At 63.9% G+C, this 230,686-nt stretch carries 207 protein-coding genes, 1 pseudogene and 1 riboswitch (2 of these 209 only partly in view); of the genes and pseudogenes, 142 read left to right on the plus strand and 66 right to left on the minus strand.

Features of this window, described 5'->3' with window-relative positions; genetic code table 11:
• Both O0880_RS10580 and O0880_RS10585 read right to left on the minus strand, forming a co-directional pair.
• Positions 1–606, minus strand: partial view of an NF038120 family PEP-CTERM protein gene (locus tag O0880_RS10580; protein ID WP_289886377.1) — the 5' portion only. Its footprint begins 150 nt before the window's first position; only the first 606 of its 756 coding nucleotides appear in the window; it begins with the start codon at positions 604–606; its stop codon lies off the left edge, out of view.
• Positions 607–2,036: 1,430 nt separating this feature from the next.
• Positions 2,037–3,509, minus strand: coding sequence for a hypothetical protein (locus O0880_RS10585; RefSeq protein WP_289886378.1), 1,473 nt, complete (start codon positions 3,507–3,509; stop codon positions 2,037–2,039).
• A 106-nt stretch (positions 3,510–3,615) separates the two neighbouring features.
• On the opposite strand from O0880_RS10585, the pseudogene O0880_RS10590 reads away from it, so the two are divergent.
• A pseudogene (locus O0880_RS10590) lies at positions 3,616–3,825 on the plus strand (IS256 family transposase); the annotation flags it as partial.
• Positions 3,826–3,900: 75 nt separating this feature from the next.
• Here O0880_RS10590 and O0880_RS10595 read toward each other — a convergent pair.
• On the minus strand, positions 3,901–4,314 hold the full coding sequence (locus O0880_RS10595; RefSeq protein WP_289887340.1) for a transposase: 414 nt from the start codon (positions 4,312–4,314) through the stop codon (positions 3,901–3,903).
• Between O0880_RS10595 and O0880_RS10600 the strand changes: the two genes are divergently transcribed.
• The gene (locus tag O0880_RS10600; RefSeq protein WP_289886379.1) at positions 4,306–5,571 is read left to right on the plus strand and encodes a DUF3667 domain-containing protein; all 1,266 of its coding nucleotides are present in this window, start codon (positions 4,306–4,308) and stop codon (positions 5,569–5,571) included. The two genes, O0880_RS10595 and O0880_RS10600, sit on opposite strands and share 9 nt — an antisense overlap.
• 261 nt (positions 5,572–5,832) lie before the next feature.
• On the opposite strand, the gene O0880_RS10605 is transcribed toward O0880_RS10600, so the two are convergent.
• From O0880_RS10605 to O0880_RS10635, 7 genes are all read right to left on the minus strand, one after another.
• Positions 5,833–6,996 (minus strand): MFS transporter, encoded by a 1,164-nt coding sequence (locus tag O0880_RS10605; protein WP_289886380.1) that lies wholly within the window; start codon positions 6,994–6,996, stop codon positions 5,833–5,835.
• 91 nt (positions 6,997–7,087) lie between these two features.
• A complete protein-coding gene (gene vioE, locus O0880_RS10610) occupies positions 7,088–7,669 on the minus strand; it encodes a violacein biosynthesis enzyme VioE (protein ID WP_289886382.1) in 582 nt (193 codons plus the stop codon).
• A gap of 9 nt (positions 7,670–7,678) precedes the next feature.
• Positions 7,679–8,797: a tryptophan hydroxylase gene (locus tag O0880_RS10615; protein ID WP_289886383.1), complete on the minus strand. Its 1,119-nt coding sequence runs from the start codon at positions 8,795–8,797 to the stop codon at positions 7,679–7,681.
• Positions 8,797–10,086, minus strand: coding sequence for an NAD(P)/FAD-dependent oxidoreductase (locus tag O0880_RS10620; RefSeq protein ID WP_289886384.1), 1,290 nt, complete (start codon positions 10,084–10,086; stop codon positions 8,797–8,799). Before O0880_RS10620 ends, O0880_RS10615 begins: the two co-directional genes overlap by 1 nt.
• A gap of 1 nt (position 10,087) precedes the next feature.
• Entirely contained in the window at positions 10,088–13,105 is a 3,018-nt protein-coding gene (gene vioB / locus O0880_RS10625) for an iminophenyl-pyruvate dimer synthase VioB (protein WP_289886385.1), read from the minus strand.
• Complete coding sequence (locus O0880_RS10630) at positions 13,102–14,409, minus strand: FAD-dependent oxidoreductase (protein ID WP_071323341.1); 1,308 nt, start codon at positions 14,407–14,409, stop codon at positions 13,102–13,104. Before O0880_RS10630 ends, vioB begins: the two co-directional genes overlap by 4 nt.
• A gap of 884 nt (positions 14,410–15,293) precedes the next feature.
• Entirely contained in the window at positions 15,294–15,743 is a 450-nt protein-coding gene (locus O0880_RS10635) for a hypothetical protein (protein ID WP_289886386.1), read from the minus strand.
• Between the two features lie 684 nt (positions 15,744–16,427).
• Here O0880_RS10635 and O0880_RS10640 point away from each other — a divergent pair.
• The 14 genes from O0880_RS10640 to O0880_RS10705 all read left to right on the plus strand — a co-directional run bounded on the left by O0880_RS10640 (position 16,428) and on the right by O0880_RS10705 (position 34,152).
• The gene (locus tag O0880_RS10640; protein ID WP_289886387.1) at positions 16,428–17,618 is read left to right on the plus strand and encodes a type II secretion system F family protein; all 1,191 of its coding nucleotides are present in this window, start codon (positions 16,428–16,430) and stop codon (positions 17,616–17,618) included.
• Positions 17,615–19,306: a GspE/PulE family protein gene (locus O0880_RS10645; RefSeq protein ID WP_289886389.1), complete on the plus strand. Its 1,692-nt coding sequence runs from the start codon at positions 17,615–17,617 to the stop codon at positions 19,304–19,306. Before O0880_RS10640 ends, O0880_RS10645 begins: the two co-directional genes overlap by 4 nt.
• Positions 19,287–20,093 (plus strand): hypothetical protein, encoded by an 807-nt coding sequence (locus O0880_RS10650; protein WP_289886390.1) that lies wholly within the window; start codon positions 19,287–19,289, stop codon positions 20,091–20,093. The genes O0880_RS10645 and O0880_RS10650 overlap by 20 nt, the downstream gene beginning before the upstream one ends.
• A complete protein-coding gene (locus tag O0880_RS10655) occupies positions 20,081–20,668 on the plus strand; it encodes a PilN domain-containing protein (RefSeq protein WP_289886392.1) in 588 nt (195 codons plus the stop codon). Before O0880_RS10650 ends, O0880_RS10655 begins: the two co-directional genes overlap by 13 nt.
• Positions 20,665–21,234: a hypothetical protein gene (locus O0880_RS10660; RefSeq protein WP_289886394.1), complete on the plus strand. Its 570-nt coding sequence runs from the start codon at positions 20,665–20,667 to the stop codon at positions 21,232–21,234. The genes O0880_RS10655 and O0880_RS10660 overlap by 4 nt, the downstream gene beginning before the upstream one ends.
• Positions 21,227–21,742, plus strand: a complete 516-nt coding sequence (locus O0880_RS10665; RefSeq protein WP_289886395.1) for a hypothetical protein — start codon at positions 21,227–21,229, stop codon at positions 21,740–21,742. The genes O0880_RS10660 and O0880_RS10665 overlap by 8 nt, the downstream gene beginning before the upstream one ends.
• 5 nt (positions 21,743–21,747) lie before the next feature.
• Entirely contained in the window at positions 21,748–22,218 is a 471-nt protein-coding gene (locus O0880_RS10670) for a type II secretion system protein (RefSeq protein ID WP_354669890.1), read from the plus strand.
• A 5-nt stretch (positions 22,219–22,223) separates the two neighbouring features.
• Positions 22,224–22,610, plus strand: a complete 387-nt coding sequence (locus O0880_RS10675; protein WP_071326393.1) for a prepilin-type N-terminal cleavage/methylation domain-containing protein — start codon at positions 22,224–22,226, stop codon at positions 22,608–22,610.
• Complete coding sequence (locus O0880_RS10680) at positions 22,600–23,121, plus strand: type II secretion system protein (protein WP_289886398.1); 522 nt, start codon at positions 22,600–22,602, stop codon at positions 23,119–23,121. Before O0880_RS10675 ends, O0880_RS10680 begins: the two co-directional genes overlap by 11 nt.
• A 134-nt stretch (positions 23,122–23,255) precedes the next feature.
• Positions 23,256–26,651, plus strand: coding sequence for an FG-GAP-like repeat-containing protein (locus O0880_RS10685; protein WP_289886400.1), 3,396 nt, complete (start codon positions 23,256–23,258; stop codon positions 26,649–26,651).
• Between the two features lie 88 nt (positions 26,652–26,739).
• Entirely contained in the window at positions 26,740–30,549 is a 3,810-nt protein-coding gene (locus tag O0880_RS10690) for a polymorphic toxin-type HINT domain-containing protein (RefSeq protein WP_289886402.1), read from the plus strand.
• Positions 30,546–30,893, plus strand: coding sequence for a hypothetical protein (locus tag O0880_RS10695; RefSeq protein WP_289886405.1), 348 nt, complete (start codon positions 30,546–30,548; stop codon positions 30,891–30,893). Before O0880_RS10690 ends, O0880_RS10695 begins: the two co-directional genes overlap by 4 nt.
• 436 nt (positions 30,894–31,329) lie before the next feature.
• Complete coding sequence (locus O0880_RS10700; protein WP_289886406.1) at positions 31,330–33,594, plus strand: type IV pilus secretin PilQ; 2,265 nt, start codon at positions 31,330–31,332, stop codon at positions 33,592–33,594.
• Between the two features lie 204 nt (positions 33,595–33,798).
• Entirely contained in the window at positions 33,799–34,152 is a 354-nt protein-coding gene (locus tag O0880_RS10705) for a hypothetical protein (protein ID WP_198043909.1), read from the plus strand.
• A gap of 139 nt (positions 34,153–34,291) precedes the next feature.
• Here O0880_RS10705 and O0880_RS10710 read toward each other — a convergent pair whose 3' ends face one another.
• Genes O0880_RS10710 through O0880_RS10720 form a run of 3 tightly spaced genes read right to left on the minus strand, consistent with a single transcriptional unit; the run spans position 34,292 to position 40,094 of the window.
• A complete protein-coding gene (locus O0880_RS10710; protein ID WP_289886408.1) occupies positions 34,292–35,749 on the minus strand; it encodes a TolC family protein in 1,458 nt (485 codons plus the stop codon).
• The gene (locus O0880_RS10715; protein WP_289887341.1) at positions 35,746–38,931 is read right to left on the minus strand and encodes an efflux RND transporter permease subunit; all 3,186 of its coding nucleotides are present in this window, start codon (positions 38,929–38,931) and stop codon (positions 35,746–35,748) included. Before O0880_RS10715 ends, O0880_RS10710 begins: the two co-directional genes overlap by 4 nt.
• A complete protein-coding gene (locus tag O0880_RS10720; RefSeq protein ID WP_289886410.1) occupies positions 38,931–40,094 on the minus strand; it encodes an efflux RND transporter periplasmic adaptor subunit in 1,164 nt (387 codons plus the stop codon). Before O0880_RS10720 ends, O0880_RS10715 begins: the two co-directional genes overlap by 1 nt.
• A gap of 466 nt (positions 40,095–40,560) precedes the next feature.
• On the opposite strand from O0880_RS10720, the gene O0880_RS10725 reads away from it, so the two are divergent.
• Entirely contained in the window at positions 40,561–42,792 is a 2,232-nt protein-coding gene (locus O0880_RS10725; RefSeq protein WP_289886414.1) for an NADP-dependent isocitrate dehydrogenase, read from the plus strand.
• Between the two features lie 119 nt (positions 42,793–42,911).
• Here the strand turns inward: O0880_RS10725 and O0880_RS10730 are convergent, their stop codons facing one another.
• From O0880_RS10730 to O0880_RS10740, 3 genes are all read right to left on the minus strand, one after another.
• A complete protein-coding gene (locus O0880_RS10730; protein WP_071323358.1) occupies positions 42,912–43,355 on the minus strand; it encodes a DUF411 domain-containing protein in 444 nt (147 codons plus the stop codon).
• Between the two features lie 114 nt (positions 43,356–43,469).
• Positions 43,470–43,838: a hypothetical protein gene (locus tag O0880_RS10735; RefSeq protein ID WP_289886416.1), complete on the minus strand. Its 369-nt coding sequence runs from the start codon at positions 43,836–43,838 to the stop codon at positions 43,470–43,472.
• A 95-nt stretch (positions 43,839–43,933) separates the two neighbouring features.
• Positions 43,934–45,463, minus strand: a complete 1,530-nt coding sequence (locus tag O0880_RS10740; protein WP_289886417.1) for a CoA-transferase — start codon at positions 45,461–45,463, stop codon at positions 43,934–43,936.
• Between the two features lie 148 nt (positions 45,464–45,611).
• Between O0880_RS10740 and O0880_RS10745 the strand changes: the two genes are divergently transcribed.
• The 20 genes from O0880_RS10745 (at position 45,612) to O0880_RS10840 (ending at position 67,503) form a co-directional block, all read left to right on the plus strand.
• Positions 45,612–46,745, plus strand: a complete 1,134-nt coding sequence (locus O0880_RS10745; protein WP_289886418.1) for an acyl-CoA dehydrogenase family protein — start codon at positions 45,612–45,614, stop codon at positions 46,743–46,745.
• A 16-nt stretch (positions 46,746–46,761) separates the two neighbouring features.
• Positions 46,762–47,529: a 3-ketoacyl-ACP reductase gene (locus tag O0880_RS10750; protein ID WP_289886419.1), complete on the plus strand. Its 768-nt coding sequence runs from the start codon at positions 46,762–46,764 to the stop codon at positions 47,527–47,529.
• Between the two features lie 9 nt (positions 47,530–47,538).
• Positions 47,539–48,378: a sugar phosphate isomerase/epimerase family protein gene (locus tag O0880_RS10755; RefSeq protein WP_289886420.1), complete on the plus strand. Its 840-nt coding sequence runs from the start codon at positions 47,539–47,541 to the stop codon at positions 48,376–48,378.
• Positions 48,379–48,478: 100 nt separating this feature from the next.
• Positions 48,479–49,645 carry a dihydrodipicolinate synthase family protein gene (locus tag O0880_RS10760; RefSeq protein ID WP_289886421.1) on the plus strand — a complete coding sequence of 389 codons (1,167 nt, stop codon included), beginning with the start codon at positions 48,479–48,481 and terminating at the stop codon, positions 49,643–49,645.
• A gap of 7 nt (positions 49,646–49,652) precedes the next feature.
• Positions 49,653–50,408: an enoyl-CoA hydratase/isomerase family protein gene (locus tag O0880_RS10765; protein WP_289886422.1), complete on the plus strand. Its 756-nt coding sequence runs from the start codon at positions 49,653–49,655 to the stop codon at positions 50,406–50,408.
• A 32-nt stretch (positions 50,409–50,440) separates the two neighbouring features.
• A complete protein-coding gene (locus O0880_RS10770) occupies positions 50,441–51,928 on the plus strand; it encodes an aldehyde dehydrogenase family protein (protein WP_289886423.1) in 1,488 nt (495 codons plus the stop codon).
• 10 nt (positions 51,929–51,938) lie between these two features.
• Positions 51,939–53,534, plus strand: a complete 1,596-nt coding sequence (locus O0880_RS10775) for a GMC family oxidoreductase N-terminal domain-containing protein (RefSeq protein WP_289886424.1) — start codon at positions 51,939–51,941, stop codon at positions 53,532–53,534.
• A gap of 25 nt (positions 53,535–53,559) precedes the next feature.
• On the plus strand, positions 53,560–54,624 hold the full coding sequence (locus O0880_RS10780; RefSeq protein ID WP_289886425.1) for an alcohol dehydrogenase catalytic domain-containing protein: 1,065 nt from the start codon (positions 53,560–53,562) through the stop codon (positions 54,622–54,624).
• 25 nt (positions 54,625–54,649) lie between these two features.
• The gene (locus O0880_RS10785; protein WP_289886426.1) at positions 54,650–55,468 is read left to right on the plus strand and encodes an aldo/keto reductase; all 819 of its coding nucleotides are present in this window, start codon (positions 54,650–54,652) and stop codon (positions 55,466–55,468) included.
• Positions 55,469–55,505: 37 nt separating this feature from the next.
• Positions 55,506–56,522 carry an aldo/keto reductase gene (locus O0880_RS10790; RefSeq protein ID WP_289886427.1) on the plus strand — a complete coding sequence of 339 codons (1,017 nt, stop codon included), beginning with the start codon at positions 55,506–55,508 and terminating at the stop codon, positions 56,520–56,522.
• Positions 56,523–56,724: 202 nt separating this feature from the next.
• A complete protein-coding gene (locus O0880_RS10795; RefSeq protein ID WP_289886428.1) occupies positions 56,725–57,843 on the plus strand; it encodes a sugar ABC transporter substrate-binding protein in 1,119 nt (372 codons plus the stop codon).
• Positions 57,844–57,930: 87 nt separating this feature from the next.
• The gene (locus tag O0880_RS10800; RefSeq protein ID WP_289886429.1) at positions 57,931–58,902 is read left to right on the plus strand and encodes an ABC transporter permease; all 972 of its coding nucleotides are present in this window, start codon (positions 57,931–57,933) and stop codon (positions 58,900–58,902) included.
• 5 nt (positions 58,903–58,907) lie between these two features.
• Positions 58,908–60,410 (plus strand): sugar ABC transporter ATP-binding protein, encoded by a 1,503-nt coding sequence (locus tag O0880_RS10805; RefSeq protein WP_289886430.1) that lies wholly within the window; start codon positions 58,908–58,910, stop codon positions 60,408–60,410.
• 22 nt (positions 60,411–60,432) lie between these two features.
• The gene (locus O0880_RS10810; protein ID WP_289886431.1) at positions 60,433–61,374 is read left to right on the plus strand and encodes an ABC transporter permease; all 942 of its coding nucleotides are present in this window, start codon (positions 60,433–60,435) and stop codon (positions 61,372–61,374) included.
• 9 nt (positions 61,375–61,383) lie between these two features.
• Positions 61,384–62,667: a glycerate kinase gene (locus O0880_RS10815; protein WP_289886432.1), complete on the plus strand. Its 1,284-nt coding sequence runs from the start codon at positions 61,384–61,386 to the stop codon at positions 62,665–62,667.
• Entirely contained in the window at positions 62,664–63,170 is a 507-nt protein-coding gene (locus O0880_RS10820) for a heme-degrading domain-containing protein (protein WP_289886433.1), read from the plus strand. Before O0880_RS10815 ends, O0880_RS10820 begins: the two co-directional genes overlap by 4 nt.
• Before the next feature lie 37 nt (positions 63,171–63,207).
• Positions 63,208–63,963, plus strand: coding sequence for an electron transfer flavoprotein subunit beta/FixA family protein (locus O0880_RS10825; protein ID WP_289887343.1), 756 nt, complete (start codon positions 63,208–63,210; stop codon positions 63,961–63,963).
• On the plus strand, positions 63,963–64,892 hold the full coding sequence (locus tag O0880_RS10830) for an electron transfer flavoprotein subunit alpha/FixB family protein (RefSeq protein WP_289886434.1): 930 nt from the start codon (positions 63,963–63,965) through the stop codon (positions 64,890–64,892). The genes O0880_RS10825 and O0880_RS10830 overlap by 1 nt, the downstream gene beginning before the upstream one ends.
• 114 nt (positions 64,893–65,006) lie before the next feature.
• On the plus strand, positions 65,007–65,642 hold the full coding sequence (locus tag O0880_RS10835; RefSeq protein WP_289886435.1) for a TetR/AcrR family transcriptional regulator: 636 nt from the start codon (positions 65,007–65,009) through the stop codon (positions 65,640–65,642).
• 226 nt (positions 65,643–65,868) lie between these two features.
• A complete protein-coding gene (locus O0880_RS10840) occupies positions 65,869–67,503 on the plus strand; it encodes a hypothetical protein (RefSeq protein WP_289886436.1) in 1,635 nt (544 codons plus the stop codon).
• Between the two features lie 87 nt (positions 67,504–67,590).
• Here the strand turns inward: O0880_RS10840 and O0880_RS10845 are convergent, their stop codons facing one another.
• On the minus strand, positions 67,591–68,955 hold the full coding sequence (locus tag O0880_RS10845; protein ID WP_071323361.1) for an amino acid permease: 1,365 nt from the start codon (positions 68,953–68,955) through the stop codon (positions 67,591–67,593).
• A 190-nt stretch (positions 68,956–69,145) separates the two neighbouring features.
• Between O0880_RS10845 and O0880_RS10850 the strand changes: the two genes are divergently transcribed.
• Positions 69,146–69,829 (plus strand): YoaK family protein, encoded by a 684-nt coding sequence (locus O0880_RS10850; RefSeq protein ID WP_289886437.1) that lies wholly within the window; start codon positions 69,146–69,148, stop codon positions 69,827–69,829.
• Positions 69,830–69,845: 16 nt separating this feature from the next.
• Here O0880_RS10850 and O0880_RS10855 read toward each other — a convergent pair whose 3' ends face one another.
• Entirely contained in the window at positions 69,846–70,298 is a 453-nt protein-coding gene (locus O0880_RS10855) for a thioesterase family protein (RefSeq protein WP_198043910.1), read from the minus strand.
• A 135-nt stretch (positions 70,299–70,433) separates the two neighbouring features.
• Here O0880_RS10855 and O0880_RS10860 point away from each other — a divergent pair, with 135 nt between their 5' ends.
• From O0880_RS10860 to O0880_RS10870, 3 genes are read left to right on the plus strand one after another with little or no spacing between them, the layout of a single operon-like run.
• Entirely contained in the window at positions 70,434–71,150 is a 717-nt protein-coding gene (locus O0880_RS10860; RefSeq protein ID WP_289886438.1) for a GntR family transcriptional regulator, read from the plus strand.
• Positions 71,137–71,904 (plus strand): SDR family oxidoreductase, encoded by a 768-nt coding sequence (locus O0880_RS10865; protein WP_071323365.1) that lies wholly within the window; start codon positions 71,137–71,139, stop codon positions 71,902–71,904. The genes O0880_RS10860 and O0880_RS10865 overlap by 14 nt, the downstream gene beginning before the upstream one ends.
• A 34-nt stretch (positions 71,905–71,938) precedes the next feature.
• A complete protein-coding gene (locus O0880_RS10870) occupies positions 71,939–72,631 on the plus strand; it encodes an amino acid racemase (protein ID WP_289886440.1) in 693 nt (230 codons plus the stop codon).
• Between the two features lie 9 nt (positions 72,632–72,640).
• Here the strand turns inward: O0880_RS10870 and O0880_RS10875 are convergent, their stop codons facing one another.
• Positions 72,641–73,111, minus strand: a complete 471-nt coding sequence (locus tag O0880_RS10875; protein WP_289886442.1) for a heme-degrading domain-containing protein — start codon at positions 73,109–73,111, stop codon at positions 72,641–72,643.
• Positions 73,112–73,223: 112 nt separating this feature from the next.
• On the opposite strand from O0880_RS10875, the gene alkB reads away from it, so the two are divergent.
• The 8 genes from alkB to O0880_RS28120 all read left to right on the plus strand — a co-directional run bounded on the left by alkB (position 73,224) and on the right by O0880_RS28120 (position 80,305).
• Positions 73,224–73,886 carry a DNA oxidative demethylase AlkB gene (alkB, locus tag O0880_RS10880; protein ID WP_289886443.1) on the plus strand — a complete coding sequence of 221 codons (663 nt, stop codon included), beginning with the start codon at positions 73,224–73,226 and terminating at the stop codon, positions 73,884–73,886.
• A gap of 167 nt (positions 73,887–74,053) precedes the next feature.
• Positions 74,054–74,965 (plus strand): GTP cyclohydrolase FolE2, encoded by a 912-nt coding sequence (folE2, locus tag O0880_RS10885; RefSeq protein WP_289886445.1) that lies wholly within the window; start codon positions 74,054–74,056, stop codon positions 74,963–74,965.
• Between the two features lie 76 nt (positions 74,966–75,041).
• A complete protein-coding gene (locus tag O0880_RS10890) occupies positions 75,042–75,194 on the plus strand; it encodes a hypothetical protein (RefSeq protein ID WP_289886446.1) in 153 nt (50 codons plus the stop codon).
• 170 nt (positions 75,195–75,364) lie between these two features.
• Positions 75,365–76,120, plus strand: a complete 756-nt coding sequence (locus O0880_RS10895) for a hypothetical protein (protein WP_289886447.1) — start codon at positions 75,365–75,367, stop codon at positions 76,118–76,120.
• A 103-nt stretch (positions 76,121–76,223) separates the two neighbouring features.
• Positions 76,224–77,042 (plus strand): class D beta-lactamase, encoded by an 819-nt coding sequence (gene blaOXA, locus O0880_RS10900; protein WP_289886448.1) that lies wholly within the window; start codon positions 76,224–76,226, stop codon positions 77,040–77,042.
• On the plus strand, positions 77,039–77,434 hold the full coding sequence (locus O0880_RS10905) for a hypothetical protein (protein WP_289886449.1): 396 nt from the start codon (positions 77,039–77,041) through the stop codon (positions 77,432–77,434). Before blaOXA ends, O0880_RS10905 begins: the two co-directional genes overlap by 4 nt.
• A gap of 73 nt (positions 77,435–77,507) precedes the next feature.
• A complete protein-coding gene (locus tag O0880_RS10910) occupies positions 77,508–79,961 on the plus strand; it encodes a transglycosylase domain-containing protein (RefSeq protein ID WP_289886450.1) in 2,454 nt (817 codons plus the stop codon).
• A gap of 245 nt (positions 79,962–80,206) precedes the next feature.
• A complete protein-coding gene (locus tag O0880_RS28120) occupies positions 80,207–80,305 on the plus strand; it encodes a type II toxin-antitoxin system HigB family toxin (protein WP_354669883.1) in 99 nt (32 codons plus the stop codon).
• Positions 80,306–80,563: 258 nt separating this feature from the next.
• Here O0880_RS28120 and O0880_RS10915 read toward each other — a convergent pair whose 3' ends face one another.
• The 4 genes from O0880_RS10915 to O0880_RS10930 all read right to left on the minus strand — a co-directional run bounded on the left by O0880_RS10915 (position 80,564) and on the right by O0880_RS10930 (position 82,939).
• Positions 80,564–81,301, minus strand: coding sequence for a hypothetical protein (locus O0880_RS10915; protein ID WP_289886451.1), 738 nt, complete (start codon positions 81,299–81,301; stop codon positions 80,564–80,566).
• Positions 81,298–81,864 (minus strand): hypothetical protein, encoded by a 567-nt coding sequence (locus tag O0880_RS10920; RefSeq protein ID WP_289886452.1) that lies wholly within the window; start codon positions 81,862–81,864, stop codon positions 81,298–81,300. The genes O0880_RS10915 and O0880_RS10920 overlap by 4 nt, the downstream gene beginning before the upstream one ends.
• Before the next feature lie 80 nt (positions 81,865–81,944).
• Positions 81,945–82,232 (minus strand): putative quinol monooxygenase, encoded by a 288-nt coding sequence (locus O0880_RS10925; protein ID WP_289886453.1) that lies wholly within the window; start codon positions 82,230–82,232, stop codon positions 81,945–81,947.
• Between the two features lie 134 nt (positions 82,233–82,366).
• Entirely contained in the window at positions 82,367–82,939 is a 573-nt protein-coding gene (locus O0880_RS10930; RefSeq protein ID WP_289886454.1) for an NAD(P)H-dependent oxidoreductase, read from the minus strand.
• Between the two features lie 162 nt (positions 82,940–83,101).
• On the opposite strand from O0880_RS10930, the gene O0880_RS10935 reads away from it, so the two are divergent.
• Complete coding sequence (locus O0880_RS10935) at positions 83,102–83,524, plus strand: helix-turn-helix domain-containing protein (RefSeq protein ID WP_289887344.1); 423 nt, start codon at positions 83,102–83,104, stop codon at positions 83,522–83,524.
• Here O0880_RS10935 and O0880_RS10940 read toward each other — a convergent pair.
• Together O0880_RS10940 and O0880_RS10945 are read right to left on the minus strand one after the other, a co-directional pair.
• Positions 83,521–84,018, minus strand: a complete 498-nt coding sequence (locus O0880_RS10940) for a hypothetical protein (RefSeq protein WP_289886456.1) — start codon at positions 84,016–84,018, stop codon at positions 83,521–83,523. The two genes, O0880_RS10935 and O0880_RS10940, sit on opposite strands and share 4 nt — an antisense overlap.
• 393 nt (positions 84,019–84,411) lie before the next feature.
• Positions 84,412–85,449 carry an AraC family transcriptional regulator gene (locus O0880_RS10945; RefSeq protein WP_289886457.1) on the minus strand — a complete coding sequence of 346 codons (1,038 nt, stop codon included), beginning with the start codon at positions 85,447–85,449 and terminating at the stop codon, positions 84,412–84,414.
• Positions 85,450–85,655: 206 nt separating this feature from the next.
• Here O0880_RS10945 and O0880_RS10950 point away from each other — a divergent pair, with 206 nt between their 5' ends.
• Complete coding sequence (locus O0880_RS10950; protein ID WP_289886458.1) at positions 85,656–87,665, plus strand: glycoside hydrolase family 3 N-terminal domain-containing protein; 2,010 nt, start codon at positions 85,656–85,658, stop codon at positions 87,663–87,665.
• A gap of 133 nt (positions 87,666–87,798) precedes the next feature.
• On the opposite strand, the gene O0880_RS10955 is transcribed toward O0880_RS10950, so the two are convergent.
• Positions 87,799–88,917: a Gfo/Idh/MocA family oxidoreductase gene (locus tag O0880_RS10955; RefSeq protein ID WP_289886459.1), complete on the minus strand. Its 1,119-nt coding sequence runs from the start codon at positions 88,915–88,917 to the stop codon at positions 87,799–87,801.
• A 34-nt stretch (positions 88,918–88,951) separates the two neighbouring features.
• On the minus strand, positions 88,952–90,154 hold the full coding sequence (locus tag O0880_RS10960) for a phytanoyl-CoA dioxygenase family protein (RefSeq protein ID WP_289886460.1): 1,203 nt from the start codon (positions 90,152–90,154) through the stop codon (positions 88,952–88,954).
• Between the two features lie 104 nt (positions 90,155–90,258).
• On the opposite strand from O0880_RS10960, the gene O0880_RS10965 reads away from it, so the two are divergent.
• The 8 genes from O0880_RS10965 to O0880_RS11000 all read left to right on the plus strand — a co-directional run bounded on the left by O0880_RS10965 (position 90,259) and on the right by O0880_RS11000 (position 99,886).
• Positions 90,259–91,308, plus strand: coding sequence for a LacI family DNA-binding transcriptional regulator (locus O0880_RS10965; RefSeq protein WP_289886461.1), 1,050 nt, complete (start codon positions 90,259–90,261; stop codon positions 91,306–91,308).
• 65 nt (positions 91,309–91,373) lie between these two features.
• Entirely contained in the window at positions 91,374–93,182 is a 1,809-nt protein-coding gene (locus tag O0880_RS10970; RefSeq protein WP_289886462.1) for a DUF885 domain-containing protein, read from the plus strand.
• 59 nt (positions 93,183–93,241) lie between these two features.
• Complete coding sequence (locus O0880_RS10975; protein WP_289886464.1) at positions 93,242–94,210, plus strand: DMT family transporter; 969 nt, start codon at positions 93,242–93,244, stop codon at positions 94,208–94,210.
• An 88-nt stretch (positions 94,211–94,298) separates the two neighbouring features.
• Positions 94,299–94,754 carry a homoprotocatechuate degradation operon regulator HpaR gene (hpaR, locus tag O0880_RS10980; protein ID WP_232251255.1) on the plus strand — a complete coding sequence of 152 codons (456 nt, stop codon included), beginning with the start codon at positions 94,299–94,301 and terminating at the stop codon, positions 94,752–94,754.
• Positions 94,755–95,122: 368 nt separating this feature from the next.
• Positions 95,123–96,316 (plus strand): porin, encoded by a 1,194-nt coding sequence (locus O0880_RS10985; RefSeq protein WP_289886465.1) that lies wholly within the window; start codon positions 95,123–95,125, stop codon positions 96,314–96,316.
• Positions 96,317–96,344: 28 nt separating this feature from the next.
• The gene (locus tag O0880_RS10990) at positions 96,345–96,869 is read left to right on the plus strand and encodes a sugar dehydrogenase complex small subunit (RefSeq protein WP_289886466.1); all 525 of its coding nucleotides are present in this window, start codon (positions 96,345–96,347) and stop codon (positions 96,867–96,869) included.
• Between the two features lie 9 nt (positions 96,870–96,878).
• Complete coding sequence (locus O0880_RS10995) at positions 96,879–98,489, plus strand: GMC family oxidoreductase (RefSeq protein ID WP_289886467.1); 1,611 nt, start codon at positions 96,879–96,881, stop codon at positions 98,487–98,489.
• The gene (locus tag O0880_RS11000) at positions 98,486–99,886 is read left to right on the plus strand and encodes a c-type cytochrome (protein WP_289886468.1); all 1,401 of its coding nucleotides are present in this window, start codon (positions 98,486–98,488) and stop codon (positions 99,884–99,886) included. The genes O0880_RS10995 and O0880_RS11000 overlap by 4 nt, the downstream gene beginning before the upstream one ends.
• 47 nt (positions 99,887–99,933) lie before the next feature.
• Here O0880_RS11000 and O0880_RS11005 read toward each other — a convergent pair whose 3' ends face one another.
• A complete protein-coding gene (locus O0880_RS11005; protein WP_289886469.1) occupies positions 99,934–100,698 on the minus strand; it encodes an SDR family oxidoreductase in 765 nt (254 codons plus the stop codon).
• A gap of 123 nt (positions 100,699–100,821) precedes the next feature.
• Between O0880_RS11005 and O0880_RS11010 the strand changes: the two genes are divergently transcribed.
• Positions 100,822–101,745 (plus strand): LysR family transcriptional regulator, encoded by a 924-nt coding sequence (locus O0880_RS11010; protein ID WP_289886470.1) that lies wholly within the window; start codon positions 100,822–100,824, stop codon positions 101,743–101,745.
• Positions 101,746–101,761: 16 nt separating this feature from the next.
• Positions 101,762–102,514, plus strand: a complete 753-nt coding sequence (locus tag O0880_RS11015) for a DUF4303 domain-containing protein (protein ID WP_289886471.1) — start codon at positions 101,762–101,764, stop codon at positions 102,512–102,514.
• Positions 102,515–102,517: 3 nt separating this feature from the next.
• On the opposite strand, the gene O0880_RS11020 is transcribed toward O0880_RS11015, so the two are convergent.
• The 7 genes from O0880_RS11020 to O0880_RS11050 form a co-directional block, all read right to left on the minus strand.
• Positions 102,518–103,639, minus strand: a complete 1,122-nt coding sequence (locus O0880_RS11020; protein WP_289886472.1) for a metallophosphoesterase — start codon at positions 103,637–103,639, stop codon at positions 102,518–102,520.
• A 195-nt stretch (positions 103,640–103,834) separates the two neighbouring features.
• Entirely contained in the window at positions 103,835–105,349 is a 1,515-nt protein-coding gene (locus O0880_RS11025; protein WP_071326399.1) for a response regulator, read from the minus strand.
• Positions 105,336–107,159, minus strand: coding sequence for an ATP-binding protein (locus O0880_RS11030; RefSeq protein WP_289886474.1), 1,824 nt, complete (start codon positions 107,157–107,159; stop codon positions 105,336–105,338). Before O0880_RS11030 ends, O0880_RS11025 begins: the two co-directional genes overlap by 14 nt.
• Positions 107,156–108,238 (minus strand): ATP-binding SpoIIE family protein phosphatase, encoded by a 1,083-nt coding sequence (locus O0880_RS11035; protein ID WP_289886475.1) that lies wholly within the window; start codon positions 108,236–108,238, stop codon positions 107,156–107,158. Before O0880_RS11035 ends, O0880_RS11030 begins: the two co-directional genes overlap by 4 nt.
• On the minus strand, positions 108,235–108,621 hold the full coding sequence (locus O0880_RS11040) for an ATP-binding protein (RefSeq protein ID WP_071326400.1): 387 nt from the start codon (positions 108,619–108,621) through the stop codon (positions 108,235–108,237). The genes O0880_RS11035 and O0880_RS11040 overlap by 4 nt, the downstream gene beginning before the upstream one ends.
• A gap of 71 nt (positions 108,622–108,692) precedes the next feature.
• The gene (locus tag O0880_RS11045) at positions 108,693–109,055 is read right to left on the minus strand and encodes an STAS domain-containing protein (protein WP_071323396.1); all 363 of its coding nucleotides are present in this window, start codon (positions 109,053–109,055) and stop codon (positions 108,693–108,695) included.
• A 7-nt stretch (positions 109,056–109,062) separates the two neighbouring features.
• Positions 109,063–109,941 carry an STAS domain-containing protein gene (locus O0880_RS11050; RefSeq protein ID WP_071326401.1) on the minus strand — a complete coding sequence of 293 codons (879 nt, stop codon included), beginning with the start codon at positions 109,939–109,941 and terminating at the stop codon, positions 109,063–109,065.
• 260 nt (positions 109,942–110,201) lie between these two features.
• Here O0880_RS11050 and O0880_RS11055 point away from each other — a divergent pair, with 260 nt between their 5' ends.
• From O0880_RS11055 to O0880_RS11070, 4 genes are all read left to right on the plus strand, one after another.
• A complete protein-coding gene (locus O0880_RS11055) occupies positions 110,202–110,615 on the plus strand; it encodes a hemerythrin domain-containing protein (RefSeq protein WP_289886476.1) in 414 nt (137 codons plus the stop codon).
• Positions 110,616–110,647: 32 nt separating this feature from the next.
• Positions 110,648–111,829, plus strand: coding sequence for an NO-inducible flavohemoprotein (gene hmpA, locus O0880_RS11060; protein ID WP_289886477.1), 1,182 nt, complete (start codon positions 110,648–110,650; stop codon positions 111,827–111,829).
• Positions 111,830–111,962: 133 nt separating this feature from the next.
• Positions 111,963–112,271 (plus strand): DUF485 domain-containing protein, encoded by a 309-nt coding sequence (locus tag O0880_RS11065; RefSeq protein WP_071323399.1) that lies wholly within the window; start codon positions 111,963–111,965, stop codon positions 112,269–112,271.
• The gene (locus O0880_RS11070) at positions 112,268–113,950 is read left to right on the plus strand and encodes a cation acetate symporter (protein WP_289886478.1); all 1,683 of its coding nucleotides are present in this window, start codon (positions 112,268–112,270) and stop codon (positions 113,948–113,950) included. The genes O0880_RS11065 and O0880_RS11070 overlap by 4 nt, the downstream gene beginning before the upstream one ends.
• 70 nt (positions 113,951–114,020) lie before the next feature.
• Here the strand turns inward: O0880_RS11070 and O0880_RS11075 are convergent, their stop codons facing one another.
• Entirely contained in the window at positions 114,021–114,476 is a 456-nt protein-coding gene (locus O0880_RS11075) for an Rrf2 family transcriptional regulator (protein WP_071323401.1), read from the minus strand.
• A gap of 481 nt (positions 114,477–114,957) precedes the next feature.
• Between O0880_RS11075 and ppc the strand changes: the two genes are divergently transcribed.
• The 12 genes from ppc (at position 114,958) to O0880_RS11135 (ending at position 128,580) form a co-directional block, all read left to right on the plus strand.
• Positions 114,958–117,711, plus strand: a complete 2,754-nt coding sequence (gene ppc, locus O0880_RS11080) for a phosphoenolpyruvate carboxylase (RefSeq protein WP_289886479.1) — start codon at positions 114,958–114,960, stop codon at positions 117,709–117,711.
• A gap of 100 nt (positions 117,712–117,811) precedes the next feature.
• Positions 117,812–118,822 (plus strand): type I glyceraldehyde-3-phosphate dehydrogenase, encoded by a 1,011-nt coding sequence (gene gap, locus O0880_RS11085; protein WP_289886480.1) that lies wholly within the window; start codon positions 117,812–117,814, stop codon positions 118,820–118,822.
• 87 nt (positions 118,823–118,909) lie between these two features.
• Complete coding sequence (pyk, locus tag O0880_RS11090; RefSeq protein ID WP_289886481.1) at positions 118,910–120,370, plus strand: pyruvate kinase; 1,461 nt, start codon at positions 118,910–118,912, stop codon at positions 120,368–120,370.
• Positions 120,371–120,606: 236 nt separating this feature from the next.
• Positions 120,607–121,404 carry a heparin lyase I family protein gene (locus O0880_RS11095; protein ID WP_289886482.1) on the plus strand — a complete coding sequence of 266 codons (798 nt, stop codon included), beginning with the start codon at positions 120,607–120,609 and terminating at the stop codon, positions 121,402–121,404.
• 25 nt (positions 121,405–121,429) lie between these two features.
• Positions 121,430–122,338, plus strand: a complete 909-nt coding sequence (locus O0880_RS11100; protein ID WP_289886483.1) for a heparin lyase I family protein — start codon at positions 121,430–121,432, stop codon at positions 122,336–122,338.
• 106 nt (positions 122,339–122,444) lie between these two features.
• Positions 122,445–122,624 carry a hypothetical protein gene (locus tag O0880_RS11105; protein ID WP_289886484.1) on the plus strand — a complete coding sequence of 60 codons (180 nt, stop codon included), beginning with the start codon at positions 122,445–122,447 and terminating at the stop codon, positions 122,622–122,624.
• Positions 122,625–122,695: 71 nt separating this feature from the next.
• Entirely contained in the window at positions 122,696–123,184 is a 489-nt protein-coding gene (locus O0880_RS11110) for a DUF3617 family protein (protein WP_289886485.1), read from the plus strand.
• A gap of 224 nt (positions 123,185–123,408) precedes the next feature.
• Positions 123,409–123,915 carry a sigma-70 family RNA polymerase sigma factor gene (locus O0880_RS11115; protein WP_156894782.1) on the plus strand — a complete coding sequence of 169 codons (507 nt, stop codon included), beginning with the start codon at positions 123,409–123,411 and terminating at the stop codon, positions 123,913–123,915.
• Complete coding sequence (locus O0880_RS11120) at positions 123,912–124,892, plus strand: FecR domain-containing protein (RefSeq protein ID WP_289886486.1); 981 nt, start codon at positions 123,912–123,914, stop codon at positions 124,890–124,892. Before O0880_RS11115 ends, O0880_RS11120 begins: the two co-directional genes overlap by 4 nt.
• A 135-nt stretch (positions 124,893–125,027) precedes the next feature.
• Positions 125,028–127,484 (plus strand): TonB-dependent receptor, encoded by a 2,457-nt coding sequence (locus O0880_RS11125; RefSeq protein ID WP_289886487.1) that lies wholly within the window; start codon positions 125,028–125,030, stop codon positions 127,482–127,484.
• A 74-nt stretch (positions 127,485–127,558) separates the two neighbouring features.
• Positions 127,559–127,927 (plus strand): hypothetical protein, encoded by a 369-nt coding sequence (locus O0880_RS11130; RefSeq protein WP_289886488.1) that lies wholly within the window; start codon positions 127,559–127,561, stop codon positions 127,925–127,927.
• Positions 127,928–128,016: 89 nt separating this feature from the next.
• Entirely contained in the window at positions 128,017–128,580 is a 564-nt protein-coding gene (locus O0880_RS11135; protein ID WP_289886489.1) for a hypothetical protein, read from the plus strand.
• A gap of 114 nt (positions 128,581–128,694) precedes the next feature.
• Here the strand turns inward: O0880_RS11135 and O0880_RS11140 are convergent, their stop codons facing one another.
• Positions 128,695–128,928, minus strand: a complete 234-nt coding sequence (locus O0880_RS11140; protein WP_156894784.1) for a hypothetical protein — start codon at positions 128,926–128,928, stop codon at positions 128,695–128,697.
• Positions 128,929–128,955: 27 nt separating this feature from the next.
• On the opposite strand from O0880_RS11140, the gene O0880_RS11145 reads away from it, so the two are divergent.
• The 3 genes from O0880_RS11145 to O0880_RS11155 all read left to right on the plus strand — a co-directional run bounded on the left by O0880_RS11145 (position 128,956) and on the right by O0880_RS11155 (position 134,552).
• A complete protein-coding gene (locus tag O0880_RS11145) occupies positions 128,956–132,666 on the plus strand; it encodes a PAS domain S-box protein (protein WP_289886490.1) in 3,711 nt (1,236 codons plus the stop codon).
• Between the two features lie 13 nt (positions 132,667–132,679).
• Entirely contained in the window at positions 132,680–133,675 is a 996-nt protein-coding gene (locus O0880_RS11150; RefSeq protein ID WP_289886491.1) for an HD domain-containing phosphohydrolase, read from the plus strand.
• A 61-nt stretch (positions 133,676–133,736) separates the two neighbouring features.
• Entirely contained in the window at positions 133,737–134,552 is an 816-nt protein-coding gene (locus O0880_RS11155) for an aminoglycoside phosphotransferase family protein (protein ID WP_289886492.1), read from the plus strand.
• Between the two features lie 6 nt (positions 134,553–134,558).
• On the opposite strand, the gene O0880_RS11160 is transcribed toward O0880_RS11155, so the two are convergent.
• On the minus strand, positions 134,559–136,433 hold the full coding sequence (locus O0880_RS11160) for an alpha/beta fold hydrolase (RefSeq protein ID WP_289886493.1): 1,875 nt from the start codon (positions 136,431–136,433) through the stop codon (positions 134,559–134,561).
• A gap of 11 nt (positions 136,434–136,444) precedes the next feature.
• Complete coding sequence (locus O0880_RS11165) at positions 136,445–137,221, minus strand: DUF481 domain-containing protein (RefSeq protein ID WP_071323411.1); 777 nt, start codon at positions 137,219–137,221, stop codon at positions 136,445–136,447.
• A gap of 355 nt (positions 137,222–137,576) precedes the next feature.
• On the opposite strand from O0880_RS11165, the gene O0880_RS11170 reads away from it, so the two are divergent.
• From O0880_RS11170 to hmgA, 13 genes are all read left to right on the plus strand, one after another.
• Positions 137,577–138,263, plus strand: coding sequence for a winged helix-turn-helix domain-containing protein (locus tag O0880_RS11170; protein ID WP_071323412.1), 687 nt, complete (start codon positions 137,577–137,579; stop codon positions 138,261–138,263).
• Positions 138,256–139,605, plus strand: a complete 1,350-nt coding sequence (locus O0880_RS11175) for an ATP-binding protein (protein WP_289886494.1) — start codon at positions 138,256–138,258, stop codon at positions 139,603–139,605. Before O0880_RS11170 ends, O0880_RS11175 begins: the two co-directional genes overlap by 8 nt.
• A gap of 220 nt (positions 139,606–139,825) precedes the next feature.
• Positions 139,826–140,914, plus strand: coding sequence for an acyltransferase (locus O0880_RS11180; protein ID WP_289886496.1), 1,089 nt, complete (start codon positions 139,826–139,828; stop codon positions 140,912–140,914).
• A gap of 162 nt (positions 140,915–141,076) precedes the next feature.
• The gene (locus tag O0880_RS11185; RefSeq protein ID WP_289886497.1) at positions 141,077–141,979 is read left to right on the plus strand and encodes a DUF535 family protein; all 903 of its coding nucleotides are present in this window, start codon (positions 141,077–141,079) and stop codon (positions 141,977–141,979) included.
• 112 nt (positions 141,980–142,091) lie between these two features.
• Positions 142,092–143,066, plus strand: a complete 975-nt coding sequence (gene hemB / locus O0880_RS11190) for a porphobilinogen synthase (RefSeq protein WP_071323417.1) — start codon at positions 142,092–142,094, stop codon at positions 143,064–143,066.
• An 86-nt stretch (positions 143,067–143,152) separates the two neighbouring features.
• Positions 143,153–144,496, plus strand: a complete 1,344-nt coding sequence (locus O0880_RS11195) for an MBL fold metallo-hydrolase (RefSeq protein WP_289886498.1) — start codon at positions 143,153–143,155, stop codon at positions 144,494–144,496.
• Positions 144,497–144,553: 57 nt separating this feature from the next.
• Positions 144,554–145,063 carry a peptide-methionine (S)-S-oxide reductase MsrA gene (gene msrA, locus O0880_RS11200; RefSeq protein WP_071323419.1) on the plus strand — a complete coding sequence of 170 codons (510 nt, stop codon included), beginning with the start codon at positions 144,554–144,556 and terminating at the stop codon, positions 145,061–145,063.
• A gap of 24 nt (positions 145,064–145,087) precedes the next feature.
• Positions 145,088–145,906, plus strand: coding sequence for a helix-turn-helix transcriptional regulator (locus O0880_RS11205; RefSeq protein WP_289886499.1), 819 nt, complete (start codon positions 145,088–145,090; stop codon positions 145,904–145,906).
• Positions 145,907–146,120: 214 nt separating this feature from the next.
• Positions 146,121–146,519 carry a DUF1842 domain-containing protein gene (locus O0880_RS11210; protein ID WP_071323421.1) on the plus strand — a complete coding sequence of 133 codons (399 nt, stop codon included), beginning with the start codon at positions 146,121–146,123 and terminating at the stop codon, positions 146,517–146,519.
• A gap of 213 nt (positions 146,520–146,732) precedes the next feature.
• Positions 146,733–148,085, plus strand: coding sequence for an MFS transporter (locus tag O0880_RS11215; protein WP_289886500.1), 1,353 nt, complete (start codon positions 146,733–146,735; stop codon positions 148,083–148,085).
• A 13-nt stretch (positions 148,086–148,098) separates the two neighbouring features.
• Complete coding sequence (locus O0880_RS11220; protein WP_289886501.1) at positions 148,099–149,790, plus strand: FAD-dependent oxidoreductase; 1,692 nt, start codon at positions 148,099–148,101, stop codon at positions 149,788–149,790.
• 12 nt (positions 149,791–149,802) lie between these two features.
• A complete protein-coding gene (locus O0880_RS11225) occupies positions 149,803–149,988 on the plus strand; it encodes a hypothetical protein (RefSeq protein ID WP_071323424.1) in 186 nt (61 codons plus the stop codon).
• The gene (gene hmgA, locus O0880_RS11230; RefSeq protein ID WP_289886502.1) at positions 149,985–151,289 is read left to right on the plus strand and encodes a homogentisate 1,2-dioxygenase; all 1,305 of its coding nucleotides are present in this window, start codon (positions 149,985–149,987) and stop codon (positions 151,287–151,289) included. The genes O0880_RS11225 and hmgA overlap by 4 nt, the downstream gene beginning before the upstream one ends.
• Here hmgA and O0880_RS11235 read toward each other — a convergent pair whose 3' ends face one another.
• Complete coding sequence (locus O0880_RS11235; protein ID WP_289886503.1) at positions 151,290–152,621, minus strand: LLM class flavin-dependent oxidoreductase; 1,332 nt, start codon at positions 152,619–152,621, stop codon at positions 151,290–151,292.
• Positions 152,622–152,787: 166 nt separating this feature from the next.
• Between O0880_RS11235 and O0880_RS11240 the strand changes: the two genes are divergently transcribed.
• The 5 genes from O0880_RS11240 (at position 152,788) to O0880_RS11260 (ending at position 159,999) form a co-directional block, all read left to right on the plus strand.
• The gene (locus O0880_RS11240; RefSeq protein WP_289886504.1) at positions 152,788–153,987 is read left to right on the plus strand and encodes a sigma 54-interacting transcriptional regulator; all 1,200 of its coding nucleotides are present in this window, start codon (positions 152,788–152,790) and stop codon (positions 153,985–153,987) included.
• 235 nt (positions 153,988–154,222) lie between these two features.
• A complete protein-coding gene (locus O0880_RS11245; RefSeq protein ID WP_289886505.1) occupies positions 154,223–155,302 on the plus strand; it encodes an LLM class flavin-dependent oxidoreductase in 1,080 nt (359 codons plus the stop codon).
• 35 nt (positions 155,303–155,337) lie between these two features.
• A complete protein-coding gene (locus tag O0880_RS11250; protein ID WP_289886506.1) occupies positions 155,338–156,492 on the plus strand; it encodes an LLM class flavin-dependent oxidoreductase in 1,155 nt (384 codons plus the stop codon).
• Between the two features lie 220 nt (positions 156,493–156,712).
• Positions 156,713–159,085 carry a TonB-dependent receptor gene (locus tag O0880_RS11255; protein WP_289886507.1) on the plus strand — a complete coding sequence of 791 codons (2,373 nt, stop codon included), beginning with the start codon at positions 156,713–156,715 and terminating at the stop codon, positions 159,083–159,085.
• 74 nt (positions 159,086–159,159) lie between these two features.
• A riboswitch (FMN riboswitch) is annotated at positions 159,160–159,321 on the plus strand.
• A 174-nt stretch (positions 159,322–159,495) separates the two neighbouring features.
• The gene (locus O0880_RS11260; protein WP_289886508.1) at positions 159,496–159,999 is read left to right on the plus strand and encodes a 6,7-dimethyl-8-ribityllumazine synthase; all 504 of its coding nucleotides are present in this window, start codon (positions 159,496–159,498) and stop codon (positions 159,997–159,999) included.
• A 61-nt stretch (positions 160,000–160,060) separates the two neighbouring features.
• On the opposite strand, the gene O0880_RS11265 is transcribed toward O0880_RS11260, so the two are convergent.
• On the minus strand, positions 160,061–161,122 hold the full coding sequence (locus O0880_RS11265; RefSeq protein ID WP_289886509.1) for an ABC transporter substrate-binding protein: 1,062 nt from the start codon (positions 161,120–161,122) through the stop codon (positions 160,061–160,063).
• Positions 161,123–161,386: 264 nt separating this feature from the next.
• Between O0880_RS11265 and O0880_RS11270 the strand changes: the two genes are divergently transcribed.
• Genes O0880_RS11270 through O0880_RS11305 form a run of 8 tightly spaced genes read left to right on the plus strand, consistent with a single transcriptional unit; the run spans position 161,387 to position 169,196 of the window.
• Positions 161,387–162,133 (plus strand): class II aldolase/adducin family protein, encoded by a 747-nt coding sequence (locus O0880_RS11270; protein ID WP_289886510.1) that lies wholly within the window; start codon positions 161,387–161,389, stop codon positions 162,131–162,133.
• Between the two features lie 20 nt (positions 162,134–162,153).
• Positions 162,154–163,227 carry a PhnD/SsuA/transferrin family substrate-binding protein gene (locus O0880_RS11275; protein WP_289886511.1) on the plus strand — a complete coding sequence of 358 codons (1,074 nt, stop codon included), beginning with the start codon at positions 162,154–162,156 and terminating at the stop codon, positions 163,225–163,227.
• The gene (locus O0880_RS11280; RefSeq protein WP_289886512.1) at positions 163,224–164,084 is read left to right on the plus strand and encodes an ABC transporter permease; all 861 of its coding nucleotides are present in this window, start codon (positions 163,224–163,226) and stop codon (positions 164,082–164,084) included. Before O0880_RS11275 ends, O0880_RS11280 begins: the two co-directional genes overlap by 4 nt.
• Positions 164,081–164,845: an ABC transporter permease gene (locus O0880_RS11285; RefSeq protein ID WP_289886513.1), complete on the plus strand. Its 765-nt coding sequence runs from the start codon at positions 164,081–164,083 to the stop codon at positions 164,843–164,845. The genes O0880_RS11280 and O0880_RS11285 overlap by 4 nt, the downstream gene beginning before the upstream one ends.
• Complete coding sequence (locus O0880_RS11290; protein WP_289886514.1) at positions 164,838–166,118, plus strand: MFS transporter; 1,281 nt, start codon at positions 164,838–164,840, stop codon at positions 166,116–166,118. The genes O0880_RS11285 and O0880_RS11290 overlap by 8 nt, the downstream gene beginning before the upstream one ends.
• Positions 166,115–166,999 (plus strand): ABC transporter ATP-binding protein, encoded by an 885-nt coding sequence (locus O0880_RS11295; RefSeq protein ID WP_071323435.1) that lies wholly within the window; start codon positions 166,115–166,117, stop codon positions 166,997–166,999. The genes O0880_RS11290 and O0880_RS11295 overlap by 4 nt, the downstream gene beginning before the upstream one ends.
• Positions 167,000–167,036: 37 nt before the next feature.
• Entirely contained in the window at positions 167,037–168,092 is a 1,056-nt protein-coding gene (locus O0880_RS11300; protein WP_289886515.1) for an ABC transporter substrate-binding protein, read from the plus strand.
• A 48-nt stretch (positions 168,093–168,140) separates the two neighbouring features.
• Positions 168,141–169,196, plus strand: coding sequence for an ABC transporter substrate-binding protein (locus O0880_RS11305; protein ID WP_289886516.1), 1,056 nt, complete (start codon positions 168,141–168,143; stop codon positions 169,194–169,196).
• Between the two features lie 22 nt (positions 169,197–169,218).
• Here the strand turns inward: O0880_RS11305 and O0880_RS11310 are convergent, their stop codons facing one another.
• A complete protein-coding gene (locus O0880_RS11310; protein ID WP_257786883.1) occupies positions 169,219–169,341 on the minus strand; it encodes a hypothetical protein in 123 nt (40 codons plus the stop codon).
• 164 nt (positions 169,342–169,505) lie between these two features.
• Between O0880_RS11310 and O0880_RS11315 the strand changes: the two genes are divergently transcribed.
• Entirely contained in the window at positions 169,506–172,205 is a 2,700-nt protein-coding gene (locus O0880_RS11315; RefSeq protein ID WP_289886517.1) for a polysaccharide deacetylase family protein, read from the plus strand.
• A 2-nt stretch (positions 172,206–172,207) separates the two neighbouring features.
• The gene (locus tag O0880_RS11320) at positions 172,208–172,588 is read left to right on the plus strand and encodes an immunity 22 family protein (protein ID WP_289886518.1); all 381 of its coding nucleotides are present in this window, start codon (positions 172,208–172,210) and stop codon (positions 172,586–172,588) included.
• Between the two features lie 4 nt (positions 172,589–172,592).
• Here O0880_RS11320 and O0880_RS11325 read toward each other — a convergent pair whose 3' ends face one another.
• The gene (locus O0880_RS11325; protein ID WP_289886519.1) at positions 172,593–173,798 is read right to left on the minus strand and encodes a response regulator; all 1,206 of its coding nucleotides are present in this window, start codon (positions 173,796–173,798) and stop codon (positions 172,593–172,595) included.
• 149 nt (positions 173,799–173,947) lie between these two features.
• On the opposite strand from O0880_RS11325, the gene O0880_RS11330 reads away from it, so the two are divergent.
• A complete protein-coding gene (locus O0880_RS11330; protein WP_289886520.1) occupies positions 173,948–176,002 on the plus strand; it encodes a TonB-dependent receptor in 2,055 nt (684 codons plus the stop codon).
• Between the two features lie 66 nt (positions 176,003–176,068).
• Entirely contained in the window at positions 176,069–176,614 is a 546-nt protein-coding gene (locus O0880_RS11335; protein ID WP_289886521.1) for an RNA 2'-phosphotransferase, read from the plus strand.
• Here O0880_RS11335 and O0880_RS11340 read toward each other — a convergent pair.
• From O0880_RS11340 to O0880_RS11385, 10 genes are all read right to left on the minus strand, one after another.
• The gene (locus tag O0880_RS11340) at positions 176,607–177,824 is read right to left on the minus strand and encodes a PepSY-associated TM helix domain-containing protein (RefSeq protein WP_289886522.1); all 1,218 of its coding nucleotides are present in this window, start codon (positions 177,822–177,824) and stop codon (positions 176,607–176,609) included. The two genes, O0880_RS11335 and O0880_RS11340, sit on opposite strands and share 8 nt — an antisense overlap.
• A complete protein-coding gene (locus O0880_RS11345) occupies positions 177,824–180,298 on the minus strand; it encodes a TonB-dependent siderophore receptor (RefSeq protein ID WP_289886523.1) in 2,475 nt (824 codons plus the stop codon). Before O0880_RS11345 ends, O0880_RS11340 begins: the two co-directional genes overlap by 1 nt.
• Before the next feature lie 104 nt (positions 180,299–180,402).
• Positions 180,403–181,389 (minus strand): FecR domain-containing protein, encoded by a 987-nt coding sequence (locus tag O0880_RS11350; RefSeq protein WP_289886524.1) that lies wholly within the window; start codon positions 181,387–181,389, stop codon positions 180,403–180,405.
• Positions 181,386–181,895 carry a sigma-70 family RNA polymerase sigma factor gene (locus tag O0880_RS11355; RefSeq protein WP_289886525.1) on the minus strand — a complete coding sequence of 170 codons (510 nt, stop codon included), beginning with the start codon at positions 181,893–181,895 and terminating at the stop codon, positions 181,386–181,388. Before O0880_RS11355 ends, O0880_RS11350 begins: the two co-directional genes overlap by 4 nt.
• A 118-nt stretch (positions 181,896–182,013) precedes the next feature.
• Positions 182,014–183,135 (minus strand): HupE/UreJ family protein, encoded by a 1,122-nt coding sequence (locus O0880_RS11360; protein ID WP_289886526.1) that lies wholly within the window; start codon positions 183,133–183,135, stop codon positions 182,014–182,016.
• Positions 183,132–184,343 (minus strand): hypothetical protein, encoded by a 1,212-nt coding sequence (locus tag O0880_RS11365; protein ID WP_289886527.1) that lies wholly within the window; start codon positions 184,341–184,343, stop codon positions 183,132–183,134. Before O0880_RS11365 ends, O0880_RS11360 begins: the two co-directional genes overlap by 4 nt.
• A gap of 87 nt (positions 184,344–184,430) precedes the next feature.
• On the minus strand, positions 184,431–184,670 hold the full coding sequence (locus O0880_RS11370) for a hypothetical protein (protein ID WP_071323447.1): 240 nt from the start codon (positions 184,668–184,670) through the stop codon (positions 184,431–184,433).
• Positions 184,671–184,682: 12 nt separating this feature from the next.
• A complete protein-coding gene (locus tag O0880_RS11375; RefSeq protein WP_289886528.1) occupies positions 184,683–186,182 on the minus strand; it encodes a DUF4331 domain-containing protein in 1,500 nt (499 codons plus the stop codon).
• A gap of 119 nt (positions 186,183–186,301) precedes the next feature.
• Positions 186,302–186,949, minus strand: a complete 648-nt coding sequence (locus O0880_RS11380) for a DUF1109 domain-containing protein (RefSeq protein WP_289886529.1) — start codon at positions 186,947–186,949, stop codon at positions 186,302–186,304.
• The gene (locus tag O0880_RS11385; RefSeq protein WP_289886530.1) at positions 186,946–187,542 is read right to left on the minus strand and encodes a sigma-70 family RNA polymerase sigma factor; all 597 of its coding nucleotides are present in this window, start codon (positions 187,540–187,542) and stop codon (positions 186,946–186,948) included. The genes O0880_RS11380 and O0880_RS11385 overlap by 4 nt, the downstream gene beginning before the upstream one ends.
• 146 nt (positions 187,543–187,688) lie before the next feature.
• On the opposite strand from O0880_RS11385, the gene O0880_RS11390 reads away from it, so the two are divergent.
• The 8 genes from O0880_RS11390 (at position 187,689) to O0880_RS11425 (ending at position 193,449) form a co-directional block, all read left to right on the plus strand.
• Entirely contained in the window at positions 187,689–188,495 is an 807-nt protein-coding gene (locus O0880_RS11390) for a DUF1223 domain-containing protein (RefSeq protein ID WP_289886531.1), read from the plus strand.
• A complete protein-coding gene (locus tag O0880_RS11395) occupies positions 188,495–189,094 on the plus strand; it encodes a cytochrome b/b6 domain-containing protein (RefSeq protein ID WP_289886532.1) in 600 nt (199 codons plus the stop codon). The genes O0880_RS11390 and O0880_RS11395 overlap by 1 nt, the downstream gene beginning before the upstream one ends.
• A 12-nt stretch (positions 189,095–189,106) precedes the next feature.
• Positions 189,107–189,877: a molybdopterin-dependent oxidoreductase gene (locus tag O0880_RS11400; protein WP_289886533.1), complete on the plus strand. Its 771-nt coding sequence runs from the start codon at positions 189,107–189,109 to the stop codon at positions 189,875–189,877.
• Between the two features lie 144 nt (positions 189,878–190,021).
• Positions 190,022–190,309 (plus strand): pentapeptide MXKDX repeat protein, encoded by a 288-nt coding sequence (locus tag O0880_RS11405; RefSeq protein WP_289886534.1) that lies wholly within the window; start codon positions 190,022–190,024, stop codon positions 190,307–190,309.
• Positions 190,310–190,471: 162 nt separating this feature from the next.
• Positions 190,472–191,026 carry a GNAT family N-acetyltransferase gene (locus O0880_RS11410; protein WP_289886535.1) on the plus strand — a complete coding sequence of 185 codons (555 nt, stop codon included), beginning with the start codon at positions 190,472–190,474 and terminating at the stop codon, positions 191,024–191,026.
• A 92-nt stretch (positions 191,027–191,118) separates the two neighbouring features.
• Positions 191,119–192,336, plus strand: a complete 1,218-nt coding sequence (locus O0880_RS11415; RefSeq protein ID WP_289886536.1) for an MFS transporter — start codon at positions 191,119–191,121, stop codon at positions 192,334–192,336.
• Positions 192,333–192,755, plus strand: a complete 423-nt coding sequence (locus tag O0880_RS11420; RefSeq protein WP_289886537.1) for an ankyrin repeat domain-containing protein — start codon at positions 192,333–192,335, stop codon at positions 192,753–192,755. Before O0880_RS11415 ends, O0880_RS11420 begins: the two co-directional genes overlap by 4 nt.
• Before the next feature lie 52 nt (positions 192,756–192,807).
• The gene (locus tag O0880_RS11425) at positions 192,808–193,449 is read left to right on the plus strand and encodes a CatA-like O-acetyltransferase (protein ID WP_289886538.1); all 642 of its coding nucleotides are present in this window, start codon (positions 192,808–192,810) and stop codon (positions 193,447–193,449) included.
• On the opposite strand, the gene O0880_RS11430 is transcribed toward O0880_RS11425, so the two are convergent.
• The gene (locus tag O0880_RS11430) at positions 193,446–194,204 is read right to left on the minus strand and encodes a helix-turn-helix transcriptional regulator (RefSeq protein WP_289886539.1); all 759 of its coding nucleotides are present in this window, start codon (positions 194,202–194,204) and stop codon (positions 193,446–193,448) included. The two genes, O0880_RS11425 and O0880_RS11430, sit on opposite strands and share 4 nt — an antisense overlap.
• Before the next feature lie 88 nt (positions 194,205–194,292).
• Between O0880_RS11430 and O0880_RS11435 the strand changes: the two genes are divergently transcribed.
• Positions 194,293–195,057: an alpha/beta hydrolase gene (locus tag O0880_RS11435; protein ID WP_289886540.1), complete on the plus strand. Its 765-nt coding sequence runs from the start codon at positions 194,293–194,295 to the stop codon at positions 195,055–195,057.
• A 9-nt stretch (positions 195,058–195,066) separates the two neighbouring features.
• Here O0880_RS11435 and O0880_RS11440 read toward each other — a convergent pair whose 3' ends face one another.
• The 4 genes from O0880_RS11440 to O0880_RS11455 form a co-directional block, all read right to left on the minus strand.
• Entirely contained in the window at positions 195,067–195,708 is a 642-nt protein-coding gene (locus O0880_RS11440; RefSeq protein ID WP_289886541.1) for a LysE family translocator, read from the minus strand.
• A gap of 115 nt (positions 195,709–195,823) precedes the next feature.
• On the minus strand, positions 195,824–196,891 hold the full coding sequence (locus O0880_RS11445) for an FAD-dependent oxidoreductase (protein ID WP_289886542.1): 1,068 nt from the start codon (positions 196,889–196,891) through the stop codon (positions 195,824–195,826).
• Positions 196,884–197,897, minus strand: a complete 1,014-nt coding sequence (locus O0880_RS11450; protein WP_083412132.1) for a MerR family transcriptional regulator — start codon at positions 197,895–197,897, stop codon at positions 196,884–196,886. The genes O0880_RS11445 and O0880_RS11450 overlap by 8 nt, the downstream gene beginning before the upstream one ends.
• A 103-nt stretch (positions 197,898–198,000) precedes the next feature.
• Positions 198,001–199,077 carry a YeiH family protein gene (locus tag O0880_RS11455; protein WP_289886543.1) on the minus strand — a complete coding sequence of 359 codons (1,077 nt, stop codon included), beginning with the start codon at positions 199,075–199,077 and terminating at the stop codon, positions 198,001–198,003.
• Positions 199,078–199,195: 118 nt separating this feature from the next.
• Here O0880_RS11455 and O0880_RS11460 point away from each other — a divergent pair, with 118 nt between their 5' ends.
• The gene (locus tag O0880_RS11460; RefSeq protein ID WP_289886544.1) at positions 199,196–200,098 is read left to right on the plus strand and encodes a LysR family transcriptional regulator; all 903 of its coding nucleotides are present in this window, start codon (positions 199,196–199,198) and stop codon (positions 200,096–200,098) included.
• 248 nt (positions 200,099–200,346) lie between these two features.
• Here O0880_RS11460 and O0880_RS11465 read toward each other — a convergent pair whose 3' ends face one another.
• The gene (locus tag O0880_RS11465) at positions 200,347–201,444 is read right to left on the minus strand and encodes an NAD(P)H-dependent oxidoreductase (protein WP_289886545.1); all 1,098 of its coding nucleotides are present in this window, start codon (positions 201,442–201,444) and stop codon (positions 200,347–200,349) included.
• A gap of 116 nt (positions 201,445–201,560) precedes the next feature.
• Between O0880_RS11465 and O0880_RS11470 the strand changes: the two genes are divergently transcribed.
• Positions 201,561–202,133, plus strand: a complete 573-nt coding sequence (locus O0880_RS11470; protein WP_289886546.1) for a helix-turn-helix transcriptional regulator — start codon at positions 201,561–201,563, stop codon at positions 202,131–202,133.
• A gap of 7 nt (positions 202,134–202,140) precedes the next feature.
• Entirely contained in the window at positions 202,141–202,665 is a 525-nt protein-coding gene (locus O0880_RS11475; RefSeq protein ID WP_289886547.1) for a GNAT family N-acetyltransferase, read from the plus strand.
• Between the two features lie 8 nt (positions 202,666–202,673).
• Here O0880_RS11475 and O0880_RS11480 read toward each other — a convergent pair whose 3' ends face one another.
• Positions 202,674–204,107, minus strand: coding sequence for a methyl-accepting chemotaxis protein (locus O0880_RS11480; RefSeq protein WP_289886548.1), 1,434 nt, complete (start codon positions 204,105–204,107; stop codon positions 202,674–202,676).
• 358 nt (positions 204,108–204,465) lie between these two features.
• On the opposite strand from O0880_RS11480, the gene O0880_RS11485 reads away from it, so the two are divergent.
• Positions 204,466–204,729, plus strand: a complete 264-nt coding sequence (locus tag O0880_RS11485) for a DUF378 domain-containing protein (protein ID WP_289886549.1) — start codon at positions 204,466–204,468, stop codon at positions 204,727–204,729.
• 13 nt (positions 204,730–204,742) lie between these two features.
• Positions 204,743–205,081, plus strand: a complete 339-nt coding sequence (locus O0880_RS11490; RefSeq protein ID WP_289886550.1) for a hypothetical protein — start codon at positions 204,743–204,745, stop codon at positions 205,079–205,081.
• A gap of 149 nt (positions 205,082–205,230) precedes the next feature.
• Here O0880_RS11490 and O0880_RS11495 read toward each other — a convergent pair whose 3' ends face one another.
• Together O0880_RS11495 and O0880_RS11500 are read right to left on the minus strand one after the other, a co-directional pair.
• The gene (locus O0880_RS11495) at positions 205,231–205,596 is read right to left on the minus strand and encodes a c-type cytochrome (RefSeq protein WP_289887346.1); all 366 of its coding nucleotides are present in this window, start codon (positions 205,594–205,596) and stop codon (positions 205,231–205,233) included.
• Positions 205,597–205,934: 338 nt separating this feature from the next.
• A complete protein-coding gene (locus tag O0880_RS11500) occupies positions 205,935–206,813 on the minus strand; it encodes an EamA family transporter (RefSeq protein WP_289886551.1) in 879 nt (292 codons plus the stop codon).
• 241 nt (positions 206,814–207,054) lie between these two features.
• Between O0880_RS11500 and O0880_RS11505 the strand changes: the two genes are divergently transcribed.
• The 7 genes from O0880_RS11505 to O0880_RS11535 all read left to right on the plus strand — a co-directional run bounded on the left by O0880_RS11505 (position 207,055) and on the right by O0880_RS11535 (position 211,374).
• The gene (locus O0880_RS11505) at positions 207,055–207,303 is read left to right on the plus strand and encodes a hypothetical protein (protein WP_289886552.1); all 249 of its coding nucleotides are present in this window, start codon (positions 207,055–207,057) and stop codon (positions 207,301–207,303) included.
• 190 nt (positions 207,304–207,493) lie between these two features.
• Entirely contained in the window at positions 207,494–207,793 is a 300-nt protein-coding gene (locus tag O0880_RS11510; protein ID WP_289886553.1) for a hypothetical protein, read from the plus strand.
• 83 nt (positions 207,794–207,876) lie between these two features.
• Positions 207,877–208,239: a hypothetical protein gene (locus O0880_RS11515; protein WP_289886554.1), complete on the plus strand. Its 363-nt coding sequence runs from the start codon at positions 207,877–207,879 to the stop codon at positions 208,237–208,239.
• An 87-nt stretch (positions 208,240–208,326) separates the two neighbouring features.
• Complete coding sequence (locus tag O0880_RS11520; protein ID WP_289886555.1) at positions 208,327–208,761, plus strand: hypothetical protein; 435 nt, start codon at positions 208,327–208,329, stop codon at positions 208,759–208,761.
• Between the two features lie 276 nt (positions 208,762–209,037).
• On the plus strand, positions 209,038–209,742 hold the full coding sequence (locus tag O0880_RS11525) for a CPBP family intramembrane glutamic endopeptidase (protein ID WP_289886556.1): 705 nt from the start codon (positions 209,038–209,040) through the stop codon (positions 209,740–209,742).
• A gap of 144 nt (positions 209,743–209,886) precedes the next feature.
• The gene (locus O0880_RS11530) at positions 209,887–210,144 is read left to right on the plus strand and encodes a hypothetical protein (RefSeq protein WP_156894791.1); all 258 of its coding nucleotides are present in this window, start codon (positions 209,887–209,889) and stop codon (positions 210,142–210,144) included.
• Between the two features lie 816 nt (positions 210,145–210,960).
• The gene (locus O0880_RS11535; RefSeq protein ID WP_289886557.1) at positions 210,961–211,374 is read left to right on the plus strand and encodes a hypothetical protein; all 414 of its coding nucleotides are present in this window, start codon (positions 210,961–210,963) and stop codon (positions 211,372–211,374) included.
• 88 nt (positions 211,375–211,462) lie between these two features.
• Here O0880_RS11535 and O0880_RS11540 read toward each other — a convergent pair whose 3' ends face one another.
• Together O0880_RS11540 and O0880_RS11545 are read right to left on the minus strand one after the other, a co-directional pair.
• A complete protein-coding gene (locus O0880_RS11540; RefSeq protein ID WP_289886558.1) occupies positions 211,463–213,325 on the minus strand; it encodes a phytase in 1,863 nt (620 codons plus the stop codon).
• A 17-nt stretch (positions 213,326–213,342) separates the two neighbouring features.
• A complete protein-coding gene (locus tag O0880_RS11545; protein ID WP_289886559.1) occupies positions 213,343–215,877 on the minus strand; it encodes a TonB-dependent receptor in 2,535 nt (844 codons plus the stop codon).
• Positions 215,878–216,183: 306 nt separating this feature from the next.
• Here O0880_RS11545 and O0880_RS11550 point away from each other — a divergent pair, with 306 nt between their 5' ends.
• The 8 genes from O0880_RS11550 to O0880_RS11585 all read left to right on the plus strand — a co-directional run bounded on the left by O0880_RS11550 (position 216,184) and on the right by O0880_RS11585 (position 224,389).
• On the plus strand, positions 216,184–217,074 hold the full coding sequence (locus tag O0880_RS11550; RefSeq protein ID WP_071323476.1) for a GGDEF domain-containing protein: 891 nt from the start codon (positions 216,184–216,186) through the stop codon (positions 217,072–217,074).
• Complete coding sequence (locus tag O0880_RS11555) at positions 217,074–218,099, plus strand: AraC family transcriptional regulator (RefSeq protein WP_289886560.1); 1,026 nt, start codon at positions 217,074–217,076, stop codon at positions 218,097–218,099. Before O0880_RS11550 ends, O0880_RS11555 begins: the two co-directional genes overlap by 1 nt.
• A gap of 425 nt (positions 218,100–218,524) precedes the next feature.
• Positions 218,525–219,919 (plus strand): class I SAM-dependent methyltransferase, encoded by a 1,395-nt coding sequence (locus O0880_RS11560; RefSeq protein WP_071323478.1) that lies wholly within the window; start codon positions 218,525–218,527, stop codon positions 219,917–219,919.
• A complete protein-coding gene (locus O0880_RS11565) occupies positions 219,919–221,262 on the plus strand; it encodes a HAMP domain-containing sensor histidine kinase (RefSeq protein ID WP_071323479.1) in 1,344 nt (447 codons plus the stop codon). Before O0880_RS11560 ends, O0880_RS11565 begins: the two co-directional genes overlap by 1 nt.
• 1 nt (position 221,263) lies before the next feature.
• A complete protein-coding gene (locus O0880_RS11570; RefSeq protein WP_289886561.1) occupies positions 221,264–222,361 on the plus strand; it encodes a hybrid sensor histidine kinase/response regulator in 1,098 nt (365 codons plus the stop codon).
• Entirely contained in the window at positions 222,354–223,367 is a 1,014-nt protein-coding gene (locus O0880_RS11575) for a response regulator (RefSeq protein WP_071323481.1), read from the plus strand. Before O0880_RS11570 ends, O0880_RS11575 begins: the two co-directional genes overlap by 8 nt.
• A 148-nt stretch (positions 223,368–223,515) precedes the next feature.
• A complete protein-coding gene (locus tag O0880_RS11580) occupies positions 223,516–223,857 on the plus strand; it encodes a hypothetical protein (RefSeq protein ID WP_289886564.1) in 342 nt (113 codons plus the stop codon).
• Positions 223,858–224,047: 190 nt separating this feature from the next.
• Positions 224,048–224,389, plus strand: coding sequence for a hypothetical protein (locus O0880_RS11585; RefSeq protein ID WP_289886566.1), 342 nt, complete (start codon positions 224,048–224,050; stop codon positions 224,387–224,389).
• A 171-nt stretch (positions 224,390–224,560) separates the two neighbouring features.
• Here the strand turns inward: O0880_RS11585 and O0880_RS11590 are convergent, their stop codons facing one another.
• Positions 224,561–225,088, minus strand: coding sequence for an SRPBCC family protein (locus O0880_RS11590; RefSeq protein WP_289886568.1), 528 nt, complete (start codon positions 225,086–225,088; stop codon positions 224,561–224,563).
• A gap of 206 nt (positions 225,089–225,294) precedes the next feature.
• Here O0880_RS11590 and O0880_RS11595 point away from each other — a divergent pair, with 206 nt between their 5' ends.
• The 3 genes from O0880_RS11595 to O0880_RS11605 all read left to right on the plus strand — a co-directional run bounded on the left by O0880_RS11595 (position 225,295) and on the right by O0880_RS11605 (position 228,674).
• Positions 225,295–226,080 (plus strand): DNA/RNA non-specific endonuclease, encoded by a 786-nt coding sequence (locus tag O0880_RS11595; protein WP_289886569.1) that lies wholly within the window; start codon positions 225,295–225,297, stop codon positions 226,078–226,080.
• Between the two features lie 20 nt (positions 226,081–226,100).
• On the plus strand, positions 226,101–226,355 hold the full coding sequence (locus tag O0880_RS11600) for a hypothetical protein (protein ID WP_071323486.1): 255 nt from the start codon (positions 226,101–226,103) through the stop codon (positions 226,353–226,355).
• Positions 226,356–226,472: 117 nt separating this feature from the next.
• Positions 226,473–228,674 (plus strand): OsmC domain/YcaO domain-containing protein, encoded by a 2,202-nt coding sequence (locus O0880_RS11605; protein WP_289886570.1) that lies wholly within the window; start codon positions 226,473–226,475, stop codon positions 228,672–228,674.
• 77 nt (positions 228,675–228,751) lie between these two features.
• On the opposite strand, the gene O0880_RS11610 is transcribed toward O0880_RS11605, so the two are convergent.
• Positions 228,752–230,686, minus strand: partial view of a pitrilysin family protein gene (locus O0880_RS11610; protein WP_289886571.1) — the 3' portion only. Its footprint extends 957 nt past the window's final position; 1,935 of the gene's 2,892 nt are visible here — the last part of the coding sequence; its start codon lies off the right edge, out of view; its stop codon occupies positions 228,752–228,754.

The raw sequence follows: 230,686 nt of genomic DNA on the forward strand, positions 1-230,686 counted from the left end.
GCTTGAATCGCAACTGAGGGCAAACATTTGCATGCCACTGAAGCTGAGTGCGCTCATGGCGCTATTGAAACTGTATTGCTTAAAAGATAGCCCATTCTTGCCGGGGCCGGCCAGGTCGAACGTTTGTGACAGAGACAGGCCATTGCCATAGAAACCCTGCACGACCAGGCGCCCGGCCAGCACAGGAAGACTGCCGCCGCTGCCAATAAAGCTGGCGTCGAAGTTCTGTACCTTGAATGTACTGCCGCCTTGTAAGCCATGAATGCCGAGTATGCCGTCGTTCAAACTGCCATAGTAATTACCGGCGTTGCCCGCAGGGCAGCTGAGAGCGCTGCAAAACCCGCTGTCGCTGCCGTCGATGACGGCGCCTACCAGCGCTCCACTGGAACCATTGAAGTCGGAACCGCTGAGCCGCAAGCCACGCTGTTCGATGCTGCTGCCGCTGAAAATCAGGTCATTGCCGAGTCCTTCGAAATCAATTACATCGGCGTGCACGGCGGGGGCCAGGGTAGTAAGCGAGCAAAACACGGCGCCGGCCAGACTTTTGTAAAGTGAGGAGCCGGCATCGATGTCAGGCAAAGTAAATCGGTAGGCAGAGTGATTCATGTTCATCCCTATGGTGATAGTTTTTGATGGTTAGCGCGCGCCGGATCGGTGCGAATAACATGTCGTCCAGCAAATGTTGGACTTGGTAAACTATATCCATAATGATATTTAAGTGTGTTTTTTTTAATGGTTAGTTCGAAAAAGAAAACACGTCATTACTTTCATATTAGTAAGTTTCATTCTTGCAGTAACTAATAGTAGATAAAAAATAAATGTAAGTTGTAGAAAAAAAACGACATTTTTTTTGCGCGCGGGTATTTCGTACAAGATGTGTGCGACAAGGCACGATAGATGGAGCGGGAGTCGTGGCGAAAACCAGCTATTTCGAGGAGTGGCGGGATTTTTTTTGCATTTTGAAGCTATTTAATTACTAAAAAAGTCAAATTTATTTTTGAATAATTTTTCAACGCTAATTTGAAAATCATGGCACATGGGGAAATAAAATCTCAAATTCATCATCATATTTTGACTAATAGTTGTGTTTCCATGTTTGAAAGAGTCCGCCGTGATATCCCCGGCAGGTTGTGGTCAAGCCCACCTGTTTGCGCTGGCAAAGGCCTGTGATCTGGTTTGATGTGTGCAGGGGAGGGGACGCATCCCTGTCAGTGGGGGCCATGGCTGCGCTGGACACGCCGAATGGGCGCTTCGGACGCCGTTCCCCCGCGATATGCAGGCCAGGTCTGGTGTCGGGTAAGGTTGTCCGCGAACGCAGGCCACGGTATAGAGCGCAGCTTGGAGTTGCGCGTCGGTCTGCATGGATTGATCAGTGCCTGGCGAATGGGGCAACTGGAGGGGCAGCCTTGCATGGTTGTAATGCCAGTATCCAGGCAAGCAGCCACGCAGGCAGAAGCTGCTCAGCGGGCCGTATACGATTTCCCCGTCGATGCCCAGCTTGCCACGCGCTGTGACTCATCGATCCGCACGATGAGCGGCAGCCGGAGGCTGCGCTGCCATAGTTGAACTGTAGCGGGCGGGGGGCGAAACTGGCGATGCCAGTCATATCGGCATGCTCGCGCGAGCGCGCCCACTGCATGTGAACAAGGTCAAAAGTGCAAGAATTCTCTACGAAATCAAATGCTTAGATTAAAGCCGACACGTGAGGTGATCGGCTTTTTTGTGCCTGTGTAATTAGCCTGTGTAGTTTATTTTGGGCCTTGCACCAGCGCCGAGAGTTTACTCGAGCGCATGTAAAACATTCGGCAAGCTTAGCCGACGTCAAATCAGGTCGGCATACGCCCATTTCCTTCAAACGCTTGTGCCTTGACGCTGAGGGATCGCAAGGTCGGCGACGATCTGCCCCAAAGTCATGCCAATCCCTGTAGTCTTTTCCATGGGCGCAAGTTACCTGGATCGCCTTTGGTGAAATCGTCTTGGTTCAGATCGAACGACCATGAGGCAGGATCGGCTGCGGTTGGCCGATGGCGATATTGTCACAGGTCCGACGTTGCGTTCCCATCGGGAATGACTAGTACAAAATCGTAGCCCTGAATCATGCCTTGGACGCTGCTGTTTCCATTCGCCAGGGTGTTAGCCGAGCCTAACAAGGGGCGCACGTCGAACAATGACCATTCCTTATGCCCATTCGCCGCGGCAAAGAAGGGCATTACGCCAGCCATGGAGGACTTGGTATCGATTTTTTCGATTTCTGTTATGGCCGACGCGCGCCCAATGCCAGCAAATTGCGCCTGCTGGCCTTTGGATGCCAGCACCAACACATGCAGCGATTTTTGTCCGCGGCCTTCCGCATATTCAGCCAAATAATTGCCGATCTCCCGGCTACCTGCAGCAAGCGAGTTATAACCCCGGAATACATGAACTGCGCCGGCTTTCAGCAACATTCGCTGCGCAGGCGCAAGCGTCAAATGGCTGGCCACAAGCTGCTTCATTAGTCTGGCACGCTGTATATTGGACGAATACGCTTGTCCCGGAGTCATGTTTTTGAGATAAATGCTGCGGCTTTCAAGCAACGAATTTAACATCGTCAAGGCGGGTATTTCCGCAGGTGTCGTGAGCAGCTTCTGTAGCGCGACCAATTCTTCTTCCTTGATTTTCATCATGAAAAGCTCACGCGGGTCGCCGTTCTCCAACGCTCGGCTATAGTAGTCGCTTTCAAGCTTGCGGAAGGCCTCGATTTTTGATTTCGCCAAGGGACTGAGCGGTTGCCCAGCCATTTGGTCGAGCAAATATTTCGAAGCGCCCATGAGTTCCTGATCCATTCCTACTAATTGGAACGATGGCCCAGCAGCTTTAGCGATACGGGCCAAGAATTGCGCCTCAGCTTGCCATTTGTAAAAAGCAGTAGCGACCGGATATGCCGTATTAAATGCTGCTATGCCAGCAACGCCAGTATCGGACTTCAATGTCTTTGCCAAAGCATCAGCAACGGCCGGCCCATTTTCGATAATCAGCGTCGTAAATCCCCGACTTGCCAATGCTTCAAAATACGCCGCCGAAAAATGCGCAATTTCTGCGACGCCATGATCCTCGCCGATGAGTACGAATTGGCTGTCCAGGCCCGCGTCCATCAATGCTGCCGCGCCAGAACCAACCATCTTTCCATGATCGATTGCGATCGTCGTGCGAACGGCAGCCAAGCGCTCTGGCAAAGATAGTGGCTTATCCGCCGACAATACAGGCATGGCCAAGCTGGCCAACATGATAAACATAATCATGGAATGAGGTTTTCGCATTATTTTTCGCATAAATTGTGTTCTGGTCGGCGATTTCAGTCGCGGTGTATTTGGAAGCACGATGTAAAACCGCCAGCGCAGGAAGTCCTGTTTGTCTGGTAAGCAATCGCGATCGGGCTCAATCAGTATGCCATGTGAAATGAGGGTAGGCTGGCCTTGAAGGATGCTTTCTTTTATAAATTTTATGTATTGGGGGAAGGAGAAATGCGGCAATCCTACGGTAAATCAGGTAACGCCACAACTATCCTGACACAGGAGGGTATTAATAATTTTATGTAAATGGTCATTCGCGGGATACGGCCGCGATCAAGGAGACACAATGGCCGTAGCAAAGCGTAACAAGCGGGCCAGGCCCGGCCTTGAGCTGCTCGAACTGGATGCCAGCCTGCCGGCCCGCCAGCAGAAAGCCGAGGACCTGATCGGTGAAAATGACCTGCTCAGGCCGCTTGCCAAGATGCTGGTGGAGCGTGTCCTGGAGGCCGAAATGACTGGCCACCTGGGCCTCGACAAGAGCGGCGAGGTGAGCAACGGCATCGCCATCCCCTGGCCGAGCCGAGCGCCGATAAGCGCGTGCTGGCCGGAGCGGTGCTGCACGGCCTGCCCATCATTTTTCGCGATGTTCAAGTACAGGAAGGCCGGAATCATGCTGATGGACCTGCAGCCGGAGACGCGGCGCCAAAGTGTCCTGTTTGATGCGTGCCCGATGGTGCACGGTCGGTACGCGCCATGGCCGCGAACGGTAGCAGTGTATCCATCCTGCCGTTGGGGCAAGACGGGAGCTGCGTGACGGTGTCAGACAGCCGGCGTGCTGGATCGAGTCCGTTGAGTTTGGCAATGGCAAACAGGCGCTGGATCGCGGCGCACGGCGGCCCGACCGCTCGGCGTCCACCACCAGGCAGTTCTTCTTGCCGATGGCGATGGAGCGTATCGCGCTCTCGACCGGGTTGTTGTCGTTGGGCAGGCTGTCCGAACTGGCGTAGCGCTGCAGCGCCGGGCGGTGCTCGAAGGCATGCTTGATGGCCTGGCCGTGCGGCTGCTGGCGGCGCCAGCCGTGGCGGCACCGTTCGCCAGCGTGGCGATCGCCGTTCTAGCCAGTATTTACTTGAACATACAGGCGCCTTGTTGCACAATCAGCCATTTTCCTGGTGAGAGATGCGCGATGAGTGACTTGAAAGCGGCCGGCGCCCTGACGATGGCAGGTGTGACGGCCAGCGAGATCGAGGGCGATAAAACGCCGCAGCGGGCCAGTGCCGCGCCCGTTGCGAACTGCGCCAACTGCCAGGCGCCGCTGGGCGGCGCGTTTTGCCAGGCATGTGGCCAGTCGGCCCACATACACCATTCGCTGCTGCACCTGGCCGAAGAAGTCGTGCACGGCATCCTGCACTTCGACGCCAAGGCCTGGAAGACGCTCCCGCTGCTGGTGGCCTTTCCGGGCCGCCTGACGCGCCGCTACATCGACGGCCAGCGCAAGAACTATGTGTCGCCGCTGGCGCTGTTCCTGTTCATGGTCTTCCTGACCTTCTTCGTCACCTCGTTCGGCAACGGCCAGCTTCTCGGCCGCGACGCCAATATCGCCTCGCTGACCAACCACGCCGCGTCTGCCAAGCTCCGGGTCGAGCGCAATGAGCGGGCGCTGGATGAGGCCCGCAAGGCCAATACTGGGGTCGCTGGCGTCGAAAAGGCGCTGGCCGTTTCGCGCAAGCTGCAACACGAAGCCGAGCAACGCCTGTTGTACGTCGTATCGCCAGAAAAAGCGAACGGCGAGGAGGCGATTGCACTGAGAGAACCCGGCTGGTTCGACAAGACTGTCTCCAAGATCGCATCCAGCCCGCCCAATCCCAACGCCAGTTTTCCGGAGTTGGAAAACACCTTTCGTCATGCCGCCGAGAATCCCGAGTTGGCGTTTTACAAGCTCAAAAACACGATCTACAAGTTCTCGTTCCTGCTGATCCCGATCTCGCTGCCCTTCATGTGGCTGATGTTTTTCTGGAAACGCGACGTGACCATGTACGAGCATGCGGTGTTCGTGCTGTACTCGCTGTGCTTCATGTCCCTGTTGTTTACCGTGTTGATACCGCTATCGATACTCAACCAGGGCTGGCTGATCGGATTGCTGGTGTGCCTGGCGCCGCCCCTGCACATGTTTCTGCAGCTACGCGGCACCTATAACCTGGGCAAATGGGGCGCGCTGTGGCGCACTTGCATGCTGCTGCTGGTAGCCAACATCGTGTTTTGCGTGTTCATCGTGCTGGTGTTGATGAAGAGCGTGCACTAGCGTCGCAAGGTTGGGCCATGAAGTGGGAGGGACCCATTTGTTTGGGTATCTGCTACTCAGCCGTGGCGGACGGGCACTCTAGAATTGATGAAGTTCTACATTGTGGCCACCGTCCAATACTACGAAGCAGCTTGCGGGCCGTCGGAAGCATCGATTTTCTGGTGTGATGCGGACCTGCCCGCGCCGTGCAGGACGGCGCGGTCTGCGAAGTCTGAAATAAGGGTGACGCGCGGTTGGCAATGCCAACCGCGCCGCCAGCTATTAATGCGACAACACCGAATCGCGCGATCTGTGTCCGAGGTAAGGCAGCAAGCTGATGAGGCCAAGCACGGCCAGCGCGACACCGACCCACAGTGGGGAGCGCAAGCCGTAGCCGGCGGCGATGCCGAGGCCGCCGAGCCACGAGCCGGCGCCCAGGCCGATGTTGATGACGGAGGTATGCACGGTGTTGACCAGCGGGCCTGGATGGACGGTTTTCATCACGCGGGCGATGATGGCGGGATTCATCGACATCCCGACCAGGCCTGTGACGACCAGCAAGGCGACGCTGATGGTCTTGTCGTGTGCAAAGACCGCGAATAGCGCCAGGCTGATGCTCAGGATGACCATGCCCCAGACCATGATGATGGTGGTATAGCGGTCCGCATAACGGCCGACCACGGCATTGCCCACCACGTTGGCGACGCCGTAGATGCCCAGCAGCCAGGGGATGGCGGACGCGGGGAAGCCGGTAATTTCCGTCAGGATGGTGGCGAAGTAGCTGAAGGCCGCGAAGATCGCGCCAATGATAAGGCCGCTGCTGGCATACGCTGCCCACAGGTGGCGGTTCCTGAATTCCCCCAGTTCATTGCCGAGGCTCACGACTTCAGATGGCTTGGTGCGCGGCACCAGCACGGCGATGAGCGCCATGCACAAGAGCGCCAGCAGCACCACCAGCCAGAAGCTGGCGCGCCATCCCAGGTGCTGGTCGATGAGCGTGGCGACCGGCACCCCCAGCACGGACGCCAGCATGAGCCCGCCGATCACGACGGCGGCGGCGCGCCCGCGCGCGTTGGCGCTGACGATGTCGGCGCAGATCGCCAGCGACAGGCCAAAGCAGGTCGAAGCGGCCACGCCCGTGACCACCCGCGCGATGGCCAGGATGTCGTAGCTGGTGGCCGATGCGGCGACGGATTGGGCAAGGGCATAAAAGCCCAGCAGCCACAGCAGCCCCTTTTTATTCGGCACGCGCAGCTTGAGCAGGGCAATGGTGCTCAGCGGCCCGCCGATGACCATGCCCATGGCGTAGAGCGAAATCAGATAGCCGATCCGTGTCACCGGTTCGTCCATGGCCAGGGCCAGCGAGGGCATCATGCCCGCTACCATGAATTCGGATGTCGTTAACGAGAAGATCGTCAAGCCCAGAATGTATACAACCAACGGCATAGCAATATCCTTCGAGAGTAAAGACTAAAACACTTGCCAGGCGTGGCGCGCGCCCCGGCCGCATGCGGCCGTTGTGCGCGCCACGACCTGGTCAGGTGTCACAAGACGTAAAAACGCTGTCCGGAATGTCGCCGACAAACAGGTTGGGAAAGTCGCGTACCGACAGGTGCTGCGGGTCGTTGCCGGTGACCATGCGCAGCAGGCGGTTGCCACCGGCCTCCAGGTAGAAGACCGATGAGGCCTTGCCCGCCCGCTCGACTACCCAGGCGTCCGCCTCCTGGCCCAGCACGGTGTGGCGGCCATCGTGACGCGCCGCGCCGTCAAGCAGGATCGCTTGCGGCAGGAACAGGTCTTGGAACGGCGTCACTTCATCGGCCAGCGCCGTGCCGTGCAGCTGTTCGCCAGCGGCCTCGGCTTGCCTTGCGTATGCCACTTTCTGCTTGCGGCTTTGTTCACGCCTGGCGTCGCCGATTTCCGACATCCACAGCAGGTGTCCATGTTCCTTTTCCGACCAGGGGTTGAACAGGCCATCGATGCGGCAGATGTTGCGCGCATAGTCGAACCAGCAATAGCCGGACGTGACCTGGTCGTCTTCCTGCATCGGCGTCCAGTAGGATATATAAGCGCTACTCCATTGCATCGGCAGCAGCGGTGGGGCGAGGTGGGTTGGCATGGCGGCTCCCTAGCGGCCCAGCGCGTAGCCGAGGCTGGCCATCAGCGCTTCTTGTAGCGACGGCAAGTCCTTGCGGCGCGCGTCGAAGCTGGCGGTCAGCTCTGCATTGCTCAGTCCGATACGCTGGCCCACGCTTTCAAACCACAGGCGGCTGCTGTTGGCGTGCTCCTTGAACAGTTGCACCAAGGGCACTGCACGGGCGTTGAAGCTGTCCAGGGCGGCGGCCGCGTCGGCTTCGGTATCGAGGGTTTTGACCAGCAGCAGTGCCGCCACCACCGCCATGGTGGTGCCATGACCGATGGAAAAATGCCCCGATTGCAGCGCATCGCCGAGCAGAACGAACTTGCCGTCGCGGGCCCGGTCGTGGCTGAGGGTCATGAAGTTGCGCCAGCCCTGGCCCGGCTGGCTGAGCAGCCCGTGCTCACCCAGTTCGGCCTCGAAGGTCTTGGCGATATACGCGGCGGCGTCGCGCTCGGAAAGCGCCTCCAGCTGCGCCCTGGCGTACGTTTCTTCACTGCATTCGACGATAAAGGTGCTCATCGTGTCCGAGTATTTATAGGCATGGCCGATGAAAATGCCTTGGTCATTGCTGCGGAACACCAGGTTCATCTGGTCGAACAGCTGGGTGGTGCCGTACCAGATGTATTTGTTGCGGCCGAAATCGATGTGCGGCGTCAGCGCAGGCGGCAAATCCAGCGATTTGTAATTGACGCCATTCGAGACCACCACCAGGTCGTACTCGGCTTCCAGCTGCGCCTTGGCCGCCGGCGGCGTTTCGTAGCGGATCGTGATGCCGGCTGCCACGCACTTGGCGCGCAGCGCCTGCACCAGGGCCTGGCGTCCGACGCCGCACAGGGTGACGCCGGTGCTCATCAGGTTGGGCTGGTCGTGATGCACGAGCTTGAATTCTTCCAGGAACTGCGGATTGAGCCGTTCCGGTTGCTCCAGGTAAGAGAGCGGATTGGCGGGATGGCGCGGCGGCCGTCCCGGCAGCACCACACCCCAGCCCAGCACTTCTTCCTGGGTGTTTTTTTCCGTAATGCGGATATTCCAGCCGGGCTGGGCCTGTTTCATCTGGCTGGCGAAGAGCAGTCCTGCGGGGCCGGCGCCGATAACGAGAATGTTCATTAGTTTACCCTCCCAAGTTTGTACCAAACGTTTTGCTTTTTCTGGATTTGCTGCAATTCATCGTAAGGTATCGATGTAAAGAACAATTTATCCGCCATGTCGGGTGGATAAATACGGGGGAATTTCTGGTGCATGTAGCGGTTGTAGCGCGTCTGCAGGAAGAAAATCAGGTTGGGGTTGCTCAGCGCCTCGTAGTTGGCGATCGCCATATCCTGCATGGCGTCCGCCTGTACCTTGCGCAGGTGCGTGAACTCGGACAGGGTGGGGGCCAGGGCATTGCCGTGTTTTTCCAGCAAGGTGGCGAAGATATGCGTGTCTTCCAGCGCCATGTTCATGCCCTGTCCGAGGAAGGGGGCGGTGGCATGCGCCGCATCGCCGATCAGCAAGACATTGCCCTTGTAATGGAAGGTGCTCGAGCGGACATTGATGAGGTCGTTGCTGGGCAGAGCGATAAACTGGTCCACCATCTCTTGCCGGCTGGCCGCCGGCAGCTTGTCGTAATAGCGGTCGAAGAAGGCCGCCATGGTTTCCCGGTTCAGCGTGTTCAGGCTGGGCGTGCCGGAGTAGGGCAGGCAAATGACGAAGCTGACGCTGCCATCCGGGATGGTGGCCGCGCGGCCGGCAAACTGGCCCTTGGACGCCATGCCGAAGAAATACAGCAAATCTTTCCTGAAACCCAGGCCCTCCGCATTCGGCAACACGAGGGTCTTGTAGCCGTGGCGGAAGAAGCTTTGCTTGAATTCAAAGCGCCGCATGCCGCTTTGCATGGCGCGCCGCACGGCGGAATGGGCGCCGTCGGCACCGATGATCAGGTCGCCATGCAGGTGCTGCAGGGCGCCGTCCGGGCCCTGGACCAGCACGACTTTTCTTTCCAGGTCGACATCCAGGCATTTATGCTCAAAGTAGTATTTCACTTCGTGCCTGGCGGCGTAGGTGTTCAACAGGCGCTGGAATGCGGACCTGTCCAGCGACAGCGGAAACAAGCCTTCGCGCTGGGCCAGTTCGCGCACCTTGAATGTGCGGCCGACGGAAAACGCCATGCCCAGGATGCGTTCGCCGCACAGTTCGAGCTCCTGCCGGCTGATGCCGGCCGCCAGCACCGCCTTGACGCCGCGCACGGTCATGGTGACGCCGATGGCGCGCGAGTTGACCGGATCGGCGTTGGAGGACGCTTTCTGCAGCGGATCGCCGCGTTTTTCGACGACGTGGACATCGTGTCCCCGTTGCGCCAGATAAATGGCGCTGAGGCTACCTGCCAGGCCTCCGCCGACGATAATGATTTTATGCATTTCAGGCCTCTCTTGACATCTTTCCCCGAGATAAATCGGTAAGTTGCTGATTAAAAAACTCCAACATTTCTATCGGCGCCATGCCGATGACATCGCTTTCCAGGCTGCGGGCGTACTGCGCCAGCGCCAGGCACTTTTGCGCCAGCATGTCGCAGCCCAGGCTGTAGTCGCTGCTGACCCGGCTGCTGACGGGCTCGGGTACGGGCGGTCCTGCTTGGCGGCCGGGCAGGCCGGACGGCATGTTCATCAGGGCCGCCGACAGCGGACGCAACAGGCCGGTCATGATGTCGATGGACGCGTTCATCAGGCGCGAGCGGCGCAGGCTGCCCAACGGTTGCTGCGCGAAATGGTGCGCCATCATCAGGAAGGTCAGTTCGTAGCAGCCTTGATACAGCTGCATCAGCGCGCGCGCCTTTTGATCGGTCACCACGGTGCAGTCCGCGCGTGCTTCCAGCACGGGATTCTTCAATGCCGGCAGCGCCGGCTCGAACGGCTTGTCGCGGGCCGAAAACTTGCCGGCGATGGCGCGCAGCCGCTGGAAGTGCGAAGAGGCGAAATGCGGCGAATCGACGGCCACGCCTTCCCCCTGTTCGGTGACGAAGTCGATGGCGAACAGCGCGCTGTCGCGGTCCGACACTTCCAGCTGGTAGCCGGGATAGGCGCGGTTGGTCAGCTCTTTCAGGAACAGGTGGTGTTCGCCGCCGCGCTTGCCGCCGCCGCTCTCGAACAGTCCGGGCAGCTCGGCCACGGCCTGGCGGATCGCGATATAGAAGGTGGCAATCGATTTGCCCGGCGTGGGAATATAGTCGGGCCATTCGAACCGCACGAAGCGGGCCAGCACGTGCTCGGAAAATGGCTCGAACGCAAATTCCGTGTCCAGGCCGAAACGCCGGCGCGCCTGCTGGCCCAGCACCGGGGTGCCGCTGTAGAACGGTTCGCCAAGCGCCATCAGCACATTGTTCACCAATAAGTAGTGAATCATTTCTTCATGGGCGATTTCCAGCAGCGCGCCGCGCGTACCGCTGTTGCGGCGCCGGTCTTCGGCACCGCAAGCCAGCTCCAGCTCGGCCGGTTGCCAGCGACCGGACTGCACCAGCGCTTCCCCTTGCGCATAGTTGGGCATGGAATAGGCGGCATACAGGTACTGCAGCATCAGCGACAGTTCCAGGTCGATGGCCTTTTTCAGCTCTTCGATCAACTCGGCCCTGCAGCCGATGACGTGCGGCACAGCTGGCGCCGGCACCGCCGCCTTGGCCGCCGCCTCGACCTGCGTCAGGTATTTCAGGAACAGGCGCGACTTTGGCAGCGACAGTTCGCGGGTGCTGGGCATGTAATAGCTCTTGTCGCGGTTCTGCGGATCGCACATCTGCCACATCAGGCGCGAATACGTTTCGCACTTGCACTGGTCTGCCAGGCTGAAGACCTTGTCCGACATGAAGGGATACACGAGCTCGTAGTAGCTCATCACATGCCGGTAGAGGAAGGCATAGTCGACCTGTTCCGCCGGTACCTCATCGAGGTCCCAGTCGTCGGGCAGCACGCGCACGCCGAGGTATTGCGTGTCCTTGCCGGTCCCCAGCACGACGCGGGTCGCGCCCGGCCGGCGGCCCGTCAGGGTCAGCGCCGTGTAGCCAAGCCCGAGCGGCGACGGCTGCTGGTGCACGGCCAGCAGTACGCCATCCTCGGCCTCCGCCGCCAAGGCCGCAGGCGCCGCCAGCTCGCCGCGGAAGCGGCTTTGCAGCGTGATCGTCTGCGGAAATTCCTCGTGCTTTTTTCCGTTGGGCGCTTCCAGATACAGCAGGTTGCTGTCCGATTGCAGCACCCAGTCGGCCTCGTCCCACTGCGCCTGCGCGCTGCCCAGGCTGAGCGAACCCGGGGCGGCGCCAGCGTGCTGCAGCGGCACATCGAAGACGCCGTGATGGCGCCAGTGGTCGCGGTACAGCGGTTCGGGAATGCGGGCCAGCAAGGTGCCGGCGTCGTCATGCAGCAGCAGATCGCCGAGCCCCTGCTTGCCGCCCAGCGCATGCGTGGGATGCTGTTCCGAGACGGCGCCCGTGTCGCGTGTGGTGAAGGGAATGGCGGTCGGCATGTTGAACGAGACGCGGTCCGCATGCACCTTCACCAGCACCGGCCCCAGGCTGGCCTGGCGCGGCTGCAGCAGGCGGCCGGCCGGGTAGGTGGCCAGCTCCCCGCGCCGCCACAGGCCGATGCTGCCGGCCAGGTCGTAGAACACGGGCGAATCGGGTTTTTGCGGCGTCGACATATTGAAGAGGGCATACTGCACGGTCAGGCCCAGCACCTCGTCGTCGTCCAGGGCTTGCCGCAAGGCGAGCATGCTGGCCGGCAGCGGCAGGTCCGCATTGAACAGAAAATGCGGATCCTGCTTGGCCACGGAAAACTGGAACAGCCTGGAGCGGCCGATTTCCTCGTCGAGGAAATGCCCGCTGCGTTCCGTGATATGCCCGCTGCCGAGCCAGCGCACAGAGTGCGCCTGCGCGATATCGGCGGTGAACAGCGTGGGCGTGTTGGGCGTGGCCAGCTTGTCGCTCAAGGTGAACTGGCCCGCGTAGATCAGCGTCGTGTCCGGCTGGGCGGGATTGTTGTCGATCCACCTGGCACGGTTGAACGTCGTGCGCAGGTACTCATTGTAGTGTCCCCACAGGCCCAGCTTGGCGCCCACCAGCGCATCCTGCGTATCGAGTTCGCCCTCGCGCAGCTGGACGCCCGTGATCCGCGCGTTTTCCCACGAGAAATGATTGTTGCCGCAGAAATTGTAGCCCGCCGCCAGGCTGAAGATGCCCTCCGGATCGGGCTTGCCCGCCGCATTGAAGCGGGGAGCAAGCTGTTTCAGGTACGCATGGAATTCAGATGGCGACCGGTTCAGGTCGACAGCTTCGCCCGCCATCGATACCGCATTCGTGGCGATATCGATGTTGCCGTGCGTATTGCGATTCCCGGTCGGCACATTGGCGCGGGCAAAACCCCGAAAATGCAGGCGGGGGAAGTCAAGTAGGCTCATGCGCGCTCGGTCGAGGAAGTGATGAACGTATCGTTGGCGGCTTCTTCTGCCGTCCGCTGATCTAGCCGTTGCAGCAACAGGCCGCTCGCGTGCCGGGCGCTGATCAGGCTGCCTTCCATCCAGCCGCAATGCGCGGTGTAGGCATCCGAGCAGGAGATGATGCCGTCCTGGTGCAGCAGGATGGCCGGGTGCTCGGCCTCCGGCTCCACGCAAAACTCGACGCCATGCGGCCAGAACTTGTGGAAGTGCGCCTTGATCTGCGGCAACGGCTGGCCATCGAGCGGCAGGACTTCTTCCAGGTGGCTGCGGACCCGCTCCAGGTACACGTCCTCGCCCAGTTCCAGGCTGTCGCGCCAGTAGGTGGCGCTTTTGCTGTCGGTGTAGAACAGCACATACTTGTTGCTCTTGAAGTAGATCTTGCGCAAGGGATTTGCCGCCATCAGCACCTTGTCTGTCAGCCCCAGCGCGTCCCACCAGGCCGTGTCGAACGTGAGGAAGCCCTTGAACAGGGGCAGCGAGTCGTACTGGAACGGACTCCATGCGGTCGGGAAATCCAGGTTCAGGCGCGGCATGGCGGACGGCGGGATGGCCATCACCAGATGGCGTGTCCGGTGCATCTGCGTGTCGCCATTGTGGCTGAAGGCGAGCACATGGTCGGCGCCGGATTTTTCAACGGACAGCAAGCGATGTTCGAGCTGGAATTCCACCCCGGCGGCCTGGGCCTGGTGCTGCAACTGGCACAGCAATTCGTGGTAGCCGTCGGTGGCATAGTGCCACTGGTTGGCGGCGTTCTCCGTAAAGTGCTGCGTTTCCGGGTGTTTCTTGATGATGTCGTAGGCCATGGCCGCCGACACCATCGGCAGCAGCAGGGCGTCATAGCCGGTCGCCTTGATGATGTGGTTGGCCTTGGCGGCGCCCAGGTAATGGCTGACGAAATCAAGGAAGGAGTCGTTCGGATGGTCTTTCAGCATCGGGCTCAGCTCATCCAGCGTTGCCTTCAGTTCTTCCAGCACGCTATCGTGGGAGATGACCTCGGTGAACGGGTAGACCGCATGCGGCAGGCCGCTGCCCTGCATGAGCTGCTGGAAGTGCGGATGCAGCTGCGGCGAGTAGCGGGCGGCGCCGAGTTCGGCGATTTCCTTGCCATCGATCTTACGCGACTGGATGCGGCCGCCTACCGTGGCATTCAGGTCGAATACCCGGATGCGCAGGTTCCTGCTGGCGGCGGCGTCGATCAGGTGGTTGGCGCAAGTCAAGCCTCCGATACCGGCGCCAACGATGCAAATGTCAGAATAAGTGCTCATAAGAAATTCCTTTCTACGTTCATTAATCAAAAGCCGCAAAATTGCTGGCAAAAGTTTTCCCAGCGCGTGTAGGCAAGGAAGGGGGAACGCTGCGTGTCACCGCACTGGGCGGGTGTTATCGGCTGGGGAATGAAGCGCCTGGCGAGAACTGGCGTTGTTTCTGAAATGGTCGATTCTTGGCAGCAGAGTTTCTGTTTCAAATCAAAGATGGCACCGACAGTAGCCCAGGCATCGGGCAGTCAATTTGATAAATATCAATGTAGTTGTCGTTTGGCCTGCGCCGCTTCCTGGCGCGTCGATGCGTGCGGGCCGGCGGCGCCCATGTACCGAATCGATACGGCGGCTGGTGGCGCCAGCGTCACGGCGCGTCGGCTGAGGAGGGGAAGCGGATTTGCAGCGGCAGTGCGCCGGACAGCGCTGGAGTGCTGGGAAGGGGGAGTGGGGGCGGGATCCCCAGCCGCTGCCATGCCGTGAGTTTCGCCGTGTGCCGATGGCGACAGGGCCGGCAGCGGGTTGTGTCGCCATCGGCGGTGGCTTGATCTACATCTTGCTTTTTACATTGCTGCTGGCGCGCGGTGCATGCCGGCAGTCGACGGTGGCCGCTTCTTCAGCCATCTTCCAGCCGGGCGATGCCGGTACCCGTCAAAAAAACACGATGGCTGACAGTCGCACGGTGCGGTGCGCCGATTGCAGGACCGTTTCATGCGCCGCCGCGCCGGCCCGGCAATGGCGGTCAAATGCGTTGATCGGCGCGCCGCGCAAGGTGCCAGCCTTGCTGAAGGGGGGGCGACAAATGGCCAGCTTTTTGTCATGCCGGCGAAAAGCGCCCGTGCCCGCCCTGAAATTGGCAGGCCGGCACGGTAGTCGCCCTGGGTGTCCTGCGTTTAGCGTGCGATCCAGACTCCGCGGATTTCTTGCAGGGCGTTGCAATCGGCATTGTCCGGCGTATAGCGGACCACCACATCCTTTTGTGTGCTGATAGCCGTCAAAAAGAGAGCGTAAATGGGTTTGAAGTCCGGGCTTGTTTGCGCAATTTTTCCCTGGCCGCCTCCTTGAAATACCACCCATAACAGGCCGTCGCCCACATACATGTTTCTCGGTGATAGATTGCACTCGGTCACGGCAGCTGCCGGCAAGGGGGCGAGGGTCAATGCCATGCCGGCGGCAAGGATATAAGCCAGCTTGGCGAGAAAGTTCTTTGTGCTTTTTTTGTTTGTTGTGAGCTTTTGAATGTTCATCAATGATTTTTGATTGTGTATTGGAGTGGAGCGATTATCGTCGCCAGCCGTGAACTGATTTGTTTCCTTTGCGATTTTATCATGCTTATGATGCAAGTATTTCTGGCATGTCCGAACCGGTATTCCTTGTCGTTGCTGTCTGAGCAGTGCTAAATGGCGAGCATGTGTGCATGGTATGACGGTGCAAACAGACTGCTTTGGGCGGGCGTGCAGGAATCTTATCGGCTTGCATGGTGCTCGGGAAATGGCAATCGTGTCTCTGCCCATGTATTTCAGAAGGCCGTCGCGTCGGCGCGGCGGTTACCGCAAGCGCGGCATGCGGGCGACCTGAAATTTTCGCGCCCGTTTCCCTCCTTTGGCAATTCGCCTGGAATTGTCGCAAGCACTTAATATCAGCAGATATAGAATCAATAATTTTATTTTTTTGAAAAAGTCAATTACAAAAATCAGAAAATATCGGCAGACGATAGTTTTTTTTATGCTGCAATGGCTGGCGTTGCCAGATGCCATGCCGGCTGTCGTTATTTGGGTTGTGAAATGTTAATTTTTCCTGCATACTTTCAATGTGGTGGAAAAAAGACATCACTCTCTTTTCTGGGGCACCTGTCGATATCGATATGCGAGTCTTTGCACATATCTGATGCGGTAGTGCCCCATATTTTCTCAAGATTGTCTGATTTGCGGGCTTGCATGTGGCTGCTGTTTCTGTTTGCCTGATTTGGCAGGCTATTGATATGCGCTGTCATGTAGGGGGTGGAAACCGGATTCTAAATATAATTAATGCAGTTCGAACTCAAAACTTTCCGCCAGGGCCAAGGTGTCTCTTCTTTAGTCTTGCGTGCGAGTAGTTTATCGGACGCACGTCAGCAGGCTGAGGTTCTTGGCCATCAAGTCATTTCCGTGCGCCGGCAGATACGCTGGAATTTTTCGCGCCGGACGGCCCAATCCTTTTCAGTGCCATTATTTAGCCAGGAGCTGCTTTCCTTGCTGGAGGCAGGCCTTAGTTTGATCGAGATTATCGATCTTCTCGAACGCAAGTCTCGCCACGAAGCATCCAAAAAAGTTCTTCGCACGCTATTCTCCGCGCTGCATCAGGGCTATTCTTTTTCACGCGCCCTGGAAGAGTTGCCTGAGGTTTTCTCTCCCCTCTATATCGCGACGATTCGCACTTCGGAACAGACGGGTGATTTGATTGAGTCCCTGCGCCGATACCTGACCTACAACCAACAGCTTAATATTGTGCGCGATAAGATCGTCGCCGCCTCTGTATACCCCGCATTGCTGATTAGCGTAGGCGCCTTGGTCGTCTTGTTTTTGCTCGGCTATGTCGTTCCGCGGTTTAGCCGTGTGTATGAAGACCTGGGACGCGACTTGCCATGGATGTCCCAGTTGCTAATGCATTGGGGGAAATTTGTTGGCGACTATGGTTGGTGGCTCGCCGCCGGAGTATTGGCGACATTTGTAGCTCTCGTGGCGGCTTTCATGCGGCCTGGCACGCGTGCGGGCATTGAGCGTCGCTTGTGGGACATTCCGGCCGTCGGTGAAAAGATGCGTTTATATCAGCTGGCGCGGTTTACCCGTACCTTGGCGATGCTGGTGAATGGCGGGATCCCCTTCGTCACGGCCCTGGAAATGGTCAGCGGCCTACTGCACCAGCCTGGCCTTCGGCATGGCTTGGTGCAGGCGGCTCAGTTGATACGCGAGGGACGTTCGGTTTCCGATGCATTCTCCGTGCATGGCCTGGCCAGCGAGGTTGGCGTACGCCTGCTGGCGGTCGGCGAGCGATCGGGCAACCTGGGACGCGCGATGGAGCGCGTGTCAGGCCTTTATGAAGATGAATTGGCACGCTGGATAGATTGGTTTGGCCGTTTATTTGAACCCTTATTGATGATAGGTATCGGCCTGATTATTGGCCTGATTGTGATTTTGATGTATATGCCAATTTTTGAACTTGCGAGCAGTATTCAATGACGTCTTCCGCCCATGTTGCTTCACCGCCCGTGATTCCAACTGCCATGCTTGCCGAGTGCCGCGATATTTCGGCCAATGGCGGCGGCACGCTGCTCGATTTGCTGGAGGAACGGTTGCAATTGCCGTCAGAGCAATTCATGCAGTGTTTGCAGAATACATTGCATTATCCCGTGCTGGTATCGGAGGATTTTCATCGCCTTAGCCCCGAGTTTGACGTGCTGCCGTTTACGGAGGCGCTGCAGCAAGCCTGTTTTTTAGCCCGCGATGGGGCTGTACTGGTTTGCGTGCTTGCCGATCCATTCAATTTGTCGCTACAGACATCGATCGAAGCCCGCTGCAAGGAACCGATTTCGTGGTATCTCGCGCACCGGACCGATCTCAAGGCATTCTTTGCCTTTCATGAAAATACGCTGCGGGCCATAGACGATACCCTGCATACGGCTTCCGATGAGACCTCGGTACCGATGATGCTGGAGGATCTGTCGCTGAGTTCTATTGCCGGCGATACCAATCCTGTCATTAAATTGGTTAATTCGACCATTTATGACGCGCTGAAAACGGGAGCCAGCGACATCCATCTCGAAATTACCCGCGCAGGTCTGCATGTCAAGTATCGCATCGATGGCGTGCTGGCCAGCATCGCCAATTTCCAGGGACTGGAAATGGCCGAACAGGTGGTGTCGAGAATCAAGGTGATGGCGGAGCTGGATATCGCCGAACGGCGCATTCCGCAAGATGGCCGATTCAAGCTATCTGTGCGAGGGCACGAAATTGATTATCGTGTTTCCATCATGCCCAGCCTGATCAGCGAAGATGTGGTCATCCGTATCCTGGACAAGCGCAATCTGACGGATCAGATCCAGGGGTTGCGTCTGGATTTGCTGGGGTTTAATCCGGCCACGCTTTTGCAAATACGCCGTCTTGCGCGCGAACCGTACGGCATGCTGCTGGTGACGGGCCCCACCGGCAGTGGCAAGACCACCACCATGTATGCGGCCTTGTCTGAAATTAATAATGGCCAGGACAAGATCATCACCATCGAGGATCCTGTCGAATATCAGTTGCCCGGCGTCTTGCAGATTCCCGTAAATGAAAAAAAAGGCTTGGGATTCGCCCGCGGCCTGCGTTCCATTTTGCGCCATGACCCCGACAAGATATTGGTCGGCGAGATACGCGACCCCGAAACCGCACAAATCGCCATTCAGTCGGCCCTCACCGGGCATTTGGTTTTCACCAGCGTCCACGCGAATAACGTGTTCGATGTATTGGGCCGTTTCCTCCACATGGGGGTCGATACCTACAGTTTTGTTTCCGCTTTGAATGGCATCCTGGCGCAGCGCCTGGTGCGTTTGATATGCCCCAAATGTACCGTGCCCCATCAGCCCTCCCTGGAAGAGCTGGAGCTGTCGGGTATTGATGCCGCTGACGCCTCTGCCATGCATTTCCGCAAAGGGCAGGGCTGTGGTCACTGCCGCGGCACCGGTTACCAGGGGCGGCACGCCATAGGCGAGGTATTGATGCTGAATGACGAATTACGCGAATTGATCATATCCCGCGCTCCTATCCGCACGATCAAGGAAGTCGCGCGCGCAAAAGGCACGCGTTTCCTGCGCGATTCGGCGATCGAGTTATTGGCACAAGGCAGGACTACGCTGGAGGAGATCAATCGTGTCACTTTTGTTGCGTAATAAATTGCGCGTTGTCCTCTGTCGCGACCAATTATCGTTGACCGTCACGGCCCGCGGCTGGCGCCAGCCAGCGGCCGCCCCCATCGTCTTAAGCTGCAAGGCGGCCGACGGTGCTGCGGAATGGGCGCCGGCGCTGGCGGCGCTGGACAGCTGGCTGGCTGGGAACAAGATGGCTGCGACAGTGGAGTTTATCTTGTCGGACAGGCTGGTGCGCTACGCCATGATGCCGTGGTCCGCAGAGATAACGAGTGAGGCGGAGCGTGGTGCCATGGCCCAGATTCATTTTCAATCGCTGTATGGCGCAACAGCGGGAGCATGGGAAATTCAGATGTCACCGGCTGGCTATGAGCAGGCACGCCTTGCGTGTGCCATCGACCCGCAGTTATTGCATGCACTGCGCGCCCTTGTTTCCACGCACAAGCTGCGCCTGGCGTCGTTGCGCCCCTATTTGATGAATGTTGTTAAGCAATGGCGCAAGCAAATGACAGGCGATGCCTTGCTCGCTGTGATGGAATCGGATCAATGCACGATGGCAGGTTTTAAAAATGGCGGCTGGTGCAGCGTCCGCGGTATCCGCCTGCAAACGCACGCCGCTACGGATATGGGCTTGCTCATCGAGCGTGAGCTCGTGTTGCAGGGCCTCGAGGGCGCAACAGTCTATTTGCATGCGCCAGGTCTCGCGCCAGCCGTTCAATTGCGCGGCGGCGGCGCCGTCGTGGTGCTGGCGAATGTGGCCGGCGGCGTAGCGCAGGCTCCTTCCATGGTGATGTCGACATGCGCAATGTGATGATGCGGAAGCTGGACCTGGATTTTGTACGCCAGACGCGTCCATTGAAAACACTGGGCGTGGTGCTGTTCTTGTTTGCCGTGTCAGGCATGGCGCTGGTGACGCACGCATATCTCCAGCGTAAAGGCGAGTTGGATACCTTGCAGCTGCAAATGCAAAAGCTGACCCAGTTGACGCGGAAAGTGAGTGAAACAGGCCTTACTGAAAAAAAAGCGACAAAGCAGGTTCAGCTTGAACTGACGCTTGCCCAGCGCGTCATAGGCCATCTGGCAATGCCATGGGAGCCACTGTTCCAAACATTGGAATCGACCTTGGGCGAGGACGTGAGTTTGCTGAGCGTGATTCCAGATACGGAAAAAATGACCTTGAGCGTAACGGCGGAAGCCAAGAACCTGGCCGCCATGATCAGTTATCAGCAGCGCTTGGCTGGTGATCCGCTATTCCAGGATGTTTATATCGCCAGCCATCAAACGCAGCAGCAGGACTTGCAGAAGCCCGTGCGCTTCATGGTCAATGCCCGCTGGGTCGATCCCGCTCTGCATGACGCGGCACAGGCCGAGCAGGTGGTCCCATGACGGCAAAGACTCGTTTCCAGCGCTATGTCTGGTGCATCAAGGAATATGCGGCGGCCTTGGCCTGGCCGGGCATGTTGGCCATCGCGATTGCTTTGACAGCGGTGTTTGTGGCAGGCGTGTTATTGCGGCCCCTATCCGGGCAGATTGGTGGCTTGCAGCAGCGTGTTGCGCAGGCCAAAGCCGCCCATGGCGGAAGATTGACGCAATTGCCTGCTGCCGACGGGGCAATTGAGCAGTTGCGACAGTATTACCAGTTCTTTCCTGCCAAGGAGACCTTGGGCGTCTGGATGGGACGCTTATATGAAACTGCCGCCGAGAATGGTATTGCCCTGGATCAAGGGCAATACCAGTTGTCACACGATGGCAAGGGCAAACTTTGGCGTTACGAAATTGTGCTGCCTGTGCACGGCAGTTATCCGCAGGTACGGGCCTTCCTCGCGCAGGTGCTCGCCAAAATCCCTCACCTTGCGCTGCAGAGTGTTTCCTTTGAGCGCCAGAAGGTTGGCGATGCCATGGTCGAGGCGAACATCAGATTGACGCTATATCTCAGTGAAAATAATGCTTAAGAGAAAGCCTATTTTATACACGCTGCTGGCGGCGACCATTGTTGCCGCTGTCTGGCCGGGCGTGGACGATGCTTCGGCAGTGGTGGAGCCCAGTGCGGCAGTGCGGCCCGTGAAGGTCGCCGTGGCAGCCCCGGGTGCCAGCGAGCCCAAGCCTGCGGATTTGGCTTTATATAAGCTCGAGCGCGCATCGATGGTCGTGACCACGCAGAATCCGTTTGCGACGACTTCCTGGGTCGTGGCGCCGCCGCCACCGCCGCCACCAGCGGCCGCCGCGCCGCCACCGCCACAAACGGCTCCCGCGATGCCGTTTGTGTATGCCGGCAGATTGCAAGGGACGGGCGGACGTTGGACATACTATCTGACGCGCGGAGACCAATCGTTCGCCGTCAGCCGCGGCGAAACATTCGATACCTCGTATCGCCTGGACAGTGTCGATGACAGCAAGATGGTCATCGAATACCTGCCCTTATCCGTCAAGCAGACGCTTTCCCTGATGGGGGAATCGTGAGGCAGGTGCAGCGTGGATTCACCATCGTGGAAATGCTGGTCACGGTGGTACTGGTATCCATTTTGGCCAGCGCGGCATTTCCCATGGCTGAACTGGCTTTCCAGCGTGACAAGGAGCAGCAGTTGCGGCGCAATCTGAGGGAGATACGCGAAGCCCTGGATGCATATAAGCAGGCAAGCGACGACGGGCGGGTGATGCGAAAGGCTGACCAGTCAGGATATCCGCCGAATTTGCAGGTCTTGCAGGATGGCGTGCCGAATGCAAAGGATCCGGATGGCGCGCCGATCTATTTCTTGCGGCGTATTCCACGCGATCCATTCTTTGAGAAAGAGGATATGCGACCGGCAGCGGCGACCTGGGGAACGCGCAGTTATGCCTCCAGCGCGGCCGAGCCGAAAGAGGGGGCGGATGTGTTTGACGTTTATTCGACGATGGAGGGCGCTGGCATCAACGGCATCGCTTATCGGGAATGGTAGGGATAATGAGAAAAGATCAGCGCCGCCATGGCGGCTTCACCTTGATCGAATTGCTAGTCGTAATGACGATAATCGCCACCTTATTAACGCTGGCCGCGCCGCGTTATATGGGGAATGTAGACAAGGCAAAGGAGTCCGTATTATCGGAAAACCTGGCGACATTACGGGATGTGATTGACAAGCACTATGCGGACACGGGATCTTACCCGATGGTGCTGCAGGACCTGGTGACGCTCAGGTATATGCGCAAAATACCGCTTGATCCGATGACCGATAGTAACCTGACCTGGGTGATCGTGGCGCCGCCGGATACCCAAAAAGGCGCGGTATTTGATGTGCATAGCGGCGCCAAGACCCGGGCGCGTAACGGCAGTTATTACCGTGATTGGTAATGCGTTACGGCGGCCGCCTTTGCCAAATTGCGCGGGATTTACTTATCTGGCGCTGCTGTTTGCCGTCAGCATTGCCGGTTTGGTGCTTGCTGGCGGCGGCGTCCTGTGGTCGCATGCGCAGCAGCGCGAAAAAGAAGGCGAGCTACTTTTTGTCGGCAATGAATTTCGCCGGGCAATTGGCGCCTATTACGAAAAAACGCCAGGCACGCTAAAACGCTACCCAGCCACTTTTGACGATCTCATGGAAGATCGCCGCTTTGCCGCGACCACCCGCCATTTGCGCCGGATATATGCGGACCCGATGACTTCACGTTCCGAATGGGGCATCGTTACTGGTCCGGATGGCGGAATTATGGGCGTCTACAGCATGAGCGCGGGCACGACCATCAAGCGCTCCGGTTTTCGCCAGCGCGACGCCGGGTTTGAGATGGCCGAGAACTATGGCGAATGGCGGTTTGTTTATGAGTCACCCGCAGTAATCGTGGATAAAACGGATGTGATGAAAAAATGAAAATATTTTTAATTGTTAAAAAAATAGTTTCCCTGTAGAGTCACGGTCTTATTTTATTTTGGCTTTTCTTGGTTGAGAAAAATCGCCGGGCGGTGGTCTGGCATGTACTTCGTATAAGAATGAAAGAAAAATACATGATATTTAAATGGCGGACAACGCTTGGGGCAATTTTTGCCTCTCTTTCCTTGGCAGGTTTTGCGCATGCAGCCATGCACACGCCTGGGAAATTTGATGTTGGCGCACTTGGCACGGCAACCTATTCCATACCGATACCTGTACCTCCGGCGACGGCAGGTATGGGGCCCAAGCTGGCCCTGGATTTTAATAGTCACTCCGAAGCAGGACTCATGGGAAAAGGATGGGGAATAGTCGGCCTGTCGGCTATTCTCCGCTGCGGCCAGACCATTGCGCAGGATGGCGGTGTGCCGGGAGCAATTAACTTTGACGGCAATGATCGTTTTTGCCTCGACGGTGAACGGCTGGTCGTCAGCAATGGTGGCGTTTACGGTGCGAATGGCACGGAATATCGTACTGAACGCGATAGCTTTTCCAGAATCATCTCTTATAGCAACGCTGGTGGCGGACCTGCATGGTTCAAGGTATGGAATAAAAGTGGTGAAGTCATGGAATATGGTGGAACCGCGGATGCCCGTATTGAGGCACAAGGTAAAGCCACAATCAGAACTTGGGCGATTAATAGAGTGCAAGATGCTGCTAGTAATTTTATGACGGTTAGCTATACCAAGGAAGCAGGTAGCGGGGATTATTATCCAAGTCTTATTGAATATACTGGAAACGCCAATGTCGGGATGGTGCCTAATAATTCCGTTCGATTTAAATATGAGCAGCGGCCAGACCCCGCCACAATGTACCAGGCGGGCTCCATGATAAAAACCACGATGCGCTTGAGTAATATTGAAACGTATGCTGGACCATCACGAGTAATGGATTTTCGCCTTAAATACGGGAATTACTTTGCTATGTCCCGTTTGGAAAGTATCACGCAATGTGATGGAGCTGGTACGGGATGTCTTCCCTCGACTACATTTGGGTGGACAACTGAAAAATCAGCCGCGCCAAGGGGCGAAGCATGGTTAAAAAATGGGACTGCTTTAAACACAGGCGAGCCGGCGATGTGGGAAGCGATTCCACAGAGTAACGGCCTTCCATCGAATGGAAATGTGGTAGAGGCAGGACGTTCATTTTCGATAGGAGATATTAATGGAGATGGTAAGATTGATTTAATTCAATTATCTCGGCGAAATAATACCCAATGGATATTGCCGTTAATTTCCAATGGTACGGGTTTTGTGGCAGGCGCCTGGCACGATACTGGCGTGGCCGGTTCCGCAAAGGTGGCTGGCGATATTAACGGCGATGGCAGGGTTGATGTGGTCGTTATCGGGCCTGGCTATATTCTTCCTGTTTTCTCAATAGGATCAGGATTTTCCAATGGTACGCAGGTGAACTACCCGACTTCATTGGTAAGTGACGCGAACATATGGCACGCAGTTGATGTTAACGGCGATGGCAGGATTGATCTGGTGCAGCAAAAAATAAATAATGACGAGCTTAGTTTGTCCACATTCATATCGAATGGAAACGGATTCAATTCTGGAAGCTGGGAGAAAATAAGTACGCGCCAGACAAGTGGTCCAATATACGGCGTTAATATTGAACTCCTGCCGTCTGAATTGAATGGCGATGGAAAGAAAGATTTTATTCAGGTGTGGCGGCAAGAAAGAACAGGAAATATATGGTTGCTTCCTTTGTTTTCAAATGGTTCCGGCTATAACGCTGGAGTTTGGTTCGATACAGGTGTCCAGACATATTATCCGTATAGCGGAACGCTGCCATTTGATGATCAACATCTGGCAGTTGATATGAATGGCGATGGACTGGATGATCTTGTTATTGCTTTTAGGAGGCCCACGTCAGGGACGGCATTAAGAAGAAATGCCTCCTATCAGACCTTTTATTTCAATGGTGTGACATTTATTTCCGAACCTAACAGTTGGATGAATGGACCATATTTGTATCCTGAAGGTCTGAGCGCGGACAAGATGATAGTAATGGATATGAATGGTGATGGTCGTATGGACCTGGTTCAAACTTGGCTGATGAGCAATGCTTCTAGCTCACCTGGTGAAATGTGGTTGCAGCCAGTATTGTCAACAGGGCCGAGCGGAAGCCTGCGTATGGGACCTTATAATACAGGAAAAAAAGGGATTACGACAAAAACACGTTATGGTTATAGTGGCGGTGGAGCTCGTATATATAAAGACGACGGTCCAGGATTGATGGTGTTGGATATCGACGGCGATGGAAGGGCAGATTTTGTCCAGCAGAGCTATGATGGTGTGACACCTGTTTCAATACAGCCGTATTTTGTCACCGATATAGACGCCGAGATAATGAACTCTATCACAGGCGGAACCGGGGCGAGGATTGATATTGCATACAAGCCATTGACGGATCGTGATGTTTATATTCCAGATGCACAGTCAGCATATCCTTTAATAGATTTGGTGCCGCCATTGTATGTGGTATCAAGTGTGAGTAGTTCGAATGGAAAAGGCGGAAGAAGTTCAATGACTTTTAGCTATGGCGGATTGAAGCTGGATGCAAGTCGTGGAAAAATAACCGGGTTTCGTTGGGCTCAGAAAAAAAATGTCGAATCGGGAATCGTCAGTTTCCAGGAATATCGTCAGGATTGGCCATATACAGGTTTGCTAGCAAATGCTAAAACAATGCTGGCTGGTCGTGGTAACGGAGATCGACTGAAAGATATGGCTAGTAGCTACGCATGCATCGATCCAATCTACATGACATTATGTGCCGTTGCACCTGGGCGTATTTACTTCCCTTATGCCGGCCAATCCGTTGAGTTTTCCTGGGATTTAAATGGTACTCCATTGCCCGCAAATACAGTGACCACGAGTTATGATAATTGGGGCAACGTGAAGCAAATGGTGAGTACTCGTGTTGACGGCGCCGCCGCACACAGTACGATCATGAATAACATTTATAACGCGCCAGATGTGGGCAATTGGCGTGTAGGACAAGTACAGCGGTCGGTAACGACCAATACTGAGCATTCCCCTTACGTGCCGCCATTCCCCTCAGGGCCGATCGGTGTTTCGCCTGGAAGCGAGGGATCGGCCGGGTCAGGTATCAGCAATCCAGGCGGCAATGGCATTGCAACGAGTAGCACATTTTGGGCTGCTGGTTCTCCGTCGCCACTGAAAGCGGCCCCAGGACAAACCGTGGATTTCAAGGTCTATGTCAGGGGAGCTGTCGTGCGGACTGGCTATGTCACTTTCAGGGAAGGAAATGACGTTCTTGCCATCGTGGCGCTGGACGCAAGCGCCTCGGCAGCATTTTCCGGTTCTCTGAACGGCATCGGCCAGCATACGATTACCGCATCGTATTCTGGCGATGCGCGAAACTCGCCTAGCTCCACAGCAACTACTATCGAAGTCAGAAGAGTGGATTTGACGCCGATTCTCATGCTGCTAATGGATGACTAATCTGTATTACCAATGTGAGCGTCAAGTCATCAGGATGACGGGACAATTAGAATTGTTCAAAGCGAAAAAATAACGAAAGAGATTTTTCATGGGTTATGACTGCAACTGGCTATCTGCAAATGCTGTAATTTATGGCAATGCAGAGATGTTGATAAATGTAAATAAAAAAATAAAGCTGTCAAAGATGTATGCGCGCCTTCTTTTGATCTTATTGGGAGGGGGGGCGCTAATGCAGGCGGTAGCTGCGCCAGTGATGCCGCCCGCAGCCAGCATAAGTCGAACCGTAGCATATGCATATCACCAGGATACTGGATTTTTAAGTACTACAACGATAGAACCGGATAATCCGCAGTTACGATTGGATGCCGTCATTAAATATGATGCCTGGGGTAATCGGAACGTGACATCTATTTCATCGACTGCAACTGGTGATAGAGCAATTGCAATTCGGGAAAATCGTATTGCATTCGATGGGCGTGGTCAATTTATGTCTGTTGCTTCCAACGCCTTGTCGCAAGCTAGCAGTTTTACGTTTGATCCACTATTTGGATCGCAACGAACAATTACTGATGTAAACGGGCTCATAACAGAAATCAAGTATGACAGTTTTGGCCGAAAAATTCTGGCTATCGGTGCTGATGGCAATCGTATTAAATGGGATTATCAATTCTGTAGCGGAATAAACGGCGGTAATGGAACTTGCCCAACGGATGCTAAATATGTTGTTCAGGAGACGCCATTGGCAGCCGATGGGGTGACTATGATTGGCGCCTGGAACAAAACTTATTTTGATGAACTGGACCGTGCAATTGGAGAAGAGGTAGCGGGATTTGATGGTTCGATAATAACGGTCAGTAGAGAATATGACCAGAATGGACGCATATCAAGAGTAAGTCGTCCTTATTATAAGGGTAAGCCTATACACTGGAATGTCATTGCCTACGATGCCATCGGACGAGTCAGCACGATTGTAGGTGCAGATGGTGTAGGAACCACTTACACATACAATGGGATGAGTAGCACAGTTAAAAATGCATTAGGTCAGGTTAAGACGAGCATAAATAATATCCAAGGGAAAATTTCGAAGTCTATTGATAATAATGGTAGTGAATTAAGTTACTATCACAATGCTTCAGGCGATTTGTGGAAGACCGTCGATGCCAAAGGCAATGTGATTGCAATTGCTTACGACACCCTTGGCAGAAAAGTGCAGATGGATGACCCTGACTTGGGGACTGTGACTTATATCAATAATGTATTAGGAGAGGTTGTTTCTCAAACCAATGCAAAAGGGAAAGTGTCGAAATTTTCCTACGATAAATTAGGCAGATTGATTGCAAGAAGTCAGATTGATTTGATTTCTACTTGGCTCTATGATAGTTGCGAGAAGGGAGTTGGGAAACTATGCAAAGTTTCGGCAGATAATACATATTCTGAAACTTTTTCATATGATAAATTCGGTCGAGATAGTGTTAATGTCGTCAATATTGACGGGCCATTTACAACATCAGTAACGTATGATACCAATGGCAGATTGTCTAAAAAAACATTTCCTGCCGGCTTAAATTTGAGTTATACATATACTCAAACGGGATACCTAAAAGAAGTGCGTGATTATGATAGTAATGCCTTGTATTGGACGGCGCAGGAAATGGGTGCTGATGAAAGTATGCTTAAGCAGGCATACGGAAATGGAATTATTACAACAAAGGAATTTCATGACGGCAATGGCTTTATAAGGAAGATCTATGCTGGAACCGGGAATGGTGTGCAAAATATCGCCTACGATTTTGATGCGATTGGAAATCTGCGCTCGCGAATAGATTATGTACAAGGTTTGACGGAATCTTTCTTGTATGACAAGCTTAATCGTGTACAGACATCCACTGTGAATTCTGGTGCGGCTGGTTTGGTAACGCAGACCTACAGCTATGATGACATTGGAAATATTGAATCGCTCTCTGGTATCGGGAAATATAAATACGACACTTCTCCCAAGGTACTGCCGCATGCCGTGGGAACTATTCAGCTTGGCAATGGAGGAATCCGTCGGTTTGAATATGATGAAAACGGAAATTTATCGAAAGATTTCACGAAAAATGCAGCTGGAATCAATATTCCTAGCGCGGAACGTGCAATTTATTATACTTCCTTTGATATGCCTTCGAGAATTTCAATGGCGGGTAAAAACTTTGATTTTGTGTATGATTCAAGCCATACTAGAATTAAGGAAATTGGTCCGGATTCTACTACTTTCTATGTGCATCCCAATAATTTCGGCGATCTGAATTATGAGAAGGAAATCAGGCGCGATGGAAGTATGGAACATCGTCAATTTATTTCAATAGGTGGTGAGATAATTGCTGTTGTTAAACAAAAATCCGGCATCAAGTCTATTGAATATTTTCACCGGGATCAGCTTGGCTCTACCGTTGCAATCAGCAATGAGGCGGGTGTGGTGGTTGAAAGGCTTGCTTATGAACCATTTGGAAAACGTCAGTATGCTAACGGAGTCAAGGACACTACTGATTCAATCAAAGGCGTTAATTCCGACAGAGGGTTTACCAATCATCAGCATTTGGATGAAGTTGGCTTAATCCACATGAATGGCCGGGTATATGATCCCGTGATTGCACGCTTCTTGTCAGCAGATCCAACGGTTTCTGATCCGGAAAATATGCAATCATTTAACCGCTACGCTTATGCTTATGGAAATCCTTTAGCATTTGTTGATCCAAGTGGCTATACAAATGAAAAGACAATGCCTGAAATAATAATTGATTCCAATGGCCAATGGCGAAATAATTTTGATTGGCGTTATGATCCATTTAGTTATGATTATTTCAATGGCCGAAATTGGTCCTATCAGGGTGGGGCTGCTATGACGCCGAATGGCCAAGTAGTCAATATGCATGGAAAAAAAATAGAACCGGCAAACACCGGGGGGAAGAGCTTCTGGCAGTCAATTGGCGATGGGATTAAGGATGCATATAGTTTTGTATCTGGTTCGAGGGAGCAAGATGAATATAATTCTTGTTTCCCACATGGTTGTTCACCTCAGCAAATGAGGGAGATTGATCGTAGAGACGACTTGCGCACTAAGACCAATCGAGTTCTTGCTGTTTTGCCAGGAGTCGCCACAGAAGCACTTTCTGTGCGTGGCACGCAGGCGGTGGCATCATTGATTCCCTGTAGATGTTTTGTTGCCGGCACGTTAGTCCACACCAGTACCGGTCTAAAGAAAATTGAATTAATTAAAGTAGGTGATCTTGTGGCCGCGCGCGACGAAGATACCGGGATGACTTCCTGGAAGCCTGTGGTGAGTTTGATTCGAAACGGTGAAAAAAATGTCCTTCGTGTCCAATACGTTGATGTTGGAGGCAAAAGTGAAGTGCTTGGTGTGACTCCAGAACATCCATTTATGCTTGAGGGGAAACGTTGGGTTTCTGCTGGGGAGCTGAAGCCTGGCGACAAAATAATGAGCCTCGGTGGTGCCTTGCTGACCGTCAAACGTATCAGTAAATATTCAGTTCGACACCACACTTATAATTTTGAAGTTGCAGATTTCCATACGTATTTTGTTGGAAAAAAAGGTGCATGGGTTCATAATGCACCATGTAATTTACAACCCGGGTGGATTGCTAAAGATCTTTACTCCAAGCTTACAAGTATGGTCGATTCAGGAAAAATGTCGGTTTCTACATTGAATAAATTTGAAAATGCACTTAAGTCATTCGCATCTGGGCAAGGCGGGCAGGGGATCAAGCCTCTGGTGGGCAATGGTCCGTATGGGTATGAATTGAAGATCCTCGGGAAACAGGATGGTGGGTATCGGCTGTATGGAAATATGCAGTCGAACGGACAAGTTGTTTTTGATCAACTAAGAACGAGTCATTGAATATGATTATGGCTATAAATTCTGAATTGTTGGACCTTTACCCAGATGAGAAAATCAGGAGGGATTTTTTTGCGTACGCCCGTTCGGAATTTTCGGTATGCGGAAATAATATTAATTTCATTGTGGATGGCTTAGAGCAAAAAATTCCTATTGACTGTGAATTGACTGTCATTGCTAGAGTGGCACAGGTTAACTATTTTCCTGTCTATACTGAAACCAGAATTGTAGTCGCCGTAGGTGGCGTAGTTTCTGAAAAGTGTGGGGTGGTAACGCCTGGGTATTTTTTTGCCAAACTTTACTATAACGAACAGCTGTCGTTGTTTAGCGTTGACCTCGATTTTTGATCATGGAAGACTAGTACCGTAGGCTGGTTTTGGCGTAACTGGGACGTAACGCGTCATTTTTGTAGGATATTTTGGTACGATGCTTTACGCAACTGTTTCGGTAAACATGGTCCCCATGATTAGACATGGAATTTCTAATATTGGGGACCAAACGAATCTTTCGTTCGACAGGGAGTGCGATATGTTTGTACAGAATCGCGCTCCCGTCGAAAACGGGGGCGCGTATTTATGAAAGCGCTTTGTGAGTATGGCTGTGCGCGATATGATGTCTGTGATTTTTTTTGGGGTAAAGCCATTGTGATTTAATGAAAGTTGGCGGGTTATATGTTATTTTTTTTAAATAAGATTTTGAATCATCGAATAATTGTGTTGTTGAAACGATAAATTGTCAGTCTTTAATATGAAACTCCGTAAAGTTGTATCTGCCACTGTTACTTTGCTCCTGCTGTCAGCCTGCGCCGGCGAACGCGAACATCGTTCGGGCCTGAATTTGCTTGCCGAGGGCAAGACGGAGGATGGGCTGAGCAATCTGGAAAGCGCCGTGGCGCAGGCGCCTGATAATTCGCAGTATCGGCTGGACCTGCTGAGCCGCAGGGCGGAGCAGGTCGGGCGCTTGCTGGCCTCTGCCGAGGTCGAGCGCGGTGCCGGGCGCTTCGATGAGGCGCAGGCGCTGTATGAACGCGTGCTGAAGATCGAAAAGGCCAACAGTCGGGCGTCGCATGGCATCGAGTTGCTGGCGCGCGAGCGTTTGCATGGGCCGCTGATCGCGGAGGCGCGCGAGTCGTTCAAGCGGGGCGACCTGGATCGCGCGTTGGGGCTGTTGCGTCCCGTCTTGTCCGAGAGTCCTTCGGATGTCGAGGCGCAGGCGCTGAAACGCCAGATCGAGAGCAAGCAGACGCAGGATAGGACGGTCGAGCCGCTCTTGCAGATGGGGCAGCGCAAGCCGATCAACCTGGAGTTCCGCGATGCCAGCGTGCGCATGGTGTTTGAAGCGCTGGCGCGCACCAGCGGCGTCAATTTTATTCTGGACAAGGATGTCCGTCCCGATTTGCGCACCACCGTATTTTTGCGGCAGGCAACATTGGAAGACGCGATCGAGTTCATCCTGCAGACGAGTCGCCTGGAAAAGAAGGTCTTGAATAGCAGCACGATTTTGATTTATCCGAATACCACGGAAAAATTGAAGGATTACCAGGAATTGGTGGTCAAAGGTTTTTATCTGGCCAATGCCGATGCCAAGCAAACCCAGGCGATGCTGAAGGCTTTGCTGAAATCGAAAGATACGTTTATCGATGAAAAGCTCAACCTGCTGGTCATGCGCGATACCCCCGATGCGGTGCGCCTGGCGGAAAAGCTGATCGCCATGCATGACCTGTACGAGCCGGAAGTGATGCTGGAAGTCGAGGTGCTGGAAATCAAGCGTTCACGCTTGCTGGAAATGGGGATCCAATGGCCGAGCCAGCTGGTGCTGGCGCCGATCGGCAGCATCGGCGGCACCACGCTGAGCGACTTGAAGGGGCTGAACGCTGACCGCATCACGGCCAGCATCGGTCCCACCACGGTGAATCTGCGCCGCGCCGTCGGCGACGCGAATATCCTCGCCAATCCCCGTATCCGCGCGCGCAACCGGGAAAAAGCCAAGATCATGATCGGCGACAAGGTCCCTGTGTCGACCTCGACGACGACGGCGACGGGCGTCATTTCCGAGAGCGTGCAGTATCTCGACGTCGGCATCAAGCTCGATGTGGAACCGACGATTTACCTGGGCGATGAAGTTGCCATCAAGATCGGCCTGGAAGTGAGTTCCATCAGCAACGAGGTGCGCACGCCCGGCGGTTCGCTGGCTTACCAGATCGGCTCGCGTTCGGCGTCGACCGTCCTGCGCCTGAAGGATGGCGAGACGCAGGTGCTGGCCGGCCTGATCAATGACGAAGACCGCATGGCCGCCAACCGCGTACCGGGCGTCGGCGATATTCCTGTGCTGGGCCGCTTGTTTTCCAGCCAGAAGGATGACCGCAACAAGACGGAAATCGTGCTGTCCATCACGCCACGTCTGGTGCGCAACATCAACCGTCCTGACGCCGCCGCCAGCGAATTCTGGTCCGGCACCGAGTCGGCCTTGCGCACGCGTCCTTTGACGATGCAGGTCGCCAATGAAAAGCAGGGCCTGGACCCCGCTGCGCCGGGTGCGGGACAAGGCGTCATGGCGCGCGGCGCGTCTCCGATGGCTGGCCAGGAAGAGGGACCAGGAGCGCCACGCAAGGATATCGAGCCGGTGGCGGTCAGTTTGCAGTTGCAGGCGCCCGAGCAGGTGAAGGCGGGGCAGCAATTCAAGCTTGCCGTGCGCATCAAAAGCGATGGCGACTTGCGCAACCTGCCGCTGCAGATCGCCTATGACACGACGGCCTTCCAGGTAGTGGGCGTGGAAGAGGGCGGATTCTTCAAGCAAAATGGCGGACAAAGTACGCTGTCGAGCAATGTGGATGCGACGACGGGCCGCATCTTCGCCAGTGTGCTGCGTTCAGGTACGGCGGGCGCGCGCGGCGAGGATGTGGCGGCCGTCATTACCTTGAAGGCCTTGAAGGCCAATCCGAAGGCGGAAGTCAGAATCCTGTCGTCGACACCGATTACCGTCAATAACAGGACGATTGAGCCCGTGATGCCGGCGCCGCTGGCGATCAAAGTTGTCGACGGCAAGTAGTTCGACTGCGGGGTTGTGGGTAGCCGATGGTGCTTGAGCGGGACCTGCGCGGGAAGAGGCATGCTGCGCAGGGGCCGCGTATCGCCGGGTAATCATGGCGATCTGCGGCAGGTTCTTCCCGCGTTTTTTGATGCGATGAGTGTAAATCATTGCTGAGGGATGTGATACGGCGTTGTATATGATGAATGACTTACCAGGAATTGGATGCTGATGAAATATCGTTCGAAAATAGCCAAATTGGCCGTGTGTCTTTTTTTATCGGCATTGAGCGGCAGTGCTGCAGCCGGCTGGACGGTTGCCAAGATATCCTCGATTGTCGTCTATGAGGATGGCGATGTCGTCTATGTGTTTCCAGAGGGTGGAGTCAAGGATGCACCTGCGTGTCATGGTAGCAATGGCGATTATTTATCGTTTTCCTTGAAGCGTCGGTATGCCAGGGAATATTATGCTGGCATGCTTGCCGCATATACCGCTGGGAAAACTGTCAGGTTTCGCGGGCTTGACGCGTGCAAGGATCAATCGATGTCAGAGACACTGATGTACTTCGAGCTGATGTAAGTTTTGATGGGCATGCCTATGTAGATGCCATCATTGACATGCGAGGGTGACCAGTATCTCATCAAATGCCTACTCCGAGGAGTAGGCATTTTTCATTAGAGGTGGCCGCTATCACGGCGCCTGGCCCTGCGTCGGGGCGTCAAGGCATGGCCGCGGCCCCACCGCAATCGCTTGCCGCCGACGCACACACTTCCCAGCCGCCACCCAGTGCCTTGAAGATGCCGACGATGGCCAGCCGCTGCCCGGTGCGGGCGACGGCCAGTGCGCGCCGGCTGGCGAAGTCGGCGCGCTCGGCGTCGAGCACATCCAGGTAAACGCCTGCGCCTTGCGCGAAGCGCAAGCGGGCAAGGCGGGCCGCTTCGCGCTGTGCCACCGACTCTTGCAGGCGCAAGCCCAGCGTGTCGCCTGCGGCGGCATAGGCCTGGAAGGCGTCGTCCGTTTCCTGCAGCGCGCGCAGGATGACCTGGTCGTAGGCGAGCAGGGCTTCCCTGGCGCGTGCCTCGCTGGCGGCGATGCGGGCGCGCACGCGGCCCGTATCGAGAAAAGACCAGCGCAGCACGGGGCTGAGGAAGCCGGACAGGGCGCCCGCGCCGTCCATCGCGTCGAGACTGCCCGCCACCAAGCCGATCGAGCCTTGCACCTGCACTTCCGGATAGAGTCCGGCCGTTTCCACGCCGATGCGCGCCGTCGCCGCGGCAAGACCGCGTTCGGCCGCCGCGATGTCGCTGCGCCGCGCCAGCAGGGCGGCGGGATCACCCACGGCGAGCGGGCGCACCGCCAGCGTCGCAGCGGCGGGCGCGGCGGCCGGCAAGCTGAACATTTGTGGCGTTTCGCCCAGGAGGATGGCCAGCGCGTTGATGGCGGCCGCGCGGCGCCGCTCCAGTGCGGGCGCTTCCATCTCGACCTGGCGCAGCAGGGCCACGGCGCGCAGCCGGTCGACCTCGCTGGCGGAACCGGCGCCGACCTGTCGCTCGACCAGCGCCAGGCTGTCGCGCTGGCTGAGTCGCAGGTCGGCGACGACAGCCAGTTCGGCCTCGATGCCACGCAGCTCGAACCAGGAGGCGGCCACCGCGGCAGCCACGCTGGCCTGCACGCCGCGCAGCAGCGCTTCACGCGAACCGGCTTGCGCCTCGGCCGCTTCCACGGAGCGCCGCACGCGGCCAAACAGGTCGATTTCCCAGCTCGCATCGACGGCGCCGCGATAGCTGTCCGTGCGGCGCGGCTGGCCGGACGGCATTTCGGCGTCGCTGCGCCGGCGCTGCTCGACGCCGAGCGCGGCGCCGCCGCGCGGCAGGAAGCCCTGGCCGCTTTCGCGCAGCATGGCCCGGGATTCGTCGAGCCGCGCGGCGGCGATGCCGATGTCGTGGTTGGCCGCCAGCGCGCGTCCGACCAGCGTGCTCAGCGCCGCATCGTCGAAGGTGCGCCACCATCCGGCCTCGACGGTTCCGACGCCGAGGCCGGCAACCGGCTGGCCGAAGCTGGCGGGCAGCCGCGACGCGGGCAGGGTTGGCGCGGCATAGTCGGGCCCGGCCGCGCATCCGGCCAGCAGGGCGAGGGCGCCCAGTGGCAATACAACTGTTTGATAGAGATTTCTCATGACGTGCTTTCCTCCATGTGCGGCTGGGGTGCGGGCTGGCGCCGCTCGAAGCGGGCCGCCAGGCCGCGCATCGCCACATAAAACACCGGCGTCAGGAACAAGCCGAACAGGGTCACGCCGAGCATGCCCGCGAACACCGCGATGCCCATGGCCTGGCGCATTTCGGCGCCGGCGCCGCTGGCCAGCACCAGCGGCACGACGCCGGCGATGAAGGCGAGCGAAGTCATGACGATGGGCCGCAGGCGCAGCCGGCACGCCTCGATGACGGCTTCCAGCGCGCTGGCGCCCTGCGTTTCCAGGCTGCGCGCGAATTCGACGATCAGGATCGCGTTCTTCGCGGCCAGGCCGACCAGCACGATGAGGCCGATCTGCACGAAGACGTTGTTGTCGCCACCCGTCAGCCAGACGCCGGCGATGGCGCTCAGCAGACACATCGGCACGATCAGCAGCACGGCCAGCGGCAGCAGCCAGCTGTTGTATTGCGCCGCGAGGATGAGGTAGGCGAGCAGCACACACAGCGGGAAGATGAACAGCGCCGCATCGCCGGCCAGTTTTTGCTGGTAGGTGAGATCCGTCCACTCGAAGCTCATGCCTTCAGGCAAGACTTCCTTCGCCAGCCGTTCCATCACGGCCACGGCCTGTCCCGAGCTGACGCCCGGCATCGCGCCGCCCGACAGGTCGGCCGACGGATAGCCGTTGTAGTGCATCACGCGGTCCGGGCCGGAAGCGGGCGTGACGGTGACGAACGAGGACAGGGGCAGCATGGCGCCTGCCGCGTTGCGCACCTGCAGGCGGCCGATGGCGTCGGCCTGCATGCGGTGCTGCGCGTCGGCCTGGGCCGTCACCTTGTAGGTGCGGCCGAAGCGGTTGAAGTCGTTGACGTACAGCGAGCCGAGATACACTTGCAGCGACTCGAACACGTCGGCCAGGTGCACGCCCTGGCTCTTGGCCTGGGTGCGGTCGATGGCGACGTCGAGCTGCGGGGCATTGATGTCCAGGCTCGTGAGCAGGCCGGCCACCTGGCCCGATTCGCCCGCTTTCGTCATCAGGACCCGGGTGTGCCGCGCCAGGGCGTCGAGCCCGGCGCCGCCGCGGTCCTCGACCTGCATCTTGAAGCCGCCCGTGGCGCCCAGCCCGGGTACCGGTGGCGGCGGGAATACGCCCAGGTAGCCGTCGGGAATGCTGGCAAACTTCGCCTGCAGCCGGGCGGCGATGGCCGTCGCGCCAAGCTCCTGCGTGGTGCGGTCCTTGAACGGGTCGAGCATGACGAACATGACGGCCGCGTTCGGCACATTGACGAAGCCGTTGATGGACAGGCCGGGGAAGGCGACGACGCTTTCCACGCCCGGCTCGGCCAGCGCGATCTTCGACATTTGCCTGACGACGGCGTCGGTGCGGTCCAGCGATGCCGAGTTCGGCAACTGGGCGATGCCGACCAGATAGTATTTATCCTGCATGGGCACGAAGCCGGGCGGCACGGCCTTGAAACCGAAGAAGGTCAGCGCGAGCAGGCCGCCGTACACGAGCAGCGCCACGCCGCTCACGCCCACGACCTTGCGCACCGTGTTGCCATATGCGCCAGGCGCGCGCTGGAACGGCTTGCCCAGCACGTGCAGCAGCCGGTCGGCGCGTCCGCGCAGGCTGCGTGGATCGCGAGGAGGACGGGCGCGGCCTGCTTTGCGCGGGCGCAACAGCAGGCCGGCCAGCGCCGGGCTGAGCGTGAGCGAATTGACGGCCGAGAGGATGGTCGAGATGGCGATGGTCAGCGCGAATTGGCGGTAGAACTCGCCTTGTAGGCCGCTGAGGAAGGCGGTCGGGATGAAGACGGCGGCCAGCACCGAGGTGATCGCGATGATGGGCCCCGTGACCTCGTCCATGGCGCGCCTGGCCGCCTGCGCGGGTTCCTCGCCGTTTTCGATGTGGCGCTCGACATTCTCGACGACGACGATGGCGTCGTCGACGACGATGCCGATCGATAGCACCAGGCCGAACAGGGACAGGGTGTTGAGCGAAAAGCCCATCAGGTGCATGACGGCGAAGGTGCCGACCAGCGATACGGGCACGGCCATGAGGGGTATCAGCGAGGCGCGCCAGTTGCGCAGGAACAGCACCACCACGAGGACGACGAGCAGGGTGGCCTCGAGCAGGGTGGTGGCCACCGATTCGAGCGAGGCGCGCACAAACACGGTCGGGTCATAGGCGATGCGCGAGCTGAGGCCGGCCGGGAATTTCGCTTCCAGGCGCTGCATGGTGGCGCGCACGGCTTGCGCCACGTCAAGCGCATTGGCCCCCGGACTCTGTATGATTTGCAGGGCGACGGCCGGTTCGCCGTCAAGCAGGCTGCGCAGTGCATAGGCGTCCGCCCCCATCTCGATGCGGGCCACGTCGCGCAGGCGCGTCACCTGGCCATCGCTACCCGTGCGGATGATGATGTCGCCGAACTGTTCCTCGTCCGTCAATCGCCCCAGCGTATTGACCGTCACCTGGAAGGCGGCCGTCGAATCGGGCGCCTGGCCGACGGACCCTGCCGCCACCTGCACGTTCTGCTCGCGCACGGCGGCAATCACGTCGCCTGCCGTCAGGCCGCGCGCGGCGACCAGGTCCGGGTCCAGCCACAGCCGCATGCTGTATTCGCCGGCGCCCCACACGAGCACGTCGCTGATGCCGGGGATGCGCGACAGCTCGTCGCGCACCTGCAGGTAGGCGTAATTCGAGATGTACAGCGGGTCATAGCGCTTGTCCGGCGACAGCAGGTGCACCACCATCAGGATGTCCGGCGAGGTCTTTTGCGTGACGACGCCCTGGCGCTGCACTTCTTCAGGCAGGCGCGGCAGGGCGCGCGCCACCCGGTTCTGCACCTGGACTTGCGCCATGTCGGCGTTCGTTCCCTGCGCGAAAGTGACGCTGAGTATCATCCTGCCATCGGTCGCCGATTGCGACGACATATACAGCATGCCTTCGACGCCGGTGATCGCCTGTTCGAGCGGCGCGGCCACCGTTTCGGCGATGACCTTGGGATTGGCGCCCGGATAGGACGCCGTCACCTGCACGGTGGGTGGCGTGACGGCCGGATATTCGCTGAGCGGCATCTGGAAGAAGGCGACGATGCCGGCCAGTACCATCAGCACCGACAGGACGATGGCAAAGATGGGGCGGTCGATGAAGAAACGCGGGAAGGACATCATGCACCTCCCGAGGCGTGCGGCGCCGCGATGGGCGTGCCGTCGATGGCGGCCGGCTGCGGCGTCACCTGCATGCCCGGGCGCACGAGGCCCTTGACGACGATGCGCTCGCCCGCCTGCAAGCCTTGCTCGATCACGCGCAGGCCGTCGACCACGGGGCCCAGCTCGACCGGCCGGAATTCCGTCCTGTTGTCCTTGCCGACGACGAGCACGTAGCGGCGCCCCTGGTCCGTGCCGATCGACAGTTCTGAAATGAGCACCCGCGCTTGCGGCGCGCCCGTCTCCAGCTTGACCCTGGCAAACAGGCCGGGTGTCAATTTCCCATCGGCATTGTCGACGACGGCGCGGATGCGCACCGTGCCCGTGCCGCGCTCGGCGCTGTTGGCGAGGAAATCGACGCGGCCCGAGCGCGCATACGTCTTGTCGGTGGCCAGGGCCAGCAGCACCGTGGTCGCCTGCCTGCCTTGCAAGCTGGGCTTGTCGCGCTCCGCCGCGAGCGAGCGCAGGTAGGTGCGCTCGTCGACGTCGAAATACACGTGCAGGGGATGGGTCGAGACGATCGTCGTCAGCGGCGTCACGCCGCTGGCCACGTAATTGCCTTCGGTGACGAGGGTTTGGCCGACCCTGCCGCTGATGGGCGCCGTCACGCGGGTAAAACCCAGCTCCAGCCGCGCGGCATCGAGCGCCGCCTGCGCGGCATCGACCTGGGCCTTGCCCGCCTGCAGCGCGGCCGTTGCCGCATCGAGGCGGTCGCGCGCGACGATCTTTTGCGCGAACAGCTGTTCGGCGCGCGCATGTTCGACCTGGGCCAGCAGCGACGCCGCTTGCGCCGCGCGCAGGCGCGCCGTGGCCGCATCGAACGCGGCCTGGAAGACGCGCGGGTCGATACGGAAGAGTTCGCTTCCTTTCTCGACGTAGCGTCCTTCGGGCACGCTCACCTGCCGGATATAGCCGGCCACCTGCGGGCGCAGCTCCACGCGTTTGACGGCCGTCAGTGCGCCGGTGAATTCGGCAAACGGCGTCACGGGACGCACGATGACCTCGGCCACGGGAACGCCGGGCGGTGTTGCTGCGGCCGGCGGGGGCGCCGCCTGCCGGCAGGCGGAGAGGGTGAGGGCGGCGCCGAGCGCCGCCGTAATCACGCTGATGCGTTTGACTGTCATTTTTTGCCTTTCGCGACGGTTGTCGACCTGGTTTTGTCGAGCTAAAAACAGCTCCCATGGCCTTTATCCGACTTGCCACGCCGGGAAAGTCAAGTCTTATTGCCCGTGCCCGCGATTTTTCCGGGCGCTGCCGGCCGAGGCGAGACCGTGATGCCGATGCCGGGCGAGGCGGTACAGTGGAGGGAAGGGGAAGGGGAAGGGGGATGGGCGGCAGGCACTGGTGAAAAACAATGCCTTTTTGATATAATTCTGTCTCGTCATCCGGTGCTCCGTTTTGCGATGCAAAACCAAACGGCGCCGGAGTTTACACAAATAGCGGCAGGACAGTCTAAAATAGATGGTTAGGCTAAGGCAGGCCCCAGGGCCGATACACGAGCCGTCCAGGGCAGGGTCAACCACCATGTGTTTGGAACGAAGTAAGTTAACCACCTGAACCACAGGCATCACCGCATACAAGGGAATGAACATGGCAACACAAAAATCCAAAATCATCTACACGCTGACTGACGAGGCGCCGCTGCTGGCGACGTATTCCCTGCTGCCAATCATCAAAAAATTCACCGCGCCGGCCGGCGTCGACGTGGTTTCCAGCGATATCTCGGTGGCGGCACGTGTCTTGGCAGAATTTCCCGAATTCCTGACGGACGAGCAAAAAGTCCCGAATACCCTGGCTGAACTGGGCAAGCTGACCCAGAATCCGGACACCAACATCATCAAACTGCCGAACATCAGCGCCTCGCAAGGCCAGCTGATCACGTGCGTGCGCGAACTGCAAGCCCGTGGCTACAAGCTGCCGGACTACCCGGAAGAGGCGAAGACGGAAGAAGACAAGGCCCTGAAGGCACGCTACGGCAAGTGCATCGGCAGCTCCGTCAACCCGGTCCTGCGTGAAGGCAATTCCGACCGCCGCGCGCCGAAGGCCGTCAAGGAGTATGCACGCAAGCACCCGCATTCGATGGGCGAGTGGAGCCAGGCTTCGCAGACCCACGTCTCGCACATGCACCACGGCGACTTCTACCATGGCGAAAAATCGCTGACCCTGACCCAGGCGCGCGACGTCAAGATGGAACTGGTCACCACCTCGGGCAAGACCATCGTGCTGAAACCGAAGGTATCGCTGCAAGCGGGCGAAATCATCGACAGCATGTTCATGAGCAAGAAAGCGCTGCTGGAGTTCTACGAGAAGGAAATCGACGACGCCTTCAAGACGGGCGTGATGTTCTCGCTGCACGTCAAGGCCACCATGATGAAGGTGTCGCACCCGATCGTCTTCGGCCACTGCGTGCGCATTTTCTACAAGGACGCGTTCGCCAAGCACGCCGAGCTGTTCGACAAGCTGGGCGTGAATGTCAACAATGGCATGAGCAACCTGTACGACAAGATCGAAACCCTGCCAGCGTCGCAAAAAGATGAAATCCTGAAAGATTTGCACGCTTGCCACGCCAACCGTCCGGAACTGGCCATGGTCGATTCGGCCAAGGGCATCACCAACTTCCATTCGCCGAACGACATCATCGTCGACGCGTCGATGCCAGCCATGATCCGTATCGGCGGCAAGATGTGGGGCGCCGACGGCCGTCCGAAGGATGTCAAGGCAGTCATGCCGGAATCGACCTTTGCGCGCATCTACCAGGAAATGATCGGCTTCTGCAAATGGCATGGCAACTTCGATCCGAAGACCATGGGCACCGTGCCGAACGTGGGCCTGATGGCGCAGCAGGCGGAAGAATACGGTTCGCACGACAAGACCTTCGAAGTGCCGGAAGGCGGCATCGCCAACATCACCGACCTGGCAACGGGCGAAGTGCTGCTGACGCAAACGGTGGAAGAGGGCGATATCTGGCGCATGTGCCAGGTCAAGGACGCGCCGATCCGCGACTGGGTCAAGCTGGCCGTCACGCGCGCGCGCAACTCGGGCATGCCTGCCGTGTTCTGGCTCGATACCTACCGTCCGCACGAGAACGAAGTCATCAAGAAGGTGCAAACCTACCTGAAAGACCACGACACCAAGGGCCTGGACATCCAGATCATGTCGCAGACGCGCGCCATGCGCTACACGCTGGAACGCGCGTTCCGCGGCCTGGACACCATTTCCGTGACCGGCAACATCCTGCGCGACTACCTGACCGACCTGTTCCCGATCCTGGAACTGGGCACCAGCGCCAAGATGCTGTCCATCGTGCCGCTGATGGCCGGTGGCGGCATGTACGAGACGGGCGCCGGCGGTTCGGCTCCGAAACACGTCAAGCAGCTGGTGGAAGAAAACCACCTGCGCTGGGATTCCCTGGGCGAGTTCCTGGCCCTGGCCGTGTCGCTGGAAGACATGGGCATCAAGACGGGCAATGCGAAGGCCAAGATCCTCGCCAAGACCCTGGACGAAGCCACCGGCAAGCTGCTGGACAACAACAAGTCGCCATCGCCACGCACTGGCGAGCTGGACAACCGCGGCAGCCACTTCTACCTGGCCCTGTACTGGGCGCAGGCGCTGGCAGCGCAGACGGAAGATGCGGAACTGGCGGCGCACTTCGCGCCACTGGCGAAAGCCCTGGCGGCAAACGAAGCGAAGATCGTCGACGAGCTGAAGGAAGTGCAAGGCAAGCCGATGGATATCGGCGGCTACTACCTGCTGGATCCGGCGAAAGCGGACGCCGTCATGCGCCCGAGCGCCAGCCTGAATGCGGCCCTGGCCAGCATCTGATGCAGTCTTGATGTAGAGCAAAGCCAGCTTGCGCTGGCTTGCTTACGGTAAATCAGTTTACTGCAGAAAAAAACGCCGCCGGGAGCGATCCCGGCGGCGTTTTTTATGGCTTCACAGCTTTATTGATAGTGCTTGTAGACGCTGGTGCTGCCATTGTTTTTCACCAGCAAGACGTCGTACGGGTCCTTGCGCGGTCCTTCCATGCCAGGCGAACCCATCGGCATGGCGGGCACGGCCAGGCCTTTCGCCTTCGGTTTTTCGCGCAGCAGCTGCTTGATTTCGCTGGCCGGCACGTGGCCCTCGATGGCGTAGCCGTTGACGAGGCCCGTGTGGCAGGAGCCCAGCTGCTCAGGAATGCCGGCGAGCTTGCGGTACTGCGCCGGCATTTCCACGTTTTTCGCGCGCACGCTAAAACCGTTCGCTTCCAGGTGCTTGATCCATTCGGAACAGCAGCCGCACGCGGCGCTTTTATATACTTCGATGACGGGCGCGGCCGCCATGGCGAACAGGGGCAGGCCCAGCATGCCGGCGCAGGCGCCGCGCAATAACAGATTCTTGATCATGGATAGGTCTTTCAAATAAGGAATGCAGATGGTGCAGCCGCCAGCATGGCTCCACGGTGACGGTGGCAATGCTGGTGGTTGAATGGAGTGCAGCCGCTTCGAGACGGCTTGAGCTTATGCGGCGCGCGTTTGCCGGGGCGGGCGGCGTGGGCCGTCGGGAATGTATCCCGCGGCCAGCGTGGCGGCGGCAATGCTGACGCTTTCCGAGGTCGCGCCATCTGGAACAGCGAGGCGGGCAGGCGGCGCCATGAGCGCACCCAGGCAAAAGACGGAGCAGGCATCGCAGGCGGAATGGCGGGCGGTGGCGCCATCGTCGCCAGGTGGCGCGTCATCGGCCGTCAAGGGGGCGGCACGCTGGTGGCAAGGATGGACAGGCGCTTCACTGGCTACGCCTTGCAACGCGTGCGACTGAGCTGGCGCGCAGGCCATGCCCATGCTGGCCGCCGCCGCGTGCAGCGGCAGTGACGTGAGCAATATCAGCATCAGCCATGTTGTGAAGAGTCGTATCATGCCCGCAAAGTATAGCATGGCCGTATGGCGGCAGGCAGCCGCAGGCCGCTGCCGCGTGGCCGGCGGCTTCAGGCGGAAGGCTCTTCCTCCAGCCGCCGCGCCATCGCCGCGGACAGCGAGACGGCGAAGGGGATGCGCTGCAGGATGTCGCGCCGCAGGGCGATGCCGGCCGGCGCGTCGACCAGCTGCAAGCCGTCCGGCATCAGTTGGAACACGGCCCGCTCCGTCACATACAGCACTTGCTGGCCGTCGGCGCGGGCGCGGCGGCCGCTGAACGTGATGTGGCGCACCTGCGGTACCAGTTTCGGGATGGCGCCAGGCGTGACGATGGCGAGCTTGCCGTCGCGCTCGGCCACTTCCAGCCCCTTGGCTTCGAAGGTGCCGCAAAACACCACTTTTTTCGCGCATTGCGTGATGTCGATGAAGCCGCCGGGGCCGACGATGTCCGGCCCGATCCAGGACGCATTGACATTGCCCTCTGCATCGAGCTCGCCCATGCCGAGGAAGGCGATATCGATGCCGCCGCCGCTGAAAAAATCGAACTGGTCGGTGGATTTGACGATGGCGCCCGGATAGCGCGTGGCGCCGAACAGGTGGCCGGGCAGCAGTTCGCCATTGTGCGAACCCTGTTCGATGGCCGTCCAGGCGATCTCCAGGCCTTCGGCGGCGGCGATGGCGGGGATGCCGTCGGGGATGCCGAAGCCGAAGTTGACGCAGGCGCCGGGCGTCAGTTCGCGGCTGGCGCGCCGCGCGATCAGGTAGCGCATGCCGTCGGGCAGCGTTTGCGGCGCGCGCACGGCGGGCGGCGGCAGTGCGCCGCTGATGGATGGATCGTAGGGCGAGCCCGTGGTCTGGCATTGGGCCGGGTTGACGCAGACCTTGTCGACGAGGATGCCGGGAATGGCCGCGTCGCGCGCGGGCGAGATGGGGGCGTCAAGCGCGTCGCGCACCTGGGCGAACACGCGCCCGCCGCTGTTGTGCGCGGCCATGGCGGCGGCAAAGCTGTCCATGTCGGACGGCTCCTCGCGCAAGGTCAGGTTGCCGTGCGGGTCGCAGGCGGTGCCGCGGATGATGGCGAAATCCACCTTGAACGGCTTGTACCACAGCAGTTCGCGCCCGCCCAGGCTGACCACTTCCACCAGCTCTTCGATGGCGCCGGCATTGCCCTTGCCGCCGCCGTGGCGCGGATCGGCAAAGGTGTCGAGGCCGATATGGGTCACCAGGCCGTGGCGCCCCGCGCCGATTTCGCGCAACAGGGTCTGGATCACGCCTGCCGGCAGGGTGTAGGCGGCGATGGCGTTGTCGCGCGCCAGCTTCTGCATGCGCTTGGACCAGGTCCAGTGGCCGCCGATCACGCGCTTCACCATGCCGGCATGCGCGAAGCGGTTGATGCCCGAGGCGACGCCGTCGCCGATGCCCAGCGCATGCACGAGGGTCAGGTCGCGCGGGTGGCCCGTTTCCAGGAAGCGCTTTTCGATCGCAGCGCAAATCATGTCTGCCTCCACCAGGCCGCCGCCCGAACCGCTTAACACCACCAGCGCGCCATCGAACACTTCGTCGGCCATCGCCCCCGCTTCACACCATGCTGTTGTTTTCATGCCTTGCGTCTCCTTGATTGATCGTTCCGCGATTGCTTGCCAAACGCTGCAATCTGGAGAATAATGATATAACTAGTTAGTTATTTACGCAAGCGCAAGCACCGATGCAGGCGCACAGAACCCGCACACAACATCAAGGAGAGCTCGAATGCATTTATCCACGGAACACCAGCAAGTGGCCGACATGACGCGCCGCTTCGCCAATGAAGTCATCCGCCCGCAGGCGGAACGCCTCGATCATGAAGAGGCGTTTGCCGGCGACATTTACCGCGAGATGGGTGAAATCGGCCTGTTCGGCATCGCCGTGCCCGAGGAATACGGCGGCGCCGGCCTCGATTGCCTGGCCTACAGCCTGGTGATGGAAGAGCTGAGCCGCGGCTATGCTTCGGTGGCGGACCAGTGCGGCCTCGTCGAATTGCTGACCACCTTGCTGGTCAAGCACGGCACCGAAGTGCAAAAGCAGCGCTGGGTGCCGCAGCTGGTGCGCGCGCGGCTGCGCGGCGCCTACTGCATCACGGAGGCGGGCGCCGGCTCGGACGTCTCGGGCATCAAGACGACGGCCGTGCGCCATGGCGACGGCTGGCTGCTGAACGGTACCAAGCTGTGGATCCACAACGCCCCCGTGGCCGACATGGCGCTGGTGCTGGCGCGCACTGATCCGGCCGCCGGCAAGCGCGGCATGAGCATCTTCATCGTCGACTGCCATGCGGCGGGCGTGGCGAAGGGGCCGAAGGAGCACAAGCTGGGCCAGCGTTCGTCGCAGGTGGGCGAGCTGCACTTCAAGGATGTCGTGCTGCCGGCGGACGCCTTGCTCGGAACCGAGGGCCGGGGCTTCCATATGATGATGAGCGTGCTGGAAAAGGGCAGGATCGGCATCGGTGCGCTGGCTGTCGGCATCATGCAGGCGGCGCTCGAGGCGGCCGTCGAACAGGTCAAGATACGCCAGCAGTTTGGCCAGGCCATCGCCGAATTCCAGGGTATCCAGTTCCTGCTGGCCGACATGGCCAAGGATGCCGAGGCGGCGCGCTTGCTGGTGCGTTCGGCTGCCATGAAGATCGACGCCGGCATCGACGCCACCGCCGCGTCTTCCATGGCCAAGTGCTTTGCCAGCGACGCCTGCGTGGCGCAGACCTCGAACGCCATCCAGGTCTTCGGCGGCAGCGGCTACATCCGCGGCTATGAAGTCGAGCGCCTGTACCGCGATGCCAAGATCACGCAGATCTACGAAGGCACGAACCAGATCCAGCGCGTGATCATCGCGCGCAAACTGCTGGCCGGGTGACGCCATGGGGGACAACATGACTAAAACCGCCATCGTGACGGGCGCCTCGCGCGGCATCGGCCGCGCCACGGCACTCGGCCTGGCCGCCGACGGCTTCGACATCGCGGCCATCGCCTTCAATGACGGCGAACAGCTGGCCTCCCTGCAGGCCGAAGTCGGGGCGCTGGGCCGGCGTTGCCGTGTCTTCGACCAGAATATCGCCGACAGCGGCGCGCTGGCGCCGGTGCTCGACGCCATCGAGGCGCATTTTGGCGCCATCGACTGCCTTGTCAACAATGCCGGCGTCTCCGTCCTGCAGCGCGGCGACTTGCTCGATGTGAGCGAGGAAAGCTATGACCGCTGCTTCGACGTCAACACGCGCGGCAGCTTCTTTTTGACGCAGGCCGTGGCCAAACGCATGCTGGCCGGGCAGGAAAAGCCGGGAATCCACCGCAGCATCGTCTTTGTTACCTCGTCGAACGCGCAGGCGGCCAGCGTGGAGCGCGGCGAATACTGCATGTCGAAGACGGCGCTGCACATGGCGTGCCGGTTGTTCGCCATCCGCCTGGCCGCCGAGGGCATCGGCGCGTATGAAGTGCAGCCGGGGCTGATCCTGACGGAGATGACGGCGCCATCGAAGGGCAAGTACGACGCACTGATCGCGCAGGGCATGACGGTGGCGCCGCGCTGGGGCATGCCGGACGACGTGGCGCGCGTGATCCGCAGCATGGCTGGCGGCCTGCTGCCGTACACGGTGGCGCAGGAGGTGCGCGTCGACGGCGGCCTGCTGCTGCAGCGTTTTTAGGGGATGGCCATGGCACCGCTGCATGTCAAGGACTGCTGCATCAACACGGCAACCCTGGGTTTTCGCGAACCGCTGGCCGTGAGCGCGGCGCGCATCGCCGACGCGGGCTTCGGCTTCATCACGCCGTGGCGCCAGGAAGTCGACGAGAAACACCCGGAGCATGCCGCGGCCGCCATTCGCGCGGCCGGCCTGCGGGTGGCAGGCTACTGCCGCACCATGTATTTCACGGCGGCCGACGCGGCGGGGCGGCAGGCTGCCATTGCCTCGAATGCGCAGGCGCTGCGCGCGGCGGCGGTGCTGGGCGCGCCATGCCTGGTGGCTGTGGTGGGAGGTCTGGCGCCCGGCAGCCGCGATATCGACGCTGGCCGGCGGCAGATTATCGACGGCCTGGCCGCCTTGCTGCCCGTGATGCGCGAGACGGGCGTGCGCATCGCGCTCGAGCCGCTGCATCCCGTGTATGCGGCCGACCGCAGCCTGCTCAATACCCTCGACCAGGCGCTGGACTGGTGCCATGAACTCGATCCGGGCGGCGAGGGCTGGTTCGGCGTGGCCATCGACGCCTACCATACGTGGTGGGACCCGCGCCTGGCTGCGGCAATCGGCCGCGCCGGCAAGCGCATCATGGGTTTCCATATGTGCGACTGGCGGCTCGATACGCGCGACCCGCTGCAGGACCGGGGCATGATGGGCGATGGCGTGATCGACCTGCGCGCCATGCGCGCGCAGGTGCAGGGCGCCGGCTACCGCGGCCCCGTGGAGGTGGAGATTTTCTCGCGCCTGGACTGGTGGCAGCGCGATCCCGGCGAGGTGCTGGCAGTGTGCCGCGAGCGTCTGGAAAGCGGCTGCTGAACAGGCTTGCTAAATCGGCGCACTGCTGTAGAATTCAAGTAACTAACTAGATCGTTATATGGCGACAGCCTGAAAACGCAACGAGACACAGGAGCACATAGTGGCAAAGATTCTGTTACCCGGCCTGGACGGCCGCCTCGCATCCTACGCACTGGCCGGCACGCCCTGGAGCGCGCCATTGGCCCCGCGCCAGCCCTTCAACCGCATCGTCCTGTCGGCCGCGCACGTCGTCGCCGACCCCTATGCCGATGTCGATCCGGCCACGGGCGGCGCCATCGACTGGGACGCCACGCTGGCCTACCGCCATTACCTGGCCGGCATGGGTCTGGGCATCGCCGAAGCGATGGACACGGCGCAGCGCGGCATGGGCCTGGACTGGCGCACGGCGCTGGAACTGATACGCCGCACGCGCGCCAGCCTGGGCGATGACAGCGTCCCCGTCTTCAACGGCTGCGGCACCGACCACCTGGACCCTGCCGCGGCGCGCAGCCTCGACGACGTGGTGGCCGCCTACCACGAACAGATGGACGCCATCCAGGGCGTGGGCGGGCGCCTGATCCTGATGGCCAGCCGCGCGCTGGCCAAGGTGGCGCGCACGCCGGACGATTATCTGCAAGTCTACCGCAAGGTGCTGGCGCATGCCGAGCAGCCCGTCGTGCTGCACTGGCTGGGCGACATGTTCGATCCGGAACTGGCCGGCTACTGGGGCACGGACGACCTGACGGCGGCGCGCGACATCGCGCTGCAGGTGATACGCGAGTCGCCATCGAAGGTGGACGGCATCAAGATTTCGCTGCTCGACGCGCAGCGCGAGATCGACATGCGCCGTTTGCTGCCCGACGGCGTGAAAATGTATACGGGCGACGATTTCAATTATCCCGAGCTGATCGCCGGCGACGAGGTGGGCTATTCGCACGCCTTGCTGGGAATCTTTGACGCCATCGCGCCGGCCGCCGCGCATGCGCTGGCGGCGCTGGCCCAGGGCGAGCGCCAGCGCTTCCTCGACATCCTGGCGCCCACCGTGCCCCTGTCGCGGCATATCTTCCGCGCGCCGACCCGCTATTACAAGACAGGCGTGGTCTTCCTCGCCTACCTGAACGGCCACCAGCAGCACATGCAGATGCTGGCCGGCCACCAGGCCATGCGCACCTTGCCGTATTTCGTCGATATCTTCCGCATGGCCGATGCGGCCGGGCTGCTGCGCGATCCCGATGACGCGGTGGCGCGCATGCGGCGCTTCATGGGTTTTTACGGCGTTGCCGCCTGAACCGACGATGGGGACCCTGAACGCCGTGCGCAGCGGTTCGCTGCTGACCTTGACCCTGGACAATCCCGGCAAGGCCAATGCGCTCGATTTCGACATCCTGCGCGAACTGGAACGGCAGATCGAGGCCGTCGAACTGGACGCCGGCGTACGCGTGGTGCTGTTGCGCGGCACGCCGGGCGGCACGTTTTCCTCGGGTGCCGACGTGCGCCAGTGGGCGCCGCTCAAGCCGCACCAGTTCGCGCGCGACTGGATCGACTACGGCAACCGCATCTTCGACCGCTTCGAGCGGCTGCGTTGTCCCACCGTGGCGGCCGTGGAGGGGGTGTGCTTCGGCGGCGGCCTGGAGCTGGCGCTGTGCGCCGACCTGCGGGTGGCCGCCAGCGGCGCCGTCTTCCGCTTTCCCGAGGTGGGCATCGGCGCCATTCCGGGCTGGCAGGGCGGCCCCCGGCTGGCGCGCCTGGCCGGGCGGGGCAGGGCGCTGGAAGCCGTGCTGACCATGTGCGCGCTCGATGCGCAGCGCGCCAGCGACTGGGGCGTGGTCAATGCCGTCTGGCAGCCCGAGCGCTTCGAAGACGCGCTGGCCAGCCTGCTCCGGCGCCTGGCCTGTGTGTCGCCGCATGCGGCGGCGCTGGCCAAGGAAGCGGTGCTGTGGGGCGCCGAACCCGGTGAATTCCATGCCGCCGCCGGCGCCGAAATCAAGGGCAGCGCCGATGCCGCCATCGGCCTGCATGCCTTCCTCACCAAAAGCAAACCTGTATTCTAGTAAAAAACAGACAGTAAAAAAGGAGCGAGACCATGAGCATCAGATCACTACCAGCAGCACCACGCCAGTTCCAGATGTATATCGACGGCGAATATACCGATGCCGCCAGCGGCGAGACCATCACGCGTCACAGCCCCGGCCACGGCGTGCCCGTCGCCACCTGGCCGCGTGCCGGCAACGATGATACGCAGCGGGCGATCGCCGCCGCGCGCCGCGCCTTCGACGAGGGGCCCTGGGCGAAGATGGGCGCCGCCGACCGCGCCAAGGTGCTGTTCCGCGTGGCCGACCTGATCGAGCAGAATGCGGAAGAGCTGGGCATGGTCGAATGCCTGGAAACGGGCAAACCGATCCTGCAGGCCGTCGGCGAGATCCGCGGCGCCGTCGATATCTGGCGCTTCGCCGCCGGCGCCGCGCGCACCATGGCCGGCCAGGCCTACAACAACATGGGCGAGCGCATCCTGGCGATGGTGCTGCGCCAGCCGCTGGGCGTGGTGGGCGTCATCACGCCGTGGAATTTCCCGTTCTTCATCCTCTCCGAGCGCCTGCCCTTCATCCTGGCGGCCGGCTGCACGGCCGTGGTGAAACCGGCCGAAGCGACCAGCGGCACCACCGCCATGCTGTGCGGCCTGCTGCAGCAGGCGGGCGTACCGGCCGGTGTCGTCAATGTCGTCACGGGGCGCGGCAGCGTCGTCGGCCAGGCCATCCTCGACAGCACCCTGGTCGACATGGTCTCCGTTACCGGTTCGACGGCCACGGGCCACAAGGCCATCGAGGCGTCCGCCGCGAACATCAAGAAACTGGGCCTGGAGCTGGGCGGCAAGAACCCGCACGTGGTCTTCGCCGACGCCAACCTCGATGACGCGGCAGACGGCGTCGCCTTTGGCATGGCCTTCAATGCGGGCCAGTGCTGCGTGGGCGGCAGCCGCCTGGTGGTCGAGCGCAGCGTGGCCGCCGTCTTCACGGAGAAACTGGCTGCCAAGATCGCCCGCATCCGCGTCGGCGATCCGCTCGACGAGGCCACGCAGGTGGGCGCCATGTTCGACGAAGGTCATATGCACAAGGTGCTGGCGTATATCGATGAAGGCGTCAAAATGGGCGCCACCGTCGTTTGCGGCGGCGGCAAGGTGGAAACGCAGCAGGGCTATTTCGTCCAGCCGACAGTGCTCAGCAACGTGGCCAAGGGCACGCCCCTGCTGCGCGAGGAAATCTTCGGCCCGGTGCTGGCCATCGTGCCCTTCGATACCTATGAAGAGGCGATCGCGATTGCCAACGACAGCGAATTTGGCCTGTCGGCGTCGATCTGGACGAACGATTTGACGCATGCGCTGCGCGCCACGCGCGATATCCAGGCCGGCCGCGTATGGGTCAATACGACGCTCGACAACGGCCCGGAAACGCCGCTGGGCGGCATGAAGCAGTCGGGCCTGGGGCGCGACGCGGGCCTGGCAGGCATCGAGGAATACACGGAAGTCAAGACGGTGCATATCAACCTGCAGCCGCGCCAGCACTGGATCGACTGAGATGGCGGCCATGGACTATGACTACATCGTCGCCGGCGGCGGTTCGGCCGGCTGCGCGCTGGCGGCGCGGCTGTCCGAAGCGCCCGAGGTGCGCGTGCTGCTGCTCGAGGCGGGAGCGGCCGATACCAATCCCTACATCCACCTGCCGGTGGGCTTCTACAAGATGACGGGCGGCCCCATGACGTGGGGCTTGAAGACGGCACCGCAGCGGCACGCGATGAACCGGGAGATACCGTATGCGCAGGCGCGCGTGCTTGGCGGCGGCGGTTCCATCAATGCGGAAATCTATACGCGCGGCTGCCGCGAGGACTATGACGCCTGGGCGCGCGACTTTGGCTGTACTGGCTGGTCGGGCGACGAGGTGCTGCCGTACTTCCTGCGCTCGGAAGACAACGACACCCTGGCTGGCCCGCTGCACGGCGTGGGCGGCCCGCTGGGCGTGTCGACGCCGACGCCGCAGCCCATCACGCGCGCCTTCGTGCAGGCGTGCCAGCAGATGGGCATGCCCTACAACCCCGATTTCAGCGGCGCGAAGCAGGAAGGGGCCGGCCCTTACCAGACCACCACGCGCCAGGCGCGGCGCTGCTCTGCCGCGGCAGGCTATCTGCGCCCGGCCATGGGGCGACCCAACCTGACGGTGCGCACGGGCGTGCAGATCCAGCGCATCGTCATCGAAAACCAGCGTGCCGTCGGCGTGGAAATCGTCGAGCGGGGGAGCCGGGTGGTGATCCGCGCGGCGCGCGAGGTGCTGCTGACGGCCGGCGCCATCGGTTCGCCCAAGCTGATGCTGCTGTCGGGACTGGGACCGGCCGACGAATTGCGCGCGCTGGGCATCGCCGTGCAGGCGGACTTGCCGGAGGTGGGGCGCAACCTGCACGACCACTTCGGCATCGACATCGTGTATGAACTGAATGGCCCCTACAGTTTCGACAAGTACGCCAAGCCCCACTGGATGCTGTGGGCGGGGCTGGAATACCTGCTGTTCAAGAAAGGCCCGGTGGCGTCGAATATCGTCGAAGGTGGGGCCTTCTGGTATGCGCAGCAGCCGGGCGAGAAAGCCGCCACGCCGGACTTGCAGTTCCATTTCCTGGTGGGCGCCGGCGTCGAGGACGGCGTGCCGAAGATCGCATCCGGCTCCGGCGTGACGATGAATTCCTACACGGTGCGGCCCAAGGCGCGCGGTTCCGTCACCCTGCGTTCGGCCGACGCGCAGGACATGCCCGTCATCGACCCGAATTTCCTCGGCCACGAATACGACTTGCGCACGTCGATCGAGGGCGTGCGCATCAGCCGCGAGATCTTCGCCCAGTCGGCGCTGGGCAAGTACGTGAAAAAGGAGCATTTTCCCGGCAACGGCGTGCAGAGCCACGCGCAGCTGGAAGCGTATGCGCGCCAGTACGGCCGCACCTCGTACCACCCGGTCGGCACCTGCCGCATGGGCGGCGACCGGGCCTCCGTCGTCGACCCGCAGCTGCGCGTGCGCGGCATCGCCGGCTTGCGCATCTGCGACAGCTCCGTCATGCCGGCCCTGGTCAGCTCGAACACGAATGCGCCCTCGATCATGATCGCCGAAAAGGCGGCGGACCTGATACGCGCGGCGCGCTGAAAATAATCCAAGAAAAGGAGACAAGATGACGCATTTGCGGGAAATGGCTGCACCGCTGCCGAAGACCATGAAGGCGGCCGTGCTGGTGGCGCCGGAGCAGTTCGAACTGCGCGAGGTGCCGCTGCCGGTGCCGGGCCCCGACGATGTCCTGATCAAGGTCAAGCGCTGCGGCCTGTGCGGCACCGACATGCATATCTATCACGGCAAATATTCGAGCGATCGCCTGCCCCTGATTCCCGGCCACGAATTTTCCGGCCATATCGCCGCCCTGGGCGATGCCGTCACCGGCCTGGCGCTGGGGCAGGGCGTCACGGCCGACATCAATGTCGGTTGCGGGCGCTGCTTCTATTGCCGCAAGAATGAAGTGATGAATTGCCCCACGATGGTACAGATCGGCATCCATGTCGATGGCGGCCTGGCCGAATACGTGCGCGTGCCGGCCAGCCATATCGTGCCCGTCGCGCGCGACACGGCCATCGAACTGGCGGCGTTGACGGAGCCGGTGTCGTGCATCGTGCGCGCGGTCAGGCGCAGCCGGCTGCAGCTGGGCGAATCGGTGCTGATCCTCGGCGCGGGGCCCATCGGCAACCTGCACCTGCAGGTGGCGCGCCAGGCCGGTGCCGCGCCCATCATCGTCTCGGACCCGAATCCCGAGCGGGCGGCCTGGGCCAAGGCCAGCGGCGCCGACTACGTCGTCAGCGACGCGTCGACCCTGGCCGACGTGGTGGAGAAGGCCACGCAGGGCAGGGGCGCGGACCTGGTCATCGAATCCGTGGGGCTGACGGCGCTGTACGAGCAGGCATTCGACCTGGTGCGCCCCGGTGGCCGCGTGCTGGCCTTTGGCCTGTGCGACCAGGGCGCCCATGCCCATTACGCGCCGTTCAAGGTGGTGCTCAAGGAGCTGGGACTGCAGGGCAGCGTGGCCGGCATGGGCGACGACATGCACGACGCCATGACCCTGATCGCGCATGACCGGGTGGACCTGGACGCCTTCGTGGAAACCGTGTATCCGCTCGAACGCATCGCCGAAGCCATGGCCGCCTTCATCGCCGACAAGCGCATCAACAAGGTGCAGATCGCCGTCGGCTGATGCCGGTTGCCAGACAGGAGAGAGCATGAGCATGTATTTTGAACCAGGCATGGAGCGGGGCTTCGGCACCTTCCCCTTGAAAGGGCGGGAACTGGAACTGGCCGTGCACGCCGCCGTGGCGGCGGGCTACCGCGCTTTCGACACGGCGCAGGGCTATGGCAACGAGGCGGATGTCGGGCTGGCGCTGCGCGGTTGCGGCGTGCCGCGCGAGCGCCTGTGCATCACGTCCAAGGTCGCGCTGGAAAATTTTTCCGCCGCGCGCTTCCTGCCATCGGTGGAAGACAGCCTGAAAAAACTGCAGGTGGAGCGGCTCGACGTGCTGCTGCTGCACTGGGCGCCCGCCGATGGCGATATCGCGCCGTCGCTGGCCCTGCTGGAGCAGGCGGCGCAAGCGGGGCTGGCCGAGCATATCGGCGTGAGCAACTACACGGCCGCCATGCTGCGCCGCGCGCGCCAGCTGGTGGCGCGTCCCCTCGTCACCAACCAGGTGGAGTTCCACCCGCTGCTCGACCAGCGCGTGCTGCTGGCCGCCGCCGCCGAGACGGGCATTCCGCTGTCGTCGTACTGCTCCGTGGCGCGCGGCGAAGTGTTCAAGTATCCGCTGTTCGGCCAGATCGGCGCCGCGTACGGCAAGTCGGCGGCGCAGGTGGTGCTGCGCTGGATACTGCAAAAGGGCGTGGCGTTCAATACCATGTCCACCAAGCCGGCGAATATCGCCGCCAACTTCGACGTCATGGACTACACCCTGTCCAGCGTCGACATGGCCCGCATCGATGCGCTGGCCGGCACCAATTTCCGCGTCGTCAACAGGGAGAAAATATCCTGGGCGCCCGAGTGGGACTGAGTCCCTCATTTTCCATACCCATAGCAGGAGACAAGCAATGCAGCCAGATGAAAAACGCCGCTTCGGCAAGACGGATCTCGAGGTCACCGCCTTTGCCTTCGGCACGGCGCCGATCGGCAATATCTTCCAGCCCATCGGCGAGCAGGAAGCGACGCAGATGATCGACACGGCGTGGGACGCAGGCGTGCGCTTCTTCGACACGGCGCCCATGTACGGCCACGGCCTGGCCGAACTGCGCACGGGGCACAACCTGCGCGCGAAGACGCGCGACGATTTCGTGCTGGCGTCGAAAGTCGGGCGCGTGCTGAAGCCGGCGCCGCGCGCCAGCATCGATTTCGGCCCGTGGGTCGACGCCGCGCCGTTCAGCAGCCATTTCGACTACAGCTATGACGGCACCCTGCGCGCCTTCGACGACTCCCTGCAGCGCCTGGCGCTCGAACGCATGGATATCTGCTTCATCCACGATATCGACGTGTACACGCATGGCGCGGACCAGCCGCGCATGTTCGAGCAAGCCATGGACGGCTGCTGGCGCGCGCTCGAGCGCCTGCGCGCGGAGGGACTGGTGAAAGCCATCGGCGTGGGCGTGAACGAGTGGGAAGTGTGCCACGCGGCGCTGCGGCGCCACGATTTCGACTGCTTCCTGCTGGCCGGGCGCTACACCCTGCTCGAGCAGACGGCGCTCGACGAATTCCTGCCGCTATGCCAGGAGCGGGGCGCCAGCGTGGTGGTGGGCGGCGGTTTCAATTCCGGCATACTGGCCACGGGCGCCACGCCGGGCGCGAAATACAACTATGCGCCCGCGCCGGCCGCCATCCTCGAACGCGTGGCAAGCATCGAAGTCGTCTGCCGCGAGTACCGCGTGCCGCTGCCGGCGGCGGCCCTGCAGTTCGTCGTCGCCCACCCGGCCATCGCCTCGTTTACGGCCGGCACGCGCACGGTGGAACAGCTGCGGCAGAATCTGGACTGGTTCTCGGCGCCGATTCCGGCCGCCTTCTGGGCGGAACTGAAGCGCCAGGGCTTGCTGCGCGAGGACGCGCCCGTGCCCGCCTGAGCATAGACGGGGCAGGCCAGGCTCCCGGCGGCGGCCGGGAGTGCTCTCCACAACAATGAACGATATTCCGGTTGCAATCGCAGGATTTGCGGTTTATAGTAACTATCTAGGGAGTTACTTAAATGTGATGCTCTGGCGATAGACCGGTTTCAAGAAAAACCCACCCCCGCAACGATCGGGGAACCACCAAATGGAGACGACATTGGAAAACGAAAACGCATTCATCAAGACATTCATCGAGCGTGAAGTCAGCACCCGGCGCCAGTTCCTGCTGGCCAGCGCGGCCGGCCTGGCTGGCGTGGCGGCACTGGGCATGGGCTTGCCTGCCATGGCGGCCGGACCCGCGCAGCGCCTGCCGATGGCCTGGAGCTACCGCGACCGCAGCAACCCGTACTGGAACGAGCTGGTCTCCGGCGGCGAAGCGTTCGTCGAAAGCCTGGGCATGAAAAAAACCGACCTGGCGCATCTGATCAACAACGGCAGCAGCGAAAAGTCGCTGGCCGACATCAAGTCCTTCCTGGCCAAGACAGGCGGCAAGTGCGCCATCGCCTGCGATCCGAACGACGCGCCGAATGCGCGCCCGGTGGTGGAGTCGGTGGTCAAGGCGGGTGCTTTCGTCTCGACCATCTGGAACAAGACGGACGATTTGCATCCGTGGGATTTCGGCGACAACTGGGTCTCGCACATGACCTGGTCCGACGTCGAGCCGGCCGAGAAGACGGCGCGCATCCTGCTCAACGCCATGGGCGGCAAGGGCGCCATCGTCGGCATCGGCGGCATTCCCGCGAACGGCCCTGCCATTGAACGGCGCAAGGGCCTGATGAAGGCGCTCAAGGATTTCCCGCACGTGCAGTTGCTCGACTACCAGCCTGCCGACTGGAGCACGCAAAAGGCGAATGAAGTGATGCAGGGCTTTTTGACGCGCTTCGGCGACAGGATCACGGGCGTCTTCAGCGCCAACGACTCCATGGCCTACGGCATCCTGGAAGCGCTGCGCGCCGAGGGCAAAAAGCTGCCCGTGGTGGCCTACGACGGCAATCCGCAGGCGGTCGACCTGGTCATGAAGGGCGAACTGCTGGCAACCTGCTTCACCAATCCGCCATGGGCGGGCGGCATTTCCGCCGCGCTGGCCTACCACGCGGCCATCGGCACCTTCAAGCCATCGAAGGAGCCGAAGGCGCACCGCGAGTTCTATGGCCCCACCATCCTCATCACGCAGAAGGACGCCCAGGCGTTCAAGAAAAAGTATCAGTCGGGCAGCCTTCCTAAATACGACTGGACCGATTTCTGGAGCCCGACCACGGGACCGATCCGCGCCTGATTCCAGTCGTCTTGCCGCCGCGCGCGCAGAGCATCCGCGCGCGCCGCCGCGGGCGCACGTCCCTGTACTGTGTTCTAAGGTTCTGCCATGACATCAACCGTCTCACCGTATGACATCCTCTGGAAATGGTCGCCCGCCATCGTGCTGGCCGCGCTGGTGGCGTTTTTCACCATCATCAATCCGAATTTCCTGAGCCTGGCCAACTTCGCCCGCATGTCGATCGCGGCCACGCCGGCGCTGCTGGTGGCGCTGGGCGTCACCTTCATCATCATCATGGGCTCCATCGACCTGTCGATGGAAGGCATCGTGTCCACCACGGCCGTCGTCTTCGGCTGGCTGTTCCTGGCGCTGGGCGGGCACCTGGCCGAAGGCTGGGCCTGGGTCGCGCTGCCGGCCGCCATCCTGACCGGCGCCGTCTTCGGCTACGTGAATGGCCTGGTGCACGTCAAGTTGTCGATTCCGTCCTTCATGTCCAGCCTGGCCATGGGCTTCGTCGGCACGGGCATCGCCGTGCTCATGACCAGCGGCGAGCGTATCCGCATCGAGGACGACGTCTTCCGCGCGCTGCTGCTCGAGCGCTTCTTCGGCTTTCCGCTGATGGCTTACGTGGGCCTGGTTGCCGTGCTGCTGGCCTGGTTCATCCAGCGCAAGACCACCCTGGGCCGCAATTTTTATGCGGTGGGCGGCGGCGAGCACCTGGCGCATGCCTCCGGCCTGAACGTGCGCCGCGTGCGCGTGCTCGGTTTCACCCTGGCCGGCATGTTCTATGCTGCCGCCGCGTTGCTGGCCGTGGCGCGCCTGGGCATCGCCGAAGCCAATACGGGCTCGAACTACATGTTCGTCTCGATCACCTCGGTGGTGGTCGGCGGCACGACGCTGCTGGGCGGCAGCGGCGGAGTGTGGAATACGGTGGCCGGTGTGCTGATCGTCAACGTCATCAGCAATGGCATGGTGGTCGCCGGCCTGCCGCGCTACCTGCAGGACGGCGTACTGGGCCTGCTCGTCATCATCGCGGTGGTGCTGTCGACCGACCGCAAATCGATCTCCTTCGTAAAGTGACCGTCATGCTTGAATTTCGCAAAGTAGAAAAATCGTTTCCCGGCGTGCGCGCCCTGAAAGGCGTCGATTTCCATGTCGGCAGCGGTGAAATCATCGGCCTGGTGGGCGAAAACGGCGCCGGCAAGTCGACCCTGATGAAGGTCCTGTACGGCAGCTACCAGCATGACGGCGGCGAAATCCTCATCCACGGCAAGGCGACGCGCTTCGCCAACCCGCGCGAAGCGATGATCGCCGGCATCGGCATGGTCTTCCAGGAGCAGTCGCTGCTGCCCAACCTGAGCGTGATGGAAAATATCTTCCTCGGCTTCGAGACGCAGTTTTCGCGCTGCGGCGTGATCGACTGGAAGAAGATGGCCGCCGCCGCCAGGCGCCAGCTGGACAAGGTGCACCTGGACATCGACCCAAAGACCATCACGGCCCGCCTGTCGTTCGCGCAGCGTCAGATGGTGGAGCTGGCCAAGGTGCTGACGCTGGAAGAGCGCGTCGACGGCCAGCTGGTGATCCTGCTCGACGAGCCGACGTCGGTGCTGTCGAAGGAGGAGACGCAGCTGCTGTTCAAGCTGATACGCGAGCTGCGCAGCCGTGCCGCGTTCATTTTCGTCTCGCACCGGCTCGATGAAGTCATCGAGATCGCCGACCGCATCTACGTGATGAAGGATGGCGAAGTGGTAGCCGCCATGGACAGCGCAGGCGCCCAGGTCGAGCAGATCCAGCAAAAGATGGTGGGACGCGACATCAGCGTCGAGTACTACCGCGAGGACAAGCAGCTGCCGCGCGGCCAGGAGGTGCTGGTCGAATTGCAGGGCCTGTGCAGCAGGGGCCACTACGACGACATCAGCTTCAAGCTGCACCGGGGCGAGGTGGTGAGCCTGGTGGGTGTGGAAGGCTCGGGCGGCGAGGCCATCCTGCGCACTCTGTTCGGCCTGGAACAGTCCACGTCGGGCAGCCTGCGCATCAAGGGCCGGCCGGTGGCGCGACACAGCGCGGCGCGCGCCGTCGCCAGCGGCATGGGCTACATTCCCCGCGAACGCAAGATCGAGGGCATCGTCGACGGCATGTCCGTGTTCGAGAACATGACCCTGTCGCAGCTGGGCAGGTACAGCCGGGGCGGGGTGCTCAGGGTGGGGGCGGAACGGGCCACGGCGGCGCAGTGGATGGCGCGCCTGGCCATCAAGGCGCCGTCCGTGCACGCCAACGCAGGCAAGCTATCGGGCGGCAACCAGCAAAAGGTGGTCATCGCCAAATGGCGTAGCGGCGGCTCGGACATCATCCTGCTCGACCATCCGACGCGCGGCGTGGACATCGGCGCCAAGGAAGGCATCTATGAAGTCATCCGCGAAATGTGCGCGGACGGCTGTGGCGTGCTGCTGATGGCCGATACCCTGGAAGAGGCCATCGGCCTGTCGCACACCATCCTGGTGCTCAAGGACAAGCGCATCCGCCACCGCTTCGACTGCGCGCCGGGCAGCAAGCCGGTGCCCTTCGACCTGGTCCACCAGATGACCTGATCCACTGACTTTCGAGACAACCATGAATATTGAAAAACTGCGTGCCCACCTTCCGTGGATGACCCTGGTGGTGCTGGCCCTGCTGGTCAGCCTGGTCCACCCGGCCTTCCTGCAGCCGGCCAACCTGCTGCAGATGGCTTCCGACGTCGCCGCCCTGTTCGTCATGGCGCTGGGGATCACCCTGGTGATTTACATCGGCGGCATCGACCTGTCATCGCAATCGCTGGCCAACATGGCGACCGTGCTGGCCACCGTCGCCTTGCCCGCGTGCGGCCCCTGGACCGCCTTGCTGGTGTTGCTGGCCGGCGGGCTATTGGGCGGCGTCTCGGGTGTGGCGTCGACCAAGCTGAAAGTGCCATCCTTTATCGCCACCCTGGCCGTGGGCGGCATCGCCCTGTCGCTGGGCGCCTACGTATCGAAGCAGCAGTCCGTGTCGATGGACGGCGAACTGCGCGAACGCAGCTTTGGCTGGATCTACGGCGTGACGGGCGCCGTGCCGAATGAAGTCATCATTGCCGTGGTGCTGCTGGCCGCGCTGCTGTTCCTCGAACGCCGCACGACATTCGGCCGCAGCCTGAAAGCCATCGGCTGCGGCGAGCTGGCCGCGCTGGCGTCCGGCATCCGCGTCGACCGCTACAAGATCGCCGCCTACGCCATTTCCGGGCTGCTGGCCGCAGGCGCGGGCCTGATCTTCGCCGCGCGGCTGGCAGGCGGCGGCCCGAACGTGGCCGAAGGCTTCCTGCTGCCGGCCATCGTGGCCGTGCTGGTGGGCGGCACCTCACTCTCGGGCGGCGTGGGCGGCGTGCTCAATACCGTCATCGGCACCCTGATCGTGGCCGTCATCCGCACGGGCATGGTGTACCTGGAGGTGCCTGCGCAGTCGCAGCAATTCGTCTTCGGCCTGATGCTGATCGTCGCCATCGCCCTGACGATAGACCGCAGCAAGCTGGCGACGGTCAAATAAGGAGCGGACGTGGAACAGATCGCACTATTGAAAGAGTTATATGGCGCGGCGCTGGCCGCTGCCGATCCCATGCGGGTGCTGCCCGCGCATCTGCCGCCCAAACCTGCCGGCAGGACGGTGGTGGTTGGCGTGGGCAAGGCCGCCGCCGCCATGGCGCAGGCGCTCGAAGCGCACTGGAACGGTCCCTTGAGCGGCGTGGTGGCCGTGCCGCGCGGCGCCACCTTGCCCCTGAAATCGATACGCCAGGTGGAAGCGTCGCATCCGGTGCCGGACGACAGCAGCGTGGCGGCGGGCCGGTTGCTGATGCAGGCCGTCACGGGCCTGACGCAGGACGACCTGGTGATCGCCCTGGTGTCCGGCGGCGGCTCGGCCCTGTGCGCCTTGCCGTTCGATGGCGTCAGTCTGGACGAGAAGCGCGCCATCACCGATGCGCTGCTGCGGCGCGGCGCGACGATCCGCGAAATCAATACCGTGCGCAAGCATCTGTCGGCCATCAAGGGAGGGCGGCTGGCCGCGCAAGCCTGGCCGGCCAGGGTGGCGACCCTGCTCATTTCCGATATTCCCGGCGACGAGGCGGCGCTGATCGCTTCGGCGCCCACCTTGCCCGATCCATCTACCTGTGCACAGGCGCTGGCCGTGCTGCGCCGCTATGCCGTGGATATCTCCGCCGGCCTGGCCGCGGCGCTGGAAGCGGGCGCGCTGGAGTCGCCCGAGCCTGGCGATGCCCGCTTTGCCGGCCACACGCAGGCCATCGTCGCCTGCGCGCAGGATGGCCTGGAAGCGGCGGCCAGCCTGGCCCGCGCGCGCGGCTGGCCCGTGCATATCCTGTCGGACGCGATGGAAGGCAATGCGGCCGACCTGGCGCTGGCCCATGCCGCCATCGCGCGCCAGGTGCAGCGCCGCGGCCAGCCGTTCGCGGCGCCGTGCATCGTGCTGTCAGGCGGCGAGGCGACGGTGACGGTCAGGGGGCAGGGGCGGGGCGGGCGCAACACGGAGTTCGCGCTGGCACTGGCCATCGCCGTCGACGGCCAGCCGGGCATCTACGCGCTGTCGGCCGGCACGGACGGCCTCGATGGCAGCGGCGCGGCGGCCGGCGCCTGCATCCATCCCGGCTTGCTGGCGCAGGCCCGCAGCCGCGGCCTGGATCCGGCGGCCAGCCTGCAGGACAACGACAGTTTTACTTTCTTCGCTGCGCTGGGCAGCACCGTCGTGACGGGGCCGACGCACACGAATATCAACGATGTCAGGGCCGTGCTGATCGAGGCCCTGCCAGGCAAAAAGGAGCAGGCATGACGATGGAAACAGACTTGGCGCTGATCGCCGAACAGGAACGGCGCCTGCGCTTCCCCGCGCTGGATGTGGAGCAGCTGTGGCAGCTGGGCGCCGATCTGCGTCGCATGGCAGGAGAGCGGGGGCTGGCGCTGGCCATCGAGATCCGCCTGGCCGGCGACACGGTGTTTTACAGCCGCATGGCGGGCGCCTCGCCGAATAACGCGGACTGGGCGCGCCGCAAGCGCAATACCGTGGAAATGCTGCATACGAGTTCGTATGCCGTCGGCCTGGCCGCGCAATTGAAGGGAGCAAGCCTGGAGCAGGAGTCGGGCCAGCCCCTGCGCGATTACGCCATTCATGGCGGCAGCTTCCCCTTGCTGCTGCAGGGCCTGGGCGCGGTCGGCGCCGTCACCGTCTCCGGCGCGCCCGAGCGCGAGGACCATGCGCTGGTGGTGGAAGCGCTGGCACGCATGCTCGATATCCCCCTGGCCGGCATCGCGCTCGATGCCGTGCCTGCGATGTGACGCAATTTGACTTGATTTGATAACCCCTGGAGCAATGATGAAGATTCTGGTCCCCGTCAAGCGGGTAGTGGATTACAACGTGAAGGTGCGCGTCAAGGCCGACGGCAGCGGCGTGGAGCTGGCGAATGTCAAGATGAGCATGAATCCCTTCGATGAAATCGCCGTCGAAGAGGCCGTGCGCCTGAAAGAGGCTGGCATCGCCACCGAGGTGGTGGCCGTGTCGTGCGGCGTGGCCGCCTGCCAGGATACCTTGCGCAATGCGCTGGCCATCGGCGCCGACCGCGCCATCCTGGTGCAGGCCGACGGCGAACTGCAGCCGCTGGCCGTGGCCAAGCTGCTCAAGGCCGTGTGCGACGCCGAAGCGCCGCAGCTGGTTTTGTGCGGCAAGCAGGCCATCGACGATGACGCCAACCAGGTGGGGCAGATGCTGGCGGCGCTGGCGGGCTGGCCGCAGGCGACGTTCGCCTCGCGCATCGATATCGCGGCCGGACAGGGCACGGTTCAGGTACGACGCGAAGTGGACGGCGGCCTGGAAACGCTGGAAGTGCGCTTGCCGGCCGTCGTCAGCGCCGACCTGCGCCTGAACGAGCCGCGCTATGTGACCCTGCCCAACATCATGAAAGCCAAGAAGAAGCCGCTGACCACGACCACGCCGGAGCAGCTGGGCGTCGACGTGGCGCCGCGCTATACGACGGTGCAGGTAAGCGAACCGGCGGCGCGCGCGGCGGGCGTGAAGGTGGCCGACGTGGCCGAACTGATCTCAAAACTGAAAAACCAGGCAAAGGTAATCTGATGACCATACTTGTTATTGCAGAACATGACCACCACAGCTTGCGCGCCAGCACCTTGAATACGCTGGGCGCCGCCAGCCTGCTCGGCGGCGAAATCCACGTGCTGGTCGCCGGCAGCGATTGCGCGGCCGCCGCCGCCCAGGCGGCGCAGCTGGCTGGCGTGGCCAAGGTGCTGCTGGCCGACGCCCCCCATTATGCGGCGCAGACGGCGGAAAACCTGGCCGCGCTGATCGTTGCCCATGCCGCGCCCTGCAGCCATATCCTGGCCCCGGCCGGCACCTACGGCAAGAATGCGCTGCCGCGCGTGGCGGCCCTGCTCGACGTGGCGCAGATTTCCGAGATCAGCGCCGTGCTCTCGCCCGACACTTTCGTGCGCCCCATCTACGCGGGCAACGTGCTGGCCACCGTCACCAGCCATGACCGCGTGAAGGTCGTCACCGTGCGCGGCACGGCGTTCGAGCCGGCAGGGGCGGGCGGCAATGCGGTCGTGGAGGCGCTCGCGCCGGCGCCTGACCTGGCCCTGGCACGCCTGACAGGACGCGAGATGAGCAAGTCGGAGCGCCCCGAACTGGCTGCGGCGAAGATCATCGTCGCGGGCGGACGCGGACTGGGCAGCGGCGAGAATTACGCCGCCATCCTGGCGCCGCTGGCCGACAAGCTGGGCGCGGCCCTGGGCGCCTCGCGCGCAGCCGTCGACGCCGGCTACGTGCCGAACGACTACCAGATCGGCCAGACGGGCAAGGTCGTCGCGCCGCAGGTGTACATCGCCGTCGGGATTTCCGGCGCCATCCAGCACATGGCCGGCATGAAGGATTCGAAGGTGATCGTCGCCATCAATAGCGACCCTGACGCGCCGATCTTCCAGATTGCCGACTATGGCCTTGTGGCGGACCTGTTTGCGGCCGTGCCGGAACTGCAGGCGGGCCTGTAAGTAGCCATCGGCATGCGCGCGCATGCCGATATGGCAGCATGGGCGGCTATAATGCAAGGTTAGGGAATCGGCAATAACCGGCCGACAACGCAGGCAACAGGGAACAAGGCAATCATGGGAACGAAAATGGCTTTCCGTCCACGTAACGCGGACGCGACGCGGGACAGCATCTTGCAGGCGGCGCGCGCGGAATTTGCCGCCGCCGGACTGGGCGGCGCGCGGGTCGACGATATCGCCGAGCGTTCCGGCTCGAACAAGCGCATGATCTACCATTACTTCGGCGGCAAGGACGACCTGTTCGCCGAAGTCATCGCGGCGGAATATGAAAGCATCCGCACGCGCGAAATGGAGCTGAACCTGGAAGCGCTGCCGCCCATGGAGGCGATGAGCAAGCTGGTGGAATTCACGTGGAACTATTACATCGAGAATCCCGAGTTCATCACCCTCGTCAACAGCGCCAACCTGCACAAGGGGCGCCACCTGGACGGCAAGAGCGGCTTGCGCGAAATGCAGGACAGCTACGTGGCCCTCGTCACGCGCATCCTCGAGCGTGGCGTGGCCCTGCAGACTTTCCGCGCCGGCGTCGATCCGGTGCAGCTGTGTATCACCCTGGCGGCGATTTCCTATTATTACCTGACCAACCAGTACACGGGTGCACAGCTGTTTGGCTTCAATTTCACGGATGACAGTGCCCTCAAGGCCCGTTTGCAATTCAATATCGAGACCATCCGGCGCCTGCTGGCCGCCTGAAACGGCGCACCGGGCTGGCGGTGCCGCCAGCAAACTCAGGGCCCGGTCGTGCTGCCGGGCTTTTTTACGCCGGCCATGATGGCAAAATGAAAAACTTTCATGCTTCGCAATGCTCATGATTTGACTATACATGCCGTTATAGATGTGTCCGCTTCAGGTGTGCACCATCTCAGGTGGATCAAAAGTGCTCTTCAACTTAGTTTTCGTTTAGCAAGGCATAGCGACCATGACTTCTGTATCTTCCCTTTCCCCGGCGGCGGGCTGGACTCCGTCCGCGACCCGTGCAGCGGACAGCGCGTCCTATAAGACGCCAGCCGCCTCCGCCCCGGCAAGTACGCCATCGACCATCGTCGCCCTGAGCGGACAGGACGCCGCCGTCGATCCCGCCCGCTCCACCATGAAGGGGTCGCCCATCGTGTGGGAAAGCGGCGCGCGCGACGGCGTCAGCGACCAGATCGCAACAAATTTCTCGGCGCGTTCGTTCGGCGGACGTTTCAGCGGCCTGGGCGCGGTCCTGCTCGACCAGCTCAAGGACGGCGTGCGCAACGTGTCGCAAGCCGTGCAGCAGCCGTCGCTGCGCGTGCAGCGCGATACCTATGCCGAACTGGCCGGCGTCGCGCCGGCCGGCCTGCATGGCAATGGCGAAGACCAGGTGACCCTCAGCGTGACCACCAAGAGCGGGGTCGAGGTCAAGCTGTCGCTCGACAGCCAGGGCGATGGCCTGGCCGTGCGCATGACGACCAGCGGCGAACTCAGCGATGCTGAAGCGAGCGCGCTGGGCGACCTGTCGGAAGCGTTCCAGGACGCCATCGACGGCATGGCGCAACAGCCGCCGAAGGCCAGGCTGGCCGGCTTGATACAGTTCGACCAGGAGGTGCTGGCATCGGTGAGCCTGCATGCGGAAGTGCGCGTGCGCGGGGAGCAGGAAAGCTCGGAAACCCTCGACTTCCAGGCCGACGGCGCGCAGCGCAAGGTCAGCTTCAGCGGCGTGTCGGGCAGCCTCGACGTGAAGGTCGATACGAGCCAGTTGAGCGCCCTGGGCAGCCCGGAACGGCAGGCCAAGGCGCTGGGCAGCTACATGAAGCAGTTCGACCAGGCCGCCTCGCGCGGCCATGGCGATGCCGCGCTGATGGGCATGTTCAAGGAGGCGTTCACGGCCATGAGCAGCAATGCGGCCGCGCCCCCGGCCCCTGGCGCGCCGCCGGCGGACAAGTGGCGGCTGGCTGCCGAGGACCGCGCCATGCTGACGGGCCTGCCAGACTTCAGCGCATCCATCTCGCAAACGGCGAAATTCAGCAATCCCATGCGCTCGTCGGAACGCGATGGCTTCCAGTACGAAGTGTCGCAGAGCACGACCCAGACCGGCGCCAGCCAGGACGACCGCTCGGTGCGGCAGAAACAGCAGTCCAGGCTCAGCGCCAGTTTCCACGAGACGTTGGTGCCGGGCGTGCCCCTGCGTCTGACGGAAAAGGTGGAGTCGCAAAACTACACGTATCACCAGATCGAGGATACGGCCAGCAGCGATGCGCAAATGGCGTACAGGGAAGGCAAGCTGGTGAAGGCCAGCCTGCAGCAGGCGGCCAGCCAGTCCACGCACATCACGAAATTCATGATGGGCAAGGTGGAATCGGACGTCACGACGCCGACCAACCACTCGCTGATGCGCGATCTGCTGTCGGTGCTGGGACCGTACAAGACGGGCGAACTGGGCATGACGCCGGAGAAAAAGGCGGAGCAGCGCCAACAGTTGCTGCTGGGACTGAGCGACGACGTGCTGCTGCAATCGTATCCGGGCCAGATGATCAGCCTGTGGCAGGCCGACGTGCAGCCGAAAGTAGCGGACGCGGTCGCCGCCGGCTAGTTGTCCGCGCGGCGCCAGCTGTAAAAAAAGCCCGTCTTCCTGCGAAGACGGGCTTTTTGTTGGTGCTTGATGCGGCGCAGGGCGCGATCAGGCCCTGGCCTTGTTTTGCTTGATCCAGTAGCCGACGCCGAGCGCGGCCAGCCACACGGGTATCAGGTAGACGGAGATGCGCAGGCCCGGCGTCAGGTACATGATCACCAGGATGCCGGCCAGGAAGACCAGGCACAGGTAGTTGGTGAACGGGTAGCCCAGGCTCTGGAACAAGGTCGTCTTGCCTTCGATTTTCTTTTGCGCGCGGAAGCGCAGGTGGATCCAGCTGATCATGGCCCAGTTGATGATCAGCGCCGACACCACGAGGCCCATCAGCACTTCGAACGCTTCGCCCGGCATGAAGTAATTGACCACCACGCAGGCGCCTGTCGCCAGCGCCGACACGCCCAGGGCGACCAGCGGCACGCCGCGGCGGTTCAGGTGCAGCAGCGCGCGCGGCGCATTGCCCTGCTTGGCCAGGCCGAACAGCATGCGCGTGTTGCAGTACACGCCGCTGTTGTAGACGGAGAGGGCGGCCGTCAGCACCACCACGTTCAGGGCCGTGGCCACCAGGTTGCTGTCGAGCGCATGGAAGATCAGCACGAAGGGGCTGCCGCCGGTGACGACGTTCTGCCACGGGTACAGCGACAGCAGGATGCCCAGCGCGCCGATGTAGAAGATCAGGATACGGTAGATGGCCTGGTTGGTGGCGCGCGGGATCGTCGTGCTCGGGTCATCCGCCTCGGCCGCCGTGATGCCCACCAGTTCCAGGCCGCCGAACGAGAACATGATGACGGCCATGGCCATCACCAGCCCTTGCCAGCCATTCGGGAAGAAGCCGCCGTGCTGCCACAGGTTGGCGACGGACGCCTGCGGGCCCGCATCGCCGGAAGCGAGCAGCCAGGCGCCGAAGACGATCATGCCGATGATGGCGACCACCTTGATGATGGCGAACCAGAATTCCATTTCGCCGAACGCCTTGACATTCAGCAGGCTGATGGCATTAATCACGCAAAAGAAGATCAGTGCCGACACCCAGGTGGGCACGCCGGGCCACCAGTACTGCACGTAGATGCCGACGGCCGTCAGTTCGGCCATGCTGACCAGGACATACAGCACCCAGTAGTTCCAACCCGACAGGAAGCCGGGCAGGTGGCCGCAGTATTTGTCGGCGAAATAGCTGAAGGAACCGGCCACTGGTTCGTCGACCACCATCTCGCCCAGCTGGCGCATGATCAGGAAGGCGATCACGCCGGCGATGCCATAGCCCAGCAGGACCGAGGGGCCAGCCATCTTGATGGTTTGCGCGATGCCCAGAAACAGGCCGGTGCCAATGGCGCCGCCCAGGGCGATGAGCTGGATGTGGCGGCTTTTCAGGCCGCGCTTGAGCTCTTGTGGTTCGGTAGTCCCGACTGCCGTCATAGTGTTTTATCCTGTTTTTACGGGCTGAGGTCGCTGATTCTAAAGCATGCACGCGCAAATCAGGAGCGAAATGCATGTTGCACTGCGGAGGCGCAAGAAAAGCCATGCATCTTCGCCGAACGGCGCGCAAAACCACTGCCGCCGGCGACGGCGGCGCGGTATCATGATGGCAAATTTTTGAGGAGCGTGTATGAATCTGGCGCAGCGCAGCCGCATGCAAGGCATCAGCCTGGGTTTTTTGGCCGGCTATGTCGATACCCTGGGCTTTGTCGCCCTGTTTGGACTCTTTACCGCCCACGTGACGGGCAACTTCGTGCTGATCGGCGCTGCGCTGGCGAATGCCACGCATGCGTCGATCGCCCTCAAGCTGCTGGCGTTTCCCGCCTTTATCCTGGGCGTGGCGGCGGCGCGCCTGTTGAGCGTGGCGGCGGAACGCCGTGGCGGCCCGGCGCTGCGCCTGGCACTGGTGCTGGAACTGGCGCTGCTGCTCGGCTTCATGGTGTGCGGCATGCTTGCCGAGCCGCTGACGGCCGAACCGGGCGCGCTGGCCATGACGGCCGGCCTGTTCGGCGCGGCCGGCATGGGCGCGCACAGCGCCATCAGCAGGCTGCTGCTGGCGCACCTGGCGCCCACGTCGATGATGACGGGGAATGTCACGCAAGTGGTGATCGACACGGTCGACGTGCTGCGCGGCGCGGCGGACGGTGCCACGCGCGAGCGCTGCGTCAAGTTTTTCTGGCCGCTGCTGGGCTTTGCCGTGGGCGCCATCCTGGCCGCCTTCGCCTACCTGGCCGTGGGCTTTGCCGCGCTGGCCGTGCCGTTGGCGATCCTGCTGGTGCTGATCGCGCTGGAGCCGGCGCGGCTGCCGGCCTAGTCCCGCACTAGCCGGCCTAGTCCTGCGCTGGCCGGCGCGCCGCGACGATGGCCGGCTCGTACACGGCCAGGAATTCGGGCGGCAGGCGGCGCGCGCGGCCGCTGCTCAATTCGATGCAGATCAATTCCCAGCGTCCGCGCACGACCGTGGCGCCGTCGCTGTCGCGCACCAGCTGGAAGCGCCGCTCCATGCTGGAACGGCCGTCGCTGGCGCACAGCCAGGTGGCCAGGGTCAGCGCCTCGCCGGCCCGCGTCGGCAACAGGTAATCGTATTCGCCGCGGCGTATCGCCATGGCCCGGTCCAGGCGCCGGTAATCGTCGAGGTCCAGTCCCAGCGCGGCCGAGTGATGCCAGGCGATATGCTCGCACCAGCGCACATACACGGCGTTGTTCGTGTGCTGCAAGCCGTCGATGTCGGCCGCTTCGGGCGCGACGGGCAGGGTATGGGCGTGCGGATAATCCCAGTTCAAGTGACTTCCTTTCAAGGCAATGGCGGCGATTGTACTTTCCCGCCGTATTTTGTGCTGGCGCCGCACACGCCATAAAACAGCATTTTTTCTATTGATGTATGATGCATCATAATTTTTGAAGCTACTCAAACGCGCATGAACCACCAATTCGACCACCTGGCGCACGTCAACCTGGGCAAGTCCGTGTATGCGATGCTGCGCGAGGCGCTGGCGGCTGGCCGCTTCCAGCCGAACGACCGCCTGCGCATCCGCGAACTGGCGCTGCAGCTGGGCACCAGCGTCACGCCCGTGCGCGACGCCATGCTGCAACTGGTGCAGGAAGAGGCGCTGGTGCTGCGCTCGCCGCGCGACTTCCGCGTGCCCGTGCTGAGCGTGGCGCGCTACCTGGAGATCCGCGCGCTGCGGCTGGAACTGGAAGGGCTGGGCGCGTTTGAAGCGGCGCAGCGCATCGATGCGGCTACCCTGGCCGACCTGGAACGGCTGCTGCAGGCAAACGAAGACGCCATCGCGCGGCACGACCTGGCGGCGGCCCTGCAATGCAACCAGGCGTTTCACCTGGGACTGGCGCAGGCGGCCGGCATGCCGACCCTGAAGCGCTTCGTCGATCACCTGTGGATGCAGACGGCGCCCCTGATCGCCGCCGGCTATGCCGCATTTACGCCCGACATGCGGGTCGGTCACCACCGCGCCATCATCGGCGCGCTGCGCCAGCGCGACGGCGCGGCGGCGCGGCGCGCCATCGAACAGGACATCCTCGACGGCGGCGCGCAGATGCTGGCGTACGTGATGCGCATGGAGCGCAGCCACGCCGTCCTAACGCAAGCAGACAAGGAAGAGCATGCACAAGACTGAACATCCAATCGAGCAGAAAACCGAACAGAAAACCGCCATCGTCACGGGCGCCAGCCGCGGCATCGGCCACGCCGTGGCCGAACGCTTCCGCAGCCTGGGCTGGCGCGTCATCACCGTCTCGCGCAGCCCGATTCCCGGCGGCTGCCCGCGCAGCCAGGAACACAACACGCATGTCTGCATGGATCTGTCGGACCTGAGCCAGATCGGCCAGATGGTCGAGACGCTGCGTCCCATGCTGGGCGACTCGAAACTGCACGCGCTGGTCAACAATGCGGGCGTGTCGCCGAAGGGGCCGGGCGGCTCGCGCGTCAATTCGCTGACGACGGACATGCAGACGTGGCAAGCCATGTACAACACGAATTTCTTTGCGCCGCTGGCGCTGACGCGCGGCTTCGCGCAGGAATTGTCGAACGCGCGCGGCGCCGTCGTGAACCTGTGCTCGATCGCCGGCTACCGCGTGCATCCGTTTGCCGGCTCCGCCTACGCCAGCTCGAAGGCGGCGCTGGCGTCGCTGACGCGCGAGATGGCCAACGACATGGCGCCGCTGAACGTGCGCGTCAACGCCATCGCGCCCGGCGAGATCGACACGGCCATCCTGTCACCCGGCACCTCGCACATCGTCGACACGCAGATTCCCTTGCGCCGCCTGGGCACGACGGCCGAAGTGGCCGACCTGGTGGAGTTTTTGTGCAGCGAGCGCGCCTCGTACATCACGGGCGCCGAAATCCCCATCGACGGCGGCCAGCGCATCTGATACAGATCAATACACTACTTATGGAGACATCGCCATGACCCTGCATATCGGTATCGTCGGCTGTTCCGCCGAAGGTGCGGCCCTGTGCTACCGCACCATTTGCGAGGAGGGCGCGCATGCGCTGGGGCCATATGCGCACCCGGAGGTATCGCTGCATACGCCGTCGCTGGCGCGCTACGTCGCCTGCCTGAACGCGGGCGACCTGGCCGGCGTGGCCGAGCTGATGCTGGCCTCGGCGCACAGGCTGGCGGCCGCCGGCGCCGATTTCCTGATCTGCCCCGACAACACCATCCACCAGGCGTTTTCCCTGGTGGCGCCCCGTTCGCCGCTGCCCTGGCTGCACATCGCCGAGGTGGTGGCAGGCGAAGCGGCCGTGCGCGGCTTTCGCCGCGTCGGCCTGACGGGCACGCGCTGGCTGGTCGACAGCGCCGTGTATCCGGACATGCTGGCCGCGCGCGGCATCGATTGCGTGCGGCCCGGCGAGGACGAGCGCGCCGACATCAACCGCATCATCATGGAAGAACTGGTGCCGGGCATGGTCAAGCGGGAAAGCGTGGCCCGCTTCCAGGCCATCATCGGCCGCTTGCGGGAACAGGGCTGCGACGCCGTCATCCTCGGCTGCACGGAAATCCCGCTGATCATCGGCGACGCCAACTCGCCGTTGCCGACGCTCGATTCCACGCGCCTGCTGGCGCGCGCCGCCTTGCGCAAGGCGCTGGCCGGCTGACCGCCCCGGCTATCTGGCCAGCTGCGCCTGCAGGGCGGCCACCACCAGCGCGTGGTCGTCGGCCTGCGCCAGGCCCGACACGGTCACGGTGCCGACTGGGCCCACGCCGCGGATGAGCAGGGGGAAGGCGCCGCCATGGCCCGCATATTCGACGTCGTCGAGGTAGGCCACGTCTTCGAAGGTGCTGCCGCGGCTTTTATACGAGATGCCCATGTAGTACGAGCTGCGGCCGAAACGCTGCACGGTGTTGTTCTTGCGGCGTATCCAGTCGGCCTGGTCCGGGGTGGCGCCCGCCATGGCGTGATGGAACAGGACCTGGCCGTTGCGCGTGATATTCACGGTGACGGCCTTGCCCCGCTTGCGCACTTCCTCGACGAGCCACAGGCCGACGGCCAGCGCGGCATCGTTGTCGAAACGTTCGAATTGCAGGGACTCTTCCTGTTGCGCCAGGGTTTGCAGCAAATCCGCGTAGTGATCCATCGTCGGTGAGTGTCGTAGTGGCAGGAAACGCTACTGTAGCGCACCGTGGCCGCGCCGCGCGCATTTTTTGCGCTTCGCGCCGCCCCGTTCAAGCCCGTTTACAATAGGCGGCATGAATCTGTCCCTGTTCGCCGACGAAGACCTGGCACCGTCCGGCCCCGCGCCGCTGGTGCCCGGCACGCTCGCCTCCATGCTTTTGCGCGGCTTCGCGCTGCCCCATGTCGCGCAGTTGCTGCCGGCGCTCGACGCCGTCGTGCGTGCCGCGCCGCCGCGCCACATGGCCACGCCGGGCGGCTTGCGCATGTCGGTTGCGATGAGCAATTGCGGGCAGCTGGGCTGGGTCACGGACGGGCGCGGCTACCGCTACGCGCGCCTGGATCCGGCCAGCGGCCAGTCGTGGCCGCCGATGCCGCCCGTGTTCCTGCGCCTGGCGCAGGAGGCGGCGCTGGCGGCCGGCTATGCGGATTTCATTCCCGACGCCTGCCTGGTCAACCGCTATGCGCCCGGTGCGCGCATGGCGCTGCACCAGGACCGCGACGAGTGCGACTTCACGGCGCCCATCGTCTCCGTGTCGCTCGGCCTGCCCGCCGTGTTCCTGTTCGGCGGCGCCGCGCGGGCCGACAAGGCGGCCCGGATTCCTCTCCTGCATGGCGACGTGGTGGTCTGGGGCGGCGCCGACCGCCTGCGCTTCCACGGCGTGGCCGCCCTGAAAGAGGGCGAGCATGCGCAGCTGGGCGCGCAGCGCATCAACCTGACCTTCCGCAAGGCCGGCTAGCTGGCGGGCGGCGGCATGGCATCGTCCATGGCGCTGGCCTCGGGGTGGGGCGCGCGTGGCGGCGTCCCCGGCGGGCGCGCGGCGTGCCTCAATACGCAATTGACTTGCAAATGCGATGAAAACTCTTCATGATATGCAATTGACTTGCATATTAAGGATGCCGTCCCATGAAGCGCGATCACCATCATTCTCCCTTGCCCGACGTGGCCCTGGGCGGCAACGCCGGCAGCCAGCTGCCGCTGGACTGGGTCGGCATGCAGGGCATCGCCTTGCCCTTGTGGCTGGAAGAGGGCGGGCAGGCGCAGCAAGTCCATGCCTGGGCCGACGTACACGTGGATCTGCCCGATGCGCGCGTCAAGGGTATCCATATGTCGCGCCTGTACCTGCTGCTCGATGCATTCGCCGCCGCACAGCCGCTGGAGACCACGGCGCTGGCGGCCCTGCTGCGTAACATGGTTGCCAGCCACGCCGACTGCGCCAGCACCAGCGCGCGCGTGGCGCTGGCCTTTCCCGTGCTGCGGCGCCAGGCGGCGCTGCTGACGGCGGGACTGTCGGGCTGGCGGTCGTACCCGGTGCGCCTGCAGGCGACATCCTCATCGGAAGGTTTTGCGCTGGCCCTGACGGTGGACGTCGCCTATTCCTCGACCTGTCCGTGTTCGGCGGCGCTGGCGCGGCAATTGATCGCCGACGGTTTCGCGGCGCGCTTCGGGGAAGGGCAGATCGACGGCGCGGCCGCCCGCGCCTGGCTGCAGGAACACGCGAGCCTGGCCACGCCGCACAGCCAGCGCAGCACCGCGACGGTGACGGTGCAGCTGGCGCCAGACGCGGAGCTGGAACTGTTCCCCCTGATCGACCTGGTGGAGGGCGCGCTGGCGACGCCGCTGCAGACGGCCGTCAAGCGGGCCGACGAACAGGCGTTCGCGCGCTTGAATGGTGCTAATCTGATGTACGTGGAAGACGCAGCCCGCCGCGTGCAGGCCGCGCTGGCGCTGCGTTACGCGCAGGCGAAGGTGACTGTACGGCATGTGGAAAGCCTGCATCCGCACGACGCCGTGGCGCAGGCCGGCAACGCCGCCTGAGGCGGTGCGCTGGCGTGCGGCGGCATTCACCCGAAGCGCCTACACTTTTCAGTCACCCACCGCGAAGGAGCGCAGCATGCCGGAGAAAATCGAGCGGGACGCCATTGATGGCACCGTGGAAGAGGAGCTGGAGCGCGAACGGCGCGAGCATGCGCTGATCGACGAGGAAAAACTGGGCATGGATGAGCTGGAGGAGGAACGGCTGAGGCGCGAGCGGGATTCGTTCTAGGGCGGCGAGCATAACTCTGCGATTACTTCAAGTTACTTCTTTAGATTGTAGTTGCCTTGATATTGTATTTTACTTCATAATGCTGTTACACGCGGGTGTATTAGTGTGACTTGTGTGCCAATTTTTTTCGGTTGAATATTGAATTTTTTGTAAAATAAAATTCCATGGTAATGACTAGTTTCAGATTAAATAAAAAGAAGAAGAGAAAATCAAATTTTTCGAAAGGGGATTTTCTGAATGGTGCTGTGGCTCTGGCATTTACTACAACTGCATTATACTCGGCTATATATCTGGTTGGTGTGGCGTATTACCAGACATATATGGCAAAGCTGGGATTGTCACATTATTTTTTCAAGAAGGGAACTGAGGATAATCTGTTATATTCCTATATGGCATTCAGGGAATTTTTCATGATGATCCTCAATGTTCTTTCGAACGATCCACTGGCTATCTTTGTTATCGCTTCAACGATATTATTTTTTTATTTGCTTTCTCTTTCCCGTCTTCCATCGTCGGTTCCGGGAAGCGAGAGGGCAAGAAAAATTATTGAGAAAATGCGATCTAAGTGGTTGGTGAAGTTTATTGCAAAGATTTTATTTTTTGTTGGTGCTGGAGTTTCCATTGTCTATTACGCTGCATTTGCTATTTTTGTTGTATTGCTAATTCCTGGGGCGGTTGGTAATAGTGCTGGGGAGCATGCGGCACGAGATGATATAAAGTCACTGGCAAATGGCTGTCAAAATGCAGCCAAGAAGGGCTTGTACTGTCATGAAATTACGGAGGGTGGGAAAGTGATTGGGAATGGCTATATAGTGGATGCTTCAGACGAGTATGTCGCTATTATTGAGAACGGGAAGGGACGTGTGATTTTGATAAAGGACAAGGAATTTTTGGGGGATATTTCTCCTGGGGTGTCTCGTCGTTAATCGCGTTCTTGATATTTTTCTTGTTTTTATTGTGGACGTAAATTTTGGATTGATATGTGTGACAAGAATAAGTATTTATTCACATTTTTTAAATGCTAATTTTATGAAATTAAAATATTTCAGATCGGCTGTTTTTGCGTTTTTTTCCTTTACGGTAAATTTCTCGTCCGTCCAGGCCGCCACCATTTGCACCGCCATGGCCGACGCCAAAGCGGGCACCGTTTTGTTGCAAGAAGGTAATTGTTTTGACCGGGTCACGCCCGCGTCCACGTTCAAGATCGCCCTCAGCCTGATGGGCTATGACGCCGGCTTCCTCAAGGACGAGCACAAGCCCAGCCTGCCGTACCGCCAGGGCTATGTGGACTGGGGCGGCGACGCCTGGCGCCAGGAGACGGATCCGTCGCGCTGGATGCAGTACTCGGTGGTCTGGTATTCGCAGCAGATCACGCAGGCGCTGGGCGCCGAACGCTTCCAGAAGTATGCGAAGGCATTGCGCTATGGCAATGCGGATGTCTCTGGCGATCCGGGCAAGGAAAACAGCCTCGAGCGTTCGTGGATCAGTTCCTCGCTGAAGATTTCGCCGCTGGAACAGCTGGGCTTCCTGCGCAAGCTGGTCAACGATCAATTGCCCGTCAGCAAGCAGGCGATGGAGCAGACGCGGCGCCTGACGCGCCTGGCGGACGTGGGCGGCTGGCAAGTGCATGGCAAGACGGGCGCAGCCTATCCGCGCAAGGCTGACGGCAGCTTCGACGAAGAGCACGGTTATGGCTGGTTCGTGGGCTGGGCCAGCAAGGGCGAGCGCACGATCGTCTTCGCGCGCCTCGTGCAGGATGAACGCAAGGGCCAGCAGTCGGCGGGCCTGCGCACGCGCGAGGCCATGCTGAAGGAATTGCCGGCCCTGCTGGAGCAGGCGCAGAAGTGACGCCGTCTGTCGTCACGGCCACCTTTCTCTGCACCGAAGGCGATTACCTGGAAGCCATCATCGAGGCCGATGGCCAGCGCCTGCATGTGATGGACGAGTTTGGCGGCGCGCAACTGGCCGCCGGCACGCAAATCCGGCTCGAACTGTGGCCGCAGGCGAGCGAGGGCGCCGACTGGGACGCGATGTTCACGGCCAACCCCGGTCGGGAAAAGGGCTTGCGCCGGCTCGATGGCTGGCGCTACCTGGCGCTGGGCGTCGTGACCCAGGTCGATCCCGTCATCTGCGACTGCGGCTTGCTGCAGGTGGAGGACGCGTTTCACACGCGCGACATGCGCTGCGTGGGCGCCTATGTCGGCGTCACCGTGTCCCGGCTCGATGCTTGCCTGCCGTAAATTCCAGCCCGCTTTGTTGCCCGCCCTATATACTTGCTGAAACGGATCATCCGGCATCAGACAAGGTACAGGCATGGCATCAGGCATGGAGCAGTTTCAGGAAAAAGCACGGCAGGCATGGACATGGGCGCGCGCGCAGGCCTTGCGCGTGGCGGGCGTGGCGTGGGTGAGGGCAGTGGCGCTGTACCGGCGCGGCCACGCGCACTTGATGACCTTGCCGCCCGTGCGGCGCGCTCTGGTGCTGGGCCTGTGGTCGTTTCTGGCCCTGCTGGCGCTGCTGGTCCTGTACATGCTGCTGCTGATTCCCCTGACGCCCAGCATCCACGACTTGCGCCAGGCGCGCGCGGCCGCGCCGAGCACCATGGTCAGTGCGGACGGCAAGGAACTGGCCCGTTTCGACCAGGGCTTGCAGGAACGCGTGACGCTGCAGCAGATTTCGCCGAACGTGATCAGCGCCTTGATCTCGACGGAAGACCACCGTTTCTACGAGCACCACGGCGTCGATTTCACGCGCACGGCCGGCGCCATCGTGCATACGGCGGGAGGCAACCCCCAGGGCGGCTCCACCATCACGCAGCAGCTGGCGCGCAATATGTTTCCCGAAGAAATTGGCCGTTCGCGCAGCCTGAACCGCAAGCTGAAGGAGTTGATCACGGCCCTGAAGATCGAAGCCACCTACAGCAAGACGGAAATCCTCGAAGCCTACCTGAACACGGTGCCTTTCCTCTACAACACCTATGGCATCGAGATGGCGGCCCGCACGTATTTCGACAAGCCCGCCGCGCGCCTCGATATCCTGGAAAGCGCCACCCTGGTCGGCATGCTCAAGGGCACGAATTACTACAATCCGGTCGGTAATCCCGAACGTTCCTTGCAACGGCGCAATGTGGTACTGGGCCAGATGCGCAAGCATGAGGTCATCGACGAGGCGCGCTACCGGCAACTGGTGAAGCGTCCGCTGCGTTTGCATTTCGAGCGCCAGAGCGAACGGGCGCAGTCGGACAGCCACTTCACGGCCTATGTGCGCAAATGGCTGATCGACTGGGCCGATGAAAACGACTACAACCTGGAGCTCGATGGCCTGGTGGTGCACACGACGCTCGATTACGACTTGCAGCAGGCGGCCGAGCGCGCCGTCGAGCGCCAGGCGAATGCCTTGCAGGCGATTGCCGACGTGGAATGGAGCCGCGCCGGCGTGCCGTCGTCCACTTCGACGGGCATGTATGCGGGCATGCAGGCCGGTAGCGTGCCGTTCGACTATTTCTGGAAATCGCATCCGGGCTTGCTGGACGCCTTCGTGCGCGAGTCCGGCGACTACCGCAAGCTGACGGCGGCCGGCAGCGCGCCCGACGAGGCGCTGGAAAAACTCAAGGGCGACCGCGCCTTCATGGCGGTCCTGCGCAAGTCGAAGACGCGCCTGGAGGCGGGCTTTACGGCCATGGACCCGGCCACGGGCGCCGTGCGGGCCTGGGTGGGCAGCCGCGACTTTGCGCGCGAACAATTCGACCACGTGTCGCAGGCGGCGCGCCAGCCCGGTTCCACTTTCAAACCCATCGTGTATGGCGCGGCGCTGGAAAAAGGCCTGAGCCCCGAGCACGTCTACCGCGATGCCGTGATGGATATCAAGGCGGCCGACGGCACGAAGTGGCGGCCGACCGACATGAGCGGCACCACGGGGCGCGACATGAACATGCGCGACGGCCTCGTGTATTCGAAGAACACGATCACGGCGCAAGTGATGCAGGACGTGGGCTTGTCGCCGATTATCAAGCTGGCGCGCGCGCTCGGCATCCGCGACAGCAAGCTGGAAAAAGTACCATCCCTGGCGCTGGGCACCAGTCCCGTCACCTTGCTGGAAATGGTCAATGCCTACGCCAGCATCGCGGCGCAGGGCGAGGCCCGTTTGCCGTTCGTCGTCACGCACATCACCGACCGCGACGGCAAGACCATCGCCCGCTTCGGCGAAGACAAGCCCAAGCGCGCCATGAAGGAAGAATCGGCGGCCACCCTGACGGACATGATGCGCGGCGTCATCGACCGCGGCACGGGCACGGCCATCCGCAGCCGCTTCGGCATCCGCTCCGACGTGGCCGGCAAGAGCGGCACCACGCAAAACAATGCGGATGGCTGGTTTATCCTGATGCACCCGGAACTGGTGGGCGGCGCCTGGGTGGGCTTCAACGACGCCCGGGTCACCATGCGCAGCAATTACTGGGGCCAGGGCGGCCACAACGCCGTGCTGGTGGTGGGCGACTTCTTCAAGACGGCGCTCGACACGGGAAAACTGTCGCGCGACGCCATCTTCCCCGGCGGCAAGCCACCACCGCCGCTGCGCCATGTGGAGCCGGTCGAGGAACCGCAGGATGAGCCGGTGGAAGAGCCGGGCGACCTGGTGCCGGAAGGCGCGCCAGCCGCGCCGCTGGCCATGCCGGCCGAAGGCGACGGCGGGCAGGAAGCGCATGGCAAGGCGGTGCCGGAGGTGGCACCTGAACCGCAGCCTGCGCCAGCGCCAGTGCCGCAAGGCTGAATGGCGGGTCCGGCGCGGTCTTCTGATCGGCTGCATGATTGACGTTAGTCCCCCAATGGGGCTAACGTCAATCATGCGCGTTCTGGCCAAGCCGACCTTGATTGCCTTCGATGAACAGGCCATCCATGCAGATTCGACGGCACCGTTGTTGCCGCGGTATGGCCATGTGCTCAGGGCGTCATGGCCCGATCCGGCGGCGGTGAAATCGGACTTTGCCACGGCGAGCATCCTGAGAGAGGGACGGGGTGTCCAATATCGGCGGCAACAAGTCTCGGCTCGTCGCATCGATCAGTTATGCGTATGGCATTTTGCAGATCCAATTTATCGGAACGCAGCGGCAATAGGACGCCATAGATGCACGGACAATCCAGGGCAATATGATGCGCGTCAAACCTCTCAGACTGATGACGACTACCGCGCCGCCTTGCGGGAGCCGAGTCCTTGACGTGCGCCGAATTCGGCACGCCTGCAGGCGACCGCCTGGACGGACTGGCCAGCTCGTCGATGCCTATGAACGCGGTACTGCATGAGGCGCCGGAGATTCCGGCGGAAGTGCTGATACGGCAGGCGGTGGCTCAGGCATAGCTGCCCGGCCTGGCGTTTTACACCGTATTGCGCATCAACCCCGCCTGCCGCACGAACACTTGCAGCGCCGCCTGCGTCTGCTGGTGCAGCGTCTTCAATTCCTCTCTCAGCGTGGGCGTGATGGCCAGGCTGCCGTCCGCCTGGTGGTGCAGGGGCAGGCCCAGCGCTTGCGCCATTTCTACTGGGTAATTCGTAAAGTTGCCATACGGCCGCTTGCCGTCCACGGCTGGCGTGGGCCAATAGCCTTCGGCCAGGTAGTCCTCGGCAGCGCCCATGCCCAGCATTTCCAGCGGCAGCCACGATTGCTGGCGCAGCAATTGCAGATGCCGGGTGGTAAACGTGAATGGCGTCTTGCCGTTCGCATAGCTGCCCGGCTTCAGGTTAGCCATTTGCACGAAGTGGGGCAGCAGTTGCGCCGCCTCCATCAGGCGCTGGGCGGCCAGGGCGGCATCCTTGCCGCCGATCGCCTGCATGGCCAGGGCCAGGGTATCGCCAGCGCCGAGCGGGTGCGCGGGATTGAGCATGGGCGCACCGCTTTCCACGGGCGACCAGCCGATGTTGAAACGCTGTATCAGCGCCAGGTGGTGCACATTGAGCACCTTGGGCAGCGGCGCGTCGAGCGTGGCCAGGACGCGCCGGCGCACGGCGCCGGGCAGGCCACGTTCGGCAGCGCGCACCAGCATGGGCGAGCACAGCAGGGTGCCGGCCAGACGCAGCAGCTGGCGCCGCATGGGCTGGATCAGTCGCTGCATCATGGCGTCGTCAGGGATTGACGCTGGAATTCGATGCGGTTTTCCTGGTAGTCCCATTTGGTGTAGGGCCCGAACACGCGTCGGTTTTCCTTGCTGTCGGCATTCGACAGTTCGCGCTTCATGCGCCGTACCAGGGCGGGATCAACGAGCGGCGCGCTCGTCGCGGCGAAGACGTCGTGGCGCACGCTGGCCTTGGCGTCGGCGCCGCGCGAAATGATGGTGAGCTTGCGCGACGCCGGATCGAAATACAGGCGCATGGCGAAGGTATTCATGTCCTGCAGGTACAGGCCGTCATCGCGCTGCTGGGCATAGAAGTAATCGCCGCAGACGGCCTTCGGTTCGCGTTTCCATTCGCATGACAGGACGATCAGCAGGTGCTGGCTGTCGAGCTGCTTGACCGAAATGCGTCCCTTGGAATAGCCCCAGCTGCTGGCCGGCACGGTCGCCGACGAGGCGAGATTGTAGTCGCCCACCAGCGTGGACATGGGCGCTTGCGCCGAGGCGCCGGTGCAGAGCGTAAAGGCGGCTGCCGCTGCGGCGCCGAGTCTCTTGGAAAATGGTGTCATGATGGCCATCAAAAAAAAGTTGCCATATTATAAGTGGCAACTTTCTTTGAGGAACGCGCGATTGAACGCGCCCGTGGCCGTTACTTCAGCTTGCTCAATTCCGCCACGTCGATCTTGACGACCTTGCCGTCGGTGGCGGCCACCAGGGCATGGAAGTGGGGTGTCGCGTAGTGGGCCGTCAGGTGGGCCTTGTCGCTCCATTCTTCCAGCATGATGAAGCGCGTGGGAATGCTGTTGTCGAGGTGTAATTCATAGCGCAGGCAGCCGCTTTCAGCGCGGCTGGGCGGCACGACGGTTTCCAGCGCGGTGCGCACGGCGTCGAGATGTTGCGGTTGGGCATCGATGGTGGCGACGACGATCAGTGTCATGGTAATCCTTGTGTATGGGGTGGAGCGCTATGCGTTGGGCGCATGCAGCTTAGCGCATCTTGCCCTTTCTTGCCCACCAGTACACTCTGGCCGCGCCGAAACAGTTTCCGCCGCAGCCAGAAAATCCGCCGTGATTATGCCGCCTGCAGGGTTCCGATCTGTTCGAACGCGGCGCCCAAGGCTTGCGCCCTGGCTTCATCGCTGACCTTGACGCCTTCGGCGCGCACGATCTCGGGCTCGGTGATGCCGAGGAAGCCGAGGAAGCTGCGCAGATGGCTTTCCTGGTGTTCCAGGCTGGCCATCGGCGTGTCGGCGCCGTAGTAGCCGCCGCGCGACGAGGCGATGATTACGCGCTTGGCGCCCAGCAAGCCTTCCGGGCCGTTGGCACCGTACTGGAATGTCTTGCCCGGTACGGCCAGCGCATCCAGCCACGATTTGAGCTGGCTGGGGATGGCGAAGTTGTACATGGGGGCGCCGATGACGATGACGTCGGCGGCCAGCACTTGTTCGAGCGCAGCGGCAAGGACGACGCCATCGGCGTCGCTGGGGGCGGCCGTGAACTGCGGCAGCGGCTGCGCGGCCAGGTCGCGGTAATGGACGGCGGCGCCCGGCGCGGCCGCCTGCAGGCGGGCCACGATGGCGGCGGACAACTGGCGGCTGACGGAATAGTCGCCGAGGACGCTCGAATCGATATGCAGGATGTTCATGTGAGCCTTCTTGGGTGGTATGATCGGGTGGTATGGATTTGTTACCGAGGCTAATATAGTGACTATAAAATGAACGCACAAGAAGGCACTTTTTCCACACTGGGGCACACGGATGTGACTATTGGGGACGCGGCCGCGCAAAGGGCCGAGCTGGAGCGGCGCATGCGCGACGAGGGCGGCCATGCTGGCGTGGCGGATTCGTGCCGCCCCATCACGGATATCCTCACGCGCGTGGGCGACAAATGGAGCGTGATGGTGGTGATGTTGCTCGGTAATGGCACCAAGCGCTTCAACGAGATGCGCCGCGTGATCGGCGGCATTTCGCAGCGCATGCTGACCTTGACCCTGCGCGGGCTCGAGCGCGACGGCCTGGTGACGCGCACCGTGTTTGCCACCGTGCCGCCGCGCGTCGATTACGCGCTGACGGACCTCGGGCGCTCGCTCCTGATCCCCATCAGCGCGCTGGGCGCCTGGGCCTACGGCCACCGCGACGCCATCGATGCGGCGCGGCTGGCGTTTGATGCCCAGTTGCCGCCGGTCTATGATGCGGGGAAACTGTCTTCACCGCAGGCATTGAGGCGTTAAGGCAGTTCGATATCGACGGCTTGCTGGCTTTTTTTCAAGCTATCCTGCCACCAGCCATTGGCATAGGGGTTGGTCTGGCCGTTGGCATTGGCCTGGGCATAGATGTAGCGTATCCATTTGCTTTGCAGCACATCTTTTTCTTCGCGCTGCTTGCGTTCCTCCGCCAGCCAGGCGCCTATCATGGGCGCCTTGCTCGCTGCTAGGGCAGCGTAGACGGCCGCGGAAACTTGCTTAATGGCTTGTTCGCGCTGTTCGCTGATGTCCTTGCCGGCCTGTGTCTTGGCCAGCTCCAGATCCCGCGTGCCCGCGACCAGTTCCCGTTTCGTCTTTTCCAGCTCTGTCATGGCATTGAACAGGAAGGTTGCCAACACAATGCCGAGCGCGCCCAGTATGGCGGCGACCGTCACGGTGATGTACCACTTGTTTTGCAGTGTATGTACGGCTGTGTGCAGCGCGCTGTGTTGCTGTTGCAAGGCGATGATGTCCGGATCCATATTGTCCTCTCTGCGTGGATGGCCTTGGCAAGCGGAGGCAGGGCTGTGCGTGCCTGCCTGACGCCACCAAACCATTGGATCCGTGTGGCAGCCCGTGGTTCCTGCCAAGGACGGCCCGCTGGCGGCAATATGGCGCGGTATTGGGCCGCATCAACGCTGCTCCCTGCCGCCGTTGACGCGGATCAGGTTATCGCTTGACTGATCGCCGCCAGCATGGCGGGCCGGTCGCCAGGCTGGCCGCCCAAAACGCACCAGCGACGCCACCTTGCGCGGCGTGCGCCTGACGTGTCAGCTGTCCAAGGGCGCGGCCGCTGTGGCGCCGGGCGCCGGCGGCGCGGTGGCCGCAGTCCAAATGGCGTGATGGCGTATCCGCGCCAGTTCTTCCCCGTTCTTTTAACTGCTTTGCACGTCGTTGCGGTAGCGCGCGGGCGGCAGCTCGAACTGCGTCTTGAAAAAGCGCGTGAACGCGCTTTGCGAGGAAAAGCCCAGGCGGTCGCCGATTTCCGCCACGCTCATGCTCGTTTCGCGCAGCAGCCGGCGCGATTCGCGGCTCTTGGCGCGCAATTCCAGCGCGCGGAACGATGTTTGCTCCTGCTGCAGCTGGCGCTGCAAGGTCCAGCGGTTCATCGCCAGGCCGTCGCACAGGGCCGGCAGCAGCGAGGCGCCGTCGGCGTCGCCCGCGCCTTGCCGGCCCAGTAAATCGATGATGGCTTGCTCCACGCGCGCCGAAAACAGCTGCGCGCCGTGCAGTTTCTGCAGCTGCGCCTGGGCGTGGCGCAGCGCGTGCGGCGCCAGCATGGCGTTGAACTGGGCGAAGGGCCGGTCCAGGCCAGGTGCGTCAAAGGTCAATGTATTGCGCCCCTGGCCGTAGGTGGCCGCGGCGCCGAAGCATTCGGAGACGGCCGGCGCGAACCACGGCGCCTTGCCCTGGAAGCTCGCCTGGAAGGCTGTCGGCGCGCCCGTGTCGTAGGCGCGCGTGACCAGCGACAGCATGCGGAAATTGGCCAGCGCCTGCATGGCGCCGCCGACCGGGCAAAACTCGGACAGGTATTCGATCTCGATGCGCGTGCCGCTTTCGCTCATCAGCATGAAATCGAATTCGCCGATCAGGCCCCGCAAATGCAGCATCTCGTGCAGGGCGCTGCGCAGGGTGGGGCGGTTGAAGCAGACGTGGGCGACGCCGGAAAAATGCGCGAACCAGTGCGTGACGTCGAGATCGAGGATGCCGCGGTGCGCCGGCAACTGCTGGGCGTAGGCCGTCATGCGCCGGTGCCGGTCGGCGTTGATACGGCCGCCAGGCTCGCTCAGCTGCGCCGGCGTGATGCCCGTCTGGCGGAAAAAATCGGCGGGATCGTGGCCATCGGCCTGCATGGCCCGCGCGTATTGCTGCGCAATGCGGTTCGAGACCGTGCGCGTATCGGCTTTGTGCAAGGGTGTCTCCTGCTTGTTGTAGTAATTTTTCACAAATATTAGCACTTTGTAGGAAATTGTTGGTTGTCGCGCCGTCTAACCAAAAATTGTTTTCGCCGGTATAAAACGCGTGCTGCGCGGTCAAGAAACTCACGGATTCTCACGCTATATTGGATCCGGGCTGCCCTGAAGCGGCCCGGATACCTACAAAAACAGTCTTGGAGATAATGATGAATTGCACATTGAAACCGATGGCCCGCGTGGTCGCCGGCTGCATCGCCACGCTTGCCCTGGCCGCCTGCGGCAACGACACCGTCAGCGAGGAATACACGCAGCCCGAGTTCGGCACCACCACCTTCAATCTGGTCAAGGTTGACGGCTATACCTTCAAGGACATGAACCGCAGCGGCAAGATCGAGCCGTACGAGGACTGGCGCCTGTCGGCCGAGGCGCGCGCCGACGACCTGCTGTCGCGCATGACGCTCGATGAAAAGGCGGGCCTGATGATGCATGGCACGGCGCCCACGGCGTCCGATCCGTCCGGCATCGGCCTCGGTGGCGCGTATGACCTGGCGGCCTTGCAAGACCTGATCGTCAAGCAGTACGTCAACACGTTTATTACGCGCATGGCGGGCGATTCTGCCAACATGGCGGCGCAATACAACAAGCTGCAAGCCCTGAGCGAAACGTCGCGCCTGGGTATTCCCGTCTCCATCAGCACCGACCCGCGCCACCATTTCCAGTACACGGTGGGCGCCAGCGCCGGCACCAAGGGTTTTTCACAGTGGCCGGAAACCCTGGGCCTGGCGGCCATCGGCGACGATGCGCTGGTGCGCCGCTTCGGCGACATCGCGCGCCAGGAATACCTGGCCGTCGGCATCACGCAGGCGCTGTCGCCGCAGGCCGATCTGGCCACCGAGCCGCGCTGGTCGCGCATCAACGGCACCTTCGGCGAGGATGCCGACCTGGCCAAGCGCATGGTGCAGCACTATATCGAGGGCTTCCAGGATGGCAACACGGGCTTGCATGACGGCAGCGTGGTAGCCGTCGTCAAGCACTGGGTCGGTTATGGCGCGACGAAAGAGGGCTTCGACGGCCACAATTACTATGGCCGCTACATGACCTATCCAGGTAATAATTTTGCGTATCACGTGAAGCCGTTCGAAGGGGCGTTCACGGCCAAGGCGGCATCCGTCATGCCCACGTATGCGCTGCCGGACGGCAATATCACGATCGACGGCATCACGCTGGAACAGGTGGCGGCCGGTTTCAGCAAGACCATGCTGACGGACTTGCTGCGCGGAAAATATGGCTTCGAGGGCGTGATCCTGTCCGACTGGGGCATCACTTCCGACTGCGACGCCAACTGCCGCAACGGCACGGCGCCGGGTGTGGCGCCGTCGTTCATCGGCTTCGGCACGCCATGGGGCATGGAAGACGCCACCAAGGCCGAACGCTACGTGAAGGCCGTGACGGCCGGAATGGACCAGTTTGGGGGCGTGACGGAAGCGCCGTACCTGACGCAGGCCGTGCAGCGCGGCCAATTGACGGAAGCGCGCATCAACGCCTCGGCGCGCCGCATCCTGGTGCAGAAATTCAAGCAGGGCCTGTTCGAGCATCCGTTCGTCGATGCGGCCAAGGCGGCGGCCACCGTGGGCAAGGCGGACTTCGTCGAGGCGGGCGTTGACGCCCAGCGCCGTTCGCTGGTCTTGCTGGAAAACAAGGACAAGGTCTTGCCGCTGGCCGCCACCGTCAAGAAGGTGTATTTATATGGCATCGACGCGGCCGTGGCGCAAAAGTACGGCTACACGGTGGTCGCCACGCCGCAGGAAGCGGACGTGGCCCTGCTGCGCGTGGCCGCGCCATATGAAATCCTGCACCCGAACTACATCTTCGGCAGCATGCAGCACGAAGGGCGCCTGAACTATGTCGATGGCGACGCCGACTACGAGGCGATCAAGAATGCGGCGAAATTCGCGCCGAAGACGGTGGTCACCGTCTACCTGGACCGCCCGGCCATCCTCGGCAACGTGCAGGACAAGGCCAGCGCCATCGTCGCCAACTTCGGCGTCAGCGACGGCGCGCTGTTCGATGTCCTGACGGGCAAGGCCAAGCCGCAAGGCAAGCTGCCGTTCGAGCTGCCGTCGTCGATGGCCGAAGTGCAGGTGCAGAAGTCGGACGTGCCGTATGACACGGCCCATCCGCTGTACAAGTTCGGCTACGGCCTGGCGTACTGATAACGCCTAACAAAACCGTAGCGAGCGGAAAGGAGGCTCGGCACCCCCGTTGCTTCGGGACGCGCAACTGCACGATAGTGCAGTGAGCCTCGGAGGCCGTAAATCACGACGCGCAGCAGGTTTTGATAGGCGTTCAGCACAGGGTGATCCAGCTGCGCTCCTGCACGGAGCGCAGCGCCCCCTCGATCACCCGGTCCACCTCGTAGCCATCGCGGAAGGTGGGCCAGACCGCTTCGCCGCCGGCAATCGCCTGCAAAAAATCGCGCGCCTCGATGACGATCTGCTCGTTGTAGCCGGTGCCGTGCCCCGCGCCCTGGGAAAATGCCAGGTAGTCGGGATGGGCGGGGCCCATCAGCAGGCGCTGGAAGCCCTGGCGCTGCGCCGGGCGGCTGGCGTCGTACAGCCACAGTGCATTCTGGTCTTCCTGGTCAAAGGCAATCGCGCCTTTCGTCCCCGTGATGCGGTAGGTGTAGCCCATCTTGCGTCCGGCCGCCACGCGGCTGAAGGTCAGCGCGCCGAGGGCGCCGCTGGCGAAGCGCAGCATCAGGTTCCCCTGGTCGTCGTTTTCCACCGCTTCCATGCCCTGCGGGCCCTGGCGCTGCGCGTGCACGGTATTCATGTCCGCCACCAGCGCGTCGACGGGACCACCGAGGCGCAGGGCCAGGTTGATCAGGTGCGAGCCGACGTCGGCCAGCGCGCCGGCCCGCGTCGCCGTCGCCGCACGCGTGCGCCATGAGGCGGGCGCGCGCGGGTCGTGCAGATAGTCTTCCACGTGTTCCGCGGCGATGTGGATGATCTCGCCGATTTCTCCCGACTCGATGATCTGCCGCGCCAGCTGGCTGGCCGGCGTGCGGATGTAGTTGTAGCCGACCATGTTGGCCACGCCCGCCTGTTCGGCCGCCTGCGCCAGCTGCAGGGACTCGGCGGCGGAAAAGCCCAGCGGCTTTTCGCAGAACACGGGTTTGCCCAGGGCCAGCGCGGCCAGCACGATGTCCTTGTGCGTGGCCGGCGGCGTGGCGACGACGATGGCGTCGATGGCGGGATCGTTGACGAGTGCGCGCCAGTCGCCCGTGGCGCGGTTCCAGCCCAGTTCCCGCGCGCTGCGGGCCGCGCTTTCTTCGCTGCTGGTGGCGATGCATTCGCACACGGGATGGCGTGCCGTGGGGAAGATGCTGCGCACGGCCTTGTAGGCGATGGTGTGGGCCTTGCCCATGTAGCCGGCGCCGATGAGGCCGATGTTGATGTTGTGCATGTGGTGAGTCTCCAGTGTGATGGCGGTGTCGGATTCAGGCTTGCTGGCGCCAGGCGTGGCTGTCCAGCGCATCGCGGAAGCGCGCCGGCGGCCAGTCCTGCGCCAGCGCCTCGTGCATGAGCTGCTGCTGCGTGGGCGGTGCCATGCCGCCGATCGGCTGGTCGCGATCGAGGTTGCTGGGAAAGGCGTAGCCTTCGGCGCAGGCGGCAATCGCGTGGGCGATGCCATCGGCGGACAGGCCGCCCTGCGCGCGCAGCGCCTGCAGGGCCGGATACAGGGCGGCGCTCATGGCCTTGCGGTCCAGCGCTTCCATCGCGCGGCCGAATGGCGACGACACTTGCAGCAGGTTGGCCATGCGCCGGATGTCGGGCGAGCGGTTATGCCCGGCCGCATGGAACAGGGCGGGGTTGAAGAACACGGCGTCGCCTTTGGACAGCGGCAGCTGCACGCAATGCTGCGCGAAATAATCGCGGAAAGCGCTCTGCTGCCAGGCGAGAAAGCCTTCCCGATACGTCTGCGAATAGGGCAGGTACAGCGTCGGTCCCGATGCCAGCGGCATGTCGCCATGGGCGACGGCGCCCTGCAGGGTCAGGAGGGCGGACATCTGGTGCACGGGCGCGGGATACGCGGCGCAGGCGGTGGCGCTCTGGAAGCCCAGGTGGTAGTCGCGGTGCGGCGCCTGGGCGGCCCCGCCAGGGTTGACGACGTTCACCTGCGCCGTCATCTGGTAGGCCGGCCCCAGCCAGGCCTGCGATATCCAGGCAAAGACGGGATTGGCGTAATAGCGGGCGAAGGCGTCGGGCGCCCGCAAGCACAGCTTTTGCTGGGCGTTCCAGATGCGGTCGTTCGCGCCCGGCCTGGCGAAATGGTCGCCCGCCGCCTGGCCGCTGGCCTGCTGTTCGGCGATCAGGTCGCGAAACACACCGCTCACCCGATCCAGCGTATCGAGATCGTCGACGGCGCCTTGCAGCACCACCACGCCCGGTCCCTCCATCAGCGCCCGGCTCCATTCGGCCTGCAGCGCGCACAGCGCGGAGGGACCGGCGGCCAGCGCGCGCACGGCATCGCAGTCGTAGACGAGGATATTCGCTTCCACCGCGGCGGCGTGCGGATAGTCGGCCAGCGCCGTGCGCCGTTCGACGGCGCGGATGAAATCCTCCAGCCGGCAGTCTTGCGGCGACAGCCAGCAGGGGGAGGGCGCGGAAGGCGACTCCGCGCCGGCGTCGGTAGTGTGCATGTTTTGTCTCCATTGTTTAAGTTGTAGAATCAGTATAGGGATGAAAAGCCGCATTTTTCATCAAGAAATCCATCAAAAAACCATCAATTCGAATTGGATATCGCATGACCCATCCTTTCCCCGTCAAGGTCGTGGCGCTGCAGGCCGGCGTCAGCGTGGCCACCGTCGACCGCGTGCTTAAACAGCGCGGCGGCGTGCACGCGACCACCGTGCGCCGCGTGATGCAGGCGCTCGATGAACTGGCGCGGCAAAGCGCGCAGGTGGGCCTGGCGGGAAAAAAATTCATGCTCGACGTGGTGATGGTGGCGCCGCAGCGCTTTACCGATGCCGTGCGCGCGGCGCTGGAAGCCGAACTGCCGTCGCTGCACCCGGCCGTGCTGCGTTCGCGCTTTCACCTGCATGAAACGCTGGAAGTGGAAAAAATCGTCGCGCTGCTCGAACGCATCCGCAAAAATGGCAGCCACGGCGTGCTGCTCAAGGCGCCGGACTTGCCGTCGGTGGCCGAAGCCGTGAACCGGCTGGCGGCGGCCGGCATCCCCATGGTGACCCTGGTGACGGACATGCCGGGCTCCGCGCGTCGCGGCTACGTGGGCATGGACAACCGCGCGGCAGGGGAGACGGCCGCCTACCTGATCGGCCAGTGGCTGGGGGAGGAGAAAAAGCGCCAGAAGCAGCAGGTGCTGGTGACCCTCAGCAGCAACCGCTTTCACGGCGAGGAAGAGCGCGAGATCGGCTTTCGCCGCGCGCTGCGCGAACGGCACCGCCATCTGAGCATCGTCGAAGTGAGCGAGGGCCACGGCATCGACGGCGCCACGGGCGCGCTGGTGCGCCAGGCCCTGGCCGGGCATACAGGCATCGCCGCCGTGTATTCGATCGGCGGCGGCAATGCCGCCATCGTGCAGGCGTTCGCGCAGGCGGGCCGGCCATGCCGGGTCTTCATCGGCCACGACCTCGATGCCGACAATGTGGCGCTGCTGCGCTCGGGCGCGATCCAGGCCGTGCTGCACCACGACCTGGGCCAGGACATGCGCCGCGCCTGCCAGGAAATCCTGCGCGCGCAGGGCGCGCTGCCGGCCCTGGCGCGGCCGCAGCCGCTATCCGCCATCCAGGTGGTCACGCCGTGGAACCTGCCGGCCCTGGGCGCGGTGAATTGACAGTCGTCCGGGTCTGGCCGATACTCGCCGCTTCGCTCATCGCTCACCCCTGGAAGGAATCCCCGATGTCCGTCATTCCGACTTTGCATCAGACCGTGCTTGCCGCGGCACTCTCCATCGCGTTCGCCATGCCCGCGCTGGCCGCCGCTCCCGCAGTGGCCAGCGCGTCGTCGGCCTGGGTCGATGCCAGCAACCGCAACGCCGCCATCGTGCTGGCGGCGCAGGCGCAGTTTTCGCCCGAAGACGCCTCCGACACGGGCCTGGCGCAATACGACGGCCTGGCGGCCGACCTGGGGCCGAACATCACCGAGCGCCATGTGGCGGCCATGCAGCAGGCGCGCGCGCAGCTGCAGCAAAAGCTGGAACTGGAGCGCGACGAACGCATTCGCCAGGATCTGGAAATTTTGATCGGTGCCGTCGACCAGGAAATCGCCGGCGTCCAGCTCGACGCCCAACACAGCTTGCCGTGGGTCGACGTGCCGCAAATGGTCTTTGGCAGCATGCAAAGCCTGCTGCAGGAGCAGCGTCCGGCCGCGCGCCGCGCCAAGGCGCTCGAGCGGCTGCAGCGCTACGTGGGCCAGTATCCGGGCAGCACGCCGATCACGGCGCAGGCGAAAGCGCGCTTCACGGAAAAGATCGGCCAGACGGGACTGGCAGGCCCAGTGCGCCGGCAGGTGGAGCAGTCGCTCGAGAACGTGCCGACGTATATCGCCGGCATCCGCAAGCTGTTCGCCGACATGCAGATTGGCGGCGCGGAGGGGGCGCTGGCGGCCATGGAACAGCAACTGAACGAGTATGCGGCATGGGAAAGGCGAGTGGTGCTGCCGCTGGCGCGCACGGATTTCCGCATGGCGCCCGAGCTGTACGCGTTCCGCCTGAAGCAGGTGGGCATCGACATCGAACCGCGCGCGCTGGTCGAGCGGGCGGAAGTGGCCTACCTGGAAACGCGCGCGGCCATGCAGGCGCTGGCGCCCGTGGTGGCGGCCAGGCTGGCCTTGAAGGGCGTCGACGGCGCGGATTACCGCCAGGTGCTGCGCGCGCTGAAAAGCGATTCCATTCCCAACGAGCAGCTCGAAGCGCACTACAGGGGCGTCAATACGCAGCTCGAGGAGCGCATCCGCGCCCAGCGCGTGGTCGACCTGCCGCAGCGCGCGATGACCATGCGCCTGGCGTCGGCGGCGGAATCGGCGGCCCAGCCGGCGCCGCACATGCGTCCGCCTCCGCTGATCGGCAATACGGGGGAGCACGGCCAGTTCGTCCTGCCCGTCAGCAATCCGGCCGCCAGCGGCAAGGGCGAGGCCTATGACGATTTCAATTTCGCCGGCGCCGCCTGGACCCTGAGCGCGCACGAAGGCCGCCCCGGCCACGAGCTGCAGTTCAGCGCCATGGTGGAGCGCGGCGTGTCGCAGGCGCGCAGCCTGTACGCGTTCAACAGCGTCAACGTGGAGGGCTGGGCCCTGTACGCGGAAGCGGAAATGATCCCGTACGAGCCGGCCGAGGGCCAGTTCATCGCGCTGCAGTTCCGCATGCTGCGCGCGGCGCGCGCCATGCTCGACCCGATGCTGAACCTGGGGCAGGTGACGCGCGAAGAGGCGGGCCGCATCCTGACGCAGGAAGTGATGCTGTCGGCGCCGATGGCGCGCCAGGAACTGGACCGCTACACCTTCAATGCGCCGGGCCAGGCGGGCAGCTATTTTTATGGCTATACGCGCATCCTGCAGCTGCGTGCGGAAACGGAGCTGGCGCTGGGCGCGCAATTCGACCGCCTGGCCTTCAACAACTTCCTGCTGGGCCAGGGCTTGCTGCCGCCGGACCTGCTGGCCAAGGCCGTGCGCGAGCACTTCATCCCCGCGCAGCGCAAGGCCAAGGGCTGACGGCAGCCTGCGCCGCATGCCATACTGGCGTCCTTGAAATGATGACGTGAGTGGCGGGCATGTGGCGTGGGATCGTATTTGGTTTGCTGGCGGGCGCCTTCTGGGGCGCCGTTTTCATCGTGCCGGCCCTGCTGCCCGATTTTTCGCCGTTCGAGCTGATGGTCGGCCGCTACGTCTGCTATGGCGCGCTGGCGGCCGGCCTGATGTTGCCGCGCCTGTTGCCGCTGCTGCGGCGCTTGCGGCGCGGCGACTGGCTGGCCATGCTGCGCCAGGCCCTGGCCGGCAACGTCGTGTATTACCTGTTGCTGGCGTACGGCGTCAAGCTGGCCGGCGTGGCGGCCACCTCGCTGATCATCGGCCTGCTGCCCCTGAGCGTCACCATCCTGGGCCGCAAGGACCACGGCGCGCTGCCGCTGCACCGCCTGGCCTGGCCGCTGCTGGTGGTGGCCCTGGGCATTGCCTGCATCAATCTCGATGTCTTCAGCCATGACGTGGGCGTGGCGGCGGGCGGCGCCAGCCTGGCGCACAAGCTGCTTGGCGTGCTGTGCGCCGCCTGCGCGCTTGCCTGCTGGACCTGGTATGCGCTCGACAATGCCCGTTTTCTCAAGCGCCACGCGCATTTCAGTTCCGTGGAATGGTCGATGCTGTATGGCCTGGCCAGCGGCGTCATCGCCCTGGTCGCCGGCGCCGTGGCGCTGGCCCTGCAGCAGGCGGGCGAGGCGGGCGGCCAGGCGGTCCCCGGCCGCGACTGGCCCGTCTTCTGGCTCGTGTGCCTGCTGCTGGCGCTGGGCGCTTCCGTGATCGGCAACTACCTGTGGAACATGGCCTCGCGCCTGGTGCCGGTGACGCTGTCGGGCCAGCTGATCCTGTCCGAAACCCTGTTCGCGCTGCTGTATGGCTTCGTCTACGCGCAGCGCATGCCGCGTCCGCTGGAATGGGCGGCGATGCTCTTGCTGGCGGCGGGCGTGCTGTGGTCCGTGCAGCGACATGCGCAGCAGGAGCCGGAGCGCGGGGAAGGGCGGACGTAGCGAAAAATACATGGTTGCCAGCCTGCCGTTTGCACTGGCCGGGCCGTATAATTACGACAATGATGCTTGCCTTCCATGGGAGTTCCGCTTGCAATTACCGATCCGTTATCCGAACATGCCGCAACTGCTGCTGAAGGCGCGCGACAGCCTGCTGCAGCACTTCCGTCCCATCCTCAATCACTTCGGCGTGACGGAGCAGCAGTGGCGCATCATGCGCGCCCTGAATGAAAGCCCGACCCTGGAGCCGCGGGAGCTGTGCGACATCTGCCAGATTTCCAGCCCCAGCATGAGCGGCATCCTGGCCCGCATGGAAGAAATCGGCCTGATCGGACGCAGCAAGTTCGAAGGCGACCAGCGCCGCCGCAAGGTGCACCTGTCGGAAGCGGGCGCCAGCCTGCTGCTGCAGATGGGCAAGCTGATCGACTTGCAATACGAAAACCTGGAAGCGGCCTACGGCAAGCAGGTGTTCGAGGACATGCGCCGCACCCTGGAAGCCTTCATTGCGCTGGAAACCCTGCCGGTGGCGCCCGCCATCCTGCGCTGAACGGCCGCACCCGCTACCTCTCTCCTTCCTCTTGAAGCACCGACCGGCGCATGTTTTCTGCATGCGCCGCCGCTGCTTTGTCCACGCCTGTCGTCATCATTTTCGGCATATGCCGGGCTCGCGGCCCCGTTTTTGTCTGTTTTGCTATAAGACACAAGAAAGTTTTGCTATAAGACTATGCCTTACAGTCAATCACTTACATGTGAGTAAATAAGCGTATAATTTGCCTCACTTGATCCAAATCAAGAAGAACAGCGGGCGCGCCGGTCAGCGGATCGGGCGGCAACGCGGCGTCGAGGCCGGTACTGCGCCATCGCGGCGGCACTACTTGCCAGGCGTACAATAAATCAGGAAAGTCAGGAAAAATAATGAAGAATACTTGCATGCGCGCTACGGCGCTGGCCGCCTTTTCACTGCTTGGCGCAAACGTTTGCGCCCAAAGCAACGTCACCATCTATGGCGTTGTCGACGCGGCCACCGCATACGCGAGCAACCAGGGCGGCAACTCGAACACGTATATGCGCAGCGGCAGTTTGTCTGCCAGCAAGATCGGTTTCCAGGGCGTGGAAGACCTGGGCGGCGACCTGAAGGCGCTGTTCCTGCTGGAAAGCGGCTTTGAAAGCGATACGGGCGCGCAAAGTTCGGCCGACTCCCTGTTCAACCGCCAGGCCTACGTGGGCCTGCAATCGACGGCCTACGGCACCCTGACGGCCGGCCGCCAGTACACGCCGTACTACCTGCTGGTGGGATCTTTGGCATCGAGCAATGTCCTGACGGGCGCCACCGGCGCCCACCCTGGCGACATCGACGGCCTCGACACGACCGTGCGCATCAGCAATTCCCTGAGCTACAGCATGCCGGCGTGGCGCGGCCTGCAGGCCAGCGCGCAATACGGCTTTGGCGAAGCGGCCGACGGCAATGCCGTGGGCAGCAGCTTCAGCGCCGCCGTCAAGTACAGCACGTCGCCGGCCGAATTCGCGCTCGGCTATTTGAAACTGAAAAATGGCCGGAACGCGGCCAGCAGCATGGCCATGAGCGGCCAGGCCGGCTGGAACAGCAACGCCTCCGGCAGCTTCGGCGTGTCGGCCCTCAACCAGGGCTATATTTCGGCCGACAGCATCGAGTTCATCGCCGCCAGCGCGCGCTACACCATGGGCAGGTGGATGGTGGGCGCGAATGCCAGTAACGTGCAGTACCAGGCGGGCAGCCATTCCACCTTCCGCGACACGGCCATCTTCAACACGGCCGGCCTGATCTCGAGCTACCAGCTGACGCCACGGTGGTTCCTGGCCGCCGGCTACAGCGATACCTTCGCCAGCCACGCCAACGGCATCGCCGACCGCGCGCGCTACCGCCAACTGTCGTTCGAACAGACGTATGCGCTGTCGAAGCGCACCGCGATCTACCTGATCGAAGCGCGCCAGCTGGCGCGCGGCCAGACCCTGGGCCAGAACGGCGATATCGTCAACGCCGTCGCCTCGGTCGGCGATTCGCAGAACGGCACGCCGTCGTCGAACGGCGGCCAGACGGTGGTCATGGTCGGCCTCAAGCACTCTTTCTGAACGGTTGCTGAACTCACGGGAGCTTCAATTGGACGCTACACACAATAAGGAGGGCCGCGGTCCTCTCAATCCCGGCCGCCGCATGGTGCTGGCCGGCTTGCTGTCGGCTTCGGCCGCGGCGCTGATACCCTGGGCGCTGGCCGAGCCGGTCGCCGACGCGGAGCAGGGCGCCTTCCTGGGCGTGTCGGCCATGCTGGTGGGGCGTCCGGTGCTCGATCCCGTGCTGGCCAGGCGCCTGTATGACGCGCTGGTGGCGCAGGACGCCGCCTTCCCCGCGAATGTGCGCGCGTTGCTGGCCCTGATCAATGCGCAGGGCCTGCAGGCAGCCGGCCTGCAGGAAGCGCTCGATGCGCTCGATCCGGCGCAGTCGCCGCTGGCGGCCTTGCCGCGCCAGATCGCCAGCGCCTGGTACCTGGGCATCGTCGGCACGGGCGAGGCGGCCGTCTGCGTCGCCTACGAGCAGGCGCTGAACGCGGCCGTCGTGGCCGATGTCCTGAAGCCTCCCACGTATTCCTACGGCGCCTACGGCAGCTGGGCCAGAAAACCAATTTAAGGAGCCATCATGGCTGAACAACTGACCGCCGATTACCTCGTGATCGGCTCCGGCATCATCGGCTCGCTGGCCGCGCGCAAGCTGGCGCTGGCCGGCGCCTCGGTGCTGATCCTGGAAGCGGGGCCGCGCGTGTCGCGCGGCGAAATCGTCGCGCGCTTCCGCAACACGACGCGCCGCAGCGACTGGATGTCGCCGTATCCATCGGTAGCCACGGCGCCGCACCCGATCTACCAGCCGAAGGATAACGGCTACCTGGTGCAGGCCGGCCCGTATCCGTACCCGGCCGAATACATCCGCCAGTTCGGCGGCACCTCGTGGCACTGGGCCGCGCAGGCCTGGCGCAACGTGCCGAACGATTTCCGCATCCACACCCTGTATGGCGTCGGCGTCGACTGGCCGATCAGCTATGCAGACCTGGAGCCGTTTTACCAGGAAGCGGAAGAGATCATGGGCGTCTCGGGCGCCGACAATACAGGTTCGCCGCGCAAGCAGGCCTTCCCGATGGACCCCGTGACGGAGCCGTACGCGATGCGCCGCATCCGCGAGCGCCTCGACCCCTCGTTCAAGGTGGTCGGCAACACGGTGGCGCGCAACAGCGTCAGCTACGATGGCCGCCCGGCCTGCTGCGGCAACAACAGCTGCCAGCCGATCTGCCCCATCGACGCGCAATACCACGGCGGCATCGCCGCGCAGCAGGCGGAAGACGCGGGCGTGAAGATCGTCTGCAATGCCAACGTCTACAAGCTGGAACACGATGCGCAGGGCCGCATCACGGCCGCGCTGTACTACGACGTCGACAAGAAGAGCCACCGCGTCACGGCCAAGACTTTCATTTTGGCCGCCAACGGCATCGAAAGCCCCCGCTTGCTGCTCGTTTCCGCATCGGACAAATACCCGAACGGCCTGGCCAACAGCAGCGACATGGTGGGCCGCAACCTGATGGACCATCCGAGCACCTCGATCACTTTCGATGCCGATGAAGACCTGTGGCTGGGCCGGGGCCCGCAAAGCCCCAATTCCATCAACACCATGCGCGACGGCGACTTCCGCAGCCAGCATTCGCCATACCGCCTGGACTTCACGAACATCTCGCGCGTCGATGGCGCCTCGAAGGAACTGATCGGCAAGGGCGTGTTTGGCGCGGAATTCGAACAGCAGCTGCGTTTCCGCTCGGCGCGCGAAATGAGCCTGAAAAACGTGCTGGAAGTGCTGCCGAACCCGGAAAACCGCATCTCCCTGAGCAGCGAAAAGGATGCCATGGGCATTCCCAAGCCGCAGGCGCACTATGCGATCGACGACTATACGAAGCGCGGCCATGAACGCTCGAAGCAGGATTTCGAGCAGATCGCGAAACTGATGGGCGGCACCAATCTGCGCCACAGCAAGGAAGGCGTGTTCGCCAACAACCAGCACATCTGCGGCACCCTGTCGATGGGTTCCGACTCCGCCAAGGCCGTGTGCGACCAGTGGGGCCGCACCTTCGACCACGCCAACCTGTTCCTGTGCAGTACCGGCGTGCTGCCGACGTCCGGCACCTGCAATTCGACGGAAAACGGCCTGGCCGTGGCCTTGCGCACCGTCAAGCACATCCTCGATGAACAACAGGGAGGAACGGCATGATGGCGGCCTTCAGACTGGCGGCGGGCGCCGCCTTGCTGTCCCTGGCATTGCCCGTGCTGGCTGCCGGCGCATCCAGTCCGGATGCGGCGGCGATCGAGCGTGGCCGCTATCTGGCCACGGCCGGCGACTGCATCGCCTGCCATAGCGTGCCCGGCGGCAAGCCGATGGCGGGCGGCCTGGCCCTGGCCACGCCGCTGGGCGCCGTCTATGCCACCAACATCACGCCGTCCAAAACGCACGGCATCGGCAACTACACGCTCAAGCAGTTTTCCGACGCCGTGCGCCATGGCGTGCGTGCCGACGGCGCCAATCTGTACCCGGCGATGCCCTACACGGCCTACGCCAAGGTGACGGACGAGGACACGGCGGCCCTGTACGATTACTTCATGCATGGCGTGGCGGCCGTGGACGCGGCGCCGGCGCAAACGACGGATCTGCCATTCCCGTTCAACATCCGCCTGTCGATGGCGGGCTGGAATTGGCTGTTCCTCGACAAGAAGCCGTTCGTGGCCGATACGGCCAAGAGCATGGAGTGGAACCGCGGCGCCTACCTGGCGCAGGGCCTGGCGCACTGCACCACCTGCCATACGCCGCGCAATGCCTTGATGGCCGAGCAGTTGTCGAAAGAGCTGGGCGGCGCCGACCTGGGCACCTGGCATGCGCCGAATATCACCTCGGACGTCAACAGCGGCGTCGGCAGCTGGAGCCAGCAAGACCTGGTCGACTACCTGCGCACGGGCCGCGCTGCCAACAAGGCGCAGGCGGCCGGACCGATGGCCGAAGCCATCGACCATAGCCTGAAGCACCTGAGCGACGCGGACTTGAACGCCATCGCGCACTACGTCAAGAGCGTGCCCGCCATCCGCGACAAGGCCGATACGCAAGCGGTGACGCAATGGGGGCAGGCGGGCGACGCGCTCAATGCGATCCGGGGCGTGCCGCTGCCGCAGGACTTGAACAAGATGTCGGGTGCGCAACTGTACGATGCGCAGTGCGCCAGCTGCCACCAGGCCAGGGGCGAGGGCAGTTTCGACGGCAGCCTGCCGCCGCTGTTCCACAACTCGGTGACGGGCCGCAGCAACAGCAACAACCTGGTGATGGCGATCCTCGATGGCGTGGAGCGCCAGGACGGCAAGGGCAGCCATGCCTCAGGCCACCTGATGCCGGCCTTCCGCCAGACCCTGTCGGACGAGCAGATCGTCACCCTCGGCAATTACGTGCAGCAGATGTACGGCAATCCCGCCGTCAAGGTGACGGCGGAACAGGTGACGACCCTGCGCAACGGCGGCGCGCCGTCCAACCTGATCGGCCTGGCCCGCGCCGGCATCATCGTCGGCGTGCTGGTGCTGCTGGCGCTGCTGCTGTGGTGGCGCGGGCGCCGGCGCAAGCAAGCGTAAACGCCGAAGCATAAGCCGGGGCCAGGCCGGAAAGCCTGGCCCTTTTTTTATGCGGCAAAACCGCCGTCGATCTTCAGTCCCGCGCCCGTGACGAATGCCGCTTCCTCGCTGGCCAGGTAAGCCACCATGCCGGCGATTTCATCGGCGCTGCCGTGGCGCGGCAGGGCCATCAGGCCGTGCATCAGGTCGGCGAAGTCCCCCGTGGGCGGATTCATGTCGGTGGCGACGGGGCCCGGTTCCACGTTGTTGATGGTGATGCCGCGCGGGCCCAGGTCGCGTGACAGGCCTTGCGTCAGGCCGCTCAGCGCCGATTTGCTCATGGCGTAGGCGGCCGCGCCGCCGAACGGCATGCGGTGTGCATTCGTGCTGCCGATGTTGATGATGCGTCCGCCCGTCCGCATGTGCGCCACGGCCGCCTTGATGGCGACGAAGACGGCGCGCACGTTGACGGCCACGGTCTTGTCGAAGTCCGCCAGCGAAAAATCGTCGATGGCGCCGGGCAGGAAGACGCCGGCGTTGTTGACGAGGATATCGACGCGGCCGAACTGCGCCGCCACCTGGTCGATGGCCGCCGTCAGGGCCACGGCGTCGGCCGCATCGGCCTGCACGGCCAGCGCCTTGCCGCCGGCTGCTTCCACCTTGCCTGCCAGCGCCTGCGCTTCGGCCGCGGAACTCTGGTAAGTGAAGACCACCGTGGCGCCCTGCAGGGCCAGGCGGCGCACGATGGCGGCGCCGATGCCGCGCGAGCCGCCCGTGACGAAGGCGATCTTGTTCAGCAATGATGGGGAAGTGGTGTTGGCTTGGGTGTGCATGATGTGCTTTCTGTGTGGGGAGTCGAGGAGTTCAGTATCTGCCTTTCATTCCTGGCGCGCTAGCCATGAATCGCTACAATCACTTTCAACCATTAGTATCAAATGAGCGGGTAGAATAGACGCATGGACGCCCTCAATCATTTGCAATCATTCGTGCTGTCGGCCGAGGCGGGCAGCTTTTCCGCGGCCGCGCGCCGCCTGGGGCTGACGCCGGCCGCCGTCAGCAAGAACGTGGCGCGCCTGGAAGCGAGCCTCGGGCTGCGCCTGTTCCAGCGCAGCACGCGGCGCCTGACCCTGACGGAAGGGGGCGAACGCTTCCTGCAGCAGATTGGCGGCGCCCTGGCCACCCTGCGCGAAGCCATCGCCGACGTGGCCGAGGAGGGCGGCCAGCCGGCCGGCGTGCTGAAGATCAGCATGGCGCCGTCGTTCGGGCGCAGCTACGTGGTGCCGCTGCTCGGCGAATTCATCGCGCGCTACCCGGGCGTGATCCCCGACTGCCATTTCGACAACCGCCAGGTGGACCTCGTGGGCGAAGGCTTCGACGTCGCCATCGGCGGCGGCATCGAACTGACGCCGGGCGTGGTGGCGCGCGAACTGGGGCATGCGCACATCGTGGCCACGGCGTCGCCCGCCTTCATGCAGGGTAAAACCATGCCCGTGCATCCGTCGGACCTGGCGCCATTCGACGGCGTGGCGCGCCGTTCGGCCGGCAGCGGGCGCCTGCGCAGCTGGATACTGCGCGATGGCCGGGGCGGCGAGGGCGTGGCCGAATGCCGGCCGCGCGCCATCTTCGACGATCCGGAAGCGATGGCGCAGGCGGCCATCATGGGCGTTGGCGTGGCGCTGCTGCCCATGCCGCATGCGCTGCCCCATTTGCGCAGCGGCGCCCTGGTGCGGCTGCTGCCCGGCTGGCATGCCGATTCCGGGCCCCTGTCGATATACTATCCGAGCAAGAAGCTGCTGCCGGCGAAGACGCGCGTGTTCGTCGATTTCTTGCTGGAGCAGTTCCGCCAGCGCGATTTCGCCGCCCAGATGCGGCCCGACTAACGAAGAGAAAGCACGCATGCCTGGTAATTACAGCCTGTTTTACACCTTTGACGGCGATCAGCCGGCCCGCTTCCGCGAGGTGCGCGTGTTCGGCACGACGGTCTGGACGGCCGGCGGCGCCGCCATGACCTGGGGCGAGGAAACGCGCAGCGACTACGCCAGCGCGGCGCAGGCGCGCGCCGCGTATGCCGCCCATTGCCAGGCGGCGCTGGCCGATGGCCATGCGCTGGCGCGTGAAAGCCTGATCGACCCCGCTGCATTCGATGTCGCGCTGCTGCAAAGCCTGGTGGCAGACGCCGCGCGCCTGGCCTTCGATGCCGTGCGCGCCGCCCATCCCGGCCAGCACATCAACGCGTTCGCGCTGGTCAGCGACGACAGTGCCATGACCATCGGCCCCATGGCGAATAGCCGCGAAGCGCTGGCGGCCTCGGAGTATGGCGACGAGATGCTGTGGAATCCGGCCGAATGGGCGTTTGACGATGGCGGCGCGTATTTCGACAGCGCCTACCGCCTGCTGTTGCAGGCCCACCGCGACTTGCCGTTCGACGTGGATTTCGCGACCTTCCGCACGGGCGTGTTCGAGGCCTGCATCGCGGCGCTGGCGCAGCTCGATGCCGAAGGCGCGTTCGGCGCCGGCGCGCAGCGCGACGATAGCGTGCTGCTATTCGAGGTCAGCGACAGCGAAGCGGTGGAGGGCGCCATGGCGCGATTGAATCCGCCGGCGGTGCTGGCGCGTTTCGAGGCGTGGATGGCCAGCTGGGCCGATTAGGCTTTACGCCGCCACCAGCCTCAGTCTCGTAATCTCGGCCGGCGCGCCGATGCGCTTGGGCGGGCCCCAGTAGCCGGTGCCGCGGCTGACGTAAATCCACAGGCGGCCGCGCCGGTGCAGGCCGGCCACATACGGCTGCTGCAGCGGCACGAACAGATTCCACGGCCAGAACTGTCCACCGTGCGTGTGGCCCGACAATTGCAGGTCGTAGCCGGCCAGCTCCGCTTCCGGCGCGCTGCGCGGCTGGTGCGCCAGCAGGATGCGCGGGATGGCGGCCGGCGCGCCGGCGATGGCGGCCCGCGGGTCGCTCTTCTGGGCTGGATCGAAACCGGCCGCATTGAAGTCGGTCACGCCGGCCAGCGCCAGGCGCGCGCCGTCGTGCTCGAGGATCGCGTGCTCGTTCATCAGCACGCGCAAGCCCAGGCGGCGAAATTCCGAGACCCACGGGCCGGCGCCCGAATAGTATTCGTGGTTGCCCGTCACCAGAAACACGCCATGGCGCGCGCGCAGCTCGCCCAGCGGCGCCGTGTGCGCCCCCAGTTGCGCCACCGTGCCGTCGACGACGTCGCCCGTGATGGCGATGGCATCCGCTTGCAGGCCGTTGGCGCGCGCCACGATGGCCTCGACGTAGGCGCGCTTGATGGTGGCGCCGACGTGGATGTCGCTCAGCTGCACGATGGTGAAGTGGTGCAGCGCCGGCGGCAGGCCGGCAATCGGCACGTCGACGTCGCGCACCCTGGCCACCCGGCGCGCGTTGACGAAGCCGGCGATGGTGGCCAGCAGCGCCAGGAGCAGGACGGCGATGGCGGACGCCTGCGCATGCGGGCGCGCGGCGGGAATGAACATCAGCAGTGCGCGCAGCAGCGTGAGCACGAACAGCGAGGAAAAAAAGCCCATGCACAGAGAGCCAGCCCAGCTGAGGCGGTCGGCCAGGCGCGCATCGCCGGTGACGGCGCGGGCGAAGATCGTCATCGGCATCAGCATGGTCGAGGCCAGCAAGACGGCGCCGCCCAGCAGCCAGCCGGCCAGGCCGATGGGCAGCGCCGGCAGCAGCAGCCAGCCCAGCAGGGCGTGCAGGGCGCCCAGTATCATGGTGATGCGCAGCAGCGGCGTGCGGGTTTTCATGTCATGGTTCCAGAAATGGGGGCCGGGATAGGCGCGGGCGGTGCGCACGCGCTGCCGTCCGGGCGGCGGCGCGCATGGCTGGCCGCCGCCGCTGCCGCATCGCGGCAAGGCCGAAACCGTCGCGTTTCGCACGCGCCGATTATAGCCGAAGCGTTAGGCGGGCGGGCCGCCGCGCCCGGGGCGGGGCGGCGGCGCTCACTGGCCGATATGCAGTCCCAGGGTGGCCAGCTTGCCGAAATCGACAGGTTTGGCAAAATGCTCATTGAAACCGGCCTGCATGGCGGCTTGCCTGTCGTGTTCCTGGCCGTAGCCGGTCAGTGCCACCAGCAGGAATTGCTGCGGGATCGGCAGCTTGCGCAGGGCGACGGCGACTTCATAGCCGTTCATGTCGGGCAGGCCGATGTCGAGGAAGACGATGTCGGGCCTGAATTCCAGCGTGCGCTCGGTGGCCTGGGCGCCCGTGTAGGCCGTGCGCACCGTGTGGCCGTACATTTCCAGCAATTCGGCCAAGGTGTCGGCCGCATCGCAGTTGTCGTCGACGACGAGGATGCGCTGGCTGCCGCCAGCATCGGCTGGCGCTGCGGGTGGCGCCGGCAGCGGCACGTTGGCGTCGAGCGGCAGATGGACTTCAAAGGTGCTGCCCAGGCCCACGCCCGGACTGTGCACGCTGACCTGGCCGCCGTGCAGCTCGACCAGGTTGCGTACCAGCGACAGGCCGATGCCCAGGCCGTCCTGCACGCGGTCGGGCGAATGGCCGCTCTGGGCGAACAGGCCGAAGATGCTGTCGATGCTGGCGGCGGCGATGCCGATGCCGTTGTCGCTGAGGCGGATGGCCACGTTGTCGCCTTCGCGCGCGGCGCAAATGGCGATGCGCCCGCCCGGCGCCGTGAACTTGGCCGCGTTGAGCAGCAGGTTGGCGACGATCTGCGACAGCCGCACGGCGTCGCCGCAGACCCACAGTTCTTCCGAGGGCAGCTTGACGTCCAGCGCGTGGCCGCGCGCCTCGATGCTGTGCGAACTGGTCTCCAGCGCGCTGCGGATGACGCTGGCCAGGCTGACGCTTTCCCACTGCAGCGAGATCTTGCCCTGCGAAATGCGCGACACGTCGAGCAGGTCGTCCACCAGGCGCACCAGGTGGTCCGTATGGCGGGCGATGGTGCGGCGCGCATTGTCCTGCATGGCCGGCACGACGGGATCGAGCTTGCACAGCAGGGCTAGCGCCGTGCGGATCGGTCCCAGCGGATTGCGCAGTTCATGCGCGAGGGTGGCCAGGAATTCATCCTTGCGGCGGTCGACGTCGCGCAGTTCGCGCTCGACCTGGCCCAGGCGCAGCAGCGCCCGGACGTTCGCGATCAGTTCATCGGCTTCGATCGGTTCGACCAGGTAGTTGTCGGCGCCGCCGTCGAGGGCGCGGATCTTGTCGGCCGTGCCGATGCACGAGGCGGACGTCTGCAGCACCAGGATGGTGTTGGTGTCGGCGCCCCCTTTCAGCTGGCGGCACACTTCCAGGCCGTTGATGTCGGGCAGCTTGACGTCGAGCAGGATCAGGTTGGGGCGGTCCTGGCGCGCGCGCAGCAGCGCGTCGCCGCCGTTCGACGCTTCGATCACCTTGAAGCCGGCGCGGGTGAGGATGCGCGATTTGGCGTAGCGTGCGCCGTCGCTGTCATCCACGTTCAGGATCAGTGCATCGCTGTTTTTATCCGGTAGCATGCGCATTGTTCCAGGTGGTTGTGCCTTGCGGCGGGGCCGGTTCTTGCCGGTGGTGTGGATTGCCGATCAGGGCGCGCAGGGTGGACAGCAGCTGCTGGCGCAGCAGGGGCTTGACGTAATAGGCGTCGGCGCCCAGCGCCAGGCCCTTGCGCTGGTCCTCGATTTCGGTGGCGACGATGATCGGCACCTGGCGCCGCAGCGGGTCGTTTTTCAGTTCCGCCAGCCAGTGCCAGGCGCTTTCGCCATGCAGCAGGATGTCGAGGATGACGGCGGCGGGCCGCTGCTGTTCCCAGCGTTCCTCCGCTTCTCGCACGCTGCGCGCTGCCACCACGCGAAATTCGCTGCCGGCCAAAAATTTTTCATACAGCAGGCGGATGGGGGGATTGTCTTCCACCACCAGCACGGCGATGCGCTGGTCGTTGCCGTTGTCGTTGGCCGGCGCGCAGGGCGGCAGGCTGCCTTCGGGCGCGTCGTAGCGCACGGGCAGGACGACGGAAAACAGCGAGCCCTGGCCCGGCGTGCTTTCCACGGCCACCGTGCCATTGAGCAGGGTGGCCAGGTTGCGGCACAGGGGCAGGCCGAGGCCCGTGCCCTTGACCTTGCGCTGCATGTGGTTTTCCACCTGGCTGAATTCCTCGAAGATCATCTGCACGTCCTCGGCGCCGATGCCCAGACCCGTGTCGGAGACGGAAAAGCGGATCGCGTCCTGTTCCGGCAGGGGCGTGGCGCTGACGATGATGGCGCCGGCCTCGGTGAACTTGAGGGCGTTGGAGATGAAGTTGCGCAGGATTTGCGACAGCTTGCCTTCGTCCGTATGGATCTGCAGGCCCGCATCGGGATCGAGGAAGGTGAGCGTGAGCGACTCGGACACCAGCAGCGGACGCAGCATGCCGCGCAGGGCGCTGAACAGGTCGGCCACCTGGAAGCTGTTGGCGTGCACGTCGACCTTGCCCGCCTCGATCTTGGCCAGGTCCAGCAAGTCGTTGACCAGGTCGCTCAGGCTGACGGCGCCCTGCAGGATGAACAGCACCTGTTTTTCCTGTTCCGCCGACAGCTCGCCATCGACGCGGTCGAGCAGCAGCTTGGCCAGCGCGCGGATGGAGCTGAGCGGCGTGCGGAATTCATGGCTCATGTTCGACAGGAAGCGCGATTTCATCTGGTCGGCGCGGCGCAGGTGGTCGGCCTTTTCATCGAGTTCGGCGTACAGCGCCACCACGCCGCGGTTGGTGTCTTCCAGTTCGCGCGTCAGCTGCAGCAAGTCTTCCTGGCGCGTCTTCAGTTCGGCCAGGGTGCCCAGCAGCTCGCGGTTCTGCTGCTGCACCTCGGCCACGGTGATGTCCGATGGCAGCGCCTGCAGGCTGCCGGAGAGGGTGCCGATTTTCTGCCCATCGAGCAGGGGCGCATCGCGCGGGAACAGCTTTTGCAGCGTAATTTCCGTGCCCTGGCCCGGCACGCTGTGGATGTGGCAGCGGTCCATCAGGCGCTGCGCGCCCAGGATGCCCAGCCCCATGCCCGTCGGCGAATGGTAGGTGCCGGCCAGGATGCGCTCGAGCTGGGCGATGCCGGGGCCCTGGTCCTCGATGCGGATGGTAAACACCTGCGGCGCCGTCTGGCCATCGATGGCGAAATGGACTTTGCCGCTGCCCGCGTAGTTATATACATTGCGCGCCAGTTCCGACACGGCCGTGGCGATGCGCACCTGGTCCTGCACGCCAAAGCCGCACAGGGCGGCGATCTGCCGCGCGCGCTGGCGCGCCCCGACGACATCGAGCTCGCTGGCGATATTGGCGGTCAATATGCGTTGTGTCATGCTGTCCCTTCTTCTCCGGTTGCGGCCTGGTGCTCCTCATGTTCGCGCAGCACCACCACGGTGACATCGTCGCGCCCGCGCGCAAAGTCGCGGTACAGCGCGGCGGCGACCAGGCTCGGATGGCATTGCGCCAGGCCCGGATACTGTTCCAGGTCCCAGCGCGTGTGCAGGCCGTCCGAATGCATGATCAGCATGGTGCCGACCTGCCACGGATAGCGGAATTCCTGCAGCTTGCGCAGGTTGCTGCCGACGATGCCGTTGTGCGACAGCAGGTGACGGCGCTGTTGCGGCGCAAAGGCGCAGGCGGCGATATTGCCCACGCCGGCGTAGCGCAATTCCTGGCGCGCGCTGTCGATATGCGCCACGGCCAGCGCCGCGCCGCGCGTGCCGCGCAGGGCGCCGTGGGCCAGTTCGATGAAAGGCGCGGGCAGGAGCGGCAGGCCGGGCGTGCTCTCTTCGAGCAGCGCGCTGGCCAGGTCCGAGGCGCGCGCCGCCAGCGGGCCATGGCCCAGGCCATCGGCCACCATCAGGCTCAGTTCATGGCCTTCGCACACCACGTTCCAGGCGTCGCCGCACACCTGCTCCGAGGCCAGCGGCAGGCAGACGGCGCCGACCTGCCAGTTCGGACTGGGGGGGATGGCGCTGCTGGCGTGCGGACCCCACACCACCATCATCAGCAAGGTGCCCTTGCCGGGTGCCGTGTACAGGTCGAATTCCTGGCTCAGGCGGCGGATCGCGCCCAGGCCCACGCCATACGTGCCCGTGGTGGAATGGCCATCCTGCATGTGCTGGCGCACGTTGGCCATGCCTGGCCCGCTGTCGATCGCCAGCACCTCGATGCCGCTGCAGCCGCCGCGCACCACCTTGCGCAGCAGGATCTCGCCGCGCCGCGCATGCTTGACGATGTTGGTGGCCGCCTCGCTGATGACGATGGCCAGCTGGCCCGCGCGCACGTCGTCGAAGCCGATGTGGCGCGCCAGTTCGTTGCCGGCGCGGCGGGCCGCGGCGATTTCGCTCGGTTCGCCGATGGGAAAACTTCTTTGCCTGAGGATGTCAGGGTACGGCTCTTGGTGGTTCAAAACAGCTTCCATTTCGCGATGGTGACGGTGGTGCCCGCGCCGGGCGCCGTGTCGATGTGAAATGCGTCGGCCAGGCGCTTGGCGCCGCCCAGGCCCAGCCCCAGCCCGCCGCCGGTGGTGTAGCCATCGGTCAGCGCCTGGGGAATATCGTCGATGCCCGGTCCCGCATCGACAAAGCTCAGTTCCAGCCCGAGGCGCGCGCCATCGCGCACGCGCGCGATGCGCGCCTCGCCGCCGCCGCCGTAGCGCAGGGTGTTGCGTGCCAGTTCGCTGGCCGCCGTGATGATCTTGGTCTGTTCGATCAGGCCAAAGCCCATGGCGACCATGCTGTCGCGCACCTGCTTGCGCAGGCGCACCACGTCTTCATCGCTGCGCAGCGGCAGTACCTGCGCCGCTTCCTGCGTCGTTGCCGGCGCGGATGGCGCCCAGCTGGGCGATGCTGGCCAGGCCGGGCTTAGTCCCACAGGCTGCCCCGTTCCAGCAGCTTGATGCCGAGCTCCACGTTCAGCGCCGTGCTCACGCCTTCGAGCGCCAGTCCCAGCTCGACCAGCGTGATGGCGACGGCTGGCTGCATGCCCACCACCACCGTGCGCGCGTCGAGGATCTTCGCCATGGCCGCCGTGTTGCTGATCATGCGGCCGATGAAGGAATCGACGATGTCGAGCGCGGAAATGTCGATCAGCACGCCCGTGGCGCGCTCCTTGACGATGCGCGTGGTCAGGTCGTCCTGCAGGGTCATCGCCAGGCGGTCATGCATGTCCACCTGGATCGTCACCAGCAGCAACCGGCCCATGCGTAAAATGGGAATTCTCTCCATGGACGCCTCAGTGTTGCTGCTGCTGGTAGGTGATGGTGGAGCCCGTGCGCTTCAGGGCCACGACAAAGGCGTCGGCCAGGGTGGCCTTGGTGATCACGTCTTCCAGGTTCACGCCCAGGTGCACGATGGTTTGCGCGATCTGCGGACGGATGCCGCTGATGATGCAGTCGGCGCCCATCAGGCGCGCCGCGGCGATGGTTTTGAGCAAGTGCTGCGCCACCAGGGTGTCGACCGTGGGCACGCCCGTGATGTCGATGATGGCGATCAGGGCGCCCGTGTCGACGATTTTTTGCAGCAGGCTTTCCATCACCACCTGCGTGCGGGCGCTGTCCAGGGTGCCGATCAGGGGCAGGGCCAGCACGTTTTGCCACAGTTGCACTACCGGCGTCGACAGTTCCAGCAATTCCTGCTGCTGGCGCAAGATCACCTGTTCGCGCGCCTTTTGATAGGTGGCGATGGTCAGCAGGCCCAGTTCGTCAAACAGCTTGCTGGTGCCGATGATGGCGTCGCCCAGCGTCTGCGGCTGCTCGGCGAGTTCCTTGCGCAGGTAGGTAAATAGTGGTTCCTTGAGGGAAAACACGAAGCTGGCCGTGTCGATCGGCGAATAGCCCTGGCGCACGCGCGATTGCGACATTTCGCTGAGCAGCTGGCGCGTGTCGTCCCAGGCGCCGCCTTCGATATCGAAGGAATCGCTGCCTTCCAGCGCGCGCACCAGCAGCGGCAGGAATTGCGCCGCCTGCTGGCGCAGCTCGTTTTCCGCGATCTTGTCGCGCCGCACCAGGCGAGCGATCAGGTCGGCCATCCAGCCGTCCAGCAGTTCCGTGTGGTGTTCGCTGATGATGGCGGCCAGCTGCTGCGCCTGGCTCATGCCCGTCTTGTTTTTCATGCTCATCCTTGGCTGGAGTGGAGGGCGCCGGACTGCCTGCCATGCGCGCTGCGCGGCGGCGGCGAGATCCGGTTTGCCGATAGTAAATTATAGGCAGACATGGCCATATTGTTATGTTCTTTGGCGCACATAGTGGCGCATGTCAATCAATATTCTTGTCGGAAACTTTGGGCGTGAAGGGAGTATCTTAAAGATGTATATGGTTTGCATGTTTATGTGAATTCCGCTACACTGGCCGCACTCAACCAGAGAAGAACGCCATGAATATCGACAAGTTCAAACAGCAGCACCTGGCCATCCTGGCCGCCATCGATGACTTGCGCCGGCTGGCGCGCGGCGGCGTCGCCGTGCAGGCCAAGGCGATCGCCGGCCAGATCGTCGCCATGAGCGGCTTGATCAAGCTGCACCTGGCCGTCGAGCAGCGCTACCTGTATCCGGCCGCGCAAGCGAGCGACGTGGCCAAGGTGGCGCAGCTGGGACGCCGGTATGAAAGCGAGATGGACGGCATTGCCGGCGCCTACCTGGCGTTTGCCAGCCGCTGGAATACCCCCGTGCGCCTCGAAGCCGAGCCGGACGCTTTCCGCCGCGAAGCCAACACCGTGCTGCACGCGCTGTACCAGCGCATGCGCCGCGAAGACAGCGAGTTGTATCCCGCCGTCGAAGCGCTGGCCTAAGCGATTATTTTTACCTCATACAGGAGTTTTACATGCTGACCCAAGAACAACGCGCCATCATCACCGCCACCGTCCCCATCCTCGAGCAGGGCGGCGAAACGCTGACCCGCCATTTTTACAAGAACCTGTTCCGCGACCATCCGGAAGTGCTGCCGTACTTTAACCAGGCGCACCAGCACAGCGGCGACCAGCAGCGCGCACTGGCCAATGGCGTGCTGATGTATGCCAAACATATCGACCAGCTCGAGGCGCTGGGCGACCTCGTCTCGACCATCGTCAACAAGCACGTGGCCCTGCAAATCCGCGCCGAGCACTATCCGCTGGTGGGCGCCAGCCTGCTGCAAGCCATCCGCGAAGTGCTGGGCGCGGAAGTGGCCAGCGACGCCGTCATCGACGCCTGGGGCGCGGCCTACGGCCAGCTGGCCGACATCCTGGCCGGCGAGGAGGGCCGCATCTACAAGGCGCAGGCGGCCGCGCCCGGCGGCTGGCGCGGCGCGCGCGATTTTCTCGTGCAAGCCAAGGTCGTGGAAAGCGACGAGATCACCTCCTTCCTGCTGGCGCCCGCCGATGGCCAGCCCGTGCTCGACTTTGCGCCAGGCCAGTATATCGGCGTGGTGGTGACGGTCGACGGCGTGCCCATGCGCCGCCAGTATTCGCTGTCGGCCGCCAGCAATGGCCAGACTTACCGCATCAGCGTCAAGCGCGAGCAGGGCGGCAAGGTGTCGAATTACTTTCACGACCAGGTGCAGGCGGGCGGCATTGTGCAGCTGACGCCGCCATCGGGCGACTTCGTGCTGGCCGATGGCGACAAGCCGCTGGTCTTGATCAGCGGCGGCGTGGGCATCACGCCGACCCTGGCCATGCTGGCGTCGGCCCTGCGCGGCAAGCGTCCCGTGCATTTCATCCACGCGGCGCGCCACCATGGCGTGCACGCGTTCCGCGCGCAGGTCGACGCACTGGCCGCGCAGCATCCGCAGCTCAAGCGTTTCTATTGCTACGCGGAGCACGGCGGCGAGCAGGCGGCGCCGGACGCCATCGGCCTGCTCGATAAAGCCCAGCTGGAGCGCTGGCTGCCGGCATCGCGCGACGTCGACGCGTATTTCCTCGGTCCGCAGCCCTTCATGCGCGCCATGAAAGGCTATCTGCGCGAACTGGGCGTGCCCGAAAGCCAGACGCATCATGAATTCTTCGGACCGGCGAGCGCGCTGAACTGAAGCAGCGTCGTGCAGGCGTCGTTGTGGCTGGACGAGAAATAGCCGCGCCGTAAGGGGCGGGTAAGCCTCGCCCTGTACTGTGAAAACAAGCTCGAAGAAAAGAGCATGCTTTTACATAACAGGAGGCAACACCATGCACGACGATCTGGTTCAGAAAATCAAGGGCGACCCCGCCTATCATCAGCTGGTCAAGGTGCGTTCCCGCTTCGGCTGGACGCTGACGGCCCTGATGATGGTGGTGTACTACGGCTACATCCTGCTCATCGCGTTCAACAAGGAGTTTCTCGCCTCGAAGACGGGCGAAGGCGTGATGACGTGGGGCATGCCGATCGGCCTGTTCGTCATCGTGTTTACCGTGGTGATCACGGGCGTCTATGTGCGCCGCGCCAACAAGCAGTACGACGACCTGACCCAGGCCATCCAGGCGCGGGTGCAGGCATGAGCGGCGCGACCTTGACGCGGCGCACGCTCTCCTGGCTGGCGGCGCCAGCCCTGCTGGGTGCAAGCAATGCCGTGCTGGCGGCCGGCGCCGACCTGGGCCAGGCCCAGCAGCAACCCACCAACTGGACGGCCATCATCATGTTCGCCGTCTTCGTCGTCTTCACCCTGTTCGTCACCAAGTGGGCGGCGGCCAAGACCAAGTCGGCGTCCGATTTCTACACGGCAGGCGGCGGCATCACGGGCTTCCAGAATGGCCTGGCGATCGCCGGCGACTTCATGTCGGCCGCGTCCTTCCTCGGCATTTCCGCCGCCGTCTTCCTCAACGGCTACGATGGCCTGATCTACGCCATCGGCTTCCTCGTCGGCTGGCCCGTCATCACCTTCCTCATGGCCGAGCGCCTGCGCAACCTCGGCCGCTTCACCTTTGCCGACGTGGCCGCCTACCGCTTCAAGCAGGCGCCGATCCGCATCTTTTCCGCCTCCGGCACCCTGGTGGTCGTGGCCTTTTACCTGATCGCGCAGATGGTGGGCGCGGGCCAGCTGATCAAGCTGCTGTTCGGCCTCGAATACTGGATCGCCGTCGTGCTGGTCGGTACCCTGATGATGATCTATGTGCTGTTTGGCGGCATGACGGCCACCACCTGGGTGCAGATCATCAAGGCGGTGATGCTGCTGGGCGGCGCCAGCTTCATGGCCATCGCCGTGCTGGCGCAATTCAACTTCAGCCCGGAAGCGCTGTTCGCCAAGTCCGTGGAAGTGCACGCCACCAAGGAAGCCATCATGGGTCCTGGCAGTTTCATCAAGGACCCCATCTCGGCCATTTCGTTCGGCATGGCGCTGATGTTCGGCACGGCCGGCCTGCCGCATATCCTGATGCGTTTCTTCACGGTGCCGAACGCCAAGGAAGCGCGCAAGTCCGTGTTCTGGGCCACCACCTGGATCGCGTATTTCTACGTGCTGACCTTCATCATCGGCTTTGGCGCCATCGTGCTGGTGAGCACGAATCCCGAGTTCAAGGATGCTGCCGGTAAATTGTTGGGTGGCAATAACATGGCGGCCGTGCACCTGGCCAAGGCCGTCGGCGGCGACGTCTTCCTCGGCTTCATGTCGGCCGTTGCCTTCGCCACCATCCTGGCCGTCGTGGCGGGCCTGACCCTGTCGGGCGCCTCGGCCGTGTCGCACGACCTGTACGCCACCGTCTTCAAGAAGGGCAAGGCGACGGGGGCCAGCGAGCTGAAAGTGTCGCGCGTGACCACCATCGTGCTGGGCATCATTGCCGTGGTGCTCGGCATCGTCTTTGAAAAGCAGAACATCGCCTTCATGGTGTCGCTGGCCTTCGCCATCGCCGCCTCGGCCAACTTCCCCGTGCTGTTCATGTCGGTGCTGTGGAAGGATTGCACCACGCGCGGCGCCACCATCGGCGGTTTCATGGGCTTGATCACGGCCGTCGGCTTGACGGTGGTGTCGAAATCCGTGTGGGTCGACGTGCTCGGCCATGGCGAAGCGCTGTTCCCGTACGCCTCGCCCGCCATCTTTTCGATGACGGCCGGCTTTGTCGGCATCTGGCTGTTCTCCGTGCTCGACAAGAGCCCGCGCGCGCGCATCGACCGTGCCGGCTACGAAGCGCAGCAGATGCGTTCGGAAACGGGCATCGGCGCGGCGGGCGCCAGCGCGCATTGAGTTATAAGTAGCCGCTGAAGGAAACAATGCCCGGTTCGCCGGGCATTGTGGTTTTTGGCGCAGGCCTTGCTTACCTTGCCAGGTGCAGCGGGATCACGCCCGGCGCCGGCAGCGGCGCATTCTGCGTTCCCTCGAGTATCGACGCCAGGGTCACGCTGTCGAGCACGGCCAGGAAGGCACCCGTGGCCTGGCCCAGCTTGGCCTTCAACTGGCAATCCGGCGTCAGCGGGCACGTGTTGCTGTCCTTGTTGAAGCACTCGGCCATGAAGAAATCGCTTTCCGTCTCGCGCACCACGGTGCCGATATTGATCTCGGCCGGGTCGCGCGCCAGGCGCAGGCCGCCATTTCTCCCGCGCACGGTTTCTACGATGCCCGACAGGCCCAGCTGGTGCACCACCTTCATCAGGTGATTCTTCGAGATGGCGTGCAGGTCGGCGATGTCCTGGATGGTCACGAGCCGGTCGCGGTGCGTGCCCAGGTACATCAGGGTGCGCAGGGTGTAATCAGTATAGGCAGTCAGTCGCATGGGGCGGAGGAGTAAAACACCTGACAAAGCGATTGCGCGTCGCGATTTGCGGCCTCCGGCGCGCACTGCGCATGCGCACAGCTCCGCTTCTCGGTCACAACTCACAGCCGCTCGCTACGTTTTTGGCAGGTGTGTAGTAAAGATGTGGATTACATCCTTGTTTCAAGCCGCCAGCATACAGCAAAAGCGCTTCGCGACGGCCGCCAGCCTGTGCGTGTCAGCGTTACATTTCAGCCGCGAAAGACAAAAGTTGTTTGCCTTTCGTTCAAATGCGTAGTAAATTTTCATATTGTTGCCACGGCAAACAGCTTGCACGCCCTTTGAAGCCCTTTGAGTACGGATTTTATGGATGAAAATCAAGAGGATGGTGAAACAATAAGGTAAATTTACTACAAATTGGACGATGGGCGTTTCCCGGGCCGGGAAGCGCGTACTACGCAATCTGTGCGGTGCCGCCGTGGCCGCCCCAGGAATGAATACCATGCAAATGAATGAAGTGAAAGACGAGCTGCTGAGCAGCGATATCCGCCAGCTGGGCCGTCTGCTGGGCGACGCCATCCGCAATCACCTGGGCGACCCTGCCTTTGACCGCATCGAGCACGTGCGCCAGCTGGCCATCCGTTTCCGCCGCGACAATGACGAAACCGCCCGCGTGCAGCTGTCGGCCGCGCTGCAAGCGCTGTCGCAGGAAGAAACCACGCAATTGACGCGCGCCTTCAGCTATTTCTCGCTGTTGGCCAATATTGCGGAAGATCAACACCACATCCGCCGCACGCGCGCCCATCTGATCGCCGGCTCGCCGCCGCGCCAGGGGAGCCTCAGCCACGCCGTGGGCAATGTGCTCGACGCGGGCCAGGCCGATGCGCTGGAAACCTTCTTTGAAGATGCGTTTGTCAGCCCCGTGTTTACGGCGCACCCGACGGAAGTGCAGCGCAAGAGCATCCAGAATTGCCAGATGGCCATCGCGCGGCTGTTGAACGAACGCGACCGCGTGCAGATGACGCCGGAAGAAGCGGAACAGAACGAGGAAGCGCTGGGACGCGGCATCGTCACCCTGTGGCAGACGCGGCTGTTGCGCACGAGCAAGCTGTCCGTCATGGATGAGGTGGCCAATGGCCTGTCGTTCTACGACCACACGATCCTGCGCGAATTGCCGAAATTGTATTCCTCCCTGGAAACCATGCTGGCGCAGCGCGATGCGCGCTGGGAAGATGTGGAATTACCCAATTTCATGAAAGTGGGCAGCTGGATCGGCGGCGACCGCGACGGCAACCCGTTTGTGACGGCCGACATCCTGCGCAGCACCTTGCAGACGCAGGCGGACAAGGTCCTCGATTTCTACCTCGGCGAATTGCGCAAGCTCGCTTCGCAGCTGTCGCTGGCGCAAATACTCAATGCCTGCAGCGAGCCGCTGCGCGCGCTGGCCGAGCGCTCGGCCGATGCTTCGCCGCACCGTGTCGACGAGCCGTATCGCCGCGCCCTGCATGGCATCCATGCGCGCCTGGACGCCACGCGTTACGTGCTGTGCAGCAAGGGCAGGCAGGCGGACGGCGTGCAGCCTTACGCTTCCGCTGCCGAGCTGCTGGCCGACCTGGACGTGGTCCAGCATTCGCTGGTCAGCAATGGCTTGCGTTCGCTGGCGCGTGGCCGCCTGCGCCAGCTGCGCCGCGCCGTGAAGGTATTCGGTTTTTCGCTGGCGCCGCTGGACTTGCGCCAGAATTCCGACGTGCACGAGCGCGTCGTGGGCGAACTGTTTGCCGGCGCCCAGCCGGGCCTCGTCTACCTCGACCTCGATGAAGAGCAGCGCATCGCCTTGCTGCTGGCCGAGCTGGAGTCGCCGCGCCTGTTGACGTCGCCATATGCGCAATACTCGGAGGAAACCACCTCCGAGCTCGACATCTTCCGCGCCGTGCGCGAGGCGCACGCCAAGTATGGCCGCGAATCGGTGCCGAACTGCATCATCTCGAAGGCTGCCAGCGTCTCGGACTTGCTGGAAGTGGCCTTGCTGCTCAAGGAAGTGGGCTTGCTGCGCCAGGACAGCCGGGAAGTGGACGTCAACATCATCCCCCTGTTCGAAACCATCGACGACTTGCGCGCCGGCCCCGCCATCATGGCGCGCGCCTTCGGCTTGCCGTTCTACCGTGGCTTGCTGGCGTCGCGCGCGGACCAGCAGGAAGTCATGCTCGGCTATTCGGACAGCAACAAGGACGGCGGCTTCCTGACGTCGGGCTGGGAACTCTACAAGGCCGAGATCGAGCTGGTGTCGGTGTTCAGGCAATACCAGATCAAGCTGCGATTGTTCCACGGCCGCGGCGGTTCCGTCGGCCGTGGCGGCGGCCCCAGCTACGAAGCCATCCTGGCCCAGCCAGCCGGCGCCGTGCAGGGACAGATCCGCCTGACGGAGCAGGGCGAAGTCATCACGGCCAAGTACGCGAACCCGGAAGTGGGGCGCCGCAACCTGGAAGTGCTGGTGGCCGCCACCATCCAGTCCACCCTGCTGCCGCAGGCCCAGCTGCAGCCGAAGGCCTCGGCCGGCGCGGGCCATCTGGCCGCGATGGAAGAGCTGTCCGGCACGGCCCTGAACGCCTACCGCGACCTCGTCTATGGCACCGAGGGCTTCGAGCAGTATTTCTGGGAATCGACCGTGATCGCGGAAATTGCCGCGCTGAACATCGGCAGCCGTCCCGCCTCGCGCAAAAAATCCACGTCCATCGAGGATTTGCGCGCCATTCCCTGGGTGCTGAGCTGGGCGCAATGCCGCCTGATGCTGCCGGGCTGGTTCGGTTTCGGTTCCGCCGTGCAAGCCTATCTGGCCGCCCATCCGGCCGATGGCGCGGACGTGCTGCGCGGCATGTACACGGACTGGCCTTTCTTCACGTCCCTGCTGTCGAACATGGACATGGTGCTGGCCAAGAGCGATATCGCCATTGCCGGCAAGTATGCGGAACTGGTCAAGGACAAGGCCTTGCGCGACGCCATCTTCACGCGCATCCGCGCCGAGTACGCGGCCACCCTGGACGCCCTGAAGCTGATCACGGGCCAGGAAGAATTGCAGCAAGCCAACCCGCTGATGCAGCGCTCGATACGCAACCGCTTCCCGTATATCGACCCGCTGAACCACGTGCAGGTGGAGTTGCTGCAGCGTTTCCGCGAAGGAAAACAGGATGCGGCGGCGCGCACGGGGATTCATTTGTCGATCAACGGCATCGCGGCTGGCTTAAGAAATAGTGGTTGATTCTTTTTAACCCAACAACAAATGCTGGGGGCGGAGCTCAAGGTCTGCCCCCCGGATTTTGCATCTGGGTTGCTTTTAAGTAAAACAACAAGGAGACAGCATGACCATCAAAGTTGCCATCAATGGCTATGGCCGCATCGGCCGCAATGTCTTGCGCGCATTTTACGAAGGCGGCAAGCAGCAGGATATCGAAATCGTCGCCATCAATGACCTGGGCGACGCCAAGTCGAATGCGCACTTGACGCGCTACGACACGGTGCACGGCAAGTTTCCCGGCGTCGTCACCATCGATGGCGAGAACATGGTCGTCAACGGCGACCGCATCCGCGTCTTCGCGCAGCGCGACCCGGCCTTGATACCGTGGGGCGAGCTCGGCGTCGATGTCGTGCTCGAATGCACGGGTTTCTTCACGAGCAAGGAAAAAGCTGCGGCGCATTTAAAAGGCGGGGCAAAGAAAGTCATCATTTCCGCGCCGGGCGGCAAGGATGTGGACGCCACCATCGTGTTTGGCGTCAACCAGCATGTACTGAAAGCCACGGATACGGTCATTTCGAATGCCTCGTGCACGACAAATTGCCTGGCGCCACTAGTAAAACCGCTCAACGACGCCATCGGCATCGAATCGGGCCTGATGACCACCGTGCACGCCTACACGAACGACCAGGTATTGAGCGACGTGATGCATGAAGACTTGCGCCGCGCCCGTTCGGCCACGCATTCGATGATCCCCACCAAGACGGGTGCGGCAGCGGCCGTGGGCCTGGTCTTGCCGGAACTCAATGGCAAGCTCGACGGTTTTGCCGTGCGCGTGCCGACGATCAACGTGTCGCTGGTCGACCTGTCCTTCATCGCCAGGCGCGACACCAGCGTCGAGGAAGTCAACGCCTTGCTGAAAACGGCCTCGGAAGGCGCGTTGAAAGGCATTTTGACGTACCAGACGGAGCCGCTGGTATCCATCGACTTCAACCACAACCCCGCCTCGTCGAATTTCGATTCGACCCTGACCAAGGTGTCGGGCCGCCTCGTGAAAGTGTCGTCGTGGTACGACAACGAGTGGGGCTTCTCGAACCGCATGCTCGACACCACGGTCGCCCTGATGGCGGCCAAGTAACAAGGTTTCACCGCTGATCCAGCGCACCAGGACGGCCGGCCCACAAGGCTGGCCCTTGTAGCAACTTATTATAGAAAGCAGCACACCATGACCATGCAAGTACAGCAACGCGCCACCAAGATCGTTTCCACCATCGGCCCCGCTTCGAACGATATCGATACCCTGGTCCGCATGTTCAAGGCCGGCGTCGACGTCGTGCGCCTGAACTTCTCGCATGGCAAGGCGCAAGACCATATCGACCGCGCCCGCATGGTGCGCGAAGCGGCAGCCCTGTGCGGCCGCGAAGTGGCCATCATGGCCGACTTGCAAGGGCCAAAGATTCGCGTCGGCAAGTTTGAAGAAGGCAAGATTTTCCTGGAAAACGGCGCCACCTTCATCCTCGACGCGAAATGGGGCGAGAAGGGCGAGCTGGGCAACATCGAGCGTTGCGGCCTCGACTACAAGGAATTGCCGCGCGACTTGCGCGCCGCCGATGTACTGCTGCTCAACGATGGCCTCATCGTCTTGACGGTGGACAAGGTCGTCGGCAGCGAAATCCATACCACCGTCAAGATCGGCGGCGAATTGTCGAACAACAAGGGCATCAACCGCCAGGGCGGCGGCTTGTCGGCGCCGGCCTTGACTGCGAAGGACATGGAAGACGTGAAAACGGCGATGAGCTTCCAGGCCGACTACGTGGCTGTGTCCTTCCCGAAAAACGCCACCGACATGGTGATGGCGCGCCAGCTGGCCAATATCGCCGGCGAAGCGTGGGACCACAAGCCGATGATGATCGCCAAGATCGAGCGCGCGGAAGCGATTCCCGCCCTGCAAGAGATTCTCGATGCGTCCGACGGCATCATGGTGGCCCGTGGCGACCTGGCGGTCGAGGTGGGCAATGCGGCCGTGCCGGCCCTGCAAAAGCGCATGATCAAGATGGCGCGCGCCTCGAACAAATTGGCGATCACGGCCACGCAGATGATGGAATCGATGATCGTCAACGCTGTGCCGACGCGCGCGGAAGTGTCGGACGTGGCCAATGCCGTGCTCGACGGCACGGACGCCGTGATGACGTCGGCGGAAACGGCGTCGGGCCGCTATCCGATCGAAACGGTGGAAGCCATGGCCGCCATCTGCCTGGATGCGGAAAAGTGGGATACCTGCAAGCTCGACGCCGACTTCCTCAACGCCACGTTCTCGCGCATCGACCAGTCGATCGCCTATGGCGCGCTGTTTACGGCCCACCACCTGCGCGTCAAAGCCATCGCCACCCTGACGGAATCGGGTTCCACGGCCTTGTGGATGAGCCGTTGCAACATCGACATCCCCATCGTCGCCCTGACGCCGAGCGTGGGCACGCGCCGCAAGCTGGCCCTGTACCGCAACGTCAGCACGCTGGAGCTGACGTCGGGCACGGATCGCGACAAGGTCTTGCAACAGGCGGAAGACTTGCTGCTGGAGCATAAAGTCGTGGCCAAGGGCGACACCGTCGTGCTGACCTGGGGCGAGCCGATGGGCAAGGTCGGCGGCACGAATGCGCTGAAAATCATGAAGATCGGCCAGCACTAAGCTGCCCAGGCGCCGGCTCCCGTGTGGTGGGGCCGGCTCATCCCATCCCGCATTGCCCAGACGGGCCCGCCATGCGCCTAGCGCTGCGGGCGGCCCGTTCATCCCCTTGCCGCCTGCGGCGGCATCCCATGCAGCTCATAATTATAAAAAATACATTTATTAATTGTTGAAATTAGTAGATTTAAATATAATTGCATGTATCGTGTTTTCGATAGCCCATCCATACAAGGCCTTGCATGCAGTTATTACGTCTTGCCGCCATCTCTGTATTGACCGTTGCGGGCTTGCCGGCCCATGCCGTGGCGGCCGTCTATCCTGCCGCCCCGGCGGCGGACATAGCGCAGCATTTCACCGATTACTATGGCGTGCGCCAGCATGCGCAGCAACGCGTCCAGGTGACGACGGCGACACTGGGCGGCGTCACGCGGCCCGTGGTGCGCGCCGACTGGTACGGCACGGACGCCACGCCGCACAGCGATGTCTACCTGTTGAGTGAGCAGCATCCCGTGCAGTCGAGCCGGCGCTGGTATGCCATGAGCATCTTCCTGCCTGCCGACTGGAGCGCTACCAGCGTGCCCGTCACCTTGGCCCAGGTCGACAACGGCAGCGGGGCAGGTGCCCTGGCGCCGCCGCTGGCCCTGCAGATACAGGGGGAGCAGCTGATGTTGAACATGAATTTCAATCATCGGACGAGCGATATCACGCCCGCCAATTCCGCGCGCCGCACGGTGCTGGCCGGGCCGGCAACCCTGGGCCGCTGGCATTGCATGGTGGTGCGCGCCGACTGGTCGGCGCTGGCCGGCAGCGGGGAATTGCGGGTGTACATGAATGGCAGTGCGAAGGAAACTTTTTTCGTCCGCTCAAGCCACAACAGCTATGCGGGCGCGCTGCACGTGCCGCGCGTGGGCTTGAGCGTGCCGGAAGGCGCGGCGCCTGCCCATCGCGTGATGTATGCCGATTTTCTATGGGTGGGCGATGCCGCCGCAACGCTCAACGACATGACGTACAAGACGCCTTGCCATGCGGCGTCGTGATTCGTTCCTGAAGCAAAGGTTTCCCATGCGCTCATTGACCGCCACCGCCATGCTGGCATTGCTGGCCGCCACCCCGCTGCACGCGCAAGTCGTCAACAGCATCGGCGGCCCCGTGACCACCATGGCGCCGACCAGCTTGCCGAGGCCCGCCAGTTTCGACAATGTGACGACACGCTACTTCAGCTGGCTGTACGGCATCAGCGCCGGCAATCCTGCGGGCGTGGAATTGGCGGGCGATCCCGCCGTGACGCAAGGCGTCGAGACGCGCAAGGTGTTTCGCATGACCGTCAATGCCAGCGATCCCGACGAGTATGGCAAGCGCACCGAGGTGACGCCCGCGTATGAACGCGTGCCCCAGGGGCGGCGCTGGTATGCGGGCGGCGTGTATTTCCCCGCCGACTGGGACTTGACGGGCAAGGATGGCTGGATCGTCGTCTTCCAGGTGCACAGCGCCAGGGGCATCGTCGTGACGTCGCCGCCATTCTCGGTCATCGCCGATGGCCCCGACCTGGTGATGGAGACGCGGGCCAACCACCGCGATAGCTACTCGCTGCAGGACGGCGTGATGGTGCCCGATGCCACCGCGAACAATACGATGCAGCAACGTTTGGTGCTGGGAAAAATTGAACGTGAGAAATGGTATTGCCTGGTGCTCGATGCGGATTGGCAGCATGCGTCCGGCACGGGCGCGTCGCGCCTGTGGTTGAACGGCAAGCTGGTGTATGAGGGCAGCAATTTCCCTACTCACTATATGAATGTGGACTTGCCATCGCGCGGCAATTACCCGAAGACGGGCGCCTATCTGGGGGCCTTCCAGGACACGCTGCATGGCAAGCGCGTGCTGTACACGGATTTCATCCACCTTGGCGGCGCCGCCAGCACCTATGCGCAAATGGCCGCTCGGACGCCATGCCCCGCGCCGCCGGCAATGTAATCCGGGCGACCGCGTCGCCACTGTCGCCAGGCCAATGCTGGCATTGCCCTGCCGCCATTTTCGTGTCAGCATGCATTTCCTGCCGTGTAAGGCGTTTCCGGAGTCCATGATGACCGCATACCTGCCTGCCTTGATCTGGTCGCTGTCGGCCTTTGCCTGCCTCTTCATCGCCAAACGCCGCCGCGTCCGGACAACTGCCGTGCGGGCCGCCCTGGTGGTCCTGCTGGGACCATTTGCGATTCCCTTCGTGCTGGCCGCAAGGCCCGATCCGTTCAAGCCGGCCTGACGCATGCACCGTTAAACGTGCGGGCTGGGCGCGCCGTCCTTTGCTATATTTTTACCTTTTAGCAGAGAGACATGCTTATGCAACGCAGTGCGACCTTGTTACTGATGAGTATCTTGCCGTGGTGCATCGCCACGAGCGCCCTGGCGGCGGAGCCGGCGCAGCGCCTGCAGCGCGCCACGGGCTTGTGGAAGGTGACGCCCACGACGTCGCCTTTTTCCTGGGAAATCTGCGTCGACCAGGAACGCGACCGCCTGATCGACGATGACTTGTGGAGCGACTTCGAGCAGGAATGCACGATAGCCTCGCAAGGCCGCGATGGCGACAGCTATGTCTTCCAGTCCAGCTGTCCCGGCGCCAAGCTGGCAGGCCATTTCAAGGGCGACCTTGCCAAGGCCTACACGCTGAGCAGCGACACCACCATGGAACTGAACGGCAAGACCGAGGTGCAGCACCTGGAACTCGAAGGCGTATTCCAGGGCGCTTGCCCGGCCGGCTTGGCGCCGGGCGCCAAGAAAATGCGTGGCGGCATGGTGATGAAGACCCTGTACACACACCGCTAGGAACGGCGTCGGCCCCGCTGCACGCCGCGCTGACCGCGTGGAACCGGCTTGCCGCGCCCGCGCCACGCTCCATGAAACAACAGTTTCCATGCCTGGGCAGGCGCCGGGATTGACGCGGCAGGCGATGATTTGCGATAATGAGAATTATTCTCAATTGAGCCGGTTGTCATGCAGCTGCTCACCATCCCAGGCAGCGCCTCGCTTTGAGCGCATCGGAGTTTCTAGTGAACATTGCGCATTCCAGCGACACCATCGCGTGTATGTATAGCAACCACCATGGCTGGCTGATGCGCTGGCTGCGCGCCAAGCTGCAATGCGCCGACCATGCGGCCGACCTGGCGCAGGACACCTTCGTGCGCCTGCTGGCGGCGCCGCCGGAAGGCCGGCAAAGCTTGCACGAGCCGCGCGCCTACCTGACCACCGTGGCGCAGCGCCTGCTGATCGACCATTACCGCCGCCTGTCGCTGGAGCAGGCCTGGCTGGAAACGCTGGCACAGCAGCCCGAGCTGCTGATGCAGTCGCCGGAAGAACGCCTGCTCGTGCGTGAAGCCTTGCAGCGCATCGATGCCATGCTCGACGGCTTGCCGCCGCTGGTGCGCAGCGCCTTTTTGCTCGCGCATGTCGATGGCCTCGGCTATGCGGAAATCGGCCTGCGCCTGGGCGTGAGCGAGCGCAGCATCAAGCGTTACATGGTGCAGGCCTTCGAGCGCTGCATCCTGCTGATCCTGTGAACGGCGCCGCCGCCATCGACCCGCGTGCCGCGCGCGCGGCTGCGCAATGGCTGGTGCGCCTGCATGCGGGCGCACTGACGGCGGACGAGCAGCGGGCATTCCAGGCCTGGCGCGCCGGCGACCCCGCCCACGAAGCGGCCTGGCAGCGGGCCGAGCTGGTGTGCAACACCCTGGCCAGCGTGCCGCCCGCGCTGCGCCAGGCGGCGGGCGAGGCGCCGCCGTCGCCGTCGCCACGCCGCCGTGCCTTGCTGGGCAGCCTGGCCGTGCTGGGCGTTGCCGCTCCCACCTTGTGGCTGGCCAGCCAGTCGGCGCCCTGGCAGGCGTGGCGCGCCGGCATCCGCACGGCGCGCGGCGAGATTCGCCGCATGAACTTGCCTGACGGCACGCAGCTGGTGCTCAACACGGATACGGCCGTCGACGTGCGCTACGACGCGGCGGCGCGGCTGCTCGTGCTGCATGCCGGCGAAATCCACGTCGGCACGGCGCATGACGGGGCGCTTCCTGCGCGACCGTTTCTCGTGCGCAGCAGCAATGGCGTCGTGCGCGCGCTGGGCACGCACTTCAGCGTGCGCCAGCGCGGCAGCCTGCTGGCGCCGCGCACCGAGGTGAGCGTCAGCCAGGGCGCCGTCGAAGTCCGGCCAGCGCAGGCGTCCGCCGCCGCGCGCCTGGTCGATGCGGGGCTGCAGGCCAGTTTCGACGATGGGGCCGTTTCCCCGCTGACGCCGCTGGCGCCCCATGCGGGCGCGTGGCTGCAGGGCGTGCTGATCGCCGAGCGCATGCCGCTGGGCGAAGTGCTCGAGCACGTGGCGCGCTACCGTTACGGCGTGATCCGCTGCGATCCGGCGCTGGCGGCCATGCCCGTCGACGGCATCTTCCAGCTGACTGAGCCGGACAAGATCCTCGCCTTGTTGCAGCATTCGCTGCCGATACGCATGGCGCGTCGCACGCGCTACTGGATCAGTGTCGAGCCGGCCTGAGGCAGTTATTTACCGTTTGCCTGTCCCTTTTTCCGGATTGCTTCGTCATACAAGGTAGAGAAGGAATCATCCGAACCATCGAAAGGGTTTTACATGGCTGTGCAGCACCGCTTATTCTCACCATGGACGCCGCCCGTGCTCCATCCCACCACGGGCGCCGTGCGCGCCGCGCTGGTCCTGCTCCTCGCCGTGGGCGCCGCCGGCGCCAGCTTGCCGCAGGCGGCATTGGCGGCCGACGCCAGCCAGGCGGCCGGCGTGCGCGACTACAACATTCCCGCCGGCAGCTTGCGCGGCGCGCTGTCCTCGTTTGCCATCGCCGCCGGCATCAACCTGTCGACGCAGGGCGTGGCGCTCGACGGCCTGGCGACGCCGGGCTTGCAGGGCCGCCATGCCGTCACCGCCGGTTTGAGCAAGCTGCTGCAAGGCAGCGGCCTGGAAGTGACGGACGGCGGCAATGGCAATTACCTATTGCGCAAAATCAATGCCAGCACGGCCGATGGCGGCCTCGACAGCATGCCGGCCGTCGTCGTCAGCGCCGAGGCCGACCGCGCCACGGAAGGCACGGGCTTATATACGTCGCGCAATATGTCGACGGCCACGGGGCTGAACCTGTCGCAGCGCCACACGCCGCAAACGGTCAGCATCATTTCCAGCCAGCAAATGGAAGATTTTGACTTGACCACCTTGCAGGACGTGGCCCGCGCCACGCCTGGCATTTATGGCAAGTCACAGGGCGTTTCCGATCAGGAAACCACATATTTCGCGCGCGGCTTCGCCTTGAGCCATGTCAATGTCGACGGCTTGCCGCTCGATGTGACCGGTTTCAACGAGCGCAACGTGTCGGCCGACATGCTGATGTACGACCGCGTGGAAGTGGTGCGCGGCGCCACCGGCCTGATGGAAGGGGCGGGCGCGCCATCGGGCAGCATCAACATGGTGCGCAAGCGCCCCACGGCCACGCCCCTGCTGAATGCCTCGGCCCACCTGGGCAGCTGGAAAGACCGGCAATTGACGGTGGACGCCAGCAATGCGCTCAATGCCACGGGCAGCGTGCGCGGCAGGGTGGCAGCCAGCTGGCGCGACAGCGACAGCTTCGTCGACGTCGTCAACAACCGCAACAGCACCGTGTATGCGATCGTCGAGGCGGACCTGACGCCGTCGACCACGGCCGGCTTCGGCTTTTCGCGCCAGCACAGCCGCACCGATGGCGTGTTCGTCGGCTTGCCGACGTTTGCCGATGGCAGCCACATGCCCTTGCCGCGCTCGACGTTCCTGAATAACGCGGACTCGTTCCAGAAGCGCGACAACAACGTCGTCTTCGCCGACCTGGAAACGCGGCTGGAGCAGGGCTGGCGCAGCCGCTTCGCCATCACGCACATCGATGCCTCGTCGAGCACGCGCAACACGACGAATAGCCGCATCGACGGCGAAACGTATTTATTGAACCAGTCGGAAACGGGCTGGAAGTACGGCACGAAGCAAGTGGTGGCCGACTGGCGCTTGAGCGGTCCCGTCAGCTGGTTTGGCCGCCAGCACGACGTCATCGTGGGCGCCAGCTACCGCCACGATAATTCGGACGCGGGCCAGAGCTGGGAGGGCGCCGGGACGCGCGTGATCGACATCCGCAACTGGAATCCGTACGCCTTTCCCATGCGCGGCACGGCGTTCGAGCCCTACAACTGGGGCCGCAAGACGGACGAGAAGGGCATCTATGCGGCGGGCAACTTCAGCCTGGCCGACCCGCTGCACCTGGTGCTGGGCGGGCGCTTCGGCTGGTATGCGCAGGACGTGACGGGCTGGTATGCGAGCAATCCGGCATGGCGCCGCAGCCTGACGGAAAACGCCAAGTTCACGCCGTACGCGGGCCTCGTTTACGATGTGGACCAGCATCATTCCGTGTATGCGAGCGGCACGCAGATTTTTCAGCCGCAAAGCTCGCTGGACGTGCGCGGCAATACCTTGCCGCCGCTGAGCGGCACCAACCTGGAAGTGGGCGTCAAGGGCGAGTATTTCGGCGGCAGGCTCAACGCCAGCGGCGCCTTGTTCCGCATCAAGCAGAATAACCGCGCCATGGCCGACGAGCTCAATTGCCCCACGGGCGGCGCCATCTACTGCGCCCGCGCGGCCGGGCAGGTGAAGAGCGAAGGCATCGATCTGCAATTGTCGGGCTCGCCGCTGCCGGGCTGGCAGGTCGCGGGCGGCTATACCTATGTGCTGGCCAAGTATACCAAGGATAGCGTGGCGGCGAATATCGGCCAGCGCATCGCCACCGATGAGCCGAAGCAGTTGTTCAAGGTGTACACGAACGTGCAGCTGAGCGGCAGCCTGGCGAAATGGAATGTGGGCGCCTCCGTGTATGCCCAGGACAAGATCTACCGCCGCGAGCCCGGCTACCTGACGCGGCAGGGCGGCTACGCCATCGTCGGCCTGACGGCCGGCTACCGCCTCAGCGAGCAGCTGCAGCTGCGCGTGAATGTCGACAACGTGCTGGATCGCCATTACTACCAGGGACTCGGCTATTCCTGGTCGGGCGGCCTGGAGCGCTACGGCGCGCCGCGCAGCGTGCTGGTCTCGCTGAACTACAAGATGTAAAGGCTGTGCTAGCGGAGCGCGCCCCGCGCGGCGCCTCTGCTACACTGCCGCCGTCCTCATCTTTCCACTTTTCCATGACCGCTACCCCTGTCCTGACGCCACTGAAAAGCGCTTTCCAGCAATCGCGCGCCGAGAATAACATCGAGCTGATCCTGCCCGAACTGCTGGCAGCCCAGCTGCACGTCGTCATCGGCGGGCAAAGCGAGCAGATCGACCTGTTCCTCGTGCCGTCGCCGAATCCCGAGCGCCGCTGCGTGACGGTGGCGGAAGACCCGGCCTTCCTGGCCGGCATCGCCTTCCCCAACATTCCCGTGACGGGCGCGCAATTGCTCGCCTCGATCCCGGCCGAGATCGAGATCGTCATCCTGCATGGCGATGGCGCCAATTACCTGACGCGCGAGCAGCTGGCCTGGTTCCGCCGCATGCTGGCGCCGGCCGCTTGAGCGGGGAGCCGGGACCCGGGCTGAAGCCGGCGCGCGCGGAATGGATATGCTTTGCGCCGGCCGAGGATGCGGCAGCCCAGGCGGCGCTGATGGCGGATATGCGTCCCGTACTGTCGCGCAGCGTGCTGCTGGGCGGCTGCGCCCTGATCCTCGCGTTTGTCGGGCAAGCCGTGTGGCGCAACGTGCCATATGCGGGCGAGGCAGTGTTGTTCGCTCCGCTGGCGCTGGCCGCCTGGATCGCGGGCCTGGTGCTGTTTCCCGGACGCGCTCTGCTTTTTCATGTGGAACTGGGCGACGCGGGCCTGCTGCTGCGGCGCCATGCGCGGCGCCTGCCCGGCTGGGATAAAAGCGTGCTGCTGGAGCTGGCGCAGCTGCAGCGGCTGGAAGTGGTCACCCATGCGGGCGCGCTGCAGGTCTACCGGGCCGCGCCACCGCTGTCGCGCGTGGAACTGCTGCTGCACACCGGCCTCGCGGAGTGCCCGCTGGTGCGCGTGGTGGGCCTGGACTTGCCCGTGCCGCAGCGCTGGTCGCTGTGCCAGATCAAGGAGGAGCTGTGCCGCCGCTGTAGACTGGCCGGTATCCCTGTCAGCGAGACGGCGGGCCCGCCCAGCCAGCAATCGGCGGCCCTCCGCGCGCGCTGGCCGCAGGCATAGCGCAGGCATACGGCAGGCGTCAACACGTCGTTGTCGCATCGGCGCCGCAATCGCTGTCATTTTTGATAACTGTATTGCTGAAGTCCTATGAATATTTTTGTAAAGCAACTATACTCATGGCTCTTTAAAAAAATCATCGTCACGCTGGTGGCCAGCTATCCGCGCCAGAGTTCGTACGCTTTCCGCTTTTTCTATCTGAAAAAGCATCTTTTCCCCGCGCGGCAGGCGCGGGCGTGATGACCGAGCCTTGCCCTGGTCGACTCGTACCGTTGTCATTTTCGCTGTGTTGCCGCTTTGTTCAAAGTGCGGCGCCGGCACGCGGTGCGCCGTCATGTTTTGCGACGTCACGTTTCACTCATCTTATGCCACGACCGTATGTTTAGCTCCATGTTCGCCGTATCGTCCGATACGCTGCCGTATATCTATGGCACGCACAATTACTGGCTGGTGCTGTTTTCCATCGCGATCGCCATCTTTGCCTCGTTCATGGCCCTGCAGATCGCCGGCATGGCGCGCAGCAGCGAGCGCGGCTTCCAGCGCCAGACCGCCATCGTCACGGGCGCCATCGCGCTCGGCGGCGGCATCTGGTCCATGCACTTCATCGGCATGCTGGCCTTCGACATCTGCACGCGCGTCTCCTTCGATCCCAGCCTGACCCTGCTGTCCATGCTGCCCGGCATGGCGGCCTCCTGGGTGGCGCTGCACTTGCTGGCGCGGCCACGCATCAGCTGGCGCCAGCTGGTGGTGGGCGGCGTGCTGGTGGGCGTGGGCATCGGCTCCATGCATTACAGCGGCATGGCCGCCATGCAGACTTCGCTGACCCTGCACTACGAACCGTGGCTGTTCGCGCTGTCGCTGCTGGTGGCCGTCGTCATGGCCATGCTGGCCTTGTGGATACGCTTCGGCCTGAACGCGTTGCGCCAGCGCCTCAATCCGCTGGCATCCTTGCTGGTCAGCAGCGTGGTGATGGGCCTGGCCATCTCCGGCATGCATTACACGGGCATGCTGGCGGCGCGCTTTTCCGGCACGCCCACGGTGGGCGACAACACGATTACCGTGCAGGCGTCGTTCGTGGCGCTGGCCGTGGCCCTGATCACCGTCACCCTGACCGTCTTCGTGGCCGCGGCGAACGGCTTGCTGCGCTACCGCCAGCTGCTGCGCCATGCCAGCGCCAGCGAGTCGCGGTTGCGCGCCATCGTCGACACGGCCGCCGACGGCTTGATCACCATCGACGGCCAGGGCAAGGTACGTTCCTTCAATCCGGCCGCCGAAGCCCTGTTTGGCTGGCGCGAAGCCGATATCGTGGGGCGCGACGCGAGCCTGCTGCTGCAGGCGGCCGATGCATCCCAGTACCAGGGCTATCTGCGCGACTACCTGGAAACGGGCGCCTCGCGCATCCTCGACAGCGGACGCGAACTGGAAGGCCGGCACCGCGACGGCGCCGTGCTGCCGATGCGCGTGGCGATCGGCAAGATCGAGACGCCGGGCCAGCCCCTGTTCGTGGCCTTTGTGACGGACATGCGCTCCTCGCGCAACATGGAGCAGGCGCTGAAGGACAGCGAGCGCCAGTACCGCACCCTGATCCGCAATATCCCCGGCGTGTCCTTCCACTGCAGCTTCGCGCCCGAGTGGAAGATGATCTTCATCAGCGACGCCGTCTTCAACCTGACGGGCTGGATGCCGCAGGACTTCATCGACGGTCGCGTCAGCATCTTCGAGCTGGTGCATCCGGACGACCGCCAGCGCGTCAATGACATCTGCGTGCAGGCGGCCGGCGAAAAGCGCGACTTTGAAAACGTCTACCGCATGATCCACCGCGACGGGCGCGAACGCTGGGTGCGCGAAAGCAGCGGCCCGGTGCTGGACAACGACGGCGTGGTGCGCTGGATCGACGGCGTCATCCTCGACATCACGGAAAGCGAATTGCGCAACGCCGAATACGAGGGCAAGGTGACGGCCATCTCGCGCGCGCTGGCCGTCATCGAGTTCGACCTGCAGGGGCGCATCCTGGAAGCCAACCAGAACTTCCTCGACCTGGTCGGCTACCAGCTCGACGACGTGCGCGGCCTGCATCACAGCATCTTCTGCGAACCGGCCTATGTGACCTCGCCCGCGTATGCGGCTTTCTGGCAGCAGCTGGCGCAGGGCGAATTCAATACGGGCGAGTACAAGCGCATCGACAAGGCCGGCCGGGAAGTGTGGATACAGGCGTCGTACAACCCGATCTTCAACACGGACGGCAAGCCGTTCAAGGTGGTCAAGCTGGCCACCGACATCAGCGAGCGCCGCGCCATGCAGGAAAACCTGCGCGCGGCGAAAGACCGCGCCGAACTGGCCGCCGAGTCGAAGACCAGCTTCCTGGCCAATATGAGCCACGAGATCCGCACGCCGATGAACGCCATCATCGGCTTTACGGAAGTGCTGCTGGGGACGGCCCTGGACAGCCTGCAGCGCCGCCACCTGGGCACGGTGCGCCAGTCGGCGCGCTCCTTGCTCGAACTGCTCAACGACATCCTCGACACGGCGAAGCTGGAAAAGGGCGCCACCGAGCTGGAACTGGTGGACTTTTCGCTGCCTGACCTGGTCGACCACGTGGCGGCCTCCCTGCGCATCACGGCGCGCGCGCGCGAGCTGGTGCTGCTCGTCGACGTGGACCCGGGCATGGGCCAGTTCTTCCTGGGCGACGCGCGCCGCGTGCAGCAGGTGCTGACGAATTTGATCGGCAACGCCGTCAAGTTCACGGAGGCGGGCCATGTGCGCGTGGCGGTCGACATGCAGGGCGCCAGCGTGCATATCGCCGTGCACGACACGGGCATCGGCATACCGGCCGACCGCCTGGAGAAAATCTTCGCGCCGTTCACGCAAGCCGATTCCTCGATGAGCCGGCGCTTCGGCGGCACGGGCCTGGGCACGACGATTTCGCGCCAGCTGGTCGAGCTGATGGGCGGCACCATCACGGTGGAAAGCACGCTGGGCGTGGGCAGCGTGTTCCACGTGCTGCTGCCGCTGGCGCCGGGCAAGGCCGTCCTGCGCCGTAGCGAGCAGCCCGTGGTGGCCTTGCCGCCGCTGCGCATCCTGGCGGCCGACGACGTGCCGCAGAACGTGGAGCTGCTGCTGATCAGCCTGGGCGCGGCCGGCCACCAGGTGATCGCCGCCAGCGATGGCGAGAGCGCCGTGCGCGAATTCAGCAAGGGCAGCTTCGATATCGTGCTGATGGACGTGCAGATGCCGCGCATGGATGGCCTGGAGGCGGCGCGCCTGATCCGCGTGCACGAGCGCGAACAGGGCCTGAAGGCGACGCCCATCATCGCCCTGACGGCCAGCGTGCTGGAACAGGACCGGCGCGCGGCGCAGACGGCAGGCATGAACGGCTTCGCTTCGAAGCCGCTGGAAATGCACAAGCTGACGGCGGAAATCGCGCGCCTGCTCGACATCTCCGTCGTCCAGGCGGCGCAGGCGGCGGCCCCGCCGGGCGCCACGGCCGGCCAGGTGGACTGGCAGCGCGGCGTCGCCCTGTGGGGCGGCCGCGACACCCTGCAGCGTGCCATCGCGCGCTTCGTGCAGGCCAATGGCGGTTGCGCGGCCTTGCTGGCCACGGAACTGGAACGGGGCGGCAGCAGCGTCGCCGGCCATCTGCTGCACCGGGTCAAGGGCGCGGCGGGCAACCTGTGCCTGGTGCAGGTCGAGCGCCTGCTGGGCCGGATCGAGCAAGCGATCGCGCGCCAGCAGCCCGTTACCGAATTGCTGGCACAGCTGGCGGCCGCCTTTGCGGCGCTGGGCGCCGAGCTGGAAGAGGGGACTGAAACGCTGCCGGCCGCGGTCATGGAAGTGCCCGCGGATGCGGCGCCGCTCGACGGCATCGCCGCCGGCGCCTTGCTGCGGCAAGCCATCGCCAGCCTGGAGGGCGGGCAGCTCGACGACGCCCTGATGGCGCAGATCGCCGCCATGCTGGCGCCGCATGGCCAGCAGCTGCGCCTGCAGGCGCTGGCCGGCGCCATCGACGACTTCGAATTCGCGCGCGCCGCGGGCGTGCTGCGCCAGCTGCTGGACTGGCTGGATGCTCCTGCGCCGGCCGACCATTCCTGATATTGGGCTTGAGATGACCTTACACGAAGACAAACCGACCCTGTTGCTGGTCGACGATGAAGCGACGAACCTGCAGGTGCTGCGCCAGATCCTGCAGGACGACTACCGCCTGCTGTATGCCAAGGATGGCGAGAAGGCGCTGGAACTGGCGCAGAACAACCCCGTCGAACTGATCCTGCTCGACATCATGATGCCGGCCATGACGGGCTATGAAGTGTGCCGCCAGCTGAAGGCCATGCCGGCCACCGCAGCCATCCCCGTCATCTTCGTCACCGCCCTGTGCGACGTGAAGGACGAGGCGGACGGCTTCGACGCCGGCGCCGTCGACTACATCACGAAACCGGTCAGCCCGCCCATCGTGCGGGCCCGCGTGCGCACGCATTTGTCGCTGGTGGACGCCGAGGAATTGCGCCGCTCGCGCCTGCAGGTGATCCAGACCCTGGGCCAGGCGGCCGAGTACAAGGATAACGAAACGGGCATGCACGTCATCCGCATGAGCTATTACGCGCGCCAGCTGGCGCTGGCGGCCGGCTACAGCGCGGCCAGGGCCGAGGATTTGCTGAATGCGGCGCCCATGCACGACGTCGGCAAGATCGGCATCCCCGACGCCATCCTGCAAAAGCCGGGCAAGCTCGATGCGGACGAATGGAAAGTCATGCGCAGCCACGCCGAGATCGGCGCGGCCATCATCGGCGAGCACGCGGGCGGCCTGTTGAAAATGGCGCGCACCATCGCCCTGACGCATCATGAAAAATGGGATGGCAGCGGCTATCCGCAAGGCTTGAAAGGCGAGGAAATTCCCCACGAAGGGCGCATCGTCGCCATCGCCGACGTCTTCGACGCCCTCACCAGCGAGCGCCCGTACAAGCCCGCCTGGACGGTGGCGGACGCGATCGCCACCATGCAGCGCGACAGCGGCACGCACTTCGACCCGCAACTGCTGGCGCTGTTCATCGACCACTTGCCGGCCATGCTGGAGATCAAGGACCAGTGGCGCGAGCCGGCGTGAACGGGCTGCGCACCGTGCTGTCCCGTATAGTGATTGCTTGATTTTGAGCGCAGGATTGCCCATGGATTACCGGAACCGCATCGCCGACTATCTCCAGCAATGGTCATTGCAGGCCGATGGCGTGCCCGTGCACACGCACGGCGCATGCCTGCTGCCCGTGCTGCGTGGCGGCCAGCCGGCCATGCTGAAACTGTCGGCGGGTGGCGACGAGGGGCGCGCCGGCGCCGTGCTGCGCTGGTGGGATGGCGACGGCGCCGTGCGCGTGCTGGCCGCAACCCCTGACGATGACGTCCTGCTGCTCGAGCGGGCGCCGGGTTCCCGTGCGCTGGCCGCGCTGGCGCACGCGGGGGAGGCGGGCGACACAGCCGCCACCGGCATCCTGTGCGCCGTGGCGGCACGCCTGCATGCGCCGCGGCCCATGGCGCCGGCGCTGCCTGCCTTGTCCGGCTGCTTTGCCGCGCTGGCCGCTGCGGCCGCGCACGGCGGCGTGTTTTCCGCCTGCCACGCGGTGGCGCGGGATTTGCTGGCGGCGCCGCAGGACAGCGTCGTGCTGCATGGCGACCTGCATCACGGCAACGTGCTCGATGGCGGCGCGCGCGGCTGGCTGGCCATCGATCCGAAAGGCTATGTGGGGGAGCGGGGCTTCGATTTCGCCAATATCCTGTGCAACCCGGATGCCGCGCTGGCCACTGCGCCTGGCCGGCTGCAGCGGCAGGTGAGCGTGATCGCCGGTGAGGCACGCCTTGATCCGGCGCGCCTCTTGGCGTGGGTCGCCGCGTGGGCCGGCCTGTCTGCGGCCTGGCACCTGGAGGACGGCACGCCGCCGCAGACGGCGCTGGCGGTAGCCGCCATTGCGCTGGGCGCCTTGCGGGCGTGACGGCGCCTAAGGCAGGCTGTCGGGCTGGCGCAGGATGCGCCGTATCTCCAGAATCGCCTGCGGACTTTCCTGCACGCTGTGCCATGACGGGATGACTTTTTCCGACTGTGCGCCATCGAGGTGGGCGCTGGCGTAGGGCACCACGCCGTCGCTCGACTCAAGCAGGGGCAGCTCCGGCGTGTCGTTGCCCATGATCGAGTAGTAGCGCACTTTCGGGCTGATGGGCAGGTCCGCCACCAGGCGCACGAACGGATCCTTGTCGCTGAGGTTATCGATGCTGTTGGGGATGCGCAGCGGTTCGCTGCTGCCCGTGTCGAGCTGCGCCAGGCTGCCGGCGGCGTCCGACAACTGATCGAGCATGGTGATGGGCAGCGTCACGAGGTTGGCGATCCAGCGCGCCACCTTGTGGTTGGCGAACGAGGTGCCGCGGTGCGGCGCGGCGATGAAGATGGCGCGGTTCACCTGCGGCATGGCCGTGAAATCGAGGTAGGGCTGCAGCCCGGCGCGCACTTTCTCGGCCTTCTTGCCCTTCAAATTGTATTCTTCCGTGATGGCGTCGAGCAGGGTGTTGCTGGCGTCCGAGACCATCAGGCGCGCCAGCACGCCGCCCATGCTGTGGCCGATCAAGACCATGTCGTTCGCGGCGGCGGCCTTGGCCGACGGGTCGAAATGCGCCAGGGTGGCCTCCAGCGCCTTGCGGATGGCGACGTTGTTGGCGGCCAGCGGCGCATTGCTGGGGTAATACACCTGCCAGATCTGGTAGCGGCGGCGCAGCTGCTCGTCGCCCATCAGTTCATTTGCCACGTTGATCCACGCTTCCGGGCTGCTGGCCAGGCCATGCAGCATGACGATGGTGCGCTTACTCGGGTCGTACGGCTGCATCAGGTGCACCTGCGGGCGCGAAATGCCGTCGGCGCGGCCGAACAGCGTGCGCAGCGCCTGCACGCCGAAGCCGGAACGGGCCAGCCACAAGCCATAGCCGGCCGTGAAGTTGGCTGCGACAGGCAGTTCCTGGCCCGCCATGCGCGTCGCTTCGCTGCGCGTCGGGTCGACCAGCATCACCATCAGCTGCTGCGTGGCCAGCACTTCCTGCAGGCTGTTGCCGTCGAAGCGGATCAGCGCCGTGACGACGGGAAAACGCGTTTCCTGGTATGGCACATACTCGCCTTTCGGTGCCTGTGGCTTGGGCATGACGGCCACCAGGTCGGCGCCGAAGCCGTCGCGCCGGTAGACATTGCGCAGGCCGGAAAACGACAGCGAGGTGGCCGGCAGCAGTTCGTCGGGCAGGGTGCCGTCTTCGGGCAGGCGCAGCGCCGACAGTTCGCTGTCGATTTCCCAGCCGGCGGCGCGGATCACGTGGCCGTCCGGCCGGTATTCGCCGCGGTGGCGGAACAGGTTGCCGACGGCTTTTTGCACGGCGTAGTTGTAGTAGTCGCGGATCTGAGTCTGGCGCTCCTCGAAGGCGCGCTGGCCCGGCGTGCGCGTCGTGTAGAACAGGTAGGCGTAGGCGTAGCGGGCCGATTCCAGCCAGGCGGCCAGCAGTTCGGCGCTCGGGCGGCCGACCTGTTTTTCTTCCGCCAGTGCGCTTTCCAGCCACAGTTCGGACAAGGTCGCCAGGCGCTGTTCGTCGCTGAGCAGCTCGGAGCGGGCCAGGTCGGCGCGGCAGCTGCCGGTATTGGCTTCGCAGGCGGCGATGTCGCTGCCGATGATGCGCAGCACCTCGCTGGCCGAGGCACTGAGTTTGCCCGTGGTGAGGATGTCGCCGCGCCGCTGCTGCAGGTAGTCGGCCGGCGAAATGGCGCTGACGGTGACGGCGGCGCAGCCGCTCAGGAGCGCCGCGGCGCACAGCAGGGCGCATACGCGCAGACGCCGCATCAGCATGGGCGCGCGTCCTAGAACGAGTAGACCAGCGTCAGCGAGGTTTGCGTATCCGTGTTCTTCTTGTCGTCGGGCACGCGCGTGTCGTTGCGGGCGCTGAAGGCCGCCTTCATCTGCATGGTGCCGTTGATCTTGGTGCTGAGGGCCGTCTCGGCGATCGAGTGGGTGTTCGAGGTGCCCCGTTCGACGCTGATCGTTTGCGTAAACATCGCCGACTGGCTGATTTTCCACTTCATGGCGGCCGCGCCACGCACCGTCAGGCCGTGTTCCGATTCGCCCGCGTCATTGGTGCCGCTGAAATAGCCAGGACCGATTTCCACGTCGACGCTCTTGTCGTTCGACTGGTACCAGCGCGAGCCATGACCGACGGCCAGGGTCGAGTATTTGGTGTAGGCGCCAAACTTGTCGTTGACGTGCGAGGCCAGCACGAACAGCTTTTCGTGGTCGGCCATCAGCTTGTAGGCGGCCTTGGCGGAGGCGGAAAAGCGCTCGGCCGAGCGTTCGCGCACCTTCTTGCCGTCATCGTCGGTGGTTTCGTCTTCCTTGAAGTAGCCGCTGAAGATGTACTGGTTGCTCCAGTCGTCGAGCTCCTGGCGCGCGTCGATCTTGCCCGTGACGGAGGTGCCGACCGTGTTGCCCGAGGTGGTGATGGCGCCCAGCTCGGCCGAGGTGCTCCAGCTGCCGATGGCGATTTCGTCAAACAGCATGCTTTGCTTGGTGTCCTTGGCGGCAGCGGCGCCGCAGGTGATGGCCATGGCCAGCGCCAGTGCGAGAGAGGGGGTCGATTTCATGGCTGTATTTGTCTGTGGCGCGCGCCAGCGTGGCGGCGAGCCTTTTGTTCGTTAGTGGCGATGGTGTCGATGCAGGCCGCGGCAAACCTGGCGCCGCCGGTAAAACATGCGCACATGCGCGCGCGGGCGCGGCCATACATTGTCGAGGCTGTATTGTACCCGACCCTGCCATCGGCCGCCGCACGCGCGCAGCGCCGCACGGGAACCGCGATGGCGGGCCGCCTCGCCAGGCTGATATGCGCCTGGTGCGCGCCGCCGCCGGCCACGCAGCGTGCCTGCGCGCGGGGCTGGCAAGTGGCGCGCGCCTGGCGTATGCTGCGCGTATCTGCCGCCCCGATTTTTACAAGGAACCACTGTGCGCTGCCTGGTCATCGAAGACGAAGCTGAAACTTCCCGCTACATTTGTGCCGGCCTGCGCGAGGCGGGCCACGACATCACGGCCTGCGACAATGGCATCGACGGCATGCGCCTGGCCTGCGGCGAGGACTGGGATGCGCTGGTGCTGGACCGCCTGCTGCCCGGCGAAATCGATGGCCTGGCCATTGTCGCGCGCCTGCGCGGCATGGGCCGCAACACGCCCGTGCTGGTGCTGTCGGCCCTGTCCAGCGTCGACGAGCGCGTGCGCGGCCTGCGCAGCGGCGGTGACGACTACCTGTCGAAACCGTTCGCCATTGCCGAACTGCTGGCGCGCATCGAGGCGCTGCTGCGCCGCGCCGCGCCCGTGCCCGAGTCGACGCAGCTGCAGGTGGCCGACCTGGTGCTCGACATGCGCACCATGCGCGTGACGCGCGCCAACCGCCAGATCGCCCTGCAGCCGCGCGAATTTCGCCTGCTGGAATACCTGATGCGCCATCAGGGCCAGTCCGTCACCCGCGCCATGCTGCTCGAAGCCGTATGGGACTACCATTTCGACCCGCAGACGAATGTCATCGACGTGCAGGTGAGCCGTTTGCGCACCAAGGTCGACAAGGAATTCACGCCGCCGCTGATCCACACGGTGCGCGGCGTCGGCTATACCCTGGGCGTGCTCGATAGTGCGTAGCCTGCACCGTTCGATCGCGGCGCGCCTGGCGCTCGGCTATGGCGTGCTGGTGGCGCTGTCGATCGCCGTCGTCTGCGGCCTGTTCTATTTCGGCACCATCGGCGTGCTCGATCGCAGCGTGGACCGCAAGCTGGTGCTGCTGTCCGAGCGCCTGGCCGCGTTGTACCGGCCGGAGGACGCCAGCCGCACGGCGGCGGAAATCGCCCATCTGCTGACCGACCGCACCGACAGCGACACGGAAATCTTCCTGCTGGTGGGCGCCGATGGCCATCGCGTGGCAGGCAACCTGTCGGCCTGGCCCGACACCGCCAGTCCCGTGGGCCAGCTGTTGCACCGCGACGTCACGCGCGAAGGCCGGCGCGTCCCGGCGCGCCTGCTGATCCGCGACCTCGATGGCGGCGCGCGCCTGTTCGTCGGGCGCGACATGGAGGAGGGCGAATCGATCCGCACCCTGGTACTGCGTTCGCTGGCCTTCGGCGGCGGCGTCGCCGTCCTGCTGGCCGTGGCGGGCGCCTGGCTGTTCCGGCGCCAGCTCGAGGCGCGCATCGGCCAGATACGCCGCACGGCGGCCGAGATCGAGGCAGGGGACCTGAGCCGGCGCATTCCCGTCTCCAGCGAAGATGAATTCGGCTTGCTGAGCCGCGACATCAACCGCATGCTCGACCGCATCGAACACCTGATGGATGGCGTGCGCCATGTGTCGAACGCCATCGCGCACGACTTGCGCACGCCGCTGGGACGCATCCGCAACAAGCTCGATGGCGCCCTGCGCCAGCAGCAGAGCGTGGTCGCGTATGCAGGCGCGGCGCAGGCGGCGATCGACGATATCGACGACCTGACGCGCGTGTTCGACAAGCTGCTGCAGATCGCGGCGGCCGAATCGGGCATGCGTCCCGAGAATTTCGATGACATCGACCTGCAGCAGATCGGTGCCGACATCGTGGAAATGTACGAAGCGACGGCCGACGAGCAGGGCGTGCTGCTGGTGCAGATGTATGGCGACGGCGTGCCGGCGCGCGGCGACCGCAACCTGCTGGGCAGCGCACTGGCCAGCCTGGTCGACAACGCCATCAAGTACGCGGGACCGGGCGCCACGGTGGAAGTGTCGGCCGGCAGCGACGCGCAGGGCAGCTGGCTGGCCGTGCGCGACAACGGCCCCGGCGTGCCGCCGGAAGAGCTGCCGAAGCTGACGCAGCGCTTTTACCGCCTCGACAAGAGCCGGCATTTGCCCGGCAATGGCCTGGGCCTGTCCATCGTGGCCGCCATCGCCGTCCTGCATGGCGGTAGCCTGGAGATCGAGGACGCGGCGCCGGGATTGCGGCTGAGGCTACGCCTGGTCTAAACGCCGGGCCGGATGCCTTGCCGCAGGCGAGGGGCGCCCCGGCTGGTGCCCGGCAACAAAATCCGGGCGCCAAATAGTTGTTTTATTGGATATTCAAAAAGATATTAATTGCAATTTTTGCATTCATGTGGAATAGTCTGGCGTCCGGCAATACTGCCGTCGGGAGCCTGGCGAGCTCGCATGCTGGCGTCTATCGCCCAGCCTATATCAGGGGTGTGAAATGGGAAGTGCAGTATCAGACGGCAGGGTGTCCGGCGGCCGCGTCGTTTCGCTGGATGGCATACGGGGCATCGCCGCCCTGTTTGTCATGGTGTATCACCTGCCGCTCATTTTCGGATTCGCTATCTCGCATGCCTATCTGGCGGTCGACCTGTTTTTCATGCTTTCGGGCTGGGTCATGGCGTACAGCTATGCAGAACGCATACGCGAGGGCATGGCGTTCAGGCAGTTTGCATTGCAACGCTTTGCGCGCCTGTATCCCCTGTATGCGGTGGCCCTGGCATTGGGAAGCGCATTTGCCTTGGTCAAATACCTGTTTGGCACGCCGACGGCCGCCACTTTGGCATGCTTTGTGCCCAATAGCATCATGTTGCCTTGCATGCTAGATGACCCTGAAAACTTTCCATTGAATCGCCCCGCCTGGAGCATTTTCGTCGAAGTGGCCATCAATCTCGCCTGGTACTTTGTCGTGCGCCATGGCATGAGCACCGTGCGCTGGAAGTTCGCCTGGCATCTGGGGGCGGTGCTGCTGTGCTGGGGCGCGGCGCTCATGGCCGAGCGCTTCCTGCGCGGTTATACGCCTGCGGATGTGCACGAGGGTTTGCTGCGCGGCCTGCTGGGCTTTTCGGCCGGCATCTTGTTGTTTCATTACCGCAAGCAAGCCTGGATACTCGCTTATTTTGCGGCGCTGTCCCTGGCCGTGCTGCTGGTTTTTGCCCGCAAGGGGCAGAGCGTCGACCTGATGCTGCATGTCGTCGCGATCATGGCCCTGTTTCCGGCGCTGCTGTGGCTGCTGGCCGCCATCCGTCCGCGTATCCTGGAAGGGAAAGTATCGGCCTTCCTCGGCGATATTTCCTATGCGGTTTATTTGCTGCATGTGCCCCTGGGCCTGATACTGATCAATCCCTTGCTGCGCCTGATACCGGGTGCCGGCCTGGCGCCGACCGCCGTCCGCGCCGCCTTGTTTACGGCCGTGCTGATCGCCTTGAGCAGCCTCAGCTACCATCGGCTGGAAAAACCGGCGCGACGCTGGCTGGTGGCCCGTTACGGAAAACCGGGCCGGCCGATGGGCGCTGCGGCGACGCCGTGATCCCCCAGCGGCACATTACCAACTTGTAACCCCCTTTGTTTTCGCTCCCACCTATCATCCGCTCTACCCGGCGTAGAGCGGCTGCGTGCGCGCAGCCGCCTGTTCCGGGCTGCCCGCGGTGCGCCGCGGATTGCCTGTCCCGATCCGTCGTAGAGCCGTTCCATGCATACTTTTACCGTCAGCGGGGAATCCGCCGCAGCGCCGCAGCAGGCAAGGCACCAGCATGGCCACCGCGTGAAAGCCGCGCTGGGTGCGCTGGTGTTCCCCGTGCAGCGCGCGCGCTGGCAAGCCTTCATCACCGAAACGCCGGGCCTGGCGGCGCTGGCGCAAGCCCATCCCAGCCTGCTGTATAAAATCTACCGTCCGTACGCATCGCGCCAGCTGGGTTGCGCGGCGCGCGTCAGCCTGCTGCAGGCGCATTACCGCTTCCTGTGGCAGGCGGGCGCGCGGCCTCTGGTGGAATATGCGGCGCGGCGTCCGCTGGTGCTGGCTGCCATCGAGGGCAAGGACGGCGCCACCTACCGCCTGCAGCTGACGGCCATCCACGACAGCCACCGCGAGGGCGACCTGTGCCTGCGCCTGACGCGCGACGGCGTCTCGCTGTACCTGGCCAGTTTCCTGTTCCGGCCGCAGCCCGGCGGCGGCGCCATCGCGCTGGGCGCGCTGCAGGGCTTGCGCTCGCAGGCGGGCGCGCAGGCCGTGCGCGACGCGACGCGGGCGCTGCACGGCTGCCGGCCGAAGAACCTGATGGTGGCCGCCTTGCGCGACCTGGGCGACTTTTTCGGCTGCGACCATGTGAGCCTGGTCAGCAATGCCAACCGCATCGCGCTGAACTGGCGCCGGCGCCGCCACATCAGCTGTGATTACGACCAGGCGTGGCGGGAGCTGCATGCGCTGCCCGCCAGCGACGGCAACTACCGCCTGCCATGCGGTCCCTGCCGGATGCCGGAGCTGGACCAGGTGCCGTCGAAAAAGCGCGCCGATGCGCGGCGCCGCGGCGCCATGCTGGTGCAGCTGGCGGCGGACATGCGCTGGCAACTGGCCGCCATGCTGAACGTGCCATGAGCAGGCAGGCGCGCGTTTCTTGACCTGGGCGGCTTTTTTGGCAGGCGACCGGGCGCGATCGACGCGATCGGCGTATACTTACCGGCGTTCTCAACCTGAAGCCAGTCACCCCATGCCAGCACAATTTCCCACTTCGCGCATGCGCCGCCTGCGCGCGACCCCGCAACTGCGCGAACTGTTCCGCGAAACCGAGATCAATCCGCGCGACCTGGTTCTGCCGATCTTCGTCGACGAAGGCGCCAGCGATTTCATCGACATCACGTCCATGCCCGGCGTGCGCCGCATCCCCGAGGCGAAGCTGGCGCAGGAAGTCGAGCGCTATGCGCGCGCCGGCCTGCGTTCCGTCATGACCTTCGGCATTTCGCACCACAAGGACAGCCACGGCACGGACACCCTGAACCCGGACGGCCTGGTGGCGCGCATGTCGCGCATCATCAAGGATGCGGTGCCCGAGATGGTGGTCATGTCCGACACCTGCTTCTGCGAATACACGGACCACGGCCATTGCGGCATCCTGCATGGCGACACGGTCGACAATGACAGCACCGTGCTGAACCTGGGCAAGCAGGCCGTCATCGCCGCCCAGGCGGGCGCCGACATCATCGCCCCATCGGCGGCCATGGATGGCCAGGTGGCGGCCATCCGCAGCGCGCTCGACGCGGCCGGCTTCCACGACACGCCCGTGATGGCGTATTCGACCAAGTTCGCCTCCGGCCTGTACGGCCCGTTCCGCGACGCGGCCGGCAGCACCCTGAAGGGCGACCGCAAGACCTACCAGATGGATCCGATGAACCGCCGCGAAGCGGTGCGCGAATCGCTGATCGACGAAGCGGAGGGCGCCGACGCCCTGATGGTGAAACCGGCCGGAGCCTATCTGGACATCATCCGCGACCTGCGCGAAGTGACGCGCCTGCCGATCGGCGCCTACCAGGTCAGCGGCGAGTACGCGATGATCAAGTTCGCCGCGCAGGCGGGCGCCATCGACGAGCGCCGCGTGGTGCAGGAAACCCTGGGCGCCATCAAGCGCGCGGGCGCGGACATGATCTTCACGTATTTCGCGATGGATGTGCTGAACAATCCGTACTAAGCAAACCTGGGGCAGGGCAGCCGCCTTTTCAGCTATCATGCGCGCTGCCCAATCCGAAGCTGCGATTTGTCGCCGTTAGTCTATCCATGCCCCTGAAAATCTCCCGCATCCTGCACGCCGGCTATGTCTTCGAGTGCGAAGGCACGGCCATCGCCTTCGACCCCATCGTCGAAAATCCGTTCAGCCGCAATTGCCACGCATTCCCCTCCGTGCGTTTCGACCTCGAGGCGGTGCGCCGGCTGCGCTGGGATGCCGTCTTCATTTCGCATTTCCACGACGACCACTGCTCGCTCGACAGCCTCGATGCGCTCGACCGCGCCACGCCCATCTACCTGTACTGCGTCTTCGACGAACTGTTCGCCATGCTGCGCGCGCTCGGTTTTACCGCCGTCGAGCGCCTGCACGTGGATGCGCCGGTGCGCGTGGGCGCCATCGAGGTGATACCGCGCCGGGCGCTGGACGACGATGTCGACTCGCTGTTCCAGGTGCGCGCCGCCGGATTGAACGTGCTCAACGTCGTCGATTCCTGGATCGGCCCGGAGACCCTGGCGCAACTGGCCGCGTTCGCGCCATGGGACATGGTGCTGTGGCCCTTCCAGACCATGCGCGAGATTGCCGTCATCGCGCCATCGCAGGCGGCCCGGGGCCAGGTGGAACTGCCCGACGACTGGCTGCCGCAGCTGCGCGCGCTGGCGCCCCGTTACCTCGTGCCCAGCTCCTGCCAGTTCGTGCAGGAAGACTGGTCGTGGTACAACCATGCGATGTTCCCCATCACGTACGCCCGGTTTGCGCGGGAGATCGGCGCCGCGCTGCCGGGGGCGCACATCTTCCGGCTCGATCCGTCGACGGCCGTGCTGCTTGACGCGCAAGGCTTGACCGCTGCGGCGCCGCTGCCCTGGGTCATCCCGGTGGGGCCGCAGGACGTGGATTTCGACTACCGTCCGGAGGCGCCGCCGCCCGCCACGGCGGACATCGCGCGCCATTTCGCGCCCCTCGATGCCGAGGATACGGCGCTGGTGCTCGACTTTTGCCGCCATGGCCTGCTTGAACGCTACCGCGACATGGAGCTGCCCGAGGACAGCTACTTCCAGCAGCCACGCCTGTGGCGGCTGTCGCTGTACGGCCACGACGGCGCGGCCACGGTCCTGCATTACCGCACGCATGGCGACTTGATCGACCTCGTGCCCGATACCGGTGAAGCGCCCGGCTGGACGACGCAAGTGCCGCTGGTGAAATGCCATGCGGCGCTGGTGCTGGGCGAATCGCTGACGTCGATGTACATGCGCATCAACGATGGCGCTTTCGATGCCGCCACGCAGGCCGAACTGAGGGATGCCGACCTCGTCGACGATCCCCTGATCCGCTGCCTGTTCAACGACGCCATCGGCGCCTACCAGGCGGCGCAGCTGAAACGCCTGCTGGCCCGCTGAAGAAAACGCGGCGACAGGGTAAGATAGCTGCTTCTGACTTTGATCTGGAAAGACACCATGGCACACGACAATGAAACCGCAATCCTGGCCGGCGGCTGCTTCTGGGGCGTGCAGGACTTGCTGCGCCGCTATCCGGGCGTGCTGGCCACGCGCGTCGGCTACAGCGGCGGCGACGTCGCCAACGCCACCTACCGCAACCACGGCACGCATGCGGAAGCCATCGAAATCATCTTCGACCCGCAAGCCATCAGTTACCGCAAGATCCTCGAATTCTTCTTCCAGATCCACGACCCCAGCACGCCGGAGCGCCAGGGCAACGATCGCGGCAGCAGCTACCGTTCGGCTATCTTTTACACGAGCGACGAGCAACGGCGCGTGGCCGAAGAGACCATCCGCGACGTCGACGCGTCGGGCCTGTGGCCGGGCAAGGTGGTGACGGAAGTGGCGCCGGCCGGCCCGTTCTGGGAAGCGGAGCCCGAGCACCAGGATTACCTGCAGCGCTTGCCGCACGGCTATACCTGCCACTACATCCGCCCGGACTGGGTCTTGCCGCAGCGCGCACAGTAAGCGCGCGGGGCAGGGGAGACGGCGATGCGCTATTGGCGGGTGGAGCGGCGGCAGGCGGAGGGGCAGCTGGACCTGGGGCGCGCCCTGGACCTGGTGGCGGCCATCGGCCATGCCGACGTGAATGCCATGGCGGGCGCCATCCTGAAGACGGTCGGCACGGCCGCGCCGATCGCCCAGTGCACGATCTTCGCATATGAATTCGGCAACCGGCCGCGCACGGTGGCTGTGGCGGACCGGCGCGGCGGGCGCTTCCTGCAGGATATCGCGGACAGCTACGCCCGCCACTACTACGCGCTCGACGGCAACCAGAGCGTCATCGCCCCCGCCGCCCGGCCGAAAATCGACCCCGCCATCGTGCTGCACCAGCAAGCGAGCGACGAGATCCGCCATCCCGGCTACCGCGCCGCCTGCTACCAGCGGCCGAATGTGTCGGACCGGCTGTCCTTGCTGGTGCAGCCGGCCAGCGATATCTGGCTGTCCGTCAATTTTTACCGCGACAGCGGCCAGGGCAAGTTCCAGCCCGGCGAAATCGCCGGCATCGAAGCCCTGTCGCCCCTGTTTGCATATGCGGCCAGGCACCACTACAGCCTGAACGGCCAGCCGGCGCAGGGCGTCGCGCCCATGATGCTGGCCCGGCTGCGCCAGCATGGCCCGCAATTGAGCAAGCGCGAACTCGATGTCCTGCGCGGCGTGCTCGAAGGACTGACGGCCGTGGAGATTGCCGAGACCATGGGCGTGCAGCCGGCGAGCGTCATCACCTACCAGAAGCGCGCGTACAAGCGCCTGGGCATTGCCAGCCAGCGACAATTGTTTGCGCTATGTCTAGGCCCGCAAGCGGCATAGATGCTAGCGCTGCCTGGTTGCCGGGGCCTGCATAAAATAGCTGAAATTCAAGGTGATAATGTGCGCGTATTGATACGGGAATACGGCCTATGCTGCTTGCAGAGTGTTGACGCGTTGAAACAAAACAACCGTCGGCAAGGCTGATAGCCAGCGCCTGTCGCAGCCCGCGATCTCCTGTTTCCCTGGCTCAGGAACCACCCCGAAGGAGTTCATTGTGTCCACATCTGAATTGAATGCGGTAGAACACGTGTATTTGATCGCCGGCAATCTCGGCCTGCCAGGCGCACCCATCCTGAATCTGGCCCTGTTCTACAACCCCGACGATGGCACGGTCAGCGGCGAAGCCCTGATCACGCAGTCGATCGCGCCTCCGCACGGCCGCGTGGTGATCCGCCCCGTCAGCGGACCCGTGCATGGCCTGGGCGTGGGGAAAACCACGCGCGTCTTCAGCCTGCGCGGCGAATATGTCGTGTCCGTGCCGCCACCGGCCATCGGCAGCTACCTGGCACAGTTCGAAGCGACGTTTGCCACCGACAACAACTGGAGCGGCCACGGCTCCTTTATCTATGACCAGCAAAAGGTCGATAACGTGCCGATCAAGAAACGCGGCTAAGCACGCCGCCCGACGGCATCGGGCCATGACGGCGGCATCCCACGCGGGCCGCCGCCGTTGTCCTGCCCACTAGTTCTTTTGGCGGCCAGCTGTCCCCAAAATGGGGACAGCCTTGAGCCTGCCCGTCTGCATACTGTGTCTCAAGCCGGATCAGCCGGCGGCTCCCACCCCATAAAAACAGCAAGGGGGGAGCGACACCTTATGGAGACAAGCATGACCATCGCCCCGGCGGCTCCCCCCGCCATCCATGCGCCCGTCCTCGACGCGGCCACCGTGCAACTGGAACAGCAGGTGATGCGCAAGGTATCGCGCCATCTGCTGGGATTTTTGTTCCTGCTGTTCGTATTCTCCTTTCTCGACCGTATCAATATCGGCTTTGCCGGCCTGACCATGATGCAGGACCTGGGCCTGTCCGGCACCCAGTTCGGCTTTGCCACCACCCTGTTTTACATCGCCTACATCGCTTGCAGCATCCCCAGCAATATCGTGCTGGCGCGCATCGGCGCGCGTCGCTGGATAGGCTCGATGATGATCGCCTGGGGCCTGGCCTCGACGGCGACCCTGTTTGCCAGCGGCCCGGCCAGCCTGTATGCGCTGCGCTTCCTCGTCGGCGTGACGGAGGCGGGCTTTTTGCCCGGCATGCTGCTGTACCTGACCTACTGGTTTCCCAGCGCCTACCGCGCGCGGGCCAACGCCCTGTTCATGATCGCCATGCCCGTCACGGCCGCCATCGGCTCGGCCTTGTCGGGCCTGATCCTGGGCCTGGACGGCCACTGGGGCTTGAAGGGCTGGCAATGGCTGTTCTTGCTTGAAGGCATGCCTTCCGTGCTGCTGGGTCTGATGGTGTATGGCTACCTGGACGACGCGCCCCACAAGGCGAACTGGCTGGGCACGCTGGAACGGCAGGTGCTGGCGCGCATGCTGGCGGCCGAGCACAAGCCGGCGGCGCCGCAGGCCGTGGCACAGGCGCAGACCTCCGTGCTGGCGGAGATGTGCTCGCCCACGGTGCTGAAATTCGGCATCGCCTATTTTTGCCTGGTGAACACCCTGGCGATGGTGGCCGTGTGGACGCCGTTGATCGTGAAAAGTTTCAATAGCGGCGCCAGCAATACGCAGATCGGGCTGCTGGCGGCCATACCCCAAGTGTGCACGGTGATCGGCATGATTGCCTGGGGCCGCCGCTCGGACCGCCTGCAGGAACGCCGCTGGCACATCGTCTGGCCCATGCTGCTGTCGGCCGCCGGCTGGCTGCTGACCGCGTATGCCGGCAATCCCGTCGTGCAGCTGCTGGGCGTGTGCATGGCCTCGACGGGCGCCTACACGGCCATGTCCGTCTTCTGGACGACGCCGGACCGTGCGCTGAGCCTGGGCGCGCGCGCCATCGGCATCGCCGTCATCAATGCCACGGGCAATATCGGCTCGGCCCTGAACCCCGTCGTCGTGGGCTGGCTGAAGGATTTCACGCACAGCTTTGCCACGGGCTTGTTGTACGCCAGCGTGCTGCTGGTGGCGGGCGCGGCCATCGTGCTGACCCTGCCGATGGCGCGCGGCAAGGAACATTCTTGAAGAGGACACCATCATGAGCGACACGTTTCACCCCTATCCCCATGTGCCGACAGTCTATCCGCCCGGCAAACCGGCCGCTACGGGCACGCAGCATGTGCCCGTCGTGATCGCCGGCGGCGGCCCCGTGGGCCTGGCCACGGCCCTGGGCCTGGCGCGCCACGGCGTGCGCTCGGTGCTGATCGAAGCCGATGACGGCGTCTGCACGGGCAGCCGCGCCATCTGCATCTCGCGGCGCAGCCTGGAAATCATCGAACGCCTGGGCGCGCTCGACGGTTTTCTCGCCAAGGGCTTGCCGTGGGCCGGCGGACGCAGCTTTTACCGCGAGGAAGAAGTGCTGCACTTTACGATGCCGCAAGACGCGCACCAGAAATTGCCGCCGATGCTCAACCTGGCGCAATACCATATCGAACAATTCCTGCTCGATGCGGCCGAACGCCTGCCGGAACTGATCGATATCCGCTGGCAGACGCGGGTCACGGGCGTGGCGCGCCGCGCCGACGGCGTCACCGTCAGCGTGGCCACGCCCGATGAAAGCTACCAGATCGAGGCGGACTGGCTGGTGGCGGCCGACGGCGGGCGCAGCGCCGTGCGCGAGGCGCTGGGCTTGAAACTGCAGGGTACCAGCTATGAGGGCCGCTATGTGATCGTTGACATCCACCTGAACAGCAGCCGTCCGATGGAACGCCTCGCGTATTTCGATCCGCCGTCGAATCCCGGTTCGACCGTGCTGGTGCACAAGCAGCCCGACGACATCTGGCGCATCGACTACCAGCTGCGCGACGACGAGGATGCGCAGGCGGCCGTGCTGCTGGAAAACGTGGCGCCCCGCGTGGACAGCCTGCTGGCCATGATGGGGGAAACGGCACCGTGGCATCCCGTGTGGATCACCATCTACAAGGCAAACGCGCTGACGCTGGAGAAATACCGCCACGGCCGCGTGCTGTTCGCGGGCGACGCGGCCCACCTGGTGCCGATCTTCGGCGTGCGGGGAGCGAACTCGGGCATCGACGACGCCGACAACCTGGCCTGGAAGCTCGCATATGTCGTCCAGGGGCAGGCGCCGCACGGTTTGCTCGACAGCTATTCGGACGAGCGCGTGTACGCGGCCCATGAAAACCTGCGCCACGGCACGAAAAGCACGGAATTCATGGCGCCGCCCACGTTTGCCTTCGAGTTGATGCGCACGGCCGTGCTGGGCCTGGCGGGCAGGCATGCGCACGTGCGTTCCCTGATCAATCCGCGCCAGACCAGCGCCATCGCGTATGCGCGCTCGCCGTTGAACGGGGCGGATGCGGATGCGTTCGGCGCCGGTCCCGCGCCGGGCACGGTCTTGCCCGAGTGTCCGCTGGCGCTGCTGCAGGACGGCGCGCGGAAAGCCGGTTATATTACCGATCTGGTGCGGCTGGGGCAGGGGCGGTTTGCGGGCTTGTACTTCAGCGACGATGGCCAGGTGCCCGAGGAATTGCTGGCGCTGCGCGGCACGCTGCCGCTGGCGACCGTGGCCATTGCCCGCAATCCCGTGCGGACAGGCGGGGAACTGTGCGCCTGGGACCATACGGCGCAGGTATGCTCGCTGTTCGATGCGCAGCCCGGCACGTTTTACCTCGTGCGCCCGGACGGTCACGTGCTGGCGCGCTGGCGGCAGGTGCAGGCGGGGCAGGTGGCGGCAGCGCTGGCGGCGGCAGGCATCGGCACACAATCGTAACAAGGAGACAATATGACGGACATCGAACTCGATAATCTTTATACCGAGCTGTGCCACACCATGGGCGGCGTGGGCGAGCAGCGCGCGCCGCTGCTGCTGGCCCGCTTCGCCTTGCTGGCCATGGGCGCCATCGGCAAGGCCGACGTGGTGCAGGGCTTGCTGCGCGACGCGGCCGAAGGCCTGGCGGAGCCCGTATGATAGGCGCCGGTTATCAAAGCGGCTTCGGCAACGAATTTGCCACGGAAGCCGTGCCCGGCGCCTTGCCGCAGGGACAGAATTCGCCGCAGCAGGCGCCCCTGGGCCTGTATGCGGAACAGTTGTCGGGCACGGCCTTCACGGCGCCGCGCGCGCAGAACCGGCGCTCGTGGCTGTACCGCATCCGTCCTGCCAGCCGGCATCCGCCGTTTACCCTGCTGGCGAATCCCCGCATCGTCAGCGATTTCCATGCGATGCCGCCGACGCCGCCGAACCAGCTGCGCTGGGATCCGCTGCCGCTGCCCGATGCCGGCCAGGCGACGGATTTCATCGATGGCCTCGTGACGATGGCCGGCAATGGCAGCGCGGAAGCGATGAGCGGCTGCGCCATCCACCTGTATGCGGCGAACCGGCCCATGCAGCGCTTCTTTTACTCGGCCGACGGCGAGCTGCTGGTCGTGCCGCAGCAGGGCCGGCTGGCCATCGCCACGGAGCTGGGCCTGATCGAGCTGGAGCCGCAGGAAATCGCCGTCATCCCGCGCGGCGTGCGCTTTCGCGTGACCCTACCCGACGGCCAGGCGCGCGGCTATGTGTGCGAAAACTTCGGCACGGCGTTTCGCCTGCCGGACATGGGGCCCATCGGCTCGAACGGCCTGGCGAACGCCCGCGATTTCCTCACGCCGCATGCCGCGTACGAGGATATCGAGGGCGAGTGCGAGCTGGTGGCCAAGTTCGGCGGCCATTTGTGGCGCACGACGCTCGATCATTCGCCGCTGGACGTGGTGGCCTGGCATGGCAATTACGCGCCGTATAAATATGATTTGCGCCGCTTTAACACCATCGGCTCGATCAGCTACGACCACCCGGACCCGTCGATCTTCCTCGTGCTGCAAGCGCCCAGCGAAAACCCGCAACTGGGCGCCATCGACTTCGCCATCTTCCCGCCGCGCTGGCTGGCCGCCGAACACACGTTCCGCCCGCCCTGGTTCCACCGCAACGTGGCCAGCGAATTCATGGGGCTGATCCACGGCGTGTACGACGCCAAGGCGGCCGGTTTCGTGCCGGGCGGCGCCAGCCTGCACAACTGCATGTCCGGCCATGGCCCCGATGCGCAGACCTTCGAGCGCGCCTCGCACAGCGACACGTCGGCGCCCGTGAAGGTGGGCGACACCATGGCCTTCATGTTCGAGACGCGCACCATCATCAAGCCGACGCCATTCGCCTTGAACGGCGGCCTGCTGCAAAATGATTATTTCGAGTGCTGGCAAGGCTTGCGCAAGCACTTCGACCCGGACCAGGCCTAGTCAAGCGGCCCGCGCCCGGGTGTGCGGATTGACGGGCCGCGCCAGTCCCAGGTGGTCGCGCAGGGTGTTGCCTGCATATTCGGTGCGGAACAGGCCGCGTCGCTGCAGTTCCGGCACCACGAGGCGGGTAAAATCCTCGAAGCCTTGCGGCAGCAGCGGCGGCACGACGTTGAAACCGTCCGCGCCCCGTTCCGTGAACCACTGTTCCATCTGGTCGGCCACGGTCCTGACGGAGCCGATCGCTTGCAAGTGGCCGCGCGCCACGCGAAAGCGCAGCACCAGCTGGCGCAGGGTCAGGTGCTCGCGGCGCGCCAGTTCCAGCTGCTGCGCAAAGCGTCCCTTGCCGTTGTCCCCCGCCTGATAGGGCAGGTCGGGCAGGGGGCCGTCGAGCGGATAGCCGGCGAGGTCAAAACCGCCAAATTCCAGGTTGCTGAAGTCGACCAGCGATTGCAGCTCGCCGAACTGGTCCTGCGCCTGCTGGTCGCTTTCCGCCACCACCACCGACAGCCCTGGCGTGACCTTCAGCTGATCTTCGGCGCGGCCGTATTTCGCCATGCGCCCTTTCACGTCCGCGTAATACGCCTGCGCCACGGGCAGCGAGGTGGCCGAGCAGTACACCATCTCGGCCTGGCGCGCGGCAAATTCGCGGCCCGTGTCGGAATTGCCCGCCTGCACCAGCACGGGGTGGCCCTGCACGGGCCGGGGCAAGTCCAGCAAGCCTTGCGAGGCGAAATGCTCGCCGTGGAAGTCCAGCGCGTGGCCTGCCGCCGGCTGGTAGAACTGGCCGCTGGCGCGGTCGGGCCGGTCGAAGGCATCGTCATCCCAGCTATCCCACAGGGCCCTGGAGAGGGCGACGAATTCGTCGGCGCGCGCATAACGCTCCGCGTGACTGCGCGGTGCATCGATGCCGAAATTGCGCGCCGTGTGTTCGCCGAACGAGGAAACGACGTTCCAGCCCGCGCGCCCGCCGCTCAGGTGGTCGAGCGAACTGAATTTGCGCGCCACGTGATACGGATGTTCATAATTGGTGTTGACGGTGGCGATCAGGCCGATACGGCTGGTGACGGCGGCGATGGCCGATAGCAGGGTGAAGGGCTCGAACGGCAGGCCGATGGCGGCGCGGCCCGTTTCCGGCGCGACGTCGCCGGCGCGGCCGATGAAGTCGGCAATGAAAAAACTGTCGAATTTGGCCGCCTCGGCCAGCTGGGCGGCGCGCAGCCACCAGGCCAGGTCGGGCCGTCCGCTGGCGCTGGCCGATGGGTGGCGCCAGGCGGCAGGGTGGTGGCCGTGGCGTTGCAGGAAGACATTCAGGACGAGCTGGCGTGGCGGCATGGGAGTTCCGTGGTGGGCAGGCGACATTGCCTGCTCCACTGCCATTGCAAGGTTCGGGCCAGCACCGGAGCCGCACCTGAGCAGCAGCGGGCATATGCAAAATCCGGATAAGCTAGAACGGCACCATTCGTTCACGCCGGCGCTTTTTGCGCGGTATAGTCGGCGCATGGAACTCCTCGCCCACAACTTCAGCAGCGACTTTGCGCGCAGCGCCCACCTGGCCCGCGGCGCGGGCAGTGCCGATGACGACGGCGCGCTGGTTGCCTTCCGCGACCCGCAGCAAATGAGCTTGCTGGTGCGCGCCACGGCGTTTGTCTTTGCCGACCCCCACTCGCGCCAGTTGCACGAACTGATCGAACGCATCGCTCCCAGCGAGGCGACGGTGCTGATCACGGGCGAGACGGGCACCGGCAAGGAGCTGATCGCGCGCCACGTGCATGGCTTGAGCGGGCGCGCCGAGCAGCCCTTTGTGGCGATTAACTGCGGCGCGTTTTCCGAAACCCTCGTCGAGAGCGAACTGTTTGGCTATGAACGGGGGGCGTTCACGGGCGCGCAGCAGGGCAAGCCGGGCTGGTTCGAGACGGCCAGCGGCGGCACCCTGTTCCTCGATGAAATCGGCGACTTGCCGCTGGCGATGCAGGTCAAGCTGCTGCGCGTGCTGCAGGAGCGCGAAGTGGTGCGCCTGGGCGCGCGGCGCGCCATTCCCATCGACGTGCGCCTGATCGCCGCGACGAATGTGGACCTGGCCGAAGCCGTGCGGGCCGGGCGCTTCCGCGAAGACCTGTATTACCGGCTGCAGGTGATCGGCCTGCCGCTGCGGCCGCTGCGCGAGCGTCCGGGCGACGTCATGCCGCTGACGCGCCACTTCATGGCCATCTATGCGCAGCGATTGCACCTGGGCGAAGTGGAGCTGGGGGCCGATGCGCAGCAAGCCTTGCTGGCCTATCCGTGGCCGGGCAATATCCGCGAACTGGAAAACGTCATCCACCGCGCGCTGCTCGTGTGCCGCAGCGGCGTCGTGCGCGCCGAGGACTTGAGTTTGTCGGGCTGGCACCGCGCAGTGGCTGCCGCACCCGCGACGGCCCATGTGCCTGCTCCAGATGCCTGGGCCGGCGGCGCCGACATCGCCTACGCGGCACACGGCGCGGCCGCGCAGGACGACTCGCTGGCCGCCGAACGCTTCGCCCGCGCCTGGCAAGTCTTGCTCGACTCGGGCGAAGCCGTGGCATTCGAAGCCATGCAGCAGGAGCTGGTGCGCACCGCGTGGGAGCGCAATGAGCGCAACCAGGTGCGCACGGCCAAGCACCTGAACCTGAGCCGCAACATCCTGCGCACCTTCCTGAAAAAAGCGGGCGCCATCGATTAGCCTTGCGACTTCTCCCCTGGAGCCGGACCCGCAGCCATGCGGGCTCCGGCTTTTTTCATGGCTGCTGCCTATGCAGCAGTCTGCTGGCCAGGATGCAGCCGCTTGCTGCATAGGCAGCAGTGTCGGGCGCCGGTGGGTGTCCAGCACATGGCATGTTTTCTGCGAGGAGGGTGGGGCAGGCCGCGGCGCGCAATGTGCGGCGGTATTTTCTTCTATCCACGACAGGAGTCCATGCATGACCATTGAATTCATCTGGCAATTGCCCACCAGCGGCGACGGCCGCCATGCGGCGCCCGGCGTCACGCGCCGCGGCGAACGGGCCGCCGGCGCGCCCAGCCCCCTGCAGGCGGGCGTGAGCGACCCGCGCGGCGCGCGTCCGCCGTTCAATTACTACGACTACCTGCACCAGATCGCCCGCGCGGCGGACCTGTCCGGCTTCGACGGCATCCAGGTGCGCCACGATACGCAGGGCGATGAAAGCTGGATCGTCGCCGGCTACCTGGCGCGCAGCACGCGCCATTTGAAACTGATCGCCGAATTCGATGCGGCCTGGGGTTCGGCCGTGTACGCGGCAAAGAACGCCGTCAGCTTCCAGCGCTTCACGGGCGGGCGCTTCGCCTGGCAGATCGCGCATGGCGGCGATGCGGCAGCGCGCCGGCGCCAGGGCGATGCGGCGCCGGACGCCGATATCGTGCCGCGCATCGATGAATTCATCACGGTGGCGCGCGGCGTGCAGAATGCTTCTCCCTTCAGCTTCAAGGGCAGGTTTTTCGAAGTGCAGGATGGCGGCTTCAAGGGGCCGCTGGCGAACCACCCGCTCAACGGCATCTACCTGACGGGCGATAGCCCCGAGGCGCTGGAGCTGTCGGCGCGCCAGGCCGACGTGCACGTGTTCGACGCGGCGCCCGTGGCGGCCTTGCAGCCGGCCATCGACAGGCTGCACACGCAGGCGCGCCAGCTGGGCCGCACGGTGGCGGCGGGCTTGCGCATCGACGTGCTGGCCCGCGAAACGCTTGAAGAAGCCTTGCGCGATGCGCGCCGCTATCGCCGCGGGGCGGGGCTGGCCGACGATGCCCCGTTCGACGATGGCGCGGCCGCTTTCTGGCCCGGCTTTGCGCAGGCGCAAACGGGCGCCCATGGCGCCCTGGTCGGCAGCTATGAACAGGTCGGCGCCGCGCTGGAGGCATATGCGCAGGCCGGCGTGTCCAGCTTCGTGCTGGCGGCCATCCCGCATTTCGAGGAAGCCTACCGCATCGGCGAGCATGTGCTGCCACGCGTGCGGGCAGCCTTGAGCGCGCAACGGCAAGCGGCCTGAATTCCTGTATCCACCTTACTGAAGGAGCATCCCTGATGGCAATCGATTTTTTCTGGCGCATTCCCACGCATGGCGAACCGAGTTCGCACCGCGCCCGCACGCCGTTTCGCGGCGACTGGTTTCCCGGCAACGACAACCTGCGCCAGGCCGGCCTCGGTGGCGGCGGCGCCGACGGTTTCACCTACATCGACTACCTGGCGGAAATCGCCCGCGCGGCCGAAATATCGGGCTTCCAGGGCGGCCTGATTCCCTCGTTTCCCATGACGGACGAGCCGTGGGCCATTTCCGCGCTGCTGGCGCGCGAGACGCGCACCTTCCGCTTCATGATCCCGTTCCAGCCCGGTTTCCTCAACCCCGTGGTGGCCGCGCGCATGACGGCCAGCCTGCAGCGGGCCACGGGCGGGCGCGCCCTGTACAACGTCATCACGGGCGGCGGCGGGCCGGCGCAACTGTGGTGGGGCGATGCGGCCGGCCACGACGACCGCTATACGCGCACGACGGAATTCCTCGATGTGGTGCGCGGCGTGTGGCGCGGCGGGCCGTTTTCCTACCAGGGCAAGTTCTACCAGGTGGAAGATGCGGGCCTGGCCACGCCGCTGGCGGAGCAGGACTTCCCCGAGATTTATTTTTCCGGCTCGTCCGACGCGGCCCTCGGTTCCGCGTCGAAGCATGCGGATTACTACCTGACGTGGCTCGAGCCCTTCGAGCAGCTGCGCGAGAAATTCGCCCGCGTGCATGAAAAGACGGCGCTGCTGGGGCGCAAGATCAAGTGCGCCGTGCGCGTCGACATTGTCGCCCGCGCCACGGAAGAGGAGGCCTGGGACGAAGTGCGCAAGGGCTTCGACGCCGTCGATGCCGCCACCCTGCGCCAGTTCCTCAGCGCCGATGGCGGCGATTCCGTGGGCGCGGCGCGCCAGCGCGGCAACCGCCCGACCACCCTGAACAGCTACAAGGACCTGATCACGGCGCCGAACATCTGGTCTGGCTTCAATCTGCTGCGCGGCGGGCAGACGCAGGGCATCGTCGGCAGCTACCAGCAGGTGGCCGAGCGCCTCGACGAGCTGGTGCAGCTGGGCGCCGACGCCTTCATCCTGGCCAGCACGCCGCACCTGGAAGAGGCCTACCGCGTGGGCGAGGAAGTGCTGCCGCTGGTGCGCGGACATACGTCGGCCCTGCTGCGCGCCGCCTAAGTATCCCCTGTTGCCGCGACAGCAGCGCCATGGCCTGCTGTCGCGCAGGCAGCACGCGGCAGCGCCGCTGCTGCCAAATCAACAGCACTATCATCATGCTAGTCTTCCTTTGAAATCAAGCACTTGACTCACATTTTGCTGCGCTGCGGCAGCGGGCATGCGCCTTGCAATGACAGTCATCACCATCTCGCGTTTTGACTTTCATCAAGGATAACTACCCATGCGCCGTACGACTGCCCCCGCTGCCATTTCTTCATTCCCCTTCCATTTGACGCCAGTGCGCCGCGCGCTGCGCTCGGCCTTCGCCATCGGCGGCTGGATGCTGGTCCATGGCATGGCCCATGCGGAAACGCCTGCCGCCGATGTCATCGCCACGGCCGACGCGAACGGCGCCGGCGAGGGCGCCTCCTTGCAATCGGTGACGGTGACGGCGCAAAAGCGCGAGGAATCCGCGCAGAAGGTGCCGAGCGCGATCACGGTCCTGGGCGGCAAGGAGCTGCTCGACACGGGCATCGGCCGCTCGGCCAGCGAAATCCTCAATTACGTGCCGAACGCCTCGGCCGGCACGCAGCAGCATGGCCGCCCGCGCTGGTGGATACGCGGCGTCGGCGCTGGCCAGCAGCAGATCGACTTCCCCAATCCCGTCGGCTTCTATCTCGACGACGTCTACATCAGCAACTCCAGCGCCACGGGCTTTCCCCTGTTCGACCTGGACCGGGTGGAAGTGCTGCGCGGGCCGCAGGGCACCCTGTGGGGCAAGAATACGACGGGCGGCGCCATCAACGTCATTTCGCGCAAGCCCTCGTTCAAGTCCAGCGGCTACGCCAAGCTGGACTACGGCAGCTACGACACCAAGCTGGCCGAAGGGGCCATCGGCGGCGCGCTGGTCGACGAGGTGCTGGCGGGGCGGCTGTCCTTCCACACGGAGCAGCAGGACCGGGGCCGCTTCCGCAACCTGTTTACGGGCGAGCGCGATGGAAAACTCAAGGACAGCGCCATCCGCGGCCAGCTCAAGGCCCTGATCGGGCGCGACCTGACGGCCAATCTGAACCTGCATTACCGCGACTACACGACCAAGGGCGCCACCACCACGGTGGCCAGCTATGGCGCCAATGGCGTCTACCGCAATGGCTACGTCCCCAGCACGAATCCGGACGACGTGAGCACGAACGCGCCGGCCGACAGCGACGTGAAACAGGGCGGCGCCCAGCTGAACCTGGAATACGCGCTGGGCGAGCTGACCCTGACCTCGATCACCGGCTATGAAAACTTCCGCAACGAGGCGACGGGCGACAGCGACAACACGCCGCTGGAAGTGGGGCGCAGCCGCTCGAAGGCGAGCAGCCGCCAGGTGTCGCAGGAGCTGAGATTGACGTCGCCGCAGAACGGCGCCGTGAGCTGGGTGGCGGGCCTGTTCTACTTCAATGAAAAGATCGATTCCGATGCGGCCGGCGCGCGCCTGCCCAACGGCACGGTGCCGGCGCTGGCGGGCAGCACGCAGCCCGTCGGCTACAACCGCACCATCTACCAGCACAAGGCGCGCAGCGCGGCCATCTTCGGCAGCACGACCGTCAACTTCAGCGAGCAGCTGCTGTCCACGTTCGGCCTGCGCTGGACCACGGAAACCAAGGACCTGGACCTGCGCCGCGTGCAGGCCGCATCGAACACGGTGACGTTCGGCGATCCGTCCAACTGGTGGAACACGGTCCGGGGTGGCAATTACGCGGCCGCCTCCGTGGCCAACAACAACTTCACGTCGAATCCCTCGACCACGTGGAATGCGCTGACCTACGACGTGACGCCCGAGTACCGCTTCAGCCGCACCCTGCGCGGCTACCTGAAATACGCGCACGGCATCAAGTCGGGCGGCTACAACACGAGCGCCACGGACGTGCGCGCCCTGAACACGGTGAAGCCGGAGACCCTGAACTCGTTCGAGGCGGGCATCAAGTCCGAATGGCTGGATGGCCGCCTGAATTTCAACGCCAACGTCTTCCACTATGACTACAAGAACGTGCAGGTGAATATCACGGGCGTGTACAACGGCGACCCCACGCAAAGCGTGAACTACCTGCAGAACGTGCGCAAGGCCCACGTGAATGGCGCCGAATTCGAGGTCGAGGCGCAGCCGACGGACAATCTGCACGTCAACGCCAACGTGGGCCTGCTGCGCACGCAATTCGACGATTTCGCCATCCAGAACAATGGCGGCGACCGTTCCGGCAATGAATTCGTGCGCTCGCCCCATGTGACGGCCCTGCTGGCGGCCGACTACCGCTACCCGCTGGGCAATGGCGCGCAGCTGGTCTTCAGCGGCGACGTGCGCTACACGTCGAAGCAGTACTACTATGTCGACCCGCAAAGCGACGCGCGCGGCTTGCTGAACCAGGGCGGCTTCGCGCTGGCCAATGCGCGCCTGTCGTATGTGCTGCCGGGCGGCAAGCAACGGATCACGGCGTATGCGAACAACCTGGCCGACAAGGTCTACCGCAACCATACGCTCACCAGCTTCGTGCCGGGCGCGGTGAATGGCGACACCGTCATCATCGGCCAGGGCCGCACGGTGGGGGCGTCGTACACGCTGCAGTTCTAGGCGCGCGGGGCAGGGACAGGGGCGATATGCTATAGTCGCCGGGCGTGGCTGCCGCACCCTGTGCGGCAGCCACGCAACGTTCTCAGGGCGGGGTGCGATTCCCCACCGGCGGTAATGGCATGCGTGCCTAGCCCGCGAGCGCTTGCCGGCACGGTCTTCGGACCGGGACGGCAAGGTCAGCAGACCCGGTGTGATTCCGGGGCCGACGGTATAGTCCGGATAAAGAGAGAGCGGGATGTATCATTGTGTTGCTGCCGGCCTGCGCCCGGCGCATGGACGGCCTGCGTTTGCCGTCGGTGCGCGTGCGCGTATGTCTGCATGCGCAGTAGGGCGCGGCTGTTCTGCGCCTGTCATATCCCCTTCGATCCCATGCCCTGTTTTTATCATTCTTGAAAACAGGAGTTTCTTATATGTCACAACCTTCACACGCCGCACCCGGCAAGCGCATCGCTTTCATCCAGGCGGGCTGGCACCGCGACATCGTCGCCCAATGCCGCTTGTCCTTCATCGCTGACATGGCGGTCCTCGGCTTTGCCGAGGGCGAGATCGATGTCGTCGACGTCGCCGGCGCCTTTGAAATCCCCCTGCATGCGCAAGCGCTGGCCAGGAGCGGCCGGTACGCGGCGATTGCCGCTTCCGCGCTGGTGGTCGACGGCGGCATCTACCGCCATGACTTCGTCGCCGACGCCGTCATTTCCGGCATGATGCAGGTGCAGCTGGCGACGGGCGTGCCCGTGCTGTCGGCCGTGCTGACTCCGCATCACTTCCACGCGGGCCACGAACACCAGGAGTTCTACTTCCAGCACTTCAAGGTCAAGGGCGCGGAACTGGCCACGGCTTGCGCGGCCACCATCCATTCGCTGCAGCGGCTGGCGCAACCGGCCAGTGCGCCGCATGCGGCGCTGGCCGCCTAAGCGGCCGTTTGCCGCGTAGCGGCAATGCCGGGGCCAGCGCATCTGGATGCGCTGGCCTTTTTTACGCCGCCTGCTGCAGCAGCGCCGCCAGCCGCCGCTGCGCTTCCTCCAGGGGGCGGCGGTCGATCCAGGCGTCGATGTCGACGTCGCGGTCGAGGAAACCGTGCTGCAGCTGGAAATCCTTCTGCTGGCGGAACAGGGCCACCTTCTCGTCGGACAGGTCGGGCGCCAGCGTCAAATGAAAACCGTCGCGGTAGGCTTCGGCCACGGCGTCGGCGCCGGCCCGCGTCTCGCCCTGCAGGATGGCCAGCACGTCGGCCGGGTGGCTGCGCGCCCAGTGCGCGGCGCGCAGCGTCTGCGTCAGAAAGCGCACGACCAGCTCGAAGTGCTGCTCCAGCATCGTTTCATGCACGGTGATCGGGCGCGGCGTGCCGTTATTCACGCGGAAGCGGCGGTCGGGCAGGGCGTCGATGTCGATGCCCACTTCCAGCCCCGCCGCGCGTGCCGCCTCGGCCGCCGCCGCGCCTTTCACGTAGACGGCGTCGACTTCGCCGCGCAGCAGCGGGCCTATGCCTTGCCATAGCCCCGCGCCCAGGTTCTGCGCCGCTGGCGCCTCGCCTCCCACTTCCACCAGCCGCACGTCGTCGAGCGTCAAGCCGGCCGACGCCAGCACGCCCTTGTAGCCGGCCAGGCTCATGCCGCGCGCGATGCTGCGGCCGCGCCGGTTCTCGCGCAAATCCTCGGCGCGGAAGGCGGGCAGCGCCAGGCGCTTGCCCTGCAGCTGCGCCGGCGTCGCGATGCCGGCGCCGGGGCGCACGAGGATGGCTTGCCATTCGTCTATCCATGTGAGGCCGATCAGGCGCGTGGGCGCCCCTTGCGCGCGCGCGGGCAGGGCCAGCAGGTTGCCGCCTTCGCGCACGAGCGTGGACAGGCCATGGTCGTAATGGTGGCGCGCCAGTTCGCCGCCCACTTCCTGCAGGGTTTTCAGGGCGATGCCGTCGCGGGCGAATTCCTCTTCCAGCCAGCCCAGCTTGTAGGCCAGGCCCGTGGCCGTGGGCACGGGGCAGCGCGTGAACCAGACGGTATCGACGGTATCGGCGCCAGCGGAGGTTGCGGTAGTCATGGGATTCCTTGGTGAGGTGAGGGAAGACCAGGCGCTGCACGAAACATGCCCGCTGCCGGGGCCTGGTCCGCCGGATCTGGCCCGGCCCTGTGCTTGCTGGCTGGCCGACAGCGCCGGCGCCTGGCGCTGCTGCCGCGCCAGCAGCCGCTGTTGCGCCAGCAGCAGCCATCCGCCATTTCCCCGGCCCCTGGCGCTGGCACGCGTCTTGCGAAAGTAGGGGCAGGAGCGACCCGTATCCCTAACCCAAACTGAATGGAGCATGACATGACGGACGTGGCACAAGCGGAAGCACAAGCAGAAACCCAGGAGCTGACGGCGGCCGAACTGGCCTTCGTGGAGCAGGTGCGGCGCGATGCGCAGACGGCCTTCGACGGCTTGCGCGAGACGGGCAGCCTGACGGCCAACGGCACGGTGGGCTTCGTCGAGCGCACGCCGGGCGGCGACAAGGTGGTGGTGGTCAACGATCCGGGCCCGTTCCGCCGCGGCCAGCCCCTGAAGGCGGCCGTGCTGGCGCTGGACGGCACGGTGATCGTGGGCGACGCCAACAACGGCGGCGCGCGCTATCTAAAACTGTTCCGCGAGCGGCCCGAGGTCACCTCGATCTCGCACGTGCATTCGCCGTCGCTCGGCGCGTGGGCGCAGACGCACCGCACCCTGCCGATCCGCTACGTGCCCGTGCAGCGCTACCAGCTGATACGCGAAATTCCCATCTATATCGACCGCCGCCAGCCCGAAGTCGATTTCATCCTCGGCGAAATCGCGCGCAACACGCACGCCACGGCCATCCTGGAAGCGAATGGCGGCGCCACCGTGTGGGGCAAGCAGGGCTTGCTGAAGCTGGCCGAATTCATTTTGCTGCTGGAAGAGGGCGCGCAGATCCAGATCGCGGCCGAAGCCATCGGCGGCTCGCGCGACTTCGGCCCCGGCGTGCTGCTGCAGCAGTGGAAGATGAGCAAGCTGATCGACACGGCGCGCGCTCTTTCCCTGCTTCCTGCCACCGACTTGGTATAACTTTCAAGAACAGGTCCGCAATGTCATTGAAATTCTTACGTTTGACCTGGCGCAAGGCAGTCGCCGCCGCCCTGGCGGCCAGCCTGCTGGTGCCGTCGATTGCGGCCGCCGCCGAGCCGCTGCCGGCCGCCGTGCGCATCGCCGTCGTGGCGCGCACGGCGCCGTCGGGCAAGACCGTGTTTGCCGGTTCGGCCGCCCAGGTGGCCGCGCAAGGCTGGCTGGCCGCCGAGCTGGGCAAGCTGGGCGTGAAGCTGGAATGGGTGCCCGTCACCACCAATTCCGTGGCGACGCAAGTCAACGAAGCGTTTGCCAACCGTTCGATCGACCTGGCCCAGTATGGCGACTTGCCGTCGATTATCGCCAATGCCTCGGGCTTGCAGACGCGCCTGATCCTGCCCGGCGGCAGTTTCAGCAATACCTATCTGGTGGTGCCGAACGGCGCCACGGCCCGCTCGATCAAGGACTTGAAGGGCAAGCGGATTGCCCTGCACCGTGGCCGGCCGTGGGAATACCCGTTTGCGCGCCTGCTGGAAGCGAATGGCATGACCTTGCGCGACGTCAAGATCCTCAACCTCAATCCGCAGGCCGGCGCGGCGGCCGTGGCGACGGGCGGCGCCGATGCCTTCTTTACCCTCAGCGACGCCTTCCTGCTGGAAGATAAGAAGGTCGGCAAGATCATCTGGTCCAGCAAGGCGCCGCCGCAGGACTGGAAGATGCGCGCCGAACTGTGGGCCGACAGCGGCTTCCTGAAAAGCTATCCGCAGCTGGCCCAGCTGGTGGTGACGGCCTATGTGCGCGAGCACCACCGGGCCGCCGGCGCCGGCGGCGAAGACGAATACGTGCGCATCGAGGCCGCGTCCGGCCAGGTGGAAAGCGTGGTGCGGCGCGAACTGGCGGGCGACCACACGCCGTGGCAGGCGCGCTGGTCGCCCTTGTTTAGGGCCGGCCTGCGCCAGCATTACCTGGGCGAGGCGGCGTATGCGAAGAGCGCGGGGCTGATCGCGCGCCCGCTGCAAGTCGATAGCCTGTTCGCGCCGCAGTTCGTCAACCAGGCGCTGGCGCAGTTGAAACTGCAAACTTACTGGACGCCATGACTTCCATCGTCAACGCCATCCCCTTGCCACGCGCCAGGCCGGCGCCGCCAGCGCAGGCCGCGGCGGCGCGCACGCCGTGGCTGCGGCGCTTCGTGCGCTCGCGCTGGTCCGTGTGGGCCTCGCCGCTGGCCTTGCTCTTGCTATGGAGCATAGCCACCAGTTATGAATGGATGCCCGCGCACATTTTGATGTCTCCCTGGCAAGTGCTGCTGACGGCCCGCGACCTGGCCGAGAGCGGCGAACTGGGCCAGCACCTGGGCATCAGCCTGTTCCGCCTGCTGGCCGGCTTCGGCCTGGGCGCCAGCGTCGGCCTGGCCTTCGGCGTCGTGCTGGGCCTGTCGCCGGGCTTGCGCAGCTATGTCGATCCCACCTTCAATGTCTTGCGCCAGTTGCCGACGGTGGCCCTGATTCCCCTGTTTATCCTGCTGTTCGGCATAGGCGAGAGCTTCAAGGTGTTTATCGTGGCCAAGGCCAGCTTCTTCATCGTGGCGCTGGCCGTGCATGACGCCATCCGCAACCTGTCGCTGCGCTACTTCGAGGTGGCGCAAGTGTATTGCTTTTCGCGCTGGCAGCGCATCCGCCTGATCGTCTTGCCGGCCATCGTGCCGGCCGCGCTGACGGGCATGCGCATCGCGCTGTCGCGTTCGTGGATGGTGCTGGTGGGGGCGGAATTGCTGGCCGCCGACAGCGGCCTGGGCCAGATGATGGAAATGGGCCGGCAAATGTTCCGCCTCGACGTGGTGATGGTGGGCGTGGTGCTGACGGGCGTGATCGGCTTCGGGCTGGATCGTGCTTGCCATGCGCTGGAAGCACGGCTGATGCGCTGGAAGCGCGGCGCCAAGGGAGAGTCGGCATGAGACAACGCTTGATCCGTATCATCAAGGGCGCGCTGTTGCCGCTGTTCTTGCTGGGCGCCTGGCAATGGGCGTCCGGCCAGGGCGCGGCCGCCGCCTATATCTTCGTCTCGCTGGGCGACCTGGCGCACAGCCTGCGCGACCTGCTCGTGACGGGCGAGCTGTGGGTGCATTTGCGCGCCAGCCTGGGCCGCACCCTGGCCGGACTGCTGCTGGGCGGCAGCGCCGGCATCGCCACGGGCGCGCTGATGGCGCAGTCGCCGCTGGCGGAGCGCCTGATCGGACCGCTGTTCCACAGCATCCGGCAAGTTCCCCTGCTTGGCCTGATTCCCTTGCTGGGCCTGTGGGTAGGCAATGGCGACGGCGCCAAGCTGCTGGTGATCGCCATCGCCGCCTTTTATCCGACCGTGCTCAACACGTATGCGGGCATGCGCCAGGTGGAAGGACGCTTGCGTGAAGTGGGGCAGGTGCTGACCCTGACGCGTTGGCAGACCCTGCGCCGCATCTTGCTGCCGGGCGCCATGCCGGCCATCGTCACCGGTGTCACGCATGCGCTGGCGTTCGCCTGGCTGGCCTGCCTGGGGGGCGAACTGCTGTTTGCGGCCGGCCCCGGCATGGGTTCGCTGCTGCTCAACGGCGAAGTGTCGGGCCGCATGGACGTCGTCCTGCTGGCCGTGCTCGTGATCGCGCTGCTGGCGCAGGCGATGAACGTGGCGTTTGCGCGCCTGGCGCGCCTGTTGGTGAAGGGGCGCAGCAGTGAGTGAATCCCTGCCATTCCAGCCGGACGCGGCCATCAGTGCCCGCGATGGCGAGCTGCGCGCCTTCCTGCTGCGTTTTATCGGCCTGACCCTGCTGTCCGGCGTGACCATCGGCATGAACAAGGTGCTGGCCACCCTGCTGGGACTGCATCTGCACGTGAGCAATTTCCAGCTGGCCATGATCAGCAGCGCGGAAACCCTGGCCATGGCGCTGGGCACGATACCGGCCGGCTACATCCTGTCGCGCGGCAACCCCAGGCACCTGTACGCCGGAGTCAGCCTGAGCCTGGCGCTGGCCTTTTGCGTGCTGCCGTGGCTGCCGGGCTGGCAATGGGTGGCCCTGCTGATGTTCCTCGTCGGCCTGTGCATCTCGCTGCGCATCGTGGCCATGAGCACCGTGTTTCTCGTGCGCCTGCCGGAACTGGGGCAGGGCAAGGCCGGCTGGTACAAGGGGACCTTGATCCTCGGCATGCAATTCCTCGGGCCCCTGTGCGGCAATTACCTGATCGCGCAGCTGGGCCTGAAGGCGGGGTTCTTGATCTCGGCCCTGATGTTCGCCATCCTGGCCGTGCTGGGCTGGCACGTATTGCCCAACAATACGTTGCCAGGCAACACGGCACCCCGCAGGCAGGCCGGCCAGGCGCCGTTGCCTGGCGCGGCCAGCCTGCGCCAGCTGTTGCGCCTGCCCATCGTGCGCAGCACGTATCTGTTTGAAATCCTCGCCAGCTTCACGGCATCCAGCGTGGGCGTGTTTTCCATCCTGCTGGCAATCCGCGTGCTGCACTGGCCCGCGCACCACTCCGTCTGGCTGATGGCCGTGCAGGGACTCAGCTGCGTGCTCGTGCTGCTGTTCCTGGGGCGCTTCGTGCTGGCCAGCCGCCATCGCGAACAGCTGTACGGCGGCGCGCACCTGGCCATCATGGCCGCCTTGCTGATCCTCGGCCTGTGGCCCGGCAGCATCGCCTACCTGGGCGCTTCCGTGCTGCTGGGCCTGGGGCTGGGCGTGAATAACCTCGTGAATACAGACAATATCGCGCGCGCGCCCGTCGACAAGGCGCGCGTCTCGGCCCATTTGACCCTGTTCGGCATGGTGGGCGGCACGGCCGGCGCGCTGGCGGCGGGGCGCCTGGCCGACTTGGCGGGCTTGCGCAATGTGTTCCTGATCTGGCTGGCGCCCTGGCTGGCCGCCTGGCTCGTGTTCCACGGCAGCCGCTGGCTGCGCCGCGCGTCGCCCGCCGCTGTTTCTTCCCTCGCCCCTACTGCAGAGAGTGCGCCATGAATGATCTCGTTTCCCCATCGACCCTGCTGCCGCAGCGGTCACACCTGAGCGGCGGCTTGCAGGTGCAGCACGTGAGCAAGTCGTTTTCGCTGAAAGGCGCGCCGCTGCTGGTGCTCGACGATATTTCCCTGACGATTGCACCCGGTGAATTCGTCGCCATCGTGGGGGCGTCCGGTTGCGGAAAATCAACCTTGCTGCGCCTGCTGGCGGGCCTCGACACGGACTACACGGGCTTGCTGCTGCACGATGGCGTGCCGATCCGTGGCACGGATCTGCACCGGGGCCTCGTGTTCCAGGACCACCGCCTGTTTCCCTGGCTGACGGTGCAGCAGAACGTGGCCGTGGCTTTCAGCAATACCAAGGTGCCGCTGGCCGAGCGCGACGCGCGCGTGGCGGCGGAAATCACGCGCGTGGGCCTCGATGGCTATGCGGATGCGTATCCGCATCAATTGTCGGGCGGCATGTCGCAACGGGCCGCCATCGCCCGCGCCCTCGTCGGCCGGCCCGACGTGCTGCTGCTCGACGAGCCGCTGGGTGCGCTCGATGCGCTGACCCGCTTGCGCCTGCAGCAGGAGCTGCGCCGCCTGTGGCAGGACGAAGGCATCACCATGGTGATGGTCACGCATGACATCGACGAAGCCGTGTACCTGGCCGACCGCATCGTCGTGCTCGATGCGCGCCCGGGCAAGGTGCGCCGCGTGCAGGACGTGCCGCTGGCCCACCCGCGCCAGCGGGGATCTCCGGGCTTTGTCGCCATCCGCGATGGCTTGCATGCGGATTTCAGCGATCTCGACGATAGCCACGTGCCGCTGGCGACGGCGGAAGTCCATCCCAGCAGCTTGTGGGACGGCAATGAATGGGCGCGCAGGATGGCGCTGTAGTTTCCCTTTGATCGACACACCCACCCGGAGATACCCGATGAGCAATGACACACTCGACACCCTGTGGTACACGCGCTGCCCCGTCCCGACGGGCCTGGGCATCGCCTTGCAGCAGGGCTGGCTGGAAGAAGCCCTGCGTGCCGACGGCACCAGCTTGCGTTCGCTGCGCGAGTCCGAGCAGGAAGCCGTGCGCGAATCGCATTTCGACCATACCCTGCAAAATTCCGTGCGCCACGGCGGCAATATCCCGGCCCTGTGGGCCAGGGCGGCGGGACGCGCGACGCGCGTCATCGGCCTGTCGTGGTCGGACGAGACGCAGCTGATATTGACCCTGCCCGACAGCGGCATCAAAACCGTGCGCGACTTGAAGGGGCGGCGTTTCGGCCTGCCCCTGTGGGCGAAAGCGCAGATCGACTTTGCGCGCGCGCAAGCCTTGCGCGGGCTGGAAAACGCGCTGAGCCTCGAAGGGCTGGCTGTTGCCGACGTGGAACTGGTCGATTATGTGGTCAACACGGGCCAGAGCGAAGCGCCGCCCGAGCGGGGCGCGGCAACGAATCTGTTCAGCGGCGCGCGGCGCGGCGGGCAAAGCCCGGAACTGCTGGGGCTGCTGCGGGGCGAGGTGGACGCCATCTTCCTGAAAGGCGCCTCGGCCGCGCAGCTGGCGCAGCAGTTCGGCTTGCACACGGTTATCGATACGGGCAGCCATCCGGAACCCTTGATCCGCGCCAACAATGGCACGCCGCGCACCCTGAGCGTCGATGCGCACCTGCTCGACAACCATTTTCCTTCCGCCGTGACCCTGGTCGACCAGGTGCTGCGGGCAGAAGCGTGGGCGCGCGGCCATGCGGACGAGACGCGGCGTTTCCTCGCCCGCGAATCGAATGCCAGCGAGCATTGGGTGCAGGTGGCTTATGGCAAGGATGCGCATCTGCGCCTGGATACGGATCTGGCGGAAACGTCGATCGCGGGCTTGCAGGATTTCAGCGATTTCCTGTTCCGCTGGAACTTTTTGCCTAGCAAGGTCGATGTGCGCGCGTGGATCGACCCCCGTCCTTTCGAAGCGGCGCTGGCGCATACGCGCCGGGCCGCCTGAGCGGGACGCACGTCAACGGTGGCCATGTTCGATGAAGAGGAGAATGCGATGCGGCGACGCACGGTGATGGGAGGGCTGGCGCTGCTGCCCCTGGCGGGACAGGCAGTGTCGGCGGCGAAAGCGGCGGGGGCGCCGCCGGCGGCCCTGCGCATCGCCTCGACGGGCTTTGCGGAAAACGGCAAGGCGGAGCTGGGCGGCATCGCTTACCGGGTACAGCAGGAAGGCTGGCTGGCGCGCGAACTGAAGCAGCGGGGCGTGCGGCTGGAATGGCTGCCCGTCACCGGCGATACGGGCGCCACCATGAACGAAGCGTTCGCCAGCGGGCGCATCGACATGGCCGCGTATGGCGACTTGCCCTCCGTCATACTCAACGCGGGCGGCGTGCGCACGCAGGTGATCGTGCCGGCAGGGCGGGGCACGGACCAGTTCCTGCTGGTGCCCACCAGTTCGCGCGCCACGTCGCTGGCCGAACTGAAGGGCAAGCGCATCAGCGTGCACCGGGGGCGGCCGTGGGAACTGGGCCTGCGCCAGCTGATCGCCGACCAGCGCATGTCGCCCACGGATTTCCGCCTGATTAATATGGACCTCAAGCCGGGCACGGCCGCCCTGGCCACGGGCGCCGTCGATGCCTTGTTCATGATCAATGGCTACCCGCTGGAAGACAAGGGCATCGGCCGCATCATCTGGTCCAGCAAGGGTTTGCCAGAGAGGAAAATGCGCGCGGAGCTGTGGGCGCGGCGCGACTTTACGCAAGCCCACCCCGATATCGCCGAACTGGTGGCCACGGCCTGGCTGCGGGCCCAGCACTGGGCGGCGCTCGACGGCAACCGCGAAGCGGTCATCAAGGATGGCACGCGCAACGGCACGCCCGACAGCGTGGTGCGGCGCAGCTACGACGATCCTGGCTTGCAGTGGAAGGAGCGCTGGTCGCCGCTGTACGACGATGCCGTGTACCGCCATTACCGCCGGGTTCTGGCGTTTGCGCAGGAACAAAAGCTGATCCGCCAGCCATTGACGGCGGAAGAATTGCTGGAGCCGCGCTTCGTCGCGGCCGGCCTGAAAAAACTGGGCCTGGCCCATTACTGGGAGCCGGCCAAGGTGTAGTCCGGCTAGAGGGACGCGTGGATCAATGGGGCAGGCACACGCGTCCTGCCGGTTTAACCTCCGTATCGCCCGCATGCGCGCGCAGTTGCAGCAGCATCAGGGCCACGCCCAGCATCAGCGCGGCCGCGCAGAGTTTCTTGTGCATTGTCTTTCCCGTTTTCACTATCTTTTATGGAGGTTGGCAACAATATTATTGCCGAAATTCAGCGTGCGGACCGAGTAGTTGCTAAGCGTGCTCTACAATTATGCATCTTGCGCATCCGCGCCATCTGAATTCTATGCATAGTATGTGAAGGGAATGACAAGCCTGTGACTTCCAAGCCGATCAAGATCGCCGCCACCGTCGTCGTGGCCCTCGCCGCTGGTGCCGGCATTTACACGTTGACCCGTCCGGCCGCCACCGCCACGCCGGGCGCTCCCGCCGGTGCGCCCGGCAACTCGGCCGCCGCGCCGCAATCGTCCGCCGATACGGCAGCCATGGCGGCCCAGTTCCGCGACTTGCTGGCCAATTTCCGCAAGATTATCGTGCTGCTGGCCGACGAGCAAAGCTTGCCGGAAGGTGCGCGCGACGAGGCGAGAAAAGTGGGACAGGCGCTGTTCCATGAAAATCAGGAACGCATCGCCAAGCTCGATCTTGCGCTGGATCAATTGACGGCACCCACCAATCCGGGCCGCTTCGAGGCGCTCGACAGTTTATTGACGTATATCGAATCCGATCCCGGCCTGTACGATGCGGACCGCCTGGCTTTCCGCGAGCTGCTGCAAAGCATGCTGGCCGACGTCGCCAAGGATTCCTCCTTGCCAGCGATCAAGCTGCACAAGCGCATTTCCGAAGACCTCGACGCGCTGGGCGAGATCGAGCGCAATTACGAGAAGGAAATCCGGCAAATCTTCGGCAATCTGGGCCAGCGCGCCATCGAACTCAAGCGCGAACGGTGGGACGACTACGTGGCGCAGCTGAAAAAGCTCTACAGCCGAGAACAGATCCTCAAGGAGAACGGCATCGTCGTGCCGTATGCAACACCGCCGGCTGGCTCCGTGCCCGAAGCCAAGCCGGCGCCGAAGAAGGACGAGGCGGAAATTTTCGGCCTGGGCTTGCCGAAGAAGACCATCGTGCTGACCTTTGACGACGGCCCGCACCGCCGCTACACGGAAGAAATCAGCGCCATCCTGAAGCAGTATGGCGTGCCGGCCGTGTTCTTCAACGTGGGCCGCAACCTGGGCAGCCTGGACGCGGAAGGCCATGCCAAGCTGAACGCGGGCGCGGAAGTGAGCCGCAAGCTGATGAAAGAGGGTTATGCCGTGGGCAACCACAGTTTCAGCCACGCCCAGCTGTCGAAACAGACGGGCGAGAAGCTGAAAGGCGAAATCCTCGGCACCGATACCTTATTGAAGGCGATCAGCCCCGAGCGGGCTGCGCTGTTCCGCTTTCCTTACGGCGCGCGCAACAGCGAAGGCATGGCCGCGCTGGCCGACGCCCACCTGAAATCCGTGATGTGGAATATCGATTCGCTGGACTGGGCCGACCCCGTGCCCAGCTCGATCACGAACCGCGTGCTGGCGTCCGTCGACAAGGCGGGGCGCGGCATCGTCCTGTTCCACGACATCCACGAACGCACGGTGAAAGCCTTGCCGGCCGTGCTAGACAAGCTGATCGCCGAAGGCTATCAATTCGCGGGCTGGGATGGCACCAGCTTCCATGTGGCCAAAAGCACGGCGCCGGCGCCGGAAAAAGTGCCCGTGACCACGGGCTATGCCAATTCCTGGGCCGTGGTGATCGGCATCGACGATTACGCGAAATGGCCGAAATTGCAGTATGCGGTGCGCGATGCGCAAGGCATACGCGAAACCCTGATCGAGAAATTCGCGTTTGCGCCCGAGCGTGTCGTGACCCTGAAAAACGGCGAAGCGACGCGCAACAACATCCTGGCCGCCTTCCACGACAAGCTGGCCCATGGCGGCGTGCAAAAGAACGACCGCATCTTCGTCTTCTTCGCCGGCCACGGCGCCACGCGCAAGCTCAGTTCCGGACGCGACCTCGGCTACATCGTGCCCGTCGATTCCGACCCGGCGCAGTTCGCCACGGATGCGATCCCGATGACGGAAATCCAGAATATCGCGGAAAGCCTGACGGCCAAGCACGCGTTCTTCGTCATGGATGCCTGTTACAGCGGCCTGGGCCTGACGCGCGGCGCCGGGTCCAGCTCCTTCCTGCGCGACAACGCCAAGCGCATCGGCCGGCAAATGCTGACGGCCGGCGGTGGCGACCAGCTGGTGGCCGACGGCGGACCGAACGGTCATTCCGTGTTTACGTGGACCCTGCTGCAGGGCCTGGCGGGCAAGGGCGACCTCAACGGTGACGGCTTGATCACGGCGACGGAACTGGCGGCCTACGTGGCGCCGGCCGTCTCCAGCGTATCGAACCAGACGCCCGCGTTCGGCAGCCTGCCCGGCTCGGAAGGGGGCGATTTCGTCTTCGAATTGCCGGGCGAAACGGAATTCCTCAGCCCGAACACGGCGCAGCTGTCGACGGAAGCCATCGCCCTGAATAGCAAGCTCGACGCCAAGCCGCAGGCGGCCAGCGTGACGGTGAAGGACTTGCAGGGCGGCGAACAGAAGATCGTCACGCCGGGCGCCGTGCCCACTTCCACGCGCCAGCTCGCGCAGCGGGCCAACGATCGCGGCTTGCAGCTGTACAAGGAAAAGCAGTATGCGCAGGCGGAAGCGCAATTTACGGAAGCGCTGAAATTGCGTCCCGACTTCGCACTGGCGGCCAACAACCTGGGCTTTGTCTTCTACAAGCAGGAAAAATACCGCGAAGCGGCCCGCTGGTTTGAAAACACGGTGCGGATGGACCCGTCGCGCGCCATCGCCTACCTGAACCTGGGCGACGCCTATGCCAAGGCCGGCGATGCCGCCAAGGCGAAAGCCGCGTACAAGACTTATCTGGAACTGGCGCCGACGGCCGCCACGGCCCCGGCCGTGCGGCAAAAGATGGAGAAGCTGTAAGCGTGTCCGGCAGCCAGTCCATCGTCCACGTGTTTGCCTGCAGCGGGCGCTTCGCCAGCTGGGAAGCGCTGCAAGCCTTCCTGGCGCCCACGTACACGGCAGATGGCGACGCCGTGCCGTCGGCGTTCTTCCTGGAAACCGGGCTCACGCAGTACGAGCCGGCCTGCCTTGAAAGCGCGATGCTGGCGGCGCCCGCGCCGCTGGCGCAGCTGCTCGATGGCGTGTCGTATGGCGACAGCTGGCTGGCGCGGGCTGGCGCGGACGCCGATGCGCAGGGCGTGCTGGCCGACACCAGTGTCTGCGTGTTTGCGCCCAACCAGCTCGCCCATCCACAGCGCAGCTCGCTGCATTACGTGGGCAGCTATGCCTATGTCATTGCTTGACGCTTCAGCGTTCGCGCTTCTCATGCAATAGCTTGTTCACGCTGGCCAGCAGGCTGGTGCCCGAGGTGGTGATGAAGCGGGCGCCAGCCGCCTCCGCTTCCACGCCATAGCTGGCGACCGTATCCTTGCTGCAATACACGATGATGGGCAGGTCCGGCTGGACCTGGCCCACTTCGCGCACCGTGCGCACGCCCGCATCCTTGACGCGCCGGCCGTTTTCGGCCCGCGCCATGTCCGTGATGAATAGCGCATAGCGCTTCTGTTGCAGCATCGCCAGCGCCTGCCGCGTCGAGACGGCCTGGTCCACCTTGATGTTTTCCCGTTCCAGCTGTTCCACCAGCAGGGTGTTGTTGCGCGGGTGGTCGTCCAGCCACAGCACCAGGCTGGACGGTTTTTGCGCCGTCGGCATGCCCGCCAGGGCCGTGACGGCGGCGCCGCCATCGGGAGGGTGGGCCAGCAGCAGCTGTGTGACGGCTTCCTGCATGTCGTCCAGCGACTTTTGCTGCAAACGGCTCAGCTCGGTGACTTCGATTTCCTTGCCGCTTTCCAGGCGCACGGACTCGTTTTTCACGAGGCTGTCGGCGCGCTTGATCATGATGGACAGGTAGATGCGCGTGAGCAAATAGCCGATAAGGAAACCGTGCACGGAGAAAAACAGCATGATGCCGCCGACCACCGCCATGGCCGTGGCCGTGTCGACGGCCAGGCTGGGCGCGATGAAGGCGGCCATGCTGCGTGCGCTGGCGGGCAGGCTCTTGAGTTCGATCAAGCCCACGCCGACGATGATTTTCGTCAGCCAGTCCGACACTTCCACCAAGTTCGAATTGATTTCCATCGGCGTCGGCGTGCCGAGGAACAGGGTGTTGCTGGTGTTGCTGGCGGCCGCATCGCCCGCCGCGGCTGGCGGCTCGTCCGTGGGGCGGCTCTTGCCGCCAGCCCGCTCATCGGGTGTCGCCATGTTGACGGTGCCCGATGGCAGGGTGCGCGGAATGCCGAATAAAAAGCCCAGCAGCATGCCGCTGACGCAAAATCCCAGACTCCACAGCAACGCCGGCACGGCCTGGTAATGGGGCGGCAGCAGGGCGCCGGCCAGCACGGCCAGCAAGCCGGCCAGCAGGATGAACAGCAGGATGTAGGGCAGCACGTCGCGCTTGCGCACGCTGGCGGGCACGTTCCTGGCCGGCTTGCTGGCGTTATCGGTCTGGTCCACGGGCACTCCTTGCGAAGTCGGCCATATCGCCAGCGCTGAATCCAGACGGGCGATGGCCGCGTATATAAGCGGTAGGCCGGCCACGGCCGGCGGCCTGTACTGACATCATAAAAACTGGGGGCGCGATGGGATTGATAAAAAGCAAACGGATGGCAGCTTGTGCGCTGGCGCTGCTGTCGATGGCAAACAGGGTGGCGGCCGCAGCCCCGGCCCCGGCCGCCACAGCCGTTGACGAGGCGCGCACCGTGCGGGTGTCCGGCCATTACGACAACGCCGTCGGCACCTCGGATGCGGCCAGCCAGGGCGTCATCACCAGCGAACTGATCGTCAACCGGCCCGCCTTGCGCACGGGCGAGTTGCTGGAATTCGTGCCGGGGCTGATCGTCACCCAGCACAGCGGCGACGGCAAGGCCAACCAGTATTTCCTGCGCGGCTTCAATCTTGACCATGGCACGGATTTCGCCACCCATGTCGACGGCATGCCCGTCAACATGCGCACGCATGCGCATGGCCAGGGCTATTCCGACCTCAATTTCCTCATTCCCGAACTGGTGCAGCGCATCGACTACAAGAAGGGGCCGTATTTCGCCGGCGAAGGCGATTTTTCCTCGGCCGGTGCGGCGCGCATCCGCCTGGCGGATAAATTGCCGCAAGGCCAGGCCAGCGTCTCCGTGGGCCAGCATGGCTATGTGCGCGGCGTCGTTGCCGATTCGTTCGATGCGGGACCGGGCACCTTGCTGTACGGCATGGAGGTGAACCGCAACAACGGCCCCTGGGACGTGCCGGAAAACGTGCGCAAATACAGCGGCGTGCTGCGCTACAGCCAGGGCACGGCGGATGACGGCTACAGCGTGACGGCCATGGCCTACCGGAATAGCTGGAACGCCACCGACCAGGTGCCGCTGCGCGCCGTGGAAGCGGGCCAGATCGGCCGCTTCGGCTCGCTGGCGCCCAGCGACGGTGGCGACACGTCGCGCTACAGCCTGTCCTACGCCATGCGCCAGCGCACGCAAAACCGCCTGTTCGAACTCGATGCCTACCTGATCCGCTCGCAGCTGGAACTGAACAGCGATTTCACGTATTTCCTGGCCAAGCCGGAACAGGGCGACCAGTTCCAGCAAAGCGAGCGGCGCACGGTGGCGGGCGTGAACGCCAGCGAAAGCTGGAACACGCAGCTGGCAGGATTTCCTATGCGCAACAAGGTTGGCGTGCAGGGGCGTTTCGACCGCCTGTCGCCCGTGGGCCTGTACGACACGGTGGAGCGCATCCGGCAAAGCACGGTGCGCGAAGACCGCGTGCGCGAGGCCAGCCTTGGCCTGTACGGCGAAAACACGGTGCAATGGCTGCCGTGGCTGCGCTCGGTGGCGGGCTTGCGCTATGACGCCTACCGTTTCAAGGTCGATAGCAGCATCGACGGCAACAGCGGCACGGCGCGCGACCATGTGGTGTCGCCGAAACTGTCCTTGATATTCGGCCCGTGGAGCAAGACGGAGTTTTTCGTCAATTACGGCAAGGGCTTCCACAGCAACGATGCACGCGGCACGACGCAGACGCGCTTGCCGGACGGCGAGGCCGCCACGCCCGTCACGCCGCTGGTGCCGACCAAAGGCATGGAGCTGGGCGCGCGCACGGAGTGGTTGCCGGGCCTGCAAAGCTCGCTGGCGCTGTGGCGCCTCGACATCGATTCGGAACTGCTGTTCGTCGGCGACGCGGGCGCAACGGAAGCGAGCCGCGCCAGCCGCCGCCACGGCATCGAGTGGAACAACCATTACATTGCCGCGCCCTGGCTGCTGTTCGACCTCGACCTGGCCGTTTCCCGATCGCGCTACACGCAGAATGACCCGGCCGGCAAGCATATCCCCGGCGCCATCGGCAAGGTGGCCTCGTTCGGCATGACGGTGACGGACCAGGGCCCGTGGTCGGGCGCCTTCCAGCTGCGCTACTTCGGCCCCCGTCCCTTGATCGAGGACAATAGCGTGCGCTCCGCCTCGACGACACTGGCGTATGCGCGCCTGGCCTACCAGCTCAACCGCAGGACGCGGCTGTCGCTCGACGTCTTCAACCTGTTCGACAAGCGCGCCAGCGACATCGATTACTACTACGCGTCGCGCCTGCCCGGCGAGGCGCAAGATGGGGTGAACGACCGGCATTTCCATCCGGTGGAACCGCGTTCTGCGCGCCTGACCTTGTCATATGTGTTTTAACCGGCGTAGACTGCGGCCATGGCGCCCGCTGTGGGCGCCTGCATTGACCCATAATAACAAGATTGAATGACCGATAATTTAGTACACACCAGCAAATTCCTTTCCCTTATCCTGCGCCACGCGCCTGAAAAAATCGGCCTCGCGCTCGATGCCCAGGGCTGGGCCGACATCGGCCAGCTGCTGGCGCAGGCGGCCCGGCATGGCCGCCGCCTTTCCCGTGACCAATTGGATGACGTGGTGGCGCGCGACAGCAAGACGCGCTACGCCATCAGTGCCGATGGCTTGCGCATCCGCGCCAACCAGGGGCACTCCTTGGCCGCCGTCGATATCGGCTTGCCGCCGGCCGCGCCGCCCGCCATGCTGTACCACGGCACGGCCAGCCGCTTTGTCGAGGCAATACGCGCGGCCGGCCTGCTGGCCGGGTCGCGCAACCATGTGCACCTGTCTGCCCACCGCGAAACGGCCGTGGCCGTGGGCGCGCGCCATGGCAAGCCCGTCGTGCTGACGGTGGACGCAGCCGCCATGCAGGCCCGGGGCCACGTGTTTTATGTGTCGGCCAATGGCGTGTGGCTGACGGACGCCGTGCCGGCGGCGTTCATCGGTTTCACCTGAACCGGGGCAGGTTTGCCCTGGCCTGGCCCTGGCGCTTGCGGCGCCAGATCAGCACGCCCGTGATGCTGAGGGTCGCCACCAGCACGCCCATGGCGCAGATGAACAGCTTGAAGGGCCAGCCCCACATCGAGGCCATGTGCAGGGCGCTGATCCAGCTGCGGATGGTGTCGCCGCTGGCCGCGCCCGTGGGCAGCCAGGTGGCCAGCTGTTTGCCGCTGGCCGCATCGAAAAAGACGGTGGTGAGGCCCTTGTGGGCGCGCACGTCGCGGCTGCTGCGCACGTGGTAGCTGTACACGCCCAGTGCGCGCTCGTACGCCAGCGCGTTTTCCTCGATGATGCTAAATGCGTGCCGGCGCGCCAGCTCGTTCATCAGCTGGCGGCCCTGCGCGCGCGCCGCCGGCCAGTCCAGGTGCGGCGCGGGCGAAGGCGTGTGCCGCGCCACCACTTCCTCGGCGCCCTGGTGCGGGAACAGCGGCTGCATCACGGCCGCATATACGCCGTACAGGTTGAAGGCGACGCCGCTCCAGGCAAACACCAGCAGCATGGCCCACAGCCACAGGCCGCCCGCGCGGTGCAGGTCGAACACCAGTTTATAGCTGCCGCCATGGCGGCGCAGCAGCCATGAAGGACGCCAGCGCAGCAGCCAGGCTTTCGTGTCCGGCCCCCGTCTTTTCAGGCGCGCGGGGAAGGTCAGGGCGGCGCCGATGAAGCAGTCGACCGTCCATAGCACGGCGATCAGGCCAAACACCAGCAAGCCCGTGTCGCCCAGCGCCAGCGCGTAGTGCAGGCGCTCGATGAAGGGCAGCAGGTTGATGGCGCCCTGGCCGATGTCGCCCCACCGGCGCTGGCCCAGCACGGCGCCGGTGTACGGATCGACGAATACTTCGCCGTTGGCCAGCGGCGTCTGGCCCGCCGGGCGCAGGTAGAACTGCATGCTGTGGCCGGGCGGCGCCGACAGCGGCGCGTAGCTCACCTGCGCCTGCGGGAAACGCGCGGCCACCCGTTCGCGCAGCAGCAGGGCGTCGAGCGGCAGCGCGCCAGGCGCGGGCGGCGCCACGCGGAACACGGCGGGCAGCATCGCCGCCTCCAGTGCATCCTTCCACGCCAGCGCGCTGCCCGTGACGCCGGCCACGATCAGGAAGCCGGCCATCAGCAGGCCGGCGTAGCGGTGCATGGCCGCCAGTGCGGGCCGCATCTGCAGCGATGGCATCAGAAGCGGTACATGGCGCTGACGTTGGCCGTGCGTTCGGCGCTGCGGTAGCACAGGTTCGGCAGGTAGCCGCAGTCATACAGCGCCTGCTTGTTGAACAGGTTGTTGACGTTGAGGGAAAACTGCCAAGGTCCGCGCGACATGCCCAGCGCCGCATCCCACTGCGTGATGCCGCCGTTGCGGAGATTCAGGTTGTCGCCGTCCGAATTGGAGCGCATGGCGCCGAGGAAGCGCATGCCCAGCGCCGCATGCGCGGGCAGGGTCCCGGCCACGTTGAACGACTGGCGCGCCCAGGCCGAGGCGCTATGGCGTGGCGCACCCGGCTGTTGCAGGCCCAGGTCGCCGTTATTGCTCTTCGTCACTTCCGTATCGAGGTAGGTGTACTGGGCGATCAGGCTCAAACGGCTGGCGAGCTCCGTGCGCGCTTCCAGTTCCACGCCGCGCGCCTTGACTTGCCCCGTCTGCAGCAAGTGGCCAGGATTGGCGATGTCGGACGTCGAGACATTGTCGCGCACCAGGTCGAACACGGCGGCCGTATAGCTGGCGCGCCGGCCCACGGGTTCGTAGCGCACGCCCGCTTCCAGCTGCTTGCCGCGCGACGGCTTTAACGCGCCGCCGCCCGCCATCGTGCCCAGTTCGGGCGAAAACGAGGTGGCGTAGCTGACATACGGCGCCCAGCCGCCATCGAACAGGTAGACGGCGCCCAGGCGGCCCGTGGTGGCCGAAGGCGACTGGTGGTAATCGGGTTTGACGGCGCCGCTGGCCAGGTCGATGACGTCGCGCGATTGCGTGGCCTTGTCGCGGCGCAGGCCTGCCGTCACGACCCAGCGCTCCCATTTCAATTGCTCCTGCGCGTACAGGCCCAGCTGGCGCGACGGGGCGTCGGCGCGCGTGGGCGCCTTGGCCGGCACCAGCGGCTGCTTGCCATACACGGGATGGTACAGGTCGAGCGGTTCGACGAAACCCTTCTGGTAGCGGTAGTCGTCCGTGTTGCGGATGTTCGCGTAGTCGACGCCCAGCAGCACCTGGTGCGTCAGGCCGCCCGTGGCAAACCGCGCCTGCAGCTGCGTGTCGGCGAACATGCTGCGCGATTCCGTGTCGACGGGCCAGAAATAGCGCTCCACCGTGCCGTCGTCGTTCAGGCCGCCGGGGAACATGTCCGTGCGGTCGTTGTTCAGGCGCGTGTAGCGCAGATTCTGGCGCAGCGACCAGGTATCGTTCCATGTGTGCTCGAACTCGTAGCCCAGCATGGTGTTGCGGCGCTTGAAGCGGTTGTCGTCGCTCATCAGGTTGACGCGGGGATCGACCTGGCCGCGCGGGCCCGGCACCAGCAGCTGGTTGGGAAACGCGTACTGCTGGTTGTCCTGCTCGTAGCGCGCCAGCAGGGTCAAACGCGTATCCGGCCCCGCTTGCCACGTCAGCGAAGGGGCGACATACAGGCGGTTGTCGCGGTCGCGCTCCAGCCGCGTGTGCGCTTCGCGGCCCAGCATGACGACGCGCCAGGTCCACGCGCCTTGCGCGTCGAGCGCGCCGCCCACGTCGGCCTTCAGCTGGCGACGCTGGTAGCTGCCGTATTCCACGCCCACTTCGCGCACGGCGTCCACGCTGGGGCGCTTGCTGACGGCGTTGACCATGCCGCCGGGCGGAATCTGCCCGTACAGCACGGAAGCGGGGCCGCGCAGCACTTCCAGGCGCTCCAGGCCATACGGCTCGATGGAGGCGCCAAAGGTGCGGCCCGAATTGCGCAAGCCGTCCTGCAAAATGCCCGTCGTTTCGATGGTGAAGCCGCGCAGCAGCGAGGAATCGTCGCTGCCCAGCGGGCGCTGGTTCGGCGTCACGCCGGCCGTGTAGCGCAGGGTTTCATCGAGCGATTCGGCGTTGCGGTCGCTGATTTCGTCGGCCGTGACGACGGACATGGATTGCGGATTTTCATTCAAGGCCGTATCCGTCTTGGTGGCCGAGGCGGCGCGCCGCGCCACATAGCCGCGCACGGGACCGGTGGCCGTTTCGCGCTCGCTGCTGGCATTGATGGTGATGGCGGGCAGGGTGGCGCTGGCTTGTGCCTGCGCGCCTGCCTGCGCTTGCGTCACTGCGGCTCCGGCCCGTAGCGCATATGCGCCGTCGGCGCCCGCCACGAGGCGCAGGCCCTGGCCGCGCAGCAGTTCCTCGAAGCCCTGGCGCACCGTGTAGCTGCCCGTCAGCCCGCCGCTGCGCTTGCCCTGCAGGAGCGCCGCGTCGGCCGACAGTTCCACGCCGGCCGCGCTGGCGAACGTGGTCAGCGCGCGCTCGAGGGAGCCGGCGGGAATCGCGTACTGGCGCTGCGCCTGCGTGTTGTCCGCCGTCTGAGCCTGGGCGGCAGGCGCGGTGACGGCCAGGGCGCCCACGGCGGCACCTGCCAGGAACAGGGCCTGGATGGCGGCGGCGATGGGAAACGGGCGCAGGTGGCGGGAGGGCGCGGTCGAGCGATGAGGCATGGTGCAGATCCTTGGAAAGTGGAAGGAAAAAAATGGTTCTTCCCGTATTCCGTACGAGCCGCCAAAACCCTCAACGTTTTCTGCACTTATTCTGACTTTATTTTTCAAGCGGCGAAACGGGGGGCCACGCTGACCCAGTAACGCGTGCGGTAGACCAGCTGCACGGGCAGGCTCAGGGCCAGGTTGGCCAGCGAGCGGTCCGTGTCGCGCAGCGAGTACACGCCCGTCACGCGCAGCCCGGCGATGCGCGCGTCGCAGCGCAGCACGCCGTGGCGGTAGCGTCCCAGTTCGGCCAGCAGTTCGCCCAGGGGCATGCGCTCGGCCACCAGGCTGCCGTGCGCCCAGGCGGCGGCGCTGTCCTCGACGCTGCCGATGTCCTGCACGGCCAGGCGCGAGTAGCCGGCGCGCTGGCCCGCCCGCAGGCGCACGGATTCGGCGCCGTCCTGCGCCGGCTGCAGCGCCACGGCGCCCTGGAAGACGGCCACCGTGCTGGCGCCGCCATCGAGGCGCACGGAGAAGCGCGTGCCCAGCGCCGTCGCCGTGCCCTGCGGCGTTGCGACCAGCAGCGGGCGGTAGACAGGCGCCGTTTCGTGGGCGCTGCTGACGAGGATGGCGCCGGCGCGCAGCACGATGCGCCGTTCGCCGGCGCTGTATGCGACGTCGATGGCGCTGGCCGTGTCGAGCACCAGCTGCGTGCCGTCGGCCAGCACGATGGCGCGCGTCTCGCCCACAGCCGTGCGGTAGTCGCTGGCCGCGCGCCGCCACAGGTCCGATTCGTGCGCCAGCAGCGCCGTGCCGCCGCCGGCCGCGATCAGGCCCAATAGCTGCAAGGTGCGCCGGCGGCCGGTGGCCTGGCGCTGGGGCGGCGCCAGCGCGCCGCGCGCCACCTCGCGCGGCAGGGCGTCGAATTGCCGGGCAAAGAGCTGCAGCCGGGTCCAGGCCCGCTCGTGCTCAGGATGGGCGGCGCGCCAGGCGGCGCAGGCGTCGGCATCGGCCGCGCTGGCGTCTTCCGCCCACAGCCGCGCCATCCATTCGGCGGCGCGCTGCAGCACGGCCGGGGCAATCGGTGGACTGTCCAAGGGGTGGCTCATGCGAATTGCGCCGCGCAGCAGGCCAGCAGGGCGCGGGCGATGTATTTTTCCACCGACGAGACGGACACGTCCAGGCGCGCGGCGATGTCGGCATAGGCCAGGCCTTCGAGCTTGCACAGCAAAAAGGCGTCGCGCACCTTCTGCGGCAGGCTGGCCAGGATGGCGTCGATTTCCATCAGCGCCTCGACGATCAGTGCGCGCGTTTCCGGCGTCGGCGCGGCCGCTTCCGGCTGCGCGGCGATGGCGTCCGCGTAGGCCGCCTCGATATGCCGGCGGCGGAACAGGTCGACCACGAGGCCGTTGGCAATCTGCGCCAGGTGCTGGCGCGATTCCACGGGCGCCGGTGCGCGGCCGCGCGCGAGAATGCGCAAATACGTGTCGTGCGCCAGGTCGGCCGCATCGAAGGCGTTGCCCAGCTTGCGGCGCAGCCAGCCCTGCAGCCAGCCATGGTGGTCGCTGTAGAGCACTTCGATTTGCCGGTGCAGTTCCAGTTCGGGACGTAGCATGCAACCTTTCCATGCCATGCTCCGCTGGACGGTCAGGCCTTGATGCGATTGAGAATTGTTCGTATTGTAGCCCGATTGTCAGGCCCTGTGCTCAGGCAGTGGCAAGCCAGCAACGCTCTCAGGCCGTGATCAGCTTGATATCGGCGACCCGCTCCACCAGCCAGACAGCGGCCACCAGCGCGATGGCCAGCGAGCCCACGGTCAGCACCTGCCGGTACAACCACGTCTTGCGCAGCAGCCAGGCGACGGGCAGGAAGGCGGCGACGATGGCCAGCTGGCCGATTTCCACGCCCACGTTAAAGCCCAGCAGGCTGGCCAGCAATGCGCCCTGCGGCAAGCCCAGGTCGCGCAGCACGCTGGCGAAGCCGAAGCCGTGGATCAGGCCAAAGGCGAAGGCGGCCACGGGGCGCTTTCCGCGGAACAAAGGCAGCAGATTGTTCAGCGCCGCCAGGATGACGGAAGCGGCGATGGCCGTCTCGACCCAGCGCGACGGCAGCGAGACGAGCGACAGGCTGGCCAGGCTCAAGGTGATGGAATGGGCCAGCGTGAAGGCCGTGATGACTTTCAGCACGTCATAAAAGGCCGCCTGCAAGCCTTGCTGTTCGTCGCGCCGGCCAGGCAGCAGCACGGCCGGCAGCAGCAGCGACAATAGGAACAGGATATGGTCGTAGCCGATCCAGATATGCCAGATGCCGTGCTTCACATAGGCGCCGAACTGCGCCAGGCGGTCGGGCGTCGCCAGCGAGATGGTCTGGCGCGGGTTGTCCGGGTCGAAGATGGCCGTCTGCGTCACGCTGCCGTGATCGATCTTGAGCAGGCCCTTGTGCTGCGGATCGAGGTCGGCGAACAGGGTGTAGCCGATGTGTAAGGCCGTCGGCGCGCCGCCGGGGCAGCTGGCCGTAAAGCGCAGCACGCTGTAGGCGCCGTCCGTGTGGCGGTCGATCAGCTGTTCGACGGCTTTCAACGGGCAGGCGCCCTGGTCGCTGGCCAGCTGCAGGCGCTGCAGGGCATAGGCGGCGATGGCGTCGTGGCGGACGCGGATTTCATCCCACGTCAGCGCGCCGTCGCCATTGCCGTCGAGGCCGATGGCGAAATCGAGGTCGCGCAGGGCGATATCCCATTGCCCTTCGATCCGCTGGCCGTGCACGGCCAGGCTCAGATAGCTGTCGCTGGGCTTGTGGGCTTGCGCGGGAGCGAGCCAGGCGCAGAGTAAAAACAGGGCGAACAAACACCGTTTCACAGCGCACCTGCCTTCCTGGCGGCGCTGAGCTTCTGGCCATCCTGCGGCCCCAGCCGTTTGACCAGCGCCTGCAGGGCCACGTCTTCCACGCCATTGGCGGCGATCCAGGCCAGCACCGGTTGCGCGGCCGCGTAGTTGCGGGCGGCCAGCGCGGCTTCCAGCAGGATGCGCATGTCGGGCGCTTCCTTCTGGATGGCCCAGTTCCGCTGCGCCAGCCGCAGGGCGGCGGGCACATCCTGCTGCAGGAACAGGGCGAAGCGGGCCTGCTCGCGCTGGTGCACGGTGTCGCCGCGCTGCAGGGCGGCGTGGAAACGGGCCGCCAGTTCCGCTTTTGCCGCCAGGAATGCCGCTTGCTGGCCGGGCAGCGCCTGCAGGGCCAGCGCATAACGCAGCAGCAGGGCGTCGATGCGCTGCTGCTCTTTGAGCAGCTTGACGACTTCCTGCGGGCGCTGCCGGTCGAGCAGGAAATCCGCGTAGGCGCCCAGCAGGTAGCTGTCGCGCGGCTGCCGCGCCAGCGCTGTCGTGTAGCGGCTTTCGGCCAGCGCCGTTTCGCCGCGCCGCGTGGCCATTTCCGCCAGCAGGGTCAAGGCCCAGCCTTCCAGCTCGGGCGCCACGCCGGCGCTTCTCTGCAGGGTCAGGTCCAGCAGGCGCTCGCTGCCGGCGGCGCGGCCCGTGACGCTGGCGATATTGGCGATGCAGCTGACGGTAACGAGCTGGCTGGCGAGCGCCGACAGGCGCGCGCAGGCCGCCGTCGCCCGGGCATAGTCGCCCTGCACGGTGAGCACGGTGGCGCGCGTCAGCCAGGCCTGGCCATTGCCCGGTTCCTGCGCGATGATGGCGTCGAGGTCTTGCAGGGCGGGAGCGAACTGGTGGGTGCTTTGCAAGATGGTGGCGCGCAGCAGGCGCACGGGCAGGGGCGGCGCCGCCTGCCGCCACCACGGCGCCAGCGCCGCCTGTGCGTAGCCCAGGTAGCGCGGGTCCGTCTCGCTGCGCGCCAGCGCAATATAGCGCTGCGCCAGGCTGGTGGCCAGCGCCAGGTCTTGCGGCGTGGCCGTGAGTTGCTGGCGCAGGCCGCGCAGGGCCAGCTGCGTGGCGTCGGCGCGGCGCGGCAGCTGTTCGATGACGGCGCTGCCGTCTTTCGGCGTGTAGGGCGCGGCCCATGCCAGCAGCGGCAGGCAGGCGCACAGCAGGGAAATTGGTATTTTCATCGTGGACGCCATCGACGGTGGAGTAGGGCGGCAAGGGCGGGGCGCCGGAGAACGTTGTCTCCGGCACCCGCACTCAGTTACTGCGCGTTACAGCGGCACCGGTTCCGTATTTTCCGGAGACGTCGCCATGATGGCGTCGATGGCGACGCCGTCCTTGTCATCGCTGGTGGTCGCAATGACATTGCTGACGGCCACATAGAAGGCGTCGAGCAGGACCACGGGCGGCGGCGTGGTGCCGCCGTTGTCGCCACTGCTGCTGCCGCCGCCACCGCAGCCGGCCAGCAGGGCCGTGAGCGCCAGGGCGCCGCATGCATAGAGCTTTTTCATCGCATTCTCCTATTACAGCTGCGGCGAACCGGCCACGGGATTTTTCAGGTAGGGGAAAGCTGCCGTGAACGCGGTTTCGTCGAGGAAGGCGCCATCCGTGAAGTGCAGGCCGCCGGCAGGCGCATCGCCGGGGACGCAGCCGATATTGAGCGTGCACAGCTTGCCCATGGCCACGCGCAGCACCACGTCGACCACGTCGTCGCCAGGGCGGCGGCCATTCGGGAAGCCCGCGTTGTCGCCGCCGATGACGCCGAGGCGGTTTTGCGCACCCACATTGGTGGCCGCGATCGACGTGTTCAGGCGCAGCATTTCAGAGGCAACCACCGTCACGGGCTGGTTCACGCCCTTGATGCCGGTCAGGAAAGCAGCCACCAGGTCATTGCGGGGAAAGTTGGTGGGCGCCTTGGCGCCGGCCGAGCCGAACAGCACTTCCACCAGCGCCGGTGCCGTCGGGTTGGTGACGTAGTCGGCGAATTGCGCATCGCCCGACGGCTTGCTGGCGTTGAAGCGGTCCTTGTCCTTCAGGCCGATCACCAGTTCATTTACCAGCGGCATGCCCAGGCGCGACACCTGCACCCAGGCGCCGCCTTCCTTCGACGCCGTGGTGGTGGTCCCGGGCGCGGGATTCAGCAAACGGCCCTGGCGCAGGCTGGCCGTGGTCCAGCCGCCGATGACGGGGTCGCTGCCGGCCGTCAGGCAGGAGGTCGGCACTTCCATCTCGATGGCCGTGACGTTCTTGCGCGCCAGGTCATCCTTGGCTGCCGACTCCGCATTTGCGGCGAATTCCGTGGCGGGCGCCTTGATATTGATCAAGTCGAAGGTTTCGCCCAGGTTGACCACGAACGGATCCTTGCGCTGGCCGACGAACAGGCGCGCCGGCGCGGCGCAGCCGGGAATGTTGACGGCGTACACATGCTGTGCCGCATAGGCGGCGTAGTTGGGGATGGCCTTGTTGCCGATATTGTCGACGGGCTTGTCGAACGTCGTGCCGCCGCCGCTGGCGTTGGTGACGGCGCTTCTCGTGCCCGTGCGCCGGTCGCCGCGCACCACGGTCACGCTGTACGTTTCGCGCACGTTCAGGCCGGCCGGATTGACGGAATCGATGGCGCCGCCGTTGATGACCAGCGGAATCGACACTTTCTTGCCGCCCACGGTGAACTGGCCATCCTTGATGGTGTTGGTGAAGCGGAACTGGAAGGTGAGGTCTTCCTTGCCGTCGCCATTGTTGTCGATATGGATTTCGTACAGGGCGTTGGGATCCATGGCGAAGTAGTTGGGGCCGCCATACGCGTCCTGCAGGGGGATATAGTCGGCCACCAGCGTGGTGTAGGCGCCGCGGCCGGCCTCATAGCTGCGGAACATATAGAAGTCGGTGGCGTCGACTTTGGGGTTTTGCGTGATGAATGGCGCTTCGCGGTGGCTGGAAGCGTAGGCGGCTGGCGCCAGGGCCAGCGCCAGCAGGTTGCCCAGAAGGGCGGCGCCGAGGGCGGTTTTCGAGCGTGACAAAGACATTTCGATTCTCCCGATTTTTATGTACGTTGACCAACAAGTCCAAAAAACTGCAGGCTGCCTGACTTGTACGCACGGCGGGAGAAAACGGATTCAATTCTTTGGCCAGGGCCGCCAGGGGCTTACCAGGCCAGCACTTTCGGCCCGATGGCGGCGCCGATGGCGGTCGGCACCAGCATGCCCAGCACATACCAGAAACCGACGAAGCTGGCGGCCAGCTCCGGGCAATGCAGGCAGTAGACGAGGGCCGCCATGGCGCCGGCGGCGAACCCGGCGCCCGCGCCCGCCAGGCGCAGGCGCGTGGGCGCCAGCTCGCGCATCAGGCGCAGCACGGCGGCCAGGAGGGGCAGCGACAGCATGGCGATCAGCAGGGGGCAGCTGCGCCAGGTGGCGCCCCAGAACAGCTCGGCACGCTGCTCTGGCGGCGCTTCATTGACGGTGATGGCGCCCAGCGCCCACATCAGGAGCACGGGCACGGCGATCAGCAGCGGCAGGGCGCGGGTGGCCGCGCCCGGCATGCAGAGGCGGCGGCTGACATGCCAGGCTGCCAGGGAGAGGCAGATGACGAAACCGACCTTGATCCAGAAGTCGGGCAGCAGGGCCAGCTGTTCCAGGTTGGGGCGCACGCCCAGCAGCACGGCCATCAGCGCCACGCTGGCCAGTACTCCGGCGCCCAGCGTGGCGGCGGCGCGCCAGTGCGCGCCCGGCGGTGGCGCGGCTGCCACGTCGGGGCCGCTGGCCAGCATGGCGATCAAGTCATCGGTTTTCATGGTGCGTTTCCCTCATTGCCTGTTCTTAAATGGGCCGCCAGCGCCTTCAAGCCGCGGTGCACGGCCACCTTGACGCTGGCTTCCGAAATCTGCATGGCGGCCGCCGTGTCGCGCACGGACCAGCCGTCGAGCTTGGTATGCACGATGGCGTCGCGCTGCTGCGCCGGCAAGCCGGCCAGTAATTTGCCCAGGTCGCGGCTGGCCTCGGCAGCGTCGGCGTCGGCGCTGGAAAACAGTTCCTGCGCACCATCCTCCTCGTCATACGGCAAGTGCAGCGCCTCGCGCCGCGCATGCCGGCGCAGCCAGTCGATCAATTTATAGCGCGCGATCGCATGGATCCACGACGTCAGCGGCACCCCCGTATCGTAGGTCAGGCGCTGGTTGTGAATGCCCAGCAAACACTCCTGCACCAGGTCTTCCACTTCATCCGGCCAGCGCTGCAGGCGCCGCCGCAGGAATGCGCGCAAATGCTGGCTCGTTGCCTGCAAAAAACTGCGGTAGGCCGCCGCATCGCCATCGAGCCCGCGCAGCATCAAGCCGTGCAGCCGCAATTCCGTGCCATGCAGGTGTTCGCTTACAGGTATTCGTTGCATGCGGGCCTTTGGTGACAGGCATTGAAAAAATAAATCCCGGATTATTTTTGGCAGCGGCTGTAACCAATCCGTATCGCGCGGCGAATTGACTGGCAAGCACGCTTCTTCATTCAACGCTTCTTAATTCAATATACCGGCTAAAGACCATGGACATCAAGCACCGCCTCGCAATCCTGCTTCTTCCCGCCCTCGGCGTGAGCGTAGCGGCGCCGGCCGCCGCGCAAATGGCGGCCGGCCAGCGCTGCGCCGTGCACAGCGGGCCGCGGACGGCGGCGCTGGTGGAACTGTACAGCAGCGAAGGCTGCTCCAGCTGCCCGCCCGCCGACCAGCGCCTGAATGCCCTGCGCAAGGAGGCGGGGGCGGCCAGCCTGGTCGTGCCGCTGGCCCTGCACGTGACGTACTGGGACCAGATCGGCTGGGCGGACCCGCTGGCGCAGGCGCAATTCGACGCGCGCCAGGCGCGGCTGCTGCGCTACCAGCCACGCCAGGTCGCCTACACGCCGCAGTTTTTCGTTGGCGGCACGGAATTGCGCGGTTGGCAGACACAGTTGCCGGCCGCCATACGCCGCATCAACGCGACCGCCGCCAGCGTCAACATCGGCCTGTCCGCCACGCCGGGGGCGGGCGGCAAGCTGCTGCTCGACGCGCATGCCAGCGCGCCGGACGCGGCCACCAGCGGCGAGCTGTACCTGGCCATCAGCGAAAGCGGCATCACTTCGACCGTGCTGCGCGGCGAAAACCGCGGCGCCACGCTGCACCACGATGCGGCCGTGCGCTTGTGGCTGGGACCGGTAGCGCTGGCGCAAGGACGCGCCCGGCTGCGCCGCGAAGTCGATCTTCCTGCCAGCTGGCGCCCGGAGCAGCTGCAAGTCGTGGCCTTCGTGCAGCAGACGGGCGGCAGCGCCATCCTGCAAGCCGTCAGCACGGCGTCCTGCGCCGGGGGAGTGCTGTGATGCAGACGCCTGCCACCGCCACCATCCACCCGGCCTGGCTGCGCATCACGCACTGGCTCAATGCCGTGGCCGTGGTCGTGCTGGCCGCCAGCGGCTGGCGCATCTACAACGCGGCGCCATTTTTCCCGTTCGAGCTGCCGCGCGCCTTGACCCTGGGCGGCTGGCTGGGCGGCGCCCTGCAATGGCATTTCGCCGCCATGTGGCTGCTGGCGGCCAATGGCTTGCTGTACCTGTTGATCAATATTGCCTCGGGACGCATGCGGCGCCAGTTCTTTCCCCTCTCGCCACGAGCGCTGCTGGCCGATTTTAGCGCCGCGCTGAAGGGCAAGCTGGCCCATGCGGACCCGCGCCATTACAACATGGTGCAGCGCGCCGCCTACCTGTTCGTCATGTTGGACTGCATCGTGCTGGTGCTGTCCGGCCTGGTGCTGTGGAAGTCCGTGCAGTTTCCCATCCTGCGCGAGCTGATGGGCGGCTATGAGAGCGCGCGCCGCGTGCATTTCATCGCCATGGCGCTGCTGGCCGGCTTTGTCGGCGTGCATCTGGCGATGGTGGCGCTGGTGCCGCGCACCTTGCTGGCCATGCTGCGCGGACGTTAAACGGAGAACCCCATGAAAAAAAACATCATCGTGGCTGAACCCGGCCAGGCCATGCTGGCCGATGCCTTGCGCCAGATCAAGCAGCCGTCGCGTCGCCTGTTCCTGCAGCGCAGCCTGACCCTGGGCGGCCTGTCCCTGCTGACGGGCTGCAATGTCAGCGAGCCATCGAGCATCGAGACGGCCCTGGCGGCGGTGTCGCGCTTCAACGACACGGTGCAGGGCTGGCTCTTCGACCCCAATAAACTGGCGCCGACCTATCCCGAGTCCATGATCGCGCGGCCGTTCCCCTTCAACGCCTATTACGGCGAGGATGAGGTGGAAGAGGTCGACGGCGACGCCTGGCGCCTGGAATTGAGCGGTTTGATCGCCGACAGGAAGCCGTGGAGCTTGCCGCAGCTGCGCGCCTTGCCGCAGGAAACGCAGGTGACGCGCCACATCTGCGTGGAAGGCTGGAGCGCCATCGGCAAGTGGGGCGGCGTGCCGTTTTCCCACTTCCTCAAGCTGGTCGGCGCCGACACGACGGCGAAATACATCGGCTTCAAATGCGCCGACGATTATTTCACCAGCATTGACATGGCCACGGCCCTGCATCCGCAAACCATCATGGCCCTGAGCTACGACGGCAAGGAACTGCCGCCCAAGTATGGCTACCCGATGAAGCTGCGCATGCCGACCAAGCTGGGCTACAAGAACCCCAAGCATATCCAGGCCATTTTTGTCACGAACACGTATCCGGGAGGGTATTGGGAGAATCAGGGCTACAACTGGTTCGGCGGCTCCTAGGAAGGCCGGGAAGGCGGTAATGCGCCTGGCCTTGGCCACACCTCCCGACCTTCCTGTTATTTGGCAACAGGCATTACCGGCAGCACAGCGACAGTTTTACCACCGGGCAATTTCGCCCATCCAACACTGAGACAAGGACTTATCATGAAAACCACGATCACCGCCATCATCGCTTCCGCCATCCTCATGTCGGGCGCCGCGTTCGCCCAGGACGCCATGAAGAAGGACCCGATGGCCAAGGAGGCCTCGGCCGACGCCATGCACAAGGATGCCATGGGCAAGGATGGCATGCACAAGCCGATGGCGAAGAAACACATGAAGAAAGACCACATGGCCAAGGATGGCATGGCAAAAGATGCCATGGCGAAAGACGGCATGCAGAAGGATGAGATGAAAAAGGATGGCATGGCCAAGGATGCGATGGCCAAATAAGCTGGCATAGCCGGCATTGCGCCGCCTCTGGTGGCGGCGCAATGCCGCGCGGGTATTGACGCGGAGTGTGCAATGCATCAGAGTTCATGGCGATGGCTGCCTTCGGCCGCCTTGCCGGACTCCGGCCCGCACCCTGCGCACTACTGGAAACCAAGTCTGCCCATGCCGCCACTGCCTTTGCTTGAAACGCCACGGACTGTCCTGACCGTGCTGCATCCCGACAATGCCGGTTTGCTGCATGCATACCAGCAAGAGAACAAACGGCATCTGGCGCCGTGGGAGCCGGAGCGCGACAGCCAGTTCCATACTGCAGCGGCGTGCCATTCGCGCGCCGAGGCGGCTTACCGCGCGTATCTTGATGGCCATGCCGTCAATTTCATCGCCATCGACAAGGCCGCGAAGACGATGGTTGCCGGCTGTAACTTCACGAATATCGTCAGGGGCCCTTTGCAGGCCTGCAATCTCGGCTATTCGATCGCCCGGGAATATGAAGGCCGCGGCCTGATGCAGGAAGTGGCGGCGGCGGGCATCCGCCATGTATTCGAGGTCGTTCGGCTGCACCGCATCATGGCCAACCACATGCCTGCCAATGTCAGGAGCGAACGCCTGCTGGGAAGGCTGGGATTCGAACGGGAAGGCTATGCCCGGGCCTACCTGAAAATTGCCGGGAAATGGGAGGATATGGTGCTCAATGCGCTGATCAATCCGCAAGGATAGGCTGTCGTGCCATGCGGATGGGCCGATACTTGTATACTGCTTGCTTTCGTCTCGCTTCCGATGCATTTCGCCCGCTACTCAACCGCAGAGCCATGAACGATCCGCACACCACCGCGCTTGCTCCCGAACCGCACGCCATCGCCATCTCCGACAAATCCCTGCGCCGCCGCTCGCTGTTCGCCGCCTGCGGCGCGCATGCCGTGCATGACGGCTTGACCGATGTCATCTATGTGCTCTTGCCCATCTGGCAAGCGCAGTTTGCCATCAGCTACGCCATGGTGGGGCTGCTGCGCGGCTCGTATTCGGGCATGATGGCCGGTTTCCAGTTGCTGGCCAGCCGCATGGCGCGGCGCTGGGGGCGCGAGCGCATGCTGGTGGGCGGCACGGCGCTCGCTGGCCTCGCCTATCTGATCGCGGGGCAGGCGGGCGGCCTGGCCGTATTGCTGCTGGCCTTGCTGCTGGGCGGACTGGGCGCCAGCACCCAGCATCCGCTGGCCTCGTCCATCGTCACCGATACGCACGAGGCGGGCGGCGGCGTGAAGGAAGCGCTGTCGCAATACAATTTCGCCGGCGACATCGGCAAGACCCTGATCCCCGCGCTGGTGGGCCTGCTGTTGCTGGTGTGCAGCTGGCAAGCCAGCGTCAGCCTCATCGGCCTGCTGGGCCTGGCGGCGGCCGGCTTGCTGTGGTGGCTATTGCCGAAGCCCGGCGAGCTGCAAGCCATCCAGAAAAAAGTGCTCAAACCGATCGCGGGCAGCGGTTCGGCAGGGGGCTTTCGCGCGCTGCTGGCCACGGGCACGCTGGACAGCGCCGTGCGCATGGGCTTTCTCACCTTCCTGCCATTTTTATTGAAAAGCAAGGGCGCGGGCACGGCTGGCATCGGCGTGGCCTTGTCCCTGCTGTTCGTCGGCGGCGCCTTCGGCAAGCTGCTGTGCGGCTATCTGGGCGCGCGCATCGGCATGATGAAGACCGTGTGGCTGACGGAATCGATGACTTCCGTACTCATCGTCGCGGCCCTGTGGCTGCCCCTGGCCGGCATCATGGCCATGTTGCCCTTGCTGGGGCTGGCGCTCAACGGCACCTCGTCCGTGCTGTATGGCGTGGTGCCGGAACTGGCCGGGCCCGGCAAGCGCGAGCAGGCATTCGCCCTGTTCTACACGGGCACCATCGGCGGCGGCGCGCTGTCGCCCGTGCTGTTCGGCGCCTTGGGCGACCATACGAGCGTGCCGACGGCCTTGACGGTGCTGGCGGCGCTGTTGCTGCTGACCTTGCCGCTGGCGTGGAAGGTGCAGAAGGGTTTGCGGGCGTGACGGGGGAAGACTGGTTTGCGCGGGAACAACTGCACCGCGCCGCACAGGATGGGGACATGAAGGAGATGCGGCGCCTGCTGGATGCCGGTTTTCCGCCGTGGCTGTTTGACGACTTGAGTTGCACGCCGCTGCATTATGCCGTCCAGGGCGAGCATTACCATGCCGCCGAGCTGCTGCTGGGCGCCGGCGCGCAGGTCAATGCGCATGAGCAAGACCGGATAGGCGAGACGCCGTTATGCCTGGCCGTGCAGGGCGACTACCCGGAAATGGTCGGCTTGCTGCTGCGCCATGGCGCGGACCCGGACATTCCCGGCTGGATGGAGCTGACGGCGAGGCTGCGCGCGCGCAAGCGCAAGGATGAGGCGGGCCGGCAGATCGCTGCGCTGCTGGCGCGCCATGCGCCGGTTCTCACACGGTAATTCCCGGCATGCGCACTTGCCCGCCGATACTCCCATCGTCTACACTCGCCGCATGAAAAATTTTGAAAAGCGGCGCGACCGCTATGACTTGTTCCGCGCGTTCGAGAATCCCCTCGTCAACATCAACTTCATGCTCGACGTGCCGGATTTCCGTCCGTACTGCAAGGCGCGGCAGATTCCCGTGTTTCACTTCTTCCTGTTTTGCGTCCTGAACACGGTCAAGGACATCGACAATTTCATGTACCGCATCTACCAGGATGAAGTCATCAGGATCGACGATTTCCCCGCCTCGTACACCGTCATCAATGGCGACGAAAACCTGAACTACACGCGCTTCGCCATGACGGACCAGCTCGACGTCTTCATCGCGCGCAGCCTGGAAGCAAAACGCATCGCCGAAACCAGCTCCGAGCTGATCAACACGGGCGAGGGCATGAGCGAGCGCGAACAGCGCAACAATATCTTCATCACCAGCCTGCCGTGGCTGGACATGCGGGCCATCGAGCACCCGATCCACCGCCACCGCGACGCCGATATCCCGACCTTTACCTGGGGCAGGTTTGGTCCTGCGCAAGAGGATGGCCGCATGACGCTGCCGTTTTCCGTGCAAGCCCACCATGGTTTTGTCGACGGCTATCACATCCAGAAGCTGGCGCAGGCGCTGGCGCGGCGCATCGCCGATATGATTTCTTAAACCAGATAGTCGCTGGGCGCCTGGCCCAGCACGCGGCGGAACGCGGCCGTGAAGGCGCTGGGACTGGCGTAGCCCAGGTCCAGCGCGATCCGCGTGACGGCTTGCCCGTCGGCCAGGCGCGCGATGGCTGCCAGCAGGCACGCTTGCTGGCGCCATTGGGCAAAGCCCAGCCCCGTCTCGGTGCGGAACAGCCGCGTAAACGTGCGCCGGCTCATGCCCGCCTGCGCCGCCATCGCGTCCAGGCTGCCATCGATGCGCGGTTGCCGGAACAGTTCAGTACACAGCCGCGCCAGCCTGGCGTCCCGCGGCAGCGGCGCGCTCAGGGGCAGGGGCGTGGCGGCGGCGATTTCGTCGAGCAGCAGGGCCATCAGGCGCCCGGCGCGCGATTCGGCCGCATATAAAGCATCGACCTTGACGGCGTCGGCCAGCAGCTGGCGCAGCAGCGGCGAGGCGCCCAGCACCTGGCAGTGCGCCGGCAAGCCCGCCTGGACCACGGCGCCGGGCTCGATGAAGACATTCAGCATGGTCACCGCGCCATGCATGCGCATGCCGTGCGCCAGGCCGGCCGGCACCCAGCAGGCGCGCTGCGGCGGCACCAGCCAGTTGCCTTGCGGCGTGTGCACGCTGATGGCGCCCCGCGCCGCATAGGCGAATTGCCCACGTGCATGCTGATGGCTGGGAAAGATATCGCCGGACGCATGGTCGCGCGCGGTGGCGATCAGCGCGCGCGGCGATTCCGTATAAAAGTCGCTCATGGCCCGAACTCTACAGTATTTGACCCGGCATCGAAAGCGGGCCGCCATGCGCGACCTTACCATGGCTGTTTTCTACTCGGGAGCAGTGATGCACAATACCTATCATCGCGTGGGCACGGGCGCCCATGCCGTCCTCGTGCTGCACGGCTGGTTTGGCGACGCGCACGCCTTTGCGCCGATGGAGCCTGGCCTCGATGGCGCCAGTTTCAGCTATGTCTTCATGGACAACCGCGGCTATGGCGGCATGCGTGGCGCGGCGGGCGACTACACGGTGGACGAAGTGGCGCGCGACGCGCTGGCGCTGGCCGATGCGCTCGGCTTTGCCACCTTCAGCGTGGTCGGCCATTCGATGGGCGGCATGGTGCTGGAAAAACTGGCCTTGCAGGCGCCCTTGCGCCTGCGCAAGCTGGTGGCCGTGGCGCCCGTGCCCAGCTGCGGCGTGGCCTTCGAGGCGGCGGCCCGCGCCCTGTTTCTCGACGCCCCCGGCAGCGTGGCGGCGCGGCGCGCCATCATCGACCGCAGCACGGGCGCGCGCTTGCCTGCAAGCTGGCTGGACTGGAAGGCGGCGTATTCCTGGGCAAGTTCGGATGCGGCCGCGTTTGCCGCCTATTTCCTCGCCTGGAGCGAGACGGATTTCAGTGGGGAAGTCAAGGCGGCGCGTCCGCAGCTGCCCTTGCTGGCGCTGGCGGGCGAGCATGACCCGCGTTTCGATGCGGCGCTGATGCGCCGAACGTACCTGGCGTGGTACCCGCGGGCCAGACTCGAGGTGCTGGCCAATGCGGGACACTATCCGATGAATGAAACGCCGCTGGCCCTGGCGGCCAGCATCGAGGCGTTTTTGCAGGAAAAGTAACTGCGCCGCTTATGCCGCCTTGGCGCGCAGGCGCAGCAGGCTCAGGCCCAGCAAGACGAAGGCGCCGCCCGAGATGCGGTTGAACAGCTTGGCGCGGCCCGGCGTGGCCAGCTGGCTTTTCAGCAGGCGCGCCAGGTTGGCGTAAAACAAATGGGCCAGCATGGCGCAGGCGACAAACGAGGTCGTCAGCACGGCAAACTGGATGCCCACGGGCTCACCCGGCGTGATGAATTGCGGGAACAGGGCCGAAAAGAACAGGATGGCTTTCGGATTCGTCAGCGCCACCGTCAAGCCCTGGCGGAACAGTTTCCAGAACGAATTCGGATTCGCCGTGCCCGGCAGCGCTGGCGCATCGGCCACGATGCTGGTCTTGCTGCGCCATTGCTTGATGCCCAGGTACACCAGGTACAGGGCGCCAGCCAGTTTCAGCAGCATGAAGGCCGTGGCCGAGGTGGCCAGCACGACGCCCATGCCGGCCATGGCCACGCCGGAAATGATGAACAAACCAAAGCCATTGCCCATGCTGCTGATCATCGCGCGGCGCGGGCCGACGGCGATGGCGTTGGAGATGGCCAGCAGGACGGCCGGGCCGGGCGAAAACGTGACGAGCAGGGCAACGCTGCAAAATAGCAGCCAGTTCGAGAGATGCATGGATGTTCCTGGATGGGGCCGTGGCCGGATTGAAAAGTCAAAACATGCTTATTGTACGAAGTTTTTCGCGCGCGCGTCGGCGGCCCCGGCAGGCGCAGCCCACCGTGCCACGGCGTCAGACGAGCACGGGCAGCACGGGATGGGGAACGCTGTGGGCCAGATCCGGCTTCGGCACGCCCGATGGGGATGCGGCGGCGATATGCGCGGCCAGGGCGCGGCCGCTGAGCCAGGCGCCTTCCACCGTGCCCGCCTGCAGCCAGTCGCCGCACAGGCCCAGCCGCGAACGCTCATGCCAGGCGAACAGTTCGTCGTGGCCGGCGGCCGGGGCCGCGTGCTGCCAGCACTGGGTGCTCCATGCCAGCGGCGCCGCGCCGCCAAGCTGGGCGAAGGCGTGCAGCAGCGCCTTGGCCACCTGGTCGGCGGACCAGTCCAGATGCGCTTCACTCCATTCCGGTTGCGCGTGCAGCAGCCAGCTTTCCTGGCCATGGCGGCCCGGCTTGCTGTTATTGCGCGCGACCCAACGCAGCGGGCCGTGGTTGACGAAGGCGGCGTCGAACGGCAGGGCCAGCGGCTGCGCGTAGCGGGCCATGACGGCCCAGCAAGGTTGCATGACGCTGGCGGCCGCCAGGCTGGCCAGGCGGCGCGAATGGGCTTGCAGCAAGGGCAGGGCTTGCGGCGCGGGCATGGCCAGCACGACGCCATCGTAGACGGCTTCCAGCAAGCCCAGTTGCCGCGTTTGCAATTGCCAGCCAGCCACGCCACGCTGCAGGGCGGTAATCGTGGTTTGTAAGTGCAGCGGCAGGCCGCTGGCCAGCCAGCGGGCCGGCGCGTTCATGCGCGGCATGCCGACGAAGCGTTCGACGGGGCCGGCCGGCGCATGCGCGCTGCCGTCCGCCGCCAGCAGGCACAGGCGCGGCGTCCACAGGGCGGCCACGCCTGCCAGTTGCCAGCGCGCCACTTCGGCGCGAAACGCGGCCGAGCGGGCCGTGAAATACTGGGCGCCGTGGTCGCATTGCCAATTCCCGGCGCGCCGCGTGGCCATGCGGCCCGCCACCGTGCCCGCCGCATCGAAGACGCTCACTTGCCAGCCAGCGTGCTGCAAGGCGCTGGCGCACGACAGGCCGGCGATGCCGGCGCCGACGACGGCGATGTGGCGCGGCGCGGCCATGTGCGGCTTATCCATGCGTTTCCGTGGGCAAGGGCAAGCCTTCGGCGCGCGCCAGCCGGTCCATGGCCAGTTCCAGCATGGCCCTGGCCTGGCCCGTGGCGTGGGCCAGGTCCTGGTGCAGCAGGGCATCGTCCGGATGGCGCGTGGCGCAGTGCTGGCTGTAGCGCTCGAAACTGCCCACCATCGACAGGATTTCCGCCAGGTGGCGCGGGCATTCGCACTGCACGGTCGAGGTGGCGGCCGTGATGGCGGCCAGCGCCTGGGCGTCGAAACGGCAGGGCGGAACGGGCAGCGCGGCTGGCGGGGGCGGCGCGGCTGCCGGGCCGGGATGGCCCAGGGCGCCGGCGCACATGCGCAGGATGTCGGCCGGCGCGGCCGGTTCGCGCGCCAGCAGGCAGTCCTGCGCACGCAGGTGGGCGATGGTGGCGCTGGCGCCAAAATGGAAGAGCACGACGACGGTGCGGGCGGCGCCCGCCAGGCGCGCCGCGCGGATCAGCGGCAAGGCTTCGTCGGACAGTTCGGCGATTTCAAGCATGACGATGTCGGCGCGCGCCCCCAGCAAGGCTTGCGGCGCCTCGGCCAGGCTGTCGCAGACGCGCACCACGTCGCAGGCGGGCAAGGTGGCCGTGCCGCGCAAGTCGCTGGACATGCGCATCGGCAAGGTGGTGCCGACGAGTGCCAGACGCAAGGGGCGCGGCGGCGGGACGCCGCCAGGCGCGCCGAGCGGCATCAGCAGTTGCTGCAGGCTGTCTGGCGGCAGGCGGGCCAGCATGCCGACGGCATGGCCGAGGTCGGCCAACTGCTTGATCAGGCCCAGGCGCTGGACTTGCTCCGGCGAATACAGGCGCTGGCCGCTGGCCGTGCGCTGCGTGGCAGAAATGCCGTAGCGGCGTTCCCACACGCGCAGGGTTTCCACGGGCAGGCCCGCCATCCGGGCGGCGGCGCCGCTGCGCAGCGCGCCGCGTTCGCCATCGTCGGCGACGCTGCCAATCGCCTCGTTCGATATGGTCGATGCTGTCATGATGACCCGCTGATGAACCGTGATTTTTTCATTGTAGCGGTTCAATTTCCTTGTGCAAGCGATATTCACGGCTACTTGTGCGATATCAAGCGGGTCACTTCGTTCAGGCGAACAGGCTGGCCACGACATGGTTGATGGCGGCGCCACCGGCGATCAGCCAGCAGAACAGCAGGCCGGCCAGCAGCAGCGGCTTGATGCCGGCGCGGCGGATGGCCGACATATGCGTCGTCAGTCCCAGGGCCGCCATGGCCATGGCCAGCAGGGCCGTGTCGATATCGGTGATGGTGGCCACCATGCTGCCCGGCAGCAAGCCCAGCGAATTGAAGGCCACCACGGCAATGAAGATGAAGGCAAACCAGGGAATGGCCAGCTTGGCCGCCTTGTCGCCGCCGCCCGCCCTGGCCTTGCCGCGCGCCAGCACCGCCGACAGGATGACGAGGAAGGGCGCCAGCATCATCACGCGCACCATCTTGGCGATCACGGCCGCGTTCGCCGCTTCCTGGCCGATCGACTTGCCTGCGGCCACCACTTGCGCCACTTCATGCACGGTCGATCCGATGTAGACGCCGAAGGCCGTGGGCGTGGCGCCCAGCAGATGCCAGCCCAGGTTCAGCTGGTACAGCAAGGGGTACAGGAAGATGGCGATGGTGCCGAACACCACGACCGTCGAGACGGCCACGGTGACGTCCTCGCTGCGGCCTTTCACGACGGGTTCCGTGGCCATCACGGCCGCGGCGCCGCAGATCGAGCTGCCGGCGCCGATCAGGATGGCGCTGTTGCGCTCGAGCTTGAAGACCCTGGTACCGAGGAACATGGCCAGGCCAAACGTGGAGGTCAACACCAGCGCGTCGATGGCGATGCCGGCCAGGCCCACCTGGCCGATATCCTGGAAGGTCAGGCGGAAACCGTAGAGGATGATGCCCAGGCGCAATAATGTCTGCTTGGAAAAAGCCACGCCGGCGCCGCAGGCGGGCGCCAGGCGCGCATACACGCTATTGCCGAGAATAATGCCGAGCATGATGGCCAGGGTCAGCGCGCTCATGCCGTGGCTTTGCATCCAGCCCAGCTTGCCCAGCTGGATGGCGCCATAGGCGATGAGGCCGCTTAGTAGCAGGCCGGGCAGCAGGCGGCCATAGCGGTCGCTGACAGTGCTGGTGTTGGTGGTCGAGAGGGATGACATGCCGTACTCCATGGTTCTGTGTTCGTATGGCATGACTGTACAGTTCGGTGATTAAATGGTAAAACGGATTGTTTTTGTATGTTTAACCTAAAAAATAGGTAATTGAGGAGGCAGCAACGTGTCATTAACTTTACGCCAATTGCAGATCTTTCTCGCCGTCGCCGACACGGGCAGCACCAGCGCGGCCGCGGAACATATTGCTTTGTCGCAATCGGCCACCAGCGCGGCCCTGAACGAACTGGAAGCGCTGCTGGGCGCGCAGCTGTTCGACCGCGTCGGCAAGCGATTGCTGCTCAACGACAACGGCCGCTTGCTGTTGCCGCAGGCGCGGCAGATGCGCGACGCGGCCGCCAGCATCGAGCGCCAGTTCGCGGGCGCCGACCCGTCCGTGCCCGTCAGCCTGCAGATCGGCGCCAGCACCACCATCGGCATCTATCTGCTGCCGCAGATCCTGGCGCAGGCGGCCCGGCAGTACGGGCGCAGCATCCCGCAGGTGACGATCGCCAACACGGCCGACATCGCCGCCGCCGTGGCCGCATTCCAGGTCGATATCGGCCTGATCGAGGGGCCGTGCCACGAGCCGGGCTTGCTGGTGGAGCCGTGGCTGACGGACCAGATGCTGATCGTGGCCGCGCCCACGCACCCGCTGGCGCAGCTGCGGCACCTGCTCAGCTTTACGGAATTGAACCAGGCCGGCTGGCTGCTGCGCGAGGCGGGCTCGGGCACGCGAGAGGCCGTCGAGCAGGCGCTGGTGCCGTATTTGCATTATCTGCGCGCTGCGGGAGAATTCAGCAATTCGGAAGCCATCAAGTACGGCGCGGCGGCCGGCCTGGGCATCGCCTGCCTGTCGCGCGTGGTCGTGGCCGATTTGCTGGCCAGCGGGCAGCTGGTGGAACTGGAAACCATGCTGCCGCCCCTGGAGCGCAACTTTTACCTGATACGTCAGTCTAAAAAGATCCTCTCGCCGCGCCTGACCGGCTTTCTGGAGCTGTGCCGCCACGCTTCGCGCATGGCGGGCTAGTTCGTTGCGCGGTCGCGGCCATTGTCACGGGAGCCGGCGGGGGTGTTGTTGTTGTTGTTGTTGTTGTTGTTGTTGTTGTTGTTGTTGTTGTTGTTGTTGTTGTTGTTGTTGTTGTTGTTTGTTACAGGACAAGCGTTACAGGGCACGCTCGTCCAGCTCGTAGTCAGTCGTAGTTGCTCTGGGTCTATCTTTCTTGCGGCAGCTTGCCGGCATCCGGGCGCGCTATGCGCTGAGCTGCTGGCAGTCGCCTACTTGGGTCGTGGCGGCGCCAGCTTCGCATCGGGTGGCGCCAGGGTGCCTGCGCGTAGCCGCTTGACGGCTACGGCCACGGCGCGCGCCACGTTGCGCACTTCCTCCTGCATGGCCGTGTCGCGGTCCAGCGTTTCATGGCTTTGCGCGTAGCTGTCGTAATAACCGATGTAGCGGTCCAGCCGTGACTTGGCGCCCGCGTCGACCAGGCCCATCCAGTCCAGCCAGTCCGACAGGCCGCGTCGCACGCCTTCGATGCCGGCCACGTCGCCATGCACGACGAGGCCATACGCGCGCCCGGCCAGGTGTTTTGGATAATCCCAGCCTTGCAGCTCCAGCGCTTTCGCTTCCACGGCTTTCTTGCCATGCGTGCTGGTCGGGTCCGGGTTGCCGCCGTCGGCACATACGAGCCTGTCTATCATCAGTTTCAGCACGCTGGGCGTCTGGTACCAGTACACGGGCGTGAGGATGATGACGGCATGCGCGGCCGTCCAGCGCTCGTAGATTTCCGCCATCCAGTCGTTCGTCTGGCGTTCGCCATGGTTCGGGTAGCAGCTGCACGGCCAGTGGCACAGCGGCATGGCCGTCGAGACACAGCCCTTGCACGGGTGAATGTGCAAGTCGTACGAGGAGGTCAGCAGGCTCAGGTCGAGCACGTCGGCCTCGATCTCGTCCGCCAGCAGCACCTCTTTGGCCCACTGCGTCATGCGCCACGTCTTCGAAATTTCACCTGGGCAAGAACCGTCATTGCGCGCCGCGCCGCAGATCAACAGCACGCGCGACGGTGTGGCCGGGTCTTGCTGACGCGCCTGGGCCGCCAGTAAACGGTTGCGCGTGGCCATCCATTCCACCGAGATATCGTAGTCGGGGTCCGCAAAGCCAGGTCCCGCCTTTTGCGTGAGAGGCGCCTTGCGGCCCTCCTTGTAGTTGTTCCACGCCACTTCTTCCACCTGCACGAGGGCGCCGCGTACGGCATCGAAGGTGGGATCGGCAAACGAGCGGATGAATTGCAGGTGGAATTCGACACGGCCCAGGGAATCGGGCGCCTGGCCCTGGCGCGGTACGGGAACGACGGGGGTGACGGGAGTGGCGGACATGGCTTCTCCTTGGTGGGATGGAGCCATGCTGCCGCATGGGCGGCCCGCGGTCTGTGCGTTGAGCAACGGTGCGGGCGGGCTTGACGAAATTCCACTTTAGGGATAAATTCCCATATATGGAAAATCATGCATTGCTCGATAACGATACGGAACAGCGGCTGGCGGCGCGCCTGAAACAGCTGCGCGTGGAGCGGGGCTGGTCGCTGGACCAGCTGGCCGGCGCCAGCCAGGTCAGTCGCGCGACATTGTCACGCCTGGAAAACGGCGAAGTCAGTCCCACGACGAGCGTGCTGGGCAAGCTGTGCGCCGCCTATGGTCTGGCCATGTCGCGCCTGCTGCGCATGGTGGAAGACGATTTCCCGCCCGTGCTGCGGCGTGCCCAGCAAAGCGTGTGGAGCGACCCGGACACGGGCTTTCGCCGCCGCTGCGTCTCGCCGCCATCGCGCGCGTTGGCCGGCGAGGCGCTCGAATGCGAACTCGATGCGGGCGTGACGATCGCCTACGCCGCCTCGCCGCGGCCCGGCATGGAACACCATCTGCTGCTGCAGGAGGGCAAGTTGAACGTGACCGTCGATGGCAAATCCCACGACTTGCTGGCCGGCGATTGCCTGCGCTACCAGTTGCACGGCGCCAGCGCCTTCGTCACGCCGCCCGACAGCGGCGCACGCTATTTCCTGTTCATCGTCTGAGGCCGCCATGCATCCATCACTACGACTTTTCAGCTCCACGGATATTCTTGCGCGCCTGCCGGAACTGGGCGCGCTGCTGCAGGCATGCGTGCATGATGGCGCCAGCATCGGTTTTATCCTGCCCTTCGATGCGGCGGCCAGCCAGGGGTTCTGGGCGGACAACGTGCTGCCGGCCGTGACGCGCGGCGTGCGCCTGCTGCTGGTGGCCGAGGTGGACGGACAGGTGGCGGGCGCCGTGCAGCTGGACTGGGATACCAACCCCAACCAGGCGCACCGGGCCGAGGTGCGCAAGCTGCTCGTGCATCCGGCGTTTCGCCGGCGCGGCATCGCCCGCTTGCTGATGCAGGCGCTGGAAGCGCAGGCGCGGCTGCTGCCGCGCAGCCTGCTGACGCTCGACACGCGCAGCGATGACCATGCGGAACCGTTGTACTTGTCGCTGGGCTACGTGGTGGCCGGCAGCATCCCCGGCTATGCGCTGGCGCCGGCCGGCGAGCGGCTCGACGCCACCACCATCATGTACAAGCTGCTGTAGCGGGGAACTCAGGCTTTCAGCCGCGCTCTAACAGCAGGGCGGCGCGCCGACGGTGTTGACACCATGGGCTGGGTGGTGCTTTGCTGCGTCTGCGTCTGCGTCTGCGTCTGCGTCTGCGCCGTGGCCAGGCTGATGCCGTGCGCCGCATGCGCAGGCGTCAACGCCGGCGCATGGCCCAGCTTGAAGATGCCCACCGTGCCCGACAGCTGCGTGGCGCGCTGCTGCATGCTGGCGGCCGCCGTTGACGCCTGTTCCACCAGCGCGGCGTTTTGTTGCGTCACGTGTTCCATCTGTACGATGGCGGCATTGACTTGCTCGATGCCCGACAATTGCTCGCCGCTGGCCATGCTGATTTCACCCATGATGTCCGTCACGCGGTGCACGCTGGCAACGATATCGCGCATGGTGGCGCCCGCCGTGTCGACCAGGCGCGCGCCCGCATCCACGCGCTCGACGGAGTCGCCGATCAGCTGCTTGATTTCCCTGGCCGCGCCGGCCGAACGCTGCGCCAGGGTGCGCACTTCGCTGGCCACGACGGCAAAGCCGCGTCCCTGTTCGCCCGCGCGCGCCGCTTCCACGGCCGCATTCAGTGCCAGGATATTCGTCTGGAAGGCGATGGCGTCGATGACGCCGATGATATCGACTATCTTTTTCGACGAGGCATTGATCGAGCTCATGGTCTCGACCACCTGCGCCACCACCTTGCCGCCTTTGCCCGCCACCTCGGCCGCCGAGAGCGCCAGCTGGTTGGCTTGCCGCGCGTTATCGGCATTCTGCTTGACGGTGCCCGTCAATTCCTCCATCGATGCGGCCGTCTGCTCCAGAGAACTGGCCTGCGCCTGCGTGCGCTGCGACAGGTCGAGATTGCCGGCGGCGATCTCGCCCGAGGCGCCCGCGATGTCGTGCGTGCCGCCGCGCACCTCGCCGACGATGGCGGTCAGGCTGGCCGTCATGTCTTTCAGCGCCTGCAGCAACTGGCCCACTTCATCGCTGGATTCGACGCGGATATTGTCGCTCAGGTCGCCGCCGGCCACCTTGCGGGCCACTTTGACGGCGTGGCGCAGCGGGCGCACGATGCCGCTGCTGATGAACCAGGCCGTAAGCAGACTCAGCACGCCGCCGATCACGCCCAGTGCAATGATCAGCATGCTGGTATTGCGCGCCCGCGTCACAGCCGCGCCGGCCGCTTCGCGCATGAGGGTGGACTGGGCCGCGATCTGCCGGTCGATGTCGCGCAGGGTCGCCGGATCTGCCTGCGTGGAGTTGCGCAAGGCGTGCAATTGTTCGATGCGCGCATAGCGCTGGTTCACGCTGGCGTCGATTTCCCCGCTGACCGTGGATAGTTGCCAGGTGCTGATGATCACGACGATGGCCAGCAACAGCGATGCCAGCAAGAAGCCTGTTGTCAGGCGTGCTCCGATACGGATGTTGGAAAGTTTCATGTCCCCTCAGCGGTTGTCCCATGGTGGCCACTTCCCATGCGGACGGCATGGCGCGGCGCGATTGCCCCTGACATTGCTGGGGTGAAATGAGTGTAGCAGTGCGGTACTAAGTAATCTATAAATATTTCCATATTGGAATTTGTTGCTGATTATTCAGCAACAGATGACGACTGCATGTCGGAACGAATCACGGCAATGAATCAGGAGTTTTCCTACTGATTCGGGCGGGATTGTCTGACTAGCCATTTGAGCCGCCACGCCTACACTCCAATCCTGGCCCGCTGGCGCATGCCTGCCGGCGGCATCGCGATTGTCAACCGTAACTTAAATGCAATATTAACCGCAACAGGAGACCGAGATGGCGAATATTCAATCGGGTACGGAAGGGACGGCACGCACGGAACTCATGGCCACGCGCCTGAATGCCCTGGACTGGGTGGCCATGGTGCTGCTGATCGTGGGCGGCTTGAACTGGGGCCTGGTGGGCCTGTTCGATATCGACGTCGTGGCGCGCCTGCTCGGCGACGTGACGATGGCGTCGCGCACCGTCTATGTGTTGGTGGGCCTGGCTGCCCTGTATTCGATCTATCTGTGCGTGCGCAAGCTGCCGTCCAAGCCATGACGGGAGAGCTGCCATGCCTGTCGGCGCCCATCCCAAGCGTGAACGCGAATTCAGGAAGCTGGAAAAGGATTTCAAGCAGGAAGGGCGCTATCGGGGCCGCGAGGAAGAAGTCGCCGCCCGCATCGTGAACAAGCAAAGAGCGCAAGCGGGCGAAACGCTCATGCCACGGGTCGGCAAGCCAACGGGCAAGGGTGGGACGCCGGAGCTGCCCATCGACGGCTACCAGCACCTGACGGCGGCGCAGATACGCGGCAAGCTGGAGGGGCTGTCCGCTGCCGACCTCAAGCGTTTGCGTGCCTATGAAATGGCGCACAAGAAGCGCAAGGGCGTATTGCAGGCGCTGGGAGCCTGACCCGGCGCGACGTGGCTCCTGTGGCTTGATGCGGGGCCTTGCTTCCAGCAGGCGTGGCCTCGCACGGCTTGCCGGTCTGCGGCGCGGCCGTGCGCGCTTGCATACGCTTATTGGTCTGGCTTAGGTTTAAGCTTGGTGGCTTGATTGGCTTATTGCTGCGTACGCAAATAGGCCAGCAAATCGGCCACTTGCTGGGCATTGCCGATGCCCCAGAAGCGCATGTTGTTGCCGGGAATGAAATCGCTGGGCGCTTTCAGGAAGGCGGCCAGATTGTGTTCGGTCCAGACGACCTGGGAGTTTTTCATGGCCGCCGAATAGCGGTAATCGGTGGTGGCGCCCGCCTTGCGGCCAATCACGCCCGTCAACTTGGGGCCGAAACCGCCGCGCGCCGATGGCCCCACCTGGTGGCAGGAGGCGCACTTGCGAAACGCCGCCTTGCCCGCCTCGGCATTGCCCTTGAGGGCGGGTGCCGCTGGAGTTGGAGCTGTGGCTGCGGGCGTACCCGCATGGGCCATGACGGCTTGGGAGCAGAGCACGGCGAACAGCGTGGCGGCCGCCAGGCTGTTGCTACGCATGCTGGTCGGCGGCAGGCGCAGCGGGCGGTGAAGAAGATAATGGCAAGCTTGTAACAGGTTTTTCATGGTGAAAGCGGATGCGTCAGGCACGTGCGTGGCAAGCGATGGCGTATTTTACAGGGTGGTATGGATACCTGCCTTTATGCATGCATCCGCTGCGGCAGGTCTGGGCCACGGTGCGGCCAGCACGGTGTGGCCTGTCTTGCCGCTGCTATCTGCATTGCCGCATTGACGCATGCGCGTTGCAGGCGGTTGCAGTTACAGTCGGTACGCCGCCGCTAACGCTTGCCGCCTTGCGCGCCCAGCGCCGCCATGGCCGAAGCGAAGACGATGCAGCCGATGGCCAGCCACTGGGTCATGCTCAGCAGTTCTCCCAGGACCACCATGGCGGCCAGTGCGCTGACGGCCGGCGCGGCGCTGCTGAACATGCCGAACACGCCTTGCGGCAAGCGGCGCAGGGCGAAGATTTCCAGGGAATATGGCAGGGCGCTGGAGAGCATGGCAATCGCCAGGCCCATGAGCGCAATCGACGGCGCCAGCAGGGCCGTGCCCGAGTAAGTGATGCCGATGGGTACCGTCACCATGGCCGCCACCGTCATGCCCCACGCCACGGCCTGGCCGCCCTGAAGACTGGAAGCGCGCTTGCCGAAGATGATATACAGCGCCCAGCACAGCGCCGCGCCCAGCGCATATGCCACGCCGATAGGGTCCAGGCTACCCGGGCTGCCTTGCAGCGGTAACAGCAGGTACAGGCCGAACACGGCGCAAGCCACGGCCAGCAGATCGCGCGGCCGCCGCGACGACAGCATGGCCACGGCCAGCGGCCCCGTCACTTCGATGGCAACGGCGATGCCGATCGGTATCAGCGCAAACGCCCGGTAAATCAGCAAGTTCATCAAGCCCAGCACGGAACCGTAGACCAGCAGGTTCAACACATCCTTGCGCGTGAGGCGGTAGCGCCATGGCCGGAAGATCGCCAGCAGGATCAGTGCCGAAAACCCCACGCGATAGGCCGTGATGCCCTCGACACCGATGACAGGAAACAGATTCTTCGCAATCGCCGCCCCCAGATTGACGGAAATCTGCCCTCCCAGTACGGCCAGGGAAGGGAGCAGGATGCTGTCGGGGAGGGGGGAGGTCGAGGCGGGGGAGGTCATGGGGCGTGATTTTAATACGCCTGGGCCTGCCAGTCGCTGGCAACTTGGTAAGTTGGGAAGATTTAACTGGGCAACCGCTGGCATCGCTGGCGTATCGCGGCTTCTTTCATGTCATTTTTTTGATGTGGTGTTGTGAAATACGCTACAGTTGCAGAATTGTTTGCGAATGACCAGTGGGTGCACGTTGTCAGTGAAGCGATTAAATATTGTCATATTTTAAAATTTAGATAGGATTTAAGCCATGGAAAATAGCGTCCCAAGTCTTTTTGCTTCATTTCTTCCATTAATATTGATGTCACTATTGATGGCAATACCAGCACATCTTCTGGCTAAGGAAAAGGGACGCAATGTAACAAAATGGACGATTCTTGCGTTGATTCCGATTGTAAACTTCGCATGTATCTGGTTCTTCATCGGCGCATCGAATCTAAAGCTCGAGCGCAAAATTGACGATTTAGCGCTTCGTTTGCAATCCCAGCGCGACAAGTAATAAATTATTTCACTGCTCGCTGTCGGCCAGCACCGGATGCTTGGATACTCGCCAATTCGTCTGCCCGCGCAGGTTCCGTAGTGCAGACTTAAGCCGGCGGCATAGTTGCAAGCGATATTGGCTGCCGCACTAAGCCTCCCGGTCTTTTAATCTATGGGCCCGCTGGCTCAGCTACAAGCTAGGTTGCACCATGGAGTATTCGTTTTCACGCTTGATAATTGCGGCTAGTTTGGCTTGTTTAGTCATGGGTGCGGCCGCTATTCATCAGATGCGCCTCAGTCGCCCCATCGGTAAAGTAAAATACTTTCTGCTTAAATTGGCGCTGTTAGTCTGGCTAGTGAGTGGACTATTTGTCGGAACACTCTACAGTCACGGAATCGATGTGGCGTGGTACATTTTTGGTGTCGCCGTTAGTCTGGCCGGATGTATCGTTGCAGGCATTGTGGTGCTTGCCTGGCTGCTTTTCACAAGGCGCAAGCAGTACAGTTAATATACTTTATGAAATTGCCTCGCTTACGAATTTAGTTGCCGACCGATATCTGCTTCCGGCCAGAAGCGGACGGTTAGAACGCCATGGGTAAAGACATGCCGCGTAGCGAAATCAATGAAATGACGCAGCGTGAGTGGCGCGAGTTCGGTTTCTTCTATGACAGCGATGATAACGCCAAGGAGTGGCGATTGGTTGGGGCCAAGGCAGGGCTTCGACAGTTCGCACATGCAATGCAAAAATATGCAGCAAAACCTAGCAACGATTTAATTTCGGCACACGAACACTTTGGCGCCTACAGTTACCTTGCGCTCGGCACTTGGACAACATCGGAGATCAGCGACCATTGGCTCGCCGGTTCGCTGAAGGACATTCAAAGGCCCATCAACGATTCCAAACGCAAGTCGATTTTGCGTCGTTTCTACCCAGACTATTTTAAGCGAGGATAGCTAGTGCAAAAGTAGCCGTTCGATAGAATGGAGTCTGTCTAATTCAGGGCGTGCAGTCGCCCTTGTCTAAATATGGAATCAATCACAGTGATGGCAACCAAGTGGAAGAACCAGGAGGTGCGCAGCTGCAATGGCCTCGTGTGCACCAACGGTGATATCTACGAAGTGCACGAAACCTGGATGGCCAAAGTACATGAAAAACAGGAGCCTGGCAGTTGGCTCAATGTCGCGATTCTGGCGCAAGAAGAGCTCTATGGTGGACAGTACATAGTCAAGTGCGGAGAGGCGGCGGAACATGGCTCAATCGGCGTAATCGTTTTGGAATCGCTGCAAAATCATGAACCTGTTTGGACGTTTGTCTCGGATCAATCCAATCCATTTGATCAAATAACAATCAAGGCTGGCTGGGTTGTGGTGCTTTCAACGTCAGGCGCCGTTTTTCGGTTTGGCGCTCCAATTAGGGAGGTAAGGCTTCTGCTTCCGCGTACTTCAATCCATGGTTCTAACTACGCAAGCTTGTAGAGTGGGCGCAGCGTCTCCATTAGCTTTGCGTGACACCTTTCAGGCAGCCTTCGGCCAACAGCAGTCATTCATATTGACGTGATAATGCGTGACTTTCCCCCTTCTGTAATTTGCTATTCTCTGGGGGCGCTGTAAAAAGCGGCCACGGTCGGGTGTTGGAATGATTGACTTTCTGACGCCTGCGCCGATGCTATGTTCGCGCTTACACCTTACCGACGAGGCATTGAACAAATGCAGCGGCATCATGCAATACACCGCCTTAATCCTGCCAATACCATGCTGAACATCCTGCTCGCGCTCTATCTGCTGTTTGTTTTTCCTGCCTTGAACGTGTGGCGCAGCCTGCGTCCGAAGAGTAATAAGCCCCGTCCACTGCTGCTTCGTTACTGGTCAATGAGTTGGCATGTACTAGTACTACTGGGCATCCTCTGGGTCGGTTCCTGGCAAGCCGGCTACACGCTACGCGAAATCGGCTTCGATCTGCCCCTTTCCAGCGTTGGCACCTGGGGATTGGCCTTCGCCGTGTTGCTGCTGTGTGGCCTTTCGCTAGTCGTCAACATCATTGAGCGTCGTAAAATGCCACTGGCTCGCGCTGAGAATGAACGCAAGCTGCTGGATTCATCTTTCCCTTGGCCGCTTACCGGCGCCGAGACGCTGGCCTTCGTGGCCAGTATGTCGCTTACGAGCGCTGGATGGGAAATCCTCTACCGCGGCTTTATTCTGCTGCTACTGACACCCAGCACAGGCTTGCCGATTGCCATCGCGGCTTCTGCTCTTGCCTACGGCATAGGGCACGGCTACAAGAACCCGAAGCAGCTAATCGCCTCGATCGTGTCGGCCTTCGTCTTTACGATCGCATATGCTTTGACGCACAGCCTGTGGTGGCTGATCGTCATCCATGCTGGTTTGTCGCTAATCTCAGTTCCGTTGGTGTTCCGGGCGCGACAGCGCCGTGAAACAGAGATCGCACATGCGGTGTAGAGGAAAGTTCGAACGCAGACCCATCAACGACGAAGGTGCTGGATCGTGAATCTCTGAAAAGAGGTAGAAGCTGCCACCAGCCATCTGCCGCCGTTCGCCAATGTAAGAACTGAAGCATCACCGATTTATTTTTGGAGCATCGATTTGGAAAATCTAGTTGTATTGCGAATTTTCGACAATGACGGCGTAGACTTGAATGGTGTCAAACTACGCTCAGCAAGTGAGGTCGCGGAAGCTCTTGAGAAAATCGGCGCTGAAAACTCGGACATGACCGTTTCTGTCGAGGCCACCGATTCCAAATGGTATGAGTCTATCGGAAAGGCCATTTACGGTAGCCACCGGGCGGGCTTTTCAGGTGAGCGATTTCGCGTACTCATCGACGGCAAGCCTCTGGAAGCCTGACTTACACCGCCGGCTGCCGGCCAGAAGCGGCCGTAGCCAGGGCAGCTAAGGAGACATTCAATGGCCGTGTGGCAATATGATCTGTTTGTAATATGATCTGTTTGTAGTTGGTGAAGGGAGCACTCTTCCGCTTTTGAAAGAAGATGGTTGGCATCTTCCTCAATCTCCTGCAGTGTCAACGCTGAGCGCACAGCGAACTCTAATCGCCTCGATGCGCTATTCGTGGTTCATGATGGATGACTGGGTAGTCTTCGGGGCGAAAATAGCACTCGCGTTGACCTCTTCTTTGAAGAAGGCGACGGGGTTGAGATTCACATTCGTCTCGACGCATCAGCAACTGAGACAGAACTCGATGCAGTCTGCACCTTTGCTGGTGCGCTAGGTAGTCGATTATTCGATCCGACGACGCGTGTATTGCTTCAACCCGACCAGAGCTCGGTTGCTTCCGCGCTGACTATGTCCCGTGCAGTAACCTTTTTCCGCGCTCCGCAACTATTTCTGACAGAGACGCTAGGTAATTGACCGGTTCACGCCAACGTCTGCTTTGGTGCGGAAGCAGACGTCACAGGTTTTGCCTTGTCTGCGGACTAAGCGTCCTTGCTGCATTCACCGGCCTTTAAACGCGTTGAAGTTTGACGCCGTCGCTGTGCGCGTTGACAATGACGGCACGTACATGGGCTTCAGGATGAAAATAGGCCATCTGCATGCTGGCCGTGATTGCCTGGCTTATACTTGCCGCCTGCTTGATCGACGCGACCGTTCTGCATGCCTGCCTGTCGCCCCGCATATTCACATGTAACCCAGGAGTCGTATTGCATGACTGTTTTCAGTATCGGTGGCACCAATTTTGAAGTGGACGTGGCGAAATCAGGCATTCGCCTGGAAGGCGATGGCAGTGGCTTGCTGGAGCTCAATATCGATATCCATGGCGACGACGATGTGTTCATGCGCTTGACCGAGGACGACGATGCGGAATGGGCGTGGGCCATGTATCCGCCGGCCTTTTTCCTGCACGGCTTGCGCGTGCCGGCAGGGCCGCAGGGGGAATTCACTGCCGGTCCGCTTGATACGGAGTCCGATGCCGAGGAGTCGGGTATCTATATGATGGAGTACGGCGACGTATCGGCCGTCCATGTCGTCGAATTGTCGGCGCGGCGCCTGGCCATGTCGGGCATGGTGGACTTGTGCGGCCAGCGGCTGCCATTTCATATCGACATGCCGCGCGCATAGGACCGGGTACCGGGGGGCGGTTCCCCCGGGGTCGTAATGCGCGCCATTGGCGCGCATTCCCCGGCGGATCTGCCCCCTTCCTGCGTCATTACTCCAGCTTCAACGCCTTCGCCACATCCGCCCACGCCACATACTTGAAGTTCTGCGGGCCGTCGGGCAGGCGCTTGTAGCCGTCCTGTATCACCAGCATGCCTTGCGCGTAGGCGCCGCCCAGGTTGGCGGAGGTAACGTCGAGACCGTCCGTCTCCGACGTGCCGTCTATGCCGGCCGGCAAGTTAAAGCCGACCTTGAAGCGGCCGCGCACCTTGTACGGCGCTTGCGCGTCGAGCACGACATAGCTGCTGTCGCCCTGGCTGGAGACGACCAGGTAGCCGGTGTCAGGCGCGCTACCCGGCTGGCGGTAGATGGCCATGCCTTCCACGTCGGCCGTCAACTGCGGGCCGACCGGCAAGACCATGGTCAGCGCGTCCGGCTTGGCGGCGTTGGCTGAGGTGGTCCAAACGCCGCGCGTTTCTTCGCCGAGGAAGAGGCGGCCATTGGCGTCGTCGGCCACGCAGCCTTCCGGTTGCGTGGCGACCTTGATGCTGCGCAAGAGGGTGGCGGTAAACTTGTTCTCGCTCATGCCGATCCGGTACTGCTGGAAAGTGCCGTCCTTGTCGTTGATGAACGCTTCCACGCCGCCGCCGGCCGGCTGGTACAGACACATGCCGTAGATGCTTTTCAGCCCGGTGGGGAAACGGCCCGCTTCCGCCACCTCGCCGCTGGCATCGATCGTGAACAGCATCATGCTGTTGTCGTCGCGCTGGGTGGCGACGGCCAGGTCGACCTTGCCGCCGCCAAGGCTGATGTTCTGCCGCACGTCGACGTTGTTCAGACGGCCCACTTCCAGCAGCTGGGTTTGCTTGCCTTGCAGGTCGTAGACGAGCAAGCCTTGCTTCTTGTTCGTGCCGAGGATGCGCGCGTCGCCCGGCTTGCTGGACAGCCAGATGGCCGGGTCGTCGGCCGCGTCGCCCTGGCGCGCCATCGGTTCCGTCTGCGCTTGCGGGGCGACGATGGCGAGCGCTGGCTGGATTTCCGCCTTGCCCGTCCACTTCAATGGCCGCGCTTGCCAGCCATTTTTGCCGCGCAGCAATAACGAGCTGGCATCGAGCGCCAGCTGGCTGTCGCCCTTGCGCACGTTCAGGGCGACGGCTTGCGGCGGCAGGGCCGTCCACTTGCCGCCCTGGTGTGCCAGCAGGTGCAGTTTTTCTGCCTTGCCGTCGAGCACGGCCACGCCGCCGGGCAGCACGGCCAGTGCGCCGGCACCGCCATCGAGCTGGCCATACGGCTTGCGCAAGGCCACGACTTCGCGCTTGCCCATGCCTTCGGCATCGGCGTCATACGCCCACACGCCCATGTTCGCTTCGCTCACCAGCAGGCGCTGCGCGCCATCGTCGACCCGGCAATGTTTCGTATGCGGCGGCAAGGCCAGCTTGCGTACCAGCTGGCGCTGCTCGCCACGCATCACCCACTGTTCCGCTTGCCCATCCTTGCCGATCAAGAACAGATGCTCGAGCTGCTGGGCATCGCGGTACAGGCACGACGCTTCCACGGAAAACGTCGGCACGGGAAACGGCGCCAGTTTCACCAGCTTGCCGGCTTGCACATCGACGGCGACGGGCAGCGGGCGCTGCGTGTCCGCTTCGAGGAAGACGGCCAGGACCTTGCCGCCATCGATGCGCGTGTCGAGCTGCTTGGCGCGCACGGCGATGCGGTCCTGTTCCTGGCCGGCAGCATCGAACAGGCGCAAGCCGTGCTTGTCGAGAAGCAGCCAGCCGCCGCCGGGCAGGCGCGCCAGCTCTTCCGATTCCTGCGTGAAGGCGGGAGGAGCCATGGCGACGGGCGCGGCCTGCGTCACGCCGCTGAAAGAAAAGGCGGCCAGCAAAGCACTGCAGAGTACGGTCTTTTTCATCTTGTTCAAATTCATCATCAGAAGGCGCTGGCTTTCAGGCTCACCTTGAAGGTGCGGCCATATTGTTCGTTCTGCACGTTGTATTGCTTCGTGCCCTGGTAGACATAGTATTTCTCATTGTTCAGGTTGGCCGCTTCGAAAATCACCTGGAATTGCTTGTTGATCTGATATGACAGCGAGAAATCGAGCTGCTTCTGGCTGTCGACGATGTGGTCCTGGCTTGAATCGAGGATATCGCCGCCCATTTCCAGCAGATACGGCGACTTGTAGTTGAGGGCCAGGCGGGCGCTGACGGGACCCGTTTCATAGCCCAGCATCAGGTTCATCACCTGGTTCGACTGGCCCGGCAGGCGGATGTCGCGGTTGACCTGCTTGCCTGCCGCCTTGTCGAAACGGCCGATCTGCGCGCTCGACGTGCTCAGCGTGCCATTCACGCCCACGAGAAATTTGTTCCACGGCGCCGGCAGCATGCGCAGCGGCTGCATGTAGGCCAGTTCGATGCCTTTCACCTTGGCCGTATCGCCATTCGCATACGAGGTGGCCGTCGTGTAGCCGGCCCACTGGCCCGTGCCGGCCAGGTTCGTCGTGTACGTAAAATTCTTGATGTCCTTGTAGAAACCGTAGGCCGACATCACGCCGTCATTGCCCAGCACGCGCTCGATGCCCAGATCCAGGTTGTTCGCCTTCAGCGGCTTCAGATCCGGGTTGCCGATCACGGCTTCCGTGTTGCTGGCCAGGCTGACGCCGGGTGCCAGCTGGCTGAAATTGGCGCGCACCACGGCTTGCGTCCAGGCGGCCCGCACGCTGGTCTTTTGATCCAGGTCATAACGCGTCTGCAGGTTCGGCAGCCAGTTGGTGTACGAGCGTGCGCGCGTCAAGGGCGTGGCGACGCCGGCGCTGTCCACTTGCGAGCCGGCCGCTTCAAAGCTGGTGCGCTCGGCGCGCACGCCACCGAGGATGTGCCAGGCATCGAAGTCGTAGCTGTTTTGCACATACATGGCGTTGATGTCTTCATGCATGCGGTAGTCGTTGATGATGGACTCGGTTGCCAGGCGCGCCTTGGCGCGGTCCAGCCCGGCCACGCGGGCGCGGATCAGGGCCGGATCCAGGGCCACGCCGATGTTGCCCAGGTCGTAATCGAGGCTGTGGCCTTGCACGAAGCTGCTCATCGACGTGGAACCGGCGCCCCAGTAGTTGCCGCTGGTGGCCTTGCTGCTGTTGTACGCCCATTGATCCGTGTCATTGCTTTTCTCGCGGCGGCTGACCTTGGCGCCGAATTTCAGGGTGGCGATGTCGAACTTGCGCGCCAGGTCGATGCGCGCGTGGTGTTCATTGTCCTTCGAGTAGCGTTTTTGCAGCGTGATGGCATTGAGCGCGTAGCTGGCCGGGTCGTACAGCGAGGCGGGGCCGCTCAGCCTGGGTTGCTGCGTATCGGTGAAGCTGATGCCGGGAAAGTTGCTGAGACCGCGGAAACGGCCGTCGTTCAGCGATTCCGGCGTGTCTTCCGTGGCGCGGCTCATGCCGCCTTTCACGTCCAGCGTCCAGTCGCCCGATTTTTGCTGCGTGCCCAGCACCAGCGAGCGCACCTGCTGCGTGTACTTACGCTGGCGGATGCGGCGCTCGGCGCGGGCGCCGGCCGTTTCCCCTTCGGCCAGGCTGCCGCCGGCGATATTGCTGATGGTCAAGCGGTCGCGCACTTCATTGTCGGAAAACTCGCTGACGAAGGAGCGCAGGAACCAGCTGTTGCCCGCTTCGGGACGGTAATCGAGGTTGACGGCCAGCGCGCCGCGCTTGCGCACGGGCAGGTAGTCGCGCAATTCCAGGCCGGATACGCGGCCCTTGCTCCAGGCGCCGCCCGTTTCCACGTCGTCGGAACCGAACGAGCGCTTTTCCGCGCTCAGGCCGGCTGCCACGCCCAGCTTGCCGTCGAGGAAGCGCTGGGCCCACAGGGCGCCGCCGCTGGGGCTGGTCTTGCCCGTCTTTTCATCGTGGCTGGCGCCCACGTTGGCCGACAGCAGCTTGCCCGGCAAGTCGAAGGCGGACAGCGATTTCACCTCGACCGTGGCGCCCAGCGAGTTGGCGTCCATTTCCGGCAGCAAGGTCTTCGACACTTCCAGCGTGCGGATCAGGCCGGCAGGCAGGATGTCCAGCGCCACGGCGCGGCGGCCCGCTTCCGGCGACGGCACCAGCGCGCCATTGATGGTGACGGCGTTCAGGTCCGGACCCAGGCCGCGCACGGTGATGTAGCGGCCTTCGCCCTGGTCGCGCTGCACGGACACGCCCGGCAAGCGGGCCAGCGCCTCGGCCGCGTTCTTGTCGGGCAGGCCGCCGATATCGTCGCTGCTGATGACGCTGATAATGTTGTCGGCTTTTTCCTGCGCCGCGATGGCGTTGCGCAGGCTGGCGCGCTGGCCGCTGACGACCACGGTGGCGGCCGCCTGGCCGTCTTCCTGTGCCTGGGCCTGGCTGGTGCCGCCAAAGACGGCCATGATGCCGAGGGCCAGGGCCGTCAGGCGCAGCGGGGAGGGAGTCGAAGTGTGCATGGTTTTCATGAAGAGCTCGGTTAGGGGAGGGAACCGGGCGGATTCTAGGCAGCAAATATGACCATTGCGTGACAGGCAAGGGCTTGCCACCCTGAAAACAACGGCAGGCAAGCGCTTTCCGGCCGGAAATGAACCGTGGTGAGCTAAAATGACCTGCGCGCGTCGGGCGCATGGGCTGCCGCTTGCCGTATTTGCATCATGTTGACCGGCAATCATGAGCCGTTTGCACCTGTCGCACGGCAGCCGGCCATGTCATCGTGCCGTCATGGGCGGACGCTATCGTGGCGGCAGCACCACTTTTAAAGGTTTCCCCACATGCTGCCACTCCACCGCAACAGCCTGATTGCCGCCGCGCTGGCGCTGCCCCTGTTCTTTTTCCTTTACGCCACCTTGGGACAGCCGAAGCCGATCGCCCTCTGGAAGTGGATGGACATCGTGTGCGAAGGCGGCACGGCCATCATGGCCGGCGTGTGGTTCCTGTTTACCCTGAGCAGCCGGCCGCGCGGCCTCGTGACGCGCCTGATCGCCGGCGGCCTGTGCGCCATCATGCTCGGTTCCTGGGCCGATTGCCTCGACGAATTCTTCGCCGTCGACAAGCGCGCCGTGTGGGATAACTGGCTCGAAGGCTTGATTCCGTTCGGCATGTTGCTGCTGACCATCGGCATGTATTACTGGCGCCACGAGCAGTTTCGCCTGAACGAGCACCTGCAAAAACGCGAGCGCCTGTTCCGCGACCACCGCGCCTTCGACCGCATCACGCAACTGGCCGACGCCAGCTACCTGCGCACGCAGATCCGCCTGGAGCAGGAGCGCCGGCCGGGCCTCGATTGCGCGCTGGTCTTGCTCGACATCGACAGTTTTCACCTGATTAACCGCGAATACGGCCACCGCGAAGGCGACCGCGTGCTGCAGGCCGTGGGGCACATGCTGCTGCTCAATCTGCGCAATGACGACTTGCTGTGCCGCTATGCGGGCGACCGCTTCGCCGTGCTGATGCCGGGCGTGTCGCGCGAGGCGGCCGCCGTGTGTGCGCGCCACCTGTGCGCGATGGTGGGGCAGATGCGCCACCACGCCAACGACAACCGCGAAATCCGCCTGAGCCTGCGCCACGCCTGTTCGCTGGCCGACGGCGTGCCGGAAGTGGTGCTGGCCGAACTGAGCCGCGCGGTGGAGACGCCGCGCGCGCATGCCGCCGCGCCCGCCTGATGTCGCTGAACCAGGCGGGCGACCCCAGCATCGCGGCGCGCCACCAGCCGGCGCTGGTGCTCGACTATGCGCGCAGCCGCGACCTGGCCACGGCGCCGCTGCTCAAGGGCACGGGCCTCGATGACGGTCCGCTGCCATCGGAGGAAAGCCAGGTCAGCGCCGCGCAATACCTGCAATTGCTGGCCAACGTGGCGCGCGGCCTCGACAGTGCCGACACGAGCTTCATGCTGGGCCAGCAAATGCTGCCCGGCCATTACGGCGCTGTCAGCCACGCCTTGCTGCAGGCGCAGAACCTGCGCCAGGCCTTGAGCATCCTGTGCGACTTCCACACGCTGCTGTGTCCGCTGTTGCAGCCGCGCCTGCGCGAGGCGGGCGAACTGCACGTGCTGTACTGGACCGATGCGTTCGGCGCCCCGAGCCAGCTGCCGTTCCTCGTCGAGATGCACATGACGGCGCTGGCCGCCATGTGCCGCTGGCTGGCCGGCGAGACGCTGCCGTGGCGTTTCTGCTTCAACCGGGCGCAGCCGCGGCATGTGGAACAGCACGAGGTGCACCTGGGCCAGGCGCTGCGTTTCGATTGCCAGGTCGACGCCATGCTGATCGAATCGGGCTGGCTCGACCGTCCCTGGCCGCGCGGCAATGCCACGGCGGCGGCGCTGGCCATGCGCGCGGCGGCATTGGCGCCGGTGCCGGCCGCCAGCCTGCTCGGCGCGCTGTACGACTACCTGCTGGAGCATATCCGCTGCGCGCCCACGCTGGAGCGCACGGCGCAGGACTTCGGCGTCAGTCCCGCCACGTTCAAGCGCCACCTGGCGCGCCATGGCACGCATTTCCAGGCCGAGCTCGACCAGGTGCGCGCGCACAAGGCGATCTACCTGTTCCAGGCCCACGGCTACGACAACGACGCCGTGGCCGCCTATCTTGGCTTTCATGATGCCACCAACTTTCGCCGTTCGTTCAAGCGCTGGACGGGGCAAACGCCGCAATTGCTGCGCCACGCGCTGGCCCTGTTCGTCGCTGGCTGAGAACGCGGATCAACACCTGCTGCACGTCGCGATGACGGCCTGCGCTGCCCGCTGCCTGCGCGGCCCCGTGCACGGACAGCGGCGCTTCGCGGCCGTATCCCGCTTCCGCCCGCCACGGTTTGGATGGGCGTTGCCCGTTCCTGGCCGGCGCGAATTGCGGCAGCGTTGCGCGATAGCGCCAGTGTGAGTCGTTCCAGAGGGAACAATTGCCCGTTCTGCTACATCCATAGTACACTCGGCAAGAGAGCGAGCAGACGCGCTTTGAGGCGGTCCGGCTGGCGTGGCGTCACACGACGCCGCAGCGCCGCCATATCGATGGTGCGCCGGTGGCAGCCGACCGGCTTGCCTTGCCTTAACCCAGTCTGGCAACTGGCGCCCCGATGGCTGGCGCGCCGGAAAACCGGGCCACTTGATAATGTTCAATCGTGTATTCACAATCGCAAATCGATCCAGTCGTCAGTTTCCGCAACACCCAGGGTGAGGCGGTGCGCGGCACGATTTTCAACCTGCAGCGCAACTCGCTGGTGATGGAAATCTACAATCCATACTCGATTGTGCAGGTCAGCGAGGTACTCAACGAGCTGACGGTGCGCATGGGGGCGAAAAACGCCTACGTCGGCAAGGCGGTCGTCATCAGCAGCGTCAACACGGGCCTGACGGCGATCGTCTCGGTGACCCTGATCGACGAATGGCGCGAACTGAGCGATGTGGTGGTGGTCAAGGGCGCGGTGGCGAAGGAGTCCAGCGCCTTTGTCGCCGGCTGGGGCGAGCGCTTCCGCATCCGCCGCGACTACCAGATCGTCGTCAATGAAATGCGCGCCTTTTTGTCGGAAGTGGCGCGCTGGGTCGAGCAGGTCGACTTGTCCGACTCGCTGCCCAAGGAAAATGGCCGTTTGCGCGCCGATATCTTCGACGAGCTCGCGCTGCCGCTGATGGAGCAAACCCAGCTGTACTTGCGCCAGCTCGAGACCGAGGCGTCGCTGGTCGAGGAAGAGCGGGCGCCGGCCCACCGCGCGTTTGCCCAGGCGGCGCTGCACCCGCTGATCCTGCGCGCGCCATTCGTCTTTCGCACGTTCACCAAGCCGCTCGGCTATGCGGGCGACTACCAGATGGTCAACCAGTTGCTGGACGACCCGCGCCAGGGACCGAGCACGTATTTTCAGATCGTCAATGCGGCCTTCCTGCAGGCGGCCGTGGCCACCGCGCACCGCAACCGCATCGATATCCTGACGGAATTCCTGACGCAGAAGGCGGCCGCCGCGCGCGCCGCCGGGCGCGTCTTCAAGGTGCTCAACGTGGGCTGCGGCCCGGCCATCGAAGTGCAGCGCTTCCTCGACACCTGTGCCGATGCGCAGTGGCTGGCCTTTGAACTCGTCGACTTCAGCAGCGAGACGCTGGACTGGACGCGCGCGCGCCTGACCACCATCATGCAGCGCACGGGCCGCGTGGTCGAGATCGACTATGTGCATGACTCCGTGCACAACCTGCTCAAGCGCCGGCATGGCGCCGGCGTCACCGGCTTGCCCGGCAGTTTCGATGCCGTGTATTGCGCCGGCCTGTTCGACTACCTGTCCGACAAGGTCTGCGCGCGCCTGCTGCTGCACTTCGCTTCGCGCGTGGGGCCGGGCGGGCGCCTGCTGGTGACGAATGTGCACGCCAACAATCCCGGCAAGTTCGGCATGGAGCATTTGCTGGAATGGCATTTGATCTATCGCAATGAAGAGAGCCTGTCGGCCCTGCTGCCCGAGTATGCGACGGACCCGCATATCTATGTCGATGCCACGGGCGTGAATGTGTTCGCGGAAGTGAGCATTCCCTGATGGATACTCCAGGCCTGCACGCCGGCTACACGGCCGTTTTGCGCGACTTCCGCCTGGAATTCAGCCGCGGCGGCGCCTACACGGGCATCGTCCTGATCCTGCTGGGCATGGGCCTCGACTCGGCCCTGTATCCGGACATGCAGTCGGCCTTCACCAGCGCCCGCCTGCTGGTGTCGGTGCTGATCTTTATTGTCGTGCTGGCCATGCGCACGCGCTGGGCGCAGGACCGCATCCAGGGCCTGACCTTCGTCTGGCTGCTGCTGCCGCAGCTGATGATCGCCTGGATGATCGCCGTCACCGAAGGGGCCGCCTCCATCTATTACGTGGGCATGACCCTGGCCATCTATTCGTCGGGCATCGTGCTGGCGTTCGGCCTGTGGCAAAACATGGTCTTCGGCGCCGTCTCCTGCCTGCTGTACGTGGCCGCCTGCGCCTGGCATGCGCACGGCTTCGACCTGCAGAGCACGTTTATCGTCAATTGCCTGTTCCTCATCATGTCGGCCAGCATCAGCGCCGTGTTTACCTACTTTAACGAGCGCGCCCGTTTCATGCTGTTCCAGCTGAAGGCGGAAGTGGCGCAAAAGAACACGCAACTGGAAGAAACCAACAAAAGTTTGGCCGATATCAAGGGGCAGATGCTGCAACAGGAGAAAATGGCGGCCATCGGCACGCTGGCCGCCGGCATGCTGCACGAGGTCAACAACCCCGTCAATTTCTGCATGATGGCCATCGAGGTGGCCATCGAAGATCCGGCCGCCAAGCAGAGCGCGCTGGTGAGCGAATGCCTGGCCGACGCCAAACAGGGCATGCTGCGCGTGCAGCACATCGTTTCCGACTTGAAGACCTTTGCCTACCGCAAGAGCGGCAATCAGCTGGAAACGGGGCACTTCCAGTTCCGCAGCGCGCTCGACGCGGCGATCCGCCTCGTGGGCCACGAAACGAAGAACGTCAGCATCAGCCATGACTTGCCGGTCGATACCCTGGTGCGCGGCGACGAGGCGGCCATCGTGGGCGTCCTGATCAACCTGCTGGGCAACGCCGTGCTGTCCATGCGCAAGGGCAATGCGCCGCCGTTCGAGATCCGCATCACGGCCCGCTGGGACGACGACCGCCTGCGCATCAGCGTGCGCGACAATGGCCCCGGCATCGCCCCGGAAAACCTGGCGCGCGTCTTCGAACCGTTCTTCACCACGCGCGAAGTGGGGCAGGGACTGGGCCTGGGGCTGAGCATCAGCTATGGCGTGATCGAGCGCCATGGCGGCACGCTCAGCGCCGAGAGCGAGCTGGGCGTATGGGCCAGCATGAACTTCGACCTGCAGCGCTCGGATTGGGAGGGCCGCTAGCATGGATAACGATAGCCGCGCCTGCGTGCTGTATGTGGACGACGAAGCGCTCGCCTGCAAGTATTTCGAGCGCGCCGTCGCCACGCGCTACCGCGTGCTGACGGCGCCCGGCGTCGATGCGGCGCTGGCCTTGCTGGAACAGCATGGCGGACACGTCGACGTGCTCGTGACCGATTACCGCATGCCGGACCGCCTGGGCAGCGAATTGCTGCAGGAAGTGGCGCAGCGCTACCCGCACATCGTCTGCATGCTGGTGACGGCGTATGCGGACAAGGACGTGCTGCTTGAGCTGATCAATGGCGGCACGGTGTTCCGCCTGCTGGAAAAGCCGCTCGACCTGAACGCCATGCACAGCGCGCTGCAGCTGGCCGTGCAGACGGGACGCGAGCGCACCGCGCGGCGCCAGGGCCTGGTGGCGATGCAGGAGTCGCTCGCTTTCCTGGCCCATGAATTGAATACGCCGCTGGCGGCCATCGCCAATTTTGCGCGCGGCATCGAGCGGCGCACGCAGTCGGCTGGCGCGCAACAGGCCGAGATCGGCGAGGCCGCCGCCCTGATGCATGGCAATGCCCGTTATTGCCTGTCCGTCCTGGCCAGCTTCATCGACACGGTGCGCCTGGCCAGTGCCGGGCCCGGCATGCAGGATGGACGCGGCGCCGGCAGCGCGCGCCAGTTGCTGGCGGCACTGCTCGACAGCTACCCGCTGAGCACGCAGCAGCGCGCCGCCATCACGGTCGAGGCCGGCGAAGACTTTGCCATCGCCGAGTCGCCCAATTGCGTGGCGCTGATCCTGTCGTCCGTGCTGGGCAATGCCCTGCGCTCGGCCGGCGAGCAAGCCCATCCGGCGATCAGCATCCGCATCGGTGCCGGCCACATCAAGGTGCGCGACAATGGCGCCGGCATCGCCCCCGAGATTGTCGAGCAGCTGTTGATCGACCCCGTCAGTGCCAGCAGCGATGCGGGCAAGGGCTGGGGCATGGTATTTTGCCACCGCATGATGCAATCGTTCGGCGGCAATCTCGACATCGCCACCGAGTTTGGCAGTTCCACCACGGTGACCCTGAATTTTCCAGTACATATAAGGAACGAGCATGATTGACGCCAATCTGCGTTTACCGGCTCAACGAGAGCCGGCGCAAGGCTTGCCGACGATACTCTATGTCGATGACGAGGCCAACGCCCTCAAATATTTCCAGCGCGCCATCGCGCCGCTGGCCGACGTGCTGACGGCCACCTCGGTCGAGGAGGGCAAGCGCATTCTCGACGAACAGGCCGACCGCATCGCCGTGCTCGTATCGGACCAGCGCATGCCCGGTGCCTATGGCAACGAGCTGCTGTCGTACGCGTGGGACCGCCATCCGCATATCGTGCGCATCCTGACGACCGCGTATTCCGAGCTCGAGCACACTGTGGAAGCCGTCAACCAGGGGCAGATCCACCGCTACATCCAGAAGCCGTGGGATATCGCGGCGCTGCGCATGGAGTTGAAACAGGCGCTGGAGCTGGCGCGGCTGCGCAACGAGCATGCGCAATTGCTGCGCGAAAAGCTGATGGTGCGCCAGCGCCAGGCGATCGCCAACCGCATCGGCACCCTGTACACGCTGTGCGCCAGCCTGGCCGGTCCGGAACAGCAGCTGCCCGTGGAAGCCTACCTGTCGGCGGCCTTGACGGCCGGCGTCACGCCGCCCGAGCCGGACTGGCTGTTGATGGATTATGCCGACCTGGTCAGTTCGGAAGCGTTCCGCGGCACGGCTTTTGCCGCCGCCGTGCGCCAGCAGCTGGAAACGCTCGAGCGCGAGCATCCGGGGCGCGGCGTCGAGCAGGCCATCGACATGCTGCAGCCTGCGTTTGGCGCGGCGCTGCAAAACCAGGCCGGCACGGCGCTGTTCCTCGATGGCCGCCTGTTGACGGAATTCCTTGAAACGCCCACCACCACGCCCGTCTCGGCCACCCATGCGTTCTGGCTGGCCAATCTGCTGTGGCTGGCGCGGCGCGGCTGGTCCTTGCAGCTCAGCAAGGGCGAACAGGGTTTGCTGGGCAAGGTGGTGCAAGCCGAACCGGCCCTCACGCCCGATCACCTGGCGGCGTGGATCGAACAGTTTTAAGCATGCGGTCCGCTTTCACCCGCCAGCGCGGCGCCGACGGCGTGCAGGCGGACCGTTTTCATGCGGTGGATGGCATATTTAATCTTCGAATAACTTTGTTTATTGCATCCCCCAATATAAAATAGGATTTTATTGTATTCATATTCAAATGAAACCTATTTTACTGAGCCTGATTTTTGCCCTGTCTTTTATTTCATCGCAAGCCCATGCCGAGGGTTCCATTATTGGCAAGGTCTCGGAAGTGCGCATTGATTCCGACGGCAAGGGCCTGGTGACATTTGTCGACGTTATCACGGGTACGCCGCCGGCGTGCGCCATTGCCGGTTATAACCATTCCCTGGCATTTGATGCCGCGACGGCCGGCGGCAAGGCCTTCTACGCCATGGCCTTGCTGGCCAAATCCAGTGACGGTGTTATTTTTGGCCTGGGAAAAGGCACATGCGTGACCTACGGTGTCGTCGAGGATGCCAATATTCTTTTCTTGAAATGACGAGCATCGGGTTTTCTGGATAAAACATCCTGGCCGCTCCGTTACAGCAGTTGCCCGTGGCAGTGCCGCTGTCGGCGCTCCTGACGGCCGGCGGTCCGCTTTCATGCGGTGGATGGTATATTTAATCTTTGAATAACTTTGTTGTTGCATTTGCCAATATAAAATAAGGTTTTATTCTATTGATATTCAAATGAAACCTGTTTTGTTGAGTCTGGCTGTTGCCCTGTCTTTTATCCCGTCGCAAGCCCATGCGGAGGGCGCCATTATTGGCAAGGTCGCGGAAGTGCGCATCGATTCCGATGGCAAGGGTCTGGTGACCTTTGTCGATGTCGTCGTCGGCACGACGCCGGCGTGCGCCATTGCCGGTTATAACCATTCCATGTCATTTGATGCGGCGACAGCCGGCGGCAAGGCGATGTACGCGCTGGCCTTGCTGGCCAAATCCGGCGGCGCCACGGTTTATGGCCAGGGCAAGGGCACTTGCGCGATTTACGGTGTCGTCGAGGACGCCAGTATTCTTTTCCTGAAATAATAAGCGCAAGGGCATTCCCATGTGAATGCCTTTCCACTTGGATGCTTGCTGGGCCCGTCGGCAGGCGGCGCCATGCACCTGCCTGCATGGATATGCAAGGGCCGCGCTTCCAGCCGTCATCCCAAAAGAACAGGGCCGCGCAGGCCCTGTCTGTCATGGGGCAGACACGATTTACCGTTCCGCCGCCGCCTTCAGGTTGTTCAAGCCCTTTTCGAAATCCTTGCCGATCATGGTATCCATGCTGACGAACACGGTCATGACCTTGCTGACGTAAGGGCTGGGGCCCGTCATGGTCCAGTTCACCTTCGTGCTGTCGCCCTCGGGCGTCATGGTGAACGTGGTGGTGTTATGGCTTTCGAACGGTTTCAGGAAGTCCAGCTTGATGACGGTGCGCTCCGGTTGGGCCGCTTCCGTGATTTCCATGCTGCCGGCGCCCACCTTGTCATTGCCTTGCCACGCATATTGCGCGCCCAGGCCGCTGGCCGGGCCCGTAAACGTGCGGCGCATGGCCGGATCGAGCTTTTCCCACGGCGACCAGGCGGCCCAGTAGTGGAAGTCCGTGATCAGGGCGGCGATCTTGTCCGGCGGGGCCTTGATGGTGATTTCGCGCTGGACACTGAATGTGTCGGGCTTGGTGGTGGCATAGCCGAGGATGGCGGCGACGATGACGACGATCAGCAACAGGGTTTTTTTGATCATATGCTCTCCAAATCTTGAATGGTCGATGCGAACGAATCAAGGCAATCTTAGCAGATATGAATGGCTGTGCGCTGCATGTTGGCCTTTATTTGCGCTAGCTCGCCGCAAGGCCGCTTGCCGCCTCGCGGACGGGCGCACGGCAGGTTTGTGGTGCGGGCCTATCCTCCGCTAGAATGCTGGCCTGCAAAGATTTCAACTAGGGAAATATGATTCAAGGAACGATCGCCAGGCTGACCCTGGCGTGCGGCATGCTGGCTACGGCCTTTGCCGCGAACCTCGCTTACGCCGCCGCTTGCCCCGCGCATTACGTCGATGGCCGCAGGCCGGAAATCACCAACCCCAAGCTGGAAGTGGCCACCAAGGAACTGTGCTACAACGTGTTTGGCGTGATGCACTCGGGGATTACCCGCACGCCGCTGTGGTCGGCCGAACATTTGACGGCGAACAACCTGGAAGCGGCGCAGGACTTGTCGCGTGAAAACTCCTTCCATGCCGAGCGCAAGCTGCCGGCGGCCCAGCGCGCCGAGCTGGCCGATTATGCGCGCAGCGGCTTCGACCGTGGCCACATGGCGCCGAATGGCGACATGCCGGACCGCCAGAGCCAGCGCGACAGCTTTACCCTGGCCAATATGGTGCCGCAAGACTCGCGCAACAACCGCTATGTCTGGGCCGGCATCGAAGGCGCCGTGCGCAAGATGGCGAAGAAGGAGGGCGACCTGTACGTGATCACGGGACCGGCCTTTATCGGCGGTAATTTGCGCAAGGTGGGCAGGGTGATCGTGCCCAGCCACCTGTACAAGGCCGTGTACAGCCCGCGCCAGCGCGCCGGCGCCGCCTACTTCATTGAAAACGTGGATACCAAGAGCTATGAAGTGCTGAGCATTGCGCAACTGGAAGACAGGATAGGCATCGATCTGTTACCGTCGCTGACGCGGCAGCAGAAGTTGCGCATGCTGAGTTTGCCGAAGGTCAATAGCAAGTCCAGGAAATAATCTGATTGAGAGGAAATGCCATGTGCGCAAAGAAATTCGTTCCCTACGCCAATGAAAGCGATGTGCTGGAAATTGGCAGCCTGACGGTCGAGAACCGCATCGACCGCATCAGCATCAGCGGCGACATCGACCTGACCCTGGACAAGCCGGGCCTGGCCCTGGCAAAACAGCTGCAAAAGCTGCTGGCCGACGTCGTGGCGCAACTGGAAAAGCAGGACTTGCCGGACCAGCTGCCGCCGCCCGAAGTGACGTCGGTGGCCAATCCGTTCGAGTGAGGCGGGCCTGCTCCTGCGGCGCCCGGGTGGTGCGGGAGCAGTCAACAGCCTATGCCGTGGGCGGGAAAGGGCGGATAATAGCGGCTAATTCATTAATGCACAGGTTTGTTATCCCCCATGGAAATTAAAGTCAACTTTCTCGACAAGCTGCGTCTCGAAGCCAAGTTCGATGATTTTACGGTCATTGCCGACCAGCCCATCCGTTACAAAGGCGATGGCTCGGCGCCGGGCCCGTTCGATTATTTTTTGGCCTCGTCGGCCCTGTGCGCCGCGTATTTCGTGAAGTTGTATTGCGATACACGCAATATTTCCACCGAACATATCCGCCTGTCGCAAAATAATATCGTCGACCCGGAAAACCGTTACCAGCAGATCTTCAAGATCCAGGTCGAATTGCCGGCCGATATCTCCGCCAAGGATCGCCAGGGCATCCTGCGTTCGATTGACCGCTGCACGGTGAAAAAAGTGGTGCAGACGGGCCCCGAGTTCGTGATTGAAGAAGTCGAGAACCTCGACGCCGATGCCCAGGCCCTGCTGACCCTGAATGCGGCGCCGGGCGCGAGCACCTATATCACCGGCAAGGATTTGCCGCTGGAACAAACCATCGCCAATATGTCGGGCCTGCTGGCGGGCCTGGGCATCAAGATTGAAATCGCGTCGTGGCGCAACATCATTCCCAATGTGTGGTCGCTGCATATCCGCGATGCCCATTCGCCCATGTGCTTTACCAACGGCAAGGGTGCGACTAAGGAAAGCGCGCTGGCCTCGGCCCTGGGCGAGTATATCGAGCGCATCAGCAACAACCATTTCTATGCCGGTTCGTTCTGGGGCGTAGACATCGCCAACGCGCCGTTCGTGCACTATCCGAACGAGCGCTGGTTCAAGCCTGGCCGCAAGGATGCCTTGCCGGACGGCATTCTCGATGCATACAGCCTGGACATCTACAATCCCGATGGCGAGCTGCGCGCCTCGCACCTGGTCGACACCAACTCCGGCAATGCCGAGCGCGGCATCTGTTCGCTGCCGTATGTGCGCCAGTCGGATGGCGAGGTCGTGTACTTCCCGTCGAACCTGATCGAAAACCTGTATGTCAGCAATGGCATGAGCGCCGGCAATACCCTCGTCGAAGCGCAGGTGCAATGTTTGTCGGAAATTTTCGAACGGGCCGTCAAGCGCGAAATCCTCGAAGGCGAGATCGCCTTGCCCGACGTGCCGCAGGAAGTGCTGGCGAAATATCCTGGCATCCTGGCCGGCATTCAGGGCCTGGAAGAGCAGGGCTTTCCCGTGCTGGTGAAGGATGCGTCGCTGGGCGGCACCTACCCCGTCATGTGCGTGACCTTGATGAATCCGCGCACGGGCGGCGTGTTTGCCTCGTTCGGCGCACACCCGAGCCTGGAAGTGGCGCTCGAGCGCAGCCTGACGGAATTGCTGCAGGGCCGCAGCTTTGAAGGCCTCAACGACCTGCCGCAGCCCACGTTTGCCAGCGAAGCCGTCACCGAGCCGAACAACTTTGTCGAACATTTCATCGATTCGAGCGGCATCGTATCGTGGCGCTTTTTCAGCGCGAAAGCCGATTACGATTTTGTCGAGTGGGATTTTTCCGGCCACGGCGACGACTCGAATGCCGAGGAAGCGGCGACCCTGTTCGGCATCCTTGCCGACATGGGCAAGGAAGTCTACACGGCCGTGTATGACCAGCTGGGCGCCACCGCCTGCCGTATCCTCGTGCCCGGTTATTCGGAAGTGTATCCGGTCGAGGATTTGATCTGGGACAATACCAACAAGGCCTTGCTGTTCCGCGCCGACATCCTGAACCTGCATCGCCTGGACGAGGCCAGCCTGGAAGACTTGCTCGAGCGCCTGGAGAACAGCGAGCTGGACGAGTACGGCGACATCGCCACCCTGATCGGCATCGAATTCGATGAAAATACGGTGTGGGGACAGTTGACGACGCTGGAATTGAAACTGCTGATCCAGCTGGCCTTGCAGCAATTCGAGGAAGCCAAGGAGCTGGTGGAAACCTTCTTGCAGTACAACGACAACACGGTCGAGCGCCGGCTGTTTTATCAGGCCTTGAACGTGGTGCTGGAGGTAGTGCTCGACGACGAGCTGGAACTGGACGATTACGCGGTCAATTTCCGCCGCATGTTTGGCAACGAACGGATGGACGCCGTGCTCGGTTCGGTGGACGGCAGCGTGCGTTTCTACGGCCTGACGCCCACCAGCATGCAGCTGGAAGGGCTGGACCGGCACCAGCGCCTGATCGATAGCTTCAAGAAACTGCACGCGGCGCGGGCCAGGGCGGCGGCCATCGGCTGACCGCCGCTTCATACACGGGTTCAAGCCTGAGCGGCCATGCTGCGCCGGACCAGGTTTGAACCGCGTTTCTTCCCGTCTTATTTGGCGAACGCCTGCGCCGCAGGCGTCACCGTCACCGCTTCCGGCTTGATGTTGAGTTTCATGGCACCGATGACCTTGTCTTCGGCTAGCAGCGCTTGCGGCTTGTTGCCATCGTACTTGATGGGCGAGTAGGCGTCGCTGACGAGCTTATCCTTCAGGCCGGCCGCATCCTTGGCGATCACCACCACGGACAGGTTCTTTGCCGACAGGTGCTGCTGGATGGCGCGGTTGACGTCGGCCACCGTCAGTTTCGACAGGCCATCACGCATCAGCTTGGTGAACTCGGGCGTGCCATACCATTGCGAGTCGAGCGCGTAACCGAGCTGCTGGTCCTGCGTCGAGGTCATGACGAATACGTTCTTCATCAGGTAGTCGCGCGTGGTGGCGAACTGTTCCTGCGTCAAGCCGTTGTCGACCAGCTTGCCCAATTCCGTCAGCGCTACGCGCAGGGCGAAGTGGGCGTTTTCTGGCGCCACGGGGCGGATCCAGATTTCGAACAGCTGCGCCTTGCGGCCCAGGTTCGGGTTCGGGAAGAACTGGTACATGCCGCGCGGGAAGGCTTCGATGTAGGCATAGTCGCCATAGTTCATGCCGCGGATTTCACGGATGCGCTGGTACAGGTAGGAATTCGAGGCGCGGTGTTCGCCCAGCCAGGTCTTCACCAGCCACAGGGCGGGGAAGTCCGCGTGCGTGCGCGTCACCTCGAGCGGCAAGCCGAAGGAAATGGCCGTGGCGCGCGTGTTTTTCTCGATGATTTCCACTTCCAGGCCGTTCGCCTTGCGGCCCACGGGTTTCACCGTGGCCGGCAAGCCGGGACCGGCCGGCAGCTTCGCCAGCGCCTGCGTCAGCGAAGCCGTCATGGCGTCCGAGACGTCGCCGGAAATGCCCACCTTCACGGCGCCTTGCGCATACGCCGTCTTCCAGAACTGTTTCACGTCGTCGAGCGTGATGGCGTCGATGCCGGCCACGGTGCCCAGCACCGGGTGGCCGTACGGCGTGCCCGCGTAGACATTCGTCTGCAGCCGCTCCTTGGCGAACTCTTCCTCGTTATTGTCCTTCAGGTCCAGCAGCAGCGCGTTCTTCTGCGCATCTTTCAGGCGGCGGAAGTCGTCCTCGCGGAAACCGGGCGAGAGCAGCAGCGGCAGGGCGATGTCGCTGAACTGGGTCCAGTTATCCTTGTGGATGGAACCGGTAAACGTCGTCATTTCCTTGTCCGCCTGTTGCGTAAAGCTGCCGGCCAGCGGGAACAGGGCCTGGTTGACTTCGTCGATCTTGCGCTCGGACGAGCCGCCCGACGCCACCATGGCGGCCGTCAGCGCGGCCAGGCCTTCCTTGCCTTGCGGATCGTGCGCAGAGCCGGCCGTAAACAGCAGCTTGTAGCGGATTTGCGGCAGCGCGGACTTTTGCACCAGCACGTCGAACTTCGCGTTCGGGGCGGCTGGCAGCAGGCTGGCCAGTTTCGGCACGCTGGCGATGGCGGCCGGCATGGCTTCATGCGACAGGGTGGTCAGCACCAGGCCGTCGTCGTTCAGGTATTTGCGCGCGGCCGCCTGCAGGTCGGCCGGGGTGAGCGAGTCGATCAGGCGGTAGTACTGGTTCAGGGTGGCATACGAACGGTCGAAATGCACGAACGAGGCCAGGGTGCCGGCGATCTGCTCGGTATTGTCGAGGGTGCGGATCAGGCCGTATTTTTCCGCCGACTTGGCGTCCGCCAGGTCTTTCTCGCTGACGGGCGTCTCGCGCAGCTGCGCCACGGTGGCGAGGATCGCGTCGCGCACGTAGACGGCGTCGGCGAGGTTTTTCACGCGCGCGCCCAGCACGGCCAGGGTCGGGTCGACCCGGTCCGGCGTCATGTCGAACAGCTGGTCGACCTTTTGCTCGTTCTGCACCAGGCGTTTATACAGCGGCGAGGTGCGGCCGAACGACAGCGA

This window comes from Janthinobacterium sp. SUN118, assembly GCF_030397695.1.
In the GTDB taxonomy this organism is placed as follows: Bacteria; Pseudomonadota; Gammaproteobacteria; order Burkholderiales; family Burkholderiaceae_D; genus Janthinobacterium.

Excerpts from the sequence above, each read along its gene's own strand:
- O0880_RS10725 (WP_289886414.1), top strand. The coding sequence starts at position 40,561 with ATGGCAACACAAAAATCCAAAATCATCTACACGCTGACTGACGAGGCG.
- O0880_RS11135 (WP_289886489.1), top strand. The coding sequence starts at position 128,017 with ATGGCGGATATGCGTCCCGTACTGTCGCGCAGCGTGCTGCTGGGCGGC.
- O0880_RS10935 (WP_289887344.1), top strand. The coding sequence starts at position 83,102 with ATGCGCGACGAGGGCGGCCATGCTGGCGTGGCGGATTCGTGCCGCCCC.
- O0880_RS11030 (WP_289886474.1), bottom strand. The coding sequence starts at position 107,159 with ATGACACAACGCATATTGACCGCCAATATCGCCAGCGAGCTCGATGTC.
- hemB (WP_071323417.1), top strand. The coding sequence starts at position 142,092 with ATGCCAGCACAATTTCCCACTTCGCGCATGCGCCGCCTGCGCGCGACC.
- O0880_RS10915 (WP_289886451.1), bottom strand. The coding sequence starts at position 81,301 with ATGATGCAGCGACTGATCCAGCCCATGCGGCGCCAGCTGCTGCGTCTG.
- O0880_RS10985 (WP_289886465.1), top strand. The coding sequence starts at position 95,123 with ATGAAGAATACTTGCATGCGCGCTACGGCGCTGGCCGCCTTTTCACTG.
- O0880_RS11100 (WP_289886483.1), top strand. The coding sequence starts at position 121,430 with ATGCGCTCATTGACCGCCACCGCCATGCTGGCATTGCTGGCCGCCACC.
- O0880_RS11260 (WP_289886508.1), top strand. The coding sequence starts at position 159,496 with ATGTCACAACCTTCACACGCCGCACCCGGCAAGCGCATCGCTTTCATC.
- O0880_RS10765 (WP_289886422.1), top strand. The coding sequence starts at position 49,653 with ATGGGGACCCTGAACGCCGTGCGCAGCGGTTCGCTGCTGACCTTGACC.
- O0880_RS11050 (WP_071326401.1), bottom strand. The coding sequence starts at position 109,941 with ATGAAAAACAAGACGGGCATGAGCCAGGCGCAGCAGCTGGCCGCCATC.
- O0880_RS11445 (WP_289886542.1), bottom strand. The coding sequence starts at position 196,891 with ATGGATAAGCCGCACATGGCCGCGCCGCGCCACATCGCCGTCGTCGGC.
- O0880_RS11580 (WP_289886564.1), top strand. The coding sequence starts at position 223,516 with ATGAAACCTATTTTACTGAGCCTGATTTTTGCCCTGTCTTTTATTTCA.
- O0880_RS10840 (WP_289886436.1), top strand. The coding sequence starts at position 65,869 with ATGACTTCTGTATCTTCCCTTTCCCCGGCGGCGGGCTGGACTCCGTCC.
- O0880_RS10895 (WP_289886447.1), top strand. The coding sequence starts at position 75,365 with ATGACTAGTTTCAGATTAAATAAAAAGAAGAAGAGAAAATCAAATTTT.
- O0880_RS10615 (WP_289886383.1), bottom strand. The coding sequence starts at position 8,797 with ATGAACATTCTCGTTATCGGCGCCGGCCCCGCAGGACTGCTCTTCGCC.
- O0880_RS10745 (WP_289886418.1), top strand. The coding sequence starts at position 45,612 with ATGCATTTATCCACGGAACACCAGCAAGTGGCCGACATGACGCGCCGC.
- msrA (WP_071323419.1), top strand. The coding sequence starts at position 144,554 with ATGGCACACGACAATGAAACCGCAATCCTGGCCGGCGGCTGCTTCTGG.
- O0880_RS11045 (WP_071323396.1), bottom strand. The coding sequence starts at position 109,055 with ATGGAGAGAATTCCCATTTTACGCATGGGCCGGTTGCTGCTGGTGACG.
- alkB (WP_289886443.1), top strand. The coding sequence starts at position 73,224 with ATGAATCTGTCCCTGTTCGCCGACGAAGACCTGGCACCGTCCGGCCCC.
- O0880_RS10845 (WP_071323361.1), bottom strand. The coding sequence starts at position 68,955 with ATGACGGCAGTCGGGACTACCGAACCACAAGAGCTCAAGCGCGGCCTG.
- O0880_RS10920 (WP_289886452.1), bottom strand. The coding sequence starts at position 81,864 with ATGACACCATTTTCCAAGAGACTCGGCGCCGCAGCGGCAGCCGCCTTT.
- O0880_RS11220 (WP_289886501.1), top strand. The coding sequence starts at position 148,099 with ATGAGCGACACGTTTCACCCCTATCCCCATGTGCCGACAGTCTATCCG.
- O0880_RS11275 (WP_289886511.1), top strand. The coding sequence starts at position 162,154 with ATGTCATTGAAATTCTTACGTTTGACCTGGCGCAAGGCAGTCGCCGCC.
- O0880_RS10970 (WP_289886462.1), top strand. The coding sequence starts at position 91,374 with ATGTCCGTCATTCCGACTTTGCATCAGACCGTGCTTGCCGCGGCACTC.
- vioE (WP_289886382.1), bottom strand. The coding sequence starts at position 7,669 with ATGCCAACCCACCTCGCCCCACCGCTGCTGCCGATGCAATGGAGTAGC.
- O0880_RS11305 (WP_289886516.1), top strand. The coding sequence starts at position 168,141 with ATGCGGCGACGCACGGTGATGGGAGGGCTGGCGCTGCTGCCCCTGGCG.
- O0880_RS11160 (WP_289886493.1), bottom strand. The coding sequence starts at position 136,433 with ATGCTGATGCGGCGTCTGCGCGTATGCGCCCTGCTGTGCGCCGCGGCG.
- O0880_RS11165 (WP_071323411.1), bottom strand. The coding sequence starts at position 137,221 with ATGAAATCGACCCCCTCTCTCGCACTGGCGCTGGCCATGGCCATCACC.
- O0880_RS11065 (WP_071323399.1), top strand. The coding sequence starts at position 111,963 with ATGCACGACGATCTGGTTCAGAAAATCAAGGGCGACCCCGCCTATCAT.
- O0880_RS10750 (WP_289886419.1), top strand. The coding sequence starts at position 46,762 with ATGACTAAAACCGCCATCGTGACGGGCGCCTCGCGCGGCATCGGCCGC.
- O0880_RS11440 (WP_289886541.1), bottom strand. The coding sequence starts at position 195,708 with ATGCATCTCTCGAACTGGCTGCTATTTTGCAGCGTTGCCCTGCTCGTC.
- O0880_RS11585 (WP_289886566.1), top strand. The coding sequence starts at position 224,048 with ATGAAACCTGTTTTGTTGAGTCTGGCTGTTGCCCTGTCTTTTATCCCG.
- O0880_RS10785 (WP_289886426.1), top strand. The coding sequence starts at position 54,650 with ATGAGCATGTATTTTGAACCAGGCATGGAGCGGGGCTTCGGCACCTTC.
- O0880_RS11335 (WP_289886521.1), top strand. The coding sequence starts at position 176,069 with ATGACCGATAATTTAGTACACACCAGCAAATTCCTTTCCCTTATCCTG.
- O0880_RS10705 (WP_198043909.1), top strand. The coding sequence starts at position 33,799 with ATGCTGATGAAATATCGTTCGAAAATAGCCAAATTGGCCGTGTGTCTT.
- pyk (WP_289886481.1), top strand. The coding sequence starts at position 118,910 with ATGACCATGCAAGTACAGCAACGCGCCACCAAGATCGTTTCCACCATC.
- O0880_RS11350 (WP_289886524.1), bottom strand. The coding sequence starts at position 181,389 with ATGAGCCACCCCTTGGACAGTCCACCGATTGCCCCGGCCGTGCTGCAG.
- O0880_RS10820 (WP_289886433.1), top strand. The coding sequence starts at position 62,664 with ATGACGATGGAAACAGACTTGGCGCTGATCGCCGAACAGGAACGGCGC.
- O0880_RS11295 (WP_071323435.1), top strand. The coding sequence starts at position 166,115 with ATGAATGATCTCGTTTCCCCATCGACCCTGCTGCCGCAGCGGTCACAC.
- O0880_RS11095 (WP_289886482.1), top strand. The coding sequence starts at position 120,607 with ATGCAGTTATTACGTCTTGCCGCCATCTCTGTATTGACCGTTGCGGGC.
- O0880_RS11280 (WP_289886512.1), top strand. The coding sequence starts at position 163,224 with ATGACTTCCATCGTCAACGCCATCCCCTTGCCACGCGCCAGGCCGGCG.
- O0880_RS10665 (WP_289886395.1), top strand. The coding sequence starts at position 21,227 with ATGCTTAAGAGAAAGCCTATTTTATACACGCTGCTGGCGGCGACCATT.
- O0880_RS11425 (WP_289886538.1), top strand. The coding sequence starts at position 192,808 with ATGAAAAATTTTGAAAAGCGGCGCGACCGCTATGACTTGTTCCGCGCG.
- O0880_RS10710 (WP_289886408.1), bottom strand. The coding sequence starts at position 35,749 with ATGAGAAATCTCTATCAAACAGTTGTATTGCCACTGGGCGCCCTCGCC.
- O0880_RS10960 (WP_289886460.1), bottom strand. The coding sequence starts at position 90,154 with ATGCACACTACCGACGCCGGCGCGGAGTCGCCTTCCGCGCCCTCCCCC.
- O0880_RS11455 (WP_289886543.1), bottom strand. The coding sequence starts at position 199,077 with ATGTCATCCCTCTCGACCACCAACACCAGCACTGTCAGCGACCGCTAT.
- O0880_RS10640 (WP_289886387.1), top strand. The coding sequence starts at position 16,428 with ATGCAGTTCGAACTCAAAACTTTCCGCCAGGGCCAAGGTGTCTCTTCT.
- hmgA (WP_289886502.1), top strand. The coding sequence starts at position 149,985 with ATGATAGGCGCCGGTTATCAAAGCGGCTTCGGCAACGAATTTGCCACG.
- O0880_RS11010 (WP_289886470.1), top strand. The coding sequence starts at position 100,822 with ATGGACGCCCTCAATCATTTGCAATCATTCGTGCTGTCGGCCGAGGCG.
- O0880_RS10835 (WP_289886435.1), top strand. The coding sequence starts at position 65,007 with ATGGGAACGAAAATGGCTTTCCGTCCACGTAACGCGGACGCGACGCGG.
- O0880_RS11540 (WP_289886558.1), bottom strand. The coding sequence starts at position 213,325 with ATGAAAAAGACCGTACTCTGCAGTGCTTTGCTGGCCGCCTTTTCTTTC.
- O0880_RS11015 (WP_289886471.1), top strand. The coding sequence starts at position 101,762 with ATGCCTGGTAATTACAGCCTGTTTTACACCTTTGACGGCGATCAGCCG.
- O0880_RS10800 (WP_289886429.1), top strand. The coding sequence starts at position 57,931 with ATGACATCAACCGTCTCACCGTATGACATCCTCTGGAAATGGTCGCCC.
- O0880_RS11020 (WP_289886472.1), bottom strand. The coding sequence starts at position 103,639 with ATGAAAACCCGCACGCCGCTGCTGCGCATCACCATGATACTGGGCGCC.
- O0880_RS11265 (WP_289886509.1), bottom strand. The coding sequence starts at position 161,122 with ATGACTACCGCAACCTCCGCTGGCGCCGATACCGTCGATACCGTCTGG.
- O0880_RS11495 (WP_289887346.1), bottom strand. The coding sequence starts at position 205,596 with ATGGCCCATGCGGGTACGCCCGCAGCCACAGCTCCAACTCCAGCGGCA.
- O0880_RS10780 (WP_289886425.1), top strand. The coding sequence starts at position 53,560 with ATGACGCATTTGCGGGAAATGGCTGCACCGCTGCCGAAGACCATGAAG.
- O0880_RS11270 (WP_289886510.1), top strand. The coding sequence starts at position 161,387 with ATGACGGACGTGGCACAAGCGGAAGCACAAGCAGAAACCCAGGAGCTG.
- O0880_RS11400 (WP_289886533.1), top strand. The coding sequence starts at position 189,107 with ATGAAAAAAAACATCATCGTGGCTGAACCCGGCCAGGCCATGCTGGCC.
- O0880_RS11475 (WP_289886547.1), top strand. The coding sequence starts at position 202,141 with ATGCATCCATCACTACGACTTTTCAGCTCCACGGATATTCTTGCGCGC.
- O0880_RS10660 (WP_289886394.1), top strand. The coding sequence starts at position 20,665 with ATGACGGCAAAGACTCGTTTCCAGCGCTATGTCTGGTGCATCAAGGAA.
- O0880_RS10730 (WP_071323358.1), bottom strand. The coding sequence starts at position 43,355 with ATGATCAAGAATCTGTTATTGCGCGGCGCCTGCGCCGGCATGCTGGGC.
- O0880_RS11515 (WP_289886554.1), top strand. The coding sequence starts at position 207,877 with ATGGGTAAAGACATGCCGCGTAGCGAAATCAATGAAATGACGCAGCGT.
- O0880_RS11340 (WP_289886522.1), bottom strand. The coding sequence starts at position 177,824 with ATGCCATCGCTGCAGATGCGGCCCGCACTGGCGGCCATGCACCGCTAC.
- O0880_RS11430 (WP_289886539.1), bottom strand. The coding sequence starts at position 194,204 with ATGAGCGACTTTTATACGGAATCGCCGCGCGCGCTGATCGCCACCGCG.
- O0880_RS11485 (WP_289886549.1), top strand. The coding sequence starts at position 204,466 with ATGGCGAATATTCAATCGGGTACGGAAGGGACGGCACGCACGGAACTC.
- O0880_RS10930 (WP_289886454.1), bottom strand. The coding sequence starts at position 82,939 with ATGAACATCCTGCATATCGATTCGAGCGTCCTCGGCGACTATTCCGTC.
- O0880_RS11595 (WP_289886569.1), top strand. The coding sequence starts at position 225,295 with ATGATTCAAGGAACGATCGCCAGGCTGACCCTGGCGTGCGGCATGCTG.
- O0880_RS10940 (WP_289886456.1), bottom strand. The coding sequence starts at position 84,018 with ATGGATCCGGACATCATCGCCTTGCAACAGCAACACAGCGCGCTGCAC.
- O0880_RS11395 (WP_289886532.1), top strand. The coding sequence starts at position 188,495 with ATGCAGACGCCTGCCACCGCCACCATCCACCCGGCCTGGCTGCGCATC.
- O0880_RS11370 (WP_071323447.1), bottom strand. The coding sequence starts at position 184,670 with ATGAAAAAGCTCTATGCATGCGGCGCCCTGGCGCTCACGGCCCTGCTG.
- O0880_RS11405 (WP_289886534.1), top strand. The coding sequence starts at position 190,022 with ATGAAAACCACGATCACCGCCATCATCGCTTCCGCCATCCTCATGTCG.
- O0880_RS10790 (WP_289886427.1), top strand. The coding sequence starts at position 55,506 with ATGCAGCCAGATGAAAAACGCCGCTTCGGCAAGACGGATCTCGAGGTC.
- O0880_RS11570 (WP_289886561.1), top strand. The coding sequence starts at position 221,264 with ATGGATAACGATAGCCGCGCCTGCGTGCTGTATGTGGACGACGAAGCG.
- O0880_RS11255 (WP_289886507.1), top strand. The coding sequence starts at position 156,713 with ATGCGCCGTACGACTGCCCCCGCTGCCATTTCTTCATTCCCCTTCCAT.
- O0880_RS11490 (WP_289886550.1), top strand. The coding sequence starts at position 204,743 with ATGCCTGTCGGCGCCCATCCCAAGCGTGAACGCGAATTCAGGAAGCTG.
- O0880_RS11380 (WP_289886529.1), bottom strand. The coding sequence starts at position 186,949 with ATGAAAACCGATGACTTGATCGCCATGCTGGCCAGCGGCCCCGACGTG.
- O0880_RS11375 (WP_289886528.1), bottom strand. The coding sequence starts at position 186,182 with ATGTCTTTGTCACGCTCGAAAACCGCCCTCGGCGCCGCCCTTCTGGGC.
- O0880_RS10805 (WP_289886430.1), top strand. The coding sequence starts at position 58,908 with ATGCTTGAATTTCGCAAAGTAGAAAAATCGTTTCCCGGCGTGCGCGCC.
- O0880_RS11575 (WP_071323481.1), top strand. The coding sequence starts at position 222,354 with ATGATTGACGCCAATCTGCGTTTACCGGCTCAACGAGAGCCGGCGCAA.
- O0880_RS11500 (WP_289886551.1), bottom strand. The coding sequence starts at position 206,813 with ATGACCTCCCCCGCCTCGACCTCCCCCCTCCCCGACAGCATCCTGCTC.
- O0880_RS11330 (WP_289886520.1), top strand. The coding sequence starts at position 173,948 with ATGGCAGCTTGTGCGCTGGCGCTGCTGTCGATGGCAAACAGGGTGGCG.
- O0880_RS10690 (WP_289886402.1), top strand. The coding sequence starts at position 26,740 with ATGGGTTATGACTGCAACTGGCTATCTGCAAATGCTGTAATTTATGGC.
- O0880_RS11415 (WP_289886536.1), top strand. The coding sequence starts at position 191,119 with ATGAACGATCCGCACACCACCGCGCTTGCTCCCGAACCGCACGCCATC.
- O0880_RS10605 (WP_289886380.1), bottom strand. The coding sequence starts at position 6,996 with ATGCCGTTGGTTGTATACATTCTGGGCTTGACGATCTTCTCGTTAACG.
- O0880_RS11555 (WP_289886560.1), top strand. The coding sequence starts at position 217,074 with ATGTCGCTGAACCAGGCGGGCGACCCCAGCATCGCGGCGCGCCACCAG.
- O0880_RS11565 (WP_071323479.1), top strand. The coding sequence starts at position 219,919 with ATGGATACTCCAGGCCTGCACGCCGGCTACACGGCCGTTTTGCGCGAC.
- O0880_RS11205 (WP_289886499.1), top strand. The coding sequence starts at position 145,088 with ATGCGCTATTGGCGGGTGGAGCGGCGGCAGGCGGAGGGGCAGCTGGAC.
- O0880_RS11600 (WP_071323486.1), top strand. The coding sequence starts at position 226,101 with ATGTGCGCAAAGAAATTCGTTCCCTACGCCAATGAAAGCGATGTGCTG.
- O0880_RS10620 (WP_289886384.1), bottom strand. The coding sequence starts at position 10,086 with ATGCATAAAATCATTATCGTCGGCGGAGGCCTGGCAGGTAGCCTCAGC.
- O0880_RS10870 (WP_289886440.1), top strand. The coding sequence starts at position 71,939 with ATGACCCTGCATATCGGTATCGTCGGCTGTTCCGCCGAAGGTGCGGCC.
- vioB (WP_289886385.1), bottom strand. The coding sequence starts at position 13,105 with ATGAGCCTACTTGACTTCCCCCGCCTGCATTTTCGGGGTTTTGCCCGC.
- O0880_RS10975 (WP_289886464.1), top strand. The coding sequence starts at position 93,242 with ATGTGGCGTGGGATCGTATTTGGTTTGCTGGCGGGCGCCTTCTGGGGC.
- O0880_RS11470 (WP_289886546.1), top strand. The coding sequence starts at position 201,561 with ATGGAAAATCATGCATTGCTCGATAACGATACGGAACAGCGGCTGGCG.
- O0880_RS11465 (WP_289886545.1), bottom strand. The coding sequence starts at position 201,444 with ATGTCCGCCACTCCCGTCACCCCCGTCGTTCCCGTACCGCGCCAGGGC.
- O0880_RS10740 (WP_289886417.1), bottom strand. The coding sequence starts at position 45,463 with ATGAAAACAACAGCATGGTGTGAAGCGGGGGCGATGGCCGACGAAGTG.
- O0880_RS11525 (WP_289886556.1), top strand. The coding sequence starts at position 209,038 with ATGCTGAACATCCTGCTCGCGCTCTATCTGCTGTTTGTTTTTCCTGCC.
- O0880_RS11605 (WP_289886570.1), top strand. The coding sequence starts at position 226,473 with ATGGAAATTAAAGTCAACTTTCTCGACAAGCTGCGTCTCGAAGCCAAG.
- O0880_RS10950 (WP_289886458.1), top strand. The coding sequence starts at position 85,656 with ATGATGAATTGCACATTGAAACCGATGGCCCGCGTGGTCGCCGGCTGC.
- O0880_RS11155 (WP_289886492.1), top strand. The coding sequence starts at position 133,737 with ATGGATTACCGGAACCGCATCGCCGACTATCTCCAGCAATGGTCATTG.
- O0880_RS11005 (WP_289886469.1), bottom strand. The coding sequence starts at position 100,698 with ATGCACACCCAAGCCAACACCACTTCCCCATCATTGCTGAACAAGATC.
- O0880_RS11250 (WP_289886506.1), top strand. The coding sequence starts at position 155,338 with ATGGCAATCGATTTTTTCTGGCGCATTCCCACGCATGGCGAACCGAGT.
- gap (WP_289886480.1), top strand. The coding sequence starts at position 117,812 with ATGACCATCAAAGTTGCCATCAATGGCTATGGCCGCATCGGCCGCAAT.
- O0880_RS11365 (WP_289886527.1), bottom strand. The coding sequence starts at position 184,343 with ATGAAAATACCAATTTCCCTGCTGTGCGCCTGCCTGCCGCTGCTGGCA.
- O0880_RS11510 (WP_289886553.1), top strand. The coding sequence starts at position 207,494 with ATGGAGTATTCGTTTTCACGCTTGATAATTGCGGCTAGTTTGGCTTGT.
- O0880_RS10995 (WP_289886467.1), top strand. The coding sequence starts at position 96,879 with ATGGCTGAACAACTGACCGCCGATTACCTCGTGATCGGCTCCGGCATC.
- O0880_RS11285 (WP_289886513.1), top strand. The coding sequence starts at position 164,081 with ATGAGACAACGCTTGATCCGTATCATCAAGGGCGCGCTGTTGCCGCTG.
- O0880_RS11535 (WP_289886557.1), top strand. The coding sequence starts at position 210,961 with ATGACTGTTTTCAGTATCGGTGGCACCAATTTTGAAGTGGACGTGGCG.
- O0880_RS11505 (WP_289886552.1), top strand. The coding sequence starts at position 207,055 with ATGGAAAATAGCGTCCCAAGTCTTTTTGCTTCATTTCTTCCATTAATA.
- O0880_RS11590 (WP_289886568.1), bottom strand. The coding sequence starts at position 225,088 with ATGATCAAAAAAACCCTGTTGCTGATCGTCGTCATCGTCGCCGCCATC.
- O0880_RS11245 (WP_289886505.1), top strand. The coding sequence starts at position 154,223 with ATGACCATTGAATTCATCTGGCAATTGCCCACCAGCGGCGACGGCCGC.
- O0880_RS11180 (WP_289886496.1), top strand. The coding sequence starts at position 139,826 with ATGGGAAGTGCAGTATCAGACGGCAGGGTGTCCGGCGGCCGCGTCGTT.
- O0880_RS11110 (WP_289886485.1), top strand. The coding sequence starts at position 122,696 with ATGCTTATGCAACGCAGTGCGACCTTGTTACTGATGAGTATCTTGCCG.
- O0880_RS10755 (WP_289886420.1), top strand. The coding sequence starts at position 47,539 with ATGGCACCGCTGCATGTCAAGGACTGCTGCATCAACACGGCAACCCTG.
- O0880_RS11480 (WP_289886548.1), bottom strand. The coding sequence starts at position 204,107 with ATGAAACTTTCCAACATCCGTATCGGAGCACGCCTGACAACAGGCTTC.
- O0880_RS10850 (WP_289886437.1), top strand. The coding sequence starts at position 69,146 with ATGAATCTGGCGCAGCGCAGCCGCATGCAAGGCATCAGCCTGGGTTTT.
- O0880_RS11235 (WP_289886503.1), bottom strand. The coding sequence starts at position 152,621 with ATGCCGCCACGCCAGCTCGTCCTGAATGTCTTCCTGCAACGCCACGGC.
- O0880_RS11385 (WP_289886530.1), bottom strand. The coding sequence starts at position 187,542 with ATGCAACGAATACCTGTAAGCGAACACCTGCATGGCACGGAATTGCGG.
- O0880_RS11300 (WP_289886515.1), top strand. The coding sequence starts at position 167,037 with ATGAGCAATGACACACTCGACACCCTGTGGTACACGCGCTGCCCCGTC.
- O0880_RS11185 (WP_289886497.1), top strand. The coding sequence starts at position 141,077 with ATGCATACTTTTACCGTCAGCGGGGAATCCGCCGCAGCGCCGCAGCAG.
- O0880_RS11225 (WP_071323424.1), top strand. The coding sequence starts at position 149,803 with ATGACGGACATCGAACTCGATAATCTTTATACCGAGCTGTGCCACACC.
- O0880_RS10720 (WP_289886410.1), bottom strand. The coding sequence starts at position 40,094 with ATGACAGTCAAACGCATCAGCGTGATTACGGCGGCGCTCGGCGCCGCC.
- O0880_RS10685 (WP_289886400.1), top strand. The coding sequence starts at position 23,256 with ATGATATTTAAATGGCGGACAACGCTTGGGGCAATTTTTGCCTCTCTT.
- folE2 (WP_289886445.1), top strand. The coding sequence starts at position 74,054 with ATGAAGCGCGATCACCATCATTCTCCCTTGCCCGACGTGGCCCTGGGC.
- O0880_RS11310 (WP_257786883.1), bottom strand. The coding sequence starts at position 169,341 with ATGCACAAGAAACTCTGCGCGGCCGCGCTGATGCTGGGCGTGGCCCTG.
- O0880_RS10890 (WP_289886446.1), top strand. The coding sequence starts at position 75,042 with ATGCCGGAGAAAATCGAGCGGGACGCCATTGATGGCACCGTGGAAGAG.
- blaOXA (WP_289886448.1), top strand. The coding sequence starts at position 76,224 with ATGAAATTAAAATATTTCAGATCGGCTGTTTTTGCGTTTTTTTCCTTT.
- O0880_RS11545 (WP_289886559.1), bottom strand. The coding sequence starts at position 215,877 with ATGAAAACCATGCACACTTCGACTCCCTCCCCGCTGCGCCTGACGGCC.
- O0880_RS11075 (WP_071323401.1), bottom strand. The coding sequence starts at position 114,476 with ATGCGACTGACTGCCTATACTGATTACACCCTGCGCACCCTGATGTAC.
- O0880_RS11410 (WP_289886535.1), top strand. The coding sequence starts at position 190,472 with ATGCCGCCACTGCCTTTGCTTGAAACGCCACGGACTGTCCTGACCGTG.
- O0880_RS10955 (WP_289886459.1), bottom strand. The coding sequence starts at position 88,917 with ATGCACAACATCAACATCGGCCTCATCGGCGCCGGCTACATGGGCAAG.
- O0880_RS10735 (WP_289886416.1), bottom strand. The coding sequence starts at position 43,838 with ATGCTGATATTGCTCACGTCACTGCCGCTGCACGCGGCGGCGGCCAGC.
- O0880_RS11055 (WP_289886476.1), top strand. The coding sequence starts at position 110,202 with ATGAATATCGACAAGTTCAAACAGCAGCACCTGGCCATCCTGGCCGCC.
- O0880_RS10830 (WP_289886434.1), top strand. The coding sequence starts at position 63,963 with ATGACCATACTTGTTATTGCAGAACATGACCACCACAGCTTGCGCGCC.
- O0880_RS10925 (WP_289886453.1), bottom strand. The coding sequence starts at position 82,232 with ATGACACTGATCGTCGTCGCCACCATCGATGCCCAACCGCAACATCTC.
- O0880_RS10865 (WP_071323365.1), top strand. The coding sequence starts at position 71,137 with ATGCACAAGACTGAACATCCAATCGAGCAGAAAACCGAACAGAAAACC.
- O0880_RS10810 (WP_289886431.1), top strand. The coding sequence starts at position 60,433 with ATGAATATTGAAAAACTGCGTGCCCACCTTCCGTGGATGACCCTGGTG.
- O0880_RS10875 (WP_289886442.1), bottom strand. The coding sequence starts at position 73,111 with ATGGATCACTACGCGGATTTGCTGCAAACCCTGGCGCAACAGGAAGAG.
- ppc (WP_289886479.1), top strand. The coding sequence starts at position 114,958 with ATGCAAATGAATGAAGTGAAAGACGAGCTGCTGAGCAGCGATATCCGC.
- O0880_RS10910 (WP_289886450.1), top strand. The coding sequence starts at position 77,508 with ATGGCATCAGGCATGGAGCAGTTTCAGGAAAAAGCACGGCAGGCATGG.
- O0880_RS11550 (WP_071323476.1), top strand. The coding sequence starts at position 216,184 with ATGCTGCCACTCCACCGCAACAGCCTGATTGCCGCCGCGCTGGCGCTG.
- O0880_RS11000 (WP_289886468.1), top strand. The coding sequence starts at position 98,486 with ATGATGGCGGCCTTCAGACTGGCGGCGGGCGCCGCCTTGCTGTCCCTG.
- O0880_RS10860 (WP_289886438.1), top strand. The coding sequence starts at position 70,434 with ATGAACCACCAATTCGACCACCTGGCGCACGTCAACCTGGGCAAGTCC.
- O0880_RS10630 (WP_071323341.1), bottom strand. The coding sequence starts at position 14,409 with ATGAGCACTTATTCTGACATTTGCATCGTTGGCGCCGGTATCGGAGGC.
- O0880_RS10655 (WP_289886392.1), top strand. The coding sequence starts at position 20,081 with ATGCGCAATGTGATGATGCGGAAGCTGGACCTGGATTTTGTACGCCAG.
- O0880_RS10675 (WP_071326393.1), top strand. The coding sequence starts at position 22,224 with ATGAGAAAAGATCAGCGCCGCCATGGCGGCTTCACCTTGATCGAATTG.
- O0880_RS11105 (WP_289886484.1), top strand. The coding sequence starts at position 122,445 with ATGATGACCGCATACCTGCCTGCCTTGATCTGGTCGCTGTCGGCCTTT.
- O0880_RS10645 (WP_289886389.1), top strand. The coding sequence starts at position 17,615 with ATGACGTCTTCCGCCCATGTTGCTTCACCGCCCGTGATTCCAACTGCC.
- O0880_RS11355 (WP_289886525.1), bottom strand. The coding sequence starts at position 181,895 with ATGCTACGTCCCGAACTGGAACTGCACCGGCAAATCGAAGTGCTCTAC.
- O0880_RS11345 (WP_289886523.1), bottom strand. The coding sequence starts at position 180,298 with ATGCCTCATCGCTCGACCGCGCCCTCCCGCCACCTGCGCCCGTTTCCC.
- hmpA (WP_289886477.1), top strand. The coding sequence starts at position 110,648 with ATGCTGACCCAAGAACAACGCGCCATCATCACCGCCACCGTCCCCATC.
- O0880_RS11215 (WP_289886500.1), top strand. The coding sequence starts at position 146,733 with ATGACCATCGCCCCGGCGGCTCCCCCCGCCATCCATGCGCCCGTCCTC.
- O0880_RS10965 (WP_289886461.1), top strand. The coding sequence starts at position 90,259 with ATGACCCATCCTTTCCCCGTCAAGGTCGTGGCGCTGCAGGCCGGCGTC.
- O0880_RS10600 (WP_289886379.1), top strand. The coding sequence starts at position 4,306 with ATGCTTGATGGCCTGGCCGTGCGGCTGCTGGCGGCGCCAGCCGTGGCG.
- O0880_RS11390 (WP_289886531.1), top strand. The coding sequence starts at position 187,689 with ATGGACATCAAGCACCGCCTCGCAATCCTGCTTCTTCCCGCCCTCGGC.
- O0880_RS11450 (WP_083412132.1), bottom strand. The coding sequence starts at position 197,897 with ATGACAGCATCGACCATATCGAACGAGGCGATTGGCAGCGTCGCCGAC.
- O0880_RS11130 (WP_289886488.1), top strand. The coding sequence starts at position 127,559 with ATGACCGCTACCCCTGTCCTGACGCCACTGAAAAGCGCTTTCCAGCAA.
- O0880_RS11195 (WP_289886498.1), top strand. The coding sequence starts at position 143,153 with ATGCCCCTGAAAATCTCCCGCATCCTGCACGCCGGCTATGTCTTCGAG.
- O0880_RS10775 (WP_289886424.1), top strand. The coding sequence starts at position 51,939 with ATGGACTATGACTACATCGTCGCCGGCGGCGGTTCGGCCGGCTGCGCG.
- O0880_RS11145 (WP_289886490.1), top strand. The coding sequence starts at position 128,956 with ATGTTTAGCTCCATGTTCGCCGTATCGTCCGATACGCTGCCGTATATC.
- O0880_RS10770 (WP_289886423.1), top strand. The coding sequence starts at position 50,441 with ATGAGCATCAGATCACTACCAGCAGCACCACGCCAGTTCCAGATGTAT.
- O0880_RS11435 (WP_289886540.1), top strand. The coding sequence starts at position 194,293 with ATGCACAATACCTATCATCGCGTGGGCACGGGCGCCCATGCCGTCCTC.
- O0880_RS10825 (WP_289887343.1), top strand. The coding sequence starts at position 63,208 with ATGAAGATTCTGGTCCCCGTCAAGCGGGTAGTGGATTACAACGTGAAG.
- O0880_RS11240 (WP_289886504.1), top strand. The coding sequence starts at position 152,788 with ATGGAACTCCTCGCCCACAACTTCAGCAGCGACTTTGCGCGCAGCGCC.
- O0880_RS11025 (WP_071326399.1), bottom strand. The coding sequence starts at position 105,349 with ATGCTACCGGATAAAAACAGCGATGCACTGATCCTGAACGTGGATGAC.
- O0880_RS10715 (WP_289887341.1), bottom strand. The coding sequence starts at position 38,931 with ATGTCCTTCCCGCGTTTCTTCATCGACCGCCCCATCTTTGCCATCGTC.
- O0880_RS11070 (WP_289886478.1), top strand. The coding sequence starts at position 112,268 with ATGAGCGGCGCGACCTTGACGCGGCGCACGCTCTCCTGGCTGGCGGCG.
- O0880_RS11150 (WP_289886491.1), top strand. The coding sequence starts at position 132,680 with ATGACCTTACACGAAGACAAACCGACCCTGTTGCTGGTCGACGATGAA.